Raw genomic sequence first — 229,723 nt, 5'->3', positions numbered from 1 at the left:
GGAGGAGGTGTCGGAGTTGGCCGGGGTCCCGGTGGGGACCACGAGCGTGCCGCCGGGACCCAGCAGGTCACGCAGCGCGGCGACGACGGCCGGAGCACCGCCGTGAACCCGGCCGATGGCACTGAGCGAGCAGTGCACCAGGACGACCTGTCCGGGCGCGACGCCCAGCGCCGCGAAAGCGTGCCTTAAATGGTGATAATTGGGCATCTAACACCTCATTCCTGCTCAATGGCGCTTTCTATACACGAGAGTCGAATAAATGATCTTTCGCAAGCAAATGGCCATATTTCGTGCTGGTGAGGCGTGCTTTCCGGGGTGAGAGACGGCTGACGGGTCCTGATCGCTCCCATATAATTCGACGGGCCGTACGCGGCCAAAATCCTGTATCCACTCCCCACTGAGGCGGGTCGTCGCCGTGGCAATCGCCTCCTGTGAGCCTAAGGTCAACTCCGGGAAAGAACGGGGTGAGGCGAGGGGATTGAGGAGTACGGGTGGGGCACGCGGCCGCCCGCGTCTGCCCAAGCGGCTGGAATTTCCGGTCGCCTGGACCAGCTCCGCCCTGTCCACGGTCGGCACCCGGACGCTCCACGTCGCCTATCCGCTCCTCGCCCTCGCGCAGACCGGCTCGCCCACCGCCGCCGGTTGGACCGGGTTCGCCCTGACCATTCCCATTCTGGTCTTCTACGTCCCGGGTGGCCTCGTCGTCGATCGCCTGTCACCACGGACGATCATGTTCGTCGCCGAGCTGGGCCGTTTCCTCACCGTGCTGTCGGTGCTGGCCTCGCTGGCGTTCGGCGAGCCCCACCTGGTGCATCTCATCCTGGCCGCCCTCCTGGAGGGCACGCTCTGGGTGATGTACAACCTCGCGGAGACGTCGCTCCTGCCGTCGCTGGTGGAGCCGGTGAAAGTACGCAGCGCGCTGGCCAAGAGCGAGGGGGCGGGGCATCTGGCCTCGCTGGCGGGCCGGCCGCTCGGCGGCTACCTGTTCGGGCTGGGGGCGATGGTCCCGTTCGTGCTGAACGCCGTCCTGTTCTTCCTCTCCTCGCTGCTGACGCTTCCGCTGCTGCGCCGCTCCGGCCCCCGGCCGCCCCGCGCGTCGCTGCTGCACGACCTGTCGGGAGGGTTCCGCGTGCTGCGCAGGCAGGTCTTCCTGCGGGGCGCGATCACGCTGGTGACGCTGACCAACCTGCTCGTCAACACGCTCGTGATGATCTTCATCGCGGGCTCCGAGGGCATGTCGCCGCTGACCATCGGGCTGGTGCTGGCCGTGGGCGGCGTGGGCGGGGCGCTGGGCGCCCTGCGGGCCCACTACAGGAAGCCGAGCGGCTCCACCCTGCTGGTCCACGCGTGGATCTGGGCCGGGGCGATGTTCCTGGCGATGGTCGGCGCGCTGCTGCAGGCGGTGCTGGGCACCACCTGGCAGTTGTGGCCGATCTTCTTCGCCCTCGCCTTCATCACCACCGGCTACGGCGGCGCGATGAGCAACGTGGCGATCAGGGTGACGGAGGTGGAGCACATCGCGCCCCGCGAGCTGGCACGGGTGATCGGCGTCTCCCGGCTGTCCTCCTACGGCGCCCTCTGCTTCGCCGCGCCGCTCGGCGGCCTGCTCGTCACCTGGTGCGGCATCGAGGGCGGGTCGATCGTGCTGTTCGTACTGATGCTGGTCCTGGCGCTCGCGGCGACCTACCTGCCGGGCGTGCGGAACTGGCTGACCCCACCCCTGCCGAGCAGGCTGTACGAGCAGCACACCCCCGCACAGGCCGTGTGACCGCTACACGCTGACGAGCCGCCTGGCGTCCTTCTCCATGTGGCCGGGCAGGGGCGGCGCCGAGGCGGAGATGGCCCGCCGCGCCAGGTCGGCCGCGGACGTGGCCTGCCCCGCCAGCTCCTTGACCTTGGCCGCGTAGAGCAGCAGCGGGCCGTGGTCGCCGACCTCGGCCAGCGCGTCGGCCATCTCCCGCTCGGCCTCGGCGAGGCTGTCGACCTGAGCCAGCGCGAGCGCGTGCGCCACCCGGGCGAACGGCCGGCGGAGCGGCCGGGCCCGCTCCAGGTCCCGCAGCGCGTCGCGGCCCCGGCCCATCCCGGCCAGGATCTGCCCCCGGCCGAGCAGCGCGTCGAGGTTGTTGCCCTCGCGGTCGAGCACGCCGTCGAGCACCCCGAGGGCCGCCTCGGGATGGCCGCCGTGCCACAGTGCCCAGGCCAGCTCGGTCTGGACGGCGAGGTCGGCGGGCAGGCGGATCATCGCCGCGCGCAGGTCGCGGACCGCCTCCTCGGGCGAGCCCTGAGCCAGCCGCAGCCGGCCGATGGCCGTGAGCAGCGGCCCGACGGCGGTCGCCACCCCGGCGCTCTCGAAGCCCTTGGCGGCCCTGCTGTAGCGGGAGACGGCGGCGGCCAGGTTGCCGCGCCGGTGGTCGACGTTGCCCAGCAGCGATTCGATCTCGGCGCGCAGCTCCAGCTCGTCGTCCTGGGAACGCGCCAGCGCCTCCTCGCCGCGTCTGGCGGCGAGGGCCAGGTCACCCTCCCGCAGGGCCCCCTCGGCGGCCCGCAGGCAGTCCTCGGGCGGTGACGGCGCCCTGGGAGGGGCGTGCACCGGCTGGACGTCCTGAGGGCGTGGCAACCGGTCGTAGGCGAGCTCGTACCAGCCCTCGCCCTTGTGCCGGCCGGCTCGCAGCAGGTGGCGCTTGACGAGCAGCTCGAACGCGGGCTCGCCGATCCCGGTGACCCCGGCCAGGCCCTGGCCGACCGCCCGCCCGCCCGCGGGCGAGGCGCCGAAGGTCAGCCGCAGCCAGGTGCGCAGCCCGTGCTCGTCGCCGTCGAACCGCTCGGCGGCCAGGTCGGCGATCAGCCGGTCGTAGTGGCGGGCGAGCACCGAGTCCGCGTCGCCGTGCCGGAGCACGTCGCGTACCGAGATCGTCCCGCCGTGCGGCGGCAGCGCCTTCCACAGCGCCTCGCAGACCACCTGGAGCTGGACCGGCTCCACGCCCTCCCCGTGGCGCGCGATGTCCGAACGGGCCCTGATGTCGGCCAGGTCGTTCACCAGTTGCTCGGCGGCGGCCTCGGACAGGGCGCGGCCGGTGCCGGCCATAGGCCGCGTGACCGCTTCCAGTGCGGCGTCGGGCCCGAGGGGCCCCAGCTCGTAGCGTGCCGCTGCGGAGCCGGCCAGCGCCCGCTCGTACGGTTCGACGTCGGCGAGGTGATCGGCGCGGACGGAGAGCAGGACGCGCAGGCCCGGATCGGCCTGGAGCGCCTCGGCGAGCTGGCCGAAGAACCAGTCGCGGTAGGGCTGGTCCCGCCCGTCGGCGGTGAACAGCTCCTCGGCCTGGTCGATGCTCACCATGGTGAGCGTGCGCTCCCCGTGGACGTCGCGCTTGACCGGACGGGACCGCAGGAACGCGCGGATTGTCAGACCGGCCAGCCGCGTGGGCGGCGCCATCGGCGACCACGACAGCAGAAGGGCCAGCACGTACGGATCGTGGTCGGGCAGCGCGGCCTGTGGATAGGCCGAGCCGTACGTGACCCGGCCGACCGGGAGCACGTCGGTCCGGTTGGGGCTGAGCAGCGGGATGACCCCGGCCTGGAGCAGGGACGTCTTGCCCGTGCCCGACGCGCCGTACAGGACCGTCAGCGGCCGGCTCTCCCAGAGCTCGCGGATGTCACGGGCTTCGCCGTCGCGTCCGAAAAAGGCGTGGTGATCCTCGGCGTGATAGGGGCGTAAACCTTTGTACGGTCCCGCCGCCCGCCGCGTTCTCATGCCGGAAGTCACCATGTCGATCCCATCCGCAGCCGCGTTTCACCGCACAGGTCCCCGGTGTAATGGTGCGCGATATCCTCGCACGTGCGGTCGGACCGGCACACCTGCCCGCGGGGACAAAGTGTTCTCCGGAACGCGGTTTACCGCCCCTCCGGGGAGGCGTGTCAGATCGAATTCGAGAATGCGGCGACCTGCTCCTTGTCGTCGCCCAGGCAGGAGGCCACCGCCGCACGCAGGGCCGCGCTCTCCAGGTCCTCCAGGTTGCGTAGCGACACGGAGGTGACGTCGATCAGCTGACCTGATCCGTACTGCCGGTCACGCATGTGCACTCCTCTGTTTCGGCCTGCCCGAATACCGATTGGCGCGATGGCAAGTTATGAGCGTGCGTGATACTTCTGATTATGATTCTGTGATAAGCGGGTCGAGTAATCAAGCTCTAGGATGAGCCATATGATTGCCCGGCGCGTCCGGGTGCGGAGCGGAGGATCGACGTGACGGAGAATTCGTACTCCATGGCGCAGGGACCGAAGGTCTGGGAAAAGGTGCCCAAACGGAATCCGAACTTCACCGGCCGCAACGATCTTCTGACCGCTCTTCGCAAGAGCATCAACACCGTCACCGCCGTCGTGGCGCAGCCGCAGGCCCTGCAGGGGCTCGGCGGCGTGGGCAAGACCCAGCTCGCGATCGAGTACGCGTGGCAGTACCGCGCCCACTACGAGTTCGTCTGGTGGATCTCCGCCGACCAGCCCGTGCTCGTGCCGTCCGCGCTCGCCGCGATGGGCCCGGCGCTCGGCCTGCCCCCGGCCACCGGGGTGGAGCAGGCGACCCAGGCGGTGCTGCGCACGCTGGAGAGCGGCACGCCGTACCGGAGCTGGCTGGTGATCTTCGACAACGCGGAGGAGCCGGAGTACATCAAGGACTTCATCCCGCGAGGTCCCGGCCACGTCCTCATCACCTCGCGCAACTCGCGCTGGAGCGACCACGAGCCGACCATCCAGGTGGACGTCTTCGAGCGCCAGGAGAGCGTCGACTTCCTGCGCAAGCGTCTCAGGGGCACGGTCGGGGAGGCGGACGCGGACCTGATCGCCGAGAAGCTCGGCGACCTCCCGCTTGCGCTGGAGCAGGCGGGCGCCCTGCTGGCCAGGACGCTCATGCCGGTGGAGGAGTACGTGGCGCTGCTGGACGAGCAGACCAGCCGGCTGCTCAGCCTGGAGAAGGCGCCGATGTACCCGCAGTCGATGACGGCCGCCTGGCAGTTGTCGGTGTCGCAGCTGGAGGACCGGGTGCCCGAGGCGGTCGAGGTGCTGCGCTGCTGCGCGTTCTTCGGCCCTGAGCCCATCCCGCGCGACGTCTTCCGGCGCGGCGGCAACCGGTCGGTCGGCCCGCGGCTGGCGCCCATCCTGTCGGACCCGATCCTGCTGGCCAGCGCCCTGAGCAACCTCGAACGCTACGCGCTCGTCAAGGCCGAGCCCAACACCCGCACCCTCCAGGTCCACCGGCTGAACCAGGCGCTGCTGCGTGACGAGACGCCGGAGAAGGAACGCGGCGAGTTCCGCCACGAGGTGCACCTGCTCCTGGCCGGCAGCGCGCCGGACAACCCGGACGACACGAGCAAGTGGGCCAGTTTCGAGGAGCTGGCCGCGCACCTGCGGCCCTCCGGGCTGATCGACTGCGTGGATCCCGGGGTGCGCAAGTTCGCCCTCGACCTGGTGCGCTACATGTACGTGCGCGGCAGCTACACCCAGGCCCAGGCGCTGCTCGACGAGTACATCGAGAAGTGGACCGAGAAGAGCGGGGCTCGCCATCCCAACGTGCTGTCGGCCCGCGTCCACCTCGGCAACGTCTACCGGGCGCTGGCCCTCTACGACAAGGCCTACGACCTCGACTCGGTGACCTGGGAGCTGATGCGGGAGTCCCTGCGCCACGACCACGCCGACACGATCTGGGCCACCAGCAGCTACGCCGCCACCCTGCGGGGCCGCGGCGAGTTCAGCCGGGCGCGGGAGGTCGACCAGGAGGCGGTGGAGGCCTACGAGCGGCTGCACGGCGAGGACGACATCCTGACGCTGCGCTCCCGCAACAACCTGGCCGTCGACTACGCGCTCACCAGCGACTACGACCAGGCGCGCGAGATCCTGCAGAAGGTCTACCGGAAGGTGAGCGTCGAGGAGAACATGGGCAGCCGGTTCTTCCTGCAGATCTGGAGCAACCTCAACCGGGCCGTGCGGTTGAGCGGGCGGTTCCAGGCGGCTGCCGACATGGGCGAGGACCTGCACACCTACGGCGGCACCCACCTCGGCGAGGACCATCCCAACACGCTGCTGGCGGCCAAGGACTACGCGATCTCGCTGCGCAGGACGGGACAGGTGGGCGAGGCCGTGGAGCTCATGCGTGACACCTACAAGCGCCTGCAGCGGCTGTACGGCGACCGGCACGGCGACACGATGGCGGCGGCGCTGGGCCTGTCCAACGCGTTGCGCGCCGCGGGCGAGCTCGAGGCGGCCGGGCAACTGGCCGAGGAGGCTCTGCTCTACTATCCGTCGGTGTTCGGCGACGACCATCCCTTCACCCACGCCGTACGGATCAACCAGGCTCTGCTCCTGCGGCTGAGCGGCGACGTGGCCACGGCGCGGCAGATGAACCAGCGCGCGCTGGCCGGTCTCACCGAGCGGGTCGGCCGCGCGCACGACTACACCGTCTCCTGCGCCGTCAACCTGCAGAACGACCTGGCCGCGCTCGGCGAGCACGACAGGGCCCGGCAGCTCGGCGAGGAGAACTACCGGGCGATCCGGACACACTTCAGCGAGGATCACTACCTGAGCATGATCTGCGCCGCCAACCTGAGCATCGACCTGCGCGAGACGGGGGCGGCGGAAGAGGCCGACCGGCTGCACGCCGAGACGATGAAGCGCTTCGCCCTGCACATGGGGCAGGATCATCCCGACAGCCTGGCGGCGGCCTCCGGCCTGCGCATCGACACGGACTTCGACCCGCCGCCCCTCTGACCCGCCGCCCGTCCGACCCCGGCGTCTCAGCGGAGGCGGGTCTGCCGGCGGTGGCGTTCGGAGAGCAGGCCCGCGCGGGCGGCCGCGGCCGGGGTGACCGGCTCGGCCCGCCAGCGGCCGAGCAGGCCGCGCAGCTCGCCGACGAGCTCCTCCCCGGCCGGGGTCAGGCCGCCGCTGCCGAGCAGCGTCGCGCAGACCTGGTAGGAGGCCTCACGCCAGCGGGCGAACTCCACCTGGGCCCGCGGGCCGATCCCGGCGTCGGCGGCGTGCACCCGCCAGAACCCGGCTACGGCGGCGTGCGCGTACGCGCCGTGCAGCAGGCCGAACAGCGGACGCGGATCCGGGCGCCAGGGCGCGTAGTAGCGGCGGCCGTCGTCGGGACGGACCAGCTCCACCACCTCGCTCAGCGCGTTCAGCTTGGCGTGCTGCAACTCGTGCGCCAGCGTGACGGCCATGCCGATCCCGTCGAGCGGGTCGGACAGCGCGATCGCGCCGAAGGCGTCGCGCGCGGAGGCGCTGTGCTGGTCGCGCTCGCCCGCCAGCACGGGGGTGAGGACCGAGACGGCGGCTCCGAGTTCCGCCGCGACCGCCGGGTGCCGGCCCGTGAGCACCTCCCAGGCGCCGCGCGCGCAGGCGAACCACCGTTCCCGCCGCTCGTCCGTCAGCCGCCCGTCGACGTCGTCGCCCGGCCAGCGGCACGGGTCCAGGTCGTCGATCGTCAGCGACAGGCCGGGGGTCCCCGGCACCTGGTGCAGCACCTGCCAGCCGGGACCGTCACGTACCGGCGAGATGTCGATCTTGTGCCTGCCGGCCCGCAGCTCGGCGCCGCCGGACGCCGGCTCCACGGCCACCTCCGTGACCTCGGGCAGGCCGCCGGGCAGCGTCACCAGGCCCAGCGTGGGCAGCATGAGCATGCCGTCGGACGCCGGGACGCGCAGGCGGCACGGCGCGCCCGCCCGCACGGCCGCCGCGAGCGCGAGCGCCGCCAGTTCGCCGGGGGACCCGCCGGGCAGCGCCCGGCAGGTGCGCAGCAGCCACGCGCCGGTCACCGGATAGCGCAGGCAGCGGTCGACCTGCTCGGGGAAGCGCTCCTCCAGCTCCGACAGCGTCTCGTAGGCCGCCGACACCAGTGCCGCGTCGCGGTGGCCGATCCGGCGGGTCTCGTCCACGAGGAAGCGCGCCAGCAGGCGGTGCTTGCTCGCCTGGGCGGCGCACAACTCCGCGACCGCCGCCGCTCCGCCCGTGCCCGTCCCCGTGGCGAGCGTCGCGAACGCCGCGGCCGAGATCCGATGGCCTGCCGCGCTCACCCGGCTCCTCTCAGGCGCGCCATGTCCCGCTCGCACCGGGCCGAGATGTGGCTGATCAACCGGTACAGGTCCGGGCAGTAGACGGAAGGCTCGGCGAACCCGGTGGCCGGGCTGTAGCGGTGCGCGTACTGGCCGCCGCCGCAGACGTTCACGAGGTCGCAGGCGCGGCAGGTGCCGGACAGCGCCAGCTCGCCGATCTGCCGGGCCACGATCGGCGGCTGCAGGAGCGCCTTGTCCAGCGGGTCGGTGAGCACGTGCAGGCTGGTGGCCGTGGCGCCCTCGAAGGCGCTCTTCAGGATGTCCGACTGTTCGATGCCGCCGTTCGTCTCGATCACCACCATGCGCACCGGCGACAGGCCCACCGCCTCCGCACGCGAGGCCCCGCCCATCAGCAGCCGCATGATCTCCCGGAACAGGCGGATCTCCGTCTGCAGGACCGGGCTGTCGTACCAGCGGTCGAAGATCGGGATCAGCCAGTCGGCGTACGGTGTCGCCGGCGAGCCCGGGATGCGGAACGGCGGCGGGGTGGCCCAGTTGCCGTGCGGCAGCAGGAAGTCGACCGCCGGCGGGTCGAACTCCAGCAGCGCCTCATAGGTGCGCAGCGGGTCGTTGCGGACATCGATCGTGCACAGGATGCCGTTGAACAGGTGGTGGTAGGGGCCCGAGGTCAGCCTGCGCAGCGACTCGCTGACCAGCGCGTGACTGCCGCGCCCGTCGGCGAAGCGCCGGTGCCGGTCCTGCCCCTCGGCGTCGCCGTCGAGGCTCACGCCGACGTGCACCTCCAGCGAGTCGAACAGCTCCAGGAAGGCCGGGCCGAGCCGGACGCCGTTGGTCTGGACGGTGACGTTGACCCGGGTGCCGGTGCCCACCGCGCCGCGGACGCCCAGGACCAGGCGGGAGATGAGGTCGGGGCCTGCCAGCAGGGGTTCGCCGCCGTGCAGGATGACGTCGATCTCCGGGAGGTCGTAGCGGGCGGTGTGCTCGCCGATCCGCTCGATCGCGCGGTCGGCGATGGCGTCGGACATGCGCCGGGGCTGGCCGCGCCAGCTCTGGTCGGCCATCTCGTACACGTAGCAGTGGCGGCAGGCCAGATCGCAGCGGCTGTGGATCTTCAGGATGAACTGCTGAAAGGCCAGCGGGGTCCAGCCGCCGGCCAGCAGTGCGTCAACGTCGAGGAATTCCGGGAACCTCCGCGTGAGCAGTGGCTCCGAATCAGGCCTTCCCAGCAACGGCTACCTCATTATGCGTCGTGCACGCCATTGTGCCCTTCTGACAAGGACTTCCGCTTTCGCGGATTGTGCGCTACGCCCCTCCCTATCTCTCACGACAGGGAAGACAAGTCAAGATTTGGGCCGGTTGGAAGTCATTTCTTCCTGGTGGTAGAGCAATTCCTCGAAGAATAGGTACAGGCCGTCGATTTCGGCGACGAGCGGAAGCCAGTCGTAGGTGCCGAGCCCGTCGGGCTCCAGGGGCGACAGAAGATGCGCCGCCGCTCTCAGCTCGTTGCGCGGGATCTCGATCGGCACGCTGCCGGGCGGCCCGCCGCGCGCCCTGGCCAGCGGGTGCCCGGGGCCGCGTACGCCCAGCGCGGCCAGCACCAGCTCCGCCGGATGCCGGGAGATCGCGCCGTCGGCCAGGTCGGGCGCGCCCGGGTTGGCCAGCGCCACCAGCACGCGCAGCTCGGGAGGCAGGTCGCGCAGCACCCGCGGCGGCCGGTCCACCTCGCTGTGCCGCTGGGCACGCGCCAGGAGCAGCAGCACCTCGGGGGTCTGCTCGCGCAGCCCGCGCTGCACCTCCGGCACGCAGTCCGCGGGGGAGCGTTCGGTCACCGCCATCCGGTGGCCGATGGCCTGCCGGACGAGGGCGAGCGGTTCGCCCAGCATGGCCGCCGCCAGCCGCCGGTAGTTGTCGTCCGGGTCCTCGGTGAGCGCGTAGGCGTAGCGGCAGACGGGATCGGCGGAGCGCGGGTCCGCGTACCGCCGCAGCTCCCGGGCGACCAGGTCGAGCTCGCGCCTGGACTCCAGCGGCACGGCGGCGAGACGGATGCGCGAGGTGATCAACCGGCTCCCGTGGTAGGCGGCCACGGCCGCCGCGACGAGCGCCGCCCCCAGACCGGCCCCGAGCAGGCCGGGGTGTTGCGACGCGGTTGCGAGCGTCACGAAAACCAGCGCCACGGCCGCCGTCAAGGCCACGGCCAGCCATCTGATCCGGTTCAGCCGCACCAGCACGACCGCGTCGCGGATCTTGCGGAACTCCTCCCAGTCGGACGTCGCGCGCCTCCGTCTGGCCTCGGCGATCGCCGCCGCCAGCTCCGCCCGCCTGGCCGGCCAGCCGGACGCCGGCTTCTCCTCGCCGCGTTCGAGCCGATCGGCCACCTCGGCCAGGCTCCGCTGCAGAGTGACGGCCTCCTCGCGGCGTACGGAGTTCAGCTGCTCCAGCGAGGCCGTCAGCGCTCGCAGGGTCTCGTCGAGCTCACCGGGATCCCGTACGGGCTGCTCGTCGCCGGCGAGCACGTGGCCGATCTCCGCCAGGACCGCGTCCAGCCCGCGCGAGAACACGGCCGAGCCGTCGGCCACCAGCACCCGGTGCACGGCCTTGCGCAGGTGGTCCAGCACGGCGGGGCTGACGTAGCCGGTGACGACGAGCGCGGTGAAGACGGGGTTGCCGCCCGACCTGGCCTTCCTGCTCAGGCGGACCAGCTCGGTCGCGCGCGCCGCCTCGTCGTCGAAGAAGATGGCCTCGCTCAGCCTGATCACGGCGCGGGGAGCACGCCCACCGGGGAAGCAGAACTCGGTCGTCCCGCCGTCGGTCCTGCCGCGTTCCGCCGTCAGCCCGACGGCCAGCAGCTTCGCCTCCACGAGCATCTCCAGCCCCGGGAGGTCGGGTGAGCGGCCGTGCCGGGCCGCCGCGGCGTCGACCGCCGTGGCGCCGACGGCCGCGCCGGGCTCGGCGTCCTCGAAGCTCGCCCAGCTCAGCTGCAGCAATAGGCGGACGTTGCCGCCGCTGTGGCGCAGCAGCGCCAGCAGGCCGGAGTCGGTGAACGGCCGGATGTCCGGCGCCGGGGTCGCGAGATACGCCGACAGCACCAGCCTGGCCTCGTCCGGGGTGAGCGGCAGCAGCCGCACGGCGCCGGCGCCGATCCGCTGGCGGAAGTCGGGCGGCACGCAGTCCCAGCCCGCCTCGCTGGTCACCAGGAGCAGCATCCCGCCGGCCCGGGGGATCGCCTCGACCAGGCTCTGCAGGAGGCCCACGTTTGCCGGGATCGGGTCGCCTTCCTCCAGGAGGAACTTCTCGCACTGGTCCAGGACCACCATGAACGGGCGGCCGCTCCCGGTCATCAGCGCCGTCAGCAACTGCACGCCGTAGCGGCACATCACCGGGTCGTCGAGCTGCCCGCGCACCCCGATGGCCAGGGCCGCCTCCGTGCTGATCGGCCTGCCGCACAGCCAGTCGTAGGCGGCCTCGGAGAAGCCGGGATTGGCCAGGAACGACAGCGCCCGCTGGAACTCGGCCCCGTTGCCCGCGACCGCGGAGATCTCCTTGGCCTGCTCCTCCAGCACCTGCCCGGACGGGACCAGATCCGGGTCGCCGGCCCGGGCCACCAGGTCCTCCCACACCCGGTCAAGGTAGCGCTCGTTCAGATCCGTCAGCAGCGTCTGCGGAAGCTGCGACACCAGCCGGCGGTAGGCGGCGACGAAGTCGTCCTCCTGGAACCGCAGGTAGAGCTGGACCGCCTCGGGAGCCTCCCGTCCGGCCTGCGCCATCATGTGCCGGGCGGCGTGCGTCTTGCCCACCCCGTGCGCCCCGTACAGGCAGCCGAGGCCGCCCTCGCCGGCGGCCCCGCCGCGGAAGGCGCGCAGGTACTCGCCGGACAGACGGACCGCGCCGCGCACGCCGGGCAGCAGCGCGGTCGGGGTGTGCCGCGCCCAGTCGTCACGGAAGTCGCGTCGTGAGGTCTCCTCCGCGCTGGAGGTGCCGCGCGCGGGGAACGGGTTCCTCGTGGGGTGACCGGCCATGGGAGCCTCCTAGCCCGCGTTCCATTTCTCGCCCTGCCACATCCTGAGCCGCAACCAGCTCTCGCTCATGTGCAGCCCCTCGGTGGGCCAGGGATCGTCCTTGTCGTACTCGCTGAGCCGGAAGTCGAGCAGCAGCTGCAGGTGCCGCATGGCCTGGCCGATCGTGTACGGGCGTCCGCTGAAGGCGCTCTTGACGCCCTCCGGCTGGAAGGGAGAGGGCGGCCGGCCGTTCCAGCGGCCCGTGGCCAGCTCGCAGATCTGCTCCGGGGTCAGCGTGCCGAGGTCGACGACATGGCCGGCGAACTGCTCCCGGTCCGCCTTGGTGAGCTGGACGGTGTTGGCGTGGTCGTACGTCTCGACAGTGAACACGACGACGCAGGCCGTGTCCTCGAAGACCCGGGTCGCCAGGGTGATCAGCTTCTTGGTGGACACGTCCTCGTAGCAGACCCCGAAGCCCGCCTCGCGGCCCGCGAACGTGGCGCCGATCGAACCGGCGATGTCCTGGAGGTCGTAGTCGTCCATCCGGTCGGCGGTGGTGCGCCGGCTCAGCTCGGTGAAGCGGGCGCGCAGGTCGGGCGGGACGCTGATGGCTGCGGCGTTCATCCTATTGCGCAGCGAGAGCAGGGTGGAGCACATCATGGCGTAGGCGTCGTGCGTCATGTCGGTGCGCCCGGCGCGGTGGGTGACGAACGTGTGACCGGGGCCCGTCGAGGTGGCCTTCCGATACAGGTGCATGATGTGGTTGGCCAGCGAGGTCCGCCCGCTCTTGCCGACCCCGGTGATGAGGAAGAAGGCCGGGCGCCCGGCGTCGGCGGCCTCCCGCACGGCCGTCTCGATCGCGGGCAGCTGGATGAACCCGGCCAGCGGCAGCAACAGCTCGTGGTCGGCGTCCAGACTGACGGCGTCCAGCGGGCGGCAGACGTACGGGTTGCCGGACCGGAGGCCGTACAGCTCATAGCGGACCTCGCCGATGTCCATGCCTCAGCCGCCGATCATCGTGAGGTAGGCCGGCAGGTCGGCGGCCGACGCCTCGAAGGCGGAGCCGGTGAACAGGTGCGGGTAGAAGTCGTGCTTGCCGTGGTAGGCCCTGGCCAGGTGCTGGATCTGGTCGGCCCGGCCGCGGAAGCGGGTCTGGAAGCCCTGGGCGACGTCGAGGACGAGCCGGTCCTGGTGGACGAGTTCGAGCGCGACGAGGAGGTCGGGGTGGCGGACGACGTCGGCGAACAGGTCGGGGCTCTGCACGCGGAGCACGACGAGGCGGACGATGAGGTCGGTGTGGAGGGCGGCGAGGCCGGGGGTGGCCTCGATGACCGCCTCGGTCACGCGCAGGAGGTTGAGCACCCGTTTGATCTTGCGGGGGTTCGGGGTGACGATCTTCTCCAGGGTGGCGGCGTGCCTGGCGGCGAGGGCGCCGGGGCCTGAGGCGTGGATGAAGCGGCCGACCTCGGCGGGGCCGAGCGGGTAGAGGTGCAGCGGGAGCTGGATCATCTTGTCGAGGTAGTCGTCGCCGATGGCGGCGTGGTCGGCCTCGGGGAAGCCGAACGGTTGATACTTGACCGAGATGCCGCGGTTGACGACGTCCTTGGCCAGGGCGATCAGGACGAAGACGTGTTTGAGGTCGAGGAAGAGCTTGATGGACTCCAGCACGTCGATGATCTGGTCGGGTTCGCAGCGGTCGAGGTCGTCGACGAAGAACACGATCTTCTTGCCCTGGGCGGCGAGGCGGTCGGCCTCCTCCTGGAGCAGTCCGCGCAGGCGGCCGGTCTGGCTGTCGACGCGGCCGCGCATCTCGGCGTACTGCCGGGCCAGGTTGCCGATCTTCTCGACGCTGACCGAGGTCAGGCTGAGTTTCTTCAGCATCTCGTCGGCGGCGAGGTTGAGCATGATGAGGCCGAGGCGTTTGACGGTGCCGGCGAAGCGGCGGGCGGGGTCCTTGTCGAGTTCGTCGTGCAGCGCGTTGAGGAGGGGGAGCAGCATCTCGGGCTCGCGCCGGTGGACCCAGGGGTTGAAGTGCACCCGGACGAAGGCGTCGCCGTGCCGGTCGAGCAGCCGTTCGTTCACCATGTCGAGCAGGGTGGATTTCCCGCTGCCCCACGCGCCGTAAACACCGATCGTAAAGGGTGTTTCCGTCTGGGGATTGGTGATGACCGAAACGAGCGGGTCGACGTAACGCCGAAACTGGAGAAGGTCGCCGCGCCAATTGGCGGGAGCGTCCGAGAGCATTGCGATATCGGGCATTGTCCCTCCAGAAACGAGGATGCATCGTTCCGGAGGCCCAATACCGCGTGTTATCGAACTGTGATCGCTTCCTGGATCTCCTGGATCGAGGGGTTCACGAGGGCGGAGCCGTCCGGGAGCACGACGGTGGGGATGAGCCAGGAGCCGCCGCCCAGCTCGGTGATCAGCTCGATGGCGCCGGGCGTCGCGTCCACGTCGACCTCGGCGTAGGGGATGCCGGCCCGGCCGAGCTGTCCCTTGAGGCGCTGGCAGTGGCCGCACCAGGGGGCGCTGTAGACGGTGATCATGTATTCCCCATTCGAACGGTGGGTTTGACCCGCGGGCGAGGCAGCGAATACTCTCATGTGCCAATTGGATGTTACCGGTAGACACTGCAGCTAGGCGGGTTGACCGGACACGTGAAAGTAGGGTCCACCGGTGACCGAACTCCCCCTCTCCCGGCGCTCTCTGTTGCGGGCGGCCGCCCTCGTGGGCGGTCTCGCGGCCCTGGCCGCCTGCGGCAGCGACGACGCCCCCGGCGGCGCCGAGCCGCAGCGGCAGAGTCAGGACGTGCTGCGCGTCGCGCTGCCGTCGTCCATCGGCTCGCTCGACGCCGCCAAGGAGTCGGGCATCATGAACTACGTCGTCGCCCTGCTCGTCCAGGAGGCCCTGGTCGGCGTCGGCCGCGACGGCAGCCTCCAGCCCTCCCTGGCCGAATCCTGGACCAGGAAGGACGCCACCACCTACGTCTACACACTGCGCAAGGGCGTGACGTTCTCCGACGGCAGCCCGATGACCGCCGCCGACGTCCTGGCCAGCCTCGACCTGCACGCCAAGAAGGGCTCCACCAGCGGCTTCGCCTACGCCTACGCGGGCGTCGAGACGATCGAGGCCACCGGCGACGCCGAGATCACCATCAGGCTCAAGAACCCCGACGCGTCGTTCGCCTGGACGCCCTCGCCCGGCACGCTCCTGGTGACGAGCGAGAAGTTCATCCAGGCCACCGGCGAGCGCATCGGCACCCCCGAGGGCAAACTGCTCGGCACCGGCCCGTACAAGGTGGCCGAGTTCGCCCCCGACTCCCACGTGACGCTGGAGCGCAACGACGGCTGGTGGGGCGGCAAGGCGCCGTTCCGGCAGATCAGGATCGACTTCATCCCCGAGGAGTCGACCCGGCTGCTCGCCATGCGCGGCGCCGAGCTCGACGTCGCGCTCAACGTGCCCGCCGAGCAGATCGACCAGTGGAAGACGATCTCCGGCGTCGAGCTCAGGACGGCCGCCGACCGCTCCCTCGTCACGCTCGCCTTCAACACCGCCAAGGCGCCGTGGGACGACATCCACGTCCGCAAGGCCGTCGCCCACGCCATCGACCGCGAGGGCGTCGTCAGGAGCGTGCTGCGCGGCCACGCCCAGGTCGCCGCCACCATCCCCGACCCGGCCCAGTGGGGCGGCGTGCTGCCGCCCGACGAGGTGACCGCCCTGTACGCGAGCATCCCCCAGTACGGGTTCGACCTGGCTGCGGCCAAGGCCGAGCTGGCGCGGTCGGCCACCCCGCAGGGCTTCACCGACGTGCTCTCCTACCCCAGCAGCGGCCCCCAGCTCGGCCGCGCCGCCCTCACCCTGGCGCAGAACCTCAAGAGCCTCGGCATCACGCTGGAGGTCAAGGAGGTGCCGCTGGAGCAGTGGATCGCCGACCTCGGCAAGCACGCCTCCGGCATCTACCTCGGCTGGTACTTCGCCACCACCGGCGACCCCGCCGAGTACGCCCAGCAGCTCCTGCACCGCTCGGCCCGAGGCGAGAACGGCACCAACATCGCCGAGTACGACGACGCCGAGGTGAGCAGGCTCCTGGACGAGGCCAAGGCGAGCACCGACGACGCCGCCCGGGGCAAGCTGCTCGGCCAGGCCCTGGTCAAGGCCGCCGCCGACGTCCCGTACCAGCCGCTGTGGTGGGGCGAGGCCGCGACCGCGTTCGGCCCGGCCGTCACCACCGGGGAGTTCGGCCCGTACTTCTTCGTCGGCCCGTGGGCCGCCAACGTGACCGCCCGCTGATGGGGCCGCTCGACGTCCACCGGGAGCTGGCCGGGCTGCGCTACCCGGAGTCGGTGGCGCTGCACCCGGACGGCGACCGCGTGGCCTGCGTGCTGGGGACGCGCGCGTACGTGCTGGCCCTCGACGGCGAGCGGCGGCCGGTGCCCGGCGGCGAGCCGCAGGCGCTGACCCGCTGGCTGCCCGACGGACGGCTGCTGCTCGCGGCCGGCGGCGACCGGATCGAGGTCAGGCACGGCACCACGCTGGAGCCGCTCTGGCAGGCCCGCGTCACCGGCGAGATCGAGGACCTGATCCCCGGCGGCGACGGCACCGTGCTCGTCCGCCTGGCCGATCCCGGCAGCGAGCGCGACGGCAGCCACCTCGGCCTGCGCGTGCCCGACCCGGGCGACCCGTTCGTGCGGGTGCCGGGCGGGCGGCTGCGGCGGCTGGTCCGGTTCCGTGTCGGCGACGCCACGCCCCGGCCGCTGCCGGCGCCCACGGTGTGGGACGCCGACTGGCGCGACGGCCGCGCGCTCGCGGTCACCTCCGCCGACGAGACCCCGGCGGGCTACTACCGCCCCCGCCTCGACCTGATCGACGACACCGGCCTTCGCACCCTGCACCGCACCGCGTGGCAGCTCAGCAGGCCCAGGCTGGCCCCGGGCGGGCGCGCCGCCGTCGTGGTCGAGGGCCTGTCGATCGTCTCGGGGCGCGTCCTGTACGTGGACCTGGACGGCGGCGGCGTGAGTCGTCTGGGCGAGATCGACGACGTGACCGACCTCGGCTGGCTGGACGAGCGGACGCTCTGGTTCACCGGCTGGGACGGCACCGGCGTGCACGGCGGCGTGCTCGACACCGGCGGCCGGGTGATCCACCGCTGGACCGTCCGGGGCACGATCGGCGGGCGCGACGGCCAGCCGTCCCTGTCGCCCGACCGGTCCGGCACGCTGGTGGCGGCCTGCTGGGAGAGCCCCGGGCAGCCGCCCGAGGTCGCCGTCGCCGCGCTGGCCGACGGCGACTGGAAGCCGGTCACCGCGCTCAACGTCGAGCTGGCCCGGCTCGCGGTGAGCCAGGAGGAGATCACCTGGCCCGGCCACGACGGCCTGCCCGTCTCCGGCCTGCTGCTCACCACGCCGGGCGGCGGGCCCCGGCCGCTGGTCGTCATCGCGCACGGCGGGCCCACCTGGCTGTGGTCCAGCTCGTTCGCGCCGGCCGAGTCCAACCAGCTCGCCGTGCCGCTCGCGCACGCCGGAGCGGCCGTGCTGCTGCCCAACCCGCGCGGCAGCAGCGGGCGCGGCCAGGACTACGCCCGCGCCGTCATCGGCCGGTTCGGCGAGGCGGACCTGGCCGACGTGCTCGCCGGGGTCGACCACCTGACCTCGACCGGCGTCGCCGACCCCGACCGGATGGCGATCATGGGCCTGAGCTACGGCGGCTACCTCACCGCCTGGGCGGTCACCCGGACCCGGCGCTTCCGCGCGGCGGTCGTGCTGTCGGGCGTGAGCGACTGGCTGAGCTTCTCCACCGGCAGCAACCTGGGCGGCGGCTTCGACCCGCTCTACCACGCGGGCGCCGACCCGGCCACACCCGAGGGCCGCGAGTTCCTGGCCGCCCGCTCGCCCGTCCATCACGCCGCGAACGTCACCACCCCGACGCTCGTCCTGCACGGCGATCAGGACCGGACCACCCCCGTCGGCCAGGCCGAACAGCTCTATCGCGCCTGGTCGGTGGCCGGAGTGAGCACCCAGCTCGTCGTCTACCCTCGGGAGGGTCACGAGCTGGTGGAAGACGCGCACCGCGCGGACGCGGCCGAGCGCGTGATCGGCTGGCTGACCGGGGGCGGGGTGTTGTGATGGGGTGGGGCCGCTTCGCCCTGCGCAGGCTCGCGGGCACCGCCGTCGTGGTGCTGCTCCTGTCGGCGGGGGTGTTCGGGCTGCTCTACCTCGCGCCGGGCTCCGTCCAGCAGACGCTGCTCGGCACCCGGCCCGCCACCGCCGAGACCATCGCCGCGATCCAGGCCCGCTACCACCTCGGCGACCCCGTCACCGTGCAGTACCTGCGCTGGTTCGGCGACGTGCTGCGCGGCGACCTCGGCACCTCCATCAGGACCGGCGCCCCCGTCTCCGGCATGCTCGCCGACCGGGTGCCGCTCACGCTCGCCCTCACCGCCTACGGCACGCTGCTGGCCGCGCTCGCCGGCATCCCGCTCGGCGTGCTCGGCGCGCTGCGGCGCGGCCGGGCCGCCGACCGGCTCGTGGTGACGGCCGGCGTCGCCGGGCTGAGCGCGCCGCCGTTCGCCGTCGGGCTGCTGCTGCTCGTCGTGTTCGCCGGGTGGCTGGGCTGGTTCCCCGGCTACGGCACCGGCGAAGGGCTCGCCGACCAGCTCTGGCACCTCACGCTGCCGGCCGCCGCGCTGGCCGTCGGGGCCGTCGGCATGCTGGTGCGCTTCAGCCGCGCCGCGCTCGTCCGCGAGCTCGACCAGGACTACGTCGTCTTCGCCCGCGCCCGCGGGCTGGCCGCGCCCGTCGTGCTCGGCTACGCGCTGCGCAACTCGCTCGTGCCGATGCTCACCGCCGCCGGGCTCGTCGTCACCGGCATGCTGGCCGGCACCGTGCTCGTGGAGGTCGTCTTCGCGCTGCCCGGCCTCGGATCGCTGCTCGTCGACTCGGTCACGTTCAAGGACGTGCCCGTCGTGCAGGCGCTCGCGCTCCTGCTCACCCTGCTGATCGCCGCCGTCAACCTGCTCGTCGACATCGGGTACGCGCTCGCCGACCCCCGCGTACGGCTCGGCGGAGGCGCGTCGTGAAGCGGACCCCGGTCAGCGTGTGGGCCGCCCTGGCCGTGCTCGCCGCCGTCACCGCCGCCGCCGCGTTCGCGCCCTGGCTCGTGCCCGGCGCCACCGACCAGGATTTGATGACCGGCATCACCGGCCCCGGCCCCGGCCACCCGCTCGGCACCGACGACCTCGGCCGCGACGTGCTCGACCTGCTCATCGCCGGGGCGCGCACGGCCGTGCCCGGCGCGTTCGCCGTCGCCGCCGGGTCGATGCTCATCGGCAACCTGATCGGGCTGGCCGCCGGCTACTTCGGCGGCTGGGCCGACACCCTGGCCATGCGCTGGGCCGACCTGATGTTCTCGCTGCCCGCGCTGCTCGTCGCCATCGTCGTCGCCGGAGTGCTCGGCGGCGGCTACGGCCTGGCCATCGCGGTGCTCGTCGTCCTGTTCGCGCCCACCGACACCCGGGTGGTGCGCGGCGCCGTGCTGGAACAGCGCCACCGGCCCTACATCGAGGCCGCCGTGCTCAAGAACCTGTCCGCCTGGCGCATCATGACCCGCCACATCTGGCCCAACATCGCCTCCGTCGCCCTGGCCAACGCCTTCCTCAACTTCGCCTACGCCCTGGTGTCGCTGTCGTCGCTGTCCTTCCTCGGCCTCGGCGTGGCCGCCGGGTCGCCCGACTGGGGGCGCACGCTGGCCGACAACCGCACCCAGCTCCTGGCCAACCCGTGGGCCGTCATCGCCCCCGGCCTGGCCGTCATCGCCACCGCCGCCGCGCTCAACATCGTGGGCGACTGGCTGCACGAGCGCGTCGACCGGCGCGGAAGGGCACGCTGACATGCTGCGCGTCGAGGGATTGTCGGTACGCCAGCCCGCCACCGGCCGGACCCTGCTCTCCGAGGTGACCTTCGACGTCGCGCCGGGAGAGTCGGTGGCGATCGTGGGCGAGTCCGGATCGGGCAAGTCGCTCACCGCGCGGGCCGTGCTCGGCCTGCTGCCCGCCGGGCTGGCGGCGTCCGGGCTGGTGGAGGTCGGCGGGCGGCGCGTCGACGACGACCCGCGCGCCCAGCGGCGGCAGCGCGGCTCCACCGTCTCCCTGCTCATGCAGGACCCGTTCACGCTGCTCAACCCGCTGCGCAAGGCCGGCAAGCAGATCGCCGACGGGCTGCCGCGCGGCGCCGACCCGAAGACCGAGGTGCCCCGGCTGCTGGCCGAGGTGGGGCTGCCCGCCGACGTGGCCGGGCGCTACCCGTTCCAGCTCTCCGGCGGCATGCGCCAGCGCGTCGGCCTGGCGGCCGCGCTCGCCGCCGCGCCCCGCGTGCTGCTCGCCGACGAGCCGACCACCGCTCTGGACGCCACCACGCAGCGGGAGGTGCTGGCCCTCATCCGGCGCGTGCAGCGGGAGCGGGACATGACTTTCCTGCTCATCACGCACGACCTGCGGCTGGCGTTCAGCATGTGCGACCGCGTCGTGGTCATGTACGCCGGGCGCGTCATGGAGGTGGGCCGGGCCGCCGACCTGCGGCGCGAGCAGCGCCACCCCTACACGCGGGCGCTGCTGGCCGCCGAGCCGCCCGCCGACCGCCGCCTGGCCGCCATCCCGGCCGTCCCCGGCTCGGTCCCCGCCCACGACGCGGTCGCCGGGCAGTGCGCCTTCACCGACCGCTGCTCTCTCGCCCTGGCCGAGTGCCGCACGGGCGTCCCGCCGCTCCGCCCGGCAGGGGACGCCGGCCGCCTGTCGGCCTGCGTGCGGGCCGGGGACCTGCCCGCCGCCCCCGCGCCCCCGCTCGGCGTGGCCGCGCCCGTACGGGCCGCCGCAGAGCCGGTGCTCGACCTGCGCGATCTGCGCAAGACCTTCCCCGGCTCGGCCAGGCCCGCGCTGGCCGGGGTGAGCCTGACCGTCGCCCCGGGCGAGATCGTCGCCGTCGTCGGCGAGTCGGGCTCCGGCAAGACCACGCTGGCCCGCTGCGTGACCGGCCTCGAACACCCCGACGCCGGGACGATCCTGCTGGGCGGACGCGACTGCTCCGACTACGCCCGCATGTCGCGCGAGGCCGTCCGCCAGGCCCGCCGCACCGCACAAATGATCTTCCAGGACCCGTACTCGACCCTCAACCCCGCCCGCACGGTCGGCGCCACGCTCAAGGAGGCGCTCGTCGCCGACGGCCGCCCCGCCGACGTGGCCGCGCTCATGGAGCTCGTCGGCCTCGACCCCGCCCTGGCCGCCCTGCGCCCCGCCAACCTGTCCGGCGGCGAGCGCCAGCGCGTCGCGATCGCCCGCGCCGTGGCCGGCGAGCCCGCGCTGCTCGTCTGCGACGAGCCCGTCTCCGCCCTCGACGTCTCCGTCCAGGCGCAGGTCCTCGGCCTGCTCGCCGGCCTGCGCGAGCGGCTGTCGACCGGCATGCTGTTCATCACCCACGACCTCGCCGTGGTCCGCCAGCTCGCCGACCGGCTGTACGTGCTGAAGGCGGGGGAGTGCGTCGAGAGCGGCCCTGTCGACCGGGTGCTGGACGAGCCCGCCCACCCCTACACGCGCGACCTGCTGGCCAGCGTGCCCGACGGGACCAGCCGCTGGCCCGGCTGATCCCGGTGCTCAGTCGTCAGCCATCAGCCGTCGTCAGTCGTCAGTCGTCGGAGAAGGAGATCAGCGTGAGCACCCGGCAGGCCAGCTCGCCGGTGGAGTAGACGTGGTCGTACTCGGCGGCGAAGCGCAGCGCGTCACCCTCGCCGAGCGTCACCGACCACGCGTCGGTCGCCACCGTCACCTCGCCCGACACCACGTACGCGTGCTCCATCGAGCCGCGCCCGTGAGCGCTCTTGGCGCTGCGCGTCGCCGGCGGCAGCAGCCCCTCCGCCAGCTCGAACCGCCGCCGGTCCGGCGCGTCGAACAGGCTGCGCACCGCCGTGTCGCCGGTCATCACCGCCTCGCCCTCACCGCGCCGGATCACCTCGGGCCCCGCCGGATGCGTACGGGTCAGCTCGGCGAACGTCAGCCGCAGCGCCGCCGCCAGCCGGGTCAGCACCTCGATCGTCGGATTGGCCACCCCGCGCTCGATCTGCGAGATGAGCGCCTTGCTCACCCCGGTCAGGTCGGCCAGCTCCCGCACGCTGTGGCCGCGCGCCAGCCGGGTGCGGCGCAGGTTGCCCGCGATCGCGCCCCGCACCCCGGCGCCGGGCCCCGCGGTCACGCCCAGATCGGGGGTCTTGTCGTGACGCACGTGGCTCCCCTCCCTGGATACTGACTCCATCATGCCGGACGGCTACAGCGTCAGGGCCAGGCCGATCGCGAGGAGCAGCCCGTAGGCGAGCTGGAGCTTGCCGGTCTGCTGCAGCACCGTGATCAGCGCCGGGCCGGCGGCGCCGCCGAGCACCGCGCGCACGGGCGCGATCGCCAGCGGGGCGGCCAGCACCGCGAGCGCGGCGGCCGGCGCGACCGGCGTCATCGCCAGCGCCACCGCGAACGGCAGGACGAGGCAGGCCGCGTACAGGTGACGGGTGCGCGGCGCGCCGAGCACGACCGCGAGCGTCCGCTTGCCGGACTCCGCGTCGGTGCCCACGTCACGCAGGTTGTTGACCACGAGCATCGAGCACGACAGCAGCCCGACCGGCACCGACGCCACCAGCGCCGCCCAGGTGAGCTGCTCGGTCTGCACGAACGCGGTGCCGACCACCGGCACCACCCCGAAGAACACGAACACCGACACCTCGCCCAGCGCGCGGTAGCCGTACGGCCTCTTGCCCCCGGTGTAGAACCAGCCCGCGGCGATGGCCGCGGCGCCCACCAGGAGCACCCACCACGCCTGCGTGACCAGCACCAGCACCAGCCCGAACACCGCCGCGGCGGCGAAGCTGCCGAGCGCGGCGGCGAGCACCTGCGGCGGCGTGGCCACCCGCGAGCCCACCAGGCGCATCGGCCCGACCCGCTGGTCGTCGGTGCCGCGGATGCCGTCGCTGTAGTCGTTGGCGTAGTTGACGCCGATCTGCAGGAGCAGCGCGACGAGCAGCGCCAGGATCGCGCGCCACCAGACGAAGCCGCCCTCGCCGATCGCCACGCCGGTGCCCGCCATGACGGGGACGACGGCGTTCGGCAGCGTGCGCGGGCGCGCGCCGGCCAGCCATTGTGCGGGGGTGGGCATCAGCTGATGTCCGTCGTGAGCCTGACCATGCGGATCGGGCGGCCCATGTCGAGCACCCGCTCGGCCATGTCCTCGCCCCAGCCCGCCGACTCCAGGAAGCCGAGGACCGCGTAGTTGTCGGCGAACACCCAGGTGACGATCTGGCGGTAGCCGTCCTCACGCAGGTGGTCGACGGTGGCGTTGAGCAGGCGGCTGCCGTGGCCGCGCCGGACGAAGTCGGGGTCGACCAGCAGCGTCAGCATCTCGGCCACGACCGTCGGGTCGAGGTCGGGGTCCTCGGCCGGCGCGTGGGAGGCCAGGCCCACCACCCGCTCGCCGCCGCGCGGCGTGGCCGGGGCGGCGTTGCCGCCGGCGCCCAGCGCGGGGAAGCCCTCGGTGTCGAGGATGGTCTCCACCGCGACCAGCACGCGATGCCGTGAGGTCGGCGGGGCGACGATCGCCTCGTCCCACTGGCGCAGCCACATCTTCTCGGCCGCCGGGCCGGTCATCTGCTCGAGGGGACCCTCGGGCAGGAAGTCCCGGTAGCCGTAGCGCCAGGCGCGGACCTGAACATTCGCCACTTGGAGAACATCCTCGCGCCGGGCCGCCCGGACGCCTACGTCTGCCATCTCGGCCCGCTCCTTCGACTGCTGTTCATGCCACGAGGCACGAGTTACACCGTATCGGTGTTTGAAGGTTGGAGACGACGCGAACCCTGCTTCCTGGCCCGGTATGCGCGCGTTTTGGTGCGGTTACCGCAGACCCTCATCGAACACCACGAGCGGGAACGGTTCTTGGAGGCGTCGATGAACGCCCACTGGCAGGTGTCCTCCGCGCACACCTTGAGCCGGTCCCACGAGGCGTCGGTCGCCGCGGCGGCGATCCTGGCCAGCGCGCCGGGCACGCCGCCCGCCACCGGGGCCAGGCCGGGCCGCGAGCCGATCACCACGGTGAGCGGCAGGCGCGGCAGCTCGGGCGGGCCGGCGCCGGGCAGCCGCCGCAGCGCCGCGCGCAACCCTTCGCGCAGCGCGATCGCGGTCGCCAGGTCGTCGTCGGTGGCGCGGTCGCGGGGCCCGGCCAGCGCGCGCTCGCGCAGCCAGACGCCCAGCTCGGAGGGAGTGCCCAGATCGTCGGCGTCGGACTCGACGTCATAGGTGTTCACGAAGTCACGCACCAACTCCGCCGCCACCAGCATGGGGCCACTCTACTCGCCGCGTGATCAGCCGAGCGCGCGCAGGGCCCGCGCCAGCCGGCTCACGCCCTCGGCGAGCTCCGGCAGGTTCGCCGGCGCCATGTGGGTGACGCGCACGCGCGGGCCGGGCGGCTCGGCCGGGTAGTACATGCGCCCCGGGCTCACCAGCACGCCGTGGCGCTTGGCGGCCTCCACCAGGGCGTGCTCGTCCGTCTCCGGCGGCAGCCGCAGCCACAGGTGCATGCCGCCGCCCGGCACCAGGAACGGCGGCGTCTGCGGCATCCGCGCGGCCAGCGCGGCGGCGAGCGCGTCACGCCGGGCCGCGATCTCGGCGTGCACCGCGCCGAGATGCCGCCGCCAGGCCGGCGAGCCGACGAACTCCAGCGCCGTCTCCTGCAACGGCCGCGCCACGAAGAACGACTCCACGAGCTGCCCGGCCCGCAGCCGGTGCGCCGCGGGGCCCCGGGCGACGACCGCCGCCACCCGCATGCTCGGCGAAAGGATCTTGGTCAGCGAGTGGATGTGCACCACGGTCCCGTGCGCGTCCGCCGACACCAGCGACGGCGGCGCGGACGCGGTCAGGTAGCGGGCGTAGTCGTCCTCGATCACGAACGCTCCGGCCGCCCTGGCCACCTCCAGCACCTGCCGGCGGCGTTCCTCCGTCAGCGTCGCGCCCGTCGGGTTGTGCAGGGTCGGCTGGCACAGGAACACCCGCGCCCCCGACACCGCGAACGCCTCCGCCAGCAGGTCGGGCCGGACCCCGTCGCGGTCGATCGGCACGCCGGTGGCCCGCAGCCCGGCCGCCTTCGCCGCCGCCAGCGCGCCGGGGTAGGTGGGCGTCTCCACCAGCACCTGCGTGCCCGGCGCGGCCAGCGCCCGCAGCGCGTGGGTGAGCGCCGCCTGCCCGCCGCTCACGATCAGCGCGTCGGCGGCCGTCACGTCGCCGCCCGCCTGCTTGGCGAACCAGCCGCGCAGCTCTGCCAGCCCGCTCAGCGGCGGCATCGCCCACGCGTCCGGCCTGCGCACCGCCCGCGCCGCCGCGGCCGCGAGCTGGCGGTCCGGCCGGATGCCCGGATGCAGGTAGCCGCCGGTCAGCGGCACCACCCCCTCCGGCGCGGCCCCCAGCAGCGCCTCCACCGGCTCCCCGGACACCGCCCGGTCGCCGAGCGCCACCGTCTGCCAGGAGAAGTCGGCCGCGTCGGGCGCCCACTCCCGCCGGGCCGCCACGAACGCCCCGCTGCCCGGCCGGGTCACCACCGTGCCCTCGGCCGCGAGCTGCCCCAGCGCCCGCGACACCGTCACCGGGCTCACGCCGTGCCGTCGCACGATCTCCCGGCTCGGCGTCAGCCGATCGCCGGGCCGCAGCCGCCCCGCCTCCTCCCGCAGGATCGCGGCGATCGTGGCGATACTGCTATCGTTGTCCATGAAGGAACAGGATAGCGCTATCGCCACGACCGCAGTAGCGGTCCCCGCCCCCGACGCCCGCCGGGGCACCGCACTGGCCTTCCTCGGCGTCCTGGCCTTCTCCGGCTCCTTCCCCGCCACCGTCTACGCGATGGAAGGCTTCGACCCCTGGCTCGTCGCCATCGGCCGCGCCCTCATCGCCGGCGTCGTCGCCGTCATCTGCCTCAAGGCCGCCCGCCTGCCCCTCATCCCGCCGAACCCGCGCCCGTACCTGCTCATCTCCCTCGGCGTCGTCTTCGGCTTCCCCGTCCTCAGCGGCCTGGCCCTCGACCTCGGGGCCGGCACCGCCCACGCCGCCGTCGTGATCGGCCTGCTGCCCGCCGCCACCGCAGCCTGCGCCGTCCTGCGCGCCGGCGAGCGCCCCCGCCCGCTCTTCTGGGCCGCCTGCGCCGCCGGCGCCGTCGCCATCACCGTCTTCACCCTCACCCAGGGCGGCTCCGGCGCCGCCTGGCCCGACCTCCTCCTGGTGGGCGCGCTCCTCTCCGCCGCCGTCGGCTACACCGAGGGCGGCACCCTCTCCCGCACCACCCCCGGCTGGCAGGTGATCTCGTACGCGCTCGTCCTGTCCCTCCCCGTCACCGCGCCCGTCACCGCCGTGCTGGCCCTCACCACCCCCGTCACGCCCACCCCCGCCTCGCTCGCCGGGCTCGCCTACGTCGGCCTCGTCTCGATGTTCCTCGGCTTCTTCCCCTGGTACGCGGGCCTCGCCAGGGGCGGCATCGCCAGAGCCGGACAGACCCAGCTCACCCAGCCGCTGCTCACGCTCGTGTGGGCGTGGTTCCTCATGGGGGAGCGGTTCGGCCTCGCCACCGTGGCCGCGGCACTGGCCGTGCTCGTGTGCGTCGCCATCACGCAGCGCGCCCGTACTTGAAAGCCGTGACGCCTGGCCGCAGGATGGGGGTGGAGGTGTCACATGGCGGACCTCACGATCCCCGAAGGCGGCTTCTGGCCCGCGCCGGAAATCCCGCAACCGAACATCTACCCGATGGAATGGCGCGTCGAGACCGAGAAGCTCGCCGCCATCTACGAGAAGTCCAAGCGCATGCTCTGGAACCCGGCCGACCTGCCCTGGGACGAGCTCGACCCGGCCGACTTCACCCGCGAGCAGCGGCTCGGCATCATGTACTGGTTCGCGGTCCTGGCGAACTTCGACGCCTCGGGGCCGGCGGTCTTCGCCCGCGCCACCATCCAGGCGTTCGAGAAGCACGAGGAGGACCCGGTCAGGAAATGCTTCTTCTCGATCACCCGTGACGAGATGAACCATGAGGAATGCTGCCAGCGCGCCATCGCCAAGCTCTGGCCCGGCGGCCCCCTCGACTGGACCCCGTCCGACGACCTGGAAAAGGCCGCCCACAACAACATCGGCTGGCTTTACCACAACGGCGGCCGCTACTGGAACGGCTACAACAGCGCCGTCGGCAAATACTCGCTGCCCGTGCTGTTCACCAGTTTCATGATGGGGGAGATGGCCGCCTCCACATTGTTCCGCGGAATGGCGTCCGGCACCCGGCACCCGGTGTTCGAGGAGATGTTCCAGCGCATCGGGCGTGACGAATCCCGTCACCTCCAGATCTGCATGACGATCCTGGAGAACGAATGGCCCGGCCTCACCGACGACACCCGCGTCCTCATCACCCGCCAATTGCGCGCCGGGTTCGTCTTCCTGTCCATGATCCTCTGGGAGCCGCCCGAAGGGTTCTGGGAGCTGCCCCCGTACTTCCTGGCCAACCACCGCGTCCTGATGGACCACGCCCGCGACGCCGGCCTCGGCCTGCTGTCCTACGACGAGCAGGCGGAGAACTGGCGCGTGGCGATGGCCCGCGTCCGCGCCATCGTCGAACGCTGGGGCATCGCCTTCCCCGCCATCCCCGAGCTCGACCTGGAAGGCGTCCCCGTCGACTTCGTCGACCCCGAGGAGATCATCCCGGTGTTCTGACCTCGTGGCGTACGATGCCGCGCATGTGGGGACGTATGAACGGCCTGCGGGTGCTGGAGCTGGGCACGCCCGGCGAGATGCGCACCTGGCTGACCGGCCTTGCCCTGTCCGGCGCCAAGCAGGGCACGGCCGGCCTGCTCGAACTCGACTACCACGCCGAGAACGAGCCCCTGGAACACGTCGGCGAGCGCCTGGCCCTGGTCGGCGACGCCGGCGCCCAGGTCGCCACCGTCGAGGTCACCGCCGTCACCCAGGTCCCCTTCGCCGAGGTCCCCTGGGAATTCGCCGATTCGGAAGGCGAGGGCTACACGTCGATCGACGGCTGGCGGGAATCGCACCGCCGCTATTGGCGCGCCGAGGGTTACGAGGTGAACGACGACACGACGGTGGTGTGTTTGTCGTTCCGGCTGGTTTCCGAATAGCGGCGCGGCCATCGCGATCCCCCCTCGAAAGGCGCAGTACAACAGGGGATCGGGCCGATGGCCGCGCAAAAAGATTGTCCTCCCTGCCCGCCACCTCGCGCAGGCATTTACCGGAGAAGACTTCTTCGCCGGACTGGATCGTCCTCAATGCGGGTGATTAGTCCTCGCCGCGGGCAGGCCACCGCTCCCTGGCCGACACGAAGGTGCCGCGCTGCGGGACCGTGAACACCCAGCCCTGCTCCCTGAGCAGCGAGACCGCCGAGCGTGCCGTCGCCTTCGCGACGCCGTACTTCCGCATCATCGCCTTCTCGCCGGGAATGGCCCTGTTCGGTGCGATGCCGCCTTGAGTAATCTGCCGCGAAATGTCGGCTGCTATTTCTCGGTAAATCGGGCCTTTTCTCGACCTGCGGGGTGTGTCGGGCAGGCCGATGAACGTCCCCTCGCCCTGGATCGTGTACGCGACGCCGCGCTCTCTGAGTTCACGTGCCACCCGGCGGGCCGTGCTCCTGGAAACCCGGAACTCCGTCTCCATGAGCGCCTCGCTCGGCACCGGCTCGCCCGGAAGCAGCTCTCCCCGGTTGACGCGATCCGCGATGACATCCGCTATCTGGCGGTAGATGGGGACGGGGCCCTCGCGATCCAGCATGGGAGGAGCCTAGGCGTGCGCATACGGCCAGGCGGGCGGATGCTAATCCTGGGGCCACGACTCCTTGGGGGAGACGTAGCTGCCGCGCTGGGGGACGGTGTAGATCCAGCCTTGCTCGCGCAGCAGGGCCATGGCGCGGCGCACCGTTTCGCGGGCCACGTCGTACTGCTGGACCAGCGCGGTCTCGCCCGGGATCGGCCGGCGAGGCTGGTAGCGCCCGGTCTTGATTTCCTCCGCGACGTCCAGCGCTATCTGCTGATAGAGCGGGATCTTCCGCTGTTTGCGGGGCGCCGCGTCCGGAGCTCCGACGAACGTGCCCTCGCCCTGGACGGTGTAGATGAGGCCTTCCTCGCGCAGAACGTGGATCGCCCGCCGCGCGGTGGTCCTGGCGACCCCGAACTCGCTCTGGAGATCGGCCTCGCTCGGCACGGGATGCCCCGACGAGAGCCCGGCGACCCGATGCCGGAGGATCTCGGCGATCTGCAGATAGATGTGGGTGTCCCCATCGTAGTCGAGCACAGTCGAAAGATAGACGAAGGTGTACGAGGCCTCCCATAACGATTCGTCTGTTGAGCCCGAGTTTCCGTTATGAATAGGCAGAGGGATACAACTAGACGTATGCTGCTCGCGTGATCGATCCATGGGTCCACCTGAACGACAGGTGCCTCAGCCCTCATCCGGCCCCCGTGCGGGCTGACTGCGTGGCCATCGAATGGTGGCCCGGGCGTCCGCTGATCACGTCGGTGCGGGTGCGTGACTTCACCTGCGACTGCGAGAAGACGTACTACGAGTTGTGCCAGATCGGCGGCATGCGGTTCATCCGCTGGATCCGCATCAGACGAAGCGGCTTGATCTCCGACGAGTGCCTGCCAGGCAGGGCCGCGGAGATCGACGACCTGTGGGCTCGGCTGCTGCTCGGGGCAGCACGTTGACCATGACCGCCGGGCAAGCTCAGGTCCAGGCTTGTCCATTCCCCCGGCAGGTGTCATCCCAACGCGTCAGCGCCTGCCGGGTCCATCGCCCTCGTGAGGTCTGGATACGGGCCCGGGCCTCACGAGGGCCTTGGGGGCTCCGGCGCCTCCATCGCTCTGTCCGCCGGAGCCCCTCCGAACCACAGAAGACACAGTTGACCTCAAGTTAGGTCGGGGTTCTACGGTCACATCGACCGACGAGATGGAGAATGCTCATGACCTACCTTGTGACAGGCGCCACCGGAAAGGCCGGCCGCCACGTCGTCAGCCACTTGCTCCGAGCCGGACACCAGGTCCGCGCCCTGACCAGGAACCCGGCCACGGCCGATCTGCCGTCCGAGGTGGACGTGGTGGCCGGTGACCTCACCAAACCCGAGACCCTGGGCCCGGCGTTGGCCGGCGTCGTCGGCGTACACCTGCTGACCGTCGGCGGCGACGACTACGCCACGCTCACCACGGGCCCCGAGATCGTCGAGCTGGCGCTGAAGGCCGGCGTACGACGCGCCACCGTGCTGTGGAACGGCCGGCTCGGCCCGGTGGAGGAGGCCGTCGAGTCGAGCGCGCTCGAATGGACCCGCCTCCAGCCCGTCGACTTCATGGGCAACACCCTCGGATGGGCAGATGCCATCCGAAAGGAGGGCACCGTACGTGAACCGTTCGGCGACGTGCCGGCGGCGATGGTCGACGAGGCCGACGTCGGGGCCGTCGCCGCGGTGGCGCTCGCCGAGCCCGGCCACGCCGGCAAGGCCTACACGCTGACCGGCCCGGAGGCGCTGACCCCGCGCGAACGGCTGGCGGTGATCGCCAGGACGATCGGCCGGGACCTGGAGTTCGCCGAGCTGACCGAGGCCGAGGCCCGTGAGCGCTGGCGGCGGGCCGGGCACGCGGAGGAGCTCATCGACCTGCTCGCCGCCTGGCAGGGCAACCCGCCGCCCGAGGCGTACACGGTGGTGCCGACCGTGGAGGAGCTCACCGGGAGGCCGCCCGGTACGTTCGCCGACTGGGTCAGCAGGCATGCCGACCGGTTCGCGTAGGAATGCCTGCCGCCGGGCCGACTGGCCCGTCACCATCAACCGGGCCGGTTACCTTCGGATGCGGCTGATGGGTGCCCGGCAGCAGGCAACATGGCCGCACGTCCTTCCGGGAGGCCGTGCGGCCACACACTACGAGTAATCGGCCGCCTGACGTCCTCAACGGCCGACCCGCGGACTCAGGATGCCACGGGGGTATGCGGGGCGACGGGGCTTCAGCGCTTTCGTAGGGATCGCGCGCTATCGGGTGACCTGCGGCAATGACCCGTCTTCATCACCCCGGTCCCTGGGCGCAACCCCGGGCGTCGGCCGCGCTGGGCCGCGGTCCCGTCATGCCGCCATCGCGTCACCCGCCGGACCCGCTGGACTTGCCGGACCCGCCACGCGCCGCCAGGCCGTGTCCGTGATGACGAGATGGTCGAGGAACCGCAGCCCCACCGTCTCGGCGGCATCCCTCAGCCGCCCCGTCGCCACCACGTCGTCGTCGCTCGGCTCCAGGCAGCCGCTCGGATGGTTGTGCGCGATCCCGAACGCCGCGCCACCCGCCGTCAGCACCGCCGTGACGATCTCCCGCACCGGCACCATCGTGTGGTCGGTGCCGCCCTCGCTCATCACCGTCCGTCGCAGCACCGCCCCCCGGCCGTCGCACACGACCAGCACCAGCCTCTCGTACGCGTGCCCGCGCAGCAGCGGCGCCGCGACCGCCGCCAGGTCGGGTGTGCCCGTGATGCGCACGCGTTCGGGCTCGGCGTCGGCCCGCCGTACGAGATGGAACGCCGCCGCCACCCGCGCCGCCTTCGCCGGCCCCACCCCCGGAACGGCCAGCAGCCGATGCGGCTCCGACCTGGCCAGCCCGTCGAGGTCGCCGCAGTGTGCGATGACCCGCGCGGCCAGATCCATCGCGCTCATTCCGCGAAACCCCGAGCCGAGCAGCACCGCCAGCAACTCGCGATCGGCCAGCGCCCCGGCGCCGCTGTCCATGAGCCGCTCACGGGGCCGCTCCCGTCGCGGCAGGTCTTTGACGCGCACATCCCCCACCTCCTGCACGGTTCTATCAACGACCACCGACAACCTCCGGGCGGGCGTCTGCCTGCTGGCCGGCCGGCGCCCGCGTTCGGGGACGTGCCGGTGTGGCGGGCGGTGGCGGATAGGCGGAGATGTCGGGACACGGCAGTGGCCCAGGGTGCCTCAGACGGGCATGCTGTACACCATCTTGAACCGGTCGCCCGGGATGATGATGTCGCTGGTCTCCACCGGCCGGTCGCCCGCCCAGTGGGTCCGCTCGACATGCAGGACGTGGACACCGGCCGACAGGTCCAGAACCTCGCTCTCCCGGGGCTCGGGAACCCGGGTGTGGATGCTCTCGACGACTTCGGTGATCTTTATCCCGTGCGCGTCCAGCCTGGCGGCCAGGCTGCGCCGCTCCTCCTCGGTGTGCGGCGCGAACTCCAGCGGCTCGTACGCGGTCGCGAGCTGAAGCGGCCGCCCGTCGCCCCGGAAGACGTAACGCGTCTTGGTCAAGGTGGCCGTCCGATCCACCCGGAGCCGCCGGGCGAGGTCGGGCCCCGCCTCGGCGGGTTCGCTGTACCAATCCCACGTCACGCGCCGCCCCTGGGACTGGAGATCCGCTGCGAAGGGCGTAGGGTGATCAAGGAACCGCCATCGGTGCAGCGATGAGAGATCAGGCCGTTCCTTGACGTAATGGCCCGAACCCACACGGCCGATGATGAGACCTTCACCCGCCAGCACACGCAGAGCGTGACGAGCCGCGGTCTCGCCGACCTGATACTTGCGGGTCAGCTGCGCCCGGGAAGGAATGGGCGCGCCAGGAGGAAGGGTACCGTCGTTGATCTGCCGTCGAATGTCTTCAACGACACGCAGGTAGACCGGATCTGAGGTCGTCACTAGTCCATCCCTGGGGGTTCGTGTGAGGCGTTGCCCCATGTTGCCGTATTCGGCAGGTAACCGACCGTCATCGAGGACCGCTGGAGCCCCAACTTTGCGATAGCGGAAAATTATCGGAGAAACCCTGTAACGCGGGCGTAAGGCCCACCGATTCTCCGGTAGAGGTCGTCGATGTGTGTACCCCCGAGCACATATCGGCGACCTCTTCCATTGCCCGCCCCTGGTGCAGGGCCTGTCCGCCGGGCGCGCGGGTGATCTCCGGCCGCGACCCTCCGTGATCGCCCCCCCGGAGCGAAGCGACGACCGCCGGCTCCCGTGAACGGACCCTGATCCCCCCGGAAGTCGTCACACGCGCCAGGAGTGGGGCCGTGGAGGGCGGGCATGGATGGGGGGAGCGGTCGACAACGGTGGAGCGTAGTCGGATGTGCCCTGAGATGCCGGAGAACGGTGTGACAAAAAGCGGCTCCAGGCAGGCAATTCGGGGTGGCGGCGTCCAACGGATTTCGGAATCCAGGTAGCGTTCGCACTATGGCATCGCCAACTGGAACCACGGACGCGCCCTTCGGCCGCATGCTGACCGCCATGGTCACGCCGTTCACCGCCGACGGCGAGGTCGACTACAAGACCGTGCGACGCCTCGCGACCTACCTGGTGGACGAGCAGCACAACGACGGGCTGGTCGTCAGCGGCACCACCGGCGAGTCGCCCACCACCACCGACGAGGAGAAGGCCCGCATCCTCGGCACGGTGCTCGAAGCGGTGGGCGACCGGGCGACCGTGGTGGCCGGAGCCGGCACCAACGACACGCGTCACAGCGTCGAACTGGCCAAGCGCGCAGCCCGCGAGGGCGCCCACGGCCTGCTCGTCGTGACCCCTTATTACAGCAAGCCCCCGCAGGAAGGGCTCTACCAGCATTTCACCGCCGTGGCAGACGCGACGGAACTGCCGGTTATGCTCTATGACATCCCCGGTCGCAGCGGCGTGCCGATCAAGACCGAGACCCTGATCCGGCTGGCCCAGCACGAGCGCATCGTGGCGGTGAAGGACGCCAAGGGAGACCTGTTCGCCGGCAACACGATGATGACGGTGACCGATCTCGCCTACTACTCCGGCGACGACCTGCTCAACATGGCCTGGCTCTCGCTCGGCGCGGCGGGGTTCGTGAGCGTGGTCGGGCACGTGGTCGGCAGCGACCTCGCCAACATGATCAGGCTCCACGCGAACGGTGACATCGACGGCGCGCGCGCGATCCACCGCCAGGTGGCGCCGGTCGTCGAGGGGATCATGATGAGCGCGGGTGGCGCGATCATGGCAAAGGCGGCGCTGAGCATGGTGGGAATACCGGTCGGTCCGGTACGCCTGCCGCTCGTGCCCGCGACTGAGAAGCAAATCGCCGAGCTGCGTGCTTGCCTGGTGGCCGGCGGGGTGAAGTTGACAGACGTATAGGAACGGGGAGGATCCGGGAGTTTTGAGAACACGATTTGACCATGGGGTCGACCTTGGGAGCCGGGTATGAGCCATCCGCATCCTGATCTTGGCCCTCCTCCGGTGCTGCCGGAAGGCGGCCTGCGCATCGTCGCACTCGGCGGGCTCGGCGAGATCGGCCGCAACATGGCCGTCTTCGAGTACGACAGCCGCCTGCTGATCGTCGACTGCGGGGTGCTCTTCCCCGAGCCCGACCAGCCTGGCGTGGACCTGATCCTGCCGGACTTCGAGTACATCAGAGATCGGCTCGACCAGGTCGAGGCCGTGGTGCTGACGCATGCGCACGAAGACCACATCGGAGCGGTCCCGTACCTCCTGCGCGAGCGGCGCGACATCCCGCTCATCGGCTCCAAGCTGACGCTTGCCCTGATCGAGGCCAAGCTCAGCGAGCACCGAATCCAGCCGACCAAGGTCCAGGTCACGGAAGGCGAACGGCACTCCTTCGGGCCGTTCGACTGCGAGTTCCTGGCGGTCAACCACTCGATCCCCGACGCCCTGGCGGTCGCCATCAGGACGCCCGCCGGCATAGTGCTGCACACCGGCGACTTCCGCATGGACCAGCTGCCGAGCGACGGCCGCCTCACCGACCTGGGCGGATTCGCCCGGCTCGGCAGCGAGGGCGTCGACCTGCTGATGTCCGACTCGACCAACGCCGAGGTGCCGGGGTTCGTCACCAGCGAGCGTGAGATCGCGCCGGTCATCGACGAGGTCATCCGTACGTCGGAGCAGCGCGTCATCGTGGCCAGCTTCGCCTCTCACGTACACCGCATCCAGCAGGTCATGGACGCGGCGGCCAAGCACGGCCGCAAGGTCGCCCTCGTCGGCCGCTCGATGGTGCGCAACATGGGGGTGGCCCGCGATCTCGGCTACCTCAAGGTGCCCCCGGAGCTCATCGTCGACTCCCGCGACATCGAGGCGTGGCCGCCGCAGGACGTGGTGCTGATCTGCACCGGTTCGCAGGGCGAGCCCATGGCCGCGCTGTCGAGGATGGCCAACCGCGACCACCCGATCCGCATCGCGAAGGGCGACACGGTCCTGCTCGCGTCGTCGCTCGTGCCGGGCAACGAGACCGCGGTCAACAAGGTGATCAACGGCCTGTCCCGCTGGGGCGCCCGCGTGGTGCACAAGGGCAACGCCAAGGTGCACGTGTCCGGCCACGCTGCGGCCGGCGAGCTGCTCTACGTGCTCAACCTCACCCGGCCGTCCAACTTCATGCCGGTGCACGGCGAGTGGCGGCACCTGCGGGCGCATGCCAAGCTCGCCGCGCTCACCGGCGTGCCGGACGACCACATCGTCATCGCCGAAGACGGCGTCGTGGTCGACCTGGTCGACGGCCGAGCGAAGATCGTCGGCGCGGTCCACGCCGGGTACGTGTACGTCGACGGGTCGTCGGTGGGAGAGATCACCGACGTCTCGCTGAAGGACCGGCGCATACTGGGTGACGAGGGCTTCATCTCCGTGGTCGTGGTCGTGGACTCCACCACGGGCAAGCTCACGGCCGGGCCGGAGATACACGCCCGCGGTTCGGGAATAGACCCTGCGCAGTTCGAGCAGTTCATCCCGCAGATCGAGAAGGCCCTCGAGGAGAAGGCCGCCGACGGGGTGATCGACATGCAGGAGATCCGCCGCGTGGTCCGCCGTACGGTGGGGCGCTGGGTGAGCGACACCTACCGCCGACGCCCGATGATCATCCCTGTGGTGGTCGAGGTCTGACCCGAGGGTCGCCGCAGCCGGCAGATCCGGCTTGAACGAAAGGTGTGGCGGGCGCATCCCAACCCCTCAGCGGGGCACCGGGAGAGCCCGCCCTCACCCCGGGCCGCGATGGCCGCAGGGCAGCACCTCCCGTGGGCCCACGGCGCTGAAGCATTGCCCAGATCGCAAGGTCCTCGCGCCTCGGCGCCGGCGTCAGGGGATGCCTCCGTAGCGGCGGAGGAAGCGGTCGACGTAGACGGGGTCGTGCTGGTGCTGGACGAGGTCCGGCGGGAGTTCGTCGGCGTCGAGCCGGGCCGTGCGCAGTGCCGACTCGTACGCCGGGGTGAACTGACGCAGAAGGTCCCGACCGTAGTGGGACAGTGCCGCCTCCACCTCGCGGGGATCGTCGAGAGGGATGGACAGCCGGTCGGCGAGCATCTCGGCCTGGAGGAAGGCGTCGGTGATCCCGCGGGCGGTGATGGGATCCTTGTTGTGCGCGGAGTCACCCACGAGAGCCCAGCCCGGGCCGTGGGCGCGGCGGAAGAAGTTGGGCTGATCGGCGCAGCAGTACAGGCGGTCCTCCTGGCGGCCGTCGGCCAGTTGCCGCCGAAACTGCTCGCCGTTGCGCCGTAGCCGTCCTTGGTAGAGACGCTCCCGGTCCTGAGGCGCGACAGGCCCGTCCGGGCGGAACTGCAGAGCGATGAGCGTCAGCCCGTCCTGAGTGGGGACGCAGGCGGTGCCGGCCCCGTGGAGGAAGTGCAGACGCAGGCCCTGCTCGGGGATGCCGCTCCAGTAGGTGTAGTAGAAGCACGTGAGCGCAGGGTCCTGACGCACGTACGGGGCCCGGACCAGGCGAGCCACGGTGGAATGGCGCCCGTCCGCGCCCACGGTCAGCCGAGCGCGCTCCACCACCTGTCCGCCGCGCCGGCTGCCGTGGCGGACGCCTGCTACGGCCCCGTCCTTCCACACCAGGTCCAGTACGGTCGTCCGCGGCCGGAACTCGGCACCGGCGGCGACGGCGGCCTGCACCAGGAGGTGATCCAGCGTCCTTCGGCGGGGAGCGCAGCCGCCCGTGATCGAGCCGAAAGCCGGTGCCGGGCCGGACAAGCAGGCGCCGGGCAGGTGGAAGGTGATGCGGGTGATCAACGGACAGCCGGTGGCGAGGACCTGGTCCAGCACTCCCCACCGATCCAACCGGGCCACGCCGGGCTGGTGGATGTAGAGGGTGGACAGGGTGTCGCTGGGGAAGGACATGCGGTCCAGCAGCAGGACCCTGTGCCCGGCACGTGCCAGGAGCATCGCGGTGGCCGCTCCCGCGCAGCGCGCACCGACAATGATCACGTCATACATGCCGCGTCCTTTCCGAAACCGACCCGCCTGCCGAAGCAGAAGCCCAGTGCCGCACAGAGCCCCGAGGCCGCGCAGAGACCCGGTGCCGCGCAGAGACCCGAGGCCGCGCAGAGGGCCGAAGTTGTGCCCGGTAGGCAAGGGTCGCCCCAAGGGCCGAGGCCGCGCGGCAGGAGAGTGCCGCGCCGAGGGCCCTGGTCGTGCCCGGCGGGCCAGGGCCGCGCCGAGGGCGAGATAGTGGGAGGACAGTGGCCGCGCGCGGAGCGCCAGTACCTCGCCGAGGGGCGAGATCGCGGGCAGGGCCGAGGCAGCGCGCGGAGGACTGAAGTCGCGCGCGCCAGGCCGGGTCGCACCAAGGGCCAGATCGCGCGCAGGGCCGAGGCAGCGGGCGCGGAGCCGAGGCAGCGCGCAGAGGCGAGCCAGCGCGCGGAGGTCGGGGCCGCGTACGGAGGGGCGTAGCCGCGCGCGGAGAGCAACGGTCGCGCGGAGCGACCAGGCCAGGACCTAGGGCGCACGGGTGATCAAGGGTAGGGATGGGGTTCAGGGTTGACGGCTCCTCCATAGGCGGCGAAGCGGGGATGCAGCAGCGGAGGTGCACTGGGAAGGCACAGGCTCAGCGTGTCGGGCGACCAGACACGGCAGACGGTGAGCCCCAGATGGCGGATGTCGGGCGTGGTGAGGTCAATGTAGGCGAGCTGCTTGCCGGTCGCGGCGAAGGCGTCGACCAGCCGCCGCGCGCAGCTCCGGGGGTCGGCGGGGCCGTCGGGTGGCAGATCGGCCGCGGCGGTCACGGTATGGGCGGCGAAGCGCTTCTCGATCAGCGCGGCATTGGCCGGGGCGGTGTAGTAGGCGACGTTGTCGTCCAGGTCGAAGAATCGCGTCTTGTCGGCGTGACCGGTCTCGTCGATGGCCGTCTTGACGGTCATCCAGGTCGCGTAGCGGAACACGGCCACGGCTTCGAGGAGCGCCTTGTACATCGCGTACGCCAGACGCTGGTCGCTGCCCAGCCCGGCGACGACGGGCGCGATGGCGGGATTACCGTGACGGTACAGGCAGGCGATGGTGAAACCGGGAAGGTCAGGACTCGGCAGCAGGTGAAACTCCGGTGCCGGGGTGCCACGGGTCCAGTGGTGCTCGATCAGCCGGTCGAGTACGCGCAGGCGGCGGTCGAGCCGTATCTTGACCGACGGCAGTGCCCCGTACCAGTGGCCGACGACGCAATCGAGCTGGACGAGCTCTTCCAGGGCGCCGAGGAGGGCCTTGCCCGGCTCGCTGTGGGCGGCGGTGCCGGTCGTCACGGCGGAGTTGATCCACCGTTCGCCGTCCCGGCGCCGTGGCCGGTAGCCGACGAGGGCGAGTTGCGCAGGCAGCCAGTACGGGGCGTCCGACGTGAGTGAGTCGGCCGGCAGCCAGCTCATCGGGGTGTCAGCGTCGAACCGCCGGAAGAGGAAGCCGTCGCGGTCGAGTTGTTCGCCGGAGAAGAAGGTCAGGCACTGTTCGGGCGGCAGCATGGCGCGCTCACGGCTGACCGTCCGGTAGCTGTCGAAGCGCAGCCGCTCGGGATGGTGGGCGAGGTAGGAGTGGTGGCAGTAGCGTTCGGCCGATTCTCCCAGTGACTTGATGAGGGGTTCGTCGAGGAGGATGCCGGCGCCGCCGAGGTGGTGCCGTTCGGCGGGGATCTGGGGACCGCCGTTCAGGACGTGCACGCCGGTCAGTTCGGTGCCGGAGATGGCGACGCGCGGCTCGCCGCGAGAGCGGACGCTGAACTTCAGCCGTGGGGTCAGGCCGCACACGGGGTTCAGCATCCGGCGCATCAGCTTCCGGGTGGTCGCGTCGAACGGCAGGGTCCGGCGGCTCAGCCGCGTCTCAGCCATGGAGCCATTCCTTGGCCTGGAAGTAGAGCTCGGGCTCGTCGCGGTGGGCGACGGGCGAGCAGGCTTGGCAGCCGGGCACCTGCAGGACCTCGCTGACGGTGGTCTCCCACGTCGGCAGGTATGTGCCGAACATCTTGCCGCCGGTGAACGAGGCGCCGGTCCGAGCCAGATTGATGGCTTCCAGGGCAAGGTGGGAGCACAGCAGCGCCGACAGCGCGGGCAGGATGGGCGCCTGACCGCCGGACACCTTGGCCTCGGTGAGCGCGTTCTTGTAGCGGTGGTAGGCCGCGCCGTCGGTGAGGTTCATGGTGACACGCGTCTCCAGGCAGGCGTAGCAGGGACCCGCGCCGGGATGGAAGGTCGGACCCACGAACAGGAAGGGCCCGTCGATCGCGCCGTGCAGCCATGTCATGCCGGCCTGCAGGGCGATCCTGTTGAACAGGCTCACCGCGGGCGGATCCATCCGGGAGCCGGCCCACACGACGATGTTCTCGCGCCAGGCGGCGAACGTCTCGGCCACCTCGTGCAGCCGCAGCCCGTGGGTGGTCCAGCCGGTGTCGGGATCGTCCAGCACGCCGAGGACGGGATCGGCGCTGGCGTCGGCCACGTCGAGGTGCGGATCGCTGGCCGCGATCAGTCGCGTCACCTGCGCGGCCGTCACGGGCTCGCCGATCACTCGTACGGGCCGGGCAGGGGATGGCGGCCCGGCCAGCACGCCCGCGTAGTGGTCGAGGTAGTGATCGAGCGCGGTCGTGGCGCGATCTTCCAAGGCGTCGAGCTCGCGCAGATGAGAGAGCAGCTCCGACATCTCCTGCGTGCCGACGCCGATGTCGGCGGCCAGCTCGGTCATGTCGCGGGACCCGTCCAGCCCGTTGACTGCGGAGAAGAGCCAGCCGCGCCGGGCCTCGTCGGTGATGGTGTGCGAGGTGGCGTTCCACACGCCGGACCTGAGCTCGACGGTGTCCGGATCATGACCGATGACCGCGAAGGAGCGTTTGACGCGGGGCGTCGGTCCGGCCGTCACGTTGCGCTCCTCGCGGTTCGCGGGCGGCCCAGGACGATCAGGTGCAGCAGGGCAGTACGCAGCCCGTCGATGCCGAGCACGGCGTGCGCCTCCTCGTCGTAGTAGGTGGACCAGTCGGTGCCGGCCAGACCGAGCGCGGTCGCGGTCAGGTGCACGTGCTGTGCCATGGCGCCCACCTCGTGCAGCACGAACCGCAGGCCGCGCGGCCCGTACTTGCGCATGGAACGCCACGGCCGGGCGACGAACAGCACCAGCAGTGCCGCGCGGTCGATGGCCAGCAGGTCCGGGTGCTCGCCTGGACCGCAGGCCAGCAGCGCGGTCACCTCCGCCGGGCCGCCGTACCGGTCCAGCGCGTCCAGGCGGGGCGCATACCGGTACAAACCGGAGTCGAGGCCCGTCACGCTCCGCGGGGCCAGGTGCAGTTCGACCGGATACAGGCCGCCACCGCTGGCCACGGCACGGTGAGGCCGCCCGGCCTCGTGCTCGTGGTGCGCTCCTGCCGCCCGCAGCACCGCCGCCGCTTCTGGCAGGGTCACGGGCGCGCCGCTGAAGGATCGGATGCTGCGCCGTGCCGCGAACACGTCCTCCAGCGCTGCCCGGGCGGGCGCCGACGCGGGCAGCTCGACGCGGCGCGCGGCGGGAATGGTTTCCTCGTCGGTGTGGCTCAGCACCTGCATGATCTCGGGGCGAAGATAGTCGGCCACCGAACGTTGCAGCTCACGGTCGTGACGCCTGATCCGGGTCTCGTACAGGAACTGCTCGGCCGCGGACACCTGTCGGGCGAGTCCGAGCTGGGCGTGGCGCGCCTGGTGGGTGTGGAACGCCGTGCTGTCCGGCCAGGCGCTGACCGCACGGTAGAAGTTGGCGCTGAGCGCAGGGCCCAGCCCTGGCGACGGCTCCACTGACGCCTCCCTTCGTGAGGTGGTCCGGCCGGTGCCGCCCCTGGCCGGGGCGGCACCGTCTCTCGTGCTAGTCCTCACTGGTGAGGGCGATGGTGGTGGTGCTGAGCGGGGCGACCAGCAGCCTGTCGTCGTCCGCCTTGATCGGGCGGGCGCTCAGGTCTTCCTTCGCCGTGATGGTGGAGAACATCCTTGCCTCCTCTCGGTGATAGTGGTGGACGCGGCCGGGAAGCAGGTGCGCTTCACCGGCCCTGATCCAGCCGCTCGAGGGGGTCGGCGGCCGGACACGTGCGTCCGGATCAGGCATGGCCGATCCGGACGGGCTTGCCATCGGCACGACTCGGGCCGCCCTGCCCGCCCTGTCTCGCCCAGCTCGGCCCGGGCAACGGCAGAAGCCGGCGCGGACGACGGCGGCATGACGTGAGGTGTTGCGCAGCGGAGTGCCGGCATGGCGAGCGCCTCGGCCACTACATGAACGGCCACTTCATGAGCGAGGCGGGATCTGTCGGCCCCCGGTGTGGTGAACGTGTGGCTCTGGCGCGGTGGCAGCCTCCTTGTAGTGGCTGTTCAGTCCGACACCAGATTTATCGCCCACCAATAAACTACCTACCGTTACTTTAAGTCACTCAATGTAGTCTTTGCTGGTAGGAAGCTATGGCGCGGCCCTTCTTTCCTGAGCCCGGCCGGCCGGGCAGGCAGGACCCTGAAGGAGAGGCCGCCGACGGCCAGGGTGGCGTCGTGACGTTTCGTCGGGCGCTTGAGTTCGATCACGCCGTAAAGGGTGCGGCATGCGAGGCCTTCGCCACATCGGACCACAGTCCGAACCTCAACATCAGACCCCGGGTTGACGTGCGAACTCCGGCCCACCGGCTACCTTCATCGCGTGAACGAGTCGCACCCTCTTTTCGCCAGGCGCCTGGCCCGCCGGCAGCTGATCATGCTGGATCTGGCTGCCGGGCTTGGCCTCTCGTTCGTGTTCTTCACGCTGACGGCCTCCGCCGCGGTACTGCCGCCGTGGGCCCGGATCGCCCTCCCGCTCGGGCTGGGCCTTCCGCTGGCCGTGCGGAGGCTGTGGCCTGTGCCGGTCTTCCTTGTCACGCTGTCGATCGCCATGGTGGCCGTCGTGGTCGACGTCGTGAGCATCGCGTACGTCGCTCCCGCGTATGCGATCTACCTGGTCGCCGTGTCGGAGAATCGCGGCGCCTGGTTCCCGACCTCGGCCATCGGGATGCTCGCGGCGATCACCGGGGCGGCCCTGGTGCTGGTCGGGGGCGTGCCTCAGCCAGGGGTGCCGGGGTGGCTGTTGCGCAGTGACACGTTGCTGTTCGGCGTCGCCGCGCTGGGCGGAGCCTGGACGGTGGGGCGTGCCGTGCGCGAGCGGAGGATCTACATTGCGCACGACGCGGACCGGATCGCGGCTCAGGCGGTGGCGGACGAGCGCCTGCGCATCGCCCGCGAGCTGCACGATGTCGTCACACACAATGTGGGGCTGATCGCCGTGAAGGCCGGTGTGGCCAACCACGTCTTCGCCTCCGATCCGGACGAAGCGCATGACGCCCTGCGCGTGATCGAGAGAGCCAGCAGAAGCGCGCTGCGGGAGATGCGACATTTGCTGGCAGTCCTGCGCTCGGCCGACCCGCCCGCACGCGGGCCCACGCCGGGCCTCAGCGGCCTGGGCGAGTTGGCGGACCAGGCACGGCTCTCGGGGGTGGACGTGGATCTCGACGTACGTGTCAGGTCTCGTGAGGCCGGTCGCCCTGACCGCGTGAGTGCGAGAGATCGTCAGCGGCCTGCTGGGCAGGCGGGCCGGCCTGAGGCTGTGGGCGATCTTCGAGACGTGGAGGTTGCCAGTGGAGTCCGTGGCCGGCGTGGCGATGACGATGTCGTGGAAGGCGACGATTCTGCAGACGTCTCGGGGGAGAGGCGTGCTGGTGATGGGGTGCCGAGCGGGGCGGGACATGGCGGTGGCGGAGCCGATCCAGCCGAAGGGCGAAGGCTCCCAGAGGGCGTTGAGCTGTCCGTGTACCGGATCGTTCAGGAAGCGCTCACCAATGTGGTGAAGCATGCGGCACCTGCTCGCTGCTGGGTGTCGGTGATCGACGATGGGAGGGCGGTACGCATCGAGGTCAGGGATGACGGGCCCGGGCCGCGGGTGGGGCAGGGGAGCGCTGTGGTGCCGGGGCATGGGCTGATCGGGATGCGGGAGCGGGTCACGATGTACGGGGGCGCGTTCGAGGCGGGCAGGCTTCCGCGGCGCGGGTTCCGGGTGGCGGCCCACCTGCCGTACGGGGCCGCGTCATGATCCGGGTCGTGATCGTCGACGATCAGGCGCTGCTCCGAGGCAGCTTCAGGGTGCTGGTCAACTCCGAGCCCGATCTTGAGGTGGTGGGTGAGGCGGCCACGGGGGTCGAGGCCATTGCGGTCGTCCAGGAGACGCAGCCCGACGTCGTCCTGATGGATGTGCGGATGCCGGAGATGGACGGCATCGAGGCGACCAGGCGTATCAAGGATGTGTCGCGGATCCTCATCGTGACGATGTTCGATATCGACGCTTACGTCTACGACGCGCTGAGGGCCGGGGCGAGCGGGTTCATGCTCAAGGACACGCCGCCGACGGACCTGCTCGCCGCCATCCGGGTCGTGGCCGGTGGCGAGGCGTTGCTTGCGCCGACGGTAACGCGACGGCTGATCGAGGAGTTCGCGCGCACGCCTGCTTTACCGGCGGTTCGCGGGCTGGACGGGGTGACGGAGCGGGAGCGCGAGGTGCTGGCGCTGATCGCGCGTGGCCTGTCCAATGCTGAGATCGCCGACCATCTCCAGGTGACTCTGGCGACGGTCAAGACCCACATCACGCGCTTGCTGGCCAAGTTGGACGCGCGTGATCGGGCGCAACTCGTCATTGCGGCGTACGAGAGCGGGTTGGTGACCGCGGCACGGTGAGATGGCACCGATGGGATCGGTCACGGGGGTGGGGCTGGCTGTCGTACGTGATCGAGTGGGGACCCCCCTTCCGGCGTCCTCCGCTTGGCCGGTTCGCCGACTGTGGGAGTGAAGGCGGGAGCGTTATAGGGCTGGGTGAGTGTCGGCTGTTGTGGCTGAGTGGTTGTAGGTGGGTATGTGGCGGGGCGATAAGTTCCAGTTTGTGGATGATGTGAGGATCGTTTTCCGGAAATACGGCGGCGCGTTGCATTGGAACCATGCGGCGAAGGTTCTGGGTGAGGACGAGTACGGGCTCTGGGTGACGGTGCCGGCGGGGACGGTCGCTCGTAAGGGCGAGGGGCCGCCGGTGGTCTGGGAGAACCACTGCTTGATGTTGTTCCCGCGTGATGCGTGGTGGGCTGCGACTTTTCACTCGCCGCCGCACAGGACTGAGGTCTATGTGGACGTCACCACCGTTCCCGAGTGGCGGGACGGGGAGGTGTCCATGATCGACCTGGATCTCGATGTGATCAGGATGCGGGATGGGCGGTTGATCCTGGATGACGAGGACGAGTTCGCCGAGCATCAGGTCGTACTGGGATATCCGGAAAATGTGATCCTTCGTGCGGAAGAGACCGCCAAGTGGCTGATGGATGAGGTCGGGCGGCGGCAAGGCGTCTTCGGGGGCGCGCATCTGCGCTGGCTGGGCTAGGGATGGGCTGATCTGGTGAGGGCTGGAGTGGGAGCCGCCGCCGAGGGTGGGCTGGTGGCCTGAGCCACAGCATGAGGGTCTGACGCGAAGCCGCTGGAGGCCCGGGTGGGTTACTGGTTGGTTTGGCGGAGGGCGGCCGTCATGGCTGCCAGGCGTTCGGGGCCGGCCAGGCCTGCGTGGTAGAGGTGAATTTCGGAGGCGCCTGCCTTGGCGTAGGTGGTGAGGAGCTCCGCCAGGGCGGTGGCGTCGGTGGGGCGAGGGGGGAGGGCCAGGACGTAGGCGCCGACTCGTTGGCCGGGGGTGCACAGGTCGCGGAGGTGGGACAGGCGGGCGGCGTCCTTCGCCGGGTCGCCCCAGCAGTTGCCCACCAGGACGTCGGCTTCGGGCTCGCCGGTGGGGAGGGCGGCGAAGGGGCCGGTGGCCCAGGGGTCCGGGTTCGCGTGCAGGGTGATGGGGATGTTCGGGGCGACCTCGTGGGCGGTGGCGATCAGGCGGGTGCGGAGCGAGGCGGACAACGAGACACGGGCGGCGCGTACTTCGTCGGCAAGCGGGCCAAGTGCGGCGTCGATGGGGGAGACGGGAGGTTCCGGGGAGGGGGAAGCTGGGCGTTCCGGGGTGATGGGCGTGTCTATGGCGGTGCGGATTCTGGCTTGGGTGCCTTCGGGGTAGCCGGGGGTGCAGGCGGTGCAGAAGCAGAGGGACAGCAGGTCGGCGTCGTAGTCCGCGCCTGAGGTCTTCTCGTGTACTCCCTGGTGGGAGAAGCCCATGGGGCCGCAGCCTTCGAGGATGAGGCCGTCCGGTTCGCCGGCCGTCAGCACTTCGTGGACGAGGCGGGAGCTGTAGTCCACGACGTCCTCGAAGGCGGGGCACAGGGCGTACGGGTACGGGTCGCCGAAGGCGTTGCGCACCACCAGGTCGGGGTGGGCGCCGCCTAGGTGGGCGTTGTGGGTCAGGACGGTCCACGCGTGGACGCGGAGGCCGGCGCGGCGCAGGGCGTCCTGGGCGACCAGGTACGCGTCAGGGGCGGTCCAGGAGGGGGCGGCGGGGGTCAGGCGGCCCCAGGCAGCCGGCCGTATGGGCAGATAGAAGGCCGAGTGGGGGACGTCGAGGATGCGGTGTGCCGGGTGGAAGGGAGTTGCGGCGCGGGTGGAGTGGTAGGAGGCGGCCAGGGCTACCGCCTCGACGCCGAGGGCAGCGATGCGGTCGGGGGCGGCGGGGTCGCCTGCGATGTCCCAGGGGTAGGCGTAGGCGATCCTCATGGGTCTGGTCTCCTCAGGGTGTGGCGGGTGTTCGTTGGTGTGGTGGCCTTATGGATTGGGGTGGGTGTCTACGGCTTGGGCGGGTGCTTGTCTTCCCGGCGGCGGTGGGGGCTGTAGACACCGGGACCGACGGCTTGGGGCGCGGGGCGTCGGTCAGGGCAGCGCGCCATTCCGGCGAGAACCGCGCCGGCGCGTCGGGACGTGGGGCGTCGGCGACCGCTGGGCATGGGCCAGCCATGCGGACCTCCGTAACCGCACGCAAGCGCGGGGGCCGTAGGGCCGGTGGTGGCCATACGCGGCGGTTCGGTGAGCGTGCGCGGTGGGGTGGCCGCTGGCGTGGTGGTCACTGTTCGCGTGGTGGTGACCGTGCGGGTGGTGACGGCGCGCGTGGGCGTGGTGGTGACCGTATGTGGCGTGGTGACGGGACATAGGACCGTGACCGTATGTGGGGTGGTGATCGAGCGTAGGGCCGTGACCGTATGTGGGGTGGTGATCGGAGGTGGGGCGGTGATCGTGCCTAGGGTGGGGACGGTATGTACGGCGGTGGCCGTGGCGGGGGTGTGGCAGGACGCGGGGTGGTGGCCGTTCGAGGGGATACGGGCCGTGCGTGGGGTGGTGGGTGTGGGCAACGGGGGCTGCCGGGGTTACCAGCGGGGGCGTTGGGCGGTGTAGTCCGGGTTGAAGCGTTGCATGTACGTGGTGTCGTCCCGGACGGTGATGCCGCACTTCACGTACTGCTCGTGCATCTGCGCGAGGGCGTCGCGGTCGAGTTCGACGCCGAGGCCGGGGGCGGTGGGCACCGGGACGGCGCCGTCGACGAAGCGCAGGGCGCCGGGGGCGACCACGTCCTGCCCGTCCTGCCAGGGGGTGTGCGTGTCGCAGGCGTGGGTGAGGTTGGGGGTGGCGGCGGCGAGGTGGGTCATGGCGGCGAGGCTGATGCCCAGGTGGGAGTTGGAGTGCATGGACAGCTCCAGCCCGAACGTCTCGCACAGCGCGGCGATGTGGGAGGAGCGGACGAGGCCGCCCCAGTAGTGGTGGTCGAGCAGGAGGACGCCGATGGCGCTGGAGGCGATGGCGGGGGGCAGGTGTTCGGGGGTGACGACGCACATGTTGGTGGCGAGCGGCATGGAGACCTGGGCTGCTACCTCCGACATTCCGGAAATGTCCGGGGTGGGGTCTTCCAGGTACTGGAGGATGCCGTCCAGTTCGCGGCCGACCCAGGTGGAGGTCTCCACCGTCCAGGCGGCGTTCGGGTCGAGGCGCAGCGGCACCCCGGGGAACGCCTCGTGCAGTGCCCGGATCGCCGCGACCTCGTCGGCCGGGGCGAAGACGCCGCCCTTGAGCTTGATCGAGCGGAACCCGTACTCCTTGATGAGCAGCGCCGCCTGCTCGACCACGCCCGCCGGGTCGAGGGCCTCGCCGAAGCGGTCCGGTTCGGCGCCGGGGTGGCCGGCCCACTTGTAGAAGAGGTAGGCGCTGTACGGGACGGCGTCGCGGACCCGGCCGCCGAGCAGGTCGACCACGGGCACGCCCGCCGCCTTGCCGCGGATGTCCAGGCAGGCGACCTCGAAGGCGGCGAACACCCGGTCGACGCTCTTCTCCTTGGTCGCGACGCCGGTCAGGCCGTGCAGGTCGGTCACCGCGTCGCCGACGGTGGCGGCGATCCGCCGGTACATCTCGTTGGTGGCGTGCACGTCCAGGCCGACGAGGGTCCGGGCGCACTCGCGTACTTTCGACAGATGTCCCAGGTCACCGTACGTCTCGCCGAGGCCGCTGAGTCCCTCGTCGGTGACGATCTCGACCACGGTGCGCAGGGCCCACGGCTCGTGCGCCCCTGCGGCGTTCAGCAGGGGCGGGTCCCGGAACGCGACGGGAGTGACGTGGACCTGCGTGATGATCATATGTTCGCCGTCCATGTATGTGAACGATGGTCAGGATTGTGGACAGTTCTGGCAACTGTAAGAATGAGCCGGAGAAGGTGTCAAGACTGAAGGACCATTCGATGATCTATGGATACGACCCCAGGACCGGCGAGACCGTGGGTGACGCGGTTCCTGAGACGGATCGTGCCGGGGTCGACTTGATCGTCTCCGCCGCGGCCGCCGCCGGTTCGGCATGGCGTGCGACACCGGCCGCCGAGCGCGCCGAGGCGCTTGAAGCCGTCGCTGACGCGCTCACCGCCCACGTCGAGGAGCTCTGGCAGCTCGCCGACCGGGAGACCGCGCTCGGTGAGGTCCGGCTGCGCGGCGAGGTCGCGCGCACGGCGGGGCAGTTCCGCCTGTTCGCCCAGGTGATCAGGGACGGTGGCTACCTCGAGGCGATCGTCGACCACGCCGACGCCTCGGCCACGCCGCCCAGGCCCGACGTGCGGCGGATGAAGCAGCCGCTGGCCGGGGTGGTGGCGGTGTTCGCGGCGAGCAACTTCCCGTTCGCCTTCTCGGTGGCCGGTGGCGACACCGCGTCGGCGCTGGCCGCGGGCTGTCCCGTCGTGGTCAAGGCGCACCCGGGACACCCGGGCACCTCCGCGCGGGTGGCCAGGATCGTCCGGGACGCGCTGCCGTACCCGGATCTGCTCGGGCTGGTGCAGGGCATGCAGGCGGGTGTGAACCTGGTTCAGCACCCGGGGGTGGTGGCGGCCGGGTTCACCGGGTCCATCGCCGGGGGCAAGGCGATCCAGGGGCTCATCGACCAGCGCGAGACGCCGATCCCGTTCTACGGCGAGCTGGGCAGTGTCAACCCCGTCGTGGTGCTGCCGTCGGCGGCTAAGGGGGAGGTGGCGAGTGGGTTCGCGGCGTCGCTGACGCTCGGCGTGGGGCAGTTCTGCACGAACCCGGGGCTGATGTTCGTGCCGGAGGACGAGGAGCTGCGTACGGCCCTGGTCTCGGCCGTGGAGGGCACGAGCGGCGGCGCGATGCTGGGTGAGCGCATCAGGGACGGCTACCTGGGCGGGGTCGAGCGGCTGGGCGAGCTGACGCTGTTGGCCGAGGGCAAGCCGGGGGAGGGCGGCTGGGCGGTGACGCCCAAGGTGTTCACCACCGACGTGAAGTCGTTCGCCGACAAGCTGCCGGGGGTCGCGGAGGAGTGCTTCGGGCCCGCCTCGGTCGTGGTGACCTACCGCGAGGTGTCGGAGCTGCGGCCCGTGCTGGAGCGGCTTGACGGGTCGCTGACCGCCACCATCCACGGCACCGACCCCGACGAGGCGACGCAGGTCGCCGAGGTGCTCTCGCGCAAGGCCGGGCGGCTGATCTGGAACGGCTGGCCCACCGGGGTGGCCGTGACCTGGGCGATGCACCACGGGGGTCCGTGGCCGGCGTCCACGTCGGCGACCACCTCGGTCGGGGCCACGGCCATCGAGCGGTGGCTGGCGCCCGTGGCGTACCAGGACTGGCCTGCCGAGCTGCTGCCCGACGAGCTGAAGGACGGCAACCCGCTGGGCATCCCCCGCCGCGAGGACGGCACCTTCCGGGCGTAGTGACGTGGCGGGCGTAGGGGCATAGGGGCTGATGGAGGGGACCGGCCCAACGCGGTCAAGCGGCCGAGCGGGCCAGACGGCCCGCCCGGCAGACGGGTGGGACGGGTCGGACGGGTCGAGTGAGCCGAACGGGCCGGCGGGGCCCAGCGGCCGAGCGGGCCAAACGCCGAGCGGGCCAAACGGCCCCAGCGGGCCAGACGGCCAACGCCCGAACGGGCGGAACGGGCCAGAAGGCCCAACGGGCGAGACGGTCGCACGGCCAAACGGGTCGGACGGGGCGACTGGGCCGAACGGGCGGGCGGGCCCCAGAGGCCGAGTGGCCGAACGGGCCCGGCGGCCGAGCTGGCCAAACGCCCGAAGGGCCAAACGGCCAACGGGCGGAACGGGCCGAACGGCTGAGTGGCCGGAACGGGTGGGCGAGCCCCAGAGGCCGAACGGGCCGAATGGCCGAGCGGGACCGCAGGGACCGGGCGGTCCCCAGTTCCCGAGCGGACGGACCGGACCCCCACATGCACGAGACGGGCCCCCGGAAAACCGAGGCCCGTTCGCTGCCAGGTCAGGAGCTGGCGATTTCCAGGCCGGCTGCGATGATCTTCTCCAGCTCGGCCACGTGCTCCGGCGCCGGGTCCGCCAGTGGGGCGCGGACGCCGCCCACCTCGAGCCCGCGCAGCCGCACTCCCGCCTTCACCAGCGAGACCGCGTACCCGGGCACCAGGTCGCGCAGTTCGACGAGCGGCAGGTAGAAGCCGGTCAGCAGCCGCCGCACCAGCGCGTCGTCGCCGCCGGTGACGGCCCGGTGGAAGGCGAGCGCGACTTCGGGCGCGAACGCGAACGCCGCGCTGGAGTAGAGGTCCACGCCCAGCCCTCGGTAGGCGGGCACGGTGAACTCGGCCGTGGGCAGCCCGTTGAAGAACGTGAAGCCGGCGGCGCCCGCCTCGCGTACGCGCAGGATGATGCGCTGGAGCAGGTCGAGGTCGCCGAGCCCGTCCTTGAAGCCGATCACCGACGGGTCCTGGGCGAGTTCGGCGACGGCCTCGGGGGTGAAGCGGGCGGTGCCGCGCTGGTAGACGATCACGGGCAGCCCGCCGGCCTCCGCCACGTCGCGCACGTAGGCGACGAGCCCGCTGGGGGGCCCGCTGACCAGGTACGGCGGCATGAGGAGCAGCCCGTCGGCCCCGGCGGCGGCGGCCGCCCTGGCGACGGCCCGGGCGGCGGGCAGCGCGCCTCCGGCTCCGCCGAACACCGGGACGCGGCCGGCCGTGGCGGTGACGGCGGTGGTCACCACCTGGGTGTACTCGTCCGGGTCGAGGGCGTTGAACTCGCCGGTGCCGCATGCGGCGAACACGCCTCCGGCCCCGGCTTCGACTCCCTGGGCGACGTGCCGCCTCAGGAGCTCCTCGGACACGCCGCCGTCGGGCGTGAACGGGGTCACCGGGAAGAAGAGAACACCATCTAGCCGCATCTATGCCTCCATGTCAGCGGATGCCCTCTCGGCGGAGAGTGGCAGCCAGCTTTCGGGTGTGTCTGATCACCGCTTGGGTGACCCGCTCGATCTCGGCGGGCGGCAGGCCCACCGGCATCGAGCAGCTGATCGCGTCCGTGGCCGGGATCCGGTAGTCGACCGCGACCGCCACGCAGGCGACGCCGGGCGTGCCCTGCTCGCGTTCGTAGGCCCAGCCTCGGGTGCGGACCTGGTCGAGCTCATCGGTGAGCTTCTCCAGGTCGACGATCGTGTGCTCGGTGACGGCGGTCAGCGGCGTCGGGAGCAGGGCGGCGACCTCGTCGTCGGTGAGCTGGGCGAGCAGCACCTGGCCGAGTGCCGTGACGTGGGCGGGCAGGCGCCTGCCGACCCTGGGGATCACGTGGTGCGCCTCGCGGGAGTCGCGGGTGGCCAGGTAGAGGACGTGCGCGTCGTCCCGCCGGGCGAAGTGGGCGGTCTGCCCGACTTCTTCCCGCAGGTCTTCGAGCGTCTCCTGCGCGAACGGCAGTGCCGGGTCCTTGTCCAGGTACGCGGTGCCGGTGAGCAGCGCGTGGGGCCCGATGCCGAACGCGGATCTGGCGGTGTCGGTCTCGACCCAGTTGAGCTCGACGAGCGTGCGCATCAGCGCGTGCAGGCTGCTGCGCGGGAACCCGGTCGCCTGCTGGAGCTCCGACAGCGTCAGTGTGGTGGGGGACGCGGCCAGGGCCTCCAGGATGCGAACCGTCCGCTCGGCGGACTTGACCAGCTGCGGCTCCATGATCATCCCATCTCGACAGCGGCTTCGACCAGTCAGCATACGGGATGGCGTTCAGATACATGGACACCTACCCCTTGATGGCGCCGCTTGTCAGGCCACGCATGAACTGACGCTGGAAGGCGAGGAACGCGATGATCGACGGGAGCAGGGCCAGCAGTGAGGCCGCGAGCACCACGCCGATGCCCACCTCCTCGTCCGAGCGGAGTGAGCGCAGCGCGATGGGCAGCGTCCACATGCTCGACTCCGGAGCCACGATGAGCGGCAGCAGGTACTGGTCCCAGATCATGGTGAAGCCGAAGACGCCGATGACCCCGAGCGCCGGCCGGCACAGCGGCAGGATGATCGTGAAGAACGTGCGCAGCTCGCCCGCGCCGTCGATGCGCGCGGCCTCCTCCAGCTCGACCGGCACCTCCTTCATGAACTCGGTCATGACCAGGATGGAGAACCCCCAGGCGCCCACCGGCAGGATCATGCCCGCGTACGTGCCGATGAGGTCGAGGTGCAGCACGGGCAGGTCGGCGAGCACGAGCGACAGCGGGATCGCGATGATCTCCTCGGGCAGCATCATCGTGGTCAGCATGATCAGCATGACGATCGACATGCCGCGGAACTTCTTGCGCGCCAGCGCGTACGCGGCGAACACGCTCACGATCACCTGGAGCAGCAGCCCGAACCCGACGACCACGAAGGAGTTGAACAGATAGAGGTAGACGTTGCGCTCGCCCGCCTGGACGAAGTTCTCGAACGTGAAGGAGTCCGGCCACAGCGTGAACGCGGTCGGGTCGAGCGTCTCGTTGAACGCGCTGATCAGCAACGCGACCAGCGGCCCGGTGAAGATCAGCACCATGCCGGAGTAGAGCAGGACCTTCACGGCCACGGCCACCGGCCCGCGCCTGGCCTCCAGCCCCAGCGCGCTGTCGAACCTCATGATGCCGCCTGCCTTCTCCGCATGAGCTGGACGAGCACGGTCAGCAGCAGGGTGGCCGCGAACAGCACGATCCCGCCTGCCGACGCGATGCCCAGCTCGCCCGTCTGGAAGCCGAGCTTGTAGATCAGTGTCATGAGCACCTCGGACGACCCGTTCGGCCCGCCGTTCGTGAGCACGTACACCTCGACGAACACCCGCAGGCCGCGGATGGCGGCGAGCGTGAACAGGATCCAGAACACCGGCCGCAGCGCCGGCAGCGTGATGTGCCGCAGCCGCCGCCAGGTGGACGCCCCGTCGACCGCGGCGGCCTCGTACAGCGTCCGGTCCACCCCGACCAGCCCGGCCAGGAAGATCATCATGTCGTACGGGGTCCCGCGCCAGATGCTCATGCCCATGATCGACAGCAGGGAGGAGTCCTCGCTGGCCAGGAACGGCTGCGGGTCCAGTGCCACCCAGCCGAGGATGCTGTTGAGCATGCCGGTGTCGCCCGGGTGGTACATGATCCGCCACACCTCGGCCACGGCCGCCATCGTGGTCACGACCGGCAGGAACGCCGCGGTCCTGACGAACCACAGGTAACGCGCGGGCCCCTCGATGAGCAGCGCGAACCCCAGGCCCAGCACCAGCGACCCGGCCGTGGTGCCCAGCGCCAGCACCAGGCTGTGCCAGATGGCCGAGGCGAAGGCGTCGTCGGTGAGGATCGTGCGGTAGTTGTCCAGCCCGACCCACCGGCTGTCGATGTAGCGGATCTCCTGGAAGCTCATCGTCAGCCCGGTGAACATCGGGATGAACTTGAAGTACAGGAACAGCAGCAGGGCGGGCGCCAGGAAGGCCCAGGCGATCAGCGCGCCCCGCCGCCGCGCCCGGGTGGGCGTGGGCGTCATGATGCCTTCTGGCCCTGCAGTTCCCGCGTGAGCTCGGCGTTGAGGGTGTCCATCTCGGCCTGGACGTCCATGCCGCAGTCGGCCCACGCGGAGTTGATGGAGTCGGCCGAGGTCTGGCGGATCGGCGCCCAGTTCGGCACGGGCGGGGCGTAGACGGCGTCGGGGTAGGCGTCCTGGAACACCTTCCAGCGCGGGTCCTTCCGCTCGGCGGCCAGGTCGACCTCGGAGTTGACCGGCAGGCGGACGATGGCGCCGTTGTTGTCCTTGTTCATACCGATCCGCTGGCCCTCTGCAGAGATCGCGAACTCGGCGAACTTCTTCTGGCCCTCGGGGTTGCCGGACCCGGCCATCAGGTAGACGTTCTCGCCCTCGCCGAGCGTGCCGGGGCCGCCGGTGGGGCCCTTGGGCACCGGGAAGACCTCGATCTTGTCGGTGCCGATGCTCTCCACGAACCGGGCGAGCACGTACGGACCGGTCAGGTAGAGGCCTCCCTGGCCCTTCTCGAACACCTCGTGGGTGACGGTGGTGTCGTTGCTGACCGCGCCCGGGTTGACGGTCTTGGCGGTGCAGAACTGGTCCTGGAGGAACTTCACGGCCTCGACGGTCCTGGAGTCGCCCGTCATGGCGGCGAACGTGCCGCTGCCCGTGGTGCTGAGGAAGTCGCCGCCGTTGGCGTAGATGAACGAGGAGGCGTACCAGGAGGCGTAGCCGCGCTTGGTGCCGGCCGGGATCACGAAGCCGGAGGTGTCGTTCTCGCCGTTGCCGTCGGGGTCCTTCTCGGTGAACGCCTTGGCCAGCGCGGCCAGGTCCGCCCAGGTGCGGGGGACGTCCATGCCGAGCTTCTCGCGCCAGTCCTTGCGCGCGATGATCGCGAACGCCTGGGCGGAGAACGGCGCCGCCCACGTCTTGCCGTCGGCGGCCGTGGCCGCCTTCCAGGCCAGGTCGGACAGCTTGTCCCCGCCCGCGAGCGAGGCCCGGTCGACCTCGGTGAGCCAGCCCTGGGTGTGCATGTTGCCGATCTGGGCGGTGTCGTTGATGACGATGTCGGGCAGTTTGCGCTGGGCCGCCTGCTGCTGCAGCTTGGTCTCGAAGTCGTCGAAGAGCGCGACGACCTTGGTCGGCACGCCCGCGGCCTTGGTGAAGGCCTCGGCCAGGCGCTGGGCCGTCTTGGCGGAGTCGGAGTCGGGCGTCTGCCTGATCCAGATCTCCAGAGCCTCGTCCGAACCGGAACCCGAACCCGATGATCCGGAGCCGCAGCCCGTCAGCGTTACGGTCAGGGCCGTCGCGATCGCGACCCCGAGCAGATGACGTGACATCAGACCGCCTCCTGTTCACATATGTGGACATCTATCGCGGACGTGAATTTGGTACCTGCGAACGTAACGAGTGACGCACATCACGGTCAATATTCAAGAATGTGAATTCAAGCCAGGCTTGTGTACAACAGAAGTCATGCGCATTCTCATGACCGGCGCCGCCGGCAAGGTCGGCACGCTGCTCCGTCCCCGTCTCGCCCGCGAGGGCCGGACCCTGCGCCTGTCCGACCTGCTCCCACTGGAGCCGGGGCCCGGCGAGGAGGCTGCCGTCGCCGATCTGGCCGACGAGTCCGCCATGGCCAAGGCGATGGCGGGCGTCGACGCGGTGCTCCACCTCGGCGGGCAGAGTCGCGAGCACCCGTGGGCGGACATCGTCCGGGCCAACATCGACGGCACCCAGGTGCTGATGGAGGCCGCGCGGCGGGAGGGCGTACGGCAGCTGGTGCTGATGGGCAGCCATCACGCGGCCGGGTTCCAGACCAGGCCGCCGTCCGGCGAGGATCTGCCCGACTACGCCTTCCCTCGCCCCGACACCTTCTACGGGGTCAGCAAGGTCGTCATGGAAGGGCTCGGCAGCCTCTACCACGACAGGTTCGGCATGAACGTGACCGTGATCAGGCTCGGCACCTGCAACGAGGGCCCGGCCGACACGCGCGGCCTGGCCACCTGGATCTCGCCGGACGACCTGGCGCGCCTGGTCGAGGCCGCGCTCGTCGCGCCCGGCTTCCACGTCGTCTGGGGCGTCTCGGACAACGCGCGCCGCTGGTGGTCGCTGCGCGAGGCCGAGGCCATCGGGTACGTCTCCCGCGACGACTCCGAGGTGTTCGCCGGTCCCCTGGTCGCCGAGCTGGGCGAGCCGGACCTGAGCGACCCGGTGCACGACCGTGCCGGCGGGGTGTTCACGTTGAAGGAGCTCGGCGGATCCTGGTGAGCGTTACCGCTCGGTAGCCGCCCCGGCCGGACAGGACGGGGCGGCTTTCTGCTGCCCTCCCATGATGCAACCGGTTGTAGTGGATCTGAGCCAACGGCAAAATGTTGTGATTCCGTCATCTGGGGTCCTGGCCACTTGACCTGCGGCTACGGCGTTGGCGATATATCGGTAACGGCTTTGTAACACCTGCAAAGGGTTGACGAAACTTTTCGCCTGCCTATAGGAAGGCGCTATCCGATCCCGCCGTGCCGGGCAGGGCCTGGAAGAGGGATGTATGTCCGAATCAATCTCTGTGACGCCGGAGCGAGCACTCGCCCCGAAGCGTGCGCCCGATCAGCCGCCAGGACGCCGCAGGAGGACCCCCCACGTTAACGTTCACAGGCGGCGTGAGGCCCGCGCGGCCTACGTCTTCCTCGCGCCGTGGTTCATCGGCCTCTTCGTCATCACCGTCGGCCCGATCCTGGCCTCGCTCTACCTGTCGTTCACCAACTACAGCCTCCTGGAAGAGGCCAAGTGGGTCGGGACCGACAACTACACCAAGATGTTCTTCGAGGACGACCGCTTCATCACCTCGCTGAAGGTCACCACCGTCTACGTGGTCGTCTCGGTGCCGCTGCAGCTCGCCTTCGCCCTCGGGCTCGCTCTGGCGCTCGACCGCGGACTGCGCGGCCTGTCGTTCTACCGCTCGGTCTACTACCTGCCGTCACTGCTCGGCGGCAGCGTCGCCATCGCCATCCTGTGGCGCAAGATCTTCGGCACCGACGGCCTGGTCAACGGCCTGCTCGCGGTCTTCGGCATCCAGGGGCCCGGCTGGGTCTCCGACCCCGACACGGCGCTCGGCACGCTGATCCTCCTGCACGTGTGGACGTTCGGCGCGCCGATGGTGATCTTCCTGGCCGGACTGCGCCAGATCCCGCAGAGCTACTACGAGGCGGCCGCCGTCGACGGCGCCACCAAGCTGCGCCAGTTCCGCTCGATCACGCTGCCGCTGCTCACCCCGATCATCTTCTTCAACCTCGTCCTCGAGGTGATCAAGTCGTTCCAGTCCTTCACGCAGTCGTTCATCGTGAGCGGCGGCAGCGGAGGCCCGGTCGACTCCACGCTCTTCTACACGCTCTACCTCTACCTGAAGGGCTTCAAGAGTTACGAGATGGGCTACGCGGCCGCCATGGCGTGGGTCCTTCTGCTCATCATCGCCGGCCTGACCGGCGTGAACTTCCTCGCGTCGAAGTATTGGGTCTTCTATGGCGACTCGAAGTAAGCAGGTCCCGCTCCTGTTCCGGCCGATGCCGCGGGGGAGCCGCCTGCTCAAGCACCTGCTGCTGATCGCCTTCGGGCTGGTCATGCTCTACCCGCTGCTCTGGATGATCTCCAGCTCGCTCAAGCCGGAGGAGCTCATCTTCCGGGAGCCCGGACTGTGGCCCAGCGAGGTGACGCTGGACAACTACGGCGACGGCTGGACCGCGCTCAAGCACTCCTTCGGCTACTACCTGTGGAACTCCGCCGTGATCACCGGCCTGTCGGTGCTGGCGAACCTGGTGGCCTGCTCACTGGCCGCCTACGCGTTCGCCCGGCTGAACTTCCCGCTGAAGAAGCTGTGGTTCACGGTCATGCTGGGCTCGATCATGCTGCCGCACCACGTGACCGTCGTGCCGCAGTACATCGTGTTCGCCGAACTCGACTGGATCAACACGATCTGGCCGCTGGTCGTGCCCAAGTTCCTGGCCACCGACGCGTTCTTCATCTTCCTGATGGTGCAGTTCATCAGGACCCTGCCCAGGGAGCTGGACGAGGCCGCCGCCATCGACGGAGCCGGCTACTGGCGGGTGTTCCTCCAGGTCATCCTGCCGCTGTGCATGCCCGCCCTGGCCACCACCGGCATCTTCACCTTCATCTGGACGTGGAACGACTTCTTCAGCCAGAACCTCTATCTCACCAACTCCGACAACCTCACGGTGGCCGTGGCGCTGCGCCAGTTCCTCGACTCCAGCGGCGAGTCCTCGTGGGGGCCGATGTTCGCGATGTCGATCGTGTCGCTGGGACCGATCTTCGGGTTCTTCCTGGCGGGGCAGAAGTACCTGATCCGGGGCGTGGCGACGACCGGTTTGAAGTAGTTCCTCTTCACCCCCTGCAACTCTCCAAGAGGAGGTAGAGCTGTGAACCTCAGCTCTCGCAAGACCATGTGGAAGGTCGCCGCGCTCTCGGTGGCCGTGCTCACGGCGGTCACCGCCTGCGGCAGCGGCGACAGCGGCGAAGGCGGTGGCGGCGAAGGCGGCAAGACCACCATCACCTTCGCCTACTGGGGCAGCGACGCCCGCCAGAAGCTGACCGAGCAGGTCATCGCCAAGTTCGAGGAGAAGAACCCGACGATCGACGTCGAAGGCGACTTCTCCAACTGGGACAGCTACTACGAGAAGCTCGCCACCAAGGTCGCCGCCAACGACGCCCCCGACGTGCTCAGCATCGAGATCCGCGGCCTGAGCGAGTACGCGGGCCGCGGCGCGCTCGCCGACCTCGCCGGCAAGGTGCCCACCGCCGACCTCGACCAGCAGGTCCTCGCCAGCGGCCAGATCGACGGCAAGCAGTACGCGATCCCGACCGGCGTCAACGCCTTCTCCATGGTCGCCAACACCGCGGCGCTGGAGAAGGCCAAGAAGGAGCTGCCCAAGGACACCGACTGGACCTGGGACCAGTGGATGGCCCTCGCCCAGGAGATCTCCGGCGCGGGCGGCGTCACCGGCGCCGAGTACAACTTCAACCCGGCCTTCCTGCAGATCTACGCCGCCCAGCGCGGCGAGAAGTTCTACGACGGCAACAAGATCGGCGTCTCGCCCGACACGCTCAAGTCATGGTGGGCCATCCACCAGAAGCTCATCGAGACCAAGGGCTCGCCCGACGCCGCCAAGAGCGCCGAGATCGGCGCCACCGGCCCCGAACAGTCGCTGCTCGGCACCAACGCCGGCGCCATGGGCATGTGGTGGAGCAACCAGCTCAACGCGCTGACCAAGTCGTCCGGCTCCGAGATGACGCTGCTGCGCATGCCCAAGCTCGAAGGCGCCACCACCGGCGGGATGTTCCTGCAGCCCGCCATGTTCTACGCCGCCTCCGCCAAGTCCGAGCACTCCGCAGAGGGCGCCAAGCTCATCGACTTCCTCGTCAACGACCCGGACGCCGCCGCCATCCTGCTCAGCGACCGCGGCCTGCCCACCAACACCAAGGTGCTCGACGCCGTCAAGACCAAGCTCCCCGAAACCGACCAGAAGACCCTCGCCTTCATCGACGAGGTCAGGAGCGAGCTGAGCCCCATCCAGGTCCCGCCGAAGGGCGCCCTGGAGATGGAGGACATCCTCAAGCGCAACTCCGAAGAGGTCATGTTCGGCCGGGCCACCCCCGACGCCGCCGCTCAGAAGTTCCTGACGGAGGCCAACGCCGCGATCGCCGGCTGACGCGATCACCGCCGGGGGCCGGCCTGGCCCCCGGCCGCCACCTCGACTCGGGGAGAAGAGCAGTTGAGCACCAAGTACGCCTTCGTCGGCCTCGGCCACCGGGCGCAGATGTACGTCGACGCTCTGCTGGGCGACTGGCAGGACACCGGGACGATCGCCGGCCTGTGCGACACCAACCGGACCCGCATGGACTACTACGCCGAGCGCATCGGCCGCCCGGTGCCCTGCTTCGGCCCCCAGGAGTACGGCAAGCTCCTGGACCTCGCCGACGCCGTGATCGTCTGTACGGTCGACGCCACCCACGCCCAGTACGTGATCGCCGCCCTCGACGCCGGCCGTGACGTGATCGTCGAGAAGCCGCTCACTGTCGACGCCGAGAGCTGCGCCGCCATCGCCGAGGCCGCCGAGCGCAGCACCGGCAAGCTCGTCGTGACGTTCAACTACCGCTACTCGCCGCGCAACTCCGCCGTCAATCGGCTGCTCAGCGAGGGCGCCATCGGCGACGTCACCTCCGTCCACTTCGAATGGGCGCTCGACACCATCCACGGCGCCGACTACTTCCGCCGCTGGCACCGCGACCGCGCCAGCTCCGGCGGGCTGCTCGTGCACAAGTCGACCCACCACTTCGACCTGGTCAACTGGTGGCTCGACGCCGCCCCCCAGCTCGTCTTCGCCCAGACCGACCTGCGCTTCTACGGCGACGCGCTGCCCCGGGGCGAGCGCCCCGCCCGCGGCCAGGGCGCACCCGGGCTGGGCAGCGACCCGTACATCCTGGACATCTCCGCCGACGAGCGGCTCAAGCGGCTCTACCTGGACGCCGAACACGAGGACGGCTACATCCGCGACCAGGACGTCTTCGCGCCCGGCGTGACCATCGACGACACCATGGCCGTCATGGTCCGCTACGCCAACCGGGCCATCCTCACCTACTCGCTCACCGCCCACGCGCCCTTCGAGGGCTACCGGGTCGCCTTCAACGGCACGCGCGGGCGGATCGAACTGGAGGTGTGCGAGCGGGCCTGGACGCCGCCGCACGCCGCCGTCGACCCCAGCGCCGCGAGCAAGGAACACGCCGCCGGCGCCTGGGACCGCCTCACCCTCCACCGGCACTGGGAGCAGCCCGAACAGGTGCCCATCGAACAGGGCGCCGGCGGGCACGGCGGCGGCGACCGGCTGCTGCTCGACGACGTCTTCCGCGGGCCCGGCGACGACCCCCTCGGCCGCCCGGCCGGCTACCGCGACGGCATCCGCAGCGTCCTCGTCGGCGTCGCCGCCACCCGCGCCGCCGCCACCGGCCTCCCCGTCCCCCTCACCCCCGACGGCACCGCCCTCCTAACCCCCTGAACCAGGCGCCCCCATGAGCGCCCCGTCCCTTCCGAGAAGCCGCGCACACGAAGGGCCGCGCCTTGGGGGACTTGCACGGAAGTGCGATACCCGTGAGGGGCACCCCGCCCCAGGAGGCACGGGCCCCCGGACTGGCCGCCCCCAGGAGGTGCGGGCCCCCGGGCTGGCCGCCCCCGAGAGGCAGGGGTCATCCCCGGGCTGGTCGCTCCGGGAGGTGCGGGCCACCCCCGGGCTGGCCGTCCGCCTCTGAGGGGCTGCGGCTCCCCGGGGAGGCGCGCGTTCGCGAGGGGCCGCGCCCTCACGGGGTTGCTCGGGAGGATCCGGCGCCTCCAGAGGGGCGGGCCTGGGAAGGGCGCCCGTCCTGGGGCTCCGCGGGGTGGCTGGCCGGTGGAGGGCTGAAGGGCGGGCCCCGAAAGGGCGATCAGGCGTAGAGGAAAGGACGGGTAGTGCGGCATCTTGGGGTGTTCTCGGGGCTGGTGGAGGTGGCCGGGCGGCGGCGGGGGCTGTTCGCGGATGCGGTGCCCGGGGCGGCGCTGGCTGAGGCGGCGAGGGAGACGATCGGGACGCTGGACCTGGTGGCGGCCGACGTCAGGACGGAGCGCACCTGGGAGGCGGGTGACGTGGCGGGGGAGGAGCTGTCGTGGGACGTGGGCTTCGGCCCGCGGACGCGCGCGTACCTGCTGAGGCCGCGCGGCGAGCGTGGCAGGCTCCCGGGGGTGGTGGCGCTGCACTGCCATGCCGGGATGAAGTGGGCCGGCAAGGAGAAGGTCGCCGACGGCCCGGAGGGTCCGTCGGCGGAGGTGCGGCGGCTGCGGGAGGAGATCTACGGCGGCCGCGCCTATGCGGGGGAGCTGGCCGGGCGCGGGTTCGCGGTGCTGGTGCCGGACGTGTTCGGCTGGGGCAGCCGCCGGTTCCCGCTGGCGGACATGCCGGACCGGGTGGCCGCGTACGCCGGTGATCCGGCGCTGTCGGAGGCGGACCGCTACGACGCGGCGGCGGGTCACCACGAGCACGTGCTGGAGAAGTACTGCACGCTGCTGGGCACGTCGATGGCGGGCGTGGTGGCGGGCGAGGACCTGGCGGCGGCGGCGTACCTGCGGGGCCGTCCGGACGTCGGCGAGGTGGGCTGCGTGGGGGTGTCGGGCGGCGGCCTGCGGGCGGCGCTGCTGGGCGCGTTCGACCCGGAGGTGCGGGCGGTGGCGGTGGTGGCGATGGTGTCGGCGTACGCGGATCTGCTGGACGGGTACGTGGCCTCGCACACGTGGATGCTCTACCCGCCGGGCCTGTCCCGCCTGTGCGACTGGCCGGCGCTGGTGGCGGCGCGGGCGCCGCGTCCGCTGCTGGTGCAGTACGCCGAGCGGGACGCGCTGTTCCCGCCGGAGGGGATGCGGCGGGCGCACGAGGCGATCGCCCGCCGCTACCCCGGGGGCGGCTACGAGGGCGTCTTCCACGACGCCCCGCACTCCTTCGACGTCCCGATGCAGGAGGCCGCCTTCGCCTGGCTGGCGAAGCGGCTCAGGACCTGAGCTCGGCGACCAGCCCGGCGGCCTCCTCGCGGGTCAGCCGCCCGTCGGCGACGACGACGGCGACCCGCCGGGCCAGCACGGGGCCGAACTCCAGCGGCGTGTCCCAGGCGAGCGCGGTGCCGACGCCGGGGTATTCGGCGACGCGCACGAACCACGGGTCGTCGTCCTGCGCGAACACCAGCGTCCAGTCGTCGGAGGCGAGCGCCAGCCACGGCGCCCGCGACCCGTGCACCCGCTCCTCGCCGTCCTCGGCGGCCGTGAACGCGTGCAGTTCCGGCGATCCGGCGGGCGCCCGCCAGAAGAAGCCGCCGTAGCCGGCCCCGGCCCGGCCCTTGGTGGCCGAGCTGCGCACGGTCAGCGGCCGGTCGGTCAGGTTGTGCAGCGTGAACGCGAAGTCGAGCGCCCACCCGCGCGACAGCGGCGCGGCGCGCACGGTGCGCTCCTCGCGCACGATCGGCTGCTCGCCGGGCCGCTCCCACACCAGCCGCTCGGCGAACCCGGACGCCTCCCGCACGGGGAACGACAGGTGCCGCTGCGTGCCGTGGTCGTCCAGCCAGGCGGGCCCCCGGTCGCGGACGTACGTGCGGCCGCCCCAGAAGTTGCGCCCGCCGAGGTCGGTGACGGCCACTCCGGCGCCGAGGTGGTGCGGATGGTCGTCGGGCCGCACCTCGGTCACGACGGTCCCGCCGAGCGTCCGTACGGGATGCAGGAACGGCCGGGGGGCGGCCTCCAGCGGCAGGTCGCTCACGGTCGTGTACTCGGCCACGACGGTCCCGGAGACGGTCAGCGGGGTCGCCCAGCTCACGCCGAGCTCGGAGAAGAGGGCCAGCCGGTCGGCGCAGGCGTCGACGACGCCGGCGATGCCGGGCAGCACCCGCCCCTCGCCGGACAGGTCCTGGTGGGCGTCGTCGATCGGCAGCGGGTCGGGCGCGAGCCGGATGGCCTCCATGACCTCCATGAACGCCCCGGTCCGGTGCACGGGCACGAGCAGCTCGGCGCCGGAGCGGACGTGCTCGACGAGGTTGGCCAGCAGGTCGGCCCGCTCGTAGGAGCGCGCGGGCCCGTCGTCCACCTGGACCTGGTCCGTCGTGTACGTGAGCCGCACGCGGCCCTTGGTGCCGTGGACGAGCACGTACGGCTCGTCGCGCGTGGCGGCGCAGAGCGTCACGGCCGCGACCACGGGCACCCCGGAGGCGAGGCCGATCCGGATCGCGGAGGTGTCGTCGGACTCGATGGGGTTGGCGTGGAACAGCTCCGCGGTGACGGAGGCGACGGCGCCGCGCTCCTCGGCCCCGGCGACGGCCAGGGCGGTGGCCAGGGCGTGCGCGAACGGGTTGGTGAGCGCCCCGTCGACCACGTCGACGCCGTCGAGCACCCGGCGGCCGGCCCACGGGCTGCGGGTGAAGTAGGCGGCCGGGCGCGGCCACGAGCCGGCCACGCCGATCCCGGTGACGCGGCCGACGGCGCCGCTCGCGACGAGCTCGCGGACGGCGGGCACGGCGGCCGAGCCGAGGCTCTGGAAGCCCACCTGGCAGGCCAGCCCGGCGGCGTCGGCGGCGGCGCGCATGCGTTCGAAGTCGCGCAGCGTGGCCGCCGTCGGCTTCTCCACCAGCACGTGCGCGCCCGCGCCGAACGCGGCCAGCGCCAGGTCGGCGTGCGTCGGGATGGGGGTGGCGAGGATGGCGATCTTCGCCCCGGTCCGCTTGATCAGGCCGGGCAGGTCGGCGGACACCTCCGGCTCGCCCAGCCCGTCGAGCAGCTCCGGCGCGACCGGCCGCACGTCGCACACGCCGGCCAGCTCGATCCCGGGCATCCGGCGCAGCCGGTCGAGGTAGTGGGAGCCGAACCCGTGGGCTCCGGCCAGCACGACACGCACGATCGTCACCTCCAGCGGAGGCCGAGCCCCCGGTGCCCGCCGGCGCGCAGCTCCGCGCCGGACACCTCGACAGGGTACGGCTCGGCCAGCAGCCCGAGCGCGGCGAACGAGGCGTCCTCGACGACCTCGGCCATGCACGGCAGCGGCAGCGCGAGCGCGAGCTGCCCGGACAGGTCGGGCAGCAGGTGCGGATGGACGGGCACGCCGTAGGCCCGCGCCAGCTCCGCGATGCGCAGGAACGGCGTGATGCCGCCCACCCGGACGACGTTCGGCTGCACGACGTCGCAGGCCCCGGCCGCGAGCAGGTCGCGGAAGCCGTAGACGGTGTAGACGTTCTCGCCCACGGCGATCGGCACGCCGACGGACCGGCGCAGCTCCACGTGCGCGGCCACGTCGTCGGCGGGCAGCGGCTCCTCCAGCCAGTGCAGCCCGTACGGGGCCAGCGCGTCGGCGGCGCGCCTGGCCCGGTGCAGGTCCCAGCGCTGGTTGGCGTCGATCATGAGCAGCGTGTCCGGCCCGACGACCTCGCGGACCGCCGCCACCCGTTCGACGTCCTCGCGCAGGTCGGGGCGGCCCACCTTGATCTTGACGCCGGGGTGCCCGGCGGCCTTCCAGCGTTCGGCCTGCGCGACCAGCTCGTCCAGCGTGTAGTGCAGGTTGACGCCGCTGCCGTAGACGGGCACGCTGTCGCGCCGCCGGCCCAGCACGTCGGCCAGGCCGCGCTCGCCGCACCGCAGGTCCCACAGCGCCAGGTCCACCCCGGCCAGCGCCACCGTGGTGACGCCGCCGGGCCCGGCCTCGCGCAGGTGCCGCCAGAGCCGGTCCCACACCACCTCCGGGTGCGGGTCCAGGCCGATGAGCGCGTCGCGGACGTCGTGCTCCAGCAGGGCCTGGACGGCCTTCGCGCCGATCTGCGGCGTCCAGGAGAACCCGGTGCCGGTCCGGCCGTCGGCCAGCGTCACCTCGACGACCAGGACGTGGTTGGCGGGCACGTCCGGGCCCCACGGCCGGCGCAGCGCGACCGTCCGCGGGGTGACCCTGAGGTCGCGGATCACAGCGCCCGCCCTTGCTCGATCGACCGCCCCTGCTGGATCGACCGCGCGTGCTCGATCAGCCTGGCCAGCTCGGCCACGTCCTCGGGCGCGGCGTCGGTCAGCGGCGGGCGCACCGGCCCGGCGTCCAGCCCGCCGAGCCGCACCCCGGCCTTGACCAGGGACACCGCGTATCCGGGGGCCTTGGACCGCAGCCGTACCAGAGGCTCGTAGAACTCGGCGAGCAGCCGGTCGGCGCCGTTCAGGAACGCGGTGGCGATGTCGGGAGCGAACGCGAACACGGCGGAGGAGTAGAGCTCGACGCCGATGCCGCGGTAGGCGCCCATGGTCAGCTCGGCGGTCGGCAGGCCGTTGAAGAACATGAAGCCGTCGCCCACCTCCCGGCGCACGGCCAGGACCGTGCGCCGGATGAGGTCGATGTCGCCCAGGCCGTCCTTGAGCCCGATCACGCCGGGGACGCGCGCCAGCTCGACCGCCTGCTCGGGCGTCGGGACGACCGAGCCGCGCTGGTAGATCACCGTCGGGAGGATCGCCGCGACCTCGCGCACGTAGGCGAGGAAGCCCTCGGGCGTGCCCTTCATCAGGTACGGCGGCATGAGCAGCAGGCCGTCGGCGCCGGCGTCGCGGGCCGCCCTGGCCTGGGCGAGCGCCGAGCCGAGCGGGCCGCCCGCGCCCGCGAACACCGGGACCCGGCCGCGCGCGGTCTTGACCGCCACCCGGACGGCCGCCGCGTGCTCGGCCTCCGACAGGGCCGGGAACTCGCCCGTGCCGCAGGCCGCGAACACCGCCCCCGGATGGTGTTCGAGGCCCCGGCCGATGTGCTCGGCCAGCACGTCCTCGGCCAGCTCCCCGGCCGCGGTGAACGGGGTGACGGGGAAGAAGAGGACTCCGGTGAGGTTCATCCGATCTCCAGTTCGGTGCGCCAGCTGCGCTTGGCCGTCCAGCCGAGCATGCGTTCGGCCTTGGCCGAGGTGAAGGCGGGACGGGTGCCGGTCAGGTGGATCGCCGCGGCCCTGGTGGCGGGCATGACGGCGGGAAGCAGGTCGGCGAGGGGGTCGCGGGCCAGCGCGTCGGCGGCGCCCGCGAAGAACACCTCGCCGTTGGGCAGGCCGGGCAGCTTGTCGACGAGCACCGAGATCATGTCGGAGGCGTCCCTGGCGTCGATGTAGTTGAACAGGGAGACGCCGGCGATCTCCGGCCGGTCGAGGCGTTCGGCGATCGTGTGGCCCGACTGGGTCGGCGCGCCCGCCCATTCCTCGGGGGCGACGACGAAGCAGGGCCGCACCGCCGCGAAGCGGGTGTCGGAGCAGCGCGCGAAGGCCGCCATCGTCTGCTCGGCGACCAGCTTGGACAGGCTGTAGGAGTTCCACGGCCGGGGCGGGTGGTCCTCGTCGATCGGCAGGTAGTCGGGCGTCCAGCCGGAGGGGGCGCCGTAGCCGATCACGGTGGGGCTGCTGGCCACCACGACCCGGCCCACGCCGGTGGCGCTCGCCGCCGCGCACACGTTGAACGCCAGCTCGGTGTTCGTGCGGAAGGTGACGCCGTCGGTCCGGCTGAACGGGGTCGCGATGGCCGCCAGGTGCACGACGACGTCGGGCCGGAAGCGCGTGAGCACGTCGTAGGCCTCGCCCAGGTCGGTCAGGTCGGCGGGCAGGACGGCGGCGGCCTCGTCGGGCGTGCCGGCGGTGACGTCGACGCCGATCACCTCGTGACCGGCCTGCGCCAGGGTGGTGACGAGGCTGCGGCCGAGCCTTCCGGCGCTGCCCGTCACCAGTGTTCGTGTCATCGCTCGCTCACCTTCCCGCAAGGGGCTCGAATACCGCAACCGGTTGCAAAAAGTATCGAGGCGGGGTCGGGAGAACGTCAAGCCGCACGGCCCCCGCTCACACGGGCGCCGACGCCCGTATAACCGGTATGGTGGGCATTGGCGCTCTGGCAGAGGCTCTAGAAGTCCATTGACAGCGATACAAGCGCTTGCATTAATGTACAGGGCATGCACGGAGGCCTAGCGTGGCGGTGACGATTCGTGACGTGGCGGAGGCGTCGGGCGTGCACGTCTCCACGGTGTCGCGCGCATTCTCCGCGCCCCATCTGGTCAACCCCGCGACGCGCACCCGGGTGCTCGCCATCGCCGAGGACCTCGGCTACCGGCCCAACCGGGCCGCGCGGGCGCTGACCACCGGGCGCACCCACAACATCGGCCTCATCGTGGCCGACATCGCCAACCCGTTCTTCCCGCCGCTGATCAAGGCCGCGCAGGCGCAGGCCAGGCTCCGCGACTACCACGTGTTCGTCGCCGACACCGACGAGGACCCGCAGGTCGAGGAAGAGCTCATCCAGACTCTGACCAAGCAGGTCGACGGCGTGCTGCTGTGCAGCCCCCGCCTGACCAACCGGACGATCGAGCGGCTGCGCGAAGAGGTGCCGTTCGTCGTGGTCAACCGGCGGGTCAAGGGCATGCCGACGGTCCTGATGGACGTCGGGCGCGGCGTCCGGCTGGCCGTCGAGCACCTGACCGGCCTCGGCCACCGCAGGCTCGCCCTGGTCACCGGGCCGAGCGGGTCGTGGACCAGCAAGGAGATGCAGTCCGCGGCGGCCGCGATGAGCGAGGCCGACGTCACCTTCCTCGGCCCCAACCCGCCCACCGAGCTCGGCGGCCTCGCCGCGGTCACCGACGTGATCGCCTCCGGCGCCACCGGCGTGCTCGCCTACAACGACCTGGTCGCGATCGGGCTCATGGAGGGCCTGGCCGAGCGCGGGATCGACGTGCCGGGCGACATCAGCGTGATCGGCGTCGACGACATCGTCCCCGGCCGGCTGAGCCGCCCCAAGCTCACCACGATCGCCATGCCCACCGCCGCAGCGGGCCGGATCGCCGTGGACATGCTGCTCCAGTCGGTCGACTCCGACTCGACCGGCGGCGTCACCGTGCTGGAGACCAGCCTGATCGTCCGCGAGTCAACGGGAGAGACCCACTCATGATCTTCGGAACGCTGCCGTCGGGGGAGCCCGTCGAGCGCCACGAGCTGTCGTCGGGGCGCCTGCGCGCGGCGGTGCTCAGCTACGGCGCGATCCTGCAAACGCTTGAGGTGTCGGGCGTCAACGTGGTGCTCGGCCTCCCGACGCTCGACGACTACCTGACCCGCAGCCGCTACTTCGGCGCCGTCGTCGGCCGCTACGGCAACCGCATCGCCCGCGGCCGCTTCACCCTCGACGGCACCGAGCACACGCTGCCCGTCAACAACGGCCCCAACAGCCTGCACGGCGGCGCCGACGGCTTCGACCGCCGGGCCTGGACCGTCGCCGACGTCACCGGCTCGTCCATCACGCTCACGCTGACCAGCCCCGACGGCGACCAGGGCTACCCCGGCACGCTGACCGCCTCGGTCACCTACACGCTCGACGGCGACGCGCTCCGCCTCGACTACGCGGCCGAGACCGACGCCCCCACGGTGCTCAACCTGACCAACCACTCCTACTTCAACCTCGCGGGCGGCGGCGACGTGCTCGGCCACGTGGTGCGCATCGCCGCCGACCACTACCTGCCGGTCGACGACGGCAAGATCCCCACCGGCGAGCGGGCCCCGGTCAAGGGCACCGTCTTCGACTTCACCACGCCCCACGCGGTGGGGGAGCGGTTCGGCGGCGCGTACGACCACTGCTACGTCCTCGACGGCGGCGTCACCGTGGTCGAGCCGGTCAGCGGGCGCACGATGGAGGTCACGACCACCGAGCCGGGCGTGCAGTTCTACGCGGGCGGCATGCTCGACGGCGTCGCCACCCCGTTCGGCCCGCACGCCGGGCTGTGCCTGGAGACCCAGCACTTCCCCGACTCGCCCAACCAGCCGGGCTTCCCCTCGACCGTGCTCAGACCGGGCGAGCGCCACGCCTCCTCCACCACCTACGCCTTCCCCGCCTGACGCGCGGGCAGCGCCCGCAGCACGAGCAGCGCCACGTCGTCGCGCGACGGGTGGTCGGCGAAGGACTCGACCGCCTGCCGCACCCGGTCGGCCACCGCGTGCGCGCTCAGCCCCGCGCAGCCCGCCAGCAGCCGCGCCAGGCCGTCGTCGTCGTCCAGCAGCCGCAGGCCGCTGCGCCGCTCGGTCACGCCGTCGGTGACGCACAGCAGCACCTCGCCGGGCGCCAGCTCGAACGACTCCACGCTGAACCGGGCGCCGTCCTCGACCCCCAGCAGGAGCTGCGGCGTCGCCACCGTCTCGACCCGGCCGTCGGCGCGCAGCAGCAGCGGCGGCACGTGCCCGGCCGAGGCGACCGTGCACAGCGCGCCGCCGCCCGGCAGCGGTGTCAGCTCGCCGCACAGCAGGCTGAGGAAGCGGCCGTCCTCGCCCTCCTCCAGCACCCGCTGGTTGAGCCGGTCGAGGATGTCGGCCACCGTGTAGTTCTCCTTGGCCAGCAGCCGCACCGCGTGCCGGGCCAGCCCCGTCACCGCGGCGGCCTCCGGCCCGCTGCCGCACACGTCGCCCAGCGCGAAGCACCAGTGGCCGGCCACCGTGAACAGGTCGTAGAAGTCGCCGCCGACGTCCGCGCCCTCCCCGGCGGGCTCGTAGACGATGGCCGACTCCAGGCCCGGCATCGGCGCCACCCGCATCGGCAGCAGGCTGCGCTGCAGCACCCGCGACGTGGTCGCCTGCCGGGTGTAGAGCATGGCCGTGTGCAGGTTGAGCGCGATCAGCCGGCACAGGTCGGCCAGCAGGTCGGCCAGCTCCAGCGGCAGCGTCGGCTCCTGGCGCCCGATCACCAGCGCGCCGTGCGCGTTGCCCTGCGTCATCAGCGGGAACGACAGCACCGCCTCCTGGCCGACCGGCCAGGCCACCTCGGCCAGCGGCGTGCCGGGGATGGCCGGCAGCGACTTGCGCAGGCCGGCGTTGTGCCGCTCCTCGCTGTGCCACACGTGGGCCAGCCGCGTCATCCCGGCCAGGTCCGTCAGGTAGACCGCCGCCCAGGTGGCGATCTTCGGCACCACGAGCTGCGCGGACAGCGCCGCGATCACCTCCTCGTCGTGCACGCCCGCCAGCAGCTCGCCCGCCTCGGCCAGGAAGGCGAGGCGGCCCCGGTGCGCCCGGTCCTGCTCGGCCAGCCGCTCGCGCTGCACGGTGACCGCCACCTGGTCGGCGATGTGGCGCAGGCTGACAGTGAGGTCGTGGTCGAAGCGGCCGGGGGCGGCCGAGGTCACCGCCAGGTGCCCGATCACCTCGCCCCCGGCCACCAGCGGCGCGCACGCCAGTGACCTGGCCCGCAACTGCTGGGCCAGCTCCACGTCGACCGCCAGCAGGTCCTCCAGCACCGCCGGGGCCGTGCGGTCGGGCGCGAACACGCCCGCCGCCGGCACGCCCACCACCCCCGCCGTGTCGCCCACGCCCGCCGCGACCCCCAACCGGTTGCCGCTCTCGGCGCGCAGCAGCACGTACGTGGCCTCGCCGCCGCTCGACAGGTGCACGATCTGCGCGATCGTGTCGAGCAGCTCGGCCAGCGGACGGTCGCGGTCGAGCAGGTCCTTGATCCGCCTGCCCGCCTCCCGGCGCACCGGCGCGGGCGGCGCGGCCAGCACGAACCCGTGCTCCCAGCTCGTCACCATCCAGATCGACCGCCGGTCCTCGGCGCGCCCGCCCGTGCGCAGGTGCGACACGTACACGCGGACCGTGCGGCCGTCGCGGTGCCGCATCCGCGCCTCGCCCCGCCAGCGGCCCAGCGCCAGCGTGTCGGCCAGCGGCAGCGCGTACGGGCCTGAGCCGCGCCAGGCGACCAGGTCGGCCAGGGGCCTGCCGACGGCCTGCTCGGCGGTCCAGCCGAGCAGGGTGCGGGCGTCGGAGTTCCACGCGATGACGCGGCCGGCGGCGTCGGCGACGAGCACGGCGACGCGCAGCCGGTCGAGCCCGGCCGCCGGCGGCGGGGGAGCGGGCGCCGGGCTGTCGGACGCGCCCGCGAACTCCATGCGCACCCACACGCGCTTGGCCGTGCGGGTGTAGGTGACGCCCCAGGCGTCGGCCAGCATGCCCGCCAGCGCGAGCCCGCGGCCGTGCGTGGACATCGGCTCGGACGGCGGACGCTCGGCCAGGATCGCCCGCCCGGGGTCGTGGTCGTCGACCTCGATCTCCAGCTTGGCCGGCGCGGCGTCGGCGTCGAGCCGGCAGGTGAGCTCGATGCCGGTGCCGGCGTGCACCACGGCGTTCGTGACGAGCTCGCTGGTCAGCAGCACGGCGTCCTCGGTCAGATGGGTCAGGCGCCACTCGCCGAGCACCTGGCGAACGAACCGCCGCGCGGCTGCCGGGGCATGGGGAGTGCCGTCGAAGGAAGTGCTCGACACCTGCGTCGCGTCCACTGTGCGTCCTAGAACATCACTCGATGTGGCAGTTCGGTCACTCTCAGAGTGGCAGACTGAACGGCTCGGGAACGGCGAGTTACGAAGAAGGGTTTCGCGGGGACACCGGCGAGTCACGGTGATTTCGCCGGGGCTCCGACGTACCTTTGGCATCATGGCCACCCGTACGCCGAAAAGCGCATCGAAGGGACCGGCGAAGCGGTCGGCCCCGTCTCGCTCGACCCCCGCCAAGCGGAGCGCAGGTTCGGCGGGACGGTCCCGGGCCAAGGCTTCGACGCCGGCCCGCAAGGGCTCGATGACCCACCAGGACCCGATCAGCTGGGTCTTCACCATGATCGGCAAGCTCGTGGTCGGGCTGTGGATGCTGCTGGCCAACGGCATCGGCAGCACCGCGCGGGCGCTCGGCAAGAACGCCCGCGAGCTCGACCCGGCGCACCGGCGCGACGGCGTGGGCCTGGCCGTGCTGGCGGGCGCGATCGTGCTGGCCGCGATGACCTGGCGCGACACCGGCAGCGGCGTATCCCAGGCGGTCAACACCGTGGTCCACGCGGTGTTCGGGTCGCTGGCGTGGGCCATGCCGCTGCTGCTCGGCCTGCTGGCCTGGCGCTACCTGCGCCACCCCGACCAGAACGCCGACACCGGCCGCATGGTGATCGGGTGGAGCGCGCTGCTCGTCGGCATCCTCGGCGTCATCCACGTCGCCAACGGCACCCCGTACCCGGCGGGCGACGCGAACAACACGATGGACAAGGTGTCCCAGGCGGGCGGCATGGTCGGCTTCATCGTGTCGGCGCCGCCGATGAGCATCCTGCCGTCGTGGATCACGATCCCGCTGCTGCTGCTCCTGTCGGGGTTCGGCGTGCTGGTGATCACGGCGACGCCGGTGCACCGCATCCCGGAGCGGCTGGCCGAGCTGCGGCACATGCTGTTCGAGCGGCAGGGCGGCGAGGGCGCCCCCGCCACGGCGCCGAAGAAACGCGTCAAGAAGCCCGCCGCCAACCCGGAAGACCTCGTCAAGCCGTACGACACGCCCGTCATCGCGGAGAAGGACAAGCGGGGCGAGCACTCGCCGGAGATCGTGCCCGGCCTCACGGAGGAGGACGAGGAGCCGCCGGCCCCGGCCAGGAAACAGCCCGAGCCGCCGGAGCCGACGCCCGCGCCGCGCAAGGTCGAGCAGCTCGTTCTCTCCCCGCAGGCGGGCCCCTACCACCTGCCCGACCTCAAGTTCCTCAAGCCGGGCAGCGCGCCAAAGCCGCAGACCAAGGCCAACACCGTCGTCGTCAACGCGCTGACCAGCGTGCTGGAGCAGTTCGCCATCGACGCCCAGGTGATCGGCTTCACCCGCGGCCCGACCGTGACCCGCTACGAGATCGAGCTGGGCCCGGCGGTCAAGGTCGAGAAGGTCACCGCGCTCACCAAGAACATCGCCTACGCCGTCAAGTCCGCCGACGTGCGCATCCTGTCGCCGATCCCCGGCAAGTCGGCGATCGGCGTGGAGATCCCCAACGCCGACAAGGACCTGGTGGCCCTGGGCGACGTGCTGCGCTCGCAGGTGGCGCAGGCCGACCACCACCCGATGATCGTCGGGCTCGGCAAGGACGTCGAGGGCCGCACGATCGTCGCCAACCTGGCCAAGATGCCCCACCTGCTCATCGCGGGCGCCACCGGCGCGGGCAAGTCCGTCTGCGTCAACGGCCTCATCACGTCGATCCTGATGCGGGCCACCCCGGACGAGGTGCGCATGGTGCTCGTCGACCCCAAGCGGGTCGAGCTCAGCGTGTACGAGGGCATCCCCCACCTGATCACGCCCATCATCACCAACCCGAAGAAGGCCGCCGAGGCCCTCGAATGGGTCGTGGGCGAGATGGACCGGCGCTACGACGACCTGGCCGCCAGCGGGTTCCGGCACGTCAACGAGTTCAACGAGGCCGTGCGGGCCGGCAAGCTGCAGCCGCCGCCCGGCAGCGAGCGCGTCTACCAGCCGTACCCGTACCTGCTGGTGATCGTGGACGAGCTGGCCGACCTCATGATGGTGGCGCCGCGCGACGTCGAGGACTCGATCGTGCGCATCACCCAGCTCGCCCGCGCCGCCGGCATCCACCTGGTGATCGCCACCCAGCGGCCCTCGGTCGACGTGGTCACCGGGCTCATCAAGGCCAACGTGCCGTCGCGGCTGGCGTTCGCGGTGTCGTCGCTGACCGACTCCCGCGTCATCCTCGACCAGCCGGGCGCCGACAAGCTGGTCGGCCAGGGTGACGCGCTGTTCCTGCCGATGGGGGCCAGCAAGCCGATCCGCATCCAGAACGCGTTCGTCTCGGAGAAGGAGATCGCCGAGATCGTCGCGCACTGCAAGACGCAGATGCAGGTCGAATACCGCGACGACGTGGCCGCCGCGCCGGTCAAGCGGGAGATCGACGAGGAGATCGGCGACGACCTCGACCTGCTGATCCAGGCGGCCGAGCTGATCGTGACCACGCAGTTCGGCTCCACGTCGATGCTCCAGCGCAAGCTGCGCGTCGGCTTCGCCAAGGCGGGGCGGCTGATGGACCTGCTCGAAAGCCGCAACGTGGTCGGCCCGAGCGAGGGGTCGAAGGCCCGCGAGGTGCTGGTGAAACCGGATGATCTGCCCGGATTGCTAGCCGACCTGCGTGGCGAATGACCCCAATGCACGTTTCCCGGAGCGTAGCTGGTTGAATATATCTGACTACGCTCCGTTGTGGTCGGGAGGCGTTTGCGATGCAGGAACAGAGCACGGGTGCCATGTTGGCGGCCGCCAGGGAGGCGGCGGGCCTGACGGTCGCGCAGCTGAGCGCGAACACGCGCATCCGCGAAGTGATCATTCAGGCGATCGAACGGGACGACCCCGCGGAGAACGACTTCTACACCCGGGGGCACGTCAAGGCGATCGCCAAGGCGGTGGGCCTGGACCCGGAGGCGGTCGTCCACCTCTACGACCAGCAGCACGGCGGTGCGCCGCCGCCGGTCCGGGCCTCTGACGTCTTCCGGGCCGACCGCGGCGTCCGGCTGGGCGAGCGGCGCGGCCCGAGCTGGACGACCGCGCTGGGCGTGGCGCTGGCCGTGGTCGTGGTGTTCGGCGTGGTGCGGGTGATGGGCGGCGAGTCCGACCGGGTCCGCTCGGCCGGGGTCCAGCACGCCACGTCGGCGCCGAGCGTGCCGCCCAACCGGCCCTTCACCGAGGCGCCCGCCAGGCCGCCGCGCCAGGCGATGGCCATCGCCAAGGGCGACCTGGTCGTGGTCAAGGTCAAGGCCAAGCGCTCGTCCTACCTCAACGTGCACGACGCGCAGGGCCGCAAGCTCTTCTCCGGCACGCTCAAGGCGGGCGCGAGCTCCACCTGGCGGGCCGCCTCGAAGGTCAATCTGCTGCTGGCCGACGCGGGCGCGGTGTCACTGCAGGTCAACGGCAAGGAGCTGGGCCGGATCGGCGACCGGGGGGAGGTCGTGCGCCGCTCGTTCGGGCCTGGGAAGCCGCGAGCCAGGTAGCCCCTGCATCGGGTGGTGGCCAACTCCCGATACCGTAGTGTTCACCATGTCATCCCGCCGAACCGCATCGCTGATCACCCTGGGCTGCGCGCGCAACGAGGTCGACTCCGAGGAGCTCGCCGCGCGACTTGAGGCTGCCGGTTGGCAGCTCGGCGACGACGACCCCGATGTCGTCGTCGTCAACACGTGCGGCTTCATCGACTCGGCGAAGAAGGACTCCATCGACACACTGCTGGCCGCCGCGGACTCGGGGGCCAAAGTGGTCGCCGCGGGCTGCATGGCCGAGCGCTACGGCAACGAGCTCGCCGAGGCGCTGCCCGAGGCCAGTGCGGTCATCTCCTTCGACGACTACGCCGACATCGGTGGCCGCCTCGACGACGTCATCGCAGGCAGGCGGCTCGTCCCGCACTCGCCGCGCGACCGCCGCACCCTGTTGCCCATCTCACCCGTCGAGCGCGCCGGGTCCCGATCCTCCATCCCCGGCCACGGCGACCTGCCCTCCGGGGTGGCTCCCGCCAGCGGCCCCCGCGTGCTGCGCAAGCGGCTCGACGAGAGCCCGGTGGCCTCGCTCAAGCTCGCCTCCGGCTGCGACCGGCGCTGCACGTTCTGCGCCATCCCGGCCTTCCGGGGGGCGTACGTGTCCCGCGACCCCGACGAGCTGGTGGCCGAGGCCGACTGGCTCGCCCATCGCGGCGTCCGCGAGCTCGTCCTCGTGAGCGAGAACTCCACCTCCTACGGCAAGGACCTCGGCGACCTGCGGGCGCTGGAGAAGCTGCTGCCGCGCCTGGCCGCGGTCGAGGGCGTCGACCGGGTGCGGGCGAGCTACCTGCAGCCGGCCGAGCTCCGGCCGGGGCTCATCGACGTGCTCGCCGGCACCGAAGGCGTCGCCGCCTACTTCGACCTGTCCTTCCAGCACGCCAGCGGGCCGGTGCTGCGCCGGATGCGCCGCTTCGGCGACCCCGAGCGCTTCCTCGGGCTGCTGGAGACGATCCGCGAGCGGGCCCCCGAGGCCGGTGTGCGCTCCAACTTCATCGTCGGCTTCCCCGGCGAGACGGAGGAGGAGTTCGGCGAGCTGGTCTCCTTCCTGGAGCAGGCCAGGCTCGACGTGATCGGCGTGTTCGGCTACTCCGACGAGGACGGCACCGAGGCGGCCGGCTTCGACGGCAAGCTCGACCAGGAGGTCATCGACGAGCGCGTCCGCGTGCTCACCGAGCTGGCCGAGGAGCTCACCTCCCAGCGGGCCGAGGAGCGCATCGGCACCGAGGTCGACGTGCTCATCGACGAGGACCTGGGCGACGGCGGCTATGAGGGACGGGCCGCCCACCAGGGGCCCGAGGTCGACGGTTCGGTCACGGTTCAGGGCATCGGTCTGGTCAAGGGGCAGATCGTCCGCGCGGTCGTGGTCGACGCCGAGGGCGTCGATCTCATCGCGCGGATCAAGGCCGGTCCATGACCAGGGACGAGCGCCGCGTGGTGAGCCCGTGGAACATCGCCAACGTCCTCACGGTCCTCCGGTTGGCGCTCGTCCCCTTTTTTGTGGTGTGTCTCTTCGTGCCGGGCACGGGCTGGCGGCTGGCCGCGCTGGCCGTGTTCGCGGTGGCCTCGCTCACCGACCATCTCGACGGTGAGCTGGCCCGGCGTTACGGGCTCATCACCGACTTCGGCAAGATCGCCGATCCGATCGCGGACAAGGCGCTGACCGGCGCCGCGCTGGTCTGCCTGTCGATCCTGGGCGAGCTGCCATGGTGGGTGACGATCCTGATCCTGGGCCGCGAGCTCGGCATCACGCTGCTCAGGCTGCTGCTGATCCGGCACGCGGTGATCCCGGCCAGCTACGGCGGCAAGGTCAAGACGGTCCTGCAGATCGCCGCGATCGTCCTGTATATCCTGCCGGGCGTGCCCGACCCGCTGCGCTGGGCGGTGATGGGGGCCGCCCTGGTCGTCACCGTGGGCACCGGCGCCGATTACGTGATCAGGGCGGTCAAGCTGCGCAAGGTGGCCAGGCAGGCACGCGGGGAGTGAGAGCATGGCGGACGTCGCCGAGGTCGTGGCGGAGCTGGTGCGGCAGGGGGCCACGCTGGCGGTGGCCGAGTCGCTGACCGGCGGGCTCATCGGGGCGGCGGTCACGTCCGTCCCGGGGGCGTCGCGGGTGTTCAGGGGCGGGGTGATCTCGTACGCGACCGAGCTGAAGCAGGAGCTGCTGGGGGTGCCGGCGGAGCTGTTGCGGCGGGAGGGCGCGGTGCATCCGGACGTGGCGGCGGCGATGGCGGCCGGGGCGGCCCGGGTGTGCGGGGCCCGCTACGGGCTGGCGGTGACCGGGGTGGCCGGGCCCGAGCCGCAGGACGGGCAGCCGGTCGGCACGGTCCACGTCGCGGTCAGCGGTCCCGATGGTCAGGTGTGGGGGCGCCGGTTGAGCCTTTCGGGGGAGCGGGCGCGTATCAGAGAGGGGACGGTGGACGAGGCCATCGATCTTCTGGCAAGTGTGCTGAGGGCCAATAAAGGGGAACATTCCGGATGATTACCGTGTTACGTCCCGAGCGAACATGCGAGGCACGGTCTGACGCGGTGTCGGTTGATACGGGTACGGTGGAGCTGTGAGTGATGAGCCACGAGCGGCGGCCCAGGGGCGGAGACGCCCGATGATGACGGCGAGGAGTATGTACGAAGCGAAGAAGAACAATGGGCGGCACGATCCGATCGCGCGGGGCGTGGTGAAGACATCCACGCCGGGGAGGGAGCGACAGATGATTCTGCTGCGTCAGCTGCTCGGTGATGTGCTGAGGCGGCTGCGCGTGCGGCAGGGACGCACACTTCGCGAGGTTTCCACGCTGGCGCGTGTCTCGCTCGGCTATCTGTCCGAGGTCGAGCGTGGCCAGAAAGAGGCATCCTCCGAGCTGCTCGCGTCCATCTGCGGGGCACTGGGAGTGCCGTTGTCGCAGGTGCTGCGTGAGGTTTCCGACCAGTTCGCGCTGGCGGAGCTCCAGGCTGCCCCTGTGCTCGCCGAAGCCCCCGAGCACGAGCGCATCCCCCTTGCCGATTCGGTCCCCGGGTCGATCTCCGATTCCGTCTTCCCCGAAGTCAAGGACATGGTGGCGGCCTAGCCCGGCTGGCAGCCGCCGCACCACAGGATCAGCCGCTCCTGTGACTGCGCCCCCATCTCCCCGCGGCTGATGCGGGTGCCGCATCGACGACAGGGCCTGCCCGCCCTGCCGTAGACCCAGGTCTGGTTCGCCGGACGGCGGTCACCTGTGGTCACCGTGCCCGCATGGAGTTTGTTCGCGTCGAGCAGCCGCCGCGCGAGCGTGACGACCCCCTCCAGATCCTCGACGTCCCCGACCCGGCGCCACGGCCAGATCCCGCGCAGGAAGAGCGTCTCGGCCCGATAGATGGTGCCGATGCCCGCGAGGTTGCGCTGGTCCAGCAGCGCCTCGCCGATGGTCGCGTCCGGGGTGCGGCGCAGCCGCCGCACGGCCTCGGCCGGATCCCAGTCGTCGCCCAGCAGGTCGGGCCCCAGATGGCCGACCACCCGGCTCTCCTCCGCCGTCTTCAGCAGGTCGACCATCCCCAGCCGCACGCCCACGGCCTGCCACCGGCTGTTGGCCAGCACCAGCCGCACCTGGTCGCCGCCCGCGACCCGCCGGCCCGCGGGCGTGATCTGCCAGCTTCCGTCCATCCGCAGGTGGGTGTGGACCGTCAGGCCGCCCTCCACCCGGGTCAGCAGGTGTTTGCCGCGCGAGACGGTCTCCAGGACCGTCCGGCCCGTCAGGTCGGCGGTGGCGTGGCGGGGCACCCGGAAGTCGGAGCGGGTCAGCACCTGCCCGTCGAGCGCTCCCCGCAGCCGCGCGGCCGTACGGTAGACGGCATCTCCTTCCGGCATGCCCCCAGTCTAGTCCTTGGGATGATCTTGGGCGGCTTCGGCGACCCACCCGTCCACCAGGGTGACGAGCTGGTCGAGCGCCTGCTCCACGCGCTCCCGCTCGCCCGTCGTGAGCAGGTCGGCCTGCAGTCCCGCGTAGGCGGCGTTGGCCAGCGTCGAGATGCGCACGGCGTCGGGCTCCGGCACGCCGCGCTCGCGCAGCAGGCCCGCCACGAACTCCGACCGGTCCGCCAGCAGCCTCGGCACCTGCCCCGCCAGCCGGCCGCCCGCCGCCAGGCCCTCGATCTCGTGGACCAGGCGGGCGATCGGCAGGTTCTCCTCGCGCAGCTGCCAGTCCCAGGTGGCGCGGATGATCGTGCCCACGCTGTCGGCCCCGGTCCGGCCGGGCTGGGCGCGCAGCCAGGCGCGGTGGCGCTCGTCCAGGCGTTCCATCGTGGCCGACAGCAGGGCCTCCTTGTCGGCGAAGTGGTGGGTGAGCACCCGCGTGGTCTTGCCCAGGTGCTCGGCCAGCGGGCGCATGGACAGCGTGGACAGGCCGTGGCCCGCCAGGTAGTCCACGATCTGGTCGAGCAGCTCGGCGCGGCGGGCCGGGTCGGCGGTCCTGGCCATCGGCGAATCCCCTTTGACGGCGATGGGGTGACGACTGTTACCTTATCTTGGGTAACGACTGTTACCTTTATTGAGGGGGTCTCCTCGTGTTCCGTGTGCCCGGGTGGCTGCTCGCGCTGACGTTCACCGCGTTCGCGTTCGCCACCGACGACTACGTGATCGCCGGCGTGCTGCCCGCCATCTCCGGCGGGCTCGGCGTCAGCGAAGCGGCGGGCGGGCAGCTCGTCACCGCGTTCTCGCTCGCCTTCGCGCTCACCGCGCCGGTCGCCTCCGTGGTCACCGCCTCTTGGCCGCGGCGGCGGCTCATCACCGGGGCGCTGCTGCTGTTCGTCGCCGCCAACTGGGCGTCCGCGCTGGTCAGCAGCTATCCCGTGCTCATGGGGCTGCGCGTGCTCGCCGCCGTGGCCGCCGCCGCCGTCGTGCCCGCCGCGTACGCCATCGCCGCCTCCCTCGCGCCCGAAGGCCACCAGGGGCGCTACCTGGCGCTGGTCATGGGCGGGCTCACCGGGTCCCTCGTGCTCGGCGTGCCCATCGGCACCTGGGTGGGCGGGGCGTTCGGGTGGCAGGCCACGTTCGTCCTCGGCGGGCTGCTCGGGCTGGCCGCCCTCGTCGCCGTCCACCGCACCCTCCCCGACGTACGCGACCTCGTACCGGCAGAAACCCACCCGACCACCGAACCCGAGCCCAAAACCCCGACCGGTACGGCCACCGGGTCCGTCCCGGGCGACGCGACCGCCGTGGGCTACGGGACTGTCCGGGACCCCGCAGCCTCCCGGTCCGCGTCCGCCTCTGCATCGGCTCCCGCCTCGGGGGGCGCGTCCGCCTCCGACTCTCCGTCCGGGTCGGCCGCCCTCGCGTCTGCGGGCGTGCGGGATTCTGGGTCTGGGGGTGCGGATGCGCCTGCGGGTGTGCGGGATTCCGGGGGAGGGGTGTGGGGGCGGGTGCGGCCGTTGGGGCGGCCGCGGGTGCTGCTCGGGTTGCTGGGGATGGTGGCGATCGTGACCGGCAGCATGATGCTGCTGACCTACCTCGCGCCGTTCCTGCGGGATCTGGCCGGGGCGGGGCCCAGGGAGCTGGGGTGGGTGTTCGCGCTGGCGGGGGTGGCGGGGCTGGCCGGGGGGATGCTCGGCGGGCGGGCCGCAGACCGGTGGGGGCCGGACCGGGCGCTGCTGGCCGGGATCGGCGGGTTCACGGCGGTGATGGCGGTGTTCGTGGGGAGCTGGTTCCTGCGGCCGGTGGCGCTGCTGTGGCTGCTGCCGGTGCTGCTGGTGTGGGCGGGCGTGTCGTGGTGGATCCCGCCGCCCGCGCAGACGCGCCTGCTCGCCCTGGCGGGCACGGCGGGCCCGCAGGCGCTGGCGCTGAACAGCAGCGCGGTCTACGTCGGCGTGTCGGCCGGTGGCGCGCTCGGCGGCCTGGTCCTGGAGACGTACGGCAGCGGCGTGCTGCCGGTCGTGGCCGCCGTCGTCGAGCTGGCCGCGCTGGCGCTGTTCTGGGCGGCGGCCAGGCTGGGCCGCTGACGGGGCGCCGCCGGGCGAGTCAGTCCCAGGCGGCGGGGTCGGAGGCGAGCTGGCGGACGCGGTCGGGCAGCGCGCCGGTGGCGACCTGCTCCAGCGTGACCTCCTCCAGGATGGCCCGCTCGGTGGCGCGCAGGGCGATCCACACCTGCTGGAGGGATTCGGCGGGCCCCCGGTAGCCGACGTGCTCCGGGCGTTCGCCGCGGACGTTGGCGAGCGGGCCGTCGACGGCCCTGATGACGTCGGCCAGGGAGATCTCGGCGGCGGGCCGGGCCAGGACGTAGCCGCCCTCGGGGCCGCGCTGACCACGGACGAGACCGGCGCGGCGCATCTGCAGCAGGATGTTCTCCAGGTACTTGGGCGGCATGTCCTGCTCCTTGGCGAGCTCGCCCACTGTGGTCGGGCCGGCACCGGCAGCGGCGAGTTCGGCGGCGGCGCGGAGGGCGTAGTCGACACGAGCGGAAAGGCGCATGTTCTCGATTATCCCTCCTGGTCAACACTGGTTCGCCGCAAGGTCGCCGAAAACCGGCAGTCGGACGTATCCGGGCGAGCCGGACATGCCTAGTGGCATAGGGGAGCGCGGGAGCGGGGAATGAGATCCAAGACCGCTCCTGACCACTGGAGAGGAGTGGTGAGAGCGCTAAACTTCCAGCAACCCTTTTCTATGTGACGGTGGGATTAAGCGTGGAGCGACGGCCTGGTGTGCCCAGACTTCTTCGGGAGATCAACGATCGGGCCGCGCTTGAGCTCTTGCTGGCCACCGGTCCGATGACCCGTGGCCAGATCGGCGAGCTGACCGGGCTGTCCAAGGTGACCGCCTCGCAGACGCTCGCCCGGCTGGAGGAGCGCGGGCTGGTCGAGGTGGTCGGCAGCCAGGGCGGCGGGCGCGGCCCCAACGCGGCCCTCTACTCCGTGATCCCCTCCAGCGCGTACGTGGCCGGGCTGGAGATCGGCCCCGAGCTGATCTCCGCGGCCATCGCCGACATCAACGGCCGCACGGTCGCGCAGGCCGCCGTCGACCCCAACGGGCACGACGACCCGGTCGCCGCCGTGCACGAGGCCGTGATGAAGGCGTGCCGCAGCGCCAAGGTGAGCGTCGCCAAGCTGCGCGGCGTGGTCATCGGCACCCCGGGCGTGGTCGACCCGCGCAGCGGCGACGTGCGGTTCTCCTTCGACCTGCCCGGCTGGCACGAGGGCATCCACGAGGCGCTCGCGGGCGACCTCAAGCGCGAGGTGACGATCGAGAACGACGTCAACCTCGCCGCCATCGCCGAGCGTTCCGACGGCGCGGCCAAGGGGCTCGACGACTTCGTGCTGCTGTGGTCCAGCCGGGGGCTCGGCATGGCGGTCATGCTCGGCGGCAAGCTCCACCGGGGCCGCTCGGGCAGCGCGGGCGAGATCGGCTACCTGCCCGTGCCCGGCGTGCCGCTGCCCGAGGACATCCGCACCTCGCCGGGCAGGCTCCCGTCGCTGGCCGGCGGCCTGCAGTCGCTCGTCAGCGCCGAGGCGGTGACCGAGCTCGCGCGCAGCCACGGCTTCGAGGCCGCCAACGCCGGCGAGTGCGTCGAGGTCGCCATCGCGGCGGGCACCGAGGGCGAGCCGCTGCTCGACGAGATCGCCCACCGGCTCGCGCTGGGCGTGGCGGCCGTGTGCGTGATCCTCGACCCGGGGCTCGTCGTCCTCGGCGGCGAGGTCGGCCACGCGGGCGGGCGCACGCTCACGTCCCGGGTGGAGGAGGCGGTCGCCAGGATCTGCCCGGTGCGGCCCCAGGTGGCCACCAGCACGGTCGAGGGCAACCAGGTGTTGCGCGGCGCCGTCCTGGCGGCCCTCGATCAGGCCCGCGAGGAGCTGTTCACGTCCTGATCAGGTGCGCGATGGCGGTGGCCGCCGCCTCGCTGCACGGGTTCGTCGCGCCGTGGGTGGCGATGTGGACGGCGCCGGGGCGTTCATGGCCCGGGGTGCCCAGCTCGACGACGACGCTGCCCGGGCGGCGGGCGAGGATGGCGTCCACCGTCGCGGTCACCCAGGTGTGGCGGTAGGCGGTGCGGATGACGACCACCAGGAGGCGGTCCTCGGCCGCGTCCACGGCCTTGGCCAGGTCTTCGGGCTCCGGGTCGGCCAGGCGGGCGCTCGTCGTGCCGGGGAAGAGCCGGGTCAGCGGGGTGACCAGGCCCCACGGGGTGGCGCGGTCCACGGCGAGGTTGACGGGGGAGTCGAGCTCGACCACGTGGGGCGGGCCGTCGCCGGTGGGGCGCTCGTGCACGGTCACCCGCAGCGCGCGGCGGGCGGCGAGCAGGGCCGCGTTGCGCGGGGCGGACTCGGGGTAGCCCACGGCCAGCGGGAGCGCGGCGGGGAGGTGCGGCGTGACCGGCGACTGCGTAGGCGAGGCGCCGGCGGCCGTAGGGGCGTCGGCGGGCTCGACCGGCGCTCCCGGGCCGGCGGGCGCTGCGGGGGGCTGGACGGTGGACTCCGGCGCGCTGGGCGCTGTGAGGGACGTCTGGGGGCTCGTGAGCGGGGGCGGGGTGAGGTGGACCGCTTGGGCGTGCGGGCGCATCGGGAGGTGCGTGGCGGTCCAGTGGGTGAGGGCGCGGACGCGGGCGGCGGCCTCGGCCAGGCGCTCCTCGGGCAGGGTGCCGTCGGCGACGGCGGCCATGATGGCGTTGCGCAGCAGCCCGACGACGCCGGGCGTGGCGTTCTCGCCGCCGACGCAGATGGCGTCGGCCCCGGCCGCGAGGGCGCGGACGGTGGCGCCGCCGAGGCCGTACGGGGCGGAGACGGCCGGCATCTCGATGCCGTCGGTCACGATGAGCCCGTCGAAGCCGAGCTCCTCGCGCAGCAGCTGGACCATGAGGCGGCGGCTGGTGGTGGCGGGCTCGGACTCGTCGTACGCGGGGACGAGCAGGTGGCCGGTCATGACGGCGCGCACCCCGGCGGCGATGGCGGCGCGGTAGGGGAGCAGGGCGGTGGCGGCGAGCTCCTCGCGGGAGAGGCGGACGACGGGCAGGGCGTCGTGGGAGTCGACGGAGGTGGCGCCGTGGCCGGGGAAGTGCTTGGCGCAGGCGGCGACGCCCGCTGACTGGAGGCCGGTCACCCAGGCGGTGGTGTGGCGGGCGACGAGCTCGGGGTCGGAGCCGAAGGCGCGGGTGCCGACGACGGGGTTGTCCTCGGCGTCGATGTCGACGACGGGCGCGTAGTTGAGGCTGATGCCGGCGGCGGCGAGGTCGTGGCCGATGCCCTGGGCGACGGCGCAGGTGAGAGCGGGGTCGCCGGCGGCGCCGAGGGCGAGGTTGCCGGGGCGGGAGCTGCCGGTGAAGGCCTCCAGCCGCGTGACGTCGCCGCCTTCCTCGTCGAGGGCGATGACCACTTCCGGATTCTCTGCCCGAATTGCGGCGGTTAGGTCACGTATTTGACTACTTGTCACGAGGTTGCGCGAGTACAGGGCGATGCCGCCGAGCCCCGTCGAGAGTCGTTTGCGCACCCAGTCCGGCAGGGTCGTGCCCTTGAACCCCGGCTGCAGCACGGTGTCGGCGAGCCCGGCCAGTACGGGACTCCTGACGATCGACGCGCCCATCGTGCCTCCCCTTGCGCCCGGCTCGGATCTTCGCCGGGTGGTCCTTGTCTGTGGTCGCCCCATGTGTATAGCATCAACCCCAGTCAATAAATAGGAAACTTTCCTAAGAGTTATTGAGTCAAACCTCCCAGTCAGACATCCGCGGTTAGGGGACTCGTCACCATGCAGCTGGCAGGCCGTGCCGCGGTCATGTCGAGGGGCCAGGAACGCCTGTGGTTCCTCGACCGGCTCTCCGGCGGCGACGCCTCGTACAACATCGCCGTCGCCGAGAGGCTCACGGGCGAGCTGGACGTGGCGGCGCTGGAGCGGGCGCTCACCGAGCTGACCGCCAGGCACGAGGCTCTGCGCACCGTCTTCCCCGAGGTGGACGGCGTGCCGACGGCCGTCGTACGCTCCTGCGAGCCGGTCGTCGCCGAGCGCGTCGAGGCCGCCGGGGAGAGCCTGCCCGGGCTGCTGGCCGAGCGCTCCAACCGGCCCTTCGACCTGGCCGCCGGGCCGCTGTTCCGGGTGAGCCTGCTGCGCGCCGGGCCGCGCGAGCACGTGCTGCTGATGGTGCTGCACCACATCGTGAGCGACGCCTGGTCGCTGGAGCGCATCCTGTACCCGGAGCTGTCGGCGCTCTACGCCGCGTTCGCCGCGGGCCTGCCCGCGCCGCCGCTGGAGCCGGCCGTGCCCTATTCGGAGTACGCCCGCCGCCAGCGCGAACAGGATCACGGCGCCCACCTGGAGTTCTGGCGCACCGAGCTGGCCGGGGTCCCGGCCCTGGAGCTGCCCGCCGACCGGCCCAGGCCCGCCACCCCGAGCGGCCACGGCGACCTGGTCATCCAGCGGATGCCGGTCGAGCTGTGGACCCGGGTGCGCGAGCTGGCCAGGGCGCAGCGGTGCACGCCGTTCATCGTGCTGATGGCCGCCTACCAGGCGATGCTGTCGCGGCACTCGGGCCAGGACGACTTCTGCGTGGCCACGGCGGTCGCCGGGCGCGACGAGGAGGAGTTCGAGCGGGTCTTCGGGCTGTTCATCAACACGCTGGCCGTCCGGGCCGACCTCGGTGGCGACCCCACCGTGCAGGAGCTGATCAAGCGGACGCGGCGCCGCCTGCTGAAGTCGTTCACGCACGCCGCGGTGCCGTTCGACGAGGTGGTGTCCGAGCTGCGGCCGTCCCGGGGGCAGGCGCCGCTCGTCCAGACGCTGCTCAACCTGGACAACCCCGGCGAAGGGCTGAAGGAGGGCCCCGATCCGCTGCACCTGGCCGGGCTGGAGCGCACGCCGGTCGTGTCGGGGCTGGCCCCGGCCAAGTTCGACCTGGCCGTGGACGTGGTGGTGTTCGAGGAGCACCTGCAGTTCATGCTCACCTACAGCACCGACCTGTTCGAGCGCCCCACCGTGGAGCGGATGGGCGGGCACCTGCGGCGGCTGCTGGAGGAGATGACGGCGCGGCCCGAGGCCCGGCTGTCCGAGCTGCGCATGCTGCCGCCGGAGGAGCTGGCGCTGGTGCTGCCCGACCGGCTGGACGGGCTGATCGCCCGGCAGGTCGCCAGGACGCCCGCCGCTCCCGCCGTCGTCACGCCCGGCGGCGTCCTCACCTACGGCGAGCTGGCCGCCCGCGCCCGCGTGCTGGCCGGCGAGCTGCGCGAGGCCGGGGTGCGGGCGGGCAACCTGGTCGCGGTCCGGCTCAAGGCGGGGCCCGACGCCATGGTGGCCGTGCTCGCCGTGCTGATGTGCGAGGCCGCGTACGTGCCCGTGGACCCCGCGCAGCCGGAGCACCGCACGCGCGCCATGCTGGCGGGCTGCGCGGCGGTGATCGGCGAGGACGGCGTGGCGCCGGTCCCGGGCGAGGTGCACGAGCCCGTCCCCGGGGACGTCCTGGACGTCACCGGCGGGGGCGCGGGCGAGCTGGTGTCCGGGCGGGTCACCGCCGACGGCGCCGCGTACGTGATCTACACGTCGGGCTCGACGGGGACGCCGAAAGGGGTGGTCGTCAGCCACCGCAGCGCCGCCCGGCTGGCCGTCTCGTTCCGCGACGCGCACGGGTTCGGGCCGGGGCAGCGGGTGCTGATGGTGCCGCCGCTGAGCTTCGACGCCTCGGTGGGCGACATCTTCCCGGCGCTGATCAGCGGGGCCGCGCTGGTGCTGCATCCCGACCCGGTCTCGCTCAGCGGGCCCGAGCTGATGCGCCTGTGCTCCGAGCTGGGCATCACCATGGTCGACACGGCCTCGGCGCTGTGGCAGCAGTGGGTGGAGGACCTGGCGGAGGCCGGGCCGGTCGACCCGGGGCCGCTGACGACGATGATGGTCGGCGGCGAGAGCGTCCCCCTCGAACGGCTGCGCACCTGGGCCCGGCTCACCGGCGGCAAGGTCGCCTTCTACAACCACTACGGCCCCACCGAGGCCACCGTCTGCGCGACCGTCTGCCGCACCGTCGACGGCGGCGAGCTGGGGGAGCGCACGCACCTGCCGATCGGCGTCCCGCTGCCCCACGTGCGCGCGTACGTGCTGGACCGGCACGGCCGGCCCGCGCCCGCGGGCGTGCCCGGCGAGCTGCACCTGGGCGGCGAGTGCGTCGCCGAGGGCTACCTGGGGCGGCCGGACCTGACCGCCGAGCGCTTCCGCGACGACCCGTTCCTGCCGGGCGGCCGGATGTACGCGACCGGCGACCTGGTGCGGATGCGCGCCGACGGGACGCTGGACTTCCTCGGCCGCACCGACAGGCAGCTCAAGGTCAACGGGGTGCGGATCGAGCCCGGCGAGGTGGAGGCCGCCTGCCTGGCCCACCCGGCCGTCAGGGAGGCCGTGGTCACCGCCGTGGGCGGGCGGCTGGTCGCCTACCTGACCGGCGAACCGGTCGGGCTGGCCGAGCTGCGCGGCTTCCTGGCGGGACGCCTGCCGTCGTCGATGATCCCAGCGGCCGTGGTCACGCTGGACGCGCTGCCGCTGACGCCGCACGGCAAGGTCGACTTCCGGGCGCTGCCCGAGCCCGCCGCCGCGGCGACGCCGTACGAGAGCCCGCGCACCGGAACCGAGCGCGTGGTCGCGGCGGTGTGGGAGGAGATCCTCGGGGTGCGGGCCGGGCGCCGCGACGGCTTCTTCGAGCTAGGCGGCCACTCGCTGCTCACGCCCCGGGCGGTGGCCCGGCTGGCGGAGGAGACCGGGGTCCGGGTGCCGCTGCCGGTCTTCTTCGCCTGCGCCGACCTGGCCGAGCTCGCCGCCGCCCTCGACGGGCGCGCCCCGGAGGGCCCGCCCGACCTGCACGCCGAGGCGACGCTGCCGGCGGACTTCACGGTGGCGCCGGGCGGCGGCCGGGGCGAGCCGCGCCGGGTGCTGCTCACCGGGGCGACCGGGTTCCTCGGCGCGCACCTGCTCGCCGACCTGCTCACGCACTCCGACGCCACCGTGCTCTGCCTCGTCAGGGGCGATCAGCCGCAGGAGCGGGTGCGGCGCAACCTCGCCGCGCACGGGCTGTGGCGCGACGACTTCGCCGGCCGCATCGCCTGCGAGCCAGGGGACCTCACCGGGCCGCTGCCCGACGTCGACTGCGACCTCATCGTGCACAGCGGCGGGCAGGTCGACTTCACCCGCCCGTACCGCGCGCTCAAGGCCGCCAACGTGGACGGCACGCTCGCCCTGCTCAGGCTCGCCGCCCGCCGCGGCACGCCCGTGCACCTGATCTCGACGCTCGGCGTCCACCTGACCCCGGGCGAGCGGGTGGTGCGCGAGGGCGACCCGCTGCCCGACCCCGCCGGCCTGCACCTCGGCTACGACCAGAGCAAGTGGGTGGGCGACCGGCTCGCCACGGCGGCCCGCGAGGCCGGGCTGCCCGTGACCGTGCACCGCCCGGCGCGCATCTCCGGCGACAGCCGCACCGGCGCCGGGCCCTCCGACGACTTCCTGCGCCGCCTGATCGCCACCTGCGCGCTGCTCGGCACGGTCCCCGACGGCGAGGAGCTCGACCTGGCCCCCGTCGACCACGTCGCCGCCGCCATCGGGCACCTGGCCAGGACCGGCGCCACCGGCGACTTCCACTACCGCAACCCGCGCACGCTCGGCGCCGCCGACCTGGCGGCCGGCCTGGCCGCGCACGGCGTCCCGGTGCGGCTCGCGCCCGCCGCCGAGTGGCGCGCCGAGGTGCGGCGCAGGCTCGACGGCGGCGAGAGCCTGCCGCTCGCGCCCTTCCCCGCGTTCTTCGCCGAGTACGGCGACGACAGCACCGGCCCCACGTTCGACTGCACGGCGACCGAGCGGCTGCTGGCCGAGGCGGGGCTCGTCTGCCCGCCCGCCGCCGACCTGCTCGGCGTGTACCTGCCCCACCTGATCGGAGACCGCGATGCCTAGGACGTTCCTGGCCATCTGGTCGTCCCAGCTCCTGTCGATCATCACCTCCAGCGTCACCGGGTTCGTCCTGGGCGTGTGGGTGTTCCAGAAGACCGGCTCGGCGACCCAGTTCGTCACCATCACGCTCTGCGCGGTGCTGCCCGAGGTGCTGTTCGCGCCGCTCGCCGGGTCGCTGGCCGACCGGTGGGACCGGCGGCGGATGATGCTGGCCGCCGACCTGGGGGCCGCACTGGCCACCGGCGCGCTGGCCCTGCTGCTGACCACGGGCGAGCTCCAGGTGTGGCACATCTACGTGGTCACCGCCGTGAGCGCCGTCTTCGGGACCGCCCAGATGGCCGCCTACCACTCGATGCTGCCCAGCCTGGTGCCCAAGGAACAGCTCGGCCGGGCCAACGGCCTCATGCAGGTGGCCGACGCCGTCCGCGTCGCCGCGCCGCTGCTCGCCGGGGCGCTGCTCGTCGGCGTCGGCCTCACCGGGGTCGTGGTGATCGACCTGGTGACGTTCCTGGCCTCGCGGATCGTGCTCCACCTGGTGCCGCTGCCGCGCGAGGCGACCCGGCCGGGGGAGGGGCGGCCCGCCGAGCCGTGGCTGCGCGACCTGGCCTTCGGGCTGCGCCACCTGCGGACCCGGCGCGGGCTCGGCTGGCTGGTCGGGCTGCTGGCCGCCTACAACCTGTTCTTCGGCATGGCCGGGGTGCTCGTGCAGCCGCTCATCCTGTCGTTCGGCTCGGCGGCGCTGCTCGGCGCGCTCATGGCCGCGGGCGGCGCGGGCCTGTTCGTCGGCGGGCTGGTGCTGAGCGCGTGGGGCGGGCCCAAGCGGCGGGTGCGCGGGCTGCTCGCCTTCGTCGCCGCCGGCGGCGTGCTGCTCATGCTGCACAGCCTGAGCCCGTCGGCGCTGCTCATCGGCCTGGTCGCGCCCGCGTTCCTGTTCACGATCCCGTTCGTGCAGGGCACCGGCATCACGCTGATCCAGCTCAAGACCGCACCGGCCGAGCTGGGCCGGGTGCTCGGCGCCGTCCGCATGCTCACCCAGGCCGCGACCGTGCTCACCTACCTGGCGGCCGGGCCGCTCGCCGACCAGGTGTTCGAGCCGATGCTCGCGCCGGGCGGCGCGCTGGCCGGCAGCCTCGGCCAGCTCATCGGCACCGGGCCCGGCCGCGGCATCGCCACGATCTTCCTGCTCACCGGGGCCGCGCTGGTCGTGCTGGCGCCCCTGGCCTACCTCCAGCCGCGCCTTCGCCGGGTGGAGACGGAACTGCCCGACGCTGAGGAGTCATCCGATGCCGCTCTATCTCGATCCTGAAGAGTTACGCATATTTCGTGACCTGAACCAAGCGCCCGGAGGGTTCATCGACCTCGTGGGCGCGATGGCGTTCCGCGCGGCGGGAACCGCGCAGCGGCTCGGCGTCTTCGACGCGCTCGCCGCCGGAGCGCGCACCCCGGCGGAGCTCGCCACGAAGCTGGACGTCGCCGAGGGGCCGCTCACCGTGCTCCTCGACGCGCTCGCCGGCTTCGGGTACGTGCTCTGCGACGACGACGGTTACGCCCCGGGCCCGGCCGCCGACCCCTGGCTGGCGAACGGGCCACGCGACTGGTTCGCGCCGACGCTGGCACTGTGGCACGAGCTGATCGGCGAGTTGTGGACCGGCCTGGAGGAGGCGGTGCGCACCGGCCGGCCGCCCGAGCCGTACTACGCCTGGCTGGAACGCCGGCCCGGCACGTTGCGCACCTTCCAGGGGATGCTGGCCGGGATGGCGCGGGGCCTGGCCCCGGCCGTCGTCGCGGCGGTGCCCGGCCCGTACGGGAAGCTGCTGGACGTCGGCGGCGGCCACGCGATCTACAGCGCCGCCTTCTGCGAGGCCGCGCCCGGGACGACCGCGACCGTCGTGGACCTGCCCGGAGCCCTGGACGAGGGCCGGGCGCGGGTCGAGGAGGCCGGGCTGGCCGGGCGGATCACGCTCGTGCCCGGCGACCTGACCGTGCCCGCCGACTCCGCCGCGCTCGACAGCGCGTACGACACGGTCCTGCTGTTCAACGTCGTGCACGGGCTCGACCCGGACGGCGCCGCCGGCCTGGTCGCCAGGGCGGCGCGGGCGCTGCGGCCCGGCGGGCGGCTGCTCGTGCTGGAGCCGTACAGCGACCCGCCCGCCGGCACGCAGGGCCACACGGCCGCCTTCCTCGGCGGCTTCAGCCTCAACCTGGCCGCCACCCAGGGCGGACGCCTCTACACGTTCGCCGAGGTGGCCGGCTGGGCCGAGGCGGCCGGGCTGGGCGGGATCGAGCGGCTCCCGCTCGACGCCCCCGGCTCCGACGAACTGCTCGTGGCAAGACAGGAGACGGTGTGAAGATCCTCATCGCGGGCGCCGGTCCCGCCGGCAGCCTGCTGGCCTGCTACCTGGCCAGGCGCGGCCACCGCGTCGCCGTCTACGAGCGCCGCGACGACCCCAGGCTGCGCGACGACGAGGAAGGCCGCTCGATCAACCTGGGCCTGTCCGCCCGGGGCGTGCGCGCGCTCACCGACGTCGGGCTCATGCACGAGATCTGGCCGAGCACCGTGCCCATGCGCGGACGCGCGGTGCACGCCCCCGACGGCGCCGTCACCTTCCACCCGTACGGCAGGCGCGAGGAGGAGATCCTGCACTCCGTGCGCCGCCGCGACCTCGTCGTCAGCCTCATCGGCCACGCCGAGGCGCAGGGCGTCGCCTTCCACTTCGGCCACCGCGTCGTCGACCTCGACAAGGAGGCGCCCACGCTGACCGTCGAGCACGAGGACGGCCGGAGCACCGTCGAGGCCGACGCCGTGGTGGGCGCAGACGGCGCGTTCTCCGCGGTGCGCACGCTGATGCACCGGGGCACGCGCGCCGACCTGCACCAGGAGTTCCTGCCCTGGGGCTACAAGGAGCTGACGATCCCCAAGGTGCCCGAGCACCACGAGGCGCTGCACGTGTGGCCCGGCGGCGACGACGGGCTCATCGTCACCCATCCCAACCTCGACGGCTCGATGACGGCCACGCTGTTCCTGCCGTTCGAGCGGTTCGAGGAGATCGACGACCCGGAGGCGTTCTTCGCCGAGCGCTTCCCCGACGCGCTCGCGCTCATGCCGGACCTGGCCAAGGAGTACGCCGACCGGCCCGTGGGCCACCTGGTCTCGATCCGCACCACGCCCTGGCACGACGGCGGCAAGGTCGTCCTCATCGGCGACGCCGCACACGCCGTCTACCCGTTCTACGGGCAGGGCATGAACTCCTCCCTCGAGGACTGCACGGTCCTCGACCGATGCCTCGGACTCGGCGATACGCGTGCGGCCTTCGCCGAGTTCGAGCGGACCCGCCGGCCGCACACCGACGTCCTGGACGAGCTGTCCAGGCAGAACTTCGTCGAGCTGCGCGACCGGGTCCGCTCGCCGCTGCACCTGGCCCGCAAGCGCGCCGACCTGGTGCTCTCGGGCCTCTTCCCGGACCGCTGGGTCCCGCTCTACACGATGATCTCCCACACCACCACCCCGTACGCCGACGCGCTGGCCCGTGCCAGGCGCCAGGACGCCCTGCTGCGCTGGTCCGCCCTGGGAGCCGCCGGGCTCGCCGCGTTGTTGCTCGCCAGGAAGGTTCGCTGATGCTCACGGATCCCACCGATCCCTCCCGCGTGCTCATCGAGGTGAGCGATCTCGACGGCGGCCACGAACTGGTGCGGCGGTACGCGGAGCCGCTCGGCCACATCGTGACGTGGGCGCGCGAGTATCTGTGCCGGCCGCACCCGGAGCTCGGCAGGAAGGGGCCGGTCTGCCCGTACGCGCAGACCTCGCTCGACCGCGGCACCTTCTACCTGGCCGTCTGCCCCGGGGAGCCGGACGCGGCGCAGGTCGCCGAGGTGCTCGACGGCTACCGCTCGTGGTTCCAGCGGCTGGTCGCCCCTGAGGGGGTCTCGCCGCAGTTCCGCACCATCCTGGTGCTGCTGCCGGACCTGCCCGTCGATCGCGCCCCTGCGGTGATCGACGCGGCCCAGCTCGCGCTCAAGACCCGGTACGTGGAAGCCGGGCTGATGGTCGGCGAGTTCTACCCCGGCCCGCCGCCCAAGCACGGCCTGTGGAACCCGGACTTCCTGCCGCTGGGCTCCCCGGTCCCGTTGCTGGCCGTCCGGCACATGGTGGCCTCCGACTTCCCGTTCCTCAAGGACGACCCCGCGCACGCGGCGGCCTACCTGGAACGGTTCGGCGAGCGGCCGCCCGCCCCGCTGAGGGAGGCGGTGGCGGCCGCCCGCCAGGGCTGATCAGGCGGTCAGCAACTCCATCGCGGCCTGGGCGTTCGCCCGGGCCGCGCCGTATGTGGCGATGTAGGCGGCGCTGCCGGGACGCCACACGGGCAGCCCCATCTCGATCACGATGGTGTCGGGCCGGCCCGTGACCAGCGCGGACACCAGGGTCCGGCTCTCGGCGTAGCGGTGCGCGTCCTTGACGACGACGAGCAGCGAACGCCCCCCGGCGCGCTTGAGCAGCTCGTCGGGGCAGGCGTCGGCGGGCTTGACCCGGACGACCTCGGCGTGCGGCAGCCACGGCGACACCCCCCACGGCACGTCGCCCACGGCGATCGTCGGCGGCGTGTCCACCTCGACGACCAGCGGCACGTCCGACAGCGGCGCCGGCGCCCCGTCGAGCCGGACCGCGCGGCGGGCGGCGTCCAGGCCGACCCGGGTCAGCTCGGGCAGCGAGCCGGAGCTGTGGCCGGCCCAGGCGCGCAGCGCGGCCACGCGGGCGGCGGACCGCTCCAGCCCCTCCACCGACAGCACCCCGTCGGCGACGGCGTCCATGATCGCCGCGATGATCTTCTGGATCTCGTCGTAGCCCGGCTTGGGGCCCAGGCAGAGCAGGTCCGTCCCGGCCGCCAGCGAGGCGACGGCGCCACCGGCCAGCCCCACGCTGTCGGTGATCGCCTGCATGTCGAGCGCGTCGGTGACGACGACGCCGTCGTAGCCGAGCTCGCCCCGCAGCAGCCCGGTCAGCGCGGCCGGCGACATGGTGGCGGGCGTCTCACCGGTCAGCGCCGGGACCGCCACGTGCGCCGTCATGATCGACTTGGTGCCGGCCTGGACGGCCGCCAGGAACGGCGCCAGCTCCCTGGCCCGCAGCACCTCCAGCGGCACGTCCACCACCGGGATCGCCAGGTGCGAGTCGACCGTGGTGGCCCCGTGGCCCGGGAAGTGCTTGACGCAGGCGGCCACGCCCGTCGCCTGCAGCCCCTCGACCGCGGCCACCGTGTGCCGGGCCACCAGGTCCGGGTCCGAGCCGAACGCCCGGGTGCCGATCACCGGGTTGTCCTCGGCCGTGTTCACGTCGGCGTCCGGCGCCATGTCGAGGTTGATGCCCGCTGCGGCCAGCTCCGAGCCGATCGCCCGGTAGACCTGGCGGGTCAGGTCCACGTCGTCCACCGCGCCGAGGGCCGCGTTGCCGGGATACGGGCTGCCGACGTGGTAGGCGAGCCTCGTGACGTCGCCGCCCTCCTCGTCGAGGGAGATGACCGGCTCACCGGCGGCACGCAGGGCGGCGGTCAGCTCGCCGAGCTGGGCCGGATCGCCGACGTTGAACCCGAAGAGTGTCACGCCGCCGAGCCCGCCCTCGAGCTCCCTCAGCACCCAGGCGGGCGCGCTCAGCCCGTCGAACGCGACGAGCAGCGTGCCCGCCGCGAGGCGGCGTAGCCCCCGATCACTCTGGCTCATGAATCCTCATCGTTGTCAGGGCAGGACATGGGTACGGCCAGCGCACGGTGGAGCGCGCTGGCCGTACCGGAACCCGCGGGAAGGGAAGGGGTCAGCCCTTGACGGCCCCGGCCACCAGGCCGGAGACCATGCGGCGCTGGACCAGCAGGAAGAAGACGATGACCGGCAGGGTCATCAACGTGGAGGTCGCCATGATGGCTCCCCAGTCGGTGCCGCGCTGCCCGAAGAAGAACTGCAGCGCCACCGGCATCGTGTAGCCGGTGCTGTCGTTCATCAGGATCAGCGCGAAGATGAGATCGTTCCACGCGGTGATGAACGAGAAGATGCTCGTCGCGACCAGACCCGGAGCCACCAGCGGGAACAGGACCTTCCAGAACGTGGTGAACCGGCTCGCGCCGTCGATCCACGCGGCCTCCTCCAGCGACTTGGGCACCGCGGCGACGAACGTGCGCAGCATCCAGATGCCGAACGGCAGCGTGAGACCGACCTGGATGACGATCAGCCCGAGCAGCTGGTCGTACAGGCCGAGCCGCTTGACGTTCAGGAACAGCGGGATGAGCAGCGCCTCCGACGGGATCATCTGCACGACGAGCAGCGTGATCAGGAAGCTGGTGCGGCCCTTGAACCGGAAGCGGGCCACCGCGGTGGCCGCCAGCAGCGCGAACACCGAGCCGATGAGCACGGTGCCGAGCGCCACGATCGCGCTGTTGCGCATGTAGAGCCAGATGGAGTTGCCCGCCACGCCCTCCGTCAGCACCTTCTCGACGTGCTCGAAGGTGAAGTGCGTCGGGAACGGGATGAAGTCCGTGGTGAAGATCTGGTCGTTGGCCTTGAACGACGTCGAGACCATCCAGTAGACCGGGAACATCGCGAACAGGAAGACCAGGACCCCGGCGGTGTTCAGCCCGATCTTGGCGAAGCGCTTGCGCGCCAGCGGCGTCATTGGACCTCCTCCGACTTGACCATCTGCCGGGTGTAAAACGCGGTGACGATGAGCAGGATGACCGTCAGCACCACCGCGATCGCGGCGCCCTGACCCATCTTGGGCGGCGCCTTGAACGCCTCGGCGAAGGAGAAGAGCGACAGGTTGAACGCCTCACGGTTCGTCGGTCCGTTCATCAGCACGTAGAGCTGGCTGAACACCTTGAAGTCCCAGATGATCGACAGGATCGTCAGGACGGCGAAGACCGGCTTGAGCAGCGGGAAGGTGATCTTCCTGAACGTGCGCCACGGCGTCGAACCGTCGACCCGGGCCGCCTCGTACAGCTCTGCCGGGATGCCGCGCAGGCCGGCCAGCACCGACACCGCCACGAACGGGAAGGACGACCAGACGACGGTGAGGATCAGCACCAGGTAGACCGACCAGGCGTCGTTGAGCCACGGCTGCCCCGTCCAGTCGGCGCGGCCGAAGAGCAGGTTGGACAGCCAGTCAGGCAGCAGGTTCAGCGCCCAGTTGATGATCCCGGCCTCGGCGTCGAACAGCCAGCGCCAGATGGTGCCCTGGGCGACCGGCGGGACGGCCCACGCCGACATGATGCCGATGATCACGAAGCTGGACATGCCCTTGCTGAGCCGGTTGAGCAGGACGCCGACCGCGGTGCCGAGCACCAGCGTGAGCGTGACGGTCACGACGGCGAAGACGACCGTGTTGCGCAGTGAGGACCAGAAGATCGAGTTGCCGAAGATCTCTTCGAAGTTGCCGAACCCGACGTACTCCGGCTCGGCGGCCCCGCGGATCACCCGGAGGGTGACCTTCTGGAAGGACATGATGAACATCTGGACCATCGGGTAGAGCAGCAGACCCGTGATGACCAGGATGCCCGGGATGAGCAGGGCATAGGGGACGAGCTTGGGGTTCATCCCGCTGGCCTTGCCCGGCTTGCGGGAGCTACGGCGGCGCCGCCCAGGGGCGGAGGAATTTCCTCCGCCCCTGGCGAGCGTTGACGTGTTCGTCATCGTTACTGCGCGTTCAGGATCTCTTCGAGTTCCGTGTTGGCCTTGGCGAGCGCCTCGTCGGCCGTGGCCTTGCCCTCGATGACCGAGCGGGCCGCGTTCTGCAGGACGGCCTTGGTCTCGTTGGCCTCGGTCCAGTTCGGGTCGGCCGGGAACGCCTTGGCCTTGGCGAAGGCAGCCGCGAACGGAGCCTGGGCCGGGTCACTGGCGAGCGAGGCCAGGGTGTCCGGGTAGACGGGCAGCAGGCCGCCGTCCATCGCGTAGCGGTCCGCCCACTTCTTGCTGGTGGCCAGCTTCACGAAGTCGGTGGCGAGTTCCTTGTTCTTGGCGTCGTTCCAGACGGCGATGTCGTTGCCGCCGAAGAACGCCGGGGTCTCACCGCCGGCCTTGGAGGGCAGCGGGAAGAAGGCCATCTGCTCCTCCTTCACCTTGCCCTTGCTCTCCTCCTTGATCGTGGCGATGTCCCACGACGCGGTGAGGTACATGCCGACCTTGCCGTTGGAGAACCGGGTACGGATGTCGGTCGTGTTCTGCGTGAGGCGGGACTTGCTGGACACGCCCGAGGCCACGATGCCCGTGTAGGTCTCGAAGCCGGTCTTGAAGGCGGGGTCGGTGAGCTTGCCGACCCACTTGTCGCCCTCCTTCACCGCGTACTCGCCGCCCTCGGACCAGGCCAGCGCGCCGAGGAGGTGGTTGGCGTCGGAGCCGCCGTTGAAGGCGAAGCCGTCGACGTCCTTGCCCTTCTCCTCCTGGATCTTCTTGGCGGCCGCGATGAGCTCGTCCCAGTTCTTCGGCACCTCGATCTTGAGGTCCTCGAACCAGTCCTTGCGGTACATCACCGCGCGGGTGCCCGCGCCCCACGGCATGGCGTAGACCTCGCCGTCGATGGTCTCCAGGCCGAACAGGTTCTTGGGAATGTTCGCCTGCTCACCGGAGGTGGTGATCGAGGTGACCGGCGCGAGGGCGTCCTGGCTCTGCCAGAGCGGCACCTGGTCGTTGCCGATCTCGGTCACGTCCGGGCCCTCGCCACCGGCGGCGGCGGCGGTGAACTTGTCGTTCACCTGCGGCCACGGGATCCACTCGACCTTCACCTCGGCGCCCGTGGTGGCCTTGAACTCGGCGACCAGCTCGTCGGTGTACTTCTGGGACGGCTCGTTCGGGACGCCAAGCCGCCACATGGTGAGGGTCTGCCCCGCCCACTTGGGGCCGGAGGCGCTGGCGGAGGCCGCCGGCTCGTTGGCGGCCGGCTCGGCGCCGCCGCCGCAAGCGGCCAGGCCCAGGGCCAGGGCGGCCGTGGTGACCGTGGTGGCCGTGATCTTAGAGATCCTCACTGGGATGCTCCCTTCCCGGCTAAATCGCATCGGGTCTCTGCGTCATCGGGTGCTGGGCCTGTGGTCCGCACCTGGCTGATCGTCAGTCTTGAGATAAACTAACAAGAAACTTTCTTAAAAGAAACTGGCGTTAGCGGATCGTGACGAGAGGGGAGAATGCCCGTGACACGGAACCCGGGGGTCCCGCGGCTGCTACGCCGGCTGAACGATCGGACCGCCCTGGAGCTGCTGCTCTCCGAAGGCCCCCTCACCCGCTCCGAGCTGGGTGAACGCACCGGACTCTCCAAGGTCACCGCAGGCCAGCTCCTCGCCAGACTGGAGGACCGCGGCCTCGTCGAAGTCACCGGACGCAGGGCCAGCGGACGCGGCCCCAACGCCGCCCTCTACGGCGTCGTGCCCACCAGCGCGCACGTCGCCGGGCTCGAAGTCCTGCCCGACGCCATCACCGTCGGTGTGGCGGACATCACCGGCAAGGTCGTCGTCGAGGTCGTCGTCGACCCCGCCGACGGGCGCGACCCCGTCGCCACCGTCCACGCCGCCGTCCAGCGCGCCTGCGCCTCCGCCCGGATCACCCTGCCCCAGCTCAAAGCCTTCGTCATCGGCACCCGCGGCGTCGTCGACCCCGCCAACGGCGACGTGCGCTTCTCCCACGACCTCCCCTCCTGGCACGTCGGCGTCCTCGCCAGCCTCCGCCGCACCCTCGGCGCCTCCGTCACGATAGAGAACGACGTCAACCTCGTCGCACTCGCCGAACACCGCTACGGCGCCGCCGCAGGGCAGGACGACTTCGTCGTCGTCTGGACCGGCATCGGCCAGGGCCTCGGCGTCATGCTCGGCGGCCGGCTGCACCGCGGCATCACCGGCGGCGCCGGCGAGATCGGCTGGCTGCCCGTCCCGGGCGAACCACTGCCCGCCGACGTCACCCGCCCCCAATCAGGCTCCTACCAGCGGCTCGTCGGCCTCGACGCCCTCACCGGACTCGCCCAGGAACACGGGCTCACCGCCCGGCCCGGCGCCACCGGACCCGAGATCGTCAGAGCCGCCGTCGCCGGCGCCCGCACCGGCTTCCTCGCCGCCGTCGCCGCCCGCCTCGCCGTCGGCGTCGCCGCCGTCACCGTCGTCCTCGACCCCGGCCTCATCGTCCTCGCCGGCGACGTCGGCCGCGCCGGCGGCACCGAACTCGCCGCCATGGTCGAGGACGCCGTCGCCAAGGTCTGCCCCAGCCGCCCCCAGGTCGTCACCACCGGCATCACCGGCAACCCCGTGCTGCGCGGCGCCCTCGTCGCCGCCCTCGAGCAGGCCCGCGAGCAGGTCTTCTCCGACACTGTGTGAGAATTCTTGCCCATGTGGCTTCCTCCCGGTGACATCGTGCTCATCTCCGATCCGCGGGTGGCCGCCATCCCCGTCACCGACACCGGCGAACCCCTCGCCGAGGTACGCGGACGGCTGCGGCTCGACGACCGGATGGCCGACCCCGACGGCGCCTACGCCCGCCTGCGCGCCGGCCTCCTCGACCGGCTCGAGACCGCCGAACGGCGCCTGCCCGACGGCTTCCACCTGCTGATCGTCGAGGGCTACCGGCCCATCGCCGTCCAGCGGAAGATCTTCGACGACTACCGCGCCGAACTCGCCGCCCGCTTCCCCGGCCTCACTCCCGGCGAGCTCCACGCCGCCGCCAGCCGCTACGTCTCACCCGTCGACGTCGCCCCCCACACCGCCGGCGCCGCCGTCGACCTCACCCTCTGCGACCCCGACGGGGCCGAGTACGACATGGGCACCGCCGTCAACGACACCCCCGAGACCAGCGGCGGCGCCTGCTACACCGCCTCGCCCGACATCTCCGAGGACGCCCGGCGGCACCGCAAGATCCTCGCCGCCGCGCTGGAGCCCGCCGGGCTCGTCAACTACCCCACCGAGTGGTGGCACTGGTCGTACGGCGACCGCTACTGGGCGTTCGTCACCGGAGCCGGCCGGGCGTCGTACGGTCCCATCTGAACAGGCGCAACGGCAGATCCCTGCCGCCCGCCACCAGCACCCCCGCGTGCGCGGCGAACGCCGTCCCGGGCACCGTCACCTCCAGCGGCTCCCACCCCTGGCCCGGCACCCCGCTCCACAACCGCCTCCGGCCGTCCAGGACGAACAGCCGCCCGTTCATCGCCCCCAACCCCCGAACCCCATCCCCAGCCCGCTCCCCGCGCGGGGCGGCGGCCCCTTCGGCGTTCCCCGGAGCCGGCCCGGCGCCGTCCTCCAGTGCCGCGCCGTGGGTGGTGGCGGTTTCTTCGGGAGAGGCGGTCCGGGTGGTGGCGGTCTCCTCGGGGGCGGTGGGCTGGGTGGTGGCGGCCTCCTCGGGGAAGGGCGCCCCGTCCGTAGCCCGCTCTCCGTACGCGGCGGTCCCTTGGGCGGGGAGGGCGGCCCCGGGAGCCGGCCCGGCGCTGTCCCCCGCCGCCGCACCGTAGGCGGTGGCGGTCTCCTGGGGGGTGGGGTTCCGGGCGGTGGTGGTGGTCTCCTGGGGGGTGGGGGTGGGGTGCCAGGTGGTGGTGCCGAAGGTGAGGCGCCAGAGGAGGCCCGAGGCAGTGGTGACGTAGAAGGTGCAGTCGGCGATGGCGAGGCCCGTGGCGTCGGCCGGGGCGGCGACGAGGTCGTGCCAGTGGGCGCCGTCGAAGTGGAGCAGGCGCCCGGTGCCGGTGACGCCGTAGAGGGCGACGGGCACGCCGGCGGCGGCCTCGCGGGGTGCGGCGAGGGCGCGGACGCCGGGAGTGGGCCCGACGGGCTCCCAGGGCAGGTTCTGACCGCAGAGCTCGCGGCGCAGCAGGTCGCCGGAGGCGTCGACGGCGTAGAGGGTGCGGCCGAGCGCGGCGAGGGCGCGGATGTCGGCCTCGGGCCCGATGACCTCCCATGGGTCGCCGGCGCCGGTGGAGAGCCGGTCGATGACGTTGCGGGTGATGCGGTCGACGACGGGGTCGTGCAGGGTGTTGCCCCAGTTGACGGTGGCGGCGGTGAAGACGGTGCCGAGGCCGCTGGTGTAGACGCCCATGGTCGCCATCCCGCCCTGCCCGTAGCCGGCCCAGTGGCGCAGGTCGGCGGTGGCGAGGACGACGAACGTGGGCGGGGTGCCGTCGCGGCAGGTGGCGCGCGGGACTCCGCCGATCTCCTCGAACTCGGCGGCGTCGGTCTCGTAGCCGAGGCAGCCCTGGCCGAACTTGTCGCCGTCGGTCAGCCCGGTGCCGTCGAAGACCCAGTGGGAGGCGAAGCGCGCGGTGTAGGACTCTTCGAGCATGCGCGGCATGTGCGGGCCCCAGGTGCCGGCGCCGGCGCGGAAGCTGACGCCGGTGAGGGAGTTCTCGGGGCGGCCGGCGGCCGACCATTCGACGGTGGCCAGGCGGGGGTCCTCGACGGGGTCGGAGACGGGGTCGCGGTGGCAGACCATGGTCCGTCCGCCGTCCTCCAGCCGGATCTGCCACCAGCAGGTGTTGCCGGAGAAGAACGCGACGTTGCCGCCGCGGCGGACGTACTCCTCGACGGAGTCGCGCATCCCGGCGGACCAGTATTCGTCGTGGCCGTTGACGATGAGCATCCGGTGCCGGGTCAGCAGGTCGAGCCCGTCGTGGAGGTCGAGGTTGGAGCAGTAGGCGACGTCGTACCCGGCGGGGCGCAGCCATTCGATGAGGCCCTGTTCCCAGCGTTCGGGGGGCGGGCCGCAGCCGGGCCGGTCGAAGGTGACGCGGGCGGCGCGGTCGGGCGCCTCGGTCCAGTAGACGCTCTCGCCGGGCACGCCTGCCCGGTTGTACGCCTGCCAGGTGGTGAAGGGGACGCTGAGGAGGATCGGCGCGGCCGGCACGGCTTCCCGTACGACGAAGAAGACCTCGTTGTCGGGGCACGGCGTGTCGCCGGGCAGGCCGGGCGGCCACGGCTGTTCGGGGCCGAACCGGGCGCGGTAGAGGGAGCTGGGCCAGTCGGCGCCGATCGGCAGTTCCCAGCCGGGGGCGGCGTCGCCGGTGTGGACGACGCGGCCGTCGGCCATGTCGGTGACCTCGACGGGCGCCGGTCCGGACAGGACGAACGGCAGCCGTGCGCCCTGGGGGCAGGAGGTGGCGGTGGCGTAGGCGCGGATGCCGGTGGGCGGGGTCATCGGCGGGCGGCCTCGACGAGCAGGTCCTCCAGGGCGTGCAGGTAGCGTTCGATGGCGTCGCTCGACAGGTGGCGGGTGTCGGCGGTGAGGGAGACGCCTTCGGTGGTGACGTGCACGCAGAAGCGGCAGTTGAGCTTGTCCTGGCTCATCTGCCATTCGAGCGCGGTGGCGGGCAGCGCGGCGTCGAGGTCGGCGGGGGTGCAGGCGGCGGGGCCCGGGTCGGCGAAGCGCATGTCGTTGAAGCAGCAGTTGGGGTGGACGGCGGTGCCGCGGCGGGCGCTCTCGTCGCGGACGATCCTGGCGCGGTCGGCGGGGTCGTGGTAGGCGCTGCGGTAGGCGCGCATGGCGGCGGGGGCGGCGGCGCGGAGCACGTCGGGGAAGTCGCCGTCGACGTCGAGCGTGAAGAGGCCCTCCTGGGAGAGGGTGCTGACGATGCCGAGGGTGTCGCGGCGGAACCGGTTGCCGACGATGGGCAGCATGGCGCACCGGCCGGAGCCGGAGAAGCGTCCGGCGAGCGTGGCGGTGGCGGCGAGCAGCACGGTGGAGGTGCTGGTGCGGTTGGCGAGCGCGACGGCGCGGGTGGCGAGTTGCAGGGCGGGGGAGCGGAGGAGCGCGCGCCGGATGGGCGGGTCGGCGGGGTCGCCGCTCGGCCCGGCGAACATGGTGTCGGGCATGCGGGCGTGCTCGTCGGCCCAGTGGGCGGCGGCGGCGTCGGCGACCTGCCGTCCTTGGGGGCCGGCCTGCCAGTGGGCGAGGTCGAGCGGGCGGGGCGCGGGCGGGCCGGAGACGCGGCCGCGCAGCAGCAGGGTCCGCAGGTCGCGCAGGGCCACGTCGCTGCCGAGCCCGTCGGTGGCCAGGTGGCAGAAGACGAGCACGACGTGGGTGACGGTGTCGCCGTCCAGGACGAGCGCCACGCGCAGCGGCCATTCGGCGTGGTAGTCGAACCGGGTGGCGGCCAGTTCGGCCATCACCTTGTCGGGGTCGCCGGTGGTGACCTCGACGGGCATCCGCCCGGTGGCCTCCAGCCGCTGGCCGACGGGGTCGGCGAGCAGGGTGCGCAGGGAGCCGTGCCGTTCGACGAGGGCGGTGAGCGCGACGGTGACCTCGGCGACGGTCCGCGTGCCGGGGACTTTCAGCACCCGGCCGAAGTTGAAGTAGTGGTCGTCGGGCGCGGTGCGTTCGACGGCCTCCCAGATCGCCCGCTGGCCCCAGGTCAGCGGGGCGGTGCCGGAGTCGGGCGCGGAGAACCGGATCGTCATCGTCCGGCCAGGTGCCCGGCCAGCCGGTCGAGGTCGTCGAGCAGGTCGAGGCCGTCGCCGGTCAGGTCGACGGTGACCCCGAACTCGGTCTCGATGGCGTCGACGAGCCGGAGCTGGCCGATCGAGGTCAGTCCGAGCGCGGTGAGCGGCACCGTCGCCGTCAGGGCCTCGTGCTCGCTGATCGCGCCGTCGGACGACTCCGCGACGAGCGCGGCGAGCCGCTCTCTGATCATCACAGGCTCCCCCGCCGAAACTGGAAAGAATCCTAACTGTTCGAGTGTTCCACGGATCTTCCGAGTCTCGCAAGGCCGTGGAATACGGCCTTGTGTGCGTCGCCGGTGCATGCCACACTGAACGCCCACCCATAAAAAGTAAAGTTTCCTATTAGAAACGCCGATGGCTGTTCCGGGGGCCGATCGTGAGCGTTACCCTTCCCGGCCTGCTCAGGCAGCGGGCCGCAGCAGACCCCGGCCGCGTGGCGATGACCGTCCACGGCTCGGGCTCGATCACGTTCGATGAGTGGGAGACCAGATCCGACCGCGTGGCCGCCGGGCTCACCGCTCGCGGCGTGCGCCCTGGAGACCGGGTGGGGCTGGTCTTCGGAAACAGCAACTGGCTGGAGTATGCCATCGCCTTCTTAGGCGTGGCCAAGGCGGGCGCGGCGGCGGTGCCGCTGTCGGACCGCCTGGCCGCCCCCGACGTCGACGCGATGCTCGCGCACTGCGGCGCCGCCGCCGTGCTGAGACCCGGCGAACTGCCCGACGCGCCCGGCGAGGTGACACTGCCCGAGCCCGGCGCCCTGGCCCAGATCCTCTACACCTCCGGCACCACCGGCCGCCCCAAGGGCGTCAGCGCCACCCACGCCAACCTGGCCCACGGCTGCGGGGGCAGGCGACGGCCCTTCGCGCACAGCCGCCACCTCGCGCACGCCTTCCCCATCGGCACCAACGCCGGGCAGTGGATGCTCGTCAACGCCGTGGACGCCCACCCCGAGGTGGTGACGCTGCCGGTGTTCACCCCCGCCAGGTTCGCCGCGCTGATCGAGCACTACCAGGCCGGCACCGTCTTCCTCGTGCCCGCGATGGCCATCGAGATGCTCGCCGCCCGCGTCCACGAACGGCACGACCTGTCCAGCGTGCTCCTGCTCGGCTCGGCCGCCGCGCCGCTGCCCGGCCGGGTGGCCGCCGGGCTGTCCGACGCCTTCCCGAACTCCACGATCACCAACTACTACACCTCCACCGAGGCGGCGCCCGCCCAGACCGTGATGATCTACGACCCGGAACGGCCGACGAGCGTGGGCCGGGCCGCCGCCGGCGGCGCGGTGCGGATCGCCACCGCCGAGGGCGAGCCGCTGCCGCCCGGCGTCACCGGCGAGGTGTGGATGCGCTCCCCGGCGGCCGTGCGCGCCTACTACGGCGACGCGACGGCGACCGGCGAGGTGTTCCGGGACGGCTGGGTGCGCATGGGCGACCTCGGCTACCTGGACGGCGACGGCTACCTCTACCTGGTCGACCGGGAGAGCGACGTGATCAAGTCGGGCGCGTACAAGGTGTCCACGATCCACGTCGAGGACGCCGTCTACCAGCATCCGGGCGTGACCGAGGCGGCGGCGTTCGGCGTCCCGCACCCGACGCTCGGCAAGGCGGTCGCCGTCGCCGTCGTCGGCGGCGTGGCGCACGAGGACCTGCGGATCTTCCTGAAGGGCCGGCTGGCCCCGCACGAGCTGCCCGTACGGCTCGTGACCGTCGACGTCTTGCCCCGCAATCACGGAGGCAAGGTGGACAAGCGCGCACTGCGAGAGGTTGTTCGATGACCGAGGTTTCGTACGCCCAGCACGGCATGTGGATCACGGAAAGGATGGGTGCGGGGTCCGCTTACCACATGCCGATCGTGATCCGGTTCGCCGTGCCACCGGACCGTGGCGCGCTCGCCAAGGCCGTCACCGCCGTGGTCGAGCGCCACCCGCTGCTGGGCAGCGCGTTCGAGGACCGGGGCGGCGAGCCGCACCTGGTGCCGGCCGACGTCCAGCCCGCGCTGACCGACCAGCCCGTGGCCCTGGACCTGGAGCGCGGCCCGCTGGCCCGCTTCCAGCTCGACGGCGACACGCTGACGATCGTCGCCCACCACCTGGTGTTCGACGGCCAGTCCAAGGACGTGCTGGTGGCCGACCTGGCCGCCGCGCTCGACGGCACGATCGCCGAGCCGCTGGAACGTGCCGACCACGCCGCGCTCCAGCGCGAGCGCGTCGAGGCGCGGCTGGCCGAGGCCGGGGCGTTCTGGGCCGGGCGCTGGCGCGAGCCGGGCGAGGTCGTGGTGGCCGGTGACGTGCTGCGCTCGCGCCGCGCCGGGACCGGCGCGCTCGCCGAGTTCGACCTCGACGTGCCCGAGCTGCCCGGCCTGACCAGGTTCGAGGTGGTGGTCGCCGCGCTGCACGCGCTCCTGCGCTCCTACGGCAACGCCGACGTGGTGACCGCCGTGGACCTGTCCACCCGGACCGCCGCCGAGACCGGTCACGTCGGCCCGTACGTCAACGAGCTGCCCGTCTACTCCACGCCCTCGCCGGACGCGCCGTTCGGCGAGTTCGCCGCCGGGCTGCGGGCCGAGCTCAGGCGGGTGTACGAGGTCCGCGAGGTGCCCATCGCCCGCGCCGTGCCCGGCATCAGGCCGCACGCCGCGCTCGCCCCGATCTCCGTCAGCTACCGGCGCGGCGGGACCGCTCCCGCCGGGTGGGACGTCGACTGGCTGGCGTTCAACGGGGCGGTGCGCGGCGCGCTCCAGCTCCAGCTCCTGGACGGGCCCGGCGGCCTGTCGGCGAGCCTGCGCTACGACCCGGCCGAGCTGCGCGACCCCGGCCGGTTCGCCGCCGACCTGATCGCGGTGCTGGGCCGGGTCACGCCCGAACGCCCGCTGCGCGAGCTGGCCGCCTTCCAGGAGACCGTCACGGCCGAGGCGCAGGCGCCCGCCGCGGAACCCGCCCAGGTGGACGACGGGGGTGCCGACCTGGGCGGGGACCCGCTGATCGCGGAGATCACCGCGATCTGGGAGGAGGTGCTCAAGCTCTCGCCGATCCAGCCCGAGGACGACATCTTCGACCTGGGCGGCCACTCGCTGAGCATCACGCAGATCATCGCCCGCATGCGCAAGCGCCTCGGCGTGGAGATCGACCTGGACGACTTCTTCGACAACCCGACCGTCGCCGGCGTCGTCGAGGTGATCAGGAGGTGACCTCGCTCCTCGAACGGGCCGCCGGGCCCATCCTGGACGACGCCGACCTGTCGCTCATGCTCACGATCCGGGCCTTCGAGCTCAAGCTGCTCGACCTGTTCGGCGAGGGGCGGCTCAACGGCACCACGCACACCTGCCTCGGCCAGGAGTACGTGCCCGTGGCCCTGGAGCCGCTGCTCGGCCCGGCCGACCACGTCTTCAGCAACCACCGCGGCCACGGCCACTACCTGGCCCGCTTCCGCGACCCGCACGGCCTGCTGGCCGAGATCATGGGCCGGGAGGGCGCGGTCTGCCACGGCGTGGGCGGCAGCCAGCACATCCGGCGCGAGCGCTACCTGTCCACCGGCGTGCAGGGCGAGAGCCTGCCGGTGGCCGCCGGGGTGGCGCTGCGCCTGCGGCGTGCCGAGCCGGGCGCGCTGGCCTGCGTGTACATCGGCGACGGCACGTTCGGCGAGGGCGCCGTGTACGAGGCGCTCAACCTGATCGCGCTGTGGCGGCTGCCGGTGATGGTCGTCGTCGAGCACAACGGCATCGCCCAGTCCACGCCCACGACGGCCCACATGGCGGGCACGATCGCGGGCCGGGCGGCGGCGTTCGGCATCGCGCACGAGCGCGTCGAGGGGTTCGACCTGCCCGCGATCCGGCGACGGCTCGCCCCGCCGGTCGCCCGGGTGCGCGAGGGCGTCCCGCTCGTGGTGGAGTTCGCCACGCACCGCCTGGGCCCGCACAGCAAGGGTGACGACACCAGGAGCGCGCAGGCCGTACAGGAGGCGAGGGACGCCGACTGGCTGGAGCGCTGCCGCGCGGTGCGGCCGGAGCACGTCGGCCGGCTGGAGCGGGAGGCGCGCGAGCACGTCGACGCCGTCGCCGAGGAGGTCGCGGCCCGGCCGCCGTCCAGGTGGGTGCGCGCATGAGGGTCGCGGAGAACCTGAACGCGGCGCTGCACGCGGTGATGGACCGGCAGCAGGACCTCTACCTGCTGGGCGAGGACGTCCTCGACCCGTACGGCGGCGCCTTCAAGATCACCAAGGGGCTGTCGACGGCGTTCCCCGAGCGGGTGCTGTCCACGCCGATCAGCGAGGGCGCGATCACCGGCGTGGCCGCCGGGCTGGCGCTGGCGGGCGACCGGGCGATCGTCGAGATCATGTTCGGCGACTTCGCCGCGCTGGCCTTCGACCAGCTCCTCAACTTCGCCGCCAAGTCCGTGTCCATGTACGGCGAGACGGTGCCGATGCGGATGGTGGTGCGCTGCCCGATGGGCGGCGGGCGCGGCTACGGGCCCACGCACAGCCAGAGCCTGCAGAAGCACTTCATCGGCATCCCGGGACTGGCGCTGTACGAGATGTCGCCCTTCCACGACAACCTCGCCGTGTTCGAGGAGATGCTGGCACGCGCCGAGCCGTGCGTGCTGTTCGAGGACAAGGTGCTCTACACGCGGCAGATGCACCAGGTGGACGCGCCCTTCTCGGTCGAGGTGGCCGGCGGGGTGGCCCGGGTGTTCCTGGACGACACGCCCGACTGCGTGATCGTCGCGCCGGGCGGCGTGGCGCACCGGGTGGTGGCGGCGATGCGCTCGCTGCTCCTGGAGGACGAGATCGGCTGCACGCTGCTGGTGCCGTCGCGGCTCTATCCCTTCGACGTGGAGGTGCCCGCGGCCCGGCACGTGTTCGTGGTGGAGGAGAGCACGGCCGGCGGCACCTGGGGCGCGGAGGTCGCGCACCACGTCCACCAGCGGCACTGGGACCGGCTGGCCGGCCCGGTGACGCTCGTCCACTCCGCCGGCTCCGTCATCCCCACGGCCTCCCACCTGGAGCGCGAGGTGCTGGTGGACGAGGCCGACATCCACCGCGTGATCAGGAAGGTCGTCCGTGGCTGAGCTGCGCCTGCCCAAGCTGAACAACAACGACACCGAGTACCTGCTGGTCGAGTGGCTAGTCCCCGACGGCACGCCGGTGCACGAGGACGACGCCGTCGCCGTGGTGGAGACGTCCAAGGCGGCCGAGGAGCTGCCCGCCGACGCCACCGGCACGCTGCGCCACGCGGTCAAGCCGGGCACCTGGTGCCGCCCCGGCGAGCTGCTGGCGACGATCGGCGACGAGCCCGCCGCCGAGCCGGCGCCCGCGACCGCCCCTGCGGCGAGCGCGGCGCCGCAGGCCGGGCCGCTCGTCACCGCCCCCGCGCAGGCGTTCGCCGACGAGCACGGCATCACCGCCGAGCAGCTCGCCGGGCTCGGCGTCGACGTGGTCCGGCGGGCCGACGTCGAACGCCTCCTCGACGGCCCCGCCCGCCGCGAGCTGCCCCGCGTCCAGCGGGCCGTGGCCAGGGCCGTGGAGCTGTCCCACCAGAGCATCCCGGCCGCCTACCTGGTCGTCAGGATGGACCTCGGCCCCGCGCTCAAGCGGGCCGAGGCGGCCACCCGCGAGGTGCGCAGGCCCGTCGGGCTCGCCGAGCTGTTCGTCCAGGCGGTGGCCGGGCTGCACGAGAAGCACCCGCTGTTCTTCGCCACCTACGAGGGCACCCACGCGCTGCTCTCCGACGAGCCGAACATCGGCGTCACCCTCGACGTGGGGGAGGGCCTGTACGTGCCGGTCGTGCACGACGCGGCCCGCCGCCCGCTCAAGGAGATCGCCACCGCGCTGATGAAGCACCGCCTGGCCGCCGCGTCCGGCGACTTCAAGGAGGCCGACCTGGCCGGCGCCAACTTCGTCGTCACCCTGCACACCGAGGGCGACGTCGTGCTGGCCGTGCCGTTCGTCTTCCCGGGCACCGCGTGCGCGCTGGCCGTCACCGGGCCGTCCGACGGCACCGTCGCGCACATCGGGCTCGCCTACGACCACCGGCTGGTCAACGGGCGTGACGCGGCGCTGTTCATGGCCGCGCTGAAAAGCGCTATCGAAGGCTAGTTTGCCCACATACTTTTCCCGCCGACACTGCACGGGCACAAACAGTAAGGAGGCTCCTGACTTCCCCTGCGAGGTGTGGGCATGGTTCCGTTGATCGGGATCGAGGAGGAGTACCTCGTCGTCGATCCCCGCACCCGCCACGTCACTCCCCGGGCGGCCGACGTGCTGGCCGCCGCCACGGACATGCTCGACGTGGCGCACGAGATCACCCGATTCCAGGTGGAGGCCCGGACAGCGCCGTCCGCGGACCTGACCGAGCTGGGCACACAGCTGCGCGCCGCGCGCAAGGAGGTGGCCGGGGCGGCCCGCTCGTGCGGGCTGGCCGTCGTGGCCAGCGGCATCCCCGTGCTCGGCAACGTCATGCCGCCGCCGCTGACCGAGGACGCGCGCTACGAACAGGGCCGCGTCCTCTACCGCGCGTTACAGGACGAGATCAGCATCTGCGCCCTGCACGTGCACGTGGACGTGCCCGACGAGGAGCACGCCGTCTACGTGGGCAACCATCTGCGCCCCTGGCTGCCCACCCTCATCGCGCTGGCCGCCAACTCGCCGTTCTTCGTCGGCCGCGACACCGGCTACGCCTCCTGGCGGGTCATCTCGTGGGGGCGCTGGCCGGTGTCGGGCGCGCCGCCGTACTTCCCGACGTTCGCCGACTACGAGCTGGCGCTGCGGGCGCTGGCGGAGTCGGGGGCGCTGATGGACCCGAAGACGGTCTTCTGGGACGCCAGGCCCTCGCCCAAGCTGCCGACGGTCGAGGTGCGCGTCGCCGACGTGCCGCTCGACGTGAGCGACAGCCTCACCATCATCGGCCTGGTCCGCGGCCTGGTCGTCACGGCGCTGGCCGCCGTGGCGCGCGGCGACCGCGGGCTGCCCGTTCCCGGCGAGGTGCTGCGCGCCGCCTACTGGCGCGCCGCCCGCGACGGGCTCGCGGGCGACAGCCTGGACGTGCGGCACGGCACGCTCGTGCCCGCCCCGGTGCTGGTCGGCCGCCTGCTCGACCACGTACGGCACGCCCTGGCGGAGGCCGGTGACCTGCCGTTCGTCGAGGAGGGGCTGGACCGGCTGCTCCGCAAGGGGTCCGGGGCGGCGCGACAGCGCCGGGTGCACGCCCGGGGCCACGACCTGGCGGAGGTGGTGGACGACCTCATCGAGGCCACGGTCGCCTGACCGGGATCGGCGCAGGTCAGCGCAGGGCGAGCGCCATCGCGACGCCCAGCCCGAAGACGACCACGACGCCGCGCAGCACCGCCGGTGACATGAGGCGGGCCAGGCGGGTGCCCAGCAGGCCGCCCGCCAGGCTCGCCGGCGCGATGACCGCCACCGCCGCCCACTCGACCGGCCCGAACAGCGCGAACGCCACCACCGACACCGTGCAGATCGCCAGCGACAGCACCGCGCGCACGGCGTTGACCCGCTGGAGGTGGTCGTGCAGGAACATGCCGAGCACCGCCAGCAGCAGCACGCCCATGCCGCCGTTGAAGTACGCGCCGTAGCAGCCGCCGAGGAACACCCCGGCGTACACGAGCCTGCTGGGCCGCTCCCCGTCGCCGCCGCCGAACCGCTTGCGCAGCCACGGCTGGGCCAGCAGCGCCAGGCTGGCGAAGGCCACCAGCCACGGCACCAGCGCCTCGAACGTGTCGCCCGGCGTGTTCAGCAGCAGCGCGCTGCCCGCGACCGCGCCCAGCACCGCCACCCCCGCCAGCCCGGCCGCCCGGCGCCGCCGCCCGCGCAGCTCGGCGCGGTAGCCGAAGGCCCCGCCGAGGTAGCCGGGCCACAGCGCCACCGCGTTCGTCACCGTGGCGGTCACCCCCGGGTAGCCGAGCGCCATCAGCGCCGGGAACGAGACCAGCGTGCCGCCTCCGGCGAGCGCGTTCACCACGCCGGCCAGCAGACCGGCCCCGGCCAGGAACAGGACGTCACCCAGCGGGATCATGCGAACTCCTTACGTGCGGATCCCGCTGCTGGGGGAAACGGGGAGAACCAAATGAAAAGGACGGTCAACGGCCGACCGCGTAGCCCTGGGCGCCGCGCGGGTTCGCGCCGGCCTTCAGGAAGTCGCCGTCACGGGCCACCGCGCTGAGGCGGCCGAGCGACCACGGCCCCTGCACCTCGACCTCGTGCCCGCGCCGCCGCAGCTCCGCCACGACCGCCGGGTCCAGCCGCTCCTCCACGTGCACGACCCCCGGCCGGGAGCCGCGCGGGAAGAACGAGCTGGGGAAGTGCTCGGTGTGGAACGTCGGGGCGTCGATGGCCTCCTGGAGGTTCAGGCCGCCGTGGACCAGCGCCAGGAACAGGTTGACGCTCCACTGGTCCTGCTGGTCGCCGCCCGGCGTGCCGAACGCCAGCCACGGCCTGCCGTCACGCAGCGCGAACGACGGCGACAGCGTCGTGCGCGGGCGCGCCCCCGGCCGCAGCGAGGCGGGCAGCCCCTCCTGCAGCCAGAACATCTGCGCCCGGGTGCCCAGGCCGAAGCCCAGCGACGGGATGACCGGCGAGCTCTGCAGCCAGCCGCCGCTCGGCGTGGCCGACACCATGTTGCCGTGCCGGTCGACGACGTCCACGTGGCAGGTGTCGCCGCGCACGGCGCCGTCGGAGGTGACGACCTCGTCGCCGGTGTCCTCGGCCGGGACGACGAGCCTGCTCACGGTCGGCTCGCCCACCCCGGCCCGCCGCCCGGAAGCGCCGGGCGCCGGACCGGCGGCGCCGGCCGGGGGCAGCACCGGCAGCCGGGGCTCGCGCCCGCCGGGGGAGCCGGGCCGCAGCTCCAGGCTGGCGGTGTCGCCGATGAGCGCGCGCCGCCCGGCGTTGTACGACTCGGACAGCAGGTCGGCCAGGGGCACGTCGGTGTCGCCGTACCAGGCCTCGCGGTCGGCGAAGGCCAGCTTGGCCGCCTCGGTCACTGTGTGCACGTAGTCGGCGCTCAGCACGCCCATGCCGGTCAGGTCGTACCCGGACAGCAGCGCGAGCTGCTGCAGGAACACCGGCCCCTGGCCCCACGGCCCGGTCTTGCACACGGTGTGCCCGTGGTAGTCGAAGGTGACCGGTTCCTCCACCGACGCCGACCAGGAGGCCAGGTCGTCGCCGGTGAGCAGGCCGCCGTGCCGCTCGCCGGAGGTGTCCAGCCAGGAGGTGGTGGCGCTGAACTCGGCGATCGCCTCCGCCACGAACCCCTCGTACCAGGCGCGGCGGGCGGCCTGGAGCTGGCCCTCGCGGGAGGCCGACGCGGCCTCGGCCTCGGCCACGATCCGCCGGTAGGTGGCGGCCAGCACCGGGTTGGCCAGCTTCGAGCCCGGCGCGGGCACGTCGCCGCCGGGCAGCCAGGTGGCCGCCGACGTCGTCCACTCGTCGGTGAACAGCTCCTTGACGGTGGCGATCGTGGTGGCGATCCGCTCCAGCACCGGCACCCCGCGCTCGGCGTAGTGGATCGCCGGGGCCAGCACGTCGGCCAGCTTCCAGGTGCCCCACCGCTCCAGCATGAGCAGCCAGCCGCCGAACGCGCCCGGCACCGTGGCCGCGAGCAGCCCGGTGCCCGGCACCACGTCCAGGCCCAGCTCGGCGAAGCGCTCCAGCGTCGCGGCGGCCGGGGCCACGCCCTGCCCGCACACGGTGGACACGCGCTGGTCGGCCTCGCTCCACAGCAGGATCGGCACCTCGCCGGCCGGCCCGTTCAGGTGCGGCTCGGCCACCTGCAGCACGAACCCGGCCGCCACCGCCGCGTCGAACGCGTTGCCGCCGCGCTCCAGCACGCCCATGCCCGTCGCGGAGGCCAGCCAGTGCGTGCTGGCCACCATGCCGAAGTCGCCCGTCAGCTCGGGCCTCGTGGTGAACAAGTGCGGTCCTTTCATGAGGCGGCGGCCGCGTCGGGGAGGCGGTCCGCCGTGACGAGGTGGCAGGCGGCCGGGTGGCCGCCCGTGCGCGGGTCGGCCAGCTCGGGCTCGCGGGTGCGGCACTCGTCGAACGCCAGCGGGCACCGGGTGTGGAAGCGGCAGCCGGACGGCGGGTCCACCGGGCTCGGCACGTCGCCGCCCAGCACGATCCGCCGCCGCTCGCGCTGCCTGGCCGGGTCGGCGACCGGCGCCGCCGACAGCAGCGCCTGCGTGTACGGGTGGCGCGGCTCGGCGAACAGCCGCGCCGTCGGCCCCGACTCGACGATCCTGCCCAGGTACATGACCGCGATCCGGTCGGCCAGGAACTCCACCACCGACAGGTCGTGCGTGATGAACAGGCAGGAGAAGCCCAGCTCCCGCTGCAGGTCGGTGATCAGGTTGAGCACCGACGCCTGCACCGACACGTCCAGCGCCGACACCGGCTCGTCGGCCACGACCAGCTTCGGGTTGAGGATCAGTGCACGGGCCAGCCCGACCCGCTGCCGCTGCCCGCCCGACAGCTCGTGCGGGAACCGGGTGGCCATCTCCGGCCGCAGCCCCACCTGCTCCAGCATCTGCGCGACCCGGCGGCTCACCTCCCGCCTGGCCACCGCCTTGTGGTGGATCAGCGGCTCACCGACGATCTGCTCGATCGTGAAGCGCGGGTTCAGCGACGAGAACGGGTCCTGGAACACCATGTGCACGTCCCGGCGCAGCGGGCGCATCGAGCGCCGCGACAGGTGCGTGATGTCGGTGCCGCTCAGGCTGATCCGGCCCGACGTGGGCTCGATCAGCCGCAGCACGCACTTGCCGACGGTGGACTTGCCGCTGCCGGACTCGCCGACCAGGCCGAGCACCTCGCCCTTGCCGATCTCCAGCGACAGGCCGTCCACCGCGCGCACCTGGCCATAGTGCATGACCAGGTCGTCGATCTTCAGTACGGGTTCGGTCATGGCTGCTCTCCAGGGTGGAAGCAGGCCGCCAGGTGGCCGGCCGCCTGCCGTACCAGAGGGGGCCTGGAGGTGGCGCAGTCGTCCTGGGCGCGCGGGCAGCGCGCCCGGAACGCGCACTCGTCCGGGTCGGACATCGGCGAGGGGACCATGCCGGGGATCTCCGCCAGCCGCCCGTTCACCGCCGCCGACGGCAGCGCCTTCATCAGGCCCAGCGTGTACGGGTGCCGGGGCCGGGCGAACAGCTCGGCCACGGGCGCCTGCTCGACGGCGCGGCCCGCGTACATGACCACGGCCCGGTCGGCGATGTCGGCGACGACGCCGAGGTCGTGCGTGATCAGGATGATCGCGGTGCCGAGCCGGTCGCGCAGGTCGCGGAAGACGTCCAGGACGCCCGCCTGGATCGTCACGTCCAGCGCGGTCGTCGGCTCGTCGGCGATGAGCACGCGCGGCGAGCACGCCACCGCGATCGCGATCATCACACGCTGCCGCATGCCGCCGGAGAGCTGGTGCGGATACTCCTTGACGCGGCGGCGCGGCGCCGGGATGCCGACGAGCTCCAGCAGCTCGACCGCGCGGTCCATCGCGGCCCGGCGCGACAGCTTCTCGTGCCTGCGCAGGACCTCGGCGATCTGGTAGCCGACCGTGAACGACGGGTTGAGCGAGGTCATCGGCTCCTGGAAGACGACGGACACGTCCTTGCCGCGCACCTTGCGCAGCTCCGGCTCGGGCAGCGTGGTCAGCTCGCGGCCGTCCAGCCTGATCGAGCCGCTGAGCTTCGTCGTGCCGGGCGGCAGCAGCCTGGGCACCGACATCGCGGTGACCGACTTGCCGCAGCCCGACTCGCCGCACAGCGCGAGGATCTCGCCCTCCTCCAGCGTGAGTGAGATGTCCCTGACCGCCTGGACCAGGCCGTCCTCGGTGTCGAAGTGCACGGCCAGGTCGGTGATCTCCAGCAGGCTCATCTGCCGCTCCTCGGGTCGAGCACGTCACGCAGCCCGTCGCCCAGCAGGTTGAAGCCGAGCGTGGCCAGCGCGATCATCACGCCGGGCCAGATGGCCAGCCAGGGCGCGACGTCCAGGTACTGCTGGGCGGTGGTGAGCATGACGCCCCACGACGGGGTCGGCGGCTGCACGCCCAGGCCCAGGAACGACAGCGTCGACTCGCCGATGATCGCCGCCGGGATCGCCACCGTGGCCTGCACGATCAGCGGGTTGGCGCAGTTCGGCAGCACGTACCGGAACAGGATGTGCCGGTCGCCCGCGCCGTCGGCGATGGCCGCGGCGACGTAGTCCATCTCGCGGATCGCCAGCACCTCGCCCCGGGTGATCCGGATGATCGCCGGAAGCTGGGAGAAGCCCAGCGCGAGCACCACGCCCTTGAGCGACGGCCCGATGATCGCCGCCAGGCCGACCGCGAACACCAGGAACGGGAACGCCAGCGTCACGTCCACCAGCCGCATCACGACCGGGTCCAGCCAGCGCCGGTAGAACCCGGCCACCAGCCCGATCGGGATGCCGATCACCATCGCCAGCAGCGTCGACAGCACGCCCGCCTGGAGCGACACCTGCGCGCCGTGCGCGATCCTGGCCAGCGCGTCGCGGCCCAGGTCGTCGGTGCCCAGCGGGTGCGCGCCCGACGGCGGAGCCAGCGTCGCCGCGTAGTCCTGCGCCGACGGATCGCCGGTCACCAGCGGCCCGGCCAGCGCCAGCAGCAGGAACGCCGCCACCAGCACCAGGCCCGCCATCGGCATCGGCCGCCGCCGGAAGCGCCGCCACAGCCTGCGCCGCCGGTCGGCCCGGCCCGACCTCACGGGTACGGCCGGCGTCTCAGCCATGACCGCCTCCCGAGAGCCGGATGCGCGGGTTCAGGTAGGCGTAGGCGATGTCGACCAGCAGGTTGACCACCACGTAGCCGATCACCGTGACCAGCACCACCGCCTGGATGACCGGGTAGTTGCGGGTGAGAACCGCGTCCACGGTCAGCTTGCCGAAGCCCGGGATGACGAAGATCTGCTCCGTCACCACCGCGCCGCTGATGAGCGCGCCGAGCTGCAGGCCGAGCACGGTCACCACGGTCGTCAGGCTGTTGCGCAGCGCGTGCGCGCCCACCACCTTGGCCTCCGCCAGGCCCTTGGACCGGGCGGTGCGCACGTAGTCGGCCGACAGCGCGCCCAGCATCGCCGAGCGGGTCTGCCGCATGAGGATCGCCGCGAACCCGGTGCCCAGCACCAGCGCGGGGAGCAGCATGCGTTGCAGGTTCTGCCCCGGGTCCTCGGTGAACGGCACGTACCCCGAGGCGGGCAGCCAGCGCAGCGTCACCGCGAACAGCAGGATGCCGAGCAGCCCCAGCCAGAAGTGCGGCACCGACAGCCCGGCCAGGCCGAACCCGGTCGCCACGTAGTCGGCGAGCTTGCCGCGCCGTACCGAGGCCACGATGCCCGAGCCGACGCCCACGACGATCGCCACCAGCATGGCCAGCGCGGACAGCTCCAGCGTCACCGGCAGCCGCTCGGCGAGGATGTCGGCCACCGGGATCTGGTCCTGGGTGGACCGGCCGAGGTTGCCCGACAGCGTCTGGGTCACGTAGTCGACGTACTGGGCGGGCAGCGGCTTGTCCAGGCCGAACTCGTGCCGGATGGCCTCGACCACGGCGGGCGAGGCCTCCTCGCCGGCCATGACCACGGCCGGGTCGCCGGGCAGCGCCCTGACCCCCAGGAAGATCAGGACGCTGGCCACGAACAGCACGATCACCGCCGAGCCGCAGCGCCGAAGGATGAACCAGACCATCAGGCGACGAATCCGGCGGTGGCGAAGCGGGGCAGGCCGTCCTTGAAGTACTGGACGCCGGCGACGTTCTTGCTCATGCCCAGGTAGTACTTGTTGTGGTACAGGTACACGACGCCGCGCAGCTCGGCGGCCCGCTTCATGGCCTTGCTGTAGAGCTCGGCGCGCTCGGCGGTGTCCTGGGTGGCCGCCGCCTGCTTGATCGGCTCGTCGATGCCCGGGTCGGCCATGCCGGCGAAGTTGTTGCTGCCCTGGCTGGTGACCAGGTTCGTCAGGTTGCCGTCCGGGTCGACGCGGCCGGACCAGCCGCTCAGCATGGCCTGGAAGTCGCCGGACTTGCCCTGCTCCAGGGTGCTGACGAACTCGGCGGTCTCCACCGTGACGGCGAACCCGGCCTCCTTGGTCATCTGCTGGACGACCTGCGCGAGCCGCTGGTTGGTGGCGTCGTTGGGTGAGGTGAGCTTGACCGGGACGGGCGTCGGCACGCCGGACGCCTGCACGAGCTGCTTGGCCTTGGCCAGGTCGCGCTTGGGGCACTGCAGGTCGGGGGTGCGGTAGGCGCTGTCGACGGGCACCGGGAAGCAGTCGACCTCGTGCAGCCCGTTGTAGACGGTCTTGTTGATCTGCTCGCGGTCCAGGGCCAGCTCGAACGCCTCGCGCAGCTCGGGGCTCTTGGCCAGCGGGCTGTCGACGGGGCCGGCCTTCTCGGTGGAGCCGGTGGCGTTGCCGACGTTGATCTGCAGGCCGTAGTAGCCGAGGCCGCCGCCGGAGACGACCTTCAGGTTCGGGTCGGCCTGCACGCCGGCGACGGTGGTGGTGGCGAGCTGGTCGGCCACCTGGACGTCGCCGGACTTGAGGTTGGCGGCCCGCACGTTCGGGTCCACGATGATTTTGTATACGAGCTTGTCGAGCTTGACCTTGGCGGCGTCGTAGTAGTCCGGCGCCTTGTCCAGCACGATCTGGCTGCCCGAGGTCCGGGCGGAGAACTTGAACGGCCCGACGCACACGGGGGAGGCGCCGAAGTTGTCGCCCGCGCCGTCGAGCGCCTTCGGCGACATGATCATTCCGGCCCGGTCGGCGAGCTGCGCGGTCAGCGGCGTGAACGCGCGCTTCAGCGTGAGCTTCACGGTGGCCGCGTCGACGACCTCGACCTCGGAGATGGCCTCCAGGTCGGCCTGGCGGGAGGACTTCTCCCAGGTACGGTGCCGGTCCAGCGACTTCTTGACCGCCTCGGCGTCGAAGGGCGTGCCGTCGTTGAACTTCACGCCGTCACGCAGCTTGATCGTGACTTCCTTGCCGTCCTCGGAGACCTCCGGGAGGGCGGCGGCGAGCTGGGGGACCAGCTCGGACGCGGCGTCGATGTCGTAGAGCTTCTCGCACATGTTGGCGAAGACCTCGCGGCCGACGAGCGTGGTGGAGGTGCTCGGGTCGAGGGCGTCGGGGTCGGCGTTGAGCGCCACGTTCAGCGTGCCGCCGCTCTTCACGGCCCGGTTGTCCGCCGAGGCGTCGGCCACGGAGGGAGCAGCCGACGGACCGCTGGAACCGCCTCCGCCGCACGCTGTCAGTGCGAGGGGCAGCACGGCGAGTGCCGCGACGATTCTGGGGGACGGTCTCATGGTGCCTCCGAGGGGAACGGGCAGTTCGGACACTGTATACAAGACCTAACATTGCAATTGCACGCTGTTAAGAGCGGTTGTTACCTGAGTGTTTTCTAATTGATTGCGTGCTTTGTCCTGTTAGCCCGCCCGACGGCTGTCAGGAACGACCGCCTGGCGGCCGCCACGTGCGCCACCGCCCTGGCCTGCGCCTCGTCCTCGTCACCCGCCGCGATCGCCTCGTACAGGCTCAGATGCTCCGACCACGAGTGCGGGCCGCGCGCCGCCGCCGTCTGGCTGAACACCCACTGCGCCCGCTGGAGCATGGGCGTCATCATCAGGTTGAGGTAGGAGTTGCCCGCCGCCTCGCCCACGGCCAGGTGGAAGGCGGTGTTGAGATCGGCCACCGCGTCCAGCCTGCCCTCGTCCACGGCCTGCCTGGCCTCCTCGAGCACCCGGCGCAACCGCTCGGCCGACGCCGTCGTGCGCTTGCGGGCCGCCAGCCGCGCCGCCAGCCCCTCGACGGCCATCCGCACGTCGAAGAGCTCGTCGCCCTCCTCGGCCGACAGCGTCGCCACGGTCGCCCCGAACCTCGGGACGACCTGGACGAATCCCTCGGCGGCCAGCACCCGGATGGACTCGCGCACCGGGTTGCGCGAGACCCCGAGCAGGGCGGCCAGCCGGTCCTCGACCAGCCGCTCGCCCTGCCCGAACTCGCCGGACATGATGCGCCGGCGAAGCTCTGCGGTGACCTCGTCGCGCAGGGTCCGGTGGGTTGCGCCGAGGGATACATCAGACATTAGGTGATTTATCGTATACAACCTTCTTCTTGTACCTGTACATGATCCCGAGCCCGGTCCCGTACATCGCCAGCCCCAGCGCGATCATCACGGCCGCCGTCGGGTAGCGCAGCCCCGGCGCCATGTGCGTGGCCAGGAACCAGCTGTGCCCGAGCTGCCCGTTGGCCACGAACACCGCCGCCAGGATGCCCTGCGGGATGAGCGGGATCGCCCCCAGCGACACACACGTGATCACCACCGCCCGCTGGACCTTCGGCATGTCGGGCAGCGCGAACGCCGACGACGCCTTTCCCTCGGCGGCAGGCCGGCGGCCGGTGCGCATCATGTGCAACAGCTCCGGCCCCTGCGCCGCCAGCCGCCGCTCGGCCAGCGCGCCGAACCACCACAGGCACGCCGCCCCGGTCGCGACCCCCACCGCCACGCCCGGCCAGCCCCACAGCGCCGCTGCCACGCCCGCCGGCACCCCGGACGCCGCCACGAGCACCATCATCAGGTACGCCAGCCCGGTCAGCGCCCCGTCGTCCTCGCTCGTGCGCAGCGGGTTGCCGCCGCGCTTCTGCGGATCGGTGCCCGGCACCAGCGCGTACACCGACACCAGCGGCACCAGCCCCGCGCCGCCGCCGAGCAACGCCACCGACAGCGCCACGATCATCGGCCACGGGCCGCCGTTGACCGCCGTCAGCGCCACCACGAGCACCGCCGCGACCGGCGTCACCGTCACCAACCACGCCAGCTGCCTGCCGCGCACGTCCGACGAGCCCGGCGTCATCACCGACAGCCAGAGCGCGGTGCCGTCGGCGCCGTAGAGGTTGGCCGTCATCGCCGCCGCCATCACGATGAAGATCGGCGCCGCCCACGGCAGCATCCCGGTCCACCCCAGCACCAGCGGCGCCGCTGCGAAGAACACCCCGTAGGCCAGGGCGAACGTGAGCTGATGGGTGCGCACCAGGTCCCGCGACCACGTCCGCAGCTCCTTGGCCAGCACCGCGTCCAGCGCCGTGGCCGCCCGCATCGGCCTGCGGCCCCGCGCCGACGCCCGCTCCGCCCCGGCCCGCCTCGACAGCAGCGCCGCCCACGCGCCCAGCAGCAGCGCGATCAGCACCGCCATCGCCGCCAGCGCCAGATAGTCGCCCTGGACGGCCAGCACCCCCCACCCGGACGGCAGGTAACGCACGATCGGCGGGATGCCCTCGGCCTGCCCGAGCGCGACCGCGAACACCCAGCCCTGCCCCAGGAACGCCAGGATCGCCCCGTTGACCAGCCCCGCGCCGATCGCCCCCACGCGCGAGCGCAACGCGATGCCCAGCACCCCCACCGCGACCCGCGACAGCAGCACGAACACGGCCAGCTGCAGCACCATCGCCGGCACCGCCACCAGCGCCGGCCCGGCCCCCTCCCGGACGCCGAGCACCACCAGCCCCGTCAGGGCCAGCAGGCTGACCGCCGGCGCCACCCCGACGAACGCCGACACCAGCAGCCCCGCCGCCAGCCGGTGCGGCGGCAGCCCCAGGAGCGAGAAGAACTCCGGCCGCAGCGTCTCGTCACCGCCGCCGGAGAAGACCGGGCCGATGATCCAGCCCAGCATCCACACCGCGAACGCGGCCGCCAGCCAGTCACCGTCGAGGAACGCCAGATAGATCGTGCCGGCCGCGAGCAGCGCGCCCACCGAACCCGCCGAGACCGCCATCGTCCCCCGCTGGCCGGTCAGCGAATGGCGCAGGATCGCCACCTTCATCCGCACCAGCGTCACCGCTACAGCCACGACAGCCCCTTCGTGCCGGTGGTGGCCGAGCCGACCAGCTCCACGAACCTGTCCTCCAGCGTCGCGTCGCCGCGCACCTCCTTGAGCGGCCCGGCCGCCGCCACCCGGCCCCCGTCGATCACCGCCACGTGGTCGCACAGCTGCTCCACCAGCGCCATCACGTGACTGGACAGCACGATCGAGCCGCCGCTCGCCACGAACCCGCGCAGGATCGTCTTGATCGTCGCCGCCGACACCGGGTCCACCGCCTCGAACGGCTCGTCCAGCACGAGCAGCTTCGGCCCGTGCAGCAGCGCCGTCGCCAGGCCGATCTTCTTGCGCATGCCCGTCGAGTACTCGACCACGAGCGTCTTCTCCGCCCCGTCGAGCTCCAGCACCGACAGCAGCTCCTCGGCCCGCGCCGCCACCACGTCCTTCTCCAGCCCGCGCAGCAGCCCCAGATAGGTGAGCACCTCCCGCCCGGTCAGCCGCTCCGGCATGGCCAGCCCGTCAGGCAGCACCCCCACCAGCCGTTTCGCCCCCGACGGGTCCGCCCACACGTCCGCGCCGAAGATCCGCGCGCTCCCGCCGTCGGGCCGGAGTAACCCCACCGCCATCGAGAGCGTGGTGGTCTTTCCCGCGCCGTTCTGCCCGACGAGCCCGTAGAACGATCCCTGCGGAACCGTCAGCTCGACGTGATCCACCGCGACCTTCTCGCCGAACGACTTCGTCAGACCGGCGATGTCCAGCGCCGCTGTCATGGCTGCCTCCTCGTGGCAAGCGTGAAAAGGGTGACGAACTCGCCCGCGAGCCCGCCCAGATCGAGCTCCGGATCGTGAAGCAGGCGCGCCGGCACCGCGTCCACGGCGCCGCGGATCGCGATCGCCATGCTCCGCGAGTCGAAGTCGCGGAACTCCCCGGTCGACTTGCCCCACTCGAGCAGCCTGACCACGTCGTCGATCGCCGTCTCGTGCTGCTCCGCGTACGGGCCCGGCCCGCGATCGTCCTCGCCCCGGTTGTACGTGACGATCTCCACCAGCGCCAGCAGCGGCTTGCGGTGCAGGCGCATGAAGTCGAGATTGCTCTCGAAGTAGACCCGCAGCATGTCCGTGGCCGTGGGCTGCGCCAGGATGCGCGGCACCATCAGGTCCGTCGCCACCTTGGCGACCGAGCTCACGACCGCCTCCAGAAGCTGCCGCTTGCCGCCGAAGTGGTAGGAGATCACGCCGGTGCTGATGCCCGCCCGCTGCGCGATCCTGGCCATCGACGCCCGCGCGTACCCCTCCGAGGCGAGCACGTCGATCGCGCACTCGATGATCTGCGACCGCCGTGCTTCCTCGATGAACGACCGGCCTTCTGACGGCACGGTCAAAACTTTAAACGGCCGTTCAGATTCTGGGAAGCCGCAGGACTTCCCGCCCTACGGGAGCGACGACTCGATCAGCAGCCGGTGCGACTCCAGCAGACCCTCAGGAAGATCGTCCGGAGCGCACCAGCGGGCCTCCAGGATCTCCAGCGAGTTCAGCCGCAGCGTCCCCCCGCCCACGTAACGGGCCGCGTAGGCGATCTCGACCCGGAGCCGGAACCCGCTGCCCACCCGCACCACCTCGCCGACCTTCACCTCCAGGCCGGTCTCCTCCATGACCTCGCGGAACACCGTCTGCTCGAACGTCTCGCCCCGCTTCGCCCCGCCCGTCGGCAGACCCCACTGCCGCCCCTCCGGCCAGAACCGGTGCCGCAGCAGCAGCACGTTCCCGTCGAGGTCACGCACCACGCCGGTCACCCCGACGACGAACTTGGCCTGCGACAGATAGAGCAGCCGCCACTGCACCGGCCCGCTGATGCGACGCCAGAGCCCGGCCATCAGCTTCTTCACCGGCGTCCTCCTGACCACGTCCCGTTACGAGCAGCGTAGCGATCACGGACGCCACGCGACGGCCATGTACGTTTCATCCGTCCACGCCCCAGGCGACCCCCGGTCATCCCAGGTCATCGACCTAGAGGCCGTCCACCACGGCCCCACCCGGCCCCGAGCGCTGGCCGAACGGCCGCCCCGCCGGTACCGTCCGGCCGGGCGCGCCGCATGCCCGCCGCGCCCCGGTCCCGGAGAACCCCCCGGACCCCGGACGAAGCCCCGCCTCTGGAGCCCGCATGCCAGCACGACGCTGGGCAGCCCCCGCCCTGCTCGCCCTGTCCCTGCTCGCCCCCTTCACCCCGGTCACCCCGGCCGCCGCGGCCGAGGCCGCCCCTCCACCCCTGGAAGAGATCCGCGCGACCACCACCCAGGTCGCCTTCGGGCTGCGCCGCCCCACCGCCATCGCCGCCCCCGACGACGGGACCGACCGGCTCCTCATCACCGAGAAACGCGGCACCGTACGCGTCTACCACCCGGACACCGGCCTCGCCCAGACCCCGATCATCGACATCACCGCCTCCGTCGACGAATCCGGCAACGAACGCGGCCTGCTCGGCATCGCCCTCGCCCCCGACTTCCCCCAGAGCCAGGACCTGTACCTCGCCTACACCGCGCTCCCCGACGGCGCCGTCACCCTCGCCCGCTACCGGCTCGACGAGGCCCGCCTCGAACCCCTCCTCGCCCAGGAGCACGCCGAACACAGCAACCACAACGGCGGCCAGCTCACCTTCGGCACCGACGGTCACCTCTACTGGAGCATCGGCGACGGCGGCGGCGCCGGCGACCCCTTCGACTCCGGGCAGCGCCTCGACACCCTCCTCGGCAAGATCCTCCGCATCGACGTCAGCCGGACCTGCGGCGACCTGCCCTACTGCGTCCCCGACGACAACCCCTTCACCGGCGTCCCGGGCGCCCGGCCCGAGATCTGGATGTACGGGGGCCGCAACCCCTGGCGCTTCTCCGTCGACCACGCGGACGGCTCCCTGTGGATCGCCGACGTCGGCCAGGGCCGCTGGGAGGAGATCAACCACGTCAAACCCGGGCACCAGGCCGGCGCCAACCTCGGCTGGTCCTGCTACGAGGGCCTCGAAGTCTTCGACGAGACCCAGTGCCGCCCCGACGCCCAGTACACCCAGCCGATCTTCACCTACTCGCCCTACACCGGCGGCTGCGCCGTCATCGGCGGCCAGGTCTACCGCGGACGCCAGTACGCCGACCTCGTCGGCGGCACCTACATCGCCACCGACTACTGCTCCTCCACCGTGTGGGCCCTGCGCGAGGACGGCGCCGGCGGCTACGACCAGGCCGAGATCGGCGAGATGCCCACCCAGGTCACCGCCTTCGGCAGCACCCCCCAAGGCGAGCTCTACGTCGTCAACGACCTCCCCGGCGGCCTGCACCGCGTCTCCTTCGAACGCGCCCGGCCCACCTGCTCCATCAAGCCCGTCACCCAGGTCTGGGGCACCGGCATGACCGTCGACCTCGCCATCACCAACCTCGCCGACACCCCGGTCGACGGCTGGACCCTCACCTTCCCCCTCACCCCCGGCCAGAAGATCATCTCCGACTGGAACACCACCCTCACCCAGGGCGGCGACATCGTCCAAGCCGTCAACGCCCCGCACAACCGCACCATCGCCCCCGGCGCCACCGTCACCCTGGGCTACCTGGCCGGCCACACCGGCGACCCCTCCCTCCCCACCCGCTTCACCCTCAACAACACCCCCTGCACAATCACCCCCTAACCCCCCACGAAGTCCCGCCCCCGGCCCAACGGAGTCCCGCACCCCGAAGGCCCCTCACCCCACCGGCGCCCGGCCCCCGAGCCCCGGGCGCCGGTGAGGCCCCCACGTCCGGGCACGCCGCCATGTCCGGGGGCGCCGCCACCTCGGGGTGCGTCGCAACCTCGGGGTGCGCCGCCACTTCGGGCCATGCCGCCACCCCCGGCGTGCCACCACCCCCGGGCGCGCCGTCACCAGGCGCGTCGCCACGTCCGGACGTGCCACCACCGCCCCGGGCGTGCGCCGTCTCCAGCCGTGCCACCCGTGCGGGCGTGCCGCGACCTCGGCGTGCCATCGCCACCAGGCGCGCCCACCTTCGGGCACGCCCCGACCTCCGGACATACCGCCCTCCGGGGGCGGCCCCACCACCCCGCCGCCTGCCCCCACTACCTTGCGTGCCGCAACCCCGCGGGTCCCGTCACCTATGCGCCGCCCCCAGTGAGCGGCCGTCACCCCGTGCGGCGCGCCACCCCGTGCGGCCCGTCACCCCGTGCGGCGCGCAACCCCGTGGGCCTATCACCCCGTGCGGCGCGCCACCCTGTACGGCCCGTCGCCCCGCGCGGGTCGGCAGCCGTGGTCGGCGCCTCGGTCAGGCTCGTAGGCGGAGGCCGCGGGGGGTTGGGTGGAAGCCCGCTTCCTCCAGGGCCGCTGCGAGGGGCGAGTCGACGATCGGCTCCCCGTCGGCCCGCTCCACCGTCAGCTTGCCCAGCGCCCCGTCACGCACAGCCAACGCCAGCGCGTCGACGGCGGGCTGCAACCGCTCCCCGTCGGCGAACGACAGCAGCGTCTTGCCGCCCCGCTCGACGTAGAGCACCAGGTAGCCGTCGACCAGCACCACCAGCGCCCCCGCCTTCCGGCCCGGCTTGTGCCCGACTTCCCCCGGATGCGTCGGCCACCCCAGCGCGGCCCCGTACGGGTTGGCCGGGTCCGCCGCCGCCAGCACCACCGCCTGCCGCCCCCGCCCGGCTTCCCCCGTCCGGGACGAGGCCGCCCCTGAGGAGGCCGCCCCCGACGAGGCCGCCCAAGCAGCACCCGCCGGGGCGCGCCCGGACCCCGGCTCGCCGGACGGCGCCCCTTCCCAAGGCCCGCCTCCGTACGAAGCCGAATCCGTGGGCGTTCCCACCCCACCCCCGTACACCTCACCCCCCGACAGGGAGGCTGTCGGGGAGGTGAGGCTCGGGGACATGGCGCGCATCCGGTCGACCGCCCCCGGGAGGGCGAACTGCGCCCCGCCGAGCCCTTCGACGAAGTAGCCCCGCCGGCACCGCCCGCTCTCCTCGTACGCCCGCAGCACCTGGTAGATCGGCGTGAACCCGCCAGGCAGCCGTTCCGCCGTGACCGCGCCGCGCGTCACCACCCCGTGCCGTTCGAGCAGCGCCTCGGCCTGGGCCTGGGCCCGCTGGGTGGCGTCGGCGGCGGGCTCGGGGAGCAGCCACCAGCGCCCGCCCACGGTCGGCGGCCCGCTCCGGCTGGGCAGCACCGCCCGCCGCCGCCTGGTCGCGGGCCGGTGCGCGGGCCGTCCGGACCCGAGCGCGGCCCGCAGCGGCGCGAGCGTGTCGCCCGACACCCGCCCCGACCACACGAGGTCCCACAGCGCCGCGGCCAGCGTGGAGTCGTCGAGCGACCCGAGCCGGTCGGACAGCCCGCGGAAGAACAGCGCCCCGCCGCCGCCGAGCGCCTCCAGCACCTGTTCGTGCACCGGCGTCATGGTGATCTCGGCGGGCTCGGCCAGCAGCAGCGGCGCGGTGTCGGCGAAGTAGAGCGACACCCACCCGTCGCCGCCCGGCAGGGCCCCCTGCCCCACCCACATCACCTCGCCGGAGGAGGTCAGCTCGTCGAGCAGCGCCGGATGGTAGCCGGGCACCCGCGCCGGCAGCACCAGCGTCTCCAGCGCCGAGGCGGGAACCGCGGCTCCTTGCAGCAGCTCGACGGCCCGTACGAGCGAGTCCATCGCCCGCGCCGTGCCGCCGGAGCCGCCGGCGCGGGCGGCGCCCCGGGATCCGGTGATGCCGTGCCACGCGGGCAGGAACGTGGCCAGCGTCTCCGCCGAGACCGGCTCGACCTCCTTGCGCAGCCTGGCCAGCGACCTGCGCCGCAGCGTGCGCAGCACTCCGGCGTCGCACCACTCCTCGCCCCGCCCGCCGGGCCGGAACTCGCCGCTGACCACCCGTCCGGGCACGGCCAGCCGGCGCAGCGCGTCGGTCACCACGGCCACGCCCAGCCCGAACCGTTCGGCGGCCGTGGAGGCGTGGAACGGCCCCCGGGTGCGCGCGTGCCGCGCCACCAGGTCGGCCAGCGGGTCGGCGACCGGCTCCAGGAACACGTGGGGGATGCCCACGGGCAGCGGCGCCCCGAGCGCGTCGCGCATGCGGGAGGCGTCCTCGATCGCGGCCCACTGCGTCTCGCCCGCGATCCGTACGCGAATCGCCCGCCGCGCCCGCTCCAGCTCCTCCAGCCAGGCCGGGTCGCCGCCGCGTACGCTCACGTCGGGCGCGAGCAGCGGCCCGTGCGAGCGGAGCAGGTCGGCGAGGTCCTCCGGGTCGCGCAGCGGCCGGTCGAGCCGCGCCAGCTCCCGCTCGGTGTCGGCGATCACGTCGGGGTCGAGCAGCTCGCGCAGGTCGGCCTGGCCGAGCAGCTCGGCCAGCAGCGTCGTGTCGAGGGCCAGCGCCTGCGCCCGCCGCTCGGCCAGCGGCGCGTCGCCCTCGTACATGAACGCGCCCACGTAGTGGAACAGCAGCGACGCGGCGAACGGCGACGCCTGCGACGTCTCCACCTCCACCAGCCGCACCCGCCGAGCCGCCAGGTCGCGCATCAGCGCCACCAGCCCCGGCACGTCGAACACGTCCTGAAGGCACTCGCGCATCGTCTCCAGCACGATCGGGAACGAGGCGTACTGGGAGGCGACGCCGAGCAGATGGGCGGCCCGCTGGCGCTGCTGCCACAGCGGGCTGCGGCGGCCGGGGACGCGGCGCGGCAGCAGCAGCGCCCGCCCCGCGCACTCCCGGAACCGGGAGGCGAACAGCGCCGACCCGCCCAGCTCCTCGGTGACGATCTGCTCGATCTCGTCGGCGTCGAAGGCGGCCACGTCGGTCGGCGGCTCGGCCAGCGTGTCAGGGATGCGCAGCACGATGCCGTCGTCGGAGTGCACGGCCTGCACGTCGACGCCGTAGCGCTCGCGCAGCCGCCGGTTGATCGCCAGCGCCCACGGGGCGTGCACCCGCGCGCCGTAGGGGGAGTGGATGACGACCCGCCAGTCGCCCAGCTCGTCGTGGAAGCGCTCGACCAGCAGGGTCCGGTCGTCGGGCACGTAGCCGGTGGCCTCGCGCTGCTCGCGCAGGTAGGCCAGCAGGTTGGCGGTGGCGTAGGGGTCGAGCCCGGCCTCGCGCAGCCGGTCGGGCGACTCCTGGGCGGCCTGCTCGCGCAGGAACGCGCCGATGGCCTTGCCCAGCTCGGCGGGACGGCCGGGCGTGTCGCCGTGCCAGAACGGCAGTTTGCCCGGCTGCCCCGGCGCGGGCGAGACGAGCACCCGGTCGGCGGTGATGTCCTCGATCCGCCATGACGTCGCGCCCAGCACGAACACGTCGCCGACGCGCGACTCGTACACCATCTCCTCGTCGAGCTCGCCCACCCGGGACGCCTTCTCGCCCACGAGGAAGACGCCGAACAGGCCCCGGTCGGGGATGGTGCCGCCGTTGGTGACGGCCAGCCGCTGCGCGCCGGGGCGGCCCTGGAGGGTGCCCGTCACCCGGTCCCACACGATGCGCGGACGCAGCTCGGCGAACTCCTCGCTCGGATAGCGGCCGGCCAGCATGTCGAGCGTCGCCTCCAGCGCGCTCCTGGGCAGCGTCGAGTAGGGGGCCGCCCGCTTGACCACGGTCTCCAGCTCGTCGACGGTCCACTCGTCGAGCGCGGTCATCGCGACGATCTGCTGGGCCAGCACGTCGAGCGGGTTACGCGGATAGCGCAGTTCCTCGATGAGGCCGCTCTTCATCCGCTCGGCGACCACGGCCGTCTGCACGAGGTCGCCGCGGTATTTGGGGAAGATCACGCCCTTGGACACCGCGCCCACCTGGTGACCGGCCCGGCCGATGCGCTGCAGCCCGCTGGCCACGCTCGGCGGCGCCTCCACGCACGCGACCAGGTCGACCGCGCCCATGTCGATGCCCAGCTCCAGGCTGGAGGTGGCGACCACGGCCGGCAGCCGCCCGGACTTGAGCGCCTCCTCGATCTGCGCCCGCTCCTGCTTGGACACCGAGCCGTGGTGGGCGCGCACGATCTCGGTGACCACGCCCTTGCTCGCCCCCGCCTGCGCCATCACCTCGGCGGGCACGCGCGGCGGCCCCGTCTCCCAGATCGACAGGTCGACGGCCTCGGCGCCCTGCTGCCGGCCGTAGGCCAGCTCGTTGAGCCGGGTGCAGAGGCGTTCGGCCAGCCGCCGCGAGTTGGCGAACACGATCGTGGACGAATGCGCCTCGATCAGGTCGAACAGCCGGTCTTCCACATGCGGCCAGATCGACCGGTTCGCCGGGTCGGGCGCGAGGTTCTCCGCGTCGGGCGGGCGGGACTCCACCTCCGTCATGTCCTCCACCGGGACGACGACCTCGACCTCGATCACCTTGTCGGACGGCGGCTGCACCACCGTCGCCGGGCGGGAGCCACCGAGGAACGCCGCGACCTCGCTCACCGGCCGCACCGTCGCCGACAGCCCCACCCGCTGGGCGGGCCGCTCCAGCAGCGCGTCGAGCCGCTCCAGCGTGAGCGCCAGATGGGCGCCGCGCTTGGTCGCCGCCACCGCGTGCACCTCGTCGACGATCACCGTGCGCACGCCGCGCAGCGCCTCCCGCGCCTGGCTGGTGAGCAGCAGGAACAGCGACTCGGGCGTGGTGATCAGGATGTCGGACGGCCGGGCCGCGAACCGCCGCCGGTCCTCGGCGGGCGTGTCGCCCGAGCGGATCGCCACCGAGATCTCCGGCACCGGCAGCCCCAGCCGCCGCGCCGTCTGCTTGAGCCCGGCCAGCGGCGCGCGCAGGTTGCGCTCCACGTCGACGGCCAGCGCCTTGAGCGGCGACACGTACACGACCTTGGTGCCGCCGCCCTCGGACGGCTCGGCGGCCAGCCGGTCGAGCGACCACAGGAAGGCGGCCAGCGTCTTGCCGGAACCCGTGGGCGCGACCACGAGCGTGTTGTCACCGCGCGCGATCGACTCCCACGCGCCGTCCTGGGCGGCGGTGGGCGCGGCGAACGCCCCGGCGAACCATTGCCTGGTCACCTGGCTGAAGTGGTCGAGCGAGCTCACGCGCTCATACTGCCTCGCCGCACCGACAGAAAACGCTTCGCCCCGCGCCGCGTGATTGAGCGGCCGCTCAGCGGACATACACCGACCGTGACCATCGACAACGCAGCCCTGGAGGCTCGCCGCGAGGAGATCCGCGAACGGTACGTCTTACCGCACCGTCCGTCGAGCAGCGCCCGCGGCCTGCATCACATCGCCCTGGTCTCGTCGGACGTGGAGCGCACCGTCAAGTTCTACCAGGAACTGCTGGAGTTCCCGCTCACCGAGATCTTCGAGAACCGCGACTACGAGGGCTCCAGCCACTTCTTCTTCGACCTTGGCAACGGAAACCTGCTGGCGTTCTTCGACTTCCCCGGCCTCGACCTCGGCCCGTACCTTGAGGTGTTCGGCGGCCTGCACCACGTGGCGATCTCCGTCGACCCCGCCACCTGGGAGCGGCTGCGCGGGAAGCTGGAGGCGGCCGACGTGCCGCACCAGATCGAGAGCGGCGCCTCCATCTACTTCAAGGACCCCGACGGCGCCCGGCTGGAGCTGCTCGCCGACCACCTCGGGGAGATGTACGGCGCACGCGTGCTCTGACCCTGTACGGCTAGCGGCGCGACGCCCTGCGCGTGCGCGGCGTGCCCGCACGCGGCTCCTGCCTGATGCCCGCGTGCCTCTCGGCACGCTCTTCCTTCTCCTTCCGTACGGCGAGCCGCCGGTCGAGCTGTAACCGGCGCCGCCTGGCCTTGTTGGCCTTGACCTTGGCGGATCTGGGGGGTGAGGACTTGGGGGTCTTCGGCATGGAGATGTCCTACCCACTCCCGGGGGCGTCCCATACTTGGGTGATGCGCCTGACCGAGTTCTGGAGACGGATGCGCGAGCACTTCGGCGACGCCTACGCCGAGTCGTGGGCGCGTGACTACGTGCTGGCCCCGCTCGACGGCCGCACCGTCGTGCAGGCGCTGGCCGACGGCGAGAGCGCCAAGTCGGTCTGGCGGGCGGTCTGCCAGGTGGAGGACGTCTCTCCCCGGCTCCGCTGATCACTCGGCCTCCGGCGCCTCCAGCGCGTCCCTCAGCTTGTCGGCGGCCCCTTCCGGATCTTCGGCGTCGTGCAGCCCGCCGGGCGACCACAGGAACTGCCAGCCCTGCCGCGACGGGGTGGCGAAGACCAGCGTGCGCCGTCCCGAACGCGGATGCCACGTCCACAGCACCGGTTCGTCGCCGCCGACCAGCCGGCTCACCAGCCCCTGGCCCTTCAGCAGCGCGGCGAGGGCCTCCAGATGGGTGCGCCGTTCCCCGGTGTACGCGCTCGCCACGTCGCGGCCTCCTGACGTCTCCCTGTGAGTCTCCCCAGCTCACAGCCGCTGACAACACGTCCCTGTCGAATCGCGGACCGGCCCGTTCGTCATGCTTCGTGAAGAGACTCTTCGAGGAGGCACGATGATGAGGTTCGCTTTGCTGCTGTTCGACCCGGAGGGCTACGCGGAGTCCGTCACGGAGGCCGGGATGACGGCCGCGCTCGCCGAGCACGAGGCGTTCGCGCGCCATCTGAGAGAGCGCGGCGTCCCGTTCACCGGCGAGGCGCTGCACCCGACGGCCCGCACGCTGCGCCCCGGCCCGCCCGGGGAGCCGCCGGTCGCCGCCGACGGGCCGTTCGTCCCGCTGCGGCACGAGCTGGCGGGCTTCTACCTGGTCGAATGCGCCGACCTCGACGAGGCGGAAGAGCTCGCCCGCCACTGCCCGATCGGCGCCGGCATCGAGATCCGCCCGATCTGGGACGCGCCGGGCCCATGAGCTGGGACGCGTCCGGCGGGTGAGCCCGAACCCGCCGGGCCCGTGACGGCGCGTTCGGCGTGTGATCGAACAGTCGTTCGGCTACCATGGACCTCGCCGGGCCACTTCTTCCCCGGCGGCGGCCAAAAATGTCGGTGGCAGGCCATAGCTTTCACTCGACTGTTCGGACCCAAGACTCTCCAGGGGGAGTTCCCATGGCAATCAACGACCGCGAGAAGGCCCTCGAGACCGCGCTCGCTCAGATCGAGCGGCAGTTCGGCAAGGGGTCCGTGATGCGCCTGGGCGATGACGCCCGAGCCCCCATCGAGGTGATCCCGACCGGGTCGATCTCCCTGGACGTGGCCCTCGGCATCGGCGGCCTGCCGCGCGGCAGGATCGTCGAGATCTACGGCCCGGAGTCCTCCGGTAAGACCACGGTCGCCCTGCACGCGGTGGCCAACGCCCAGCGCGCGGGCGGCATCGCCGCCTTCATCGACGCAGAGCACGCCCTCGACCCCGAATACGCCAAGAAGCTCGGCGTCGACACCGACGCGCTGCTGGTCTCCCAGCCCGACACGGGCGAGCAGGCGCTGGAGATCGCCGACATGCTGATCAGGTCCGGCGCCGTCGACATCATCGTCATCGACTCGGTGGCCGCCCTGGTGCCCAAGGCCGAGATCGAGGGCGAGATGGGCGACAGCCACGTCGGCCTCCAGGCCCGCCTGATGTCCCAGGCTCTGCGCAAGGTCGCCGGCGCCCTCAGCAGCACCGGCACCACCGCCATCTTCATCAACCAGCTCCGCGAGAAGATCGGCGTCATGTTCGGCTCGCCCGAGACCACGACGGGCGGCAAGGCGCTGAAGTTCTACGCCTCCGTCCGCATGGACATCCGCCGCATCGAGACCCTCAAGGACGGCACCGAGGCGGTCGGCAACCGCACCCGCGTCAAGGTCGTGAAGAACAAGATGGCGCCGCCCTTCCGCGTCGCCGACTTCGACATCCTTTACGGCGTCGGCATCTCCCGCGAGGGCGGCCTCATCGACATGGGCGTCGAGCACGGCTTCGTCCGCAAGTCCGGAGCCTGGTACACCTACGAGGGCGACCAGCTCGGTCAGGGCAAGGAGAACGCCCGCAACTTCCTGAAGAACCACCCCGACATGGCCAACGAGATCGAGAAGAAGATCAAGGACAAGCTCGGCGTCGGCCCCCGCCTCGACACCCCGGCGGAGCCCGCCCCCGCGGCCGCCGCCGCACCGGCCCCCACCGGCCGTGGCTCCAAGTCCACGCCGAAGCCCGGTGACGTCTGATCGGTCGCCGCATGAGTGACAAGGATCCGGACCAGGCGCCCCACTCCCGAGACTGGGGCGCCTGGCCCGACCTCCCCGCCACCCCACCCCGCCGCCGCCGCAAACCCACCCGCCTCGCCCCGGGCGGCCTACCCCGCCCCACCGACGCCCAGGGCCTCGACGACCAGGGCGCGGGCGCTTCGGGCGTCGGGGGTTCGGGCACCAGCGCTTCGGGCATCGGCGCCCGAGGTGCCGACGGCCTGAGTCCCGACGGTCAGGGTGCCGATGTCCCAGGCGCCGATGCCTCCGCCCTGGATGCCCCGTCGTCCCGGACCTCCGGGCGTGGCCGTTCTGGGCGCTCGACGACCTCGGGCCGTCGAGGTGGCCGCCTTACGGGCCGTGGCCGTGGCGCCTCCGACGACCCGACCGGCACCCCAGGCGGTTCGTCGCGCGGCTCCCGCAACGGTGACGGTCCCTGGGCGGACTCCGACCCCACCAACGGCCGGTCATCGGACAGTGGCCGCGACACCGGCTGGGCGCCGGGTGGCGGCGGTGCCTGGTCACCGGGCGGTGGCAGTGGTGATGGCAGTGGCAGTGGCTGGTCGCAGGGTGACGACAACCGCAGCGGTGGCCGCCGACGGTTCGGTGATGGGCGCGACGAGCGTGCCGGTGGCGGTTGGCCGTCGCCGGGCGAGTGGCAGGAACTGCGCCGCTCCCGATCGGCTGCCTCATCGTCCCCGGAACCGGATCCGGCCGCTCCTCAGTCAGAGGCGGCGGCGTTCCCCGGGACGGCCGGAACGGCGCACCCGTTCTTCGGGTCGGGCGATACGGCGTCTGCGGGGGATCGTACGGAGCCCGCCCCCTGGAAAGCGCCCACAGCGTCGGTCTCCTTCACCGAGCCACCTCAATTCGAGTTCGCCGACTCCAAGCCACTCGAATCCGACCCTGCCGGTTTCGAGCCCACCGGCTCCGGGCCCACCGAGCCCACCAACTCCGGGCCCACCGAGCCTGCCGGTTCTGAGCCGCTCGGTCCCGAGCCTGTCGGTTCTGAGCCCGTGGAGCCCGACGCTAGGGGACTCGGGCCTGTCGGGTCCGACGCTGCGGGGTCCGGCCCTGCGGGGGCCGACGCTGCGGGCGAGCCCGTAGGGTCCGATTCTGCGGGACCCAACCTTGCGAGTCCCGACCTCGCGGGACCCGATTCTGTGGGATCCGATTCTGTGGGACCTGAGCCTGTCGGATCCGACCTTGCGGGAACCGAGCCGGTCGGGGCTCAACCTGGGGAAGCCGGGCCTGAGCCTGGGCTTTCGTTCACGTCCGACAATTCGGAGCCGCCCCCGTTCGTGCCCCGTGAGGCCGAGCCGGAGCCTCCGCCGGCTCCCACTGCCGCCGAGGCCGCACCTCCGTTCGAGCGTGCGGACCCCGAGCCCTCACCCTCCATTGCCCAGAACCCCGGCGCGGGGTCCGGTGAGCGGGTAGAGGCGGCGTTCGGTGGGCTGTTCGAGGGCGGGGGATCGGACGAGAACCAGCCCGAGGAGCCCAGCGAGTGGGGCTCGGGGAAGGGGCGTCGTTCGGGAGGAAAGGGCCGGTACGGGAAGGGGCGGCGCTCCGGACGGGGTGCTGCAGGCGGCGGGCGTGGGGCCGGGCGCGGTTGGCTGCCTGACGGCCCGGATCAGGACTCGCCGGCCGGTACGACCCCGCATGCCGATCCCGAGTCGGTAGCCCGGGCCATCTGCCTGCGGCTGCTCACGATGGCTCCCAAGACGCGCGCCCAGCTGGCCGAAGCCCTCCGCAAGCGGGACGTACCGGACGAGGCCGCCGAGACGGTGCTCGACCGGTTCTCCGAGCTGGGGCTCATCAACGACGAGGCGTTCGCCGAAGCGTGGGTCGACTCCCGGCACCACGGCCGGGGCCTGGCCAAGCGCGCCCTGGCCGCCGAGCTGCGCCATCGGGGCGTGGACTCCGAGACCGTCAACGAGGCCGTCGAGCGCCTGGACCCCGACCAGGAGCTGGAAACGGCCCGCCGCCTGGTGGAGCGCAAACTCGCCAGTACGCGGTCCCTGGACCCCAAGGCCCGCACTCGCCGCCTGGCCGGCATGCTCGCAAGGAAGGGCTACCCGTCCGGCCTGGCGTTCCGCGTGGTCCGCGAGGCCCTCGAACAGGAGGGCATCGAGATGGAGGACGACTACCCGTAGGAGGTCACGCGGGTGGACGGCTGTCCGTATGGACGGCTGGCTGCAGGGAGCTGCCCGTACGAATGGTGGCCCGTTCGAATGGCTGCCCGTACGGACGACTGCCCGTACGGATGGCGACCCCGTACGGGCGGTGACCCCGTATGGGCGGTGGCCGTTAAGGACGGTGGCCCGGACAGACGGCGATCCGTACGAGTGGTGATCCGGATGGGCGTGGCGTCGGGGCTCCGGGCGCGCCGGGCACCAGAGAGCCGGGCGGTGCCGAATCGAGGGGTCCACCAGCGGTAGGGAGGGCGGTGTGTCCCGAGGTGTTCACGCACGGCGGATGCGAGCGTAAGACACGCTTGATAACGCGTTTGCTTGCTCGTGACCTGTTCGACGCATAACCTCGACGGCAGTGAGGAGTTACTCCGCGCAGTGCGGATTGCCATACCGGTGAACGACGGACTTACGAGTTTGAGTGATCGAGGCAGGCGAGGTGCCGGCTGCGGGTGTCGGCGCCCGATGTGCCTTGGCTTGATATCGGTCCTGGTGACGACGCCGATCGGGCTTTCCGTGCCGCGCCCGTGACCCTCCTGGGCGAGGGCCGCGTTTGTGGGTGTTGACGACGCGAGGAGGGCGGGGCGCACATGGGGCCGCTGGTCGTGGTGCTGTCGGTGGCGGTCGTGGCGCTGACGTGCGGGATGATGAGCGCCCTCTACATCGTCGTACGCCGGACGTCCGGCGGTGCGCCCGCGAAGAAGAAGCTGACCCCGGAGCAGGAGCAGGCTGTCACGGACGAGCTGGAGCAGGCCCGCGAGGAGGCCGGCAAGATCCGTGACCGGGCCGAGGCCGACGCGGAGGAGATCCTGCGCAGGTCGGAGGCGGCGGCGGAGAGCGCCGCGCAGATGCGCCGCGAGGTGGAGCAGGAGAGCCAGGTCCTGAAGTCGGAGCTGAAGGAGCTGCGCGCCGATCTGGAGCGGCGGGAGAGCCGCCTGGGTGAGCGTGAGCAGCGGCTGGACGAGGAGGCCAGGCGGCAGGCGGAGCGTGACCGCAAGCTGGCCGAGACGGAGATCGAGCTGGCCGACCGGCGTGAGGAGCTGCTGCGGGTCGAGGAGGAGCGCCGGGTCATCCTGGAGCGGGTCGCGGGGCTCACGGCCGAGCAGGCGAAGGCCGAGCTGGTCAAGGAGATCGAGAACCAGGCCAAGCGTGAGGCCGCGCTGATCATCCGGGAGATCGAGGGCGAGGCGCGCAAGGAGGGCGAGAAGCGCGCCACGAAGATCGTGACGCTGGCGGTGCAGCGGGTGGCGGCGGAGCAGACGGCCGAGTCGGTGGTCAGCGTGCTGCATCTGCCGGGTGACGAGATGAAGGGCCGGATCATCGGCCGTGAGGGCCGCAACATCCGGGCGTTCGAGTCGACGACGGGCGTCAACCTGATCATCGACGACACGCCGGAGGCGGTGTTGTTGTCGTGTTTCGACCCGGTGCGCCGGGAGACGGCCAGGCTGACGCTGGAGAAGCTGGTGCTCGACGGCCGCATCCATCCGCAGCGGATCGAGGAGGCGCACGACCGCAGCCGCCAGGAGGTGCAGGACCTGTGTGCCCGCGCGGGCGAGGACGCGCTGGTCGAGCTGGGCATCACCGACATGCACCCGGAGCTGACGCTGCTGCTGGGCCAGCTCCGCTATCGCACCAGCTACGGGCAGAACGTGCTCAAGCATCTCATCGAGTCGGCGCACATCGCGGGCATCATGGCGGCCGAGCTGAAAATGGACCAGGCGCTGATGAAGCGCTGCGCCCTGCTGCACGACATCGGCAAGGCGCTCACGCACGAGGTCGAGGGCAGTCACGCGCTGATCGGCGCGGAGATCGCGCGGCGCTACGGCGAGCAGGAGGACGTGGTGCACGCCATCGAGGCGCACCACAACGAGGTCGAGGTGCGCACGGTTGAGGCGGTGCTGACGCAGGCGGCCGACGCGATCAGCGGCAGCCGCCCGGGCGCCCGCCGCGAGTCGCTGGAGGCGTACGTGAAGCGGCTGGAGCGGCTGGAGGAGATCGCGCAGTCGTACGAGGGCGTGGACAAGGTCTTCGCCATGCAGGCGGGGCGGGAGATCCGGGTGATGGTCAAGCCCGACGGGGTCGACGACATCCAGGCGCAGGTGATCGCCCGCGACGTGGCCAAGCAGGTGGAGGAGGAGCTCACCTATCCGGGGCAGATCCGGATCACGGTGGTGCGGGAGTCGCGGGCGACGGAGTTCGCGCGCTGATCAGGTGAACAGCTGCTGGTAGAAGGCCAGTTCGGCGGCCAGCGCTGCGGAGCGGGTCTCGGTGCGGCGGAAGCCGTGCGACTCGCCTTCGAAGGCGAGGTAGGTGCAGCGGACGCCGCGTTCGGACAGGGCGTCGGCGAAGGCGGACGACTGCTCGGGCGGCACGACGGGGTCGTCGAGCCCTTGCAGGAGCAGCATGGGGCAGGTCACGCCGTCGGCGAGGGCGAGCGGTTCGCGTTCGGCGTAGACGGCGGGGTCGGAGCCGACGAGCCATTCCACGTAGCGTGACTCGAAGTCGTGCGTGTGGGCGATCAGCGGGGCGAGCGCGCTGACCCCGAAGTAGGACACCCCGCCCGCGAACTCGCCGGACCGGCAGCAGGAGGCCATCACGGTCCAGCCGCCGGCGCTGGCGCCGCGCACCGCGATGCGGCCGGGCTGGGCGAGCCCTTCCGCGGCCAGCCAGCGGGCCGCCGCGACCGTGTCGTCCACGTCGACCAGCCCCCACGTGCCCTTCAGCCGCTCGCGGTAGGCCCGGCCGTAGCCGGTGGAGCCGCCGTAGTTGAGGTCGAGCACGCCGATGCCGCGCGAGGTGAAGTACGCCTTCTCCAGGTCGAGCGCGACCCCGGCGTGCGCGGTCGGCCCGCCGTGCACGAAGATCACGTACGGGGGCGGCTCCTGGAGGATCTCGACCGGGTTGGCGGGCTCGTACAGGAAGCCGTGCACGCCGATGCCCGGCAGCTCGACCGGGCGCGGCGTGGGCAGGTAGGCGGGGTCGGGCAACCGCTCGACGTCGCGCCTGAGCGGCTCGGCCTCGCCGCTGGCGAGGTCGACGCGGACGACCGTGCGCGGCGTCGCGGACCCGTACGCGATCCCGGTGAGGGACGTGCCGTCGGCGCTCAGCGAGGGCTCCCAGCCGTCGAAGGGGAGCGGCAGGTCGGTGAGGACGCCGGTGCGCGGGTCGAGCACGCCGGCCCGCAGGTCGGCGCGGCCGTGCAGGACCGCGAGCCGGCCGTCGGCGAGGATCGTGTACGGGGCTCCGCCCAGGTTCCACAGGGGCCCGGTGAACTCCTCGTCGCGGGGGCAGAGCGGCCGGGGCGAAATGTCGTCGAGGCCCGTCTCGTACAGGTTCCACCAGCCGGAGCGGTCGGAGATCGCGTAGAGGGTGTCGTCGTCGCGCCAGCTCGGGGCCAGCACGGACTCCGACGGGTCGCCCAGCAGGGTGCGGGTGTGGCCGTCGGGCAGCCGGGTGACGCGCAGCTCGGTGCCGTCCCACGGCATGCGGGGGTGGTCCCAGCAGATGTAGGCGAGGTGGCGGCCGTCGGGGGACAGCGCGGGGAAGGCGTAGAAGTCGCTGCCGGTGACGTGCTCGCGCACCGGCCCGCCGGTCAGCGGGACGGACACGACGGCCCGGCTGACCTTGCCGTCGCGGTGGCGTTCGCGCACGCACCACACGTGGCCGTCGCGGACGAGCAGGTCGGCGTAGCGGTCGCCCTCGGGGGTGAGCGGGGTGCAGGCGCCGGTGTGGTCACGCAGGTAGAGGCGCTGGTCGGCCAGGTTGGCGAAGATCAGCTCACCGTCGGGCGTCACGGTGTAGGGGCGGCCGCCGTACTCGTGCACGCGGGTGCGGGCGCTCCAGGGCGCGGGCAGCAGCTCACGGTGGCGGCCGTCGGCGGCGCGGTGCATGACCGTGGTGCGGCCGCCCTGCTCGGGCCGCTCCTCCGTCCACCACGTCTGCCCGTCGAGGGCGTGCGGCCAGCCGGCACGCGCACCGGCACGGGCGACGTCGGCGGTGGAGATGGGCGAGGGCCACGATGCGACGGGCATAACCGAATCTTGCCGGAAATCCGCGCCGCCCGTGGTCAAGGTCACGGTAATGGGGCCGCCGGATGGGCGGGGTCCCGGATGTCGACCCGGGACCCCGTCCGCGCGGCTAGTCCGTGCTGTCGAGCCCGCCGCCGGAGCGCAGGCCGACGGCCTCGGCCCCGGGAGGCGCGATCGGCGCGGCCGACGTCTTGCGGCTGCGCCGGCTGCGGCGCTCCAGCCAGTTGGCCAGATAGCTGAGCAGCAGGTTGAGCCCCACGTAGATGACGCCGATGACGATCGCCGCCGGAATCAGCGAGCCGAAGAACACGGCAGGCAGGATCTTGAAGCCGGTGTTGAGCAGGTCGACGTAGGCGATGATGTAGCCGAGCGCGGTGTCCTTGAGCAGCACCACGAGCTGGCTCACGATCGCCGGCATCATCGCCGTGACCGCCTGCGGCAGCAGCACCAGCCGCATCACCTGGTTCTTGCGCATGCCGACCGCGTAGGCGGCCTCCGACTGGCCCCTGGGCACCGCCTGCACGCCCGCCCGGACGACCTCGGCCAGCACCGACCCGTTGTAGAGGGTCAGGCCGAGCACCACCGCGATGAAGGCGTAGTCGCCGGAGCCGAACATCGTCGGCGCCAGGTAGAAGATGAAGAAGATCAGCAGCAGCAGCGGGATGGCCCGGAAGACCTCCACCACCGTGGCCGCCGGGACCCGGATCCACCGGTGGTCGGAGAGCCTGGCCAGGCCGAAGACGGCGCCGAACGCGAGCGCGAGCACCGCGGCCAGCGCGGCCGCACGGAGCGTGCCGATCAGACCCGGGATGATGTAGTAGCGCCAGGTGTCGGCCTGGAGGAACGGCTCCCAGATCTTCCCTTCCCACTGGCCCTTGGCGTCGAAGCCGCTGTAGACCCAGTAGAGGAGCGCCGCCACCGCCACGACGCTGACCACCGTGAGCAGGTGGTTGCGGATCCTGCCGCGCGGGCCGGGGGTGTCGAAGAGGACCGAGGTGCTCATCGGGCCACCGCCAGACGTCGGGCCAGCCAGCCGGTGAAGAAGCCGATCGGCATCGTCAGGGCCATGAAGGCGAGGATGATTCCGATGAAGATCGGGATCGACGCGCCGGTGTCGTCGAAGACGATCTTCATGGTGGCTGCGACGTCGGCGAGATAACCGCCGGCCGTCGCGACCGTGGTGTTCTTGATCATGGCGATCATGACGCTGCCCAGCGGCGCGATGACCGCGCGGAACGCCTGCGGAAGAATGATCATGCGCAGCGACTGCGAGAACGTCAGCCCGATCGCCCGCGCCGCCTCCGCCTGGCCGAGCGCCACCGTGTTGATGCCGGAACGCAGAGCCTCGCACACGAACGCCGCGGTGTAGGCCGACAGGCCCATGGCGACGATCCAGAACGAGTTGGTCCTCGGCACCTGTGAGAAGACGAGACCGAGCTGGTCGCTCAGACCCAGCGCGGAGAACGCCAGCACCAGCGTCAGCGGCGTGTTACGCACCACGTTGACGTAAAAGGTGCCCACGACTCGGAGTACGGGAGTAGGCGAAACCCGCATCGCCACGAGGATCGTGCCCAGGATCAGGGAGACGACCGCGCCCACGGCCGAGAGCTTGACATTCTCCCAGAAACCCAAGGCGAGCTCGGGTGCGTACTTGATTAGGTCGTCCATCGTGCTCCACCACATAGGAGGGCGGCGGCCGGGAGACCGGCCGCCGCCTCAGAGAGGATCAGCTGCAACCCTCGGCGGTCGGGGCTTCCGTCGAGACCTTCAGGCCCTCGATGCCCCCGAACCACTTCTCCAGGAGCTGCTTCATCGTCCCCTTCTGCCAGAGCGACTGGACCGCCTTGTTCACGGCCTCACACGTCTTGGTGTCGCCCTTCTTCAGGCCGATGCCGTACTTCTCGTCGGTGAAGCCCTGGCCCAGCACCTTGAAGTTGCCGCCGGCCTGCTTGGCGAAGCCCGCCAGGATCAGGTCGTCGGTCGTGACCGCGTCAAGGTTGTTGCCGCCCAGCTTCTGGATGCACTCGGAGTAGCTGGCCGCGTCGACCGTCGTGGCGTCGAGGTCGAGCTCGCCGTCCGGCGGCGGGTCGGTGATCCGCTTGTAGGAGTTGGAGCCGGCGGCCTTGCAGATCTTCTTGCCGACCAGGTCCTGCGGGGTGTTGATGGAGGTGTCGTCCTTGCGGACCATCACGTCCTGGTGAGCGATCACGTACGGGCCGCCGAACGTCACCTTGGACTTGCGCGACTCGGTGATGGAGTAGGTGGCGAAGATGATGTCGACAGTGCCGTTGGCCAGGAAGGGCTCCCGGTTGTCGGACTTCGACTCCTTCCATTCGATCGCCACGTCCTTGCCGCCGTTCATCTCCTTCAGGACGGCCTTGGCGACGTCGACGTCGAAGCCCTCGGGCTCGGCGCCCTTCTTCAGGCCCAAGCTCGGCTGGTCCCACTTGGTGCCGACCACCACGGTGCCGCCGTCGGCGACCTTGTCGGCCACGGACGCATAGGTCTCGCCACCGCCGCAGGCGGCCAGCCCCGCGGCCATCGCCGCAAAGGACAGCACCGCTCCCATTCGACGCATGTGCATGTGTACCTGCCTCTTGCTCGTCAGTGCGTAAGGATCTTCGAAAGGAAGTCGCGCGCCCGATCCGTCTGCGCGTTGGTGAAGAACTCGTCCGGGGTGTTCTCCTCGACGATCTGGCCGTCGGCCATGAACACCACCCGGTTGGCCGCCCGCCGGGCGAACCCCATCTCGTGCGTGACGACCATCATGGTCATCCCGTCGCGGGCCAGCCCGATCATGACGTCGAGCACCTCCTGCACCATCTCCGGGTCCAGTGCCGAGGTGGGCTCGTCGAACAGGATCATCTTCGGATCCATCGCCAGGGCCCTGGCGATCGCCACACGCTGCTGCTGGCCGCCGGACAGCTGCGCCGGGTACTTGTCGGCCTGCGCCGCGATCCCGACACGCTCCAGCAGCTCCATCGCCCGCTTGTCCGCGGCGTCCTTCGCCTGGCCGCGCACCTTGACGGGGCCCAGGGTGACGTTCTCGCGGATGGTCTTGTGAGCGAACAGGTTGAACGACTGGAACACCATGCCGACTTCGGACCGCAACCGCGCCAGTGACTTGCCCTCTGCCGGCAACACCTGGCCGTCGAAGACGATCCTCCCGCCGTCGATGGTCTCCAGCCGGTTGATCGTCCGGCACAACGTGGACTTACCACCGCCGGAAGGACCGATGACGACCAGAACCTCGCCACGAGAGACGGTCAAGTTGATGTCCTTCAGGACGTGCAGCGCCCCGAAGTGCTTGTTGACGTTCTCCATCTGCACCAGTGGAGTGACGTCCCCGTTCTCCGTCATGGAGTCAAACGGTAGAGGCACGAAGGGCGCTGGTCACTAACCGGCCGGTACCGATCCGGTCACATCGTGCCGTCAAGCTGGACTTTTAGCTCCGGAGGGCTGTCGCGATCCGCGCAACGACTACCCTTGAACATGCGATGACTGTGACCCAGGAGAGCCCCCGCACCTATCAAGTGCGCACATACGGGTGCCAGATGAACGTGCACGACTCCGAGAGGCTGTCCGGCCTGCTGGAAGACGCCGGTTACGTGCCCGCGGCCGACGGCGAGACCGCCGACGTGGTCGTCTTCAACACGTGCGCCGTGCGCGAGAACGCCGACAACCGCCTCTACGGCAACCTCGGCCACCTGCGGCCCGCCAAGGTGTCCAACCCGCGCATGCAGATCGCCGTCGGCGGCTGCCTCGCGCAGAAGGACCAGGGCGAGATCGTCCGCAAGGCGCCGTGGGTCGACGTGGTCTTCGGCACCCACAACATCGGCTCGCTGCCCGTGCTGCTGGAGCGCGCCCGCATCGAGGGCGAGGCGCAGGTCGAGCTCAAGGAGTCGCTGGAGGTCTTCCCCTCCACGCTCCCCACCAGGCGCGAGTCCGCCTACGCCGCCTGGGTGGCCATCTCCGTCGGCTGCAACAACACGTGCACGTTCTGCATCGTGCCGTCGCTGCGCGGCAAGGAGAAGGACCGCCGCCCCGGCGACGTGCTCGCCGAGGTCCGCACGCTCGTCGAGCAGGGCGTCCTGGAGGTCACGCTGCTCGGCCAGAACGTCAACACCTACGGCGTCGAGTTCGGCGACCGGCTCGCCTTCGGCAAGCTGCTGCGCGCCTGCGGCGACGTCGAGGGCCTGGAGCGGGTCCGCTTCACCTCGCCCCACCCGGCCGCCTTCACCGACGACGTCATCGCCGCCATGGCCGAGACGCCCAACGTGATGCACCAGCTCCACATGCCGCTCCAGTCGGGCTCCTCGCGCCTGCTCAAGGCGATGCGCCGCTCCTACCGCGCCGAGCGCTACCTCGGCATCATCGAGCGGGTGCGCGCCGCCATGCCCGACGCCGCGATCTCCACCGACATCATCGTCGGCTTCCCCGGCGAGACCGAGGACGACTTCCAGCAGACCCTCGACGTCGTACGGCAGAGCCGCTTCGCCAACGCCTTCACCTTCCAGTACTCCATCCGGCCCGGCACCCCGGCCGCGACCATGGACGACCAGATCCCCAAGGAGGTCGTCCAGGAGCGTTACGAGCGGCTGGTCGCACTCCAGGAGGAGATCTCCTGGGAGGAGAACAAGAAGCAGGTCGGCCGCACCCTGGAAGTGCTCGTCGCCGAGGGCGAGGGCCGCAAGGACGACGCCACCCGCCGCCTGTCCGGGCGCGCCCCCGACAACCGACTCGTCCACTTCGCCGTCGGCGACCGGACGCCCCGGCCCGGCGACATGGTGACCGTCGAGGTCACCTACGCCGCCCCGCACCACCTCGTCGCCGACGGCGCCCCCAAGGCCGTGCGCCGCACCCGCGCGGGCGACGCCTGGGAGTCCCGCCAGGCCGGCCCGCCGCAGGGGCCCGGCGTCCTGCTCGGCATGCCCGCCATCGGCCGCCCCGCCCCTCTCCCGCCGCCGGTCAACGGCTGCTCCACCCACTGAGCCATACGCGACGCCCCCGCACCGAAGCCAGGCGCGGGGGCGTCGGCGTACGTGCCGGGGTGGCCAGGCCACCGGCTTTGGCCCGCCGTACGCGACGCCCCTACGTGCCGGGGGTCAGCGGGTGAGTTGGTCCAGGAAGCGGTAGCAGGGGTCGCGGCGGAAGTCGTGGAAGGTCGCGCACGGGTCGGGGCCCAGCCGCGCCGTGGACGCCGGGGTCGGCGCGGGCGGCGGCGGGGTGGTCGCCGGGGCCGGGAGCGTGCCGGTGGCCTTCGCGGCCGGTGGGCGGGTGGACGACGGGGCCCGGGTTCTGGCGGGGGGCGGTACGGCGTGCGCCCATCCGGTCGTGGCGGCCGGCGAGGGCGCTCCGGACGAGGGCACGCCTGCTTTCGGGACCCCCGCCGAAGGCGCGGTCCCGGACGGAACGCCCGGTGACGGCACCCACGTGAGCCCGCCTGAAGGCGCCCCCGACGGCTCTCCCGACGGTCCTTCGGAAGGCGTCCCCGAGGGGGCCGGGCGGACGGGGGATGACCAGGGAGTTCGCACAGATCCGCTTGATCCATGGAAAAGCGGCTTTTCCTGATCATATTCCGGCGCGCTATTCCGGCCTTGATTCCCCGGGGCGGTGAACGCCAGCAGAATGCCGAGACCGGCGACGGCCAGGACCGCGATCACGCCGGCGGCGGGTGCGAGCCGCCCCCGACTACCTGGGCGAATGGATCTAAGGGGGGACAAGTCGTGATTCCTTTGTGATTGTTGCGCGAGCATTCAGCTGTTGCGGCTAGTGTGGTCCATCGCCCGCGGAAGCCGGAGAGCTTTCCCGATACGACCGCAGGGAGCTGTAAAACCATGCAAGATCCGACCGAGCCGGATCGCCAGGAGATCCTCGACGGGCCGGGTGACCGCCGTCGCAGGCCAGGCAGGAACAACAAGAAGACCGCGATCATCGCCGCCTCCGTCGTCGCCCTCGCGCTGGCGGCCGGGGGAGCGGGCTACCTGCTGACCGGTGGCCCGTCAGGCACGACCCCCGCCTCGACCCAGCAGCAGCAACAGGCCGAGCCCGCCCCCGACCCCGCGGAGCAGGAGCTGCTCGGCGAGGAGGAGGCCGAGATGGGCGACGCCAAGACCGACGCCCCGGCCGAGGACGCCCCCGCCGAGGACGGCGGAGTCGGCGACGTCGCCGACCCGGCCCCCGACACCGGCAACACGGGCAACACCGATGCCGGCGACTCCGGCAACACGGCCACGACCGGCAACACGGGGAACTCCTCCGACAAGGGCTCCGCCGGCAAGAAGGACGACAACACGGGCAAGAAGCCCACGACCGCCCCCAAGCCCTCGGAGGACGCAGGCAGCAGCCCGGCCGACGGTCCGGCGGGCAGCGTGACCGGTCAGTGCGCCAAGGACGGCTGCTGACCAGGGTTCTCCTTCGCGGGCTGTGAAGGCAGCGCGGGGCCGCGTCCGTCCACCCTCCGGACCGCGCCCCGCGCTTCCCTTTCCGGCCGTTCCAGGAGCCCGGCCAAGTGCCGCTCCAGGGGCCGGCCAAGTGGTCCGGCGGTAACCGCCGCGACTGGACCTACAGGCGCGCCCGGCCGCTTCGTAGGGTTCCGGCATGACGACTGACAGAGCAGCCGAGCTGCGGGCCCTGCACGTGCCCGGCAAGCCGCTGATCCTGCCCAACGCCTGGGACGCCGCGTCGGCGCGGGCCGTCCGGGAGGCGGGTTTCCCGGCCGTCGCGACCGGGAGCGCGGCGGTGGCGCGGGTGCTGGGCTACGACGACGGCGAACGCACGCCGGTAGAGGAGATGCTGGCCGCGGTGGCGCGGATCACGCGGGTGGTGGACGTGCCGGTGACCGCCGACCTGGAACGCGGGTTCGGGCTGGAGCCGGCCGAGCTGGCCGCCCGGCTGGCCGCCACGGGCGCGGCCGGGTGCAACCTGGAGGACTCCGACCCTCGTACGGGCGAGCTCGTGGACGTGGGGACGCAGGCGCGGTTCCTGGCGGAGGTGCGCGCGGCGGCGGGACCCGGGCTGGTGCTGAACGCCCGGATCGACACCTACATCGCGGGTGATTCCAGCCGCGCGGCGGCGGTGGCGCGGGCACGCGCCTACCTGGACGCGGGCGCCGACTGCGTCTATCCGATCGGGCTGGCCGACGAGCGGGAGATCGACGCGCTGGTGTCGGAGGTCCCGGGGCCGGTGAACATCCTGTTCAGGCCGGGGGTGCCCGGCCTGGCGAGGCTGGCCGCGCTGGGCGTGGCCCGGGTGAGCTACGGCCACGGCCTGCACCAGGCCGCGCACGCGTACGCGGTGGGCCTGATCGAGGCGGTCGCGCAGGGCCGCGACCCCTACCAGCGGGGGGAGTGACCGGGTCCCACTACGCTGACGCCTGTGCTTGTCGCCGCGGCCGTCTGCCCGCACACCCCGCTGCTCGTCCCCGCCCTGGCCGGCGCCGGCCAGGGCGAGCTGGCCGGTCTCCGTTCCGCCTGTCATGAGGCCGTCGCCGCCCTGCTCGCCGCCGGGCCCGACCGGGTCGTGGTCGTGGGCGGGGCCGATCGCGACAGGGCGTTCGACGGGTGGGCGGCCGGCTCGCTGCGCTCCTACGGCGTGGACGTGACGACCGGGGCGGGCGAGCCGGTGCTGCCGCTGTCGCTGACCGTCGGCCGCTGGCTGCTGGAGCGGGCCGCGTACGACTTCGGCGCGGTCGCGCTGCGGGCCGTGGCGGCGGACGCGCCGGCGGACGCCTGCCTGAAGCTCGGCGCGGAGCTGGCGGGGGAGGGCCGGGTGGCGCTGCTCGTCGCGGCCGACGGGTCGGCCTGCCTGACCGCGAACTCCCCTGGCCACCTCGACCCGGCGGCGGCCCCGTACGACGACCTGGTCGCGGGCGCGCTCGCCGGGGGCGACCACGAGACGCTGGCCGCGCTCGACCCCGGCACGGCCGACCGGCTCTGGGCGAGCGGCCGGGCCGCGCTCCAGGTGCTGGCCGGGGCGGCGGCGGGCGGCGCGTTCGACGGCAGCCTGCTCGCGCGGGCCGCCCCCTACGGCGTCGGCTACTTCACGGCCGTGTGGCGGCGGCGCGGCGCGGCACCGGGATCTTCATGAGGTCCCTGGCCAGGATCACCTCACCGTCGTAGGAGCGCCGCACCTCCTCCAGGAACGCCGCCTCCTGGGTGATGCCGTAGCGCTCGGAGAAGTGCGTCAGCACCAGCCGCCGCACGCCCGCGTCGGCCGCCACCACGCCCGCCTCGTACGCCGTCAGGTGCCCGTACTCCTTGGCCAGCACGCCCTCGGACGACAGGAACGTGGCCTCGATCACCAGCAGGTCCACCCCGTTGGCGAGCTCGAAGACCGTGTCGCACAGCCGCGTGTCCATGACGAACGCGGCGCTCTGCCCCGGCCGGGGCTCGCTGCACTCGGCGAGCGTCACGCCGCGCACCGACCCGGTGCGCTGCAGCTCGCTGACCTCCGGGCCGCGGATGCCGTGCGCGGCGAGCCGGTCGGGCAGCATGCGGACGCCCGGCGGCTCCTGGACGCGATAGCCGTAGGACTCGACCGGATGCGACAGGCGGCGCGCGGTGAGCGGTCCGACGGCGGCGCGCGAGCCGGAGACCGGATGCTCCTCGATGACCTGCGTGTCGGCGAAGGCGGCGGCGTGTCGCAGCCGCCGCCAGTAGGACGTGCCGGACGCGGGGAAGACCGCCCGGACCGGATGCCGGACCCGGTCGCGGGCGATGCGCTGCACGACCCCGGGCACGCCCAGGCAGTGGTCGCCGTGGAAGTGCGTCAGGCAGATCCAGTGCACGTCGTGCGCGCTCACCCCGGCGTGCAGCATCTGCCGCTGTGTGCCCTCTCCGGGGTCGAAAAGGTAGCCTTGGCCGTCCCAGCGCAGAAGGTAACCGTTGTGGTTGCGGTGCCGGGTCGGCACCGCGCTGGAGGTGCCGAGGACCACGAGCTCACGTGAGGACATGATGGCCGCATCTGCCGTTACGGTCGCGTTCGCCGAGGTGCCGACGCCGGTCGGCGCGTTCGTGCTGGCCGTCACCGAGGACGGGCTGGCCGCGTCGGGCTGGGGCGCCCGCGAGCGGCTGGGCGAACTTCTCGGCCTGCCTGAAGTTCATGACCCGGATCGTACGGGTTTCGTGGTGGAGGAGTTGCATGCTTATTTCGGCGGCGGGTTGCGGCGCTTCGAGACGCCGATCGACTGGCGGCTGACGTCCGGCTCGCGCCGCCGCGTGCTCCAGGCCCTGTTCGAGGTCCCGTACGGCACCGCCGTCACCTACGGCGAGCTGGCCGAGCGCAGCGGCTCGAACGTGCCCGCGCGCGGCATCGGCTCGATCATGGGCTCCAACCCGCTGCCGATCGTGGTGCCCTGCCACCGGGTGGTCGCGGGCAACGGGCTGGGCGGGTTCAGCGGCGGCGTGGGCGTGGAGACCAAGCGCTGGCTGCTCACCCACGAGGGCTACCTGCAGCCGACGCTGCTCGATCTGTGAAAGTGGCGAGGGTGCGCGAAAAGCCGGTCATCGCCGTGGTGGGGCCCACCGCGGCAGGGAAGTCCGATCTCGCCGTGGACATCGCGCTGCGGCTGGGCGGCGAGTGCGTCAACGCCGACTCCATGCAGCTCTACCGGGGCATGGACATCGGCACCGCCAAGCTGACCCTGGAGGAGCGGCGCGGGGTGCCGCACCACCTGCTCGACATCTGGGACGTCACGGTGACGGCCAGCGTCGCCGAGTACCAGCGGCTGGCCAGGGCGGTGATCGAGGCCGTCGACGTGCCGGTGCTGGTCGGCGGCAGCGGCCTGTACATGCGGGCGGCGATCGACGACCTGGAGTTCCCCGGCACCGACCCGGAGATCCGGGCCAGGCTGGAGGCGGAGCTGGCCGAGACCGGCCCGGCGCCGCTGTACGAGCGGCTGCGCGGGCTCGACCCCGTCGCGGCGGCGGCGATCCTGCCGAGCAACGGCCGCCGCATCGTGCGCGCGCTGGAGGTGATCGAGCACTCCGGCAGGCCGTTCTCGGCGACGATGCCGTCCTACGACGCGGTCCACCCCAGCGTCCAGATCGGGCTGGAGGTGCCCAGGCCGCAGCTCGACGAGCGGATCGAGGTCCGGGTCGGGCGCATGTGGGCGGCCGGTCTGGTGGAGGAGGTGCGCGGGCTGCTCGGCCAGGGGCTGGCCGAGGGCCGAACGGCCGGGCTGGCGCTCGGTTACGCACAGGTGATCCGGTTCCTGCGGGGGGAGTGGAGCGAGGAGCAGGCGTACGAGGAGACGGTCCGGGCCACCCGGCGCTTCGCCCGGCGGCAGGAGTCGTGGTTCCGCCGCGATCCGCGGGTGTGCTGGCTGCCCTATGACGCCCCCGACCTGCTCGAACGGTCCCTGGCGCGGATAGCGGGGGAAGGCTGCGCTTAAAATTCGACCATGCGCTTTCTCAAGGGGCACGGCACCGAGAACGATTTCGTCATCCTCCCCGACCCCGATGGCGAGCTCGACGTATCCGCCTCGCTGGTCGAGAAGATCTGTGACCGCAGGGCCGGGATCGGCGCCGACGGCGTGCTCCGGGTGGTGCGCACCAAGCAGGCTCCCGAGGTGGCCGACCAGGCCGGTCAGGCCGAGTGGTTCATGGACTACCGCAACGCCGACGGCAGCGTGGCCGAGATGTGCGGCAACGGCGTGCGCGTATTCGCCCGCTACCTGGCCGAGGCCGGGCTGGCGGAGTCCGACGAGTTCGGCGTGGCGACGCGGGGCGGGGTGCGCAGGGTGCGGCTGGAGCCCGGCGGTGACGTCACCGTCGACATGGGCAAGCCGCGCGTGGGCGGCACCAGCGTCACGACGGTCGCTGGGCAGGAGTACGAGGGCATCTGCGTCGACATGGGCAACCCGCACCTGGCCTGCTCGATCGGCGACCCGGTGGTCCAGCTCGACCTGTCGCACCAGCCGAACTTCGACCCGGGGGTGTTCCCGGCCGGGGTCAACATCGAGCTGTTCAACGCGGTGGGCACCAGCCGGGCGGTGATGCGCGTGTTCGAGCGCGGCTCCGGCGAGACCCGCGCCTGCGGCACCGGCGCGGTCGCCACGGCCGTCGCGGCGGCGGCGCTGTCGGGCGACACCACCGGCACCTGGACCGTCGAGGTGCTGGGCGGCACGCTCACGGTCACGCTCGACGAGGAGACGAGCTACCTGAGCGGCCCGGCCGTGATCATCGCGTCCGGCAACCTGATGCTTGCAGAATGATGTTCTCCTGAGCGATGCTGGGTCTGCTAACCGAACCGAGAGGGGTGGAGATGGCGGACCCGCGAGCCACCGCGGTGGCGGTCAAGGGGCCCATCGGGCACTACGGCGGCGGCTTCATGGTCTCCCGCGAGGCCAAGGCCGTCTGCGAGGAGCACGGCCTGGGCCCCAGGGAGCTCTACTTCCGGGGCCGCTGCGGGGTCCTCGGCGAGTGCGACGCCGACGTGGTCGTCTCCGTGGCGGTCTTCTTCCCGGCCGAGCACGTCGCCGACAACTGGAACGGCGGCCGCAAGATGCCCGTCGAGCAGGCTGTCGACCTCTACGCCGAAGCCTGCCGGCAGTGGGGCAGGCGCAAGCTCGGCGGCTACGCCGGGTGCGCCAGGATCGCCGAGCTGCTGGAGCCGGTCGTCGAGCACGCCTCGCCCGTCGGGGCGCCGCTGTTCGCCGGGTGGCGGGCCGTTCCGCTGGCCGACGACGCGCCTGCGCGGGCCACCCAGCTCATGCACGTGGTCCGCGAGCTGCGCGGCGCCCTCCACGCCAACGCGGTCGTCGCCGCCGGGCTGCACCCGCTCGACGCCACGCTCGCCGCCGCCCACGACGGCACCCCGTTCGGCCCGGCCGCCGGAGAGATGATCGCCCGCTTCTTCACATGGCCCGAGCCCTACGACACGCAGGGACCCGACCTGATCGCCCGGCGGGCCGCTGTGGAAGATGTCACCGACGATCTGATGGCACCGGTCTTTTCGGTCCTTAACGGTGACGAATCAGACGAGCTCATCGAGCTTCTGCGTTTTGGGCACGGTGATTGACCTGGCAGACTGACTGCCCATGGACGTGGACATCTGGGCCTGGGTCGGCGAAACCCAGCAGCAGCTTTCCGAGGCGGGCAACGTGGGCCTCGCCATGGCGCTGGGAGACCTCCCCGCACAGGCCTATGAAGGGCGTTATCCCCAGCTCGACGTGATGGCTCCGGCCATCGCCCAGCAGGCGGAGACCCTGGAGCAGCCCTGGCTTGAGTTCTACGCCCGCTACTGGCACCTGATCGGCCGCATCGGCGACCGCGCCCAGGGCGCGGTCGCGATCGAGGACGCCCAGCACCTGCTCGCGTTCGCCCAGCGCGAAGAGGTGCGCTCCTGCCCGGCCACGCCGGCCGCGGTCGAGGCCCTCGCCATCGCCTGGGCCAACGCCGACGGCCCCGGTTACGCGGCCGAGCGCCTGGAGACGCTCGGCGCCGCGATCGAGCAGGCCGAGCCCGCCGGTCCCGCCTACAGCGGCCTCGTGACGCAGTACGTCGCCGCCCTCGTCGACGCCGGCCGCGCCGGCGAGGCGGTCAGCTACGCCGAGTCCGCCGTCGAGCGGTTGCGCGCCGCCGGCCGCGAGTCGAGCTGGGAGCTCGGCGCCGAGAGCGCCCGCGCGCTGCTCGCTGCCGGCCGCGCCGAGGACGCGCTGACCGCGCTCCAGGCCGCCGCCGGCTTCCAGGCCGACGACCCCGTGGCCAAGGACCATCGCGACGGCGTCCGCCGCGCCCTCATCCTGGCCACCCTCGGCCGCGTCGCCGAGGCCGTCGACGCGCTGCCCGACCTCGACGTGGTCGGCGAGCACCCGAGGGTCTTCGTCGAGTGGACCCGCGCCGTCAGCCTGCTGGCGAGCTCGTCCCAGATCACCAACACCTGGCAGCTCGGCCGCGTGCTGCGCCAGTGGATCGACTACTTCGGCATGATGGGCGGCTACCGCTCCCGCGTCGAGCTCGCGCTGGTCGCGGGCGACCTGGCCGTCGCCCGGCAGGGCGTGTGGCAGGCCCGGCTGCTGGCCGACCTGGCCGAGTCCGGCGCGGGCGAGCTGCGCGACGCCTCCGGCGTGGCCGAGCGGGTGGCCGCCCTGCGCGCCGCCGCCGACGCCGCCACCGAGCCCGAGGCGCCCGGCCCGCTGGAGGAGCGCGTCGGCTACTTCGACGCCGCCGACGGCTACAACGCCGACCCCGAGCGCTGGGTCGGCTGGCTGGCCCCGCTGTCCGGCAAGGACATCGAGGCGACCCGCCGCCACACCACCACGCTCGGCTTCCTGGGCTACCCGTCCTCCGGCGCCGACATCTACTGGAAGATGCTCGTCGACAGCGGCGACATCGCCTCCGCCGACGGCGACGACGTCGCCTACCTCACCACGCTGCTCATCGAGGCCCGCCAGGACGAGCGGCTGGAGCAGATGGCCGGCAAGCTGCCGCACGACGCCAAGTGGCTGACCCTGGCCCGCCTGCACAGCGCCCGCGAGCGCTGGGCCGAGGCGCTCGACGCCGCCGAGCACGCGGTGGCCGCCGGCGCCGGGGTGGAGGCCCGCCGGGTGCTCGCCGGAGCCGCCCAGCAGGTCGACGAGAACGCCAGGGGCGCGGGCGCGCTGCTGGAGGTGCTCGACGAGCTCACCGACGAGGACGTCTGGCGCATGATCGTCATGGCGACCGCCGCCGAGGACTGGGACACCGTGCGCAAGGGCGCCGCCAAGATCGGCATGCCGATCAAGTCCACCGAGGGGCCGATCGAGGAGGAGCTGGGCCTCATCCGGGTCATCCTCCCGGCGCCCGACGGCGGCCAGCGGCAGGTCCTGTCCATCCGCACCGGCCCCGCCACCGCCCGGCTCGCCCTGCCGCAGCCGCGCGGGATGGAGTACAACGCGGGCGACCTGGTCGTCTTCGACCCGCAGCTGCTGGAGCCGCTGCCCGAGGACCCCCAGGAGCAGCAGAACTTCGTGCCCCCGTTCGCCGCGGTCAGCATCCTGCGCCCCGGCGGCTACACGAGCTACTTCTTCGACGGCGCCGCGCCGAGCGAGGCCGACTGGACCGAGTTCACCGAGGTCATGGCCGAGCGGGGCTGGCCGATGTGGGTCTACAGCGACGAGAACTACAAGGTCACCCACCCGACCACCGGCGAGCAGATCCCCGGCGTGTTCGGCTGGGTCGCGGTGCCGCCCAACGTCTCGGCGGTCGAGGTCGACGCCCTGCTCGACGACGCCACCGAGCGCTGGTCCCACCCGCTGGCCTGGCTCGACCTGGCCCGCGAGGTCGACGTCGAGGTCGAGCGGCACGAGCGGATCGTCAAGGAATACGGGCTCTGACATGCTGGGCCGCTTCAGCCTCGACGGCAAGGTCGCCATCGTCACCGGCGCGTCCGCGGGGCTGGGCGTCGCCTTCGCCCGCGGCCTGGCCGAGGCGGGGGCCGACCTCGTGATCGGCGCCCGCCGCGCCGACCGGCTGGAGGAGACCAGGCGGCTGGTCGAGGAGACCGGCCGCCGCTGCCTGGCCGTCGCCACCGACGTGACCCGGGTCGAAGACTGCGACGCGCTCGTCGCGGCGGCGGTCGACGGGCTGGGCGGCGTCGACGTGCTGATCAACAACGCGGGCGTCGGCACCGCCGTGCCTGCGCTGCGCGAGACGCCCGAGGAGTTCCGGCAGGTCGTCGACATCAACCTGCACGGCACCTACTGGATGGCGCAGGCGTGCGCCAGGGTGATGCGGCCCGGCTCGTCCATCGTCAACATCGGCAGCGTCCTCGGCGAGACCACCGCCGGGCTGCCGCAGGCCGCCTACAGCGCGTCCAAGGCGGCGGTGATCGGGCTGACCCGCGACCTGGCCCAGCAGTGGACCGGGCGGCGCGGCATCCGGGTCAACTGCCTGGAGCCGGGCTTCTTCGCCTCCGAGATGACCGAGCAGTACAAGCCGGGCTATCTGGAGGCGATGCTGGAGCTGCGCGTGCCCATGCGGCGGGCGGGCGATCCGGCCGAGCTGGTCGCCGCCGCGATCTTCCTGGCGAGCGACGCGTCCTCGTACATCACCGGGGTGACGCTGCCCGTCGACGGCGGGATTCTGATCACCTAGCCGCGCCCTCCGGGAGCGAGGGCCTTGTCGGGGGCCCCGCTCGGCCTTATGTTCGTTGCGTAATCCGGTCCATGTTGCGCATCAGGGAACAACCGGAGGGCCCATGGTGAGCCGGCCGCGTACCGTGATCATCGGAGCCGGCATCGTGGGCTGCGCGCTGGCCGACGAGCTCACCGGCCGGGGGTGGACCGACGTCACCGTCGTGGACCGCGGGCCGCTCCCCGCCACCGGCGGATCCTCCTCCCACGCGCCCGGCCTGGTCTTCCAGACGAACCCGTCCAAGACCATGACGGAGTTCGCCGCCTACACCGTGCGCAAGTACGCCGCGCTCGGCTGTTTCGAGCGGGTCGGCGGCCTGGAGGTGGCCACCACCCCGCAACGCTGGCTCGACCTGCACCGCAAGCACGGCTGGGCCGAGTCGTGGGGCGTCGAGGGCCACCTGGTCGACGCCGCCCGGTGCGCCGAGCTGTGGCCGCTGCTCGACCCCGCCCGGGTGCTCGGCGGGTTCCACGTGCCCGCGGACGGGCTGGCCGACGCCGTGCGCTGCTGCGAGGCCCAGGCTCGGCGGGCCGTCGGGCGCGGCGCCCGCTTCCTGCCCGGCCACACCGTGGTGGGCGTGCACCACAAGGGCGGCCGGGTCACCGGCGTGGCCGTCGAGCACGCCGGCGGCTACCGGGTCGTCGAGGCGGACGTGGTCGTGTGCGCGGCCGGGTTCTGGGGGCCGTCGATCGGCGCGATGGCCGGGCTCACCGTGCCGCTGCAGCCGCTGGCCCACCAGTACGCCAGGTCGGGGCCGGTGCCCGGCGCGGCGGCCGGGCCGATCCTGCGCCACCAGGACCGCGACCTCTACTTCCGCCACCACGGCGACCGGATCGGCGTCGGCTCCTACTCCCACCGCCCGATGCCGGTCGCCCAGCACGAGATCGAGCCCGGGGGCACCACGATGCCCTCGGTGCGGGCGTTCACCGAGGAGGACTTCGAGCCCGCCTGGCGTGACGCCGCCGAGCTGCTGCCCGCGCTCAAGGAGACGGGCTACCGCGACGGGATCAACGGCGTCTTCTCGTTCACGCCCGACGGGTTCCCGCTGATCGGGGAGGCGCCGGGGCTGGACGGGTTCTGGGTGGCCGAGGCCGTCTGGGTGACGCACTCGGCGGGCGTCGCCAGGGCCGTCGCCGAGCTGCTGGTCGACGGCCGCTCCGGCTACGACCTGCACGAGTGCGAGCTGAGCCGGTTCGAGCCCGTCCAGCTCGCCCCCGCCTACGTGGCCGAGCGCGGCGCGCAGAACTTCGCCGAGGTCTACGACGTCATCCATCCGCTCCAGCCGATGGCCTCGCCGCGCCCGATGCGCACCAGCCCGTTCCACGTCCGCCAGCGCGAGCTGGGCGGCTGCTTCCTGGAGGCGGCCGGGTGGGAGCGGCCGCACTGGTTCGAGGCGAACCGGCCGCTCGCGGACCGGCTGGCCGAGCCCGCGCTGGGCGCCGCCCGGCGTGACGAGTGGGCGGCGCGGCACTGGTCGCCGGTCGCCGCCGCCGAGTCGCACGCCACCCGCGAGGGCGTCGCGCTCTACGACATGACGCCGCTCAAACGGATCGAGGTCGGCGGGGCCAAGGCGGCGGCGTTCCTGCAACGGCTGATGACCAACGACGTCGACAGGAAGCCGGGCTCGGTCACGTACACGCTGCTCCTGGACGCGGGCGGCGGCATCCGGTCGGACCTGACGGTGGCGCGGCTGGCGGAGGACCGGTTCCAGATCGGCGCGAACGGCAACCTGGACCTCGACTGGATCACCCGGCACGCGCCCGGCGACGTGTACGTGCGCGACATCACGCCGGGCACCTGCTGCGTCGGGGTGTGGGGGCCGCGCGCCAGGGAGCTGGTGCAGCCGCTGACCGACATGGACCTGTCGAACGAGGGCTTCCGCTACTTCACCTGCCGGACGGGGCACGTGGGGATCGTGCCGGTGACCGCGATGCGCGTCTCGTACGTGGGGGAGCTGGGCTGGGAGCTCTACACCACCGCCGACCTGGGGCTCAAGCTGTGGGACACGCTCTGGGCCACCGGGCTGCCGGTCGCGGGCGGGCGGGCGGCGTTCAACAGCCTGCGGCTGGAGAAGGGCTACCGGCTCTGGGGGGTCGACATGACCACCGAGCACAGCCCGTACGAGGCCGGGCTGGGGTTCGCGGTCAAGGAGGGCAAGGACTTCGTCGGCAGGGACGCGCTCAGCCCCGACATCGGCCGCACCCTGGCGCCGCTGCTGACCGGCGAGGTGGTCATGGGCAAGGAGCCGGTCCGGCACGCGGGCCGCACGGTCGGGTACGTGACCAGCGCCGCCTACGGGCACACGATCGGGCGGCCGATCGCGTACGCGTGGCTGCCGGTCGAGCTGGCCACCCCCGGGACAGATGTGGAAATTTCCTACTTCGGGCGGCGGGTTGCCGCCGAGGTCGCCGCCGAACCGCTGTACGACCCGCGGATGGAGAAGATCCGACGTTGACCCACCCCGACTTCCTGTGGCGCGACCCCGACCCCCGGCCCGCCTACGACGTGGTGATCGTCGGCGGCGGCGGCCACGGCCTGGCCACCGCCTACTACCTGGCCCGCGACCACGGCATCACGAACGTGGCCGTGCTGGAGAAGGGCTGGCTGGCCGGCGGCAACATGGCGCGCAACACCACGATCATCCGCTCCAACTACCTGTGGGACGAGAGCGCCGCACTCTACGAGCACTCGCTCAGGCTGTGGGAGGGGCTGAGCGACGAGCTCGGCTACGACCTGCAGTTCAGCCAGCGCGGCGTGCTCAATCTCGCCCACAGCGTCGCCGACGTGCGTGAGGGCAGGCGGCGGGTCAACGCCAACCGGCTCAACGGCATCGACGCCGAATGGCTCGACGCCGCCGAGGTCAAGAAGTTCTGCCCGGTCCTCGACGTCTCCGGCAGCGCCCGCCACCCGGTGCTCGGCGCGACGTTGCAGCGCCGGGGCGGGATCGCCAAGCACGACCACGTCGCCTGGGCGCTGGCCCGCCGGGCCGACGCGTACGGGATCGACCTGATCCAGGACTGCGAGGTCACCGGGTTCGAGATCACCGGCGGCCGGGTCAGGGCCGTGCGGACCTCACGCGGCCGGATCGCGGCCGGCAAGGTCGCGCTCGCCGCCGCCGGGCACACCTCCGTGCTCGCCGGACACGCCGGCCTCCGGCTGCCACTCCAGTCCCACCCCCTCCAGGCGCTCGTGTCGGAGCTGCTCGAACCCGTGCTCGACTGCGTCGTCATGTCCAACGCCGTGCACGTGTACGTCAGCCAGGCGCACAAGGGTGAGCTCGTCATGGGGGCGGGCATCGACGCCTGCAACTCCTACGGGCAGCGCGGCGCCTTCCACGTCATCGAGGCACAGATGGCGGCGGCGCTGGAGCTGTTCCCGATCTTCAGCCGGGTGCGGGTGCTGCGCACCTGGGCAGGCGTCGTCGACGTGTCGCCCGACGCCTCGCCGATCATCGGCCCCACCCCGGTCGACGGCCTGTACGTGAACGCCGGCTGGGGCACCGGCGGCTTCAAGGCCACCCCCGGCGCCGGTTCCGTCTACGCCCACACGATCGCGCACGGCGTCCCGCACCCGCTCGCCGAGCCGTTCGCCCTGGAACGGTTCGCCACCGGGGCGCTCATCGACGAGCACGGCGCGGCGGCGGTGGCGCACTGATGATGCTCATCCCCTGCCCGCACTGCGGACCCCGCGACGAGAACGAGTTCCGCTACGGCGGTCAGGCCGGCGTCGCCTACCCCGGGACGCCCGCCGAGCTCACCGACGACGAGTGGGCCCGGTACGTGTTCCGGCGCGACAACCCCAAGGGCTGGTTCCACGAGCGGTGGTACCACGTGCACGGGTGCCGCGTCTGGTTCACCGTCGAGCGCCACACGGTCACCCACGAGATCCGGGATGCCCCCTCATGACCCGTCTGCCGTCCGGCGGTCTCATCGACCGATCCGTCACGCTTCCGTTCCGCTTCGACGACCGCCCGCTGCACGGGCATCCCGGCGACACGCTCGCCTCCGCGCTGCTGGCCGCCGGGGTGCGGGTGGTCGGGCGCAGCGTCGAGCTGGGCCGCCCGCGCGGCGTCTTCACCGCCGGGGCCGAGGAGCCGAACGCGCTCGTCCGCGTCGGGGACGACCCGATGCTGCCCGCCACCACCGTCGAGCTGCGCGCCGGACTTGAGGCGTGGAGCCTGCGCGGCAAAGGCCGCCTCGACCCTGCCCGCCTCGACCCTGCCCACTCCGACCCTGCCCGCCCCGCCGCCGGGGCCGTCCGCTGCGACAAGGCGTACCTGCACTGCGAGGTGCTGGTCGTCGGCGGCGGCCCCGCCGGGCTCGCCGCCGCCCTGGCCGCCGCCGGGACCGGCGTCCGGGTGATCCTCGCCGACGACCAGCCCCGCCTCGGCGGCGACCTGCTCAACGGCCGCGACCCGCTGGACCGGGCCGGCGGCGCCGCCCGCCGGCTGGCCGGGATGCCCGAGGTCCGCGTCCTCACCAGGACGTCCGTGATCGGCTACTACGACCACAACCACCTGGTCGCCGTCGAACGCCGCCACGACGGCGAACGCCTGTGGCACTTCCGGGCCGCGCAGGTCGTGCTGGCGACCGGCGCGCACGAGCGCTCGCTGCCCTTCCCGGGCAACGACCGGCCCGGCGTCATGCTCGCCTCCGCCGCCCGCGCCTACGTCAACCGGTACGGGGTCCGGCCCGGCCAGCGGGCGGTCGTGTACGCGTGCGCCGACTCCGGGTACGAGGCGGCCCGCGACCTGGAGGCGGCCGGGGTGGAGATCGCCGCCGTCGTCGACCCGCGCCCCGGCGGGGCGGGCCAGGTGATCACCGGGACCACCGCCGACGGCGACGGCCTGCTCACCGGCGTCCGCGTCGGCGGCCGGCACGTGGCCGCCGACCTGCTCGCCGTCGCGGGCGGCTGGAACCCGGCCGTGCACCTGTTCAGCCAGTCGCGGGGCACGATCGTGTTCGACGAGGCGCTCCGGGCGTTCGTGCCGGGCCGCTCCGCGCAGGCCGAGCGCTCCGCCGGGGCCTGCCGCGGCCTGTACGGCACGGACGAGGCGGTCGAGGACGGCCACGCCGCCGGGCTCGACGCCGCCCGCGCCGCCCAGGGGCGCCCCGCCCGCCACGCCGCCCGGCCCGTCCCAGCCGGTGACGCGCCCGCCGCGTACTGGGGGGAGCTCGCCCCCGACCCGACCGCGTTCGTCGACCTCCACCGCGACGTCACCGTGGCCGACCTCGCCCGGGCGACCGGCGCCGGGCTGCGCTCCGCCGAGCACGTCAAGCGCTACACCACCGCCGGCACCGGCGCCGACCAGGGCAAGACCTCCGGCGCGCTCGTCGCGGGCGTCCTGGCCGCGCTCCTCGGCGCCGCGCCCGGCCAGGTCGGCCCGACCACGTACCGCGCCCCGTACGTGCCGGTGGCCTTCGCCACGCTCGCCGGCCGCGCCCGGGGCGAGCTGTCGGACCCCGTCAGGACCACGGCCATGCATGACGCGCACGTCGCCCGCGGCGCCGTGTTCGAGGACGTCGGCCAGTGGAAGCGGCCCCGCTACTTCCCGATCGGCGGCGAGGGCATGCGCGAGGCCGTGCTGCGCGAGTGCCGCGCCGCCCGCACCTCCGTCGCCGCGATGGACGCCTCCACCCTCGGCAAGATCGACATCCGGGGCCGCGACGCCGCCGTCCTCCTCGACCGGATCTACACGAACCTGTACTCCACGCTTCCCGTCGGCGCCTGCCGCTACGGCCTCATGTGCACCGCCGACGGGATGGTCCTGGACGACGGCACCACCACCCGCCTCGCCGGCGACCACTACCTGATGACGACCACGACCGGCAACGCCGCCACCGTCCTCGACTGGCTGGACGAATGGCACCAGACCGAATGGCCGCACCTCGACGTCCGCCTCACCTCCGTCACCGACCACTGGGCCACCGTCGTCGTCGCCGGACCGCACGCCCGCCGTGTCCTGGCCGCCGTCGCCCCCGGCGCGGTGGACCTGCCCTTCATGCGGTACGCCGCCACGCCGGTGCTGGGCGTCGCCGGGCGCGTCTTCCGCATCAGCTTCTCCGGCGAGCTCGCCTACGAGGTCAACGTGCCCTGGGCCTACGGGCGGGCGCTCTGGGAGACGGTCCTGGACCTCGGCGCCGTGCCGTACGGGACCGAGACCATGCACGTGCTGCGCGCGGAGAAGGGCTTCCCCATCGTCGGCCAGGAGACCGACGGCACCGTCACGCCGCACGACCTCGGCATGTCGTGGATCGTCTCCCGGAGCAAGCCCGACTTCGTCGGCAAGCGCTCCCACAGCCGGCCCGACACCGCCAGGACCGACCGCAAGCGCCTCGTCGGCCTCCTGCCGGACGACCCGGCGACCCTCCTGGAGGAAGGCGCCCAGCTCGTCACCCCGAACGCGGCCCCGGTGCCGATGGCAGGGCATGTGACCAGCAGTTACGAGAGCGCCGTGCTGGGGCGGACGTTCGCGCTGGCTGTGGCGCGCGGGGTGGGCCCCGGGGATCGGCTGGTGGCCGTGGCGGGGGAGACGGCCGTCGGGGTGCGCGTGGTGGAGCCGGTCTTCTACGACCCGGAGAACGCCAGGCGGGAGGGCGACCCGGCGCCCGCGCGGCCGTGGGCGACGGCGGGGCCGGCGCGGGCGGAGAGCCCGGCGGCGGCGTTCGCGGAGCGGTTCGCGGCGGCGGGCGGCGAACGGGTGCGGCTGCGGGAGCTGCCGCCCGTCCCCAGGTGGGAGGTTCGCGGCGCCGACCCCGGGAGGGGGCTGCGGCTGGGCCCGGCGTGGTGGCTGGTCGAGGGGGAGGGCGAGGACGGCTGGGTGGACGTGTCGGGCCAGCGCACGGTGCTGGAGCTCGGCGGCCCCGGCGCGCTCGACGTGCTCATCACCGGATGCGCCCTCGACCTGCACCCGAGCGTGTTCACCGGCCCTGCCCAGACGCTGCTCGCCGGGGTGCCGGTGATCCTGGAAAAGGGGATGGACGCGTACAAGATCCACGTACGTTCCTCGTACACGCGATACCTCGCCGAATGGCTTCTTGACGCCATCAGGAGATAAGTGCGGCGTTACGGGTAATTGATATACCTAGGCTTTTACATCAGGAGTCTGGGGGCAAACGTGCGGGGACGAGCGAGAATGGCCGCGGCGGCGCTGGCTGTCGCGATGACGGTGACAGGCTGCGGGGAGCTGGAGGCGGGCCTCACCCCCGATTCCGGCAAGGCCGCCAAGGGGGACGCGGCCGACGCCGGCGAGGCGCGCAAGAAGCTGGACGACCTGGCGGTCAAGGGCCGGGCGCCGAAGACGGGGTTCGACCGTGACGAGTTCGGCCCGGCGTGGGCCGACGTCGACCACAACGGCTGCGACACGCGCAACGACATCCTCAAGCGCGATCTGCGCGAGGAGACGTTCAAGAAGGGCACCCACGACTGCGTCGTGCTCACGGGCATCCTCGACGATCCCTACAGCGGCAAGCGGATCGAGTTCAGGCGCGGCCAGGACACCAGCTCCGAGGTGCAGATCGACCACCTGATCCCGCTGTCGGACGCATGGCAGAAGGGCGCCCAGAAGTGGTCGGAGACCAAGCGCAAGGAGTTCGCCAACGACCCGCTGAACCTGCTCGCGGTCGACGGCCCGCTCAACGGACAGAAGAGCGACTCCGACGCGGCGACCTGGCTGCCGCCGCGCAAGTCGTACCGGTGCGCGTACATCGCCCGGCAGATCGAGGTGAAGGCCAAGTACGAGCTGTGGGTCACGGCGGCGGAGAAGGACGCGATGAAGGGCGTCCTGTCCTCCTGCTGACCCCGGGCCGGGAGGGGACCAATCGGGGCGGATTGGCTCTGGGGCCGGGCCGCCCGAGGGGTCACGATGGCCGGCATGGAGCTGATCGTGCACGACCCGGCCGAGGGCGTCTACGCCGCCACCGACGACTACGCGCACGCGATCGAGGTGCGTGATCCGTCCCGGTTCCTGTTCGTCGCGGGGACGATGGGCCTGGACCGCGACGGCGTCGCCGGGGCCACGCTCGACGAGCAGCTGGAGCTCGTCTGGGCGAATCTGCGGGCGATCCTCGCGGCGGCGGGGATGGGGGTGGACAACATCGTGCGGTTGACGAGCTACCTGCGTGACCCCGGCTACGCCGAGGCGAACGCCAGGGCCAGGACGGCCGCCCTGGGCGGACGCCGGGTGCCCACCACGGCGGTGGTGGCGCAGACGCTGGCCGGCGACTGGCTGGTGGAGATCGAGGTGGTGGCGGCGGGCTGAGCGCCGGAGGCTCAGTCGTCGTCCCGGTCGCCGTCGTCGTCGACAGGCTCGGTCTCCTCGTGGAGGAGCTTGCCGGTGGCCGCGTCGATGTCGAGCTCGTGCGCGACGTCGCCCTTGACGACCTTGACCTCCCACACGTCGGGGCGGGTGCCGCGCCGGTCGAAGTCGACCTCGCACACCCAGGAGCCGGGCACCTGCTTCTGGGCGAGCTGGATCGCCTGCTCGGCGCTCACCTTGGGGGCGGGCCGGTTGACGGCGGCGAAGGCGGCGGACCCGCCGGCGACGAGGGCCATGGTGACCCCGCTGGCAACGATGATCTTCTTGGTGATGTGCATACCCAAGACGAAACCGCGAACGACGGTAAACGCGCGCTAAGGACGAGTTAACACCATCTCCACGATGGCGCCGCCGTGGGAGGAGACGGTCAGGCGCCCGCCGCAGGACTCGGCGGTGCGGCGGGCGATGTCCAGGCCGAGCCCGGTCGAGCCGGCGCCGCTGGTGCCCCGCGCGAGCAGGGCGGGGTCGAAGCCGGGGCCGTCGTCGCTCACGGTCAGCACGGCCCCGGAGGGGTGGGGCGCGAGCCGTACGGTGAACGACACGCCCTCGGGGGTGTGCGCGAAGACGTTGCCGAGCAGGGCGTCCACGGCGGCGGCCAGGGCCTCGCCGCCGACGGCGACCGGCAGCTCGCCCTCGGGCAGCGCGACCGTGACCGCGCGGCCCTGGTCCTCGGCCAGCACGGACCAGAACCGCACCCGCTCGTCCACCACGGCGGTGGCGTCGCAGCTCTCGCGCCCGGCGGAGCGGCGGCGGGCGTCGGTGATGACGGCGCTGACGGCCCGCTCCAGCGCGTCGACGCGGGCGCCGATGCGGGCGGCCTCCTCCGGGTCGCGCAGCGACTCGGCGTCCAGCCGCAGCCCCGTCAGCGGCGTGCGCAGCCGGTGTGACAGGTCGGCGACCGACTCGCGTTCGGCGGCGAGCAGGTCGCCGATCCGCCCGGCCAGATGGTTGAGCGCGAGCGCGACCGAGCGCACCTCGGGCGGCCCGCCGGGCTCGGCCCGCGCCTCCAGGTCGCCGCCCGCGAGCCGGTGCGACACGCGCGCCAGCCCGTCGACCGGCCGGGTGACGGCCAGCGCCAGCCGGTCGGCCAGCGCGATGCCCAGCACGACCAGCGCGAGCCCGAGCCCGAGCAGCGCCAGCCACGCCTCGCGCACGCCGCGCCACAGCTCGTCCTCGCTCACGTAGACCCGGATCACCACCGTGCCGTCCGGTGACTGCACGGCGACCAGCACCTCCCGGCCGCCGTCGTCGCACTCGGCGGTGACACTGCGGCCCGTCGCCGCCAGCCGGACCGCGGCGGAGCGCTCGGCCTTCTCACCGAGCCGCCCGCCGTCCGGCAGGAACACCGTGACCGGCCGCGCCACCTGCTCCAGCGCCAGCGACAGCTCCGGCGTGCCGACCGCGACGGCGACCGACTCGGCGGCCGTGGTGGCGCGGCTCGTCGCGCCGTTCTCGGCGACGGCGCGGATCAGCAGCGCCATCGGCACCAGCAGCGCGACCAGCACCAGCGACGTGGTGGCCGCCACCAGCAGCGCCAGCCAGCGCCTCACGACGGGCCGACCAGCTTCACGCCGACGCCGCGCACCGTGTGCAGGTAGCGCGGCTCGGAGGCGGTCTCGCCGAGCTTCCTGCGCAGCCACGACAGGTGAACGTCCACGGTCTTGTCGGCGCCGCCGTACGGGAGCTGCCACACCTCGGTCAGCAGCTCACGCTTGGTGACCACCTCGCCGGCCCGCGCCGCCAGGTAGTGCAGCACGTCGAACTCGCGCGGCGTCAGGTCCAGCGTGGCCCCGTCGAGCCGGGCCTCCCGCGCCCGGGGGTCCACACGCAGCCCGCCCACCCGCAGCGGCTCCTCCGGCGTCGCGTCGGCGGCCCGCCGCAGCACGGCCCTGATCCGCGCGTCGAGCTGCGCGGCGCTGTACGGCTTGACCACGTAGTCGTCGGCGCCCGCGTCCAGCACCGGCACCATCTCGGCGTCGCCGTCGCGGGCGGTCGCCACGATCACCGGCACCCTGCTCACCGCGCGCAGCATGCGCAGCAGCTCGGCCCCGTCCAGGTCGGGCAGCCCCAGGTCGAGCACGATCAGGTCGGGGCGGTCCTGGACGGCCAGCCGCAGCCCGTCGAGCGCCGTGGGGGAGGAGGACACGGCGTGGCCGAGATCCCGCAGGCCCCGGCTCAGCGCGGTGCGGATCGTCACGTCGTCCTCGATGAGCAGGATGTCAGCCATATACGGAAACGGTAGACGGTCGGCGGTGTTGTGACGTCGCCTGTTATCGCGGTCTTAACCTGGGCTTAGCCGTACAGGGGGGAAGGTGGCGGGGTGAAGAGACTCGTCCTGGCCTGGGCGGCCACCGCGGTGGCCGCGACGGGCGCGGCCGTGGCGGTGCTCGGCCTGGTCGGCGGCGCGCTGACGGGCTCGTCCGGCGAGGTCATGACGCAGGACGAGGCCCGCGCCGCGCTCGCCACCGCGTCGGCCCGGCAGCCGGCGCCCGCGACCACGACACCCGGCCCGTCCGCCCAGCCCACTTCGCAGGGCGGCGAGTTCGTCCGCAGCCCCGGCGGCACCGTGATCGCCTCGTGCGACGGCGACCGGGCGACCCTGCGGTCCTGGAGCCCGGCGCAGGGCTACTCGGTCGACGGCGTGGAGCCGGGCCCCGCCCTCGAGGTCCAGGTGGAGTTCGAGGCCGACGAGGGCGAGGACGTCGAGCTGACCATCGGCTGCCGCGGCGGCCGGCCGGTCACGCTGACCGGCTAGCTCTCACGCCTCGGCGCTGAGCGCCGACTTCGTCAGCTCCGCCTGCCGCCTGATCTGCCCCATGACGATGGGATTGAGACCCTTGGCGGCGAACGTCGCGACCATCGCGTCCATCACCGCGTGCGCCTTGCGCAGCTCGCCCTGCCGCGCCTCGGCCCGGGCCAGCCGCCGCATCACCAGGTTGAGCGTGATGTTGTCGATGCCGCCCATCCTGGCCACCTCGGCGAGCTGCTCGACGCCCTGCTTGGCGTCCGGCGGCCGCACCCGCAGCCGGTTGCCGGGCGTCAGCGCCTTGAAGCCGCGCTCGGCGTTCAGCCCCTTGACCAGCCGGGCGTACACCGACAGCGGATGCCCGCCGTAGCGGTCGATGACCTCCTCCAGCGCCAGGTTGCCGGAGCGCAGCGCCGGGGAGTCGGAGCCGAGCAGCGAGAACAGCTGGCCCTGCTCCTCGCCCAGCATCAGCTCGGCCACCCGGTGGTCGTCGTCGCCGACAGGCCGGCGCACCCGGACCAGGCACGGGGGCGAGACGACGCGGGAGCCGTCGGCGGCCACGTACTGGGCCCTGACGTGATACTCGCCGGGCTGCTGGAAGTAGTGCCCGTCGCGGCCGTGCCCGATGTACGCGCTGCGGTACATGGCCGGGTTGCCCGCGTCGAGCCGGATCCGCGGCGAGCTGTCGACGCAGTGGCGCATCATCGGCCGGTACAGCACGGTCCTGCCGCCCGGCTGGGTGATCGTCACCTGGGTGAACTCGGTGTCGGGATGCAGGTGGCCGTGCGTGGTGCGCGGCTCGCCGGTGCACGACAGCCGCAGCTCGACCACGACCGGCTCGCCGAACCCGAACGACTCCTTGGCCCGCAGCTCCAGCGCCAGCCCCGACAGGTCCTCGACCGGCTGCTCGAACGGAGCCGGCTCGGCCGCGCCGCTGCCGAACGCGCCGCCGCCCATGACCACGTCCCGGTAGAAGCCGTGGCGCAGGTGCACCAGCTCGGAGTCGGTGAACTGGAACGGGAACGCCGCCCAGTAACCGGCCTCGCCGCCCGGCTGGTAGTTCTGCACGTAGTTCATCCACGACAGGTCGCCGAAGCCGCCCGACGGGCCGAGCGGCTGGGGCGGCGTGGCCAGGTTCTTCTGCCAGGAGTGCAGCAGGTTGAAGGCGTGCCCGAGCTCGTGCACGTACGTCCTGAGCATGGCCCGCTGCGCCTGCGGCGAGTCGCCCTTGATCGCGTCGTGGAAGACGGCGGCGCCCTGCCGCTGGTGGGCGTCGCCGTAGTCGAACATGATGCCCCGGTAGCCGCCGACGTGCTTGCTGGCCACCAGCAGCCACACCCGCCAGGCGGCCGCGTCGCCGAACCTGCTGAACTGCTGCGTCATCGCGTGGTGCAGCTCGGCGTCGTCCCACGCCAGGTCGGCGCCCGCGCCGTCGACCGGGATGACGCCCGGCTCGGCCACGGTCAGCTCGATGCCCGCCTCCGCCCACGCGGCGGCGACGCTCAGCTCGCGCGCGGGCGACCCGGCGGGCCCCGGCAGCGAGCCGGTGTCGTAGCTGACGAACGGCACGGCCCCGGCGACGGAGTCCTGCTCCAGCAGGACCTTGCGGAAGTGGCGCGAGACGAACGTGATCGGGTAGGTGCGCCCCGCCACCCGCGCGGTGCCCGATTCGCCGGAGATCGTGACACGCACGTCCTGATCGCCGGTCTCGTACGTGAACGCCCCGCGCCCCTCGACGGCCCCCGCCGTCACGGCCGGCGCGTGCACCACGAACGAGCCCGTGTAGCCCGTCGTGGCGCCGGAGACGGTGAACAGGTCACCGCTGACGCGCCCGGTCGGCCTGCTCCCGTCGACGTCCACGCGCAGCTCCAGCCGCGAGTCGCCGTCCTGCCCCTGGTAAAGCCCGCTGATCATCGCGGCCCCCTGCAGTCGGTGTGGTTACACCGGGGACACTTCTCCGGCGGGCCGGGCCTGTCAACGGCTTCCGCGAACCTGCAATGCGGCCAGCAGCTCCTCCGAGGCGCGGGTGATCGTCTCGACGGCCCGGTCGAACGCCTCGGCGTTGTGGGCGGCGGGGGCGCGGAAGCCCGAGATCTTCCTGACGTACTGCAGCGCGGCGGCCCGCACGTCCTCCTCGGTCACGTCCTCGGTGTAGGGCGGGCGCAGGGTCTTGATGCTTCGGCACATGCTTTCAACGGTAATGGCCGATCCGCTGGCTTATCTCCCTCGCGCCGTCGGCCATGACCTCGCCCACTTCGGGCAGCCGCTGCGGCGTCAGCCGGTAGGAGGGCCCGGAGACGCTCACCGCCGCCACCACCGCGCCGTCGCCGCCCCGCACGGGCGCGGCCACCGCGTTCAGCCCCAGCTCCAGCTCCTCGACGGTGAAGGCCCAGCCGCGCCGCCTGATCTCGGCCAGCCCGAGCAGCCGCGCGTCGGTGATGGTCAGCGGCGTGAACCGGTCGAGCACCTCGGGCAGCGCGAGCGCGCCGAACGCCAGCAGTACCTTGCCGCTGGAGGTCGCGTGGGCGGGGGTGCGCTGGCCGACCCAGTTGTGCCCGCTGATCGCCGACGGCCCGCGCACCTGGCTGATGTTGACCGCGCACCCGTCACGCGGCACCGCGACGTTGACGGTCTCGCCGAGCTCCCCGGCCAGCCGCAGGCACACCTCGCGGCTCTCCTTGGCCAGGTCGAGCTGGGCGGTGGCGGCGCCGGCCAGCCGCACCACGCCGAACCCGAGCCGGTAGCGGCCCCGGTCGCCGCTCTGCTCGACGAGCCCGCCCTGCTCCAGGGCGGCCAGCAGCCGGAACGCGGTGGACTTGTGCACGTCGAGCTCGGCCGCCAGGTCGGTCACCCGGCTCGCGCCGTCGCGGGCCAGGATCTCCAGGATCGCGATGGCCCGATCGACCGACTGCACCGAGCCGTTGCTCATGGCGCAACACCTTACCCCGCCGGCTACCGGGCGGCCGGGCTCAGCTCCGCCGCGAAGTCACGGGCGATGCCGCGCATGCCCTCGGCCAGCTCGCCCCGGTCCAGCGCGCCGATCCGCTCGGCCGGGCCCGACACCGACATCGCGGCCACCACCCGGTCCCCGTCGAGCACCGGCACGGCCAGGCAGTGCACGCCCAGCTCCTCCTCGCCCAGGTCCATCGCGTAGCCCCGGGACCTGACCTGGCCCAGCTCGGCCAGCATCGACTGGATGTCGGTGATCGTGTTGGGGGTGCGCCTGGGCATGCCGGTCCGCTCGAACACGGTCACCGCGTCGCCGCCGGGCCGCCAGGCCAGCAGCACCTTGCCCACGGCCGTGCTGTGCGGCAGCACCCGCCTGCCGACCTCGGCGAACATCCGCAGCCTGCGCGGCGAGGGCACCTGCGCCACGTAGACGATGAAGTCGCCCTCCAGCACCGCCAGGTTCGCCGTCTCGCCCGACAGCTCGACCAGCCGCGCCAGGTAGGGCTGCGCCCACACCGCCACCATGCTCTCGGCCACGCCGCCGAGCCGCACCAGCCCCCCGCCGAGCGCGTAGCGCCGGTCGGACTCCTGACGCACGTAGCCGCGCGCCAGCAGCGTCTGCAGCAGCCGGTGGATCGTTCCGTAGGGCAGCCCGGTCCTGGCCGCGATCTCCGACAGCCCGGCCTCGCCGCCGTGCTCGGCCAGCGCCTCCAGCACGTCGAGCGCCCGCTCGACCGACTGCACGCTCACAGGCCCACCCCGCGCAGCGACGCGTCGAGCACCTCGGCGGTGTGCGCCACCCTGATCGCGGCGCCTTCGCGCCGCATCGCCGCCGCGATCTGCATCGTGCACCCCGGGTTCGCCGACACCAGCAGCTCCGCGCCCGTCGACCCGACCGCCTTGGCCTTGCGGTCGCCGAGGTCGCGCGCCGCCTCCGGCTCGAAGATGTTGTACGTGCCCGCCGACCCGCAGCAGACGGCCGAGTCGGGCACCTCGCGCAGTTCCAGCCCCGGGATGCCGCGCAGCAGCTCGCGCGGCTGCGCCCGCACGCCCTGGGCGTGGGCCAGATGGCAGGCGTCGTGGTAGGCCACGGTGACCGGCAGCGGATGGCGCTCGGCCGCAGGCCCCAGTTCGGCCAGCCACTCCGACAGGTCCACGACCCGGAAGCCCGGCTCCTCGCCGAGCAGGTCGCCGTACTCCTTCATCGTCGACCCGCACCCGGCGGCGTTGACCACGACCGTCTCGACCCCCGCCTTACGGAACGCGCGGACGGTCCGGCGGGCCAGCCGCCTGGCCTGGTCGCGCCGCCCGGAGTGCACGCTGAGCGCCCCGCAGCAGCCCTGCCCGGCCGGGACGATCACGTCGCAGCCCTCCAGCGCCAGCACCCGCGCCGTGGCGGCGTTCACCTGCGGGAAGAACTCGCCCTGCACGCACCCGGTGAGCATGCCGACCACCGCCCGGCGCGGACCCCGGGCGCGCACCAGCCGGGGCAGCCGCTGCCGCCGCGCCACCTCGGGCGCGAGCCCGGCCATCGCCCCCAGGCCCGGGTGCGCCCGCGCCAGGAACGGTGCCAGCCGCCGCGCGATCCCCAGCCCCGGGCGCAGCAGCCGCAGCCTGCGCGGGTAGGGGAACAGCCCGAACACCAGCCCGCGCACCGCCCGGTCGCGCGGGTCGCGCACGTGCGTGCGCTCCACCTCGGCCCTGGTCTGCTCGATCAGCCGGTCGTAGCGCACCCCCGACGGGCACGCGGTCACGCACGCCATGCAGCCCAGGCAGGCGTCGAAGTGCCCGGCCATCTCCGGCGTGACCGGAGTCCCCTCGACGTGCTGCTTCATCAGGTGGATGCGGCCGCGCGGCGAGTCCATCTCCTCGCCCCACAGCACGTACGTCGGGCAGGTCGGCAGGCAGAACCCGCAGTGCACACAGTCGTTGATCAGCTTCGGGTCCACGTCAGAGCCCTCCTGCGAACCGCCCGGGAGACATCCTGCGCCCCGGGTCGAACCGTTCCTTCACCCGCCGCATCAGCGGCAGCGAGCTCACCTCGCCCCACCGGTCCACGCCCTCGTACGGCGTCGCCAGCACGGTCATCCGCGCGCCCAGCGCCGTCAGCCGCTCGCGCAGCCCGCGCAGCGCGGTGACCGTCTTGTCCTCGCCGGGGTCGTCCCACAGCTCCAGCCACATCCGGCCCGACACCGCCGACCCGCGCAGCGAGAACCCGCTGTAGTGCACCGCGTCCAGCACGCCGGTCAGCCTGGACGGCCGGAAACGCACCTCGGCCAGCACCTCGTCACGCACGATCGCGCCCCACTGCGGCGGCGGCTCCGCGCGCACCGAGCGCAGCGCGTCGCCCATGAGCGCGGCCAGCGCCTCGGCCCGCTGTGCCGCGGCGGCCCCCTCGACCAGCACGCTCATCCAGATCGGCCCCTGCCCGTGCGGCCAGTCGAGCTCGACCGCGCTCGGCTCGGCCTGCGAGGCCGCCAGCGTCGCGGCCAGCTCCCGGACCCGGCACGGCCCGCGCTCGGCCATGCCGGGCGGGTCGGCGACGGCCACGATCCAGCGCCGGTCGGCGGGCAGCGGATGCAGCCGGAACGCCGCCTCCGCGATCACGCCGAGCGTGCCGTGCGAGCCGGTGAACAGCTTGCCCAGGTCGTAGCCGGCGACGTTCTTGACGACCTTGCCGCCGGACCTCGCCACCGTGCCGTCGGCCAGCACGACCGTGACGCCGATGAGCAGGTCGCGGGCCGTGCCGTAGCGGAACGCGCGCGGCCCGGCCACGGCCGTGGCCAGCGTGCCGCCCACGGTGGCGTCGGGGAACGGCGCGTCCAGGGCCAGCTCCTGCCCCTCGGCGGCGAGCGCCCCGGCCAGCGCCCCCATCGTCACCCCGGCCTGGGCGCGCACCACCAGGTCGCCGGCCGCGTGCTCGACCACCCGGTTCAGGCAGCACAGGTCGAGCAGCACGTCGAAGCGCTCAGGCGGCGGGCCCCAGTGCAGCTTGGTGCCGCCGCCCACGGGCACCACCGCCAGGTCGTCGCGGGCGCACGCGCGCAGCACCTCCGCCACCTCCTCGACGCTCTCCGGCAGCGCCACGCGGCGCGGCAGCATCCCCAGGACCGCGTCGTCCGGCCCGGGGTCCCTGACCGTCACGCCCGTCTCCAGCATCAGAACTGCTCCGCCTTCCCGGACTCCACCAGCGGATGCGCGCCCTTGCGCACGCCGGGCACCTCGCCGCAGAGCCGCGGCGTGGGGAACACCTTGCCCGGGTTGGACAGCCCGGCCGGGTCGAACGCGCAGCGGACGAGCTGCATCGTGTCGAGGTCGTCGGGCGAGAACATCCGCGGCATGTGCTTGGCCTTGTCGACGCCCACGCCGTGCTCGCCGGTGATCGAGCCGCCGTGCGCGATGCACAGGTCGAGGATCGCGCCCGACACCGTCTCGGCCCGCTCGCCCGCCCCCGGCTCGGCGTCGTCGAACAGCACCAGCGGGTGCAGGTTGCCGTCGCCCGCGTGGAAGACGTTGGCCACCCTGATCCCGTGCTCGGCCGACAGCCTGTCGATCTCCGCCAGCACCCGGGGGAGCGCGGTGCGCGGCACCACGCCGTCCTGCACGATGTAGGCGGGGCTGATCCGGCCGACGGCCGCGAACGCCGACTTGCGGCCCTTCCAGATCGCCGCCCGCTCCTCTGCCCCGGCCGCCACCCGCAGCTCGAACGCGCCCGAGCAGATCTCCCGGAGCTGCGCGAACTGCCGCTCGACCTCCTGCGCGGGCCCGTCCAGCTCCACGATCAGCACCGCGCCGGCGCCGCGCGGGTAGTCGCAGGCCACCGCCGCCTCGGCCGCCTCGATGGCCAGCGCGTCCATCATCTCGATCGCCGCGGGCACGATCCCGGCGCCGATGATGGCCGACACGGCCTCGCCGCCCCGCTCGATGCTCTCGAACGCCGCCAGCACCGTGGTGACCGCCTCGGGGGCGCGGCTCAGCCGTACCGTGATCTTGGTGGCGATGCCGAGCGTGCCCTCCGATCCGACGAACGCGCCCAGCAGGTCATAGCCCGGGTCCATCCGGTCCAGCGTCACCAGGTCGCCGTCCGGGGTGACGATCTCGCACGCCTCCACGTGGTTGACGGTGAAGCCGTACTTCAGGCAGTGGGCGCCGCCCGAGTTCTCCGCCACGTTGCCGCCGATCGAGCAGATCTGCTGGCTGGACGGGTCGGGCGCGTAGTAGTAGCCCTGGTCGCGCACCGCCTCGGTGATCGCCAGGTTGGTCACCCCCGGCTCGACCACGGCCCGGCGGTCGGGCAGGTCGATCTCCAGGATGCGCCGCATCTTCGAGGTCACGATGAGCACCCCGTCCTCGCGGGGCAGCGCGCCGCCGGACAGGCCGGTGCCGGAGCCGCGCGCCACGAACGGCACGCCGGCCTCCCGGCACAGCCTGACCACCGCCGCCACCTGCTCGGCGGTCTCGGGCAGCACGACCACGCCGGGGGTCGCACGATGGTGGGTGAGGCCGTCACATTCGTAGGTACGCAGCCGGACCGGGTCGGTTATCACCGAATCGGCGGGCAATATGCCGGCCAGCGCCGCCGTCAGCTCATCCAGCATGGCCTCACCTGCTCTCTATATCAGGATATTTACGGCATGCGGGCGTATGCCGGAAGCGTCAGGAACTCGGCGAAGTCGTCGTCCAGCGCCACCTCCTTGAACAACGCCGTCGCCTGGCCGAACAGCTCCTCGTCGTAACCGGGCTCGGCGGCGGCCTTCGCCAGCTCCTCGCCGATGATGCGCTCCACCAGCTCCTTCGTCACGGTCTCGCCCGTGTCGGCCAGCGTGATGCCGTTGTGGATCCACTGCCAGATCTGCGAACGGGAGATCTCCGCCGTGGCCGCGTCCTCCATCAGGTTGTGGATCGCCACCGCGCCCAGCCCGCCCATCCACGCGGCCAGGTAGCGCAGCGCCACGTCCACGTTGTTGCGCAGCCCCGCCTCGGTGATGTCGCCCGGCGTCTCGGAGACCGCCAGCAGGTCGGCCGCCGACACCGACACGTCCTCGCGCACCCGGTCGATCTGGTTGGGCCGCGAGCCCAGCACGCCGTCGAACACCTCACGGCAGATCGGCACCAGGTCCGGGTGGGCCACCCACGAGCCGTCGAACCCGTCGCCCGACTCCCGCGTCTTGTCCGCGCGCACCTTCTCCAGCGCCGTCGCGTTGACCTCCGGGTCACGCCGCGACGGGATGAACGCCGCCATCCCCCCGATCGCGTGCGCGCCGCGCTTGTGGCAGGTGCGCACCAGCAGCTCGGTGTAGGCGCGCATGAACGGCGCCGTCATCGTCACCGCGTTGCGCTCGGGCAGCAGGAACTCCCGGCCCCGGGTGCGGAACTTCTTGATCACGCTGAACAGGTAGTCCCAGCGTCCCGCGTTGAGCCCGGCCGAGTGGTCGCGGAGCTCGTACAGGATCTCCTCCATCTCGAACGCGGCGGGGTACGTCTCGATGAGCACCGTGGCCCGGATCGTGCCCTGCGGGATGCCGAGCAGCTCCTGGGCGCGGACGAACACCTCGTTCCACAGCCGCGCCTCCAGGTGCGACTCCAGCTTGGCCAGGTAGAAGTACGGGCCGCGGCCCTTGTCGAGCTGCCGCTGGGCGCAGTGGAAGAAGTAGAGGCCGAAGTCGAACAGCGAGGCCGCCACCGGCCGCCCGTCGACCAGCGCGTGCTTCTCGTCCAGGTGCCAGCCGCGCGGCCGCACCACGACGGTGGCCAGCTCCTCGTCGGGTCTGAGCGCGTACGTCTTGCCGCCGGTCTCGAAGTCGATCGTGCGGTCGAGCGCGTCGCGCAGGTTGAGGTGGCCGCTGACGCAGTTGTCCCACAGGGGGGAGTTGGCGTCCTCGAAGTCGGCCAGCCACACCTTGGCGCCGGAGTTGAGCGCGTTGATGGTCATCTTGCGGTCGACCGGCCCGGTGATCTCGACCCGCCGGTCCTCCAGGCCGGGCGCCGGCGGCGCGACCCGCCACTCCGACTCCCTGACCTCCTTGGTCTCCGGGAGGAAGTCGAGGGTGCCGCCCGCCGACAGCTCCTCCTGCCTGGCCTGGCGCGCCGCGAGCAGCTCCAGGCGCCGGGGGCCGAACTCCCGCTGGAGCGCCGTCACGAAGCCGAGCGCCTCCGGCGTGAGGATCTGGTCGAACCGGTCGTGCATCGGGCCGGTGATCTCCATGGCTCCTCTTTTCCGTATGATGGAAACCAAGTTCTGGATGATGAAAGTGACGCTAGAGCATGAGGGTTCGGCAGGTCAAAGGCAGGGGTCGTCCCGGGGGGAACCCCGATGCCCGCGCCGCCCGTCCGCGACATGATCGGAGGCATGAAGACGATCGCGATCGCGGGCGGCGTGCTGGCCTCCGCGCTGCTGTTGACGGGATGCGGCCTCGGCGGGCTCGGCGGCCCCACCCACCAGGACACCGTGTCCTACGAGGTGACCGACAAGGTGGCCAAGCTGTACGTCAAGAGCGAGTCCGGCGACACGGTCATCACCGAGACCGGGGGCAGCGCCATCCGGGTCGTCGAGACGCTGCGCTGGCGCGACAACAAGCCGCAGGCCGAGCACGCCGTCGAGGGCGACACTTTGCGCGTGAGCTTCGACTGCAAGCCGAGCTGGGGGAGCTGCGGCGTCGACTACCGCATCGAGGTCCCCAAGGGGCTCAAGGTCGAGGCGGAGTCGGGCTCGGGCGACATCACGCTGCGCTCGCTGAGCGGCCCGCTCGTCCTTACCGCCGGCTCCGGCGACATCGACGCCTCCGGCCTGACCGGCAAGACCGTCACCGGCGAGGCCGGCTCGGGCGCGATCGAGCTCAAGTACGCCAGCGCCCCCGACAGCGCCGACCTGGAGTCCGGCTCCGGCAACGTGACCCTGCGGGTGCCCGCCGGCGCCTACGACGTGACCGCCGACGTGGGCTCCGGCGAGGCCACCGTCTCCGTCGACGACGACGACGCCTCCCCCCGCAAGCTCAACCTCACCTCCGGGTCCGGCGACGTGAGCGTGCTGCCGGGATAACCAGGTGATGACTTGAGTGAGGTCGTGTCACCATCGGGGAAGACACCGAGGTGCCCAGACGTTCCCTAATAGAGATGACACGAATGCACGATTACTCCGAGCTCGACGACTTCGCGACCGGCGACATGGACCTCGAGGAGCGGCAGGCCCTGCGCCGCGTGGCGGGCCTCTCCACCGAGCTCCAGGACGTCTCCGAAGTCGAATACCGCCAGCTGCGGCTCGAGCGGGTCGTCCTCGTCGGCGTCTGGACCTCCGGCACCGCCGCCGACGCCGAGAACTCACTCCAGGAGCTCAAGCTCCTGGCCGAGACCGCCGGTTCCCAGGTCCTCGAAGGCCTCATCCAGCGGCGCAAGTTCCCCGACCCCGCGACCTACATCGGCTCCGGCAAGGCGCTGGAGCTGCGCGACGTGGTCGAGTCGACCGGCGCCGACACCGTGATCTGCGACGGCGAGCTGAGCCCCGGCCAGCTCCGCCAGCTCGAGGAGACGGTCAAGGTGAAGGTCATCGACCGCACCGCGCTGATCCTCGACATCTTCGCCCAGCACGCCAGCAGCCGTGAGGGCAAGGCTCAGGTCGAGCTTGCCCAGTTGCAGTACTTGCTGCCGCGCCTGCGCGGCTGGGGCGGCAACCTGTCCCGGCAGGTCGGCGGCCGTGCCGCGGGCGGCGTCGGCATCGGCGGCCGCGGCCCCGGTGAGACGAAGATCGAGCTGGACCGCCGCCGCATCCGCGAGCGGATGGCCAAGCTGCGCCGGCAGATCAAGGGCATGTCGACCGCCCGCGACACCATGCGCCAGCACCGCCAGAGCCGCGAGGTGCCCGCCGTGGCCATCGCCGGCTACACCAACGCGGGCAAGTCCTCGCTGCTCAACCGGGTCACCGGGGCGGGCGTGCTGGTGGAGGACGCGCTGTTCGCCACCCTCGACCCGACCGTGCGCCGCTCGCGCACGCCCGAGGGCCGGGTGTTCACGATCGCCGACACCGTCGGGTTCGTGCGCCACCTGCCGACGCAGCTCGTCGAGGCGTTCCGGTCCACGCTGGAGGAGGTCGCCGACGCCGACCTGATCCTGCACGTGGTCGACGGTTCGCACCCCGACCCCGAGGGCCAGCTCGCCGCCGTGCGCGAGGTCTTCGCCACCATCGAGGGCGCGAGCGACGTGCCCGAGATCGTGGTGATCAACAAGGCCGACGCCGCCGACCAGGAGGTGCTCGACCGCATCAGCAGGCGCGAACGCGACAGCATCGTGGTCTCCGCCCGCACGGGCGCCGGCATCCCGGAGCTGATGAGCCTCATCGAGCGCCGGCTGCCGCACCTGGACCACGAGGTCACGCTGCTGATCCCGTACGAGCGCGGCGACCTGATCTCGCGCGTCCACAAGGAGGGCGAGGTGCTGTCGCTCGACCACGTCGAGGACGGCTCGATCCTGCACGCCCGCGTGCTGCCCAGCCTCTTCCAGGAGCTGGAGCGGGTCGGCAAGCCGGTCGAACGTGTCGCATAAAGGCACGGCAGGGCAGCTCTCGCTTTAAAAGGCGCAGAGCTGCCCAAAAGCGGCAGTGGTCCCGGGCGGCTGGTGTTGCTACGATGAGCCAAGCCTTACGAAATTGAGACAGAGCACGGGTTTCGACGATGGCTGCTGTGGTTCTGGACACGCGCGGGGGCCTGTGTGTGAGATCGGGGCTGAGTGGCGGCTGGGATGAGTGGGCTTTCTTCCGAATAACCCTGTACAGCGAGCCCACCTGTGAAATAACGTAACTGAACTGAAATCGCCGGATCATGCGTCCGGCGATACGGTCACCGCACAGCATTTGCGGATGAGAGCAGGAGACCCCCCATGTCGTCCGGACCCGGAGCGGACTCAGTGGGCGCGACACAGGCCGTGCGCTGCGTGCTGCTCATGCACGGGGCGGTGATGCGGTGACCGTTCGCCTTCTGACCAACATCGGCCGCCTCTGGACCGGCAACGAGGTCCTCAGCAACGCGGCCATCCTCGTGCACAACGACCGCATCGCGTGGGTCGGGCGGGCGCCCGACCTGCCGCAGAGCGTGCCCGGAGTCGTCGACGACATCGTCGACGTCGACCACGTCGAGAACCTGGGCGGCGCCCTCGTCACGCCCGGCCTCATCGACGCCCACACGCACCCCGTCTACGCCGGCAACCGCTACGCCGAGCTGGCCATCCGCACCGGCGGCTCCAGCGCGGCCTCCATCACCGCGGCGGGCGGCGGCGTCGGCTCCACGGTCACCGTGACCCGCGGCACCGACCCGTGGACCCTGTGCAACGGCGTCCGCGAGCGGCTGCGCGGCTGGCTCCTCAACGGCACCACGACCGTCGAGGCCAAGACCGGCTACCATCTCACCCGCGACGGCGAGCTCGCCGACGTGCGGCTCCTGCGCGAGCTGGAGAAGGAGCCGATGATGCCGCGGGTGCACGTCACCTTCCTCGCGGCCCACGTCGTGCCCCCCGAATACTTCGGCCGCCAGCGCGAATACGTCGAGGCCGTGGGCGCCTGGTGCGCCGACGCGGCGGCGGCCGGAGCCGACAGCGTCGACGTCTACTGCGACGAGGGCCACTTCACCACCGAGGAGTCCCGCTGGGTGCTCGCCTCGGGGCGCAACGTCGGCCTGCTGCCGCGCATCCACGCCGGGCTGTTCAGCCGCCGCGGCGCCGTCCAGCTCGCCGCCGAGCTCGGCTGCGCCTCCGCCGACGGCCTGCACCACATGTCCGACGAGGACATCGCCATCATGTCGCGCTACGGCGTGCCCGCCGTCGTCTGCCCGGCCACCGCGCTCCAGCGCGGCAACCTGCCGCCGGTCCGTCAGATGATCAAGCACGGCGTGCAGATCGCGCTCGGCAGCGACCACAACCCCGGCCACTGCGGCATCACCTCGATGTCGCTGGTCATCGCGATGGCCGTGTCGGCGTTCGGGATGAGCGTCAACGACGCGCTGCGCGCCGCCACGCTCGGCGGCGCCACCGTGCTCGGCGCGCCCGACCGCGGCGTGCTGGCGCCCGGGCGGCTGGCCGACATCGTCCAGTGGGACGCCGACCATGAGGGCGCCTTCGCCTGGTCCTTCGGGCTCAAGCCGCGCCGGGTGTGGCGGGGTGGCACGCCGGTTCAGTAGTTACTCTCGGGCTATGCCGTCTGAAGTCGCCGTGGTGACCGATTCCACCGCATACCTGCCCGAGGTGCCCGGCGTCACGGTGGTTCCCGTACAGGTGGTCTTGGGGGAGATGGCCTGCGACGAGGGCGATTTTTCGGGAAATATCGCCACAGCAACCACTTCGCGGCCTGCACCGTCCCGCTTCGCCGCCTGCTACGAGGCGCTCGCCGCAGGCGGCGCCTCCGCCGTCGTCTCGATCCACCTGTCGGCGGCCCTCTCCGGTACGGCCGAGTCCGCCCGCACGGCGGCCCGCGACGCCCCCGTCCCGGTCGAGGTCGTCGACAGCCGCTCTATCGGCATGGGCCTCGGCTACCCCGTCCTGGCGGCGGCCCGAGCGGCCGCCGCGGGCGGCGACGCGGAAGCGGTCGCCACGGCCGCCCGCGACTGCGCCGTGCGCACCCGCACGTTCTTCTACGTCGACAGCCTCGACCACATCCGCCGAGGCGGCCGCATCGGCGCCGCTGCGTCCCTGCTGGGCTCGGCCCTCCTGATCAAACCGCTGCTGCACCTGGTCGACGGCCGCATCTCCCTCCTGGAGAAGGTCCGCACCCCTTCCCGCGCCCTGGGCCGCCTGGAAGACATCGCCGTCCACGCGGCCCAGGCAATGGGAGCCGCCGAGAGCGCCGGCGCCCCCGGAGCCTTTGACCCTCCCGGCACGGGCAGCATTTCCGGCACCGGCACCCCCGGCACCTCCAGCTCCGGCACCTCGGGGCCCGACCCCTCCCGCACATGCGGCACCTTCGGCACTCCGGGCATCTACGGGACTTCGGGGCCCAGCACCTCCGGCACTTCCGCCATCCCCGGAACCCCCAGCACCTCCAGCACCTCCGGGGGTGCCGGAGTGCTTGGGGCGGCGGCCGGGGGTGAACTGGTCGAGATCGCCGTCCAGCACCTCGCGGCCCCTGACCGCGCCGAGGCCCTGGCCGACCGCCTCGCCAAACGGCTCCCCGGGCTGCCGCGCCCCCGCGTCGTGGAAGTGGGTGCCGTCATTGGCGTCCATGTGGGCCCAGGCACGCTGGGCGTCACCATCACCCCCGCCCACTGAACCCCGGGTTATCCACAGAACTCCATTCGGCCCCACCGCCCCACCCACCGCGTCCGTACATTCTCGCCGTGCGCACCCACGACCTCGCCGCCGAGCGGGCCATCGCGGAGACCCGGCTCCGGTCCATCACCACCCCGGCCCGGGCCCCACTGCTCACCGGCATCCCCACCTCCTTCCAAGCCTTCCGCGCCTCCACCCGCCCCGGCACCGCCCCTACTCCCCACACCCCGCCAGCCCCGCCCACACATTCCGACCCGTCCCCTCTGTCCGGCCCCTGCGCTCTGTCTGACGTGGGCCCCGTCGCTGGCGGGGCCTACATGTCTGGCGCGGCCCCCATCTCCGGCCCGTCCCCCGTGTCCGGCCTGACCGCCGCTTCCGGGGAGTCCCTGCTGTCCAAGCTGGCCACCGCTTCCGGCATGCCCCGCCCCTCCCTGGACCCGGGCCGCCCAGGAGTACGCGCCCTCCTCGCCCTGGCCGCCGTGGCCGTACTGGTCGCAGGCTTCTTCCTCTGGCGCTCCCGCCCCGCCCCGGAGCCCCTGCCCGCCCCCGCCCCGATCGCCTCCCCACTGGCGACCACCACCCCCACCACCGGCAAGGTCACTGTCCACGTCGCCGGCAAGGTTCGCGACCCCGGCGTCTACACCCTGCCCATCGGAGCCCGGGTGACCGACGCCATCACAGCCGCCGGGGGAGTCCGCCGTGGAGCCCCGCTGGGCCCGGTCAACCTCGCCAGACGCCTCCTGGACGGCGAACAGATCATGGTCGGCGCCCCCACCGCAGCCAGCGCTGCTGCGCCCGCCCCTGAAGCCTCCGTCCTGGACCTCAACTCCGCCACCCAGGACCAACTGGAGCAACTCCCAGGCGTAGGCGAGGTCCTCGCCGCCCGCATAGCCGAATACCGCACCGCCCACGGCGGCTTCACCAGCATCGACCAACTCCGCAACGTGACCGGCATAGGCCCTCGAACGTTCGAGGAAATCAAGCCCAAGGTCCGCGTCTGACATGCCCCACCGCAGCCCCCAACCCGCCGACCGCCCCCAGCCTGGGCACAACCCCCAGCCGCAGCGCCCTCCTCAGCCCAAGCCCGAGCCCCAGCCCGTGGCTCACCCCCACGCTCCAAGCCAGCCCCAACCCGGGACCCCGTCCCCGTCCCAGCCTGATCCCGACTTCGAAGGCGTCGTCCAGCGCGCCTGGCCACTCCTCCTCCCCGCTCTGGCCTCCTGGGCGACCGCCCTGACCCTCCTGACCACCTCGACTCCCGCCGCCACAGCCACCGCCGCCCTCGCAACGGCGTCGGCCCTAGCGGCATGCGCCCTCATCCCCACCTCCGCGCGCCGCAACGTGGTGATCGCCATCCTCGTCTGCGTCGCCGCCACCGCCGCCTCGATCGCCCTGCGCCTCCACGCCGTCACCACAGGCCCTGTGGCAGCCCTTGCCGGCCAGGACACCAAGGTGACCGCCGAGATCACCCTCACGAACGACCCCAAGATCAGACGCCCCAAGCCTGGCCACTTCGGCCGCGACAGCGTGGTAGCCGAAGCCACCCTCGATTCCGTCCGCACCCCACGCCACCACCTCACCGTCCACACCCCCATCACGGTCTTCGCCGACGGCCCTCAATGGCGCCACCTGCTCCCCAGCCAGCGCGTCGAGGTCACCGGCCGCCTCGTCAAGCCCACCTCCGCGCCCCTGACCGCCGCGACTCTCCTGGTCCGCACCCCGCCCCGCATCCTCACGTCCCCGTCCAACCTCCAGTCGGCAGCGGGAATCTTCCGCAAGGGCCTCCGCGATGCCGCCGACGTCCTCCCGCCGGACCAGCGCGGCCTCCTCCCGGCCCTGGTCGTGGGCGACGTCTCCCGCATCGATCCCCAACTCAACTCCGACCTCCAGGAAGCCGGCCTCAGCCACCTCAACGCTGTCAGCGGAGCAAACCTGGCCATAGTCGCAGGCGCCGCACTGGCCCTCTCCCGCCTCGTCGGCCTCCCATTGGCCCCCAGAGCCGCCTTCGCCGCACTGGCCATGCTCGCCTTCGCCGTGGTGGCCAGACCGTCCCCGAGCGTCCTGAGGGCCCTCCTGATGGGCCTCGTCGCAGTCCTCGCCCTGGGCACCGGCCGCGCCAAGGACGGCCTGGCGGCGCTATCGGTGACGGTCCTCCTGTTGATCCTCTTCGCTCCCGACCTGGCCCACTCCTACGGCTTCGCCCTGTCGGTAACGGCAACGGCCGGCATCCTGCTCCTGGCCCCCCGCTGGCGCGCCCACCTCACCAACACCCCCACAACAGCCCAGAGCCCAACGTCGCCAGGCTCGACGCCCGAGGGTCCGACATCCACGAGCCTGACGTTCCTGGACCCAACGCCCTCGCGCCCGCCGCACCCGAGTCCGACCCCCCAGGGTCCGAGCTTCCCGTGCCCAACGCCCTCGGACCCGCCACCCCTGCCTCCCACCTGGGAACCGGCATCACCCCTCGCCCCGTACCGATCGGACGAGCACCCCGGAGCCGGTGCGACGAAGGGGCGGCGGTGGCGGATGCCTCGGTGGGTGGCGGAGGCGATCGCCGTGCCGGCCGCAGCTCAGGCTGCCGTGACCCCGGTGCTGGTGCTCATGTCCGGCCAGATCAGCCTCATCGCGGTCCCCGCCAACCTGCTGGCCGGTCCGGCTGTCGCGCCCGCGACCCTGTTGGGGTTCGCCGCCGCGCTGATCGCCCCGGTGTGGCCCGAGGCCGCGCAGTGGCTCGTGGTCCCGGCGGGCTACACCGTCGGCTGGATCATCCTGGTCTCCCAATGGGCCGTGAACGTCCCGATGGCCAACATCTCCTGGCCGGGAGGCGCGGCAGGACTGGCCCTGCTGGCCCTGGTGGCAGCCGTGGCGGTGCTGCTGCTGAGACGCCGCGCCTGGCGGACGATCACGCTGGCCGTCGTAGCGGGCACCCTGTTCACGATGATCGCGCTACGGCCCATCATCGCCCCCTGGCCGCCCAGGGGCTGGCTCATGGTGATGTGCGACGTGGGCCAGGGCGACGGTCTGGTGCTGGCGGCCGGTCCGGGCCGTGCGGTGGTCGTCGACACCGGCCCCGACCCCTCCGTGATGGACGCGTGCCTGCGCCGCCTGTCCGTCCGCGACGTCCCGCTCGTGATCCTCACCCACCCGCACGCCGACCACGTGAACGGCCTCCCCGGCGTCTACCGCAACCGTCGCGTCGGCGCCGTCGTCACCACCCCGCATCGCCACCCGACGCCCCAGACCGCCCGCCTCACCGAGGAGCTCGCCCATCACCGCACACCCGAATGGACCCCGCCCCCAGGCACCCGCTGGGACCTGGGCCCGGCCTCCCTGACCGTCCTGGCACCCAGCGCGGACGAAGCCACGGCGGAAGGCCCCGGCGAAGGCAGCGTCCTCAACAACGCCAGCATCGTGATCCACGTACGCTGGCGCTCCGGCACGGCACTCCTCAGCGGCGACATCGAGTCCGAAGCCCAGGAGAGCCTGCTGCGCGCCGCCGTCCCGCAGGCGGACATCCTCAAGGTTCCCCACCACGGCTCGCCCCGGCAGGTCCCCGCGTTCTTCGCCGCCGTACGCCCGCGCGCCGCCCTGGTCAGCGTCGGCGAGGACAACACGTACGGGCATCCGGCCCCGCCGACCCTCGCCCACCTACGCCACCTCGGCGCCCGCATCTACCGCACGGACAAATCCGGCGACCTCGCAGTCATCGCCCACAACGGCACCCTGGCGGTGGTAGCTCGTGGCCGCTGACCGCACCCCGCCGAAACCACGCCGCCGCGGAGGATGCGGCTCGGTGTGGTCAGGCGGGTTCGCCGAGTTGGGCGGCCAGCCGCTCCAGGCCGCCCCTGATGAGCCGCCCGTAGTCGTCGTCGCCCAGCGCGCCGATCTCTGCCCGTGCTCGCCGGAGGTGGTCACGGGCGCGGTCGAGGTCGCCGAGCTTGCGGTAACACTCGCTCACGTTGAGGTGCAACGACGGATACAGGCCGGCCACCGAGAGCGGCACGCCGGCCTCGGCCACCCGCTCGTCGGTGACGAGGTCGGCGGCGGCGAGCGCCCGCAGGTCCCACATCAGCTCCTGGCCCACGTCGTCCTGGACGTCGGCCATCGAGTGGGCGAGGACGCAGACGTGCAGCGGGTCGCCCTGTTCGCCGCCGATGTCGTCCCAGATCTGCGCGAACAGGTCACGAGCGGCGTCACGACGGCCCTCCTGGTGATTGAGCTCCACCGCCTGGCCGATCCCGGTCATCGTCGGGTCGGTGGTCATGAGCCGCTCCTTCACCGCCGGGGGCGGTCGCGTTCGGACTGCTGGCCTGACGTGCTTCGACGACATGCCTACCAGCGATCACTCGAACGCGCCAAGCGGGCAGGTGAGGGCAGCGCCGGTGGACGGCGCGATCGGCGGGGATCCGGTTTCGGGTTGTCGGTGGGGCATGGCATGCTGCTCGACATGGCGGGAACCGATCCAGCACCTGTGACCTTGGTGGTCGGCGACGAGGAGTTGCTGGCCGAACGGGCCGTCAGCGCCGTGGTGGCCGCGGCGCGCGCCGCGGAGGCGGCCGAGGTGCACGATCTGGTGGGGTCGAAGGTGACCGCCGGTGAGCTGAGGCACCTGACGTCGCCGTCGCTGTTCGGCGACCGGACCGTGGTGGTGATCCGGTCGGCGCAGGACCTGGTCAAGGACGTCATCGCCGAGGTCGTGGCCTATGCGAAGCAGCCGTCGGACGAGGTCGTGCTCGTGCTGTCGCATCCCGGCGGCGTCAAGGGCAAGGCGCTCGTCGACGGGGTGAAGAAGGCCGGGGCGTCGGTGGTCACGGTCAACAAGGTGACCAAGGCGGGGGAGCGGCTCGACTTCATCAAGCAGGAGGTGAAGCGGGCGGGCCGCGGCATCGCCGCCGACGCCGCTCAGGCGCTGCTCGACGCCGTCGGCAACGACCTGCGGGAGCTCGCGGCGGCGTGCAGCCAGCTGGCGTTCGACACGCAGGACAAGACCATCAACCTCAACGCCGTGGCCCGCTATCACAAGGGCCGGGCCGAGGTCACGGGCTTCAACGTGGCCGATTCGGCCGTCGAGGGCCGGCTGGCCGAGGCGCTGGAGCAGTTGCGCTGGGCGCTCGGCACGGGGGTCGCGCCGGTGCTGCTGGTGAGTGCGCTGGCCGGTGGCCTGCGGTCCATCGCCAAGGTGGGCGGCGCACCGCGTAACCTGCGCGGCGGGCAGCTGGCCAGCCACCTGGGCATGCCGCCGTGGAAGATCGACCGGGTCAAGCGCCAGCTGAACGGGTGGGGGCCGGAGGGGCTGTCGCGGGCCATGCAGGCGGTGGCCGACGCCGACGAGCAGGTCAAGGGCGGCGGCGCCGACCCGGCCTACGCCTTGGAGCACACGGTCCAGGTCATCGTGGCGAGCCGCACCGGCCGCTGACCCGGCGCAGGCGTTCGGCTCTCTGCGTGGGGGAGCTTCTCGGCGCGTCACGTGTGAGGGCTGGCTACCGACCGGCCGGTGTTCGAGGGTGTCCAATCCCTGGGGGCCGGGGCCGGGGCCGGGGCCGGGGCTGGGGCTGGGGCTGGGGCTGGGGCTGAGGCCGGGCAGGCAGGTCGAGGGCCGGGCTGGGGTCAGGGGGCGGGCGCGGTTAGGAGGGGCGGGATTCGACGCTGGTCAGGAGGGTCTTGAGGAGGCCGTCCAGGGTCTGGCGTTCGGCGGGGGTGAGGGCGGCGATGAGGGCGGTCTCGACCTCGGCGCGCAGGAGCATCGCCTCCATCCACAGGTCGTGCCCGCGGGTGGTGAGCTCGACGTCGACGCGCCGCCGGTCGGAGGTGCCGCGTACGCGACGGACGAGGCCGGACTTCTCCAGCGTGTCGAGGCGGCCCGTCATACCCGCGGGTGACAGGAGGAGCTCGGCGGCCAGTTGGGAGGGAGTGGCGGTGCCTCCGGCGGCTACGAGGCGGTGCAGGGTCTCGTACTCGAAGTCCTGCATCCCGACCTGCGCCAGGGCTGTCTCCTTGCTGTGGGCCAGGTGTTTCACCAGGACCTGCATGCGGGTGACGATGCCCTCCACGCGCTCGTCGTAGGGGGCCTTGCCGCGCCAGCGGGCGAGATGACGGTCGACGGAGTCCTCCACGCGACGCACTATACGGCAGCAAGTATTTTGTTGACGAAATATTAGCTGACGAATTAACGTGGTGGCCCATGACGAGACGGTTGCTGATCGGGCGTGCGCTGTCCGCGCTGGCCACGGCGTTGATCCCGACCACGCTCACCCTGGCGGTGCTGCGGGCCACGGGGAGTGCCGAGGACCTGGGTCTGGTGCTGGCGTGCGAGCTGCTGCCGCTGCTGCTGTGCCTGCCGGTGGCGGGGGTGGTCGCCGACCGGCTGCCGCCCGCGCGGGTCGTGCTGGTCGCCGACCTGGTGCGTTGTCTGGCTCAGGCGGGGATCGGGATCGAGCTGCTGGCGGGGGTGGGGCGGATCGCTGACCTAGCGGTGCTGTCCGCCGTGACCGGGGTGGCGATCGCGTTCGGGATGCCGGCGGTGCCCCGGCTGGTGGTCGCCGTCGTTCCGCCGGACGCGCGGCTGCGGGTGAACGCGCGCATCGGCGTGGCCACCAGCCTGTCGAGCGTGCTCGCGCCCGCTCTGGCGGGCGGCGTCGTGCTGGCCGCCGGTCCGGGCTGGTCGGCGCTGCTCACCGCCGCCGTGTTCGCCTGCTCGGCCCTGACCCTCGGCGGCATCCGTACGAGCTCCGACTTGAAGGCGGGTGGCGTCGGGTCGGTCCCCGTGCCGGGTGGCGGAGGATCGGTTCCTGCGCCGGGTGGCATGGCGTCGAGCCCCGCGCTGGATGACGCCCGTACAGGGTCCACCTCGGCGACTGATGGCGTCCGTACGGGGTCGGCTCCGGCGGCGGGTGGCGTTCGTGCGGGGTCCGGTTCCAGGGCGGGAGGGCGGGCAGGCAGGGGGGCGTTCGGGCGGGAGCTGGCCGAGGGGTGGCGGGAGGTGCGGGCGCGGCGCTGGTTCGTGGCGGCGGTGCTGGGGCACGGGGTGTGGCACTTCGTGGCCGGGCTGTTCCTGACGCTGGGCCCGCTCACGGCGGTGAACGCGCTGGGCGGCGAGGCGAGCTGGGTGCTGATCGTGCAGTGCGGCACGGTGGGCCTGGTGCTGGGCGTGCTGGCGGCGCCGAGGCTGCCGGTGCGCAGACCGCTGGTGGCGGCGCAGGCCGGGGCGGCGCTGTACGTGCTGCCGCTGGTCGCGCTGGCCGTGCCGCTGCCCGCGTGGGGGATCGCGGGGGCGTACCTGGTGGCGATGTTCGGGCTGGGCGTGCTGAGCCCGCTGTGGGAGACGCTGCTGGCGGAGGAGATCCCGGAGGCGGCGCTGGGCCGGGTGCGGTCGTTCGACGGGCTGATCTCGTTCGCGTCGCGGCCGCTCGGGCTGGCGGTGGCGGCGCCGCTCGCGGGGGTCACGGGGATGCCGGGGCTGCTGGTGGCCGGGGCGGTGCTGGTGGCCGTGGCGAACCTGGCGGCGGTGGTCAGGTTTCCTGCAGCGCGGCCTCTCGCAGCACGCCGTCGCTGATCTCCAGGACCCGGTCGGCGAGCGTGATCAGGCCCGGGTCGTGGGTGGCGACCAGGGCGGTGACGCCTTCGCTGCGGACGAGGGCGCGCAGCAGTTGCATGATCTGCCGGCCGGTCTGGGAGTCGAGCTGACCGGTCGGCTCGTCGGCGACGAGCAGGCGGGGCCGGTTGGCGAGCGATCGGGCGATGGCGACGCGCTGCCGCTGGCCGCCGGACAGCTCGTAGGGGCGCTGGTTGGCGTGCTGTTCGAGGCCGACGAGGGCGAGCAGCATGCGGATGCGCTTCTCGCGCTCCTCGACGGGGGTGCGGGCCAGGCGCATGGGCACGCCGACGTTCTCGGCCGCCGACAGCACGGGGATCAGCCCGAACGACTGGAACACGAACCCGACGACGTCGCGGCGCAGCGCGAGCAGGTTGTCCTCGGACAGCGAGGTGACCTCGTGCCCGGCGACGACCACGCGGCCGGCGTCGGGCCTGTCGAGGCCGCCGATCTGGTTGAGCAGCGTCGTCTTGCCCGATCCGGACCGGCCTCGGATGGCGACGAGCTCGCCGGGGTACGCCTCGAACGACACCTCCCGGAGCGCGACGACCTCCTTGGGCCCGCTGCGGTAGACCTTGCGGACGCCTTCGACGACGACGAGCGGCTCACTGCTCACCGGACGGCTCCTCTCTCGCCGGCCATACACCGATATGGTCGGATTCCAGCTCCAGGCGCACGCGGCGCTCCATCTCCAGCGCGTTCATGAAGTCGCGCGGCAGCTGCAGGCGGCCCACGCGGTCGAGCACCGCGTACTCCTCGGCGATGATCTGGCCCTCGGCGTCCTCGCGGCGCAGCGTCTCGCTGCTGGTGCGGCCGTCGCGGATGCCGACGGTGCGGTCCACCTGCTCCGACACCAGCGGGTCGTGCGTCACCACGACCACGGTCACGCCCAGCTCCCTGTTGGCCTTGCGCAGCGCGTCGAACACCTGCTCCGAGGTGTCGCTGTCGAGCTCGCCGGTGGGCTCGTCGGCGAGCACGAGCTGCGGGCCGTTGGCGAGCGCGACCGCGATGGCCACCCGCTGCTGCTCGCCGCCCGACATCTCGGGCGTGGTCCGGTCGGCGCAGTAGCCGACGCCCAGGAGCTCCAGCAGCTCCGTCGCCCGGCCCCGCCTGGCCTTGCCGGCCAGCTTCATCGGCAGCTCGACGTTCTCCCGCGCCGACAGGTACGGCAGCAGGTTGCGCGCCGTCTGCTGCCAGATGAACCCGACCACCTCGCGCCGGTAGCGCAGCCGGTCCTTGGCCGTCATCGACAGCAGGTCCATGCCGCCCACCTTGGCGACGCCCGCGGTGGGCACGTCCAGCCCGGACAGCACGTTGAGCAGCGTCGACTTGCCGGAGCCGGACGCGCCGACGATGGCCAGCAGCTCGCCCTTCTGCACGAGCAGGTCGAGCCCCTGGAGGGCGACCACCTCGACGCCCTCGGTCTTGTAGATGCGCACCAGGTTGTCGCAGACGATGTGCGCGTCGCCGCCGAAGGCGGCCTTTCCCTTGCTGGCCTGCGCCTCCAGCTCGGACAGGGTCGGGTTCAAGACAGATCACCCACTCGGAGTACGGCGCCGAGGCTGCGGCGGCGGCTGATGGCGGTGTGCGCGTAGGCGCCGAGCACGGCCACGAGGGTGAGCCCGGCGGCCAGCGCCGTCGGCGTGACCAGGTCGAGCTCGTAGTCGCCGACGGGCAGCCCGCCGGCGTAGGCGGACAGGTCGACGCCGGGCCCGAGCGCGGCGGGCAGGACGAGCCCGAGGGCCAGGCCCACCAGGGCGGTGACGAGGATCATGGGCATGACCTCCAGCACGGTCAGGCGTTGTGCCTGCCGGTCGGACAGGCCCAGCGTACGCAGGAACGACAGCGCCCTGGCCCGGTCGGCGGCGCCGATCACCAGCGCGATGATCACCGCGACGAGCGCGTACGCGGACAGCGCGATCGTCACCACGAGCAGCGTGGTGCGGACGGTGCCGGTCAGCGGGTCGTCCTGGATGTCGGCGAGCGCGGCGGCCTGCGTCCGCACGATCGTGTCGGGTACGGCGGCGCGCAGCGCCTCGGCGGACGCGGTGCCGCCGACGATCAGCGTGTTGACCACCGGCCGCTGCCCGACGTCGAACGGCACCACGATGAACTTGCCCTCGGTGAAGAAGCCGGGCAGCGTCGGGGCGACGCCGGTCTCGGTGATCTTCAGCCGCGAGTTCCAGCCGATCTCGAACGTGCCTCGCCCCGCCAGCGCGGGCGAGACCACCGCCGGGATGCCGGACGGCGCGGTCCCCGCGGTGGGCAGCGTGATCGGGGAGCCGCCGAGCAGCCCCTGCCAGCTCCGCAGGTCGACCGCGAGCAGCTCGGCCCGTTCCGGCGTGTGGCCGACCTGGACCGAGGCGTACTGCGCGGGCACCACGGCGGTCACGCCGGGCACCTGACGCACGCGCTCGATCGCCTCGGCGGGCAGCTCCATCCTGGAGGTGACGGTGGCGGGCGCGCCCACGCTCTGCCAGGAGGCCAGCCGCTGCGTGTCGCCGACGCCGCCGGAGACCACCGAGGCGAACACCGACACGCCCAGCGCCGGCAGCAGGATCAGCACCGGCAGCATGCTGAACGAGCGCGCCCGGGCCGCCCGCGTCAGCCCGAGGAACGGCACGGCCGGCCGCATCCGGGCCGCGAGCCGTACCAGCAGGCGCAGCGGATAGGGGTAGCAGCGCATGGTGATCAGCCCCGCGGCGAGCGCGAGCGCGAGCGGGACCAGCAGCAGGAACGGGTCCTGCCCCTCGGTCCGCACGTCGGTCGTCAGCCCGCGCGTGCGCAGCAGGTAGGCCCCGGCCAGCGCCAGGCCGACGACCAGCACCTCCAGCGTGATCCGCTTGGCGGACGGCCGGGCGGTGGCCACGTCGTCGCGCCGCTCGTTCAGCGGGGTCCGGTGGGCGACGGCGATCCGCGCCGCCGCGAACGCCACCGCCACGACGACCACGAGCAGCGGGCCCGCGTGCACGAGCGGCAGCACCGGCCCGGGGAAGAGGTACGAGAGCGCGTACCCGGCCAGGGCGGCGGGCACGACGGCCAGCGCGACCAGCCCGGCGCCCGTCCCGGCGAGCTGCCGCAGCGCCCCGCCGCGCGCCCGCATCAGCCCGAGCGCGGTGTCCATCCGGTCGGCCAGGAGCTGCACGGCGAGCAGGATCACGCCGAGCGCGACCAGCAGCAGCCCGCCGAGCACCAGGTACATGACGGTCTGCGCGGTCGCCAGCCGGGCCTGGAACGAGCCGAGCATCTCCGGCAGCCCGGTCCGCAGGATCTGGCGCGGCAGCATCCCGTCGGCGACCTTCATCCGCCGCTCGAACTCTTTGATCGCCGGGAGCAGTTCGGGCACGTCGAGCGCGGTGGCCGCCTGCGTGCGCAGCGGCAGGATCCAGAAGTAGGTGAGGTTGCGGTCGCGCCCGCTGAGCTTGCTCAGGCCCTGGTCGGAGATCAGCGCGGTGGCGTGCACCTCCTCGTCGAGGCTGCCCGCCGGGCGGTTGAGCTGGAGGTTGATGACGTCCTGGTTGTGGCTCCAGTAGCGGTCGGCCGGGTCCTTGGCCTCGAAGGCGCCGACGACCTTGACGGCGGCGTAGTTGTTCTCGCCGATGACCCGCGTGTCGCCGATCTTGATGCCGAGCGCCGACATGGCCTCGCGGGCCATGCCCGCTTCGAAGAGCGTGAGCTCCTGGTTGTTCCAGGTGGTCGTGGCCGGCTCGCCGGGGGCCCGGCCCTCGACCCAGGTGACGCGGCGTTCCTGGTCGGACAGCCAGGCGAGGTTGAGGTACTGCTTGCCGCCCGTGCCGGAGATCGGCGTCCCGTACGTCTTCGCGCCGGAGTGGCCGGTGCCCGTGCCGGCGGGGGCGATCAGCCGGTCGAGCGGCGCGGGCAGCACCGCGCGCATGTCCTGCTCGAGCTCGTCGAAGGACTGGGCCCGGGTCAGGTCCTGGCCGGGGGAGTCGGTCGTCATCATCGTCGTCAGGTCGACCCGCTCGGCGGGCGCCTTCAGCAGCGCCTCGCGCAGCGCGGCGTCGAACGCCGCCTGCGTCACGCGCGGCAGCCCCGCCACGAGCAGGCACGCGCTCAGCGTCAGCGCGAGCAGCACGGCCACCGCGCCCAGGTGTACCCGGGCCAGGTGCAGGAGCTTCACTGGTCCTCCCCGATCCGCAGGACCCGGCCGAGCCCTTGCCTGCGCAGGTTGCGCGCGAGTCCCGCGACGATGGCGAACAGCACCAGCGCCACCAGCGCGAGCATGCCCGCGGTCGCGAGCCACGGAATGTCGAGCAGCACCGACGGCGTGACCGCCGCCGCCTGCCCGGTCAGCACGATGTGCGGCACGACGAGGTTGCCCACGACCACGGCGAGCGCGGTGCCGGCCACCAGCGACAGCCCGACGACGAACGCCTGCTCGACGGCCAGCAGCCCGAACACCTGCCGGAAGCTCACGCCGAGCGCCCGCAGGATCGTGAACTCCGACATCCGCTCGCGCGCCGCGACGGTCGCGTTCACCAGGAAGCCGAGGGCGGCGAACACGAGCGCGGCCAGGAAGCCGAGGATGAGCGCGCCCTGGAGCCCGCTGGCCAGCGGGTCGTCCTGCAGCTCGGCGGCCAGCCGCCGCTGGTCGGTCACGGTGACGTTCCACTGCGGGTTGACGCGCAGCGCCGCCGTCGCCGCGCTCGTCTCGCCGTCCTCGGTGGCCAGCCACCACTCCGTCGCCGGTCGCGGCAGCAGTGCCGCGGACAGGCCGTGCTCCTGGAGCGTCGTCCAGTCGGCCAGCAGCGCCGGCTGGGCGGGGTCCGTCGTGGGCATCCGGTCGACGACGCCGGCGAGCGTGACGTCGATGACGCGGCGGTCCAGGTTGATCCGCCCGGTCTGCCCGGCGGTCAGCTTGCTGGCGGCGGCCAGGTCGGCGGTCATGACGACGGGCAGCGGGCCCGGCTTCGGCAGCGGAGCGAACGTCCGCAGGACGGGCAGGTCGCCGACCACCTCCATGCTGACCTGGGGCGCGCCGAGGTCACGGCCGTCGGCGGCCAGGCCGGACACGGTGACGGTCACGGCCGCCTCCTCGACGGGCGGCGGCGTGGCGACGAACCCGCGGACCGTCAGCGGGTAGGCGATCTTCCCGGTCTTCCCGCCCAGCCACTTGAGGTCCACCCGGCCGGTGTTCTGCTGGTCGACGGTGACGGGCAGGTCGTGCCAGACGCCGAGCGCGTCGGAGATCCGCGCCCGCAGCGGCCAGACGCGGTTCGTGCGCACCTCCGCGGTGAGCGTGGTGGGCTGTCCCGGCAGTTCGAGGCCGGTGGCCTCGGCCCGGCCGGCGACCAGGCCGCGCGACATCGCCCCGACCGACTGCGCCGACAGGTCGGGCCGAAGCTGGAAGAGCCGCTCCAGCTTGCCGCCGTCCAGGGCGAGCAGGGTGACGGTCTGGCCGCTGAGGTCGACCTGGCCGCGGAAGGCGGGCGAGGCCGCGGTGACGCCGGGCAGGGCGGTGAACGCGGTGCCGCGCCCGGACACGCCCAGCTCGGGCGATTCGGGCGGCCCGGACAGCCGCAGGTCGGCGCCCGCCTGGTGGCGGGCCTGGTCGAGCTGGGAGGCCCGCCAGGTGGAGGCCGTGGCCATCGACACGATGCCGATCGCGATCGCCATGGTCAGCAGCAGCGCGGGCCCGGAGTAGCGCAGCGGCCGCCTGCTGACCTGCCACGCGCCGAGCGCGGGGGCCAGGCTGGGCCGCTTGGCCGTGAGCCGTTCGGCCAGCCGGGAGATGCGCGGCACCAGCCGCAGGCCGAGCATGCCGCCGGTGAGCAGCGCCAGCGCCGGGCCGGAGATGATCAGCGGGTCGATGCCCAGGCCGCCGCCGGCGGTCGTGGTGACGGGCGCGCCGTAGTGCTGGAGCTGCCAGATCGCCAGCGCCGCCACCACCAGCAGCGCCAGGTCGGCGCCCGCGCGCTGGATCAGCCCGCGCCCGCCGCCGCGGCCCCGCGACGCCTGCTCCTCGACGTACGTGCGCCGCGCCCCGGCCAGGGCGGGCAGCATGAGCAGCACGGCCGAGGCCAGCGCCACGCCCGCGGAGACGAGGAACGTGCCCAGGTCGGCGACGGGCGCCAGCCGGACGCCGGAGGCGGCGATCCACGGCAGCATGTTGATGAGCGCGAGCAGCGGCGGCGCGAGGAACGGCGCGGCGACCGCGCACGGCACCGCCACCAGCAGCGCCTCACCGCCCGCCAGCCCGGCCAGGCGCAGCGTCCCGGCGCCGCGCGAGCGCAGCAGCGCCACCTCCATCCGCCGGTGGTCGGCCAGCAGGCGGGCGGTCAGCATGAGCGCGTACGCGGCGAGCAGCAGCAGTTGCAGCACCGGGATGAGCATCGTGGAGCGGGCGACCAGCGAGGCGGTGTCGAGCTGGGTCAGCACCTCGGCCAGCCGCGTGGTCGTCTGGCAGGACGGGCAGCCGCCGGACTTGAGCGCCTCGGGCAGCTCGTCCACGGCGGCGGCGAGCGGGCGAAGCTGCTCGGGCGTCAGGTCGCGCACGGCGGGGACGAGCGTCCACGTGGTCGTGACGTGGGTGGCGAACTTGGACAGGAACGTCTCGCGCGGCACCATCAGCGGCCCGTACGTGGTGAACTGCCCGCTCTCCACGCCCCGGCTGAGCAGCTGCTCGCCGGTCCAGCGGTCGCCGAACGGGTCGTCGAGCTGGAAGACGCCGGTGATGCGCACCTTGACGGTCTTGCCGTCGAGCCGGCCCTCGGTGCTGATCTCCTGACCGGCCGTCAGCCCTGACGCCGAGGACGCCGACAGCGGGATCGCCGCCTGCACCACGTCGCCGCCTGGCTCGGGCCAGGTGCCGGAGACCAGCTTGGCGTGCTTGTCGAGCCCGTCGTAGGCGCCGAACCTGAGCAGCTCGGGGACCTTGCGGTCCTGCTGGCCGGGCATCGCGTACGAGTCGGAGCGGAAGCTGGTGGAGATCTCGGCCGGCACGCCCCCGAAGGCCTCGGCGGCGGCGTCGCGTACGGTCTTGTCCTGCCTGCCGAAGTCCTCGGCCGTCACCGGGGCGTTCACGGTGACGGCGATCTGCCGCAGCGGCGCGGTCTCCATCGTCCGGAGCACGCCCGCCTCGGCGATCGAGGAGGCGTACATGGTGAGCGCGACCAGCGTGGTGGTGGCGAGCAGGATCGAGCCGAACGCCGCCAGCAGGAGCAACGGCTCGCTGAACGCACGCTTGACGACTAACGGCCCCCGCATGCGACCCCCATTCACCCGGTTAGGTGAACCTTTGAGCAGTGTCCGCTCCGGCCGCAAGGTCGCCTTTTCAACGGTGACACAGCCGATACGCTGCGGCGATGCGTATGTGATATTGAAACTGTGACACATTCCGCATGGACATACTTCACTCAGCGGAGTATGGGGAGAGTGGGGGCGCAACACAAAACGCCGCACCCCCCGTCAGAGGGTGCGGCGTCGCGCTGAAGCGTTACTTGGCCAGGGCCGCGGCCTGCTTGGCGATCGCGGACTTGCGGTTGGCGGCCTGGTTCTTGTGGATGACGCCCTTGCTGACGGCCTTGTCGAGCTGACGGGCGGCGACCCGCTGGAGCGCCGCGGCCTGCTCGACGTCACCCTGCTCGGCAGCCTCGCGGAACTTGCGGACCGCCGTCTTCAGGGAGGACTTGACCGCCTTGTTGCGCAGGCGGGCCTTCTCGTTCTGCCTGTTGCGCTTGATCTGGGACTTGATGTTCGCCACGAAGAAGCCTCGGTGAAAGTCTTAGGTGATGGATGAAGCGCGCGGGCTCGAGAGAGGGCGCGCCACACGCAGTTGCCCAGGCTACCAATAACCCAGCTGGCAGCTCAAATCAACGGCGTTCTACGACAGCCAGCGTGTCCGGTATTCCGCCCAGTCCTCCGCCGTCGCCGCGAAGTCCACGTACAGGGCGAGGCCGAACCGCTCGCGCGGGCCGTGGCCGGACAGCGCCAGCTTGGCGCCCTCGGCCGCGAGCGCGACGCTCTCGGCCGCGTCGCTCCACGGGACGTCGTGGTCATGATAGGCGGGCGCGCCGACGAACACGTGCTTGGTCTCGGGCACCAGCTCCAGCGCCAGCTCCGCCTGCCTGGCCACGTGACCGCCGTAGAGCGACTGCAGGGGCAGCCCCGAGTCGTACGTCATGACCGCGACCTGGTCGACCCGGGCGACGACCTCCTGGAAAAAGCCCCGCGACCAGTACTTGTCGTGGGTGAGGACGGCCCTGGTGGCCAGGCGCATGCCCGGGTACGGCTCGATCTGGGGCGTGGAGGTCGACAGCAGGCGCGTGTGCTTGCGCGTCTCCTCCAGCAGGACCAGGAAGTCGGTGTCGCCGTCGCCGATCGGCTCGAAGTTGTAGTGGATGCCGTCGTAGCCGGTCCGCATGACGGCGGCGACGCCGGCCAGGACGTTCCGGCGGGAGGCGGGGTCGTCGAGGTCGAGCGCGTCCTCGACGGACTGGCCGAGCCAGGCGGAGACGCGGACCCCGGGGAGGTACTTCTTCATCCATTGGACGAAATTTTGGGCATTGGGGTATTTGGCAGGATCTAGTCGGCCATCCATCTCGAACGGCCCGGAATGCACGTACACATCCTTGATGCCGGTGGCGCGCAGCCGCACGGCCAGCTCCCGCACGTCCGCCTCCGTGCGGCGGCCGTCCACCCACATGTGGCCCAGCCACATGGCGTCGTTACCGGTGCTCTTCGCCCAGCCCGCGGGCTCGCCGGTAAACTGGAGGCGGAACGCTGCGGCTACGACGCCGGTCAGCACCACCACGACGGCCACGACCAGCGCGACCAGGCGCAGGCCGCGGCGGATGACGGCTCGGGAAGTCACCCGGGCATGTCACCATGAAAGACTGCTTGTCCTCAACCCTGTCGAAACGGACTTCGGTGCGCACTCAGCCTGGCCAGACCGACCCCGCGTTGATCCGCAACTTCTGCATCATCGCGCACATCGACCATGGCAAGTCGACCCTTGCCGACCGGATGCTGCAGATCACCGGTGTGGTCGACGACCGCTCCATGCGCGCCCAATACCTCGACCGGATGGACATCGAACGCGAGCGCGGCATCACCATCAAGTCCCAGGCGGTCCGCCTGCCCTGGGACGGCCACGTGCTCAACATGATCGACACGCCCGGCCACGTCGACTTCACCTACGAGGTGTCGCGCTCGCTCCAGGCGTGCGAGGGCGCGATCCTCCTGGTCGACGCCGCCCAGGGCATCGAGGCGCAGACGCTGGCCAACCTCTACCTGGCCATGAACGCCGACCTGCACATCATCCCGGTGCTCAACAAGATCGACCTGCCGGCGGCCCAGCCGGAGAAGTTCGCCGAGGAGCTGGCCGGCCTCATCGGCTGCGACCCCTCCGACGTGCTGCGCGTCTCCGGCAAGACCGGCGTGGGCGTGCGCGAGCTGCTCGACCACGTCGTCGCCACCGTGCCCGCCCCGGTCGGCGACGCCGACGCGGCCGCGCGGGCGCTGATCTTCGACTCGGTCTACGACACCTACCGGGGCGTCGTCACGTACGTCCGCGTCATCGACGGCCATCTGGGCAAGCGCGAGCGCATCCTCATGATGTCCACCGGCGCCACCCACGAGACGCTGGAGATCGGCGTCATCTCGCCCGAGCCCAAGCCGTCCGAGCCCGGCCTCGGCGTCGGCGAGGTGGGCTACCTGATCACCGGCGTGAAGGACGTACGCCAGTCCCGCGTCGGCGACACCGTCACCACCGCCGTCAAGTCCGCCCGCGAGATGCTCGAAGGCTACGAGCACCCCAAGCCGATGGTGTTCTCCGGCCTCTACCCGATCGACGGCGACGAGTACCCGGAGCTGCGCGAGGCGCTCGACAAGCTCCAGCTCAACGACGCCGCGCTCGTCTACGAGCCGGAGACGTCGGCCGCGCTCGGCTTCGGCTTCCGCGTCGGCTTCCTCGGCCTGCTCCACATGGAGATCGTCCGCGAGCGGCTGGAGCGGGAGTTCGGCCTGTCGCTGATCTCCACCGCGCCCAACGTCGTCTACCGCGTCGTCATGGAGGACGGCACGGAGCTGACCGTCACCAACCCCTCGGAGTTCCCCACGGGCGGCAAGATCGCCCAGGTCTTCGAGCCGGTCACCAAGTCCACCATCCTGGCCCCCGCCGAGTTCATCGGCGCGATCATGGAGATCTGCCAGGGGCGGCGCGGGCAGCTCCAGGGCATGGACTACCTCTCGGAGGACCGCGTCGAGATCCGCTACACGCTGCCGCTCGGCGAGATCATCTTCGACTTCTTCGACCAGCTCAAGTCGCGCACCCGCGGCTACGCCTCGCTCGACTACGAGCCCGCCGGCGAGCAGGAGGCCGAGCTCGTCAAGGTCGACATCCTGCTCCAGGGCGAGGCGGTCGACGCCTTCAGCGCCATCGTGCACAAGGACAAGGCCTACGCCTACGGGGTCGACATGGCCAAGAAGCTGCGCGAGCTCATCCCCAGGCAGCAGTTCGAGGTGCCGATCCAGGCCGCCATCGGCGCCCGCGTCATCGCCCGTGAAAACATCCGCGCCATCCGCAAGGACGTCCTGGCCAAGTGCTACGGCGGCGACATCTCCCGTAAGCGCAAGCTGCTGGAGAAGCAGAAGGAAGGCAAGAAGCGGATGAAGATGGTGGGCCGCGTCGAGGTGCCCCAGGAGGCGTTCGTCGCCGCGCTGTCCACCGACTCCGGCGGCGACAAGACCAAGAAGTGACGCCCGGCTCCCGCTGAGGAGCCGGGCGGTTCAGCGGGCCCGCAGCACGTACGCGGCCAGCACCGCCGCGCCCGTCACCGCCTGCGCCACCAGCGTGGCCGTGAGCGTGGCAGGCGTGAACATCAGCGCGTTCACCAGCGGCAGCGCGCCGATCAGCGCCAGGTCCGGCCCGGTCGCCGCCCAGAACACCGGGCCCAGCGGGATCGCCCCCGACCCCGTGTCGAGGATGGGCAGCGAGTGGTCGACCGGCCGCCTCCTGGCCATGCGCAGCGCCGCCGCCGCCAGCGCGGGCGCCATCAGCGGGCCCATCAGCCACCACGCGCCCACCGGCGGCAGCGCGCCCGCCAGCGCCAGGCCCGCCAGGGCCAGCGCCGCCCACACGCCGCTCGTCAGCGCGGGCAGCAGCGCCCTCGCCAGCAGCGCCGGGCGGCGGCCCACGCCGAGCAGCCGGGCCAGGGCCGGATTGTCGCCGTCCCTGCGCGCCCCCGACACGCCCGCCGCCGCCACCGCGAGCGCCCCGCCGAGCACCGCCGCGCCCGCCACCGCACCGGCCCCCGCCAGCGCCAGCAGCGCCGGGAGCGCCGCCGCCGCGAACGTCGCGGCCAGCCGCCACGGCCGCCTGGCCGTCCGCAGCCAGTCCTGCCACGCCAGCGCGAGCGGCGCCGGCAGCGACGGCCAGCGGACCGAGCGCAGCCGCCTGGCTCGCCAGTGGTTGTCCTCCGCCATCCAGGTCAGCGCCCCGGTGTCGAGGCTCACGGCCGCCGTCGCCAGATGCCCGGCGCGGGCCGACGAGGTCAGCAGCGCCGCCGCCGGGATCCGGTCCGCCCGCGCCCACGCGCGCCCCACCAGGAGCGCCGAGGCCAGCGCCGCCACGGCCGCCACCGCGGCGACCGCTCCCAGCGGCGCCCCCGCCACCGCCTCGACCACCCCGCGGAACGGCGCCTCCGCACCGTCCCCCACGGCCGCGGCTGCGCCTGCGGCCGTGCCGGTTACGGCGGCGGTGGTGAGGGAGGCGCGGGCCGTGCCCACGGCGGCGACCGCCGCCGTCACGAGGAGCGCCACCACGACGGCCGTCAGCCAGAGGTGCCACGTGTGAGAGGTCTGAGCCAGTACGGCGAGCGCCATCCCGCCCGCCGTCGCCGAGACCCCGACGACCATCGCCGCCACGAGCCGCCACACCAGGTGGTCCGGCGCGCCCACGAGCGCCAGCAGCGCCAGCCCCAGCACCCCGCCCGTCACCAGCGCCACCACGCCCAGCACCCGCAGGGGACGCCCGAGCACCGCGCGCCGGTCCAGCGGCGACATCACCAGCCAGCCCGCGTCGGACCCGCTCAACGCCACCGGCCCCACCGCCCGGGCCAGCGCCAGCCCGCCGGCCAGCGCCACCAGGGTGACCGCCACGCCCGGCGCCACCCCGGCGAGGTCCGCCGGGCCCCGCAGCCCCGCCACGGCGTCGGCGACCGGCCTGCCGAGCACGGCCACGGCGATCGCCGTCATGATCAGGCCCGCGTACCGGTCCAGCGCGCCGACCGGCGCACGGCGGCGGCGCGTGCGCACGAACGCGCGCACCTCACGCACGGCCGTCACCGGACCACCTCGCCAGCGGGAGAGGCGGTGGGTGAGGCGGTGGACGAGGCGGCGGGAGGGACGGCGGGAGAGGCGGTGGGAGAGACGGTGGACGAGGCGGTGGGCCTGACGGCGCGGCCACGGGCGGCGAGGGCCGCGTCGTGGGTCGCCATCACCACCGTGCCGCCCTCGCCCGTGTACGCCTCCAGGAGCCCGGCCAGCCGCTCGCGGAAGGCCGCGTCCAGGCCGCGCTCGGGCTCGTCCAGCAGGAGCAGGTCGCTGGGCCTGAGCAGCGCGGCGGCCAGGGAGAGGCGCTGGCGCTGCCCGGTGGACAGGTTCAGCGGCGGCGCGTCGGCGCGCACCTCCAGCCCGAACACCGAAAGCGCCTCCGCCACCGTCATGCGCGGCCCGGCGTGCACGGTCAGCATCAGCTCCAGGTGCTCGCGGGCGGTCAGCCCCGGGTACCAGGCGGGCTCGTCGGCCGCCAGCGCCACGCGGCGCCAGAAGGCGGGCTCGTCGGCCGGTGGCGCGCCGAAGACCTCCACGGTCCCTTCGGTGGCGGGTTGCAGCCCCGCCAGGCAGCGCAGCAGCGTGGACTTCCCCGCCCCGTTGGGGCCGACGACGGAGACGGTCTCTCCCCGGCTGACGGTGAGGTCCATGCCCTGGATGACGGGGTTGCCGCCCAGGTCCACGGTCAGATCGCGGACATGAATGATCTTGTTGGACACCGTTCGAGTCTATGGCGCGGCTCCCGCCGCCGCTGTGCCGCCGCTGTGCCGCCGCCGTGCCGTGGCCGTCCCAGGCGGAATTGTCGGTGGCGCTGGCTAGCTTGTTCACCCGAACACTTGTGCGACTGGAGGGTGACATGATCGCTGCTGAGCGCTTTGAGCGTGCCGCGGTTCTGGGGGTGGCCGTGGCGGAGGAGACGCGGCGGCTCCTCCGGCTCCACCTGACGCCCGCCGCCGTGGGGGAGGACGGCAAGGTGGTCGTCGACGTCCCCTATCCGGACGCGGCGGTGGTGACGGCGCTGCTCGACGTGGCGGCCGACTGCTTCGGCGAGCGGGGCGACTCGGTCGAGGAGGTGCGCCAGGCCGCGCTGCGCACCCTCTTACAGCTCGCCGACCTCGACGACACCTCCCGCCTCAACACCCCCCGTTAGCCGATCGCCGGAGGGGGCCGGTCCGGGTTACCGTCGGGCATGCGCGTTTTGTCAGTAAATGTCGGCACTGCCGTCGACGCGGAGTGGGCGGGCAAGCTCAAGCGCACCGCCATCGACAAGAGGCCGGTCACCCACCGGGTGGAGGTGCGCGCCGGCGGCCTGGCCGGTGACGAGCGCGCCGACCGGGAGCACCACGGCGCCCCGGGCCACGCCGTCTACGCCTATGCCCGCGAGGACTACGACTGGTGGGAGGCCGAGCTGGGCCGCGAGCTGCGTGACGGCCGCTTCGGCGAGAACCTCACCGTGTCCGGCGTCGACGTCAACGGCGCGCTCATCGGCGAGCGGTGGCGGGTCGGCACCGCGCTGCTGGAGGTGACGGGGCCCCGGGTGCCGTGCGTGGTGTTCCGCAACTGGCTCGACGAGCCCGCCTGGGTCAGGCGCTTCACCGAGGCACGGCGCACGGGCGCGTACCTGAGGGTGGTGGAGCCGGGGGAGCTGGGCGCGGGCGACGCCGTGGACGTGGTGTCCAGGCCCGGCGGGAGTGTCACGGTGGCCGAGTCGTTCCTGGCCTACCACGGTGACGAGGAGCTGCTGCGCCGCATCCTGGCCCTGCCCGGTTACGACCCGCGCTGGGACCGGGTGGCCGTACGGGTGCTGGGGGTCGTGTCCTGAGGGGCCTCGCGCGGAACGACCGCGCGGAAGGGCCTCGCGGAAGAGGCCCGCGCGGATTGGGTTGCGCGGAAGGGCCTCGCGCGGACGTGGGCGCGTTTCACGTCCGCGCGAGGAGCACATCTCCTCCTACGGCCCCGCCGACTGAGCCTTGGTGCGGTTCGGGGCGGGTTCGCGGGTGGGGTGGGGGAGCGCCGGGTCGGGTGGTGGGGCGCTCCCCCGAGGGTGCTGTCTCACTTGAGGACCCTGTAGAGGGCCGTGGTGAGGGAGGCGCGGGAGTCGTCCTGGTCGATGGACCACATCATGGCGCCGCCGAGGCGCTTGAGGCGGATGTAGGCCGCCTTCTGCGTCAGCACCACCGGGTCGTCGTACGACCAGAACTCGTTGCCGTCGTAGAGCCAGACGGCACCGGTGCGCAGGTCGCGGTGACGCTTGCCGGGCTTGTTGACCAGGTCCTTGTAGTCCTCGGCGCCGGCGGCCCACTTGCCGGGGGCGGGGCCGGTGGCCGGCTGGTAGAGGCCGTCGCCGCCGCCGGTGACGCCGGTCCAGCCGAGGCCGTAGGCGGGGACGCCGATGACGAGCTTGCGGGCGGGGGCGCCGCGTGAGAGGTAGTCGCGGACGGTCTGGTCGACGCTGTAGCGGGGGTCGTTGGGGTCGCGGCGGTCGGTGAGGAGGTTGCTCTGGTGGCCGGTGCGGTTCTCCCAGCTCCCGCGCAGGTCGTACCCCTGGACGGTGGCGAAGTCGAGCTGGCGGAACACGCGCCGCACCTCGAAGCCGGCGTCGATCTTGGCGGCGGCGGCGGGGAGGAACGCGGTGAGCTGGGCGTCCCGCGAGAACGCGCGGAGCTGCGAGCGGAGCTCCTCGACGAAGAGGGTGAAGTTCTGCTTGTCCTCGGGCCGGATGATGTTGCCGTCGGCGCCGGAGGAGCCGGGCCACTCCCAGTCGAGGTCGATGCCGTCGAAGACGCCCGCTCCGGCGCCGGGCTCCAGGCCGGGCAGGTTGCCGCGCAGCCACAGGTCGATGCACGACTGGGCGAGCTTGGTGCGCGATTCGGCGGTGAGGACGGCGTCGGAGAAGTACTTGGAGCCGGTCCAGCCGCCGAGCGAGATGAGCGCCTTGAGCCCGGGGTGCTTGGCCTTGAGCTTGCGGAGCTGGTTGAGGTTGCCGTTGAGGGCCTGGCCGGGCTCGTCGGCGACGCCGTCGACGCTCTGCTCGGCCGGCACCGGGCGCTGCCAGTCGGCCCACGGGTCCGCGGAGTAGCAGGCGCCTTCGGCGTTGACGAAGCCGAACGCGTAGTTGACGTGCGTGAGCTTGGCGGCGGCGCCGCTGACGTCCATGTCCTTGACGTGATAGTTGCGCCCGTAGACGCCCCATTGGATGAAGTACGCGACCCGCTTGTAGCGGTCGTTCTCCGCCTGGGCGGGCACGGCGATCGCGGTGAGGGCGACTAAGAGCGACGAGAGAGCGATGAGGATTCTCTTCACGGGGGGCGCCTCCCGGGGCACGCAACTTATAGGAAACTTTCCTATAAGTTGTCCCGGATCGTAGGGCCAGGGGATCAGGCAGTCAATGGCAGCGGGCACACTGGAGACGTGCCATCGACGCTGCCAGACGGAGACCCCGCGCCCGCCTCGGGCGAGCTGCCCGAGAGCGCCCTGCGGGGGCTCGGCGAGCGCCCGTTCGGCTTCTACGTGCACGTTCCGTTCTGCGTGACCCGCTGCGGCTACTGCGACTTCAACACCTACACCGCCGCCGAGCTGGGTCCCGGCGCCTCGCGCGCCGACTACGCGGCCACGGTGGTCGAGGAGATCCGGCTCGCCCGCCGCGTGCTCGGTGACGCCGAGCTGCCGGTCGAGACGGTGTTCTTCGGCGGCGGCACGCCCACGCTGCTGCCCGCCGAGGACCTGTCGAGGATCCTGGCGGCCATCGGCGCGGAGTTCGGCCTGGCGCCCGGGGCCGAGGTGACGACCGAGGCGAACCCCGAGTCCGTCGACCCGAAATACCTGGAGAGACTCCGGGAAGGCGGCTTCAACCGGGTCAGCTTCGGCATGCAGAGCGCCCGCGACCACGTCCTGCGCGTGCTCGACCGCCAGCACACCCCCGGCCGGGCCGGGCAGGCGGTGCTGGAGGCCAGGAAGGCCGGGTTCGACCACGTCAACCTGGACCTGATCTACAGCACGCCGGGGGAGAGCGACGACGACTGGCGCGCCTCGCTGGCCGCCGCCGTCGAGGCCGAGCCCGACCACGTGTCGGCCTACTCGCTGATCGTCGAGGACGGCACCCGCCTGGCCGCCCGCATCCGGCGCGGCGAGCTGCCGATGCCCGACGACGACGTGGCCGCCGACCGCTACGTGATCGCCGACGAGATGCTGGCCGAGGCCGGGTTCCGCTGGTACGAGGTGTCCAACTGGGCGACCTCCGACGAGGCCCGGTGCCGCCACAACCTGCTCTACTGGACCGGCGGCGACTGGTGGGCCGCCGGGCCCGGCGCCCACAGCCACGTCGGCGGCACCCGCTGGTGGAACGTCAAGCACCCCGCCCCCTACGCGCAGCGCCTGGCGGAGGGCCTGTCGCCCGCGCACGCCCGCGAGGAGCTCACCGGCGAGGACCGGGCGACCGAACGCCTCATGCTGGAGCTCCGGCTCGCGTCCGGCTACCCCCTGGCCGACGTGCCGCCCACCGGCCGCACCCAGGTCGCCGCCGCGCTGGCCGACGGGCTCCTGGAGCCGGAGGCGTTCAAGGCCGGCCGCATGGTGCTCACCCTGCGGGGCCGCCTGCTCGCCGACGCCCTGGTCCGCGACATCCTGAGCTGATCAGGCCGCCGCGCTCACGAGGCTGCCGCGGTGACGAAGTCGATCAGCTCCTCGACCCGGCCGAGCAGCTCGGGCTCCAGATCCGCGTAGGTCGAGACGGAGCCGAGGATGCGCCGCCAGGCGTCGGCCGGCTCGGCGCGCCAGCCCAGGGCGGCGATCACGCCCTCCTTCCACGGCACCCCGCGCGGCACGTCCGGCCAGGCCGCGATGCCCACGGCCGACGGCTTGACCGCCTGCCAGATGTCCACGTACGGGTGCCCGACCACGAGCACGTGCGGCGAGGTGACCTGGGCGGCGATGCGGCTCTCCTTGGAGCCCGGCACCAGATGGTCGACCAGCACGCCCAGCCGCCGCCCCGGCTCGGGCGCGAACTCCTCGACGATCGCCGGCAGGTCGTCGACGCCCTCCAGGTACTCGACGACCACGCCCTCGACCCGCAGGTCGTGACCCCAGATCTTCTCCACCAGGGCGGCGTCGTGCACGCCCTCGACGTAGATGCGGCTCTCGCGGGCCACCCTGGCCCGCAGCCCCTCCACGGCGATCGAGCCCGAGGCGCTGCGCCGGGGCGCCCGGGGAGCGGCGGCCTGGGGCCGCACGAGCGTCACGACCTTGCCCTCCAGCAGGAACGCGGCGGGCGCGAGCGGGAACAGCCGGCGCCTGCCGAAGCGGTCCTCCAGCGTGACGGCCTCCTTGTCGCAGGCCACCACCGCGCCGCAGAAGCCGCTGTCGGCGTCCTCCACCACCAGGTCCGGCTCGGCCGGCACCTGCGGGATCTTGCCCTTGCCCGGGCGCCGCCAGTTTCCCGCGAGAACATCACCGTCGTACACACCGGGGACCGTAGCAAATCACCCGCCCGCCGCGAGGCGCTTGCGGTGCCCGCTGCGGCGTACCACGACCACGATCGTCACGAAGGCCGCCGCGAGCACGCCGATCGCGGCCACGATCGCGGCCACCGCCGCGCCGCCCACGACCCCGGCCGCCGCGCCGAGCACGCCCGTGCCGATGCCGAACCGGGCGTCCGACTGCTGCTGGGTGGCGCAGGTGACCTGGTACTGGCCCGCCGACGGCGCGTTGACCAGCGCGATCTGCTCCCAGCGGGTGCCGTCGACGGTGAGCGTGGTCGTGCCGGAGGGCGCGATGAGCGTGGCGCCGCCGGAGATCTGGCAGTCGTAGCTGACCGGGCCGTCGGAGGCGAGGTAAAGGGCGGGGCCGTCGGCCGGGTCGAGCGTGGCCGCGACCGTCTCGCCGGCGGCGAACGTGCGGTTCGGCGCCACGTTCGCCACCGTGCTGAACAGGCTGCTCACGAACAGCGCCCCGGCGGCCAGCACGCACACGGCGGCCACGCCCCATGCGAGGCCGATCCACCTCAGCCGGGGCCGGATCGCCTTCGGGTCCACCCGCTGCCCGTACGGAGGCGGGAACTGCTGCCCGTACGGGGGCGGCGGCGGGGCGAAGTAGGGCTGCTGACCAGGGGGAGGGGGCGGATACTGGTGGTGGGTCCCCGGCTGCGGCCCCGGCGGAGGCGGCGGGCCGTACGGCGAATTGTCCGTCATGGCGGCAAGTGTGAGGCTTGGCATTCGGCTTGTCATCGGGCCCCCGGCGTTATCGCACCTTGTGGGTGAGAGCCGTACACTTGGCACTCGGGAACACAGAGTGCTAGACCTGGCGTTTCCCCTAAAGGCAGCGGTAGGAGGTGCGCACGTGCTCGACGATCGTAAACTCGCGGTGCTCCGCGCCATTGTCGAAGACTACGTGTCGACCAACGAACCCGTCGGCTCGAAGGCGCTCGCCGAGCGCCACAACCTCAAGGTCTCCCCGGCGACGGTCCGCAACGACATGGCCGCGCTGGAGGAGGAGGGCTACATCACCCAGCCGCACACCAGCGCGGGCCGAGTGCCGACGGACAAGGGTTATCGCCTGTTCGTCGACAGGCTCTCGCAGGTCAAGCCGCTCTCCGGAGCGGAGCGCCGGGCGATCGAGACCTTCCTGGCGGGCGCGGTCGACCTCGACGACGTGGTGACCCGCACGGTGCGGCTGCTCGCGCAGCTCACCAGGCAGGTCGCCGTCGTGCAGTATCCGACCCTGACCCGTTCCACGGTCCGGCACGTCGAGCTGGTCCCGCTCGCCGAGCGGCGGGTCATGCTCGTCCTGATCACCAACACCGGCCGCGTCGAGCAGCGCGTGATCGAGCTGCCCGAGGTGGTGGAGGACACCCGCATCGCGCACCTGCGCGCGGTGCTCAACGCCTGTCTCGACGGCTGCGGCCTGGCCAGCGTGCCGGAGCTGGTGTCCGACCTGCCCGAGCGGCTGCCGGTCGAGGACCGGCCGGTGGTGGCGACGATCCTGTCGGTCCTGCTCGAAACGCTCGTCGAGCGGCACGACGAGAAGATCGTGTTCGCCGGCGCGGCCAACCTGGCCGGCGCCGACTTCAGCGTCGGCCTGCGCGACGTGCTGGAGGCGCTGGAGGAACAGGTCGTGCTCATGCGGCTGCTCGGCGAGACAACCACAGACACCCCGTCCGCTCTCACCGTGCGCATCGGTTCCGAGAACGCCTATACCGGACTGCGGGGCACGTCCATCGTCGCCACGGGATACGGTCAAGGCGACAACCAACTGGCCCGGCTCGGCGTGCTGGGCCCCACGAGGATGGACTACCCCGTGACGATGGGCGCCGTACGCGCGGTGGCACGCTACGTCAGCCAGATCCTGGCTGCATCTTAAGAGGTCGATAAGTGGCAAACAGCGACTACTACGCCACCCTCGGGGTGCGCCGTGACGCCAGTCAGGACGAGATCAAGAAGGCCTACCGCCGGCTGGCCCGCGAGCTGCACCCTGACGTGAATCCCGATCCCGCCACCCAGGAGCGGTTCAAGGAGATCACGCAGGCCTACGAGGTGCTGTCCGACCCGAGCAAGCGCCAGATGTACGACCTCGGCGGCGACCCGTTCGGCGGCGGCGGCGCGGGTGCGGGCGCCGGCGGGTTCGGCGCCGGGTTCCCGTTCAGCGACATCATGGACGCCTTCTTCGGCACCGCCGGCGGCACGCGCGGGCCCCGCTCGCGTGCCAGGCGCGGCCGCAACGCGACCATCCGGGTCGAGCTCGACCTGCGCGAGACCGCGTTCGGCACCACCCGTGAGCTCGTCGTCGACACGGCCGTCACCTGTGAGGTGTGCCAGGGCGCCGGCACCGCCCAGGGCACCCACCCCGACACCTGTGACATGTGCAACGGGCGCGGCGAGATCTCCCAGGTCACCCGCTCGTTCCTGGGCCAGGTCATGACCTCGCGGCCGTGCCCGCAGTGCGGCGGCTTCGGCAGCATCATCCGCCACCCGTGCCAGGAGTGCTCCGGCGACGGCCGGGTGCGCACCCGCCGCACGATCAAGGTCCGGATCCCGGCCGGCGTCGAGGACGGCACCCACATCCAGCTCGCCGGCGAGGGCGAGGTCGGCCCCGGCGGCGGCCCGCCCGGCGACCTGTTCCTGGAGATCGCCGAGAAGCCGCACGAGATCTTCGAGCGGCGCGGCGACGACCTGCACTGCACGGTCCAGATCCCGATGACGGCGGCCGCGCTCGGCACCATCCTGTCCGTCGAGACGCTCGACGGCCCGGAGGAGGTCGACGTGCGGCCCGGCACCCAGTCCGGTCAGGTCATCACCATGTACGGGCGCGGCGTCCAGCGGCTCAACGAGTCGGGCCGCGGCGACCTGCTCATCCACGTCAACGTCGAGACGCCCGGCCGCCTCGACCCGGCCCAGGAGGAGCTGCTGCGCGAGCTGGCCAAGCTGCGCGGCGAGGAGCGCCCGCCCGGCAAGTTCGCGCCGGGGCAGCAGGGGTTCTTCTCACGGCTGCGCGACGCGTTCAACGGCCGCTGAGGCAGCCGTCAGGAGCTCCTCCGGCAGCGCCACCCGGGCGGTCACCCCGGAGCGGGGCGTCTCGTGCAGCCACACCCGCACGCCGAGCCGCTCCGCCAGCCGGCCCACCACGTGGTGGCCGAGGCAGCGGTCGGGCGCGGCCAGGAAGCTCTCCTCGCCCCTGAGCCGGGCGTTGGCCGCGGCCAGCTCGGCGGGCGTCATGCCGACGCCGTGATCGGTGATCGTGATGCGGCACTCGCCCTCGTCGGCGCGTGCCCAGATCTCCACCTCGGCGTCGGGCGGCGAGAACGCCAGCGCGTTCTCCACCAGCTCGGCCAGCAGGTGCGCCACCTCGGCCACGACGGCCCCGCGCACCAGCGGGCCGTCCAGCACCCGCAGCGTCACCCGGTGATGGCCCTCCATCTCCGCCAGCGTCATCCGCACCACGTCGGCCACCGGGACCGGCTCCGACGAGCGGCGCGCCGCCCGCTTGCCCGCCAGCACCAGCAGGCTCTCGGCGTTCCTGCGCAGCCGCCCGGTCAGCCGGTCGAGCTCGCACAGCCGCGCCAGCGCCGCAGGGTCGGACTCGTGCCGCTGCAGCACGCCGACCGCGCCGAGCTGACGGTGCACCAGGTCGCGGTTGCGCCGCCCCAGCTCGGCCAGCGCCTCCGCGGTGCCCTCGCGCAGCGCCGTCCGCTGGGCGGCCAGCCGCGCCGCCGTCGCGTGCATGCCGCCGACGGCCCACGCCACCTCGGTGAACGCGTCGGCCCGCGCCCTTCCGGGGCCCGCCTCCCGTACGCCGGACTCCAGCTCGGCCGCGTGGTCGCGCAGGATGGCCGCCTCCGTGGCCAGGTTGCGCAGCGGACGCAGGACCGAGCGCACGACCAGCGCCCCCAGCGCGAGCAGCACCAGCGTCAGCGCGGCGCCGGAGGCCGCCAGCGTCACCAGACGGCGCGTCTCGCGCTCCACGGCGGCCACGGCGGCCGCGCGGGCCTGACCGCCCGCCACCCGCTGCGCGGCCCTCAGCGCGTCCGTACGGGCCTCCGTGGCGCTCTCCCATGCCCGGGGCCCCGCCGTCACCTCCGTGCCCGAGGCGCTCGCCACGGCCTCCTGCTCCAGCGCGGCCACCCGGGCCACCGGTCCGGCCCGCAGCGCCCGGTCCAGCGCCGCCGCGCCCGTCCGCCCGGCCATCCGCCCGTAGCGGGCCAGGGCGTCGTCCGCCACGGCCCCGGCCCGCAGGAACGCCGCGTAGTCGGGCGCCGCGAACCCGCCCGCCGCCAGCGCCCCCGTCACCAGCGCCCGCTGCTGCGCGGCGGCCTCCTTGCCCCGCGCCAGCGCCTCCAGCGGCCCCGCCCGGTGCGAGGCCGCCAGCACGGCCGCGATCGTCGTCGTATAGGCGGTGAACACCGTCAGATGCCGGGGCCGCGCCCCCACCTCCCCCGGCACGGCCGCCGCCCCCGGCACGGCGCTCCCGGCTGAGCCCGGCACGACGGTCCCGGCCGCGCCCGGCACCGCGCCTTCGGCAGCTCCTGGGACGGCGGTTGCGGTCGCTTCGGGGACGGCGGCCGTGCCGGGGGCGGTGGTTCCGGCGGCGCCAGGCACGGCGGCTCCGGGGACGGCGCCCTCGGCTGTCCCGGCGGCGTTCCCGGCGTTCCCGGCGTTCTCCCCGGCCGCGCGGATCTCGGCCAGGGTGCCGGGCCCGGGAAGCGACTCGCGTACGCGCCCGGCCCCGGCGCGGCCGCTGAGCAGCGGGGCGAGGGCGGTGTCGGTGGCGCGGCGGGCGGCGGCGAGGTCGGCGGCGAAGCGCTCCTCACCGGCCGCGCGGCCCGCGGCGAGGGTGCGTTCGCGCTGGAGGGCGTGGACCAGGTCCTCGGCGGCGAGTGCCACGTCCACCTGGCGGACGCCGGACGCGGCCTCGGCACGGGCCGCGGCGAGGTCCGCGACGCCGGCTCCCGTCGCCGCGATGAGCAGCAGCGCCGGCACGGCCGGCAGCAGGAACAGGCGCGCCCTCAGGGGCAGCCCGCGGGCGGGGGACATGGTCATCGCGCTGGGCCCTCGTAAAGTGACGTCAGGAAAGTGCGAGTGCACGTGACACGATATTGCGTCGCGTGTTCGCTTGACTGCGTGACGTGAAGAATCTGGAGTGCGACACGGTGACGGTTCCGGTGTTCCTCGCGGCGGATCTGAGCGGGTCCGAGCTGGTGCTCGACGGTCCCGAGGGGCGGCACGCGGCGTCGGTGCGGCGGCTGCGCGAGGGTGAGCGGGTCGACCTGACCGACGGCGCGGGCGCGGTGGCCGAGTGCGTGGTGCGCGAGGTGCTGAAGGACGCGCTGCGGCTGGACGTGCTGGCCCGCCACGAGGTGCCCGCGCCGCGGCCCCGGCTGGTCGTGGTGCAGGGCCTGCCCAAGGGTGACCGGGGCGAGCTGGCCGTGGAGATGATGACCGAGGCGGGCGTCGACGTGATCGTGCCGTGGGCAGCCTCGCGCAGCATCACGCAGTGGAAGGGCGAGCGGGCCGCCAAGGCGCTGGGCCGGTGGCGGTCCACGGCGCGGGAGGCGGGCAAGCAGGCGCGCCGGTTCCATCTGCCGGAGGTGGCCGAGCCCGCCACGACGGCCCGCGTGGAGGCGCTGCTGGCGGGCGCGGCGCTGGGGCTGGTGCTGCACGAGGAGGCGGCCGAGCCGCTGTCGCGGGTGGCGCTGCCGGCGGGCGGCGACATCGTCGTCGTGGTGGGCCCGGAGGGCGGCGTGTCGGAGGACGAGCTGGCGCGCTTCGAGGCGGCCAAGGCGGTGCCGGTGCTGCTGGGGCCGACGGTGCTGCGCACCTCGACGGCGGGGGTGGCGGCGGCGGCCGTGCTGCTGGCGCGCTCCGGCCGCTGGTAGCGTCCCGGCGGGCCATGCGCCTGGGGGCGTCAGGGGAGCGGGGGCGGGGTGGCGAGCAGCGGGCTGGGCGCGTCCGACGCGGTCGGCGCCGGGTCGCCCGGCGGGCACTCCTCGGCGGGGCAGGGCGCCTCGGGCGCGGCGGTCTCCGAGATCGACGGGTCCGGCGAGGGCGAGGGCGTGATCTCCGGGCAGTCGGCGGGCGGCTCCGCCTGCTCCTCGGCGGCCGTCGGGCACGGCGTCGTGCTGGGCTCGGAGCTGGGGGAGGGGGAGGGCTTGCTGGTCGACCTGGCCGTCTCCGACGGCTGCGGGGAGGGCGGCGGCGTGGACGGGTCGGGGACGACGACCGCCGGCGGGTCCTGCCGTACGGTGGCCTTCGGCTCGGCGGGCCGGCTGGTCGACGACTTGGCCGGCGGGGTGGCGCTGGAGGTGGCCTCGACCTCCTGGACGGGCACCTGCTCGATCACCTGGTTGCGCAGCTCGGGGACCACCATCACGATCGTGGCGGCGACCAGGACGGCGCTGGCCGCGGCGGCGCCCACCCGCCACCAGATGAGGTTGCGCGCCCCGCGCCGCTCGATCCGGGCGCGGATGATCTCCAGCCCGTCCGGCGAGGGCACGACCGCGTCCGCCTCCGCGTGGAGCGCACGGCGCAGGGCGTCGCCGTGCTCGTCGGGGGGCTGGGTCATGACATCTTCTCCAGGACGGATCGCAAGGCGGCCATGCCACGCGCCGTGTGGCTCTTGACCGCGCCCTTGCTGATGCCCATGGCGTGGGCGATCTCAGCCTCGGACAGATCACCGTAGTAACGAAGGACCAGTGCCTCTCTCTGACGGGTGGGCAGGGCTCGCAGCGCCTCGATCACGGCGGAGCGTTCGAGCTCGCCGATCGCGCCGTTCTCGGCGCTCGGCGCGTCGGGCAGGCCCTTCGGCGCGTATTTCTCGACGACCGCGCGGTGGCGCAGCACGGAACGGGACCGGTTGACGACGGACTGACGCAGGTAGGCGAGTGCTTTGTCGGGGTCACGCAGTCTGCGCCAGGCGCCGTGGATGGCGACGAACGCGTCCTGCACGACTTCCTCCGCGGTTGCCATGTCGCGCACCAGCAACACAGCGAGACGTACCAATGACCGAAAGTGCGCGCTGTAGAGCGCGGTCACGGCCATGTCGGCGTCCCACCCGACCGGCACCGCCCCCATGGACCTGTCGGCCAGGAGGGTTTCGGTGGTCACTTCAGTGGGACGCGCGGCCTTGCCTGAGGGTTTACGCTCTTCCGGTTCCTTAGGGGGCATGACCCAGTCGTGTCCTCGCCAGGTGGCCTCGCCCGACCCTGAATCGTCTCTTTTCCTTGAAGTGTCGCACACACACCCTAACCGCGTTGATCTTCGGACGCCACGCGGGAAGCGGTCACCGATTCGCAACGCCGATCAGGCGATGTCCCGCGTCGGTAAGGTGATCGGGTGACCGACTGCCTCTTCTGCAAGATCGTGGCCAGGGAGATCGAGGCCGAGATCGTCCTGGAGACCGAGCGGGCGCTGGCCTTCCGCGACATCAACCCGCAGGCGCCCACCCACGTGCTCGTCGTACCGAAGGCGCACCACGCCGACGCGGCGGCCCTGGCCGAGGCCGACGACGGGCTGGCCGACGACGTGCTCAAGGCCGCGCACGCGGTGGCCGTGCAGGAGGGCGTCGCGCCCGGCGGTTACCGGATCGTGTTCAACACCGGGGCCGGCGCCGGGCAGACCGTCTTCCACGTGCACGCGCACGTGCTGGGCGGGCGTGACCTGACCTGGCCGCCCGGGTGATATTGGCATGAGCGATCGGCCTGGTCCCGGCTACCATGGGGGCACAAGCAAAGCCAAGGAGACCGGGAGGCATCAGGCCGCTGGCCTGCCCATGTCCGAACTACACGAATCCCGACGAACGGCACCTCCCTCGCGCACTCAAGCCAAGGTGCTGATTCCGGACGAATACCCGATGGTCAGCCTCCTGGGCTCACGTGACGAGCTGCTGCGCGTCATCGAGGGCGCCTTCAAGGCCGACATCCACGTGCGCGGGAACGAGATTACCGTCACCGGCAGCCCCGACGAGAGCGGCACCGTGGTGCGGCTGTTCGAGGAGCTGGTCGAGGTGCTGCGCAGCGGCGGCGAGCTCACCCCCGACGCGGTCGAGCGGAGCATCGCCATGCTCCGCATGACCTCCGACCGCCCGGCCGAGGTGCTGTCGCTCGACATCCTCTCCTCGCGCGGGCGGACCATCAGGCCCAAGACGGTCAACCAGAAGCGCTACGTCGACGCGATCGACAAGCACACGATCGTCTTCGGCATCGGCCCCGCAGGCACCGGCAAGACCTACCTCGCGATGGCCAAGGCCGTGCGCGCGCTCCAGGAGAAGCGGGTCAACCGCATCATCCTGACCCGCCCCGCGGTCGAGGCCGGCGAGCGGCTCGGCTTCCTGCCCGGCACCCTCTACGAGAAGATCGACCCCTACCTGCGGCCGCTCTACGACGCGCTGCACGACATGGTCGACCCCGACTCGATCCCCAAGCTGATGGCCGCGGGCACGATCGAGGTCGCGCCGCTGGCCTACATGCGCGGCCGCACGCTCAACGACGCCTTCATCATCCTCGACGAGGCCCAGAACTCCTCGGCCGAGCAGATGAAGATGTTCCTGACCCGTCTCGGCTTCAACTCCAAGATCGTGGTGACGGGTGACGTCACCCAGGTCGACCTGCCCTCGGGCACGGTCAGCGGCCTGCGGGTGGTGCAGGAGATCCTCGAGGGCATCCCCGACATCCACTTCGCCCGGCTGACCAGCTCCGACGTGGTCCGCCACAAGCTGGTGAGCGAGATCGTCGACGCCTACGGGCGCTACGACGCACTCCAGGAGCCGAAGCAGATCCAGCAGCAGCGGGGAAAGCGCCGATGAGCATCGAGATCAACAACGAGTCCGGCGTCGGCGTCGACGAGGAGACCCTCGTCGCGCTGGCCGGCCACGTGCTCGCCGAGATGGGCATCAACCCGCTGGCCGAGCTCTCGATCGTGGTCGTCGACGAGGACGCCATGGCCGAGCTGCACGAGAAGTGGATGGGCGAGCCCGGCCCGACCGACGTGCTCGCCTTCCCGATGGACGAGCTGCGTCCCGGCGGCGGCGCGCGTGGCGACGGCGAGAGCCCCGCCGACCCGGCGCTGCTGGGCGACGTGGTGCTCTGCCCGCAGGTGGCGGCCCGGCAGGCCGAGGAGGCCGGCCACAGCGCCCAGGCCGAGCTCGAGCTGCTGTGCACCCACGGCATCCTCCACCTGATGGGCTACGACCACGCCGAGCCCGAGGAGCACAAGGAGATGTTCGGGCTGCAGGCCCGGCTGCTCGAAGCCTGGCGGGAGGTGCGCGACTCCCGGTGAACGCCTGGTTGCCGTTGGCCATCGTCCTCGTCGTGGTCGGTGGCCTCATCGCCAGCGCGGAAACGGCGTTGACGCGCATCTCCCGGGTGCGCGCCGAGGAGGCCGTGCGAGACCGCAGGCGCGGCGCCGACCGGCTGCACGCGATCGTCTCCGACGCGCCGCGCTACCTCAATCTGCTGCTCCTGCTCCGGCTGAGCTGCGAGCTGGTCGCGACGGTGATCGCGACGTTGCTGTTCATCGACCTCATGCACGACCAGGGCTGGGCGTACGTGTCCGCCGCGGCCGTGATGATCGTGGTGAGCTACGTGATCGTCGGCGTCATGCCGCGCACCCTGGGCCGCCAGCACGCCGAGCCGATCGCGCTGGCCAGCGCCCCGATCGTCTACGGGCTGACGAAGATCTTCGGGCCGCTGCCCAAGCTGCTCATCCTGCTGGGCAACGCGCTGACGCCCGGCAAGGGGTTCCGCGACGGGCCGTTCACCTCCGAGGCGGAGCTGCGTGACCTGGTCGACCTGGCCGAGGAGCGCCGGGTCATCGAGCCCGACGAGCGCGAGATGATCCACTCGGTGTTCGAGCTGGGCGACACGCTGGTGCGCGAGGTCATGGTGCCGCGCACCGACATGGTCTACATCGAGCGGGGCAAGACGCTCAGCCAGGCGCTGTCGCTGGCGCTGCGCAGCGGCTTCTCCCGCATCCCGGTGGCCGGCGAGAACGAGGACGACGTCATCGGCATCGCCTACCTCAAGGACATCACCCGGCGGGTGCACGAGTCGGGCGCCGACCGCGGGCACGAGCGCATCGAGTCGATCATGCGCCCGGCCACGTACGTGCCCGAGAGCAAGCCGATCGACGAGCTCCTGCGCGAGATGCAGGCCAAGCAGACCCATCTGGCCATCGTCATCGACGAGTACGGCGGCACGGCCGGCCTGGTCACGATCGAGGACGTGCTGGAGGAGATCGTCGGCGAGATCACCGACGAGTACGACCAGGAGGCGCCCCGGGTCGAGCCGATGCCCGGCGGGGCGCTGCGGGTGACGGCCCGGATGCCGGTCGACGAGCTGGCCGAGCTGTTCGACACCGAGATCGAGGTCGACGACGTCGAGACGGTGGGCGGGCTGCTGGCCCACGCGCTGGGCCGGGTGCCGATCGCCGGCTCCCAGGCCGAGGTGGCGGGCCTCAGGCTGACGGCCGAGAGCCTGGCCGGGCGGCGCAACCGGATCAGCACCGTGGTCGTGCGGCGGGTGCTGCCGCTGGGCGACGACGTGGTCCCCGCCCGCGCCGAGCACGACTGACCGGCGGGTCCAGGTTGTCGCAAGCGTTCTACAAGTCTTCTGCAAGCGCCGTCCGCCAGTCTTTCTCTCGACACCCTGTGCGGTGGGTGTCACGAGGGGGGCTTCCGAGCGCCGGGTGGGGTTCGCGGCGGGAGGAAGGCTTCCGGGGGGACGGCAACGTCTCGATCAGCTAGCCGATCGTGACGTTGTTCGGCGTAAAGGGTGTTCTCGTCCGAACAGGACGGGAGCACCCTTTTTGCGTTTGATCCTTTGTTGGTAGTAGCGGTGGATTGCCGTAATTGCCGACCGGGGAGGCTGCCGGTCGGAGGGAATCATGAAACGCGGACAGCGGATCATCGCCTGCGGGCTCCTTGCCGGTGCCCTGACAGGCTGCGGAGACGGCGGCCTCGTCCAAGGGGTCGACGTACAGGCCCTGGCCCAGATGCGGGAGGTTCTCAAGAAGGAGCCGCGGCTGCCCGAGGGCTTCTCGCCCCGGCCCGAGCAGGCGTGGCGGGCGCCGTTCACGCCGGCCGACCGCAACTGCCGGGCCGTGCTCGACGCGGCGGGCGGGCGGGCGCCCGCGCAGGAGCTGACCGCGCAGGCCGCGGCCAGCTATCAGGGCGACGAGCTCGGCGAGCAGGTCGGCGTCGGCCTGGCCCGCTACACCGGCGCCGCCGCCGAACAGCACCTGGCCGAACTGACCCGAGCCCTGGAGGCGTGCCGCGCGGTGCGCCAGGGCACCGGCACCCACCTGCGCACCACGCTGGTGCCGGTCGGGAAGGTGGCCGACGAGGCGGTGGGCGGCGAGCTGCGCGGACGGCTGAACGGCTATCCCTACACGCTCGACGTCGTGCTCGCCCGCTCGGGCGACACGCTGGTCTCGCTGGTGCACACGAGCATGGCCGAGGTGGACCCGCAGCGCACGCGGCAGCTCCTCGACGCGGTGATGCGGATGGCCAGCGCCTAATCTGGTCCTCGTGACTCTCGATCCCGAAGACAGCAAGATCATCACCCTGGCCCGGTCGTCCCGGGCGCGCAACGGCTCCGCCCAGGGCGCCGCCGTACGCGACGAGACCGGCCGCACCTACGCGGCCACCGACGTCGCGCTCACCTCGCTCACCCTGTCGGCGGTGCAGGTGGCCGTGGCGACGGCCGTCTCCAGCGGCGCGCGGTCGCTGGAGGCCGTGGCGCTGGTCACCGACGGCGACGGGCCGAGCGCCGCCGACGAGGCCGCCGCCCGCGAGCTGGGTGTCAAGACCATCCTCGTGGCCGGCCCGGACGGCACGCTGCGCGACGGCACGCCCGGCGGGGCCTGACATGCCGATGTCGCCGTTCCTGGCCGATCTGCGCGCCAAGGTCGGCTCCCAGCTCCTCATGCTGCCGTCGGTCAACGGCTGCGTGTTCGACGAGAGCGGCAGGCTGCTGGTGGCACGCCACGGCGACGTCGGCCTCTGGGCCACCCCGGGCGGCGGCGTCGACCCCGACGAGCGGCCCGAGGACGCCGTCGTGCGCGAGCTGCGCGAGGAGCTCGGCCTCGAGGTCCGCGTACGCGCCCTCATCGGCGCCCACGGCGGCCCCGACTTCCGCGTCCTCTACCCCAACGGGCACCAGGTCGCGTACGTGATCATCACGTACGCCTGCGCCATCGTCTCCGGCACGCCCACCCCCGACGGGGACGAGATCACCGACGCGCGCTGGGTCACCGAGCCGGAGCTGGCCGGGCTCAGGATGACCGCGTGGAGCCCCCACGTGCTGCCCCAGGTCTTCGCCTGGTGGCGTGACCAGGCCGGTCGATGAGCCAGAATGCACTATGTGACTTCGCCAGACAACCATCGCGCCGGATTCGCCTGCTTCGTGGGGAGGCCGAACGTCGGCAAGTCCACGCTGATGAACGCCCTGGTCGGCACGAAGGTGGCGATCACCTCGTCCAAGCCGCAGACCACCCGCCGCGCCATCCGCGGCATCGTGCACCGGCCCGAGGCCCAGATCGTCATCGTCGACACGCCCGGCCTGCACCGCCCGCGCACGCTGCTCGGTGAGCGGCTCGACAGCCTCGTGCTGTCCACGCTCACCGAGGTCGACGTGATCGGGTTCTGCGTGCCGGCCAACGAGCCGATCGGCAAGGGCGACCGGTTCATCGCCGACAAGCTCGCCGCCGTCAAGAACACGCCCGTCGTGGCCGTGGTCACCAAGTGCGACCTGGCGAGCCGCGACCAGATCGCCGCGCAGCTCCTCGCGGTGTCGGAGATCGCGGAGTTCGCGGCGGTCGTCCCGGTGTCGGCGCAGTCGGGCGAGCAGCTCGACGTGCTCGGCGACGTGCTCATCGAGCACCTGCCCGAGTCGCCGCCGCTGTACGAGGACGGGCAGCTCACCGACGAGCCCGAGCAGGTGCTCGTGGGCGAGCTCATCCGGGAGGCGTCCCTCGAAGGCGTCCGCGACGAGCTGCCCCACTCCATCGCCGTCGTCGTCGACGAGATGCTGCCGCGCGAGGGGCGCGACGACCTGCTCGACATCTACGCCCACCTGTTCGTCGAGCGGCCGTCGCAGAAGGCCATCGTCATCGGACACAAGGGCGAGCGGCTGCGCGAGGTCGGCACCGCGGCTCGCAAGCAGATCGAGGCCCTGCTCGGCACCCGCGTCTATCTGGACCTGCGCATCAGCGTGCTCAAGGACTGGCAGCGCGACCCCAAGCAACTGCGCCGCCTGGGCTTCTACGACTGACGGGTGGCAGCCGGGGACCGGCGGAACAGCGCCAGGACCGCCAGCACCACCACCGCCAGCGACGCGCCCAGCGCGGCGAACCAGCCGTAGCGGATGACCGGCTCGATCGACAGGAAGCCCAGGTCGATCGAGACCCGGTCGGGCAGGCCGGCCGAGCCGGTCACGAACAGCACCAGCACCACCGCCGCGAGCGCGCCCGGCAGCGCGGCCAGCGCCGCGACGCGCGGGCGGCCGATCAGGCCGGCCAGCCCGCAGCCCGCCGCCGCCAGCCCGGCCAGCAGCGTCCACACGCCGGAGGCGTCGTCGATGCCGCGCACGTCGCGTGACAGCCCGGCGCCGACCAGGTCGCTCGTCGCCTGCGTCCCGGCCCAGGGCAGGACGACGCAGAAGATCAGCAGGCCGCCCGCGAGCATGACGGCGAAGGCGTGGAGTCTCCCGGCGGGTGACGGCGTGAGATGGTCGGCCACCCGATCACCATAAGCCGATCGTGCCGCCGCCACCACCGTCCGCGACGCGCCAACCGTGTGTCCGCGGCGTACGGCCGGGCGCGCGGCGAGGTCAGGAGTGGCGCCAGGTCTTGGCCTGGTCCTTCACCCAGGCGGAGACCTCCGCCGCGGTGGGATCCTGCCTGATCGAGGTGAACACCACCGGACCGCCGCCCCGGACCGCCGCCGCGTCGCGGGCCATCGACTCCAGGTCGGCGCCCACCAGCGGGGCCAGGTCCGTCTTGTTGACGACCAGCAGATCGGCCTGGGTGACGCCGGGGCCGCCCTTGCGCGGCACCCGGTCGCCGCCGGCCGCGTCCAGGACGAAGATCTGCCGGTCGGCCAGCTTCCGGCCGAACGTCGCCGCCAGGCTGTCGCCCCCGCTCTCCACCAGCACCAGGTCCAGCGGCCCGAACCGCTCCTCCAGCGTCTCCACCGCGTCGAGGTTGGCGGCGAGGTCGTCGCGGATCGCGGTGTGCGGCAGGCCGCCGGTCTCCACGGCCAGGATGCGCTCGGGGTCGAGGACGTCCGCGCCGCGCAGGAAGTCGGCGTCGTCGGTGGTGCGGACGTCGTTCGTGACGACGGCGAGCTGCAGGGCCGGGCCGAGCGTCCGGCACAGGGCCGCCACCAGGGCCGTCTTGCCGCTCCCCACCGGTCCGCCGATCCCCAGGCGCAGTGCGCGCCCGTGGCCGTCGGGGGTGTGGTGACGATCGCGGAGGTTGGCGCCCATGGGTGGGTTCCTTCCTGTCGGGAGGTGAAGAGCCTGACGTGGGGCCTGTGCGTACCGTTCTGCGAGGAGAGCCGAGGCGTGGGCGCTGCGTCGGAGAGGCGGTGCGCGTCCACCTCGGCATCCGGCTCCTCCCACGAGGGCGGGTGACCGGGGAGGGACAGCCATCCTCCGGGGACGGCCCTGCGGGCGGGACGTCCCTCACGTCTGGAGTTTCCCTCCGAAACGCGGCACCGTCCAGGGGCGGCGCCCCCAAGATCAGCCCGCCGAGATCAGCCCGCCGCCCACGCCCGCGCCGCGCGGACGATCTCCTCCAGGTCGCCGCTGTGCGCGCCGTGCCAGTAGACCTGGCCGCACACCCGGCACCGGCCGTAGGCGTCGTAACTGCGCCGGGTGCCGTCACGCAGCACCGGCTCCACCTCCCGCTTGGCCACCGCCTCCAGCTCCCCGTTGCAGGCCGTGCAGCGCGTCCACGGCCGCAGCGGCGGCGCGAACCGCTCCAGCAGGTCGCGGAGCTGGTCGGGCGCCCGCGTGCCGCGCACGTACGCGCCCAGCCACAGCGCGCGGCGGCGCAGCAGGCCGCGGTCCTGGGTGAGCAGCACCCGCCGCTCCGCGTTCGCCTGCGCCACCAGCGACGGGTCGTCCATGTCGTTGTGGTAGGCCGTGTCGATGCCCAGCAGGCGCAGCCGCCTGGCCAGCGTGCCCAGGTGCACGTCCAGCAGGAAGCGCGGCTCGCCCGGCAGCGGCTGCGGGCGGGGCACCCCGAGCACGTCCACGACGTCGCCGGGGCGCGGCTGGTAGGACGGCGGCACGCCCACACCGCCGACCGTCATCGGGCCCACCTCCGTCAGCGGGATGCCGGCCGACTCCACGTGGTGACCCAGCGTCGACGAGCCGTCGGGGGTGATCGGCTGTGCCTCCCGCCGGCGGCTCGCGGGCAGGAACATCAGCAACTCCGGCGCGATGCGAAGAAGCGCGTCCATGACGTCCATTCTGTACGGTCACCTCAGGGGCGGGACGGCGAGCGCGGCGCGTTCCAGGGCCAGCTCGGGCCACCATGACCCGCCGACAGGGCTCTCCTCGCCGCGCAGCGGGTCCTCCTCGCCGCCGGCGCCCCGACGGCAGCGCCCGCTGGAGGTGCCCGCCCGGTTGATCCACAGGTACGCGTCCACAAGCTCGTCGCCCGTCCGCGTCGTCGGGCGTGCGCCCGCGCCCCGGCCCGGCGGGTTGCACCAGGGCTGCGGGTCGGGCAGCTCGGCCGCCTTCCCCTCCGGCACCCACGGGCCGCGGCCGTTGCGGCTGGTGTCGATGACGAAGTGCGGCAGGTCGGCGGCGTCCACCGGGACGTCCGCCGGGCAGCCCGTGCGGCCCGTCGCCGCCAGGACGGCGACGCACGTGGACAGCTTCCTGCCGTACGAGACCAGGCCGGCCGTCGGCTGGTAGCCCTGCGCGTTGAGGAAGAAGCCGTCGGCGGCCGTCACGCCCGCGCCCACCAGGCTCTGGGCGATCTCCGCCGTGGCGGGCCAGCCCTCGTGGCCGCCGTCCAGGTAGACGGCGGTGCGGCCGCCGCGCTTGAGCTCGCGGACCGCCGTGGCCAGGTCGTGGTAGCGCCGGCTCGGGCTGCCCGGCAGGTCGCAGGCGGCCGTGCCGGGGATCTTGACCAGGCTCGCGGGCTCCAGGATCACCACCGCGTCCGCGCTGCCGAGCTGACCGGCGATCCCCTTGATCCAGCTCTGGTAGGCGGCCATGTTCTCGGCGCCGCCCGGGGCGCAGTCGCCGCCCGGCAGGTGGTCGATCACGAACACCGGCACCCCGCCGGCCCGCTCCGCCTCCTCGACGGCGGTGGCCACCGTGGCCACGGCGTCGTCGCCGGCCAGCCGGATCGCGTGGGGGACGGCGGCCAGGGCGCGCATCAGCGCGGCGTCCTCCGGGCGGTCCGCGGCGGCCAGGAACAGCGCCTCGCGTGCGGCGTCCGGCTCCGGCGGGGCGAACAGCCTCACGTCCTCGGCGGCCCGCAGCGGGTTGACGCCCACCGGGGCGGCCTCGTCGCCGGGCCGCAGGGCGACCACCGCCGTGGTGACCGCGACGGCCGCCGCCAGCGCCGCCACCCCGATCGTCAGCCGTCTTCCCGTCGCCGTCCGCCCTCCGCCCGCCGCCGGGCCGTCGCGTACCGGCTCCTGGGGGTCTTCGCCGGACGCGCCGGAGGAGAGGCGGTCGAGGAGGGCCTGGGCCGTGGGGCGGTCGGCGGGATCCCGGGACAGGGCCGCCGCCACCAGCTCGCGCAGCGGCTCGGGCAGCGGCGGCAGGACCGGAGGTTCGTGGACGATCCGGTACAGGATCGCCGGGACCGACTCGCCCGCGAACGGCGAGGCTCCCGTGGCGGCGAAGGCCATCACGCAGCCCCAGGCGAACACGTCCGACGCCGGCCCGACGGGCCCGCCCCGCACCTGCTCCGGCGACATGTACGCGGGCGTGCCCACGACGGCGCTGCTCAGGTCGGCGCCGCCGAGCTGGGCGATGCCGAAGTCGATGACCTTGGGCCCCACCTGCGAGAGCAGCACGTTCGACGGCTTGAGGTCGCGGTGCACGACGCCCGCGCCGTGGATCGCCCGCAGCGCGGTCGCCGTCGCGGCGGCCAGCCCGTCGAGCGCCGACCCCGTCAGCGGCCCGGAGCGGCGCACCGCCTCGTCCAGGCTGGGGCCCTCCACGTACTCCGTCACGATGTAGGCGGGATCGCCGGTGACGTCCGCGTCGAGGACGGGAGCCGTGCAGAAGCGGGCGACCCGGCGCGCGGCGGCCACCTCCCGGGCGAACCGCCGCCGGAAGCCCGGGTCGGCGTCCAGGCCGGGGTGGATCAGCTTGACCGCCACCCGGCCGCCCGCGGTGTCCGCGCCCAGGTAGACGGCGCCCATGCCGCCCTCACCGAGCCGGCCCAGCAGCGTGTAGGGGCCGACGTGCCGGGGATCCCCGTCTCGCAGCGCAGCCACGCTCATGATCGCCAGGTTAGACGTCGAGCCGCCAGTCGTTCCACTCGTCCAGCAGCTCGAACCCCATGGCCTCGTTGATCGCCAGCATGTGCGTGTTGGACCGGGCGTTCCAGGTGATGACGCGCTCCACGCCAGGCTCGCTCTCGCGCAGCCAGAACAGGTTCGTCAGCTTCATCAGCAGGCCCAGCCGGTGGCCGCGGTGCCCGGCCAGCACGGCGGTGTCGGCCTGGGCGGCCCAGCCACCGGGGACGTCGGGGGAGATGAAGATGCGTGAGAAGCCCGCCGGGGCGCCGTCGGAGATCCGCCGGGCCAGCACGGAGTAGACGGTCTCACCCGCCAGCCCGATGCGCTCCTCGGCGAAGCGCACGCTGTCGAGCGGGAAGCGGGACTCCTCGACGCCCTCGCCGCGCGGAGCGTCGTTCATGCCGCCCAGCAGGGTGGCGAGATCGGGCAGCAGGCCGGGCTCGGCCGGGCCGAGCCAGCGCTCCACCCGGTAACCGGCGGGCTCCGGCAGCATGCGGCGCAGCCCGTCCCAGTCGGCCGCGCGCAGGTCGAGCACCCGGCGCGCCTCGCCCAGCGAGAGCGTGAACCCTCGCGCCGAGGCGAACCGCGCCCCGTCGCTCCCCGCCTGCGTCTCGCTCAGCACGAGACGCCTGCCGCGAGCACGTACCCGCTCCACGGCGTGCGCGAGCAGGGCGGACCCGACGCCGGCCCGCTGCCGCTCCGGCCGCACCACCAGCACCGCCAGCCGGCCCAGGTGGAGGTTCTCGTACACGGGGAAGGCCAGCATGGTGCCGCCGATCACCTCGTCGCCGTCGACCGCGACGTGCGCCTCGACCTCCGCCCCCGGAAAGCCCCTGGTCACGTCGACCTCGAACCGCCTGCGGGACCACAGCGGCCCCGGCTGGCCGGCGTACGCGGCGACGAACGCGTCATGGAGCGCGGGCAGCAGCCTGCCCGGCCGCTCGGGATCGATGCGCTGGATCTGCATGCGTCCCAGCCAAACGCACCGGCGGCGGCGACGCGACCGGTTTTCCTACTGGCGGTAGTTCTCCACCTCGCCGGCCGGCCGCACGGCGGCGTCGTCGGGGTTCTCGCCCGCGCTGCGGCGGGCCCGGCGCTGGCGCAGCAGGTCCCAGCACTGGTCGAGCGCCGTCTCCAGCTCCCTGACCCGGGCGTTCTCCTCGTCGGAGGGCAGCTCGCCCGCGCGCAGCCTCTCACGCAGGCCGCGCTCCTCGTCGACCAGCTCGCTGATCCTGCTGAGAATCTCGTTGTCCCGCATGCTCAAGATCCTACGTATCGCGTGATAGAACACGCCCTATGGCTGGTATCGCGCTGGTAAGAAAGCCTGGTTCGCGCATCGCCGAGGGCATCGTCACCCACCTCCAGCGCCAGTCCGTCGACCCCGAGCGCGCCGCCGCCCAGCACGCCGCGTACGTGGCCGCGCTCGACGCCGCCGGCTGGCGGCCCGTGCACGCCGAACCCGCCGACGACCTGCCCGACGCGCCGTTCGTGGAGGACACGGTCGTGGTCGCCGGGACGCTGGCCGTACTGACCAGACCGGGCGCGCCCGGACGGCGGCCCGAGGTCGAGTCCGTCGAACGCGCCGTACGCGGCCTCGGCCTGACCACGGTCAGGATCACGCGGCCCGCCACGCTCGACGGCGGCGACGTGCTCCAGACCGGGCCCACCGTGTACGCGGGCCGCTCCGGACGGACGAACCACGCGGGCATCGCCCAGCTCACCGCGTTGCTGCCCGAGCGCGACGTGGTGACCGTGGACCTGACAGGCGTGCTGCACCTCAAGTCCGCCGTCACCGCGCTGCCCGACGGCACGCTCATCGGCGACCCCGCCCACGCCGACCTGCCCGGCCTGCTCGAACCGCCGGAGGAGTCCGGCGCCCACGTGGTGCCGCTCGGGCCCGGCGGCGTGCTGATGGCCGCCTCCGCGCCGCGCACCGCCGCGATGCTCGGCAGGCGCGGGCTCGACGTGGTGACCGTGGACATCTCCGAGTTCGAGAAGCTCGAAGGCTGTGTCACCTGCCTCAGCGTCCTCATCCCGGCACCGTGCTGAACTGCCTGCTCTCACCATGTGAGAACCGGGGCGGTCCACGGCGAGACGTCTGGTAGCGTGAACGGCATGCTGCGCGGGCTCCTTCTTAGCTGCCGCGGCGGGGGCCACTGAGGCCGGCTCCCTCGCCGCGGAGCCAGTCATGCGCGTCGGCCGCTTCGACCCGACCGACAGGAGCACCCGACATGACCGCCCAGCGACCCAGCCCGATGCCGTTCCAGCGCTACCAACCCTTCGAGCCTGTCCGGCTGACCGACCGCACCTGGCCCGACCAGGTCATCACCAAGGCCCCGCGCTGGTGCGCGGTCGACCTGCGTGACGGCAACCAGGCGCTGATCGACCCGATGGACTCCCACCGCAAGCTCCAGATGTTCGAGCTGCTGGTGAAGATGGGCTACAAGGAGATCGAGGTGGGCTTCCCGGCCGCCTCCCAGACCGACTACGACTTCGTCCGCCAGATCATCGACGAGGACCGCATCCCGGACGACGTCGTCATCCAGGTGCTGACGCAGGCCAGGCCCGAGCTCATCGAGCGCACCTTCGAGGCCGTCCAGGGCGCCCGGCAGGCCATCGTCCACCTGTACAACTCCACCTCGACGCTGCAGCGCCGCGTCGTGTTCGGCCAGGACAAGGACGGCATCACCGCCATCGCGGTCGAAGGCGCCAAACTGGTCAAGAAGCTGGCCGACGCCACCGACGTCGACGTCTACTTCCAGTACTCGCCCGAGTCGTTCACCGGCACCGAGCTCGAATACGCCGTCGAGGTGTGCGACGCCGTCAACGAGGTGTGGCAGCCCACCCCCGACCGCAAGGTCATCGTCAACCTGCCCGCCACCGTCGAGATGGCCACCCCCAACGTCTACGCCGACCAGATCGAGTGGATGCACCGCCACCTCAAGCACCGCGACTCCATCATCCTGTCGCTGCACCCGCACAACGACCGAGGCAGCGCCGTCGCCGCCGCCGAGCTCGGCTACATGGCCGGCGCCGACCGCATCGAAGGCTGCCTGTTCGGCAACGGCGAACGCACCGGCAACGTCTGCCTGGTCACCCTCGGCATGAACCTGTTCTCCCAGGGCATCGACCCCGAGATCGACTTCAGTGACATCGACGAGATCCGCCGCGTCACCGAATACTGCAACCAGCTCCCCGTCCACCCGCGCCACCCGTGGGGCGGCGAGCTCGTCTACACCGCCTTCTCCGGCTCCCACCAGGACGCCATCAAGAAGGGTTTCGAACACCTCGAAGCCGACGCCGCCGCGGCCGGCATCCCGGTCGACTCCTACACCTGGGCCGTCCCGTACCTGCCGATCGACCCCAAGGACATCGGCCGCACCTACGAAGCCGTCATCCGCGTCAACAGCCAGTCCGGCAAGGGCGGCGTCGCCTACATCATGAAGGCCGACCACCAGCTCGACCTGCCGCGCCGGCTGCAGATCGAGTTCTCCAAGGTCGTCCAGTCCCGCACCGACGCCGAAGGCGGCGAAATCAGCCCCTCCGCCATGTACGGCATCTTCCAGGACGAATACCTGCCCACGCCGCACAACCGCTGGGGCCGCCTCGGCCTCATGGCCCACCGCCACGAATCCACCGTCGACGACCAGGACCGCATCAGCGCCGACGTCCGCATCGACGGCGAGATCCGCGAAGTCGCCGGCACCGGCAACGGGCCCATCTCCGCGTTCATCGACGCCATCGCCAAGGTCGGCATCCAGGCCCGCGTCCTCGACTACGTCGAACACGCCATGAGCGCCGGCACCGACGCCAAGGCCGCCTCCTACCTGGAGTGCGAGGTCAACGGCCAGGTGCTGTGGGGCGTCGGCATCGACGCCAACACCACCACCGCCTCCCTGAAGGCCATCATCTCAGCCGTCAACCGGGCTTACCGGTGAGCTGCTGAGTAGCGCCGGCCGTGGCTTGAGGGCTGTGCGACTGCGCTCCCTGGGTTCCTTGGGTCCCTTGGGTTCCTTGGGGGGTGCAGTCGTACAGCTCGCCGTAGCGGGACTGGGCTATGCGCATGAGGGCGATAAGATCCTGGATCGCATCCCTGCCTTTGGCCACTTTGGCCAGGTAGATGTCAAGCATGCGATCTGTGCCCCCACAGCGAAACTTCGCACTTACCCGGTAGGGCTGCTGGGCGAGGAGGCCACTCGTCAGGTAGGCGACCATGCCATTTCCGAGGTCGGCGGGAATGGTAACGCCATTGTGGCGAGTATAAATGCTAAGCCTGCCATCCATCACGTAGTCAATGTGCTCCTGGCCCGTCTTGCCCTCTGCGCGTAGCCAGTTCACCTGAAGGGGTGGGCGCATTGGGTCTGGGGTCCGGCACTCGCCGCTTGCTTCGCTCCCGACCGTTTCTCCAGAAATGGGGCCGACTGTTCCGGTGATCGCACGAAACGCCTGTTCGGGGACAAGCTTGCAAACGTACGGTGGGGCGTCGGTGATCGTCTGGCGGGCAGAGTTCGGTGTGGCGACCATGCTCTTTTCGGCAGAGCATGCCGGCAATAGCAAAATGATCGCTGTCGGGATGGCTGACAGGTATGGGCTTCTCAACTTTTCTCCTCCGGGGAGGAGTTATTCTGCAGGCCTAGGTAGTCTAGCACCCCGGTTGTCCTGTGAAGGGTGCCGTTGAATCGGTCGAGCAGGCTGCTGCTTTCACCCTTTTCCCGAGCCCATTCAAGGAATTTGCTGTACTCCTTTGGAGTCATTTCGGCAAAAGGTTTGATTATTGGTGGTATCCCAGAGCTGAATATATGGCCCTCGCTAGAGAACTCGTCGAACATCCCCTTGTTTAGCATGGCTGTGGCGAGCATCTGCTCCGACAATCTCTCCACTGCAAGGCGATTGTTGGCCAGCGTGCTATATGTATCATCCAAGCTTCGCCCGGGTTGGGACATTTGTTGTGCGGTATATTTGGCGATTTCGTCGAATCCCGCCCCGGCCAGCTTGTCATAACCCTTAGTGATGGTTTCATTGAACGCTCCGGCGGCCAACTGGCTGATCGGTCTGGCGCCTGGAACTGGAAGTAGTCCGATAGCGTCGCGCACCATGCCTTTCAGGGCGTCGTCAGTCCTCTTGGCATCCAGTCCCAGCGCAATTAGCCCTTGACGACGGGTTTCCACAATGTGGCTGAAGAGTGCTGCCTCCTCTACGGTGCGATCCTCCAAGAACTTCGCCGTGTCTATCCTGTCGACTCGTCCGGTTCCGTTGAGGTCGAAGCGCTTGACGTCGGCCTGTGTGAAGCCGAAGCGTTCGGCGTTGGAGGCGTCGAGGCCGACCGGGGGGACGGTGTCGAGGGCCGCGCGCATGTGTTCGGTCTGTGCTCTCACCAGGGCTTCGAACCCGGCGTCGTGCGACGTGGCCAGCAGCAGCGCGTAGGACATGTCCTCGGGGGCGACCCTCTCGAAATGGGCGCGGTTCAGGTACAACTGAGACAGTTCGTCCACGTTCGCGGCGATGGCCCGGGCCAAGGGGTACGACAGAGGCGCGTAGCGGTCGAACAGTTCTCTGTTGACGAGTTTGAGGTTGCCGTCGTCCGCTTTGCCGAAGGCGCTCCGCACCTCGTCGGACAGGATCTTCGTCAGCTCGGCGGCCAGATGTCGTGAGGTGGGGTCCTGGCCGGTGGTGGCGGTGATCAGCAGGTCGTTGAAGGGTGCGTGGTCCTTCAGGTAGAGGGAGGCCCGCCAGCGCGTCGTCAGCAGGTAGTCCAGCGTGGACTCCTTCCAGCCGGGCGGGGTGTGGGCCAGGAGGGCGTGGGCGGCTTCGCGGCTGGACTTGGCGGCGTGGAAGAGGTCGTCCACGACCGCGGAGGATCCTCTGGCGCCGGGGACGCCGGCGTGGGTGCCGGGGCGGAGGAGGGTGCCGAGGCCGAGGGCGCCGGCGAGGTCGGGGACGGGGACCTGGGTGCTGCCGAAGAGGCGGCCGAGCGCGTCGCCGGTGGCTGCCCATTGGGCTTTGCGCTGGTCGTGTTCGTAGGCGATGGCGTCGCGGCCGACGACGGTCATGAACTCCCGGGAGAACGGGGTCCGGCCGTCGTGGGCTCGCCAGATGAGGGCCTGAGCCTGGTAGCCGGTGTAGGTGGTGTCGCCGGTCCGGTGGGTGGCGCGGCCCTGCTGGGTGAGGTCCTTGAGGAAGGTGGAGCCCAGGTACGCGGGGTCGCGCGGGTCGGTGGCCTTGGCCAGGGCGGTGGCGAGCAGGCTGAGGACGTGGGGGGCGGTGGTGGTGAGGGGGGTGGTGGCCTGGCGGTCGCGGGCGTCGCGGAGCTGGGCGGCGAGGGAGCCGGGGAGGCGGGTGACGCCTTCGGCGCCCAGGACGCCGAGGAAGGTCTTGACGAACGCGGCGTCGGCGGTGCGGGAGGCGTACGCGCGCAGTTCGGCGAGGGCGCGGGTGTCGCCGTCGGCGGCACGCCGGGCGGCGCGGGCGGCGAGGGTGCCGTCGAGCAGGGCCTGGGCGGCGTCGAGGGTGTCGGGGAGCTCGACGAAGCTGCCGGCGGGGGTGCTGGTGCCGAAGGTGACCTTCTGGCGTTGGAGTTCGTGGACGAGGCGCTGCCGTCGGCGCAGGTCGCCGGCCTGGGTGGCGACACGGGTGGCGAGGTCGCGCAGGCGGGTGGCGGGGGTGGTGTCGAGGCCGGCGGCGTCCAGCTCGCGGTGGAGGGCCTGGGCGAGCTGTTCCAGCCGGCGGGCGGCCTGGGTGTGGGCGCTGGTCATGGCGTCGAACTGGGCCGGTTTGACCCCGGTGAAGCCGCTCATGGGGTGTCCCGCAGCGCGGCGAGCTTGCGGTCGGCGCTGTGGACGGCCTCGGTGAGCATGGCCCACAGCTCGCGCTGGTCGGCGTGGAGCTGGGCGCCGAACCGGTCGCCGGTGGGGCCCACCCAGGCGTCGTCGGCCATCAGGCGGCAGGCGGGGGCGAGCGCCCACCAGTGTTCGTCCGACAGCCGCCGGATCCGCTCCGCCGTCGCGCGCATAGCCTCGCGGTCGAGGTCAGCCACGATGATCCCCTCGTATGGCTCGTGCACAGAACCAGATCAGGAGGCGGCGTTCCTCCACGTCACCCCGACGGTAATCACGATCACGACGACAAGACAAGTTGAACGTCAGCGAAAGTATGAATGCGTTCGATATTCGCCAGGAATTGCGTGGATTTGCGGTACGAAATTCGGGAGG

The 229,723-nt window shown here is 72.4% G+C and carries 199 protein-coding genes (1 of these 199 only partly in view); 96 read left to right on the top strand and 103 right to left on the bottom strand.

What is annotated here, in order from left to right; all coding sequences use genetic code 11:
• Positions 1-207 carry the start of an AAC(3) family N-acetyltransferase gene (locus tag AB0G11_RS11065; RefSeq protein ID WP_357585329.1) on the bottom strand. Its footprint begins 573 nt before the window's first position, so the window shows 207 of its 780 coding nt (coding positions 1-207); its start codon is at positions 205-207; its stop codon lies off the left edge, out of view.
• A gap of 271 nt (positions 208-478) precedes the next feature.
• Between AB0G11_RS11065 and AB0G11_RS11060 the strand changes: the two genes are divergently transcribed.
• A complete protein-coding gene (locus AB0G11_RS11060) occupies positions 479-1,768 on the top strand; it encodes an MFS transporter (RefSeq protein ID WP_219503515.1) in 1,290 nt (429 codons plus the stop codon).
• 3 nt (positions 1,769-1,771) lie between these two features.
• Here AB0G11_RS11060 and AB0G11_RS11055 read toward each other — a convergent pair whose 3' ends face one another.
• A complete protein-coding gene (locus tag AB0G11_RS11055) occupies positions 1,772-3,751 on the bottom strand; it encodes a hypothetical protein (RefSeq protein WP_357585327.1) in 1,980 nt (659 codons plus the stop codon).
• Positions 3,752-3,915: 164 nt separating this feature from the next.
• Positions 3,916-4,074: an FxSxx-COOH cyclophane-containing RiPP peptide gene (fxsA, locus tag AB0G11_RS11050; RefSeq protein WP_219503507.1), complete on the bottom strand. Its 159-nt coding sequence runs from the start codon at positions 4,072-4,074 to the stop codon at positions 3,916-3,918.
• A 168-nt stretch (positions 4,075-4,242) separates the two neighbouring features.
• Here fxsA and fxsT point away from each other — a divergent pair, with 168 nt between their 5' ends.
• Positions 4,243-6,756, top strand: a complete 2,514-nt coding sequence (gene fxsT, locus AB0G11_RS11045; RefSeq protein ID WP_357585325.1) for an FxSxx-COOH system tetratricopeptide repeat protein — start codon at positions 4,243-4,245, stop codon at positions 6,754-6,756.
• A gap of 26 nt (positions 6,757-6,782) precedes the next feature.
• Here fxsT and AB0G11_RS11040 read toward each other — a convergent pair whose 3' ends face one another.
• The 6 genes from AB0G11_RS11040 to AB0G11_RS11015 form a co-directional block, all read right to left on the bottom strand.
• Positions 6,783-8,063: an HEXXH motif domain-containing protein gene (locus AB0G11_RS11040; RefSeq protein ID WP_357585323.1), complete on the bottom strand. Its 1,281-nt coding sequence runs from the start codon at positions 8,061-8,063 to the stop codon at positions 6,783-6,785.
• The gene (locus tag AB0G11_RS11035) at positions 8,060-9,292 is read right to left on the bottom strand and encodes an FxsB family cyclophane-forming radical SAM/SPASM peptide maturase (RefSeq protein ID WP_246644455.1); all 1,233 of its coding nucleotides are present in this window, start codon (positions 9,290-9,292) and stop codon (positions 8,060-8,062) included. Before AB0G11_RS11035 ends, AB0G11_RS11040 begins: the two co-directional genes overlap by 4 nt.
• A gap of 111 nt (positions 9,293-9,403) precedes the next feature.
• Complete coding sequence (locus tag AB0G11_RS11030) at positions 9,404-12,079, bottom strand: BREX system ATP-binding domain-containing protein (RefSeq protein ID WP_357585321.1); 2,676 nt, start codon at positions 12,077-12,079, stop codon at positions 9,404-9,406.
• 9 nt (positions 12,080-12,088) lie between these two features.
• Positions 12,089-13,057, bottom strand: a complete 969-nt coding sequence (locus AB0G11_RS11025; protein WP_219503499.1) for a hypothetical protein — start codon at positions 13,055-13,057, stop codon at positions 12,089-12,091.
• Between the two features lie 3 nt (positions 13,058-13,060).
• Positions 13,061-14,302, bottom strand: a complete 1,242-nt coding sequence (locus tag AB0G11_RS11020; protein ID WP_246644500.1) for a P-loop NTPase fold protein — start codon at positions 14,300-14,302, stop codon at positions 13,061-13,063.
• A 65-nt stretch (positions 14,303-14,367) separates the two neighbouring features.
• Complete coding sequence (locus AB0G11_RS11015; protein ID WP_219503493.1) at positions 14,368-14,604, bottom strand: glutaredoxin domain-containing protein; 237 nt, start codon at positions 14,602-14,604, stop codon at positions 14,368-14,370.
• 130 nt (positions 14,605-14,734) lie between these two features.
• On the opposite strand from AB0G11_RS11015, the gene AB0G11_RS11010 reads away from it, so the two are divergent.
• Genes AB0G11_RS11010 through AB0G11_RS10990 form a run of 5 tightly spaced genes read left to right on the top strand, consistent with a single transcriptional unit; the run spans position 14,735 to position 21,689 of the window.
• Positions 14,735-16,348, top strand: a complete 1,614-nt coding sequence (locus AB0G11_RS11010; RefSeq protein ID WP_219503475.1) for an ABC transporter substrate-binding protein — start codon at positions 14,735-14,737, stop codon at positions 16,346-16,348.
• Positions 16,321-18,180: a S9 family peptidase gene (locus AB0G11_RS11005; RefSeq protein ID WP_357585319.1), complete on the top strand. Its 1,860-nt coding sequence runs from the start codon at positions 16,321-16,323 to the stop codon at positions 18,178-18,180. The genes AB0G11_RS11010 and AB0G11_RS11005 overlap by 28 nt, the downstream gene beginning before the upstream one ends.
• On the top strand, positions 18,180-19,133 hold the full coding sequence (locus AB0G11_RS11000; RefSeq protein WP_357585317.1) for an ABC transporter permease: 954 nt from the start codon (positions 18,180-18,182) through the stop codon (positions 19,131-19,133). The genes AB0G11_RS11005 and AB0G11_RS11000 overlap by 1 nt, the downstream gene beginning before the upstream one ends.
• The gene (locus AB0G11_RS10995; RefSeq protein WP_357585315.1) at positions 19,130-19,942 is read left to right on the top strand and encodes an ABC transporter permease; all 813 of its coding nucleotides are present in this window, start codon (positions 19,130-19,132) and stop codon (positions 19,940-19,942) included. The genes AB0G11_RS11000 and AB0G11_RS10995 overlap by 4 nt, the downstream gene beginning before the upstream one ends.
• Position 19,943: 1 nt before the next feature.
• Positions 19,944-21,689, top strand: coding sequence for a dipeptide ABC transporter ATP-binding protein (locus tag AB0G11_RS10990; protein ID WP_357585313.1), 1,746 nt, complete (start codon positions 19,944-19,946; stop codon positions 21,687-21,689).
• A gap of 40 nt (positions 21,690-21,729) precedes the next feature.
• Here AB0G11_RS10990 and AB0G11_RS10985 read toward each other — a convergent pair whose 3' ends face one another.
• Genes AB0G11_RS10985 through AB0G11_RS10965 form a run of 5 tightly spaced genes read right to left on the bottom strand, consistent with a single transcriptional unit; the run spans position 21,730 to position 25,837 of the window.
• Positions 21,730-22,323: an XRE family transcriptional regulator gene (locus AB0G11_RS10985; RefSeq protein WP_219503459.1), complete on the bottom strand. Its 594-nt coding sequence runs from the start codon at positions 22,321-22,323 to the stop codon at positions 21,730-21,732.
• A gap of 42 nt (positions 22,324-22,365) precedes the next feature.
• Complete coding sequence (locus AB0G11_RS10980; RefSeq protein WP_219503456.1) at positions 22,366-23,241, bottom strand: 1,4-dihydroxy-2-naphthoate polyprenyltransferase; 876 nt, start codon at positions 23,239-23,241, stop codon at positions 22,366-22,368.
• Entirely contained in the window at positions 23,241-23,849 is a 609-nt protein-coding gene (locus AB0G11_RS10975; protein ID WP_219503453.1) for a GNAT family N-acetyltransferase, read from the bottom strand. The genes AB0G11_RS10980 and AB0G11_RS10975 overlap by 1 nt, the downstream gene beginning before the upstream one ends.
• Positions 23,850-23,893: 44 nt before the next feature.
• Entirely contained in the window at positions 23,894-24,415 is a 522-nt protein-coding gene (locus AB0G11_RS10970; protein ID WP_219503450.1) for a CGNR zinc finger domain-containing protein, read from the bottom strand.
• Positions 24,416-24,439: 24 nt separating this feature from the next.
• Positions 24,440-25,837 carry a PLP-dependent aminotransferase family protein gene (locus AB0G11_RS10965; protein WP_357585311.1) on the bottom strand — a complete coding sequence of 466 codons (1,398 nt, stop codon included), beginning with the start codon at positions 25,835-25,837 and terminating at the stop codon, positions 24,440-24,442.
• Here AB0G11_RS10965 and AB0G11_RS10960 point away from each other — a divergent pair.
• Genes AB0G11_RS10960 through AB0G11_RS10950 form a run of 3 tightly spaced genes read left to right on the top strand, consistent with a single transcriptional unit; the run spans position 25,836 to position 28,234 of the window.
• Entirely contained in the window at positions 25,836-26,747 is a 912-nt protein-coding gene (locus AB0G11_RS10960) for a DMT family transporter (protein WP_219503443.1), read from the top strand. The two genes, AB0G11_RS10965 and AB0G11_RS10960, sit on opposite strands and share 2 nt — an antisense overlap.
• 42 nt (positions 26,748-26,789) lie before the next feature.
• A complete protein-coding gene (locus tag AB0G11_RS10955; RefSeq protein WP_219503440.1) occupies positions 26,790-27,812 on the top strand; it encodes a hypothetical protein in 1,023 nt (340 codons plus the stop codon).
• 23 nt (positions 27,813-27,835) lie between these two features.
• Entirely contained in the window at positions 27,836-28,234 is a 399-nt protein-coding gene (locus AB0G11_RS10950; protein ID WP_357585309.1) for an ASCH domain-containing protein, read from the top strand.
• Between the two features lie 157 nt (positions 28,235-28,391).
• Here AB0G11_RS10950 and AB0G11_RS10945 read toward each other — a convergent pair whose 3' ends face one another.
• A complete protein-coding gene (locus AB0G11_RS10945) occupies positions 28,392-28,880 on the bottom strand; it encodes a GntR family transcriptional regulator (protein WP_357585307.1) in 489 nt (162 codons plus the stop codon).
• Positions 28,881-28,922: 42 nt separating this feature from the next.
• Entirely contained in the window at positions 28,923-29,399 is a 477-nt protein-coding gene (locus AB0G11_RS10940; protein WP_357585305.1) for a GntR family transcriptional regulator, read from the bottom strand.
• Positions 29,400-29,509: 110 nt separating this feature from the next.
• Here AB0G11_RS10940 and AB0G11_RS10935 point away from each other — a divergent pair, with 110 nt between their 5' ends.
• Positions 29,510-29,812, top strand: coding sequence for a hypothetical protein (locus AB0G11_RS10935; protein ID WP_357585303.1), 303 nt, complete (start codon positions 29,510-29,512; stop codon positions 29,810-29,812).
• Positions 29,813-30,066: 254 nt separating this feature from the next.
• A complete protein-coding gene (locus AB0G11_RS10930) occupies positions 30,067-30,885 on the top strand; it encodes an NmrA family NAD(P)-binding protein (protein WP_357585301.1) in 819 nt (272 codons plus the stop codon).
• A 327-nt stretch (positions 30,886-31,212) separates the two neighbouring features.
• Here AB0G11_RS10930 and radC read toward each other — a convergent pair whose 3' ends face one another.
• Together radC and AB0G11_RS10920 are read right to left on the bottom strand one after the other, a co-directional pair.
• Positions 31,213-31,911, bottom strand: a complete 699-nt coding sequence (radC, locus tag AB0G11_RS10925; protein WP_219503422.1) for a DNA repair protein RadC — start codon at positions 31,909-31,911, stop codon at positions 31,213-31,215.
• Between the two features lie 159 nt (positions 31,912-32,070).
• Complete coding sequence (locus AB0G11_RS10920) at positions 32,071-32,787, bottom strand: GntR family transcriptional regulator (protein ID WP_219503420.1); 717 nt, start codon at positions 32,785-32,787, stop codon at positions 32,071-32,073.
• A gap of 528 nt (positions 32,788-33,315) precedes the next feature.
• On the opposite strand from AB0G11_RS10920, the gene dapA reads away from it, so the two are divergent.
• Together dapA and AB0G11_RS10910 are read left to right on the top strand one after the other, a co-directional pair.
• Entirely contained in the window at positions 33,316-34,233 is a 918-nt protein-coding gene (gene dapA / locus AB0G11_RS10915; RefSeq protein ID WP_219503418.1) for a 4-hydroxy-tetrahydrodipicolinate synthase, read from the top strand.
• Positions 34,234-34,299: 66 nt separating this feature from the next.
• The gene (locus AB0G11_RS10910; protein ID WP_219503416.1) at positions 34,300-35,985 is read left to right on the top strand and encodes a ribonuclease J; all 1,686 of its coding nucleotides are present in this window, start codon (positions 34,300-34,302) and stop codon (positions 35,983-35,985) included.
• Between the two features lie 192 nt (positions 35,986-36,177).
• Here AB0G11_RS10910 and AB0G11_RS10905 read toward each other — a convergent pair whose 3' ends face one another.
• The 4 genes from AB0G11_RS10905 to AB0G11_RS10890 all read right to left on the bottom strand — a co-directional run bounded on the left by AB0G11_RS10905 (position 36,178) and on the right by AB0G11_RS10890 (position 41,111).
• Positions 36,178-37,314, bottom strand: coding sequence for an NAD(P)/FAD-dependent oxidoreductase (locus tag AB0G11_RS10905; protein WP_357585299.1), 1,137 nt, complete (start codon positions 37,312-37,314; stop codon positions 36,178-36,180).
• 518 nt (positions 37,315-37,832) lie between these two features.
• The gene (locus AB0G11_RS10900; RefSeq protein WP_357585297.1) at positions 37,833-39,185 is read right to left on the bottom strand and encodes a YcaO-like family protein; all 1,353 of its coding nucleotides are present in this window, start codon (positions 39,183-39,185) and stop codon (positions 37,833-37,835) included.
• Entirely contained in the window at positions 39,178-40,209 is a 1,032-nt protein-coding gene (locus AB0G11_RS10895; protein WP_357585295.1) for a TOMM precursor leader peptide-binding protein, read from the bottom strand. The genes AB0G11_RS10900 and AB0G11_RS10895 overlap by 8 nt, the downstream gene beginning before the upstream one ends.
• Positions 40,206-41,111, bottom strand: coding sequence for a SagB/ThcOx family dehydrogenase (locus AB0G11_RS10890; RefSeq protein WP_357585293.1), 906 nt, complete (start codon positions 41,109-41,111; stop codon positions 40,206-40,208). The genes AB0G11_RS10895 and AB0G11_RS10890 overlap by 4 nt, the downstream gene beginning before the upstream one ends.
• Before the next feature lie 880 nt (positions 41,112-41,991).
• Between AB0G11_RS10890 and AB0G11_RS10885 the strand changes: the two genes are divergently transcribed.
• From AB0G11_RS10885 to AB0G11_RS10875, 3 genes are all read left to right on the top strand, one after another.
• A complete protein-coding gene (locus AB0G11_RS10885) occupies positions 41,992-43,410 on the top strand; it encodes a histidine kinase (protein WP_357585291.1) in 1,419 nt (472 codons plus the stop codon).
• Positions 43,407-44,048: a response regulator transcription factor gene (locus AB0G11_RS10880; RefSeq protein WP_219503400.1), complete on the top strand. Its 642-nt coding sequence runs from the start codon at positions 43,407-43,409 to the stop codon at positions 44,046-44,048. Before AB0G11_RS10885 ends, AB0G11_RS10880 begins: the two co-directional genes overlap by 4 nt.
• A 202-nt stretch (positions 44,049-44,250) precedes the next feature.
• A complete protein-coding gene (locus AB0G11_RS10875) occupies positions 44,251-44,739 on the top strand; it encodes a DUF402 domain-containing protein (protein ID WP_357585289.1) in 489 nt (162 codons plus the stop codon).
• 110 nt (positions 44,740-44,849) lie between these two features.
• On the opposite strand, the gene AB0G11_RS10870 is transcribed toward AB0G11_RS10875, so the two are convergent.
• Together AB0G11_RS10870 and AB0G11_RS10865 are read right to left on the bottom strand one after the other, a co-directional pair.
• Complete coding sequence (locus AB0G11_RS10870) at positions 44,850-45,998, bottom strand: hypothetical protein (protein ID WP_357585287.1); 1,149 nt, start codon at positions 45,996-45,998, stop codon at positions 44,850-44,852.
• A 644-nt stretch (positions 45,999-46,642) separates the two neighbouring features.
• A complete protein-coding gene (locus tag AB0G11_RS10865; protein WP_357585285.1) occupies positions 46,643-47,914 on the bottom strand; it encodes a glucarate dehydratase family protein in 1,272 nt (423 codons plus the stop codon).
• A gap of 86 nt (positions 47,915-48,000) precedes the next feature.
• On the opposite strand from AB0G11_RS10865, the gene AB0G11_RS10860 reads away from it, so the two are divergent.
• Complete coding sequence (locus AB0G11_RS10860) at positions 48,001-49,470, top strand: aldehyde dehydrogenase (NADP(+)) (protein ID WP_357585283.1); 1,470 nt, start codon at positions 48,001-48,003, stop codon at positions 49,468-49,470.
• A 556-nt stretch (positions 49,471-50,026) separates the two neighbouring features.
• Here the strand turns inward: AB0G11_RS10860 and AB0G11_RS10855 are convergent.
• From AB0G11_RS10855 to AB0G11_RS10835, 5 genes are all read right to left on the bottom strand, one after another.
• The gene (locus AB0G11_RS10855; RefSeq protein WP_357585281.1) at positions 50,027-50,932 is read right to left on the bottom strand and encodes a 5-dehydro-4-deoxyglucarate dehydratase; all 906 of its coding nucleotides are present in this window, start codon (positions 50,930-50,932) and stop codon (positions 50,027-50,029) included.
• Positions 50,933-50,945: 13 nt separating this feature from the next.
• A complete protein-coding gene (locus AB0G11_RS10850) occupies positions 50,946-51,707 on the bottom strand; it encodes an IclR family transcriptional regulator (protein ID WP_219503377.1) in 762 nt (253 codons plus the stop codon).
• A gap of 67 nt (positions 51,708-51,774) precedes the next feature.
• Complete coding sequence (locus AB0G11_RS10845) at positions 51,775-52,635, bottom strand: carbohydrate ABC transporter permease (protein ID WP_357585279.1); 861 nt, start codon at positions 52,633-52,635, stop codon at positions 51,775-51,777.
• Entirely contained in the window at positions 52,632-53,519 is an 888-nt protein-coding gene (locus tag AB0G11_RS10840) for a sugar ABC transporter permease (protein ID WP_357585277.1), read from the bottom strand. The genes AB0G11_RS10845 and AB0G11_RS10840 overlap by 4 nt, the downstream gene beginning before the upstream one ends.
• Positions 53,516-54,835, bottom strand: a complete 1,320-nt coding sequence (locus AB0G11_RS10835) for an extracellular solute-binding protein (protein WP_357585275.1) — start codon at positions 54,833-54,835, stop codon at positions 53,516-53,518. Before AB0G11_RS10835 ends, AB0G11_RS10840 begins: the two co-directional genes overlap by 4 nt.
• 136 nt (positions 54,836-54,971) lie before the next feature.
• On the opposite strand from AB0G11_RS10835, the gene AB0G11_RS10830 reads away from it, so the two are divergent.
• The 6 genes from AB0G11_RS10830 to AB0G11_RS10805 all read left to right on the top strand — a co-directional run bounded on the left by AB0G11_RS10830 (position 54,972) and on the right by AB0G11_RS10805 (position 62,082).
• Positions 54,972-55,766, top strand: a complete 795-nt coding sequence (locus AB0G11_RS10830; protein WP_357585273.1) for an NAD(P)-dependent oxidoreductase — start codon at positions 54,972-54,974, stop codon at positions 55,764-55,766.
• 274 nt (positions 55,767-56,040) lie between these two features.
• On the top strand, positions 56,041-57,027 hold the full coding sequence (locus AB0G11_RS10825) for a sugar ABC transporter permease (protein WP_219503367.1): 987 nt from the start codon (positions 56,041-56,043) through the stop codon (positions 57,025-57,027).
• On the top strand, positions 57,011-57,880 hold the full coding sequence (locus AB0G11_RS10820) for a carbohydrate ABC transporter permease (RefSeq protein ID WP_357585271.1): 870 nt from the start codon (positions 57,011-57,013) through the stop codon (positions 57,878-57,880). Before AB0G11_RS10825 ends, AB0G11_RS10820 begins: the two co-directional genes overlap by 17 nt.
• A gap of 42 nt (positions 57,881-57,922) precedes the next feature.
• Complete coding sequence (locus tag AB0G11_RS10815) at positions 57,923-59,212, top strand: extracellular solute-binding protein (RefSeq protein ID WP_357585269.1); 1,290 nt, start codon at positions 57,923-57,925, stop codon at positions 59,210-59,212.
• A gap of 63 nt (positions 59,213-59,275) precedes the next feature.
• Positions 59,276-60,556, top strand: coding sequence for a Gfo/Idh/MocA family oxidoreductase (locus AB0G11_RS10810; protein WP_357585267.1), 1,281 nt, complete (start codon positions 59,276-59,278; stop codon positions 60,554-60,556).
• Positions 60,557-61,002: 446 nt separating this feature from the next.
• Positions 61,003-62,082: a hypothetical protein gene (locus AB0G11_RS10805; RefSeq protein ID WP_357585265.1), complete on the top strand. Its 1,080-nt coding sequence runs from the start codon at positions 61,003-61,005 to the stop codon at positions 62,080-62,082.
• On the opposite strand, the gene AB0G11_RS10800 is transcribed toward AB0G11_RS10805, so the two are convergent.
• Genes AB0G11_RS10800 through AB0G11_RS10785 form a run of 4 tightly spaced genes read right to left on the bottom strand, consistent with a single transcriptional unit; the run spans position 62,072 to position 66,796 of the window.
• Positions 62,072-63,958, bottom strand: a complete 1,887-nt coding sequence (locus AB0G11_RS10800) for a DUF6807 family protein (protein WP_357585263.1) — start codon at positions 63,956-63,958, stop codon at positions 62,072-62,074. The genes AB0G11_RS10805 and AB0G11_RS10800 overlap by 11 nt on opposite strands.
• Before the next feature lie 5 nt (positions 63,959-63,963).
• Complete coding sequence (locus tag AB0G11_RS10795; protein WP_357585261.1) at positions 63,964-65,013, bottom strand: mandelate racemase/muconate lactonizing enzyme family protein; 1,050 nt, start codon at positions 65,011-65,013, stop codon at positions 63,964-63,966.
• Positions 65,010-65,912: a 5-dehydro-4-deoxyglucarate dehydratase gene (locus AB0G11_RS10790; RefSeq protein WP_357585259.1), complete on the bottom strand. Its 903-nt coding sequence runs from the start codon at positions 65,910-65,912 to the stop codon at positions 65,010-65,012. Before AB0G11_RS10790 ends, AB0G11_RS10795 begins: the two co-directional genes overlap by 4 nt.
• A complete protein-coding gene (locus tag AB0G11_RS10785; RefSeq protein ID WP_219503346.1) occupies positions 65,909-66,796 on the bottom strand; it encodes an NAD(P)-dependent oxidoreductase in 888 nt (295 codons plus the stop codon). The genes AB0G11_RS10790 and AB0G11_RS10785 overlap by 4 nt, the downstream gene beginning before the upstream one ends.
• A 224-nt stretch (positions 66,797-67,020) precedes the next feature.
• Between AB0G11_RS10785 and AB0G11_RS10780 the strand changes: the two genes are divergently transcribed.
• On the top strand, positions 67,021-67,992 hold the full coding sequence (locus AB0G11_RS10780; RefSeq protein ID WP_357585255.1) for a LacI family DNA-binding transcriptional regulator: 972 nt from the start codon (positions 67,021-67,023) through the stop codon (positions 67,990-67,992).
• On the top strand, positions 67,989-68,930 hold the full coding sequence (locus tag AB0G11_RS10775) for an aldose epimerase family protein (RefSeq protein WP_357585254.1): 942 nt from the start codon (positions 67,989-67,991) through the stop codon (positions 68,928-68,930). The genes AB0G11_RS10780 and AB0G11_RS10775 overlap by 4 nt, the downstream gene beginning before the upstream one ends.
• Here the strand turns inward: AB0G11_RS10775 and AB0G11_RS10770 are convergent.
• On the bottom strand, positions 68,912-71,350 hold the full coding sequence (locus AB0G11_RS10770) for a SpoIIE family protein phosphatase (RefSeq protein WP_357585252.1): 2,439 nt from the start codon (positions 71,348-71,350) through the stop codon (positions 68,912-68,914). The genes AB0G11_RS10775 and AB0G11_RS10770 overlap by 19 nt on opposite strands.
• A gap of 154 nt (positions 71,351-71,504) precedes the next feature.
• On the opposite strand from AB0G11_RS10770, the gene AB0G11_RS10765 reads away from it, so the two are divergent.
• From AB0G11_RS10765 to AB0G11_RS10740, 6 genes are all read left to right on the top strand, one after another.
• Positions 71,505-74,009, top strand: coding sequence for a DNA translocase FtsK (locus tag AB0G11_RS10765; RefSeq protein ID WP_219503332.1), 2,505 nt, complete (start codon positions 71,505-71,507; stop codon positions 74,007-74,009).
• Positions 74,010-74,086: 77 nt separating this feature from the next.
• Positions 74,087-74,851 carry a helix-turn-helix domain-containing protein gene (locus AB0G11_RS10760; RefSeq protein ID WP_219503330.1) on the top strand — a complete coding sequence of 255 codons (765 nt, stop codon included), beginning with the start codon at positions 74,087-74,089 and terminating at the stop codon, positions 74,849-74,851.
• A gap of 46 nt (positions 74,852-74,897) precedes the next feature.
• Positions 74,898-76,304, top strand: a complete 1,407-nt coding sequence (gene rimO, locus AB0G11_RS10755; protein WP_219503328.1) for a 30S ribosomal protein S12 methylthiotransferase RimO — start codon at positions 74,898-74,900, stop codon at positions 76,302-76,304.
• Positions 76,301-76,873, top strand: a complete 573-nt coding sequence (pgsA, locus tag AB0G11_RS10750; protein WP_219503325.1) for a CDP-diacylglycerol--glycerol-3-phosphate 3-phosphatidyltransferase — start codon at positions 76,301-76,303, stop codon at positions 76,871-76,873. The genes rimO and pgsA overlap by 4 nt, the downstream gene beginning before the upstream one ends.
• 4 nt (positions 76,874-76,877) lie before the next feature.
• A complete protein-coding gene (locus AB0G11_RS10745) occupies positions 76,878-77,369 on the top strand; it encodes a nicotinamide-nucleotide amidohydrolase family protein (protein WP_219503322.1) in 492 nt (163 codons plus the stop codon).
• 226 nt (positions 77,370-77,595) lie between these two features.
• Positions 77,596-77,952: a helix-turn-helix transcriptional regulator gene (locus AB0G11_RS10740; RefSeq protein WP_219503598.1), complete on the top strand. Its 357-nt coding sequence runs from the start codon at positions 77,596-77,598 to the stop codon at positions 77,950-77,952.
• On the opposite strand, the gene AB0G11_RS10735 is transcribed toward AB0G11_RS10740, so the two are convergent.
• Together AB0G11_RS10735 and AB0G11_RS10730 are read right to left on the bottom strand one after the other, a co-directional pair.
• Positions 77,949-78,728, bottom strand: coding sequence for a DNA-formamidopyrimidine glycosylase family protein (locus tag AB0G11_RS10735; protein WP_219503319.1), 780 nt, complete (start codon positions 78,726-78,728; stop codon positions 77,949-77,951). The genes AB0G11_RS10740 and AB0G11_RS10735 overlap by 4 nt on opposite strands.
• A gap of 9 nt (positions 78,729-78,737) precedes the next feature.
• The gene (locus AB0G11_RS10730; RefSeq protein ID WP_357585250.1) at positions 78,738-79,337 is read right to left on the bottom strand and encodes a TetR/AcrR family transcriptional regulator; all 600 of its coding nucleotides are present in this window, start codon (positions 79,335-79,337) and stop codon (positions 78,738-78,740) included.
• A gap of 86 nt (positions 79,338-79,423) precedes the next feature.
• Between AB0G11_RS10730 and AB0G11_RS10725 the strand changes: the two genes are divergently transcribed.
• Positions 79,424-80,854 (top strand): MFS transporter, encoded by a 1,431-nt coding sequence (locus AB0G11_RS10725; protein ID WP_357585248.1) that lies wholly within the window; start codon positions 79,424-79,426, stop codon positions 80,852-80,854.
• Positions 80,855-80,873: 19 nt separating this feature from the next.
• Here AB0G11_RS10725 and AB0G11_RS10720 read toward each other — a convergent pair whose 3' ends face one another.
• The gene (locus AB0G11_RS10720) at positions 80,874-81,323 is read right to left on the bottom strand and encodes an Rrf2 family transcriptional regulator (RefSeq protein WP_219503311.1); all 450 of its coding nucleotides are present in this window, start codon (positions 81,321-81,323) and stop codon (positions 80,874-80,876) included.
• Between the two features lie 212 nt (positions 81,324-81,535).
• Between AB0G11_RS10720 and AB0G11_RS10715 the strand changes: the two genes are divergently transcribed.
• Positions 81,536-82,714 (top strand): ROK family transcriptional regulator, encoded by a 1,179-nt coding sequence (locus AB0G11_RS10715; protein ID WP_219503308.1) that lies wholly within the window; start codon positions 81,536-81,538, stop codon positions 82,712-82,714.
• On the opposite strand, the gene AB0G11_RS10710 is transcribed toward AB0G11_RS10715, so the two are convergent.
• Positions 82,704-84,422 (bottom strand): glycoside hydrolase family 3 N-terminal domain-containing protein, encoded by a 1,719-nt coding sequence (locus AB0G11_RS10710; RefSeq protein WP_357585246.1) that lies wholly within the window; start codon positions 84,420-84,422, stop codon positions 82,704-82,706. The genes AB0G11_RS10715 and AB0G11_RS10710 overlap by 11 nt on opposite strands.
• Before the next feature lie 162 nt (positions 84,423-84,584).
• On the opposite strand from AB0G11_RS10710, the gene AB0G11_RS10705 reads away from it, so the two are divergent.
• From AB0G11_RS10705 to AB0G11_RS10685, 5 genes are read left to right on the top strand one after another with little or no spacing between them, the layout of a single operon-like run.
• Entirely contained in the window at positions 84,585-88,751 is a 4,167-nt protein-coding gene (locus AB0G11_RS10705) for an amino acid adenylation domain-containing protein (RefSeq protein WP_357585244.1), read from the top strand.
• Complete coding sequence (locus AB0G11_RS10700) at positions 88,744-90,054, top strand: MFS transporter (RefSeq protein ID WP_357585242.1); 1,311 nt, start codon at positions 88,744-88,746, stop codon at positions 90,052-90,054. Before AB0G11_RS10705 ends, AB0G11_RS10700 begins: the two co-directional genes overlap by 8 nt.
• Positions 90,032-91,096, top strand: coding sequence for a methyltransferase (locus AB0G11_RS10695; RefSeq protein ID WP_357585240.1), 1,065 nt, complete (start codon positions 90,032-90,034; stop codon positions 91,094-91,096). The genes AB0G11_RS10700 and AB0G11_RS10695 overlap by 23 nt, the downstream gene beginning before the upstream one ends.
• The gene (locus AB0G11_RS10690) at positions 91,093-92,364 is read left to right on the top strand and encodes an NAD(P)/FAD-dependent oxidoreductase (protein ID WP_219503295.1); all 1,272 of its coding nucleotides are present in this window, start codon (positions 91,093-91,095) and stop codon (positions 92,362-92,364) included. Before AB0G11_RS10695 ends, AB0G11_RS10690 begins: the two co-directional genes overlap by 4 nt.
• Complete coding sequence (locus AB0G11_RS10685; RefSeq protein WP_219503293.1) at positions 92,364-93,017, top strand: DUF6875 domain-containing protein; 654 nt, start codon at positions 92,364-92,366, stop codon at positions 93,015-93,017. The genes AB0G11_RS10690 and AB0G11_RS10685 overlap by 1 nt, the downstream gene beginning before the upstream one ends.
• On the opposite strand, the gene AB0G11_RS10680 is transcribed toward AB0G11_RS10685, so the two are convergent.
• From AB0G11_RS10680 to AB0G11_RS10665, 4 genes are all read right to left on the bottom strand, one after another.
• The gene (locus AB0G11_RS10680) at positions 93,018-94,460 is read right to left on the bottom strand and encodes a glycoside hydrolase family 3 protein (RefSeq protein WP_219503290.1); all 1,443 of its coding nucleotides are present in this window, start codon (positions 94,458-94,460) and stop codon (positions 93,018-93,020) included. It abuts the gene before it with no gap.
• Between the two features lie 91 nt (positions 94,461-94,551).
• Positions 94,552-95,403, bottom strand: coding sequence for a carbohydrate ABC transporter permease (locus AB0G11_RS10675; RefSeq protein ID WP_219503286.1), 852 nt, complete (start codon positions 95,401-95,403; stop codon positions 94,552-94,554).
• The gene (locus tag AB0G11_RS10670) at positions 95,400-96,320 is read right to left on the bottom strand and encodes a sugar ABC transporter permease (RefSeq protein WP_246644444.1); all 921 of its coding nucleotides are present in this window, start codon (positions 96,318-96,320) and stop codon (positions 95,400-95,402) included. The genes AB0G11_RS10675 and AB0G11_RS10670 overlap by 4 nt, the downstream gene beginning before the upstream one ends.
• Positions 96,321-96,418: 98 nt before the next feature.
• Complete coding sequence (locus AB0G11_RS10665; RefSeq protein WP_219503277.1) at positions 96,419-97,744, bottom strand: extracellular solute-binding protein; 1,326 nt, start codon at positions 97,742-97,744, stop codon at positions 96,419-96,421.
• Positions 97,745-97,906: 162 nt separating this feature from the next.
• On the opposite strand from AB0G11_RS10665, the gene AB0G11_RS10660 reads away from it, so the two are divergent.
• Positions 97,907-99,076 carry an ROK family transcriptional regulator gene (locus AB0G11_RS10660; protein WP_219503272.1) on the top strand — a complete coding sequence of 390 codons (1,170 nt, stop codon included), beginning with the start codon at positions 97,907-97,909 and terminating at the stop codon, positions 99,074-99,076.
• A 12-nt stretch (positions 99,077-99,088) separates the two neighbouring features.
• The gene (locus tag AB0G11_RS10655) at positions 99,089-99,739 is read left to right on the top strand and encodes a M15 family metallopeptidase (protein WP_219503269.1); all 651 of its coding nucleotides are present in this window, start codon (positions 99,089-99,091) and stop codon (positions 99,737-99,739) included.
• On the opposite strand, the gene AB0G11_RS10650 is transcribed toward AB0G11_RS10655, so the two are convergent.
• From AB0G11_RS10650 to AB0G11_RS10640, 3 genes are read right to left on the bottom strand one after another with little or no spacing between them, the layout of a single operon-like run.
• Entirely contained in the window at positions 99,702-101,873 is a 2,172-nt protein-coding gene (locus tag AB0G11_RS10650; protein WP_357585238.1) for a N,N-dimethylformamidase beta subunit family domain-containing protein, read from the bottom strand. The genes AB0G11_RS10655 and AB0G11_RS10650 overlap by 38 nt on opposite strands.
• On the bottom strand, positions 101,870-103,132 hold the full coding sequence (locus AB0G11_RS10645) for a condensation domain-containing protein (RefSeq protein WP_357585236.1): 1,263 nt from the start codon (positions 103,130-103,132) through the stop codon (positions 101,870-101,872). The genes AB0G11_RS10650 and AB0G11_RS10645 overlap by 4 nt, the downstream gene beginning before the upstream one ends.
• Positions 103,129-103,365: an acyl carrier protein gene (locus tag AB0G11_RS10640; RefSeq protein WP_246644443.1), complete on the bottom strand. Its 237-nt coding sequence runs from the start codon at positions 103,363-103,365 to the stop codon at positions 103,129-103,131. The genes AB0G11_RS10645 and AB0G11_RS10640 overlap by 4 nt, the downstream gene beginning before the upstream one ends.
• 185 nt (positions 103,366-103,550) lie before the next feature.
• On the opposite strand from AB0G11_RS10640, the gene AB0G11_RS10635 reads away from it, so the two are divergent.
• The 6 genes from AB0G11_RS10635 (at position 103,551) to AB0G11_RS10610 (ending at position 110,427) form a co-directional block, all read left to right on the top strand.
• Positions 103,551-104,945, top strand: coding sequence for an AMP-binding protein (locus AB0G11_RS10635; RefSeq protein ID WP_357585234.1), 1,395 nt, complete (start codon positions 103,551-103,553; stop codon positions 104,943-104,945).
• Positions 104,946-105,013: 68 nt separating this feature from the next.
• Positions 105,014-106,357 carry a phosphopantetheine-binding protein gene (locus AB0G11_RS10630; protein WP_357585232.1) on the top strand — a complete coding sequence of 448 codons (1,344 nt, stop codon included), beginning with the start codon at positions 105,014-105,016 and terminating at the stop codon, positions 106,355-106,357.
• Positions 106,354-107,271, top strand: a complete 918-nt coding sequence (locus tag AB0G11_RS10625; protein WP_357585230.1) for a thiamine pyrophosphate-dependent dehydrogenase E1 component subunit alpha — start codon at positions 106,354-106,356, stop codon at positions 107,269-107,271. The genes AB0G11_RS10630 and AB0G11_RS10625 overlap by 4 nt, the downstream gene beginning before the upstream one ends.
• Positions 107,268-108,233, top strand: a complete 966-nt coding sequence (locus AB0G11_RS10620) for a transketolase C-terminal domain-containing protein (protein WP_357585228.1) — start codon at positions 107,268-107,270, stop codon at positions 108,231-108,233. The genes AB0G11_RS10625 and AB0G11_RS10620 overlap by 4 nt, the downstream gene beginning before the upstream one ends.
• Positions 108,226-109,260: a 2-oxo acid dehydrogenase subunit E2 gene (locus tag AB0G11_RS10615; protein WP_357585226.1), complete on the top strand. Its 1,035-nt coding sequence runs from the start codon at positions 108,226-108,228 to the stop codon at positions 109,258-109,260. Before AB0G11_RS10620 ends, AB0G11_RS10615 begins: the two co-directional genes overlap by 8 nt.
• 81 nt (positions 109,261-109,341) lie before the next feature.
• Positions 109,342-110,427: a glutamate--cysteine ligase gene (locus AB0G11_RS10610; protein WP_219503252.1), complete on the top strand. Its 1,086-nt coding sequence runs from the start codon at positions 109,342-109,344 to the stop codon at positions 110,425-110,427.
• A 16-nt stretch (positions 110,428-110,443) separates the two neighbouring features.
• Here the strand turns inward: AB0G11_RS10610 and AB0G11_RS10605 are convergent, their stop codons facing one another.
• From AB0G11_RS10605 to AB0G11_RS10550, 12 genes are all read right to left on the bottom strand, one after another.
• Entirely contained in the window at positions 110,444-111,193 is a 750-nt protein-coding gene (locus tag AB0G11_RS10605; RefSeq protein WP_357585224.1) for a sulfite exporter TauE/SafE family protein, read from the bottom strand.
• A 64-nt stretch (positions 111,194-111,257) separates the two neighbouring features.
• Positions 111,258-113,105, bottom strand: coding sequence for a gamma-glutamyltransferase family protein (locus AB0G11_RS10600; RefSeq protein ID WP_357585222.1), 1,848 nt, complete (start codon positions 113,103-113,105; stop codon positions 111,258-111,260).
• Entirely contained in the window at positions 113,102-114,079 is a 978-nt protein-coding gene (locus tag AB0G11_RS10595; RefSeq protein WP_357585220.1) for an oligopeptide/dipeptide ABC transporter ATP-binding protein, read from the bottom strand. Before AB0G11_RS10595 ends, AB0G11_RS10600 begins: the two co-directional genes overlap by 4 nt.
• On the bottom strand, positions 114,076-115,041 hold the full coding sequence (locus AB0G11_RS10590; RefSeq protein ID WP_246644441.1) for an ABC transporter ATP-binding protein: 966 nt from the start codon (positions 115,039-115,041) through the stop codon (positions 114,076-114,078). Before AB0G11_RS10590 ends, AB0G11_RS10595 begins: the two co-directional genes overlap by 4 nt.
• Positions 115,038-115,913, bottom strand: coding sequence for an ABC transporter permease (locus AB0G11_RS10585; RefSeq protein ID WP_357585218.1), 876 nt, complete (start codon positions 115,911-115,913; stop codon positions 115,038-115,040). The genes AB0G11_RS10590 and AB0G11_RS10585 overlap by 4 nt, the downstream gene beginning before the upstream one ends.
• Complete coding sequence (locus AB0G11_RS10580; RefSeq protein ID WP_357585216.1) at positions 115,906-116,865, bottom strand: ABC transporter permease; 960 nt, start codon at positions 116,863-116,865, stop codon at positions 115,906-115,908. Before AB0G11_RS10580 ends, AB0G11_RS10585 begins: the two co-directional genes overlap by 8 nt.
• Positions 116,865-118,376 (bottom strand): ABC transporter substrate-binding protein, encoded by a 1,512-nt coding sequence (locus tag AB0G11_RS10575; RefSeq protein ID WP_219503240.1) that lies wholly within the window; start codon positions 118,374-118,376, stop codon positions 116,865-116,867. The genes AB0G11_RS10580 and AB0G11_RS10575 overlap by 1 nt, the downstream gene beginning before the upstream one ends.
• A 197-nt stretch (positions 118,377-118,573) precedes the next feature.
• Positions 118,574-119,257: a GntR family transcriptional regulator gene (locus AB0G11_RS10570; RefSeq protein ID WP_219503237.1), complete on the bottom strand. Its 684-nt coding sequence runs from the start codon at positions 119,255-119,257 to the stop codon at positions 118,574-118,576.
• Entirely contained in the window at positions 119,250-121,019 is a 1,770-nt protein-coding gene (locus tag AB0G11_RS10565) for a hypothetical protein (protein ID WP_357585214.1), read from the bottom strand. Before AB0G11_RS10565 ends, AB0G11_RS10570 begins: the two co-directional genes overlap by 8 nt.
• The gene (locus AB0G11_RS10560) at positions 121,010-121,759 is read right to left on the bottom strand and encodes an ABC transporter ATP-binding protein (protein WP_219503230.1); all 750 of its coding nucleotides are present in this window, start codon (positions 121,757-121,759) and stop codon (positions 121,010-121,012) included. Before AB0G11_RS10560 ends, AB0G11_RS10565 begins: the two co-directional genes overlap by 10 nt.
• A complete protein-coding gene (locus AB0G11_RS10555) occupies positions 121,756-122,364 on the bottom strand; it encodes a TetR family transcriptional regulator (RefSeq protein WP_357585213.1) in 609 nt (202 codons plus the stop codon). Before AB0G11_RS10555 ends, AB0G11_RS10560 begins: the two co-directional genes overlap by 4 nt.
• Before the next feature lie 54 nt (positions 122,365-122,418).
• Positions 122,419-122,874: an NUDIX domain-containing protein gene (locus tag AB0G11_RS10550; protein WP_357585211.1), complete on the bottom strand. Its 456-nt coding sequence runs from the start codon at positions 122,872-122,874 to the stop codon at positions 122,419-122,421.
• 275 nt (positions 122,875-123,149) lie between these two features.
• Between AB0G11_RS10550 and AB0G11_RS10545 the strand changes: the two genes are divergently transcribed.
• Complete coding sequence (locus AB0G11_RS10545; RefSeq protein ID WP_357585209.1) at positions 123,150-124,658, top strand: PQQ-dependent sugar dehydrogenase; 1,509 nt, start codon at positions 123,150-123,152, stop codon at positions 124,656-124,658.
• A 625-nt stretch (positions 124,659-125,283) separates the two neighbouring features.
• Here the strand turns inward: AB0G11_RS10545 and AB0G11_RS10540 are convergent.
• Positions 125,284-129,990: an ATP-dependent helicase gene (locus AB0G11_RS10540; protein ID WP_357585207.1), complete on the bottom strand. Its 4,707-nt coding sequence runs from the start codon at positions 129,988-129,990 to the stop codon at positions 125,284-125,286.
• Between the two features lie 87 nt (positions 129,991-130,077).
• Between AB0G11_RS10540 and AB0G11_RS10535 the strand changes: the two genes are divergently transcribed.
• Positions 130,078-130,566: a VOC family protein gene (locus AB0G11_RS10535; RefSeq protein ID WP_357585205.1), complete on the top strand. Its 489-nt coding sequence runs from the start codon at positions 130,078-130,080 to the stop codon at positions 130,564-130,566.
• A 10-nt stretch (positions 130,567-130,576) separates the two neighbouring features.
• Here the strand turns inward: AB0G11_RS10535 and AB0G11_RS10530 are convergent, their stop codons facing one another.
• On the bottom strand, positions 130,577-130,771 hold the full coding sequence (locus AB0G11_RS10530) for a hypothetical protein (RefSeq protein WP_219513437.1): 195 nt from the start codon (positions 130,769-130,771) through the stop codon (positions 130,577-130,579).
• 43 nt (positions 130,772-130,814) lie between these two features.
• Here AB0G11_RS10530 and AB0G11_RS10525 point away from each other — a divergent pair, with 43 nt between their 5' ends.
• Positions 130,815-131,009: a DUF3046 domain-containing protein gene (locus tag AB0G11_RS10525; protein WP_219513439.1), complete on the top strand. Its 195-nt coding sequence runs from the start codon at positions 130,815-130,817 to the stop codon at positions 131,007-131,009.
• On the opposite strand, the gene AB0G11_RS10520 is transcribed toward AB0G11_RS10525, so the two are convergent.
• Positions 131,010-131,285 carry a hypothetical protein gene (locus AB0G11_RS10520; protein WP_219513441.1) on the bottom strand — a complete coding sequence of 92 codons (276 nt, stop codon included), beginning with the start codon at positions 131,283-131,285 and terminating at the stop codon, positions 131,010-131,012.
• A 124-nt stretch (positions 131,286-131,409) separates the two neighbouring features.
• Between AB0G11_RS10520 and AB0G11_RS10515 the strand changes: the two genes are divergently transcribed.
• From AB0G11_RS10515 to rny, 4 genes are all read left to right on the top strand, one after another.
• Positions 131,410-131,763: a YciI family protein gene (locus AB0G11_RS10515; protein WP_357585203.1), complete on the top strand. Its 354-nt coding sequence runs from the start codon at positions 131,410-131,412 to the stop codon at positions 131,761-131,763.
• A gap of 194 nt (positions 131,764-131,957) precedes the next feature.
• Positions 131,958-133,049 (top strand): recombinase RecA, encoded by a 1,092-nt coding sequence (gene recA, locus AB0G11_RS10510; protein WP_219513467.1) that lies wholly within the window; start codon positions 131,958-131,960, stop codon positions 133,047-133,049.
• Positions 133,050-133,060: 11 nt separating this feature from the next.
• On the top strand, positions 133,061-135,220 hold the full coding sequence (recX, locus tag AB0G11_RS10505) for a recombination regulator RecX (RefSeq protein WP_357585202.1): 2,160 nt from the start codon (positions 133,061-133,063) through the stop codon (positions 135,218-135,220).
• Positions 135,221-135,846: 626 nt separating this feature from the next.
• Complete coding sequence (gene rny / locus AB0G11_RS10500; RefSeq protein WP_219513480.1) at positions 135,847-137,463, top strand: ribonuclease Y; 1,617 nt, start codon at positions 135,847-135,849, stop codon at positions 137,461-137,463.
• Here the strand turns inward: rny and AB0G11_RS10495 are convergent, their stop codons facing one another.
• The 5 genes from AB0G11_RS10495 to AB0G11_RS10475 all read right to left on the bottom strand — a co-directional run bounded on the left by AB0G11_RS10495 (position 137,464) and on the right by AB0G11_RS10475 (position 142,644).
• Positions 137,464-139,287, bottom strand: a complete 1,824-nt coding sequence (locus tag AB0G11_RS10495) for a prolyl oligopeptidase family serine peptidase (protein WP_357585200.1) — start codon at positions 139,285-139,287, stop codon at positions 137,464-137,466. It lies immediately after the preceding gene.
• 106 nt (positions 139,288-139,393) lie between these two features.
• Positions 139,394-140,287 (bottom strand): amino acid ABC transporter permease, encoded by an 894-nt coding sequence (locus AB0G11_RS10490; RefSeq protein ID WP_219513494.1) that lies wholly within the window; start codon positions 140,285-140,287, stop codon positions 139,394-139,396.
• Complete coding sequence (locus AB0G11_RS10485) at positions 140,284-140,952, bottom strand: amino acid ABC transporter permease (RefSeq protein WP_219513496.1); 669 nt, start codon at positions 140,950-140,952, stop codon at positions 140,284-140,286. The genes AB0G11_RS10490 and AB0G11_RS10485 overlap by 4 nt, the downstream gene beginning before the upstream one ends.
• A gap of 58 nt (positions 140,953-141,010) precedes the next feature.
• Positions 141,011-141,868, bottom strand: a complete 858-nt coding sequence (locus AB0G11_RS10480) for a glutamate ABC transporter substrate-binding protein (protein ID WP_219513498.1) — start codon at positions 141,866-141,868, stop codon at positions 141,011-141,013.
• Between the two features lie 20 nt (positions 141,869-141,888).
• Positions 141,889-142,644 carry an amino acid ABC transporter ATP-binding protein gene (locus tag AB0G11_RS10475; protein WP_281427395.1) on the bottom strand — a complete coding sequence of 252 codons (756 nt, stop codon included), beginning with the start codon at positions 142,642-142,644 and terminating at the stop codon, positions 141,889-141,891.
• Between the two features lie 137 nt (positions 142,645-142,781).
• On the opposite strand from AB0G11_RS10475, the gene miaB reads away from it, so the two are divergent.
• On the top strand, positions 142,782-144,275 hold the full coding sequence (gene miaB / locus AB0G11_RS10470; RefSeq protein ID WP_357585198.1) for a tRNA (N6-isopentenyl adenosine(37)-C2)-methylthiotransferase MiaB: 1,494 nt from the start codon (positions 142,782-142,784) through the stop codon (positions 144,273-144,275).
• A 114-nt stretch (positions 144,276-144,389) separates the two neighbouring features.
• Here the strand turns inward: miaB and AB0G11_RS10465 are convergent, their stop codons facing one another.
• Positions 144,390-144,653, bottom strand: a complete 264-nt coding sequence (locus AB0G11_RS10465; protein ID WP_219513508.1) for a hypothetical protein — start codon at positions 144,651-144,653, stop codon at positions 144,390-144,392.
• A gap of 468 nt (positions 144,654-145,121) precedes the next feature.
• Here AB0G11_RS10465 and AB0G11_RS10460 point away from each other — a divergent pair, with 468 nt between their 5' ends.
• The 3 genes from AB0G11_RS10460 to AB0G11_RS10450 all read left to right on the top strand — a co-directional run bounded on the left by AB0G11_RS10460 (position 145,122) and on the right by AB0G11_RS10450 (position 147,372).
• Positions 145,122-145,688 (top strand): hypothetical protein, encoded by a 567-nt coding sequence (locus AB0G11_RS10460; protein WP_219513510.1) that lies wholly within the window; start codon positions 145,122-145,124, stop codon positions 145,686-145,688.
• A 196-nt stretch (positions 145,689-145,884) separates the two neighbouring features.
• Positions 145,885-146,637, top strand: coding sequence for an isocitrate lyase/phosphoenolpyruvate mutase family protein (locus tag AB0G11_RS10455; RefSeq protein WP_219513512.1), 753 nt, complete (start codon positions 145,885-145,887; stop codon positions 146,635-146,637).
• Positions 146,638-146,661: 24 nt separating this feature from the next.
• Positions 146,662-147,372: a hypothetical protein gene (locus AB0G11_RS10450; protein WP_219513514.1), complete on the top strand. Its 711-nt coding sequence runs from the start codon at positions 146,662-146,664 to the stop codon at positions 147,370-147,372.
• On the opposite strand, the gene AB0G11_RS10445 is transcribed toward AB0G11_RS10450, so the two are convergent.
• Positions 147,326-148,237: a ribonuclease Z gene (locus tag AB0G11_RS10445; protein WP_357585196.1), complete on the bottom strand. Its 912-nt coding sequence runs from the start codon at positions 148,235-148,237 to the stop codon at positions 147,326-147,328. The two genes, AB0G11_RS10450 and AB0G11_RS10445, sit on opposite strands and share 47 nt — an antisense overlap.
• Here AB0G11_RS10445 and AB0G11_RS10440 point away from each other — a divergent pair.
• The 12 genes from AB0G11_RS10440 to AB0G11_RS10385 all read left to right on the top strand — a co-directional run bounded on the left by AB0G11_RS10440 (position 148,236) and on the right by AB0G11_RS10385 (position 162,660).
• The gene (locus AB0G11_RS10440) at positions 148,236-148,760 is read left to right on the top strand and encodes a methylated-DNA--[protein]-cysteine S-methyltransferase (RefSeq protein WP_219513518.1); all 525 of its coding nucleotides are present in this window, start codon (positions 148,236-148,238) and stop codon (positions 148,758-148,760) included. The genes AB0G11_RS10445 and AB0G11_RS10440 overlap by 2 nt on opposite strands.
• An 11-nt stretch (positions 148,761-148,771) precedes the next feature.
• Positions 148,772-149,677 (top strand): tRNA (adenosine(37)-N6)-dimethylallyltransferase MiaA, encoded by a 906-nt coding sequence (gene miaA / locus AB0G11_RS10435; RefSeq protein WP_357585194.1) that lies wholly within the window; start codon positions 148,772-148,774, stop codon positions 149,675-149,677.
• 9 nt (positions 149,678-149,686) lie between these two features.
• Positions 149,687-150,499, top strand: a complete 813-nt coding sequence (dapF, locus tag AB0G11_RS10430; RefSeq protein WP_219513528.1) for a diaminopimelate epimerase — start codon at positions 149,687-149,689, stop codon at positions 150,497-150,499.
• 50 nt (positions 150,500-150,549) lie between these two features.
• Positions 150,550-151,305 carry a hypothetical protein gene (locus AB0G11_RS10425; protein ID WP_357585193.1) on the top strand — a complete coding sequence of 252 codons (756 nt, stop codon included), beginning with the start codon at positions 150,550-150,552 and terminating at the stop codon, positions 151,303-151,305.
• A gap of 19 nt (positions 151,306-151,324) precedes the next feature.
• A complete protein-coding gene (locus tag AB0G11_RS10420; RefSeq protein WP_357585191.1) occupies positions 151,325-153,601 on the top strand; it encodes a tetratricopeptide repeat protein in 2,277 nt (758 codons plus the stop codon).
• A gap of 1 nt (position 153,602) precedes the next feature.
• Complete coding sequence (locus tag AB0G11_RS10415) at positions 153,603-154,361, top strand: glucose 1-dehydrogenase (RefSeq protein WP_219513553.1); 759 nt, start codon at positions 153,603-153,605, stop codon at positions 154,359-154,361.
• 103 nt (positions 154,362-154,464) lie between these two features.
• Positions 154,465-156,855, top strand: a complete 2,391-nt coding sequence (locus AB0G11_RS10410; RefSeq protein WP_357585189.1) for an FAD-dependent oxidoreductase — start codon at positions 154,465-154,467, stop codon at positions 156,853-156,855.
• The gene (locus tag AB0G11_RS10405) at positions 156,852-158,054 is read left to right on the top strand and encodes a sarcosine oxidase subunit beta family protein (protein ID WP_219513570.1); all 1,203 of its coding nucleotides are present in this window, start codon (positions 156,852-156,854) and stop codon (positions 158,052-158,054) included. The genes AB0G11_RS10410 and AB0G11_RS10405 overlap by 4 nt, the downstream gene beginning before the upstream one ends.
• Positions 158,054-158,305: a sarcosine oxidase subunit delta gene (locus AB0G11_RS10400; RefSeq protein ID WP_357585187.1), complete on the top strand. Its 252-nt coding sequence runs from the start codon at positions 158,054-158,056 to the stop codon at positions 158,303-158,305. The genes AB0G11_RS10405 and AB0G11_RS10400 overlap by 1 nt, the downstream gene beginning before the upstream one ends.
• Entirely contained in the window at positions 158,302-161,457 is a 3,156-nt protein-coding gene (locus AB0G11_RS10395; RefSeq protein ID WP_357585185.1) for a 2Fe-2S iron-sulfur cluster-binding protein, read from the top strand. Before AB0G11_RS10400 ends, AB0G11_RS10395 begins: the two co-directional genes overlap by 4 nt.
• A gap of 105 nt (positions 161,458-161,562) precedes the next feature.
• Complete coding sequence (locus tag AB0G11_RS10390) at positions 161,563-162,198, top strand: HNH endonuclease family protein (protein ID WP_219517744.1); 636 nt, start codon at positions 161,563-161,565, stop codon at positions 162,196-162,198.
• 75 nt (positions 162,199-162,273) lie between these two features.
• Positions 162,274-162,660, top strand: a complete 387-nt coding sequence (locus AB0G11_RS10385) for a RidA family protein (protein ID WP_219517745.1) — start codon at positions 162,274-162,276, stop codon at positions 162,658-162,660.
• Between the two features lie 11 nt (positions 162,661-162,671).
• On the opposite strand, the gene AB0G11_RS10380 is transcribed toward AB0G11_RS10385, so the two are convergent.
• The 3 genes from AB0G11_RS10380 to AB0G11_RS10370 are packed head-to-tail and all read right to left on the bottom strand — an operon-like array spanning position 162,672 to position 164,944.
• A complete protein-coding gene (locus tag AB0G11_RS10380; protein WP_219517746.1) occupies positions 162,672-162,995 on the bottom strand; it encodes a PepSY domain-containing protein in 324 nt (107 codons plus the stop codon).
• A gap of 36 nt (positions 162,996-163,031) precedes the next feature.
• A complete protein-coding gene (locus AB0G11_RS10375; protein WP_219517747.1) occupies positions 163,032-164,267 on the bottom strand; it encodes a HAMP domain-containing sensor histidine kinase in 1,236 nt (411 codons plus the stop codon).
• Positions 164,264-164,944, bottom strand: a complete 681-nt coding sequence (locus AB0G11_RS10370; RefSeq protein ID WP_219517748.1) for a response regulator transcription factor — start codon at positions 164,942-164,944, stop codon at positions 164,264-164,266. The genes AB0G11_RS10375 and AB0G11_RS10370 overlap by 4 nt, the downstream gene beginning before the upstream one ends.
• 93 nt (positions 164,945-165,037) lie before the next feature.
• Between AB0G11_RS10370 and AB0G11_RS10365 the strand changes: the two genes are divergently transcribed.
• Positions 165,038-165,472 carry a hypothetical protein gene (locus tag AB0G11_RS10365; RefSeq protein WP_219517749.1) on the top strand — a complete coding sequence of 145 codons (435 nt, stop codon included), beginning with the start codon at positions 165,038-165,040 and terminating at the stop codon, positions 165,470-165,472.
• Between the two features lie 3 nt (positions 165,473-165,475).
• Here the strand turns inward: AB0G11_RS10365 and AB0G11_RS10360 are convergent, their stop codons facing one another.
• From AB0G11_RS10360 to aceB, 8 genes are read right to left on the bottom strand one after another with little or no spacing between them, the layout of a single operon-like run.
• Positions 165,476-167,377 (bottom strand): hypothetical protein, encoded by a 1,902-nt coding sequence (locus AB0G11_RS10360; RefSeq protein ID WP_357585183.1) that lies wholly within the window; start codon positions 167,375-167,377, stop codon positions 165,476-165,478.
• Positions 167,378-167,437: 60 nt separating this feature from the next.
• Positions 167,438-167,650 carry a DUF2277 domain-containing protein gene (locus tag AB0G11_RS10355; protein WP_219517752.1) on the bottom strand — a complete coding sequence of 71 codons (213 nt, stop codon included), beginning with the start codon at positions 167,648-167,650 and terminating at the stop codon, positions 167,438-167,440.
• 4 nt (positions 167,651-167,654) lie between these two features.
• Positions 167,655-168,392: an IclR family transcriptional regulator gene (locus tag AB0G11_RS10350; protein ID WP_219517753.1), complete on the bottom strand. Its 738-nt coding sequence runs from the start codon at positions 168,390-168,392 to the stop codon at positions 167,655-167,657.
• Positions 168,393-168,415: 23 nt separating this feature from the next.
• Positions 168,416-169,162 carry an IclR family transcriptional regulator gene (locus AB0G11_RS10345; RefSeq protein WP_357585181.1) on the bottom strand — a complete coding sequence of 249 codons (747 nt, stop codon included), beginning with the start codon at positions 169,160-169,162 and terminating at the stop codon, positions 168,416-168,418.
• A complete protein-coding gene (locus AB0G11_RS10340; protein ID WP_219517755.1) occupies positions 169,159-170,361 on the bottom strand; it encodes a heterodisulfide reductase-related iron-sulfur binding cluster in 1,203 nt (400 codons plus the stop codon). Before AB0G11_RS10340 ends, AB0G11_RS10345 begins: the two co-directional genes overlap by 4 nt.
• Before the next feature lies 1 nt (position 170,362).
• Positions 170,363-171,571, bottom strand: a complete 1,209-nt coding sequence (locus AB0G11_RS10335; RefSeq protein ID WP_357585179.1) for an FAD-binding oxidoreductase — start codon at positions 171,569-171,571, stop codon at positions 170,363-170,365.
• Entirely contained in the window at positions 171,571-173,010 is a 1,440-nt protein-coding gene (locus AB0G11_RS10330) for an FAD-linked oxidase C-terminal domain-containing protein (protein WP_357585177.1), read from the bottom strand. Before AB0G11_RS10330 ends, AB0G11_RS10335 begins: the two co-directional genes overlap by 1 nt.
• A 29-nt stretch (positions 173,011-173,039) precedes the next feature.
• A complete protein-coding gene (gene aceB, locus AB0G11_RS10325; protein ID WP_219517759.1) occupies positions 173,040-174,617 on the bottom strand; it encodes a malate synthase A in 1,578 nt (525 codons plus the stop codon).
• 144 nt (positions 174,618-174,761) lie between these two features.
• On the opposite strand from aceB, the gene AB0G11_RS10320 reads away from it, so the two are divergent.
• From AB0G11_RS10320 to AB0G11_RS10295, 6 genes are all read left to right on the top strand, one after another.
• Positions 174,762-175,451, top strand: coding sequence for a DUF4097 family beta strand repeat-containing protein (locus AB0G11_RS10320; protein WP_357585175.1), 690 nt, complete (start codon positions 174,762-174,764; stop codon positions 175,449-175,451).
• Positions 175,452-175,534: 83 nt separating this feature from the next.
• Entirely contained in the window at positions 175,535-176,947 is a 1,413-nt protein-coding gene (gene hflX / locus AB0G11_RS10315) for a GTPase HflX (RefSeq protein WP_219517763.1), read from the top strand.
• A 416-nt stretch (positions 176,948-177,363) separates the two neighbouring features.
• Positions 177,364-178,572 (top strand): imidazolonepropionase, encoded by a 1,209-nt coding sequence (hutI, locus tag AB0G11_RS10310; RefSeq protein WP_219517764.1) that lies wholly within the window; start codon positions 177,364-177,366, stop codon positions 178,570-178,572.
• A 13-nt stretch (positions 178,573-178,585) separates the two neighbouring features.
• Positions 178,586-179,656: a DegV family protein gene (locus AB0G11_RS10305; RefSeq protein WP_357585173.1), complete on the top strand. Its 1,071-nt coding sequence runs from the start codon at positions 178,586-178,588 to the stop codon at positions 179,654-179,656.
• A 68-nt stretch (positions 179,657-179,724) separates the two neighbouring features.
• Positions 179,725-180,657 carry a ComEA family DNA-binding protein gene (locus tag AB0G11_RS10300; RefSeq protein ID WP_357585171.1) on the top strand — a complete coding sequence of 311 codons (933 nt, stop codon included), beginning with the start codon at positions 179,725-179,727 and terminating at the stop codon, positions 180,655-180,657.
• Between the two features lie 340 nt (positions 180,658-180,997).
• Positions 180,998-183,406, top strand: coding sequence for a ComEC/Rec2 family competence protein (locus AB0G11_RS10295; protein ID WP_357585169.1), 2,409 nt, complete (start codon positions 180,998-181,000; stop codon positions 183,404-183,406).
• A 49-nt stretch (positions 183,407-183,455) separates the two neighbouring features.
• On the opposite strand, the gene AB0G11_RS10290 is transcribed toward AB0G11_RS10295, so the two are convergent.
• Complete coding sequence (locus AB0G11_RS10290) at positions 183,456-183,920, bottom strand: hypothetical protein (RefSeq protein ID WP_357585167.1); 465 nt, start codon at positions 183,918-183,920, stop codon at positions 183,456-183,458.
• A gap of 171 nt (positions 183,921-184,091) precedes the next feature.
• On the opposite strand from AB0G11_RS10290, the gene holA reads away from it, so the two are divergent.
• Positions 184,092-185,072 (top strand): DNA polymerase III subunit delta, encoded by a 981-nt coding sequence (gene holA, locus AB0G11_RS10285; protein ID WP_246647146.1) that lies wholly within the window; start codon positions 184,092-184,094, stop codon positions 185,070-185,072.
• Between the two features lie 208 nt (positions 185,073-185,280).
• Here the strand turns inward: holA and AB0G11_RS10280 are convergent, their stop codons facing one another.
• Positions 185,281-185,769, bottom strand: a complete 489-nt coding sequence (locus tag AB0G11_RS10280; protein ID WP_357585165.1) for a MarR family transcriptional regulator — start codon at positions 185,767-185,769, stop codon at positions 185,281-185,283.
• A 68-nt stretch (positions 185,770-185,837) separates the two neighbouring features.
• Between AB0G11_RS10280 and AB0G11_RS10275 the strand changes: the two genes are divergently transcribed.
• Positions 185,838-187,208, top strand: a complete 1,371-nt coding sequence (locus tag AB0G11_RS10275; RefSeq protein WP_357585163.1) for an MFS transporter — start codon at positions 185,838-185,840, stop codon at positions 187,206-187,208.
• On the opposite strand, the gene AB0G11_RS10270 is transcribed toward AB0G11_RS10275, so the two are convergent.
• The 6 genes from AB0G11_RS10270 to AB0G11_RS10245 all read right to left on the bottom strand — a co-directional run bounded on the left by AB0G11_RS10270 (position 187,165) and on the right by AB0G11_RS10245 (position 196,080).
• On the bottom strand, positions 187,165-187,863 hold the full coding sequence (locus AB0G11_RS10270) for an ABC transporter ATP-binding protein (protein WP_219507485.1): 699 nt from the start codon (positions 187,861-187,863) through the stop codon (positions 187,165-187,167). The two genes, AB0G11_RS10275 and AB0G11_RS10270, sit on opposite strands and share 44 nt — an antisense overlap.
• Positions 187,853-188,776 carry an ABC transporter ATP-binding protein gene (locus AB0G11_RS10265; protein ID WP_219507487.1) on the bottom strand — a complete coding sequence of 308 codons (924 nt, stop codon included), beginning with the start codon at positions 188,774-188,776 and terminating at the stop codon, positions 187,853-187,855. Before AB0G11_RS10265 ends, AB0G11_RS10270 begins: the two co-directional genes overlap by 11 nt.
• Positions 188,773-191,388: an FtsX-like permease family protein gene (locus AB0G11_RS10260; protein WP_357585161.1), complete on the bottom strand. Its 2,616-nt coding sequence runs from the start codon at positions 191,386-191,388 to the stop codon at positions 188,773-188,775. The genes AB0G11_RS10265 and AB0G11_RS10260 overlap by 4 nt, the downstream gene beginning before the upstream one ends.
• Positions 191,385-194,474 (bottom strand): ABC transporter permease, encoded by a 3,090-nt coding sequence (locus AB0G11_RS10255; protein WP_357585159.1) that lies wholly within the window; start codon positions 194,472-194,474, stop codon positions 191,385-191,387. The genes AB0G11_RS10260 and AB0G11_RS10255 overlap by 4 nt, the downstream gene beginning before the upstream one ends.
• Before the next feature lie 229 nt (positions 194,475-194,703).
• On the bottom strand, positions 194,704-194,970 hold the full coding sequence (rpsT, locus tag AB0G11_RS10250) for a 30S ribosomal protein S20 (RefSeq protein ID WP_049574879.1): 267 nt from the start codon (positions 194,968-194,970) through the stop codon (positions 194,704-194,706).
• Between the two features lie 120 nt (positions 194,971-195,090).
• Complete coding sequence (locus AB0G11_RS10245) at positions 195,091-196,080, bottom strand: hypothetical protein (RefSeq protein ID WP_357585157.1); 990 nt, start codon at positions 196,078-196,080, stop codon at positions 195,091-195,093.
• 56 nt (positions 196,081-196,136) lie between these two features.
• Between AB0G11_RS10245 and lepA the strand changes: the two genes are divergently transcribed.
• Positions 196,137-197,966 (top strand): translation elongation factor 4, encoded by a 1,830-nt coding sequence (lepA, locus tag AB0G11_RS10240; protein ID WP_357585155.1) that lies wholly within the window; start codon positions 196,137-196,139, stop codon positions 197,964-197,966.
• 30 nt (positions 197,967-197,996) lie between these two features.
• On the opposite strand, the gene AB0G11_RS10235 is transcribed toward lepA, so the two are convergent.
• Positions 197,997-199,553, bottom strand: a complete 1,557-nt coding sequence (locus AB0G11_RS10235; protein ID WP_357585153.1) for a DUF6297 family protein — start codon at positions 199,551-199,553, stop codon at positions 197,997-197,999.
• Positions 199,550-200,260, bottom strand: a complete 711-nt coding sequence (ccmA, locus tag AB0G11_RS10230; RefSeq protein WP_357585151.1) for a heme ABC exporter ATP-binding protein CcmA — start codon at positions 200,258-200,260, stop codon at positions 199,550-199,552. The genes AB0G11_RS10235 and ccmA overlap by 4 nt, the downstream gene beginning before the upstream one ends.
• Before the next feature lie 137 nt (positions 200,261-200,397).
• Here ccmA and AB0G11_RS10225 point away from each other — a divergent pair, with 137 nt between their 5' ends.
• Together AB0G11_RS10225 and AB0G11_RS10220 are read left to right on the top strand one after the other, a co-directional pair.
• Complete coding sequence (locus AB0G11_RS10225) at positions 200,398-200,691, top strand: hypothetical protein (protein WP_357585149.1); 294 nt, start codon at positions 200,398-200,400, stop codon at positions 200,689-200,691.
• 39 nt (positions 200,692-200,730) lie between these two features.
• On the top strand, positions 200,731-201,363 hold the full coding sequence (locus tag AB0G11_RS10220) for an MOSC domain-containing protein (protein WP_219507500.1): 633 nt from the start codon (positions 200,731-200,733) through the stop codon (positions 201,361-201,363).
• 230 nt (positions 201,364-201,593) lie between these two features.
• Here the strand turns inward: AB0G11_RS10220 and AB0G11_RS10215 are convergent, their stop codons facing one another.
• Positions 201,594-202,844, bottom strand: a complete 1,251-nt coding sequence (locus tag AB0G11_RS10215; protein ID WP_219507501.1) for a glycoside hydrolase family 18 protein — start codon at positions 202,842-202,844, stop codon at positions 201,594-201,596.
• Between the two features lie 108 nt (positions 202,845-202,952).
• Between AB0G11_RS10215 and hemW the strand changes: the two genes are divergently transcribed.
• Positions 202,953-204,173 (top strand): radical SAM family heme chaperone HemW, encoded by a 1,221-nt coding sequence (hemW, locus tag AB0G11_RS10210; RefSeq protein WP_357585148.1) that lies wholly within the window; start codon positions 202,953-202,955, stop codon positions 204,171-204,173.
• A gap of 14 nt (positions 204,174-204,187) precedes the next feature.
• Here the strand turns inward: hemW and AB0G11_RS10205 are convergent, their stop codons facing one another.
• A complete protein-coding gene (locus tag AB0G11_RS10205; RefSeq protein ID WP_219507503.1) occupies positions 204,188-205,000 on the bottom strand; it encodes a DUF3097 domain-containing protein in 813 nt (270 codons plus the stop codon).
• Between the two features lie 18 nt (positions 205,001-205,018).
• Positions 205,019-205,726 carry a hypothetical protein gene (locus tag AB0G11_RS10200; protein WP_219507504.1) on the bottom strand — a complete coding sequence of 236 codons (708 nt, stop codon included), beginning with the start codon at positions 205,724-205,726 and terminating at the stop codon, positions 205,019-205,021.
• A 148-nt stretch (positions 205,727-205,874) separates the two neighbouring features.
• Between AB0G11_RS10200 and hrcA the strand changes: the two genes are divergently transcribed.
• Positions 205,875-206,894: a heat-inducible transcriptional repressor HrcA gene (hrcA, locus tag AB0G11_RS10195; RefSeq protein WP_219507505.1), complete on the top strand. Its 1,020-nt coding sequence runs from the start codon at positions 205,875-205,877 to the stop codon at positions 206,892-206,894.
• A gap of 11 nt (positions 206,895-206,905) precedes the next feature.
• Positions 206,906-208,045: a molecular chaperone DnaJ gene (gene dnaJ, locus AB0G11_RS10190; RefSeq protein ID WP_219507506.1), complete on the top strand. Its 1,140-nt coding sequence runs from the start codon at positions 206,906-206,908 to the stop codon at positions 208,043-208,045.
• On the opposite strand, the gene AB0G11_RS10185 is transcribed toward dnaJ, so the two are convergent.
• Positions 208,013-210,067 (bottom strand): nitrate- and nitrite sensing domain-containing protein, encoded by a 2,055-nt coding sequence (locus AB0G11_RS10185; RefSeq protein WP_357585147.1) that lies wholly within the window; start codon positions 210,065-210,067, stop codon positions 208,013-208,015. The two genes, dnaJ and AB0G11_RS10185, sit on opposite strands and share 33 nt — an antisense overlap.
• A 110-nt stretch (positions 210,068-210,177) precedes the next feature.
• On the opposite strand from AB0G11_RS10185, the gene AB0G11_RS10180 reads away from it, so the two are divergent.
• Positions 210,178-210,903, top strand: coding sequence for a 16S rRNA (uracil(1498)-N(3))-methyltransferase (locus tag AB0G11_RS10180; protein WP_219507586.1), 726 nt, complete (start codon positions 210,178-210,180; stop codon positions 210,901-210,903).
• A 29-nt stretch (positions 210,904-210,932) separates the two neighbouring features.
• Here AB0G11_RS10180 and AB0G11_RS10175 read toward each other — a convergent pair whose 3' ends face one another.
• On the bottom strand, positions 210,933-211,589 hold the full coding sequence (locus AB0G11_RS10175; RefSeq protein ID WP_219507509.1) for a hypothetical protein: 657 nt from the start codon (positions 211,587-211,589) through the stop codon (positions 210,933-210,935).
• Positions 211,586-212,098: a SigE family RNA polymerase sigma factor gene (locus AB0G11_RS10170; protein ID WP_049573205.1), complete on the bottom strand. Its 513-nt coding sequence runs from the start codon at positions 212,096-212,098 to the stop codon at positions 211,586-211,588. The genes AB0G11_RS10175 and AB0G11_RS10170 overlap by 4 nt, the downstream gene beginning before the upstream one ends.
• Before the next feature lie 261 nt (positions 212,099-212,359).
• Here AB0G11_RS10170 and AB0G11_RS10165 point away from each other — a divergent pair, with 261 nt between their 5' ends.
• From AB0G11_RS10165 to era, 8 genes are all read left to right on the top strand, one after another.
• Complete coding sequence (locus tag AB0G11_RS10165) at positions 212,360-212,704, top strand: histidine triad nucleotide-binding protein (RefSeq protein ID WP_219507510.1); 345 nt, start codon at positions 212,360-212,362, stop codon at positions 212,702-212,704.
• A gap of 91 nt (positions 212,705-212,795) precedes the next feature.
• Complete coding sequence (locus AB0G11_RS10160; RefSeq protein ID WP_219507511.1) at positions 212,796-213,827, top strand: PhoH family protein; 1,032 nt, start codon at positions 212,796-212,798, stop codon at positions 213,825-213,827.
• Positions 213,824-214,300, top strand: a complete 477-nt coding sequence (ybeY, locus tag AB0G11_RS10155) for an rRNA maturation RNase YbeY (protein ID WP_219507512.1) — start codon at positions 213,824-213,826, stop codon at positions 214,298-214,300. Before AB0G11_RS10160 ends, ybeY begins: the two co-directional genes overlap by 4 nt.
• Entirely contained in the window at positions 214,297-215,592 is a 1,296-nt protein-coding gene (locus AB0G11_RS10150; RefSeq protein WP_357585144.1) for a hemolysin family protein, read from the top strand. The genes ybeY and AB0G11_RS10150 overlap by 4 nt, the downstream gene beginning before the upstream one ends.
• 313 nt (positions 215,593-215,905) lie before the next feature.
• Positions 215,906-216,538, top strand: a complete 633-nt coding sequence (locus AB0G11_RS10145) for a hypothetical protein (protein ID WP_219507514.1) — start codon at positions 215,906-215,908, stop codon at positions 216,536-216,538.
• Between the two features lie 10 nt (positions 216,539-216,548).
• Positions 216,549-216,887, top strand: coding sequence for a cytidine deaminase (locus tag AB0G11_RS10140; RefSeq protein WP_219507516.1), 339 nt, complete (start codon positions 216,549-216,551; stop codon positions 216,885-216,887).
• A 1-nt stretch (position 216,888) separates the two neighbouring features.
• The gene (locus AB0G11_RS10135; protein WP_357585142.1) at positions 216,889-217,368 is read left to right on the top strand and encodes an NUDIX domain-containing protein; all 480 of its coding nucleotides are present in this window, start codon (positions 216,889-216,891) and stop codon (positions 217,366-217,368) included.
• Between the two features lie 15 nt (positions 217,369-217,383).
• Positions 217,384-218,292, top strand: coding sequence for a GTPase Era (gene era / locus AB0G11_RS10130; protein ID WP_308125855.1), 909 nt, complete (start codon positions 217,384-217,386; stop codon positions 218,290-218,292).
• On the opposite strand, the gene AB0G11_RS10125 is transcribed toward era, so the two are convergent.
• From AB0G11_RS10125 to AB0G11_RS10100, 6 genes are all read right to left on the bottom strand, one after another.
• Complete coding sequence (locus tag AB0G11_RS10125; RefSeq protein ID WP_219507520.1) at positions 218,283-218,759, bottom strand: hypothetical protein; 477 nt, start codon at positions 218,757-218,759, stop codon at positions 218,283-218,285. The genes era and AB0G11_RS10125 overlap by 10 nt on opposite strands.
• A gap of 91 nt (positions 218,760-218,850) precedes the next feature.
• A complete protein-coding gene (gene ureG, locus AB0G11_RS10120) occupies positions 218,851-219,507 on the bottom strand; it encodes an urease accessory protein UreG (protein ID WP_219507522.1) in 657 nt (218 codons plus the stop codon).
• Between the two features lie 269 nt (positions 219,508-219,776).
• Positions 219,777-220,487: a Mut7-C ubiquitin/RNAse domain-containing protein gene (locus tag AB0G11_RS10115; protein ID WP_219507524.1), complete on the bottom strand. Its 711-nt coding sequence runs from the start codon at positions 220,485-220,487 to the stop codon at positions 219,777-219,779.
• 18 nt (positions 220,488-220,505) lie between these two features.
• Entirely contained in the window at positions 220,506-222,497 is a 1,992-nt protein-coding gene (locus AB0G11_RS10110; protein WP_357585140.1) for a glycoside hydrolase family 6 protein, read from the bottom strand.
• A gap of 10 nt (positions 222,498-222,507) precedes the next feature.
• The gene (locus AB0G11_RS10105; protein WP_357585138.1) at positions 222,508-223,482 is read right to left on the bottom strand and encodes a GNAT family N-acetyltransferase; all 975 of its coding nucleotides are present in this window, start codon (positions 223,480-223,482) and stop codon (positions 222,508-222,510) included.
• A 45-nt stretch (positions 223,483-223,527) separates the two neighbouring features.
• Positions 223,528-223,773, bottom strand: coding sequence for a DUF2630 family protein (locus tag AB0G11_RS10100; protein ID WP_219507529.1), 246 nt, complete (start codon positions 223,771-223,773; stop codon positions 223,528-223,530).
• A 38-nt stretch (positions 223,774-223,811) separates the two neighbouring features.
• Between AB0G11_RS10100 and ddaH the strand changes: the two genes are divergently transcribed.
• Together ddaH and leuA are read left to right on the top strand one after the other, a co-directional pair.
• A complete protein-coding gene (gene ddaH, locus AB0G11_RS10095; protein WP_357585136.1) occupies positions 223,812-224,564 on the top strand; it encodes a dimethylargininase in 753 nt (250 codons plus the stop codon).
• 182 nt (positions 224,565-224,746) lie between these two features.
• Positions 224,747-226,453 (top strand): 2-isopropylmalate synthase, encoded by a 1,707-nt coding sequence (gene leuA / locus AB0G11_RS10090; RefSeq protein ID WP_357585134.1) that lies wholly within the window; start codon positions 224,747-224,749, stop codon positions 226,451-226,453.
• Here leuA and AB0G11_RS10085 read toward each other — a convergent pair.
• Genes AB0G11_RS10085 through AB0G11_RS10075 form a run of 3 tightly spaced genes read right to left on the bottom strand, consistent with a single transcriptional unit; the run spans position 226,434 to position 229,548 of the window.
• On the bottom strand, positions 226,434-227,114 hold the full coding sequence (locus AB0G11_RS10085; protein ID WP_357585133.1) for a hypothetical protein: 681 nt from the start codon (positions 227,112-227,114) through the stop codon (positions 226,434-226,436). The two genes, leuA and AB0G11_RS10085, sit on opposite strands and share 20 nt — an antisense overlap.
• Positions 227,111-229,309 (bottom strand): hypothetical protein, encoded by a 2,199-nt coding sequence (locus tag AB0G11_RS10080; RefSeq protein ID WP_357585131.1) that lies wholly within the window; start codon positions 229,307-229,309, stop codon positions 227,111-227,113. Before AB0G11_RS10080 ends, AB0G11_RS10085 begins: the two co-directional genes overlap by 4 nt.
• Positions 229,306-229,548: a hypothetical protein gene (locus AB0G11_RS10075; protein WP_219507534.1), complete on the bottom strand. Its 243-nt coding sequence runs from the start codon at positions 229,546-229,548 to the stop codon at positions 229,306-229,308. Before AB0G11_RS10075 ends, AB0G11_RS10080 begins: the two co-directional genes overlap by 4 nt.
• Positions 229,549-229,723: the final 175 nt, after the last annotated feature.

This window comes from Nonomuraea sp. NPDC023979 (assembly GCF_040639085.1).
Lineage (GTDB): Bacteria > Actinomycetota > Actinomycetes > Streptosporangiales > Streptosporangiaceae > Nonomuraea > Nonomuraea ceibae.
This window is presented reverse-complemented; position numbering and strand designations above follow the sequence as displayed.

Excerpts from the sequence above, each read along its gene's own strand:
- AB0G11_RS11055 (WP_357585327.1), bottom strand. The coding sequence starts at position 3,751 with ATGAGAACGCGGCGGGCGGCGGGACCGTACAAAGGTTTACGCCCCTAT.
- fxsA (WP_219503507.1), bottom strand. The coding sequence starts at position 4,074 with ATGCGTGACCGGCAGTACGGATCAGGTCAGCTGATCGACGTCACCTCC.
- AB0G11_RS11030 (WP_357585321.1), bottom strand. The coding sequence starts at position 12,079 with ATGGCCGGTCACCCCACGAGGAACCCGTTCCCCGCGCGCGGCACCTCC.
- AB0G11_RS11025 (WP_219503499.1), bottom strand. The coding sequence starts at position 13,057 with ATGGACATCGGCGAGGTCCGCTATGAGCTGTACGGCCTCCGGTCCGGC.
- AB0G11_RS11020 (WP_246644500.1), bottom strand. The coding sequence starts at position 14,302 with ATGCTCTCGGACGCTCCCGCCAATTGGCGCGGCGACCTTCTCCAGTTT.
- AB0G11_RS11015 (WP_219503493.1), bottom strand. The coding sequence starts at position 14,604 with ATGATCACCGTCTACAGCGCCCCCTGGTGCGGCCACTGCCAGCGCCTC.
- AB0G11_RS11000 (WP_357585317.1), top strand. The coding sequence starts at position 18,180 with ATGGGGTGGGGCCGCTTCGCCCTGCGCAGGCTCGCGGGCACCGCCGTC.
- AB0G11_RS10990 (WP_357585313.1), top strand. The coding sequence starts at position 19,944 with ATGCTGCGCGTCGAGGGATTGTCGGTACGCCAGCCCGCCACCGGCCGG.
- AB0G11_RS10980 (WP_219503456.1), bottom strand. The coding sequence starts at position 23,241 with ATGCCCACCCCCGCACAATGGCTGGCCGGCGCGCGCCCGCGCACGCTG.
- AB0G11_RS10975 (WP_219503453.1), bottom strand. The coding sequence starts at position 23,849 with ATGGCAGACGTAGGCGTCCGGGCGGCCCGGCGCGAGGATGTTCTCCAA.
- AB0G11_RS10970 (WP_219503450.1), bottom strand. The coding sequence starts at position 24,415 with ATGCTGGTGGCGGCGGAGTTGGTGCGTGACTTCGTGAACACCTATGAC.
- AB0G11_RS10960 (WP_219503443.1), top strand. The coding sequence starts at position 25,836 with ATGAAGGAACAGGATAGCGCTATCGCCACGACCGCAGTAGCGGTCCCC.
- AB0G11_RS10965 (WP_357585311.1), bottom strand. The coding sequence starts at position 25,837 with ATGGACAACGATAGCAGTATCGCCACGATCGCCGCGATCCTGCGGGAG.
- AB0G11_RS10955 (WP_219503440.1), top strand. The coding sequence starts at position 26,790 with ATGGCGGACCTCACGATCCCCGAAGGCGGCTTCTGGCCCGCGCCGGAA.
- AB0G11_RS10950 (WP_357585309.1), top strand. The coding sequence starts at position 27,836 with ATGTGGGGACGTATGAACGGCCTGCGGGTGCTGGAGCTGGGCACGCCC.
- AB0G11_RS10945 (WP_357585307.1), bottom strand. The coding sequence starts at position 28,880 with ATGCTGGATCGCGAGGGCCCCGTCCCCATCTACCGCCAGATAGCGGAT.
- AB0G11_RS10930 (WP_357585301.1), top strand. The coding sequence starts at position 30,067 with ATGACCTACCTTGTGACAGGCGCCACCGGAAAGGCCGGCCGCCACGTC.
- dapA (WP_219503418.1), top strand. The coding sequence starts at position 33,316 with ATGGCATCGCCAACTGGAACCACGGACGCGCCCTTCGGCCGCATGCTG.
- AB0G11_RS10910 (WP_219503416.1), top strand. The coding sequence starts at position 34,300 with ATGAGCCATCCGCATCCTGATCTTGGCCCTCCTCCGGTGCTGCCGGAA.
- AB0G11_RS10905 (WP_357585299.1), bottom strand. The coding sequence starts at position 37,314 with ATGTATGACGTGATCATTGTCGGTGCGCGCTGCGCGGGAGCGGCCACC.
- AB0G11_RS10900 (WP_357585297.1), bottom strand. The coding sequence starts at position 39,185 with ATGGCTGAGACGCGGCTGAGCCGCCGGACCCTGCCGTTCGACGCGACC.
- AB0G11_RS10880 (WP_219503400.1), top strand. The coding sequence starts at position 43,407 with ATGATCCGGGTCGTGATCGTCGACGATCAGGCGCTGCTCCGAGGCAGC.
- AB0G11_RS10870 (WP_357585287.1), bottom strand. The coding sequence starts at position 45,998 with ATGAGGATCGCCTACGCCTACCCCTGGGACATCGCAGGCGACCCCGCC.
- AB0G11_RS10865 (WP_357585285.1), bottom strand. The coding sequence starts at position 47,914 with ATGGACGGCGAACATATGATCATCACGCAGGTCCACGTCACTCCCGTC.
- AB0G11_RS10860 (WP_357585283.1), top strand. The coding sequence starts at position 48,001 with ATGATCTATGGATACGACCCCAGGACCGGCGAGACCGTGGGTGACGCG.
- AB0G11_RS10855 (WP_357585281.1), bottom strand. The coding sequence starts at position 50,932 with ATGCGGCTAGATGGTGTTCTCTTCTTCCCGGTGACCCCGTTCACGCCC.
- AB0G11_RS10850 (WP_219503377.1), bottom strand. The coding sequence starts at position 51,707 with ATGGAGCCGCAGCTGGTCAAGTCCGCCGAGCGGACGGTTCGCATCCTG.
- AB0G11_RS10845 (WP_357585279.1), bottom strand. The coding sequence starts at position 52,635 with ATGAGGTTCGACAGCGCGCTGGGGCTGGAGGCCAGGCGCGGGCCGGTG.
- AB0G11_RS10840 (WP_357585277.1), bottom strand. The coding sequence starts at position 53,519 with ATGACGCCCACGCCCACCCGGGCGCGGCGGCGGGGCGCGCTGATCGCC.
- AB0G11_RS10835 (WP_357585275.1), bottom strand. The coding sequence starts at position 54,835 with ATGTCACGTCATCTGCTCGGGGTCGCGATCGCGACGGCCCTGACCGTA.
- AB0G11_RS10830 (WP_357585273.1), top strand. The coding sequence starts at position 54,972 with ATGCGCATTCTCATGACCGGCGCCGCCGGCAAGGTCGGCACGCTGCTC.
- AB0G11_RS10825 (WP_219503367.1), top strand. The coding sequence starts at position 56,041 with ATGTCCGAATCAATCTCTGTGACGCCGGAGCGAGCACTCGCCCCGAAG.
- AB0G11_RS10820 (WP_357585271.1), top strand. The coding sequence starts at position 57,011 with ATGGCGACTCGAAGTAAGCAGGTCCCGCTCCTGTTCCGGCCGATGCCG.
- AB0G11_RS10790 (WP_357585259.1), bottom strand. The coding sequence starts at position 65,912 with ATGAACCTCACCGGAGTCCTCTTCTTCCCCGTCACCCCGTTCACCGCG.
- AB0G11_RS10785 (WP_219503346.1), bottom strand. The coding sequence starts at position 66,796 with ATGACACGAACACTGGTGACGGGCAGCGCCGGAAGGCTCGGCCGCAGC.
- AB0G11_RS10775 (WP_357585254.1), top strand. The coding sequence starts at position 67,989 with ATGATCTTCGGAACGCTGCCGTCGGGGGAGCCCGTCGAGCGCCACGAG.
- AB0G11_RS10765 (WP_219503332.1), top strand. The coding sequence starts at position 71,505 with ATGGCCACCCGTACGCCGAAAAGCGCATCGAAGGGACCGGCGAAGCGG.
- AB0G11_RS10760 (WP_219503330.1), top strand. The coding sequence starts at position 74,087 with ATGCAGGAACAGAGCACGGGTGCCATGTTGGCGGCCGCCAGGGAGGCG.
- rimO (WP_219503328.1), top strand. The coding sequence starts at position 74,898 with ATGTCATCCCGCCGAACCGCATCGCTGATCACCCTGGGCTGCGCGCGC.
- pgsA (WP_219503325.1), top strand. The coding sequence starts at position 76,301 with ATGACCAGGGACGAGCGCCGCGTGGTGAGCCCGTGGAACATCGCCAAC.
- AB0G11_RS10745 (WP_219503322.1), top strand. The coding sequence starts at position 76,878 with ATGGCGGACGTCGCCGAGGTCGTGGCGGAGCTGGTGCGGCAGGGGGCC.
- AB0G11_RS10740 (WP_219503598.1), top strand. The coding sequence starts at position 77,596 with ATGATTCTGCTGCGTCAGCTGCTCGGTGATGTGCTGAGGCGGCTGCGC.
- AB0G11_RS10735 (WP_219503319.1), bottom strand. The coding sequence starts at position 78,728 with ATGCCGGAAGGAGATGCCGTCTACCGTACGGCCGCGCGGCTGCGGGGA.
- AB0G11_RS10730 (WP_357585250.1), bottom strand. The coding sequence starts at position 79,337 with ATGGCCAGGACCGCCGACCCGGCCCGCCGCGCCGAGCTGCTCGACCAG.
- AB0G11_RS10720 (WP_219503311.1), bottom strand. The coding sequence starts at position 81,323 with ATGCGCCTTTCCGCTCGTGTCGACTACGCCCTCCGCGCCGCCGCCGAA.
- AB0G11_RS10710 (WP_357585246.1), bottom strand. The coding sequence starts at position 84,422 with ATGGGCGCGTCGATCGTCAGGAGTCCCGTACTGGCCGGGCTCGCCGAC.
- AB0G11_RS10705 (WP_357585244.1), top strand. The coding sequence starts at position 84,585 with ATGCAGCTGGCAGGCCGTGCCGCGGTCATGTCGAGGGGCCAGGAACGC.
- AB0G11_RS10700 (WP_357585242.1), top strand. The coding sequence starts at position 88,744 with ATGCCTAGGACGTTCCTGGCCATCTGGTCGTCCCAGCTCCTGTCGATC.
- AB0G11_RS10695 (WP_357585240.1), top strand. The coding sequence starts at position 90,032 with ATGCCGCTCTATCTCGATCCTGAAGAGTTACGCATATTTCGTGACCTG.
- AB0G11_RS10685 (WP_219503293.1), top strand. The coding sequence starts at position 92,364 with ATGCTCACGGATCCCACCGATCCCTCCCGCGTGCTCATCGAGGTGAGC.
- AB0G11_RS10680 (WP_219503290.1), bottom strand. The coding sequence starts at position 94,460 with ATGAGCCAGAGTGATCGGGGGCTACGCCGCCTCGCGGCGGGCACGCTG.
- AB0G11_RS10675 (WP_219503286.1), bottom strand. The coding sequence starts at position 95,403 with ATGACGCCGCTGGCGCGCAAGCGCTTCGCCAAGATCGGGCTGAACACC.
- AB0G11_RS10670 (WP_246644444.1), bottom strand. The coding sequence starts at position 96,320 with ATGAACCCCAAGCTCGTCCCCTATGCCCTGCTCATCCCGGGCATCCTG.
- AB0G11_RS10655 (WP_219503269.1), top strand. The coding sequence starts at position 99,089 with ATGTGGCTTCCTCCCGGTGACATCGTGCTCATCTCCGATCCGCGGGTG.
- AB0G11_RS10650 (WP_357585238.1), bottom strand. The coding sequence starts at position 101,873 with ATGACCCCGCCCACCGGCATCCGCGCCTACGCCACCGCCACCTCCTGC.
- AB0G11_RS10645 (WP_357585236.1), bottom strand. The coding sequence starts at position 103,132 with ATGACGATCCGGTTCTCCGCGCCCGACTCCGGCACCGCCCCGCTGACC.
- AB0G11_RS10640 (WP_246644443.1), bottom strand. The coding sequence starts at position 103,365 with ATGATCAGAGAGCGGCTCGCCGCGCTCGTCGCGGAGTCGTCCGACGGC.
- AB0G11_RS10630 (WP_357585232.1), top strand. The coding sequence starts at position 105,014 with ATGCCGATCGTGATCCGGTTCGCCGTGCCACCGGACCGTGGCGCGCTC.
- AB0G11_RS10620 (WP_357585228.1), top strand. The coding sequence starts at position 107,268 with ATGAGGGTCGCGGAGAACCTGAACGCGGCGCTGCACGCGGTGATGGAC.
- AB0G11_RS10610 (WP_219503252.1), top strand. The coding sequence starts at position 109,342 with ATGGTTCCGTTGATCGGGATCGAGGAGGAGTACCTCGTCGTCGATCCC.
- AB0G11_RS10605 (WP_357585224.1), bottom strand. The coding sequence starts at position 111,193 with ATGATCCCGCTGGGTGACGTCCTGTTCCTGGCCGGGGCCGGTCTGCTG.
- AB0G11_RS10600 (WP_357585222.1), bottom strand. The coding sequence starts at position 113,105 with ATGAAAGGACCGCACTTGTTCACCACGAGGCCCGAGCTGACGGGCGAC.
- AB0G11_RS10595 (WP_357585220.1), bottom strand. The coding sequence starts at position 114,079 with ATGACCGAACCCGTACTGAAGATCGACGACCTGGTCATGCACTATGGC.
- AB0G11_RS10590 (WP_246644441.1), bottom strand. The coding sequence starts at position 115,041 with ATGAGCCTGCTGGAGATCACCGACCTGGCCGTGCACTTCGACACCGAG.
- AB0G11_RS10585 (WP_357585218.1), bottom strand. The coding sequence starts at position 115,913 with ATGGCTGAGACGCCGGCCGTACCCGTGAGGTCGGGCCGGGCCGACCGG.
- AB0G11_RS10580 (WP_357585216.1), bottom strand. The coding sequence starts at position 116,865 with ATGGTCTGGTTCATCCTTCGGCGCTGCGGCTCGGCGGTGATCGTGCTG.
- AB0G11_RS10570 (WP_219503237.1), bottom strand. The coding sequence starts at position 119,257 with ATGTCTGATGTATCCCTCGGCGCAACCCACCGGACCCTGCGCGACGAG.
- AB0G11_RS10560 (WP_219503230.1), bottom strand. The coding sequence starts at position 121,759 with ATGACAGCGGCGCTGGACATCGCCGGTCTGACGAAGTCGTTCGGCGAG.
- AB0G11_RS10545 (WP_357585209.1), top strand. The coding sequence starts at position 123,150 with ATGCCAGCACGACGCTGGGCAGCCCCCGCCCTGCTCGCCCTGTCCCTG.
- AB0G11_RS10530 (WP_219513437.1), bottom strand. The coding sequence starts at position 130,771 with ATGCCGAAGACCCCCAAGTCCTCACCCCCCAGATCCGCCAAGGTCAAG.
- AB0G11_RS10525 (WP_219513439.1), top strand. The coding sequence starts at position 130,815 with ATGCGCCTGACCGAGTTCTGGAGACGGATGCGCGAGCACTTCGGCGAC.
- AB0G11_RS10515 (WP_357585203.1), top strand. The coding sequence starts at position 131,410 with ATGATGAGGTTCGCTTTGCTGCTGTTCGACCCGGAGGGCTACGCGGAG.
- recA (WP_219513467.1), top strand. The coding sequence starts at position 131,958 with ATGGCAATCAACGACCGCGAGAAGGCCCTCGAGACCGCGCTCGCTCAG.
- recX (WP_357585202.1), top strand. The coding sequence starts at position 133,061 with ATGAGTGACAAGGATCCGGACCAGGCGCCCCACTCCCGAGACTGGGGC.
- rny (WP_219513480.1), top strand. The coding sequence starts at position 135,847 with ATGGGGCCGCTGGTCGTGGTGCTGTCGGTGGCGGTCGTGGCGCTGACG.
- AB0G11_RS10495 (WP_357585200.1), bottom strand. The coding sequence starts at position 139,287 with ATGCCCGTCGCATCGTGGCCCTCGCCCATCTCCACCGCCGACGTCGCC.
- AB0G11_RS10490 (WP_219513494.1), bottom strand. The coding sequence starts at position 140,287 with ATGAGCACCTCGGTCCTCTTCGACACCCCCGGCCCGCGCGGCAGGATC.
- AB0G11_RS10485 (WP_219513496.1), bottom strand. The coding sequence starts at position 140,952 with ATGGACGACCTAATCAAGTACGCACCCGAGCTCGCCTTGGGTTTCTGG.
- AB0G11_RS10480 (WP_219513498.1), bottom strand. The coding sequence starts at position 141,868 with ATGCACATGCGTCGAATGGGAGCGGTGCTGTCCTTTGCGGCGATGGCC.
- AB0G11_RS10475 (WP_281427395.1), bottom strand. The coding sequence starts at position 142,644 with ATGACGGAGAACGGGGACGTCACTCCACTGGTGCAGATGGAGAACGTC.
- miaB (WP_357585198.1), top strand. The coding sequence starts at position 142,782 with ATGACTGTGACCCAGGAGAGCCCCCGCACCTATCAAGTGCGCACATAC.
- AB0G11_RS10460 (WP_219513510.1), top strand. The coding sequence starts at position 145,122 with ATGCAAGATCCGACCGAGCCGGATCGCCAGGAGATCCTCGACGGGCCG.
- AB0G11_RS10455 (WP_219513512.1), top strand. The coding sequence starts at position 145,885 with ATGACGACTGACAGAGCAGCCGAGCTGCGGGCCCTGCACGTGCCCGGC.
- AB0G11_RS10440 (WP_219513518.1), top strand. The coding sequence starts at position 148,236 with ATGATGGCCGCATCTGCCGTTACGGTCGCGTTCGCCGAGGTGCCGACG.
- AB0G11_RS10445 (WP_357585196.1), bottom strand. The coding sequence starts at position 148,237 with ATGTCCTCACGTGAGCTCGTGGTCCTCGGCACCTCCAGCGCGGTGCCG.
- dapF (WP_219513528.1), top strand. The coding sequence starts at position 149,687 with ATGCGCTTTCTCAAGGGGCACGGCACCGAGAACGATTTCGTCATCCTC.
- AB0G11_RS10425 (WP_357585193.1), top strand. The coding sequence starts at position 150,550 with ATGGCGGACCCGCGAGCCACCGCGGTGGCGGTCAAGGGGCCCATCGGG.
- AB0G11_RS10420 (WP_357585191.1), top strand. The coding sequence starts at position 151,325 with ATGGACGTGGACATCTGGGCCTGGGTCGGCGAAACCCAGCAGCAGCTT.
- AB0G11_RS10415 (WP_219513553.1), top strand. The coding sequence starts at position 153,603 with ATGCTGGGCCGCTTCAGCCTCGACGGCAAGGTCGCCATCGTCACCGGC.
- AB0G11_RS10410 (WP_357585189.1), top strand. The coding sequence starts at position 154,465 with ATGGTGAGCCGGCCGCGTACCGTGATCATCGGAGCCGGCATCGTGGGC.
- AB0G11_RS10400 (WP_357585187.1), top strand. The coding sequence starts at position 158,054 with ATGATGCTCATCCCCTGCCCGCACTGCGGACCCCGCGACGAGAACGAG.
- AB0G11_RS10395 (WP_357585185.1), top strand. The coding sequence starts at position 158,302 with ATGACCCGTCTGCCGTCCGGCGGTCTCATCGACCGATCCGTCACGCTT.
- AB0G11_RS10390 (WP_219517744.1), top strand. The coding sequence starts at position 161,563 with ATGACGGTGACAGGCTGCGGGGAGCTGGAGGCGGGCCTCACCCCCGAT.
- AB0G11_RS10385 (WP_219517745.1), top strand. The coding sequence starts at position 162,274 with ATGGAGCTGATCGTGCACGACCCGGCCGAGGGCGTCTACGCCGCCACC.
- AB0G11_RS10380 (WP_219517746.1), bottom strand. The coding sequence starts at position 162,995 with ATGCACATCACCAAGAAGATCATCGTTGCCAGCGGGGTCACCATGGCC.
- AB0G11_RS10370 (WP_219517748.1), bottom strand. The coding sequence starts at position 164,944 with ATGGCTGACATCCTGCTCATCGAGGACGACGTGACGATCCGCACCGCG.
- AB0G11_RS10360 (WP_357585183.1), bottom strand. The coding sequence starts at position 167,377 with ATGATCAGCGGGCTTTACCAGGGGCAGGACGGCGACTCGCGGCTGGAG.
- AB0G11_RS10355 (WP_219517752.1), bottom strand. The coding sequence starts at position 167,650 with ATGTGCCGAAGCATCAAGACCCTGCGCCCGCCCTACACCGAGGACGTG.
- AB0G11_RS10350 (WP_219517753.1), bottom strand. The coding sequence starts at position 168,392 with ATGAGCAACGGCTCGGTGCAGTCGGTCGATCGGGCCATCGCGATCCTG.
- AB0G11_RS10335 (WP_357585179.1), bottom strand. The coding sequence starts at position 171,571 with ATGCTGGAGACGGGCGTGACGGTCAGGGACCCCGGGCCGGACGACGCG.
- AB0G11_RS10330 (WP_357585177.1), bottom strand. The coding sequence starts at position 173,010 with ATGCTGGATGAGCTGACGGCGGCGCTGGCCGGCATATTGCCCGCCGAT.
- aceB (WP_219517759.1), bottom strand. The coding sequence starts at position 174,617 with ATGGAGATCACCGGCCCGATGCACGACCGGTTCGACCAGATCCTCACG.
- AB0G11_RS10320 (WP_357585175.1), top strand. The coding sequence starts at position 174,762 with ATGAAGACGATCGCGATCGCGGGCGGCGTGCTGGCCTCCGCGCTGCTG.
- hflX (WP_219517763.1), top strand. The coding sequence starts at position 175,535 with ATGCACGATTACTCCGAGCTCGACGACTTCGCGACCGGCGACATGGAC.
- AB0G11_RS10305 (WP_357585173.1), top strand. The coding sequence starts at position 178,586 with ATGCCGTCTGAAGTCGCCGTGGTGACCGATTCCACCGCATACCTGCCC.
- AB0G11_RS10290 (WP_357585167.1), bottom strand. The coding sequence starts at position 183,920 with ATGACCACCGACCCGACGATGACCGGGATCGGCCAGGCGGTGGAGCTC.
- holA (WP_246647146.1), top strand. The coding sequence starts at position 184,092 with ATGCTGCTCGACATGGCGGGAACCGATCCAGCACCTGTGACCTTGGTG.
- AB0G11_RS10275 (WP_357585163.1), top strand. The coding sequence starts at position 185,838 with ATGACGAGACGGTTGCTGATCGGGCGTGCGCTGTCCGCGCTGGCCACG.
- AB0G11_RS10255 (WP_357585159.1), bottom strand. The coding sequence starts at position 194,474 with ATGCGGGGGCCGTTAGTCGTCAAGCGTGCGTTCAGCGAGCCGTTGCTC.
- AB0G11_RS10225 (WP_357585149.1), top strand. The coding sequence starts at position 200,398 with ATGATCGCTGCTGAGCGCTTTGAGCGTGCCGCGGTTCTGGGGGTGGCC.
- AB0G11_RS10220 (WP_219507500.1), top strand. The coding sequence starts at position 200,731 with ATGCGCGTTTTGTCAGTAAATGTCGGCACTGCCGTCGACGCGGAGTGG.
- AB0G11_RS10200 (WP_219507504.1), bottom strand. The coding sequence starts at position 205,726 with ATGACGGACAATTCGCCGTACGGCCCGCCGCCTCCGCCGGGGCCGCAG.
- AB0G11_RS10185 (WP_357585147.1), bottom strand. The coding sequence starts at position 210,067 with ATGACCATGTCCCCCGCCCGCGGGCTGCCCCTGAGGGCGCGCCTGTTC.
- AB0G11_RS10175 (WP_219507509.1), bottom strand. The coding sequence starts at position 211,589 with ATGACCCAGCCCCCCGACGAGCACGGCGACGCCCTGCGCCGTGCGCTC.
- AB0G11_RS10170 (WP_049573205.1), bottom strand. The coding sequence starts at position 212,098 with ATGGGGGCGGTGCCGGTCGGGTGGGACGCCGACATGGCCGTGACCGCG.
- AB0G11_RS10160 (WP_219507511.1), top strand. The coding sequence starts at position 212,796 with ATGTCCGAACTACACGAATCCCGACGAACGGCACCTCCCTCGCGCACT.
- ybeY (WP_219507512.1), top strand. The coding sequence starts at position 213,824 with ATGAGCATCGAGATCAACAACGAGTCCGGCGTCGGCGTCGACGAGGAG.
- AB0G11_RS10145 (WP_219507514.1), top strand. The coding sequence starts at position 215,906 with ATGAAACGCGGACAGCGGATCATCGCCTGCGGGCTCCTTGCCGGTGCC.
- AB0G11_RS10135 (WP_357585142.1), top strand. The coding sequence starts at position 216,889 with ATGCCGATGTCGCCGTTCCTGGCCGATCTGCGCGCCAAGGTCGGCTCC.
- ureG (WP_219507522.1), bottom strand. The coding sequence starts at position 219,507 with ATGGGCGCCAACCTCCGCGATCGTCACCACACCCCCGACGGCCACGGG.
- AB0G11_RS10115 (WP_219507524.1), bottom strand. The coding sequence starts at position 220,487 with ATGGACGCGCTTCTTCGCATCGCGCCGGAGTTGCTGATGTTCCTGCCC.
- AB0G11_RS10110 (WP_357585140.1), bottom strand. The coding sequence starts at position 222,497 with ATGAGCGTGGCTGCGCTGCGAGACGGGGATCCCCGGCACGTCGGCCCC.
- AB0G11_RS10105 (WP_357585138.1), bottom strand. The coding sequence starts at position 223,482 with ATGCAGATCCAGCGCATCGATCCCGAGCGGCCGGGCAGGCTGCTGCCC.
- AB0G11_RS10100 (WP_219507529.1), bottom strand. The coding sequence starts at position 223,773 with ATGCGGGACAACGAGATTCTCAGCAGGATCAGCGAGCTGGTCGACGAG.
- ddaH (WP_357585136.1), top strand. The coding sequence starts at position 223,812 with ATGGCTGGTATCGCGCTGGTAAGAAAGCCTGGTTCGCGCATCGCCGAG.
- leuA (WP_357585134.1), top strand. The coding sequence starts at position 224,747 with ATGACCGCCCAGCGACCCAGCCCGATGCCGTTCCAGCGCTACCAACCC.
- AB0G11_RS10080 (WP_357585131.1), bottom strand. The coding sequence starts at position 229,309 with ATGAGCGGCTTCACCGGGGTCAAACCGGCCCAGTTCGACGCCATGACC.